The sequence below is a fragment of the Pseudomonas sp. IT-P260 genome, from assembly GCF_949768395.1.
Classification (GTDB): domain Bacteria; phylum Pseudomonadota; class Gammaproteobacteria; order Pseudomonadales; family Pseudomonadaceae; genus Aquipseudomonas; species Aquipseudomonas parakoreensis.
In genome coordinates this window covers 57,672-283,382 of the sequence record NZ_CATKPO010000042.1, presented here as the reverse complement: position 1 = coordinate 283,382, position 225,711 = coordinate 57,672, and the positions used below count along the sequence as shown (strand labels likewise).

At 59.3% G+C, this 225,711-nt stretch carries 215 protein-coding genes and 1 pseudogene (2 of these 216 running past the window's edge); 145 read left to right on the top strand and 71 right to left on the bottom strand.

The features are described from left to right. The 12 genes from ACM6HV_RS24195 to ACM6HV_RS24140 form a co-directional block, all read left to right on the top strand. Positions 1–1,317 carry the 3' portion of a DNA internalization-related competence protein ComEC/Rec2 gene (locus ACM6HV_RS24195; protein WP_414905467.1) on the top strand. It extends 897 nt beyond the left edge of the window, so 1,317 of the gene's 2,214 nt are visible here — the last part of the coding sequence; the start codon falls outside the window, past its left edge; its stop codon occupies positions 1,315–1,317. Positions 1,318–1,428: 111 nt separating this feature from the next. Beyond that, on the top strand, positions 1,429–2,064 hold the full coding sequence (locus tag ACM6HV_RS24190; protein WP_003227083.1) for a MotA/TolQ/ExbB proton channel family protein: 636 nt from the start codon (positions 1,429–1,431) through the stop codon (positions 2,062–2,064). After that, positions 2,061–2,489, top strand: coding sequence for an ExbD/TolR family protein (locus tag ACM6HV_RS24185; protein WP_027612340.1), 429 nt, complete (start codon positions 2,061–2,063; stop codon positions 2,487–2,489). The genes ACM6HV_RS24190 and ACM6HV_RS24185 overlap by 4 nt, the downstream gene beginning before the upstream one ends. Next, entirely contained in the window at positions 2,489–3,499 is a 1,011-nt protein-coding gene (lpxK, locus tag ACM6HV_RS24180; RefSeq protein WP_414905466.1) for a tetraacyldisaccharide 4'-kinase, read from the top strand. The genes ACM6HV_RS24185 and lpxK overlap by 1 nt, the downstream gene beginning before the upstream one ends. A gap of 21 nt (positions 3,500–3,520) precedes the next feature. Then, positions 3,521–3,706: a Trm112 family protein gene (locus ACM6HV_RS24175; protein ID WP_003174668.1), complete on the top strand. Its 186-nt coding sequence runs from the start codon at positions 3,521–3,523 to the stop codon at positions 3,704–3,706. Next, positions 3,703–4,467 (top strand): 3-deoxy-manno-octulosonate cytidylyltransferase, encoded by a 765-nt coding sequence (gene kdsB / locus ACM6HV_RS24170; RefSeq protein ID WP_145594299.1) that lies wholly within the window; start codon positions 3,703–3,705, stop codon positions 4,465–4,467. Before ACM6HV_RS24175 ends, kdsB begins: the two co-directional genes overlap by 4 nt. After that, on the top strand, positions 4,467–4,931 hold the full coding sequence (locus ACM6HV_RS24165) for a low molecular weight protein-tyrosine-phosphatase (protein ID WP_041069125.1): 465 nt from the start codon (positions 4,467–4,469) through the stop codon (positions 4,929–4,931). The genes kdsB and ACM6HV_RS24165 overlap by 1 nt, the downstream gene beginning before the upstream one ends. Then, positions 4,928–5,947 (top strand): UDP-N-acetylmuramate dehydrogenase, encoded by a 1,020-nt coding sequence (gene murB / locus ACM6HV_RS24160; protein WP_414905465.1) that lies wholly within the window; start codon positions 4,928–4,930, stop codon positions 5,945–5,947. Before ACM6HV_RS24165 ends, murB begins: the two co-directional genes overlap by 4 nt. Before the next feature lie 227 nt (positions 5,948–6,174). Further along, positions 6,175–6,645 carry a (2Fe-2S)-binding protein gene (locus ACM6HV_RS24155; RefSeq protein WP_145594289.1) on the top strand — a complete coding sequence of 157 codons (471 nt, stop codon included), beginning with the start codon at positions 6,175–6,177 and terminating at the stop codon, positions 6,643–6,645. Then, complete coding sequence (locus ACM6HV_RS24150) at positions 6,642–8,963, top strand: molybdopterin cofactor-binding domain-containing protein (RefSeq protein ID WP_414905464.1); 2,322 nt, start codon at positions 6,642–6,644, stop codon at positions 8,961–8,963. The genes ACM6HV_RS24155 and ACM6HV_RS24150 overlap by 4 nt, the downstream gene beginning before the upstream one ends. Next, the gene (locus ACM6HV_RS24145; RefSeq protein WP_414905463.1) at positions 8,963–9,943 is read left to right on the top strand and encodes an XdhC family protein; all 981 of its coding nucleotides are present in this window, start codon (positions 8,963–8,965) and stop codon (positions 9,941–9,943) included. The genes ACM6HV_RS24150 and ACM6HV_RS24145 overlap by 1 nt, the downstream gene beginning before the upstream one ends. Then, positions 9,940–10,530, top strand: a complete 591-nt coding sequence (locus tag ACM6HV_RS24140) for a nucleotidyltransferase family protein (RefSeq protein ID WP_414905462.1) — start codon at positions 9,940–9,942, stop codon at positions 10,528–10,530. Before ACM6HV_RS24145 ends, ACM6HV_RS24140 begins: the two co-directional genes overlap by 4 nt. A gap of 147 nt (positions 10,531–10,677) precedes the next feature. Here ACM6HV_RS24140 and rne read toward each other — a convergent pair whose 3' ends face one another. Continuing rightward, positions 10,678–13,908: a ribonuclease E gene (gene rne / locus ACM6HV_RS24135; protein ID WP_414905461.1), complete on the bottom strand. Its 3,231-nt coding sequence runs from the start codon at positions 13,906–13,908 to the stop codon at positions 10,678–10,680. Between the two features lie 699 nt (positions 13,909–14,607). On the opposite strand from rne, the gene rluC reads away from it, so the two are divergent. From rluC to sppA, 3 genes are read left to right on the top strand one after another with little or no spacing between them, the layout of a single operon-like run. Next, positions 14,608–15,570, top strand: coding sequence for a 23S rRNA pseudouridine(955/2504/2580) synthase RluC (rluC, locus tag ACM6HV_RS24130; protein ID WP_007950779.1), 963 nt, complete (start codon positions 14,608–14,610; stop codon positions 15,568–15,570). After that, positions 15,557–16,219 carry an HAD-IA family hydrolase gene (locus tag ACM6HV_RS24125; protein ID WP_414905460.1) on the top strand — a complete coding sequence of 221 codons (663 nt, stop codon included), beginning with the start codon at positions 15,557–15,559 and terminating at the stop codon, positions 16,217–16,219. Before rluC ends, ACM6HV_RS24125 begins: the two co-directional genes overlap by 14 nt. 24 nt (positions 16,220–16,243) lie before the next feature. Further along, entirely contained in the window at positions 16,244–17,233 is a 990-nt protein-coding gene (gene sppA / locus ACM6HV_RS24120) for a signal peptide peptidase SppA (RefSeq protein ID WP_414905459.1), read from the top strand. A gap of 86 nt (positions 17,234–17,319) precedes the next feature. Here the strand turns inward: sppA and ACM6HV_RS24115 are convergent, their stop codons facing one another. Further along, positions 17,320–17,898: a Maf family protein gene (locus ACM6HV_RS24115; protein ID WP_414905458.1), complete on the bottom strand. Its 579-nt coding sequence runs from the start codon at positions 17,896–17,898 to the stop codon at positions 17,320–17,322. Between the two features lie 105 nt (positions 17,899–18,003). Here ACM6HV_RS24115 and ACM6HV_RS24110 point away from each other — a divergent pair, with 105 nt between their 5' ends. The 27 genes from ACM6HV_RS24110 (at position 18,004) to ACM6HV_RS23980 (ending at position 43,025) form a co-directional block, all read left to right on the top strand. After that, a complete protein-coding gene (locus tag ACM6HV_RS24110) occupies positions 18,004–18,531 on the top strand; it encodes a YceD family protein (protein WP_003204262.1) in 528 nt (175 codons plus the stop codon). Positions 18,532–18,544: 13 nt separating this feature from the next. Beyond that, a complete protein-coding gene (rpmF, locus tag ACM6HV_RS24105) occupies positions 18,545–18,727 on the top strand; it encodes a 50S ribosomal protein L32 (RefSeq protein ID WP_003179396.1) in 183 nt (60 codons plus the stop codon). 4 nt (positions 18,728–18,731) lie between these two features. After that, positions 18,732–19,742, top strand: coding sequence for a phosphate acyltransferase PlsX (plsX, locus tag ACM6HV_RS24100; RefSeq protein ID WP_080963300.1), 1,011 nt, complete (start codon positions 18,732–18,734; stop codon positions 19,740–19,742). Between the two features lie 123 nt (positions 19,743–19,865). Then, positions 19,866–20,804 carry an ACP S-malonyltransferase gene (fabD, locus tag ACM6HV_RS24095; protein WP_414905457.1) on the top strand — a complete coding sequence of 313 codons (939 nt, stop codon included), beginning with the start codon at positions 19,866–19,868 and terminating at the stop codon, positions 20,802–20,804. Positions 20,805–20,820: 16 nt separating this feature from the next. Beyond that, positions 20,821–21,561, top strand: a complete 741-nt coding sequence (gene fabG / locus ACM6HV_RS24090; RefSeq protein ID WP_007967600.1) for a 3-oxoacyl-ACP reductase FabG — start codon at positions 20,821–20,823, stop codon at positions 21,559–21,561. Positions 21,562–21,757: 196 nt separating this feature from the next. Beyond that, complete coding sequence (acpP, locus tag ACM6HV_RS24085) at positions 21,758–21,994, top strand: acyl carrier protein (RefSeq protein ID WP_003175607.1); 237 nt, start codon at positions 21,758–21,760, stop codon at positions 21,992–21,994. Between the two features lie 108 nt (positions 21,995–22,102). Next, entirely contained in the window at positions 22,103–23,347 is a 1,245-nt protein-coding gene (fabF, locus tag ACM6HV_RS24080) for a beta-ketoacyl-ACP synthase II (RefSeq protein WP_027612357.1), read from the top strand. Next, complete coding sequence (pabC, locus tag ACM6HV_RS24075) at positions 23,347–24,162, top strand: aminodeoxychorismate lyase (RefSeq protein WP_414905456.1); 816 nt, start codon at positions 23,347–23,349, stop codon at positions 24,160–24,162. The genes fabF (ACM6HV_RS24080) and pabC overlap by 1 nt, the downstream gene beginning before the upstream one ends. Before the next feature lie 3 nt (positions 24,163–24,165). Beyond that, positions 24,166–25,329, top strand: a complete 1,164-nt coding sequence (mltG, locus tag ACM6HV_RS24070; protein WP_414905455.1) for an endolytic transglycosylase MltG — start codon at positions 24,166–24,168, stop codon at positions 25,327–25,329. A gap of 19 nt (positions 25,330–25,348) precedes the next feature. Beyond that, complete coding sequence (gene tmk, locus ACM6HV_RS24065) at positions 25,349–25,981, top strand: dTMP kinase (RefSeq protein ID WP_145594269.1); 633 nt, start codon at positions 25,349–25,351, stop codon at positions 25,979–25,981. Next, positions 25,974–26,957 (top strand): DNA polymerase III subunit delta', encoded by a 984-nt coding sequence (locus tag ACM6HV_RS24060; RefSeq protein WP_041069199.1) that lies wholly within the window; start codon positions 25,974–25,976, stop codon positions 26,955–26,957. Before tmk ends, ACM6HV_RS24060 begins: the two co-directional genes overlap by 8 nt. 42 nt (positions 26,958–26,999) lie before the next feature. Further along, complete coding sequence (locus ACM6HV_RS24055) at positions 27,000–27,356, top strand: PilZ domain-containing protein (protein ID WP_027612362.1); 357 nt, start codon at positions 27,000–27,002, stop codon at positions 27,354–27,356. A 15-nt stretch (positions 27,357–27,371) separates the two neighbouring features. Beyond that, the gene (locus tag ACM6HV_RS24050; protein WP_047295654.1) at positions 27,372–28,157 is read left to right on the top strand and encodes a TatD family hydrolase; all 786 of its coding nucleotides are present in this window, start codon (positions 27,372–27,374) and stop codon (positions 28,155–28,157) included. A gap of 466 nt (positions 28,158–28,623) precedes the next feature. Further along, positions 28,624–29,262, top strand: a complete 639-nt coding sequence (locus ACM6HV_RS24045) for a TetR/AcrR family transcriptional regulator (RefSeq protein ID WP_007950805.1) — start codon at positions 28,624–28,626, stop codon at positions 29,260–29,262. A 137-nt stretch (positions 29,263–29,399) separates the two neighbouring features. Then, entirely contained in the window at positions 29,400–30,368 is a 969-nt protein-coding gene (locus ACM6HV_RS24040; protein WP_041069205.1) for a GTP 3',8-cyclase MoaA, read from the top strand. A gap of 169 nt (positions 30,369–30,537) precedes the next feature. Beyond that, a complete protein-coding gene (locus ACM6HV_RS24035) occupies positions 30,538–31,143 on the top strand; it encodes a DUF4823 domain-containing protein (RefSeq protein WP_041069208.1) in 606 nt (201 codons plus the stop codon). A gap of 16 nt (positions 31,144–31,159) precedes the next feature. Then, a complete protein-coding gene (locus ACM6HV_RS24030) occupies positions 31,160–31,720 on the top strand; it encodes a DUF1285 domain-containing protein (protein WP_108183479.1) in 561 nt (186 codons plus the stop codon). 192 nt (positions 31,721–31,912) lie between these two features. After that, complete coding sequence (locus ACM6HV_RS24025) at positions 31,913–32,629, top strand: FadR/GntR family transcriptional regulator (protein WP_047295648.1); 717 nt, start codon at positions 31,913–31,915, stop codon at positions 32,627–32,629. Between the two features lie 46 nt (positions 32,630–32,675). Then, the gene (locus tag ACM6HV_RS24020) at positions 32,676–33,551 is read left to right on the top strand and encodes an SMP-30/gluconolactonase/LRE family protein (protein ID WP_414905454.1); all 876 of its coding nucleotides are present in this window, start codon (positions 32,676–32,678) and stop codon (positions 33,549–33,551) included. Positions 33,552–33,821: 270 nt separating this feature from the next. Then, positions 33,822–34,640, top strand: coding sequence for an SDR family oxidoreductase (locus ACM6HV_RS24015; protein WP_414905453.1), 819 nt, complete (start codon positions 33,822–33,824; stop codon positions 34,638–34,640). A 278-nt stretch (positions 34,641–34,918) separates the two neighbouring features. Further along, the gene (locus ACM6HV_RS24010) at positions 34,919–35,923 is read left to right on the top strand and encodes a substrate-binding domain-containing protein (RefSeq protein ID WP_047295641.1); all 1,005 of its coding nucleotides are present in this window, start codon (positions 34,919–34,921) and stop codon (positions 35,921–35,923) included. Positions 35,924–35,956: 33 nt separating this feature from the next. Next, complete coding sequence (araG, locus tag ACM6HV_RS24005) at positions 35,957–37,501, top strand: L-arabinose ABC transporter ATP-binding protein AraG (RefSeq protein WP_047295637.1); 1,545 nt, start codon at positions 35,957–35,959, stop codon at positions 37,499–37,501. A 12-nt stretch (positions 37,502–37,513) separates the two neighbouring features. Next, positions 37,514–38,482, top strand: coding sequence for an L-arabinose ABC transporter permease AraH (gene araH, locus ACM6HV_RS24000; RefSeq protein WP_027612371.1), 969 nt, complete (start codon positions 37,514–37,516; stop codon positions 38,480–38,482). Between the two features lie 230 nt (positions 38,483–38,712). Then, entirely contained in the window at positions 38,713–39,426 is a 714-nt protein-coding gene (locus ACM6HV_RS23995) for a GntR family transcriptional regulator (protein ID WP_414905452.1), read from the top strand. Further along, the gene (locus ACM6HV_RS23990) at positions 39,423–40,421 is read left to right on the top strand and encodes an ADP-ribosylglycohydrolase family protein (protein WP_414905451.1); all 999 of its coding nucleotides are present in this window, start codon (positions 39,423–39,425) and stop codon (positions 40,419–40,421) included. Before ACM6HV_RS23995 ends, ACM6HV_RS23990 begins: the two co-directional genes overlap by 4 nt. A 215-nt stretch (positions 40,422–40,636) precedes the next feature. Beyond that, positions 40,637–42,103: a purine-cytosine permease family protein gene (locus ACM6HV_RS23985; RefSeq protein WP_414905450.1), complete on the top strand. Its 1,467-nt coding sequence runs from the start codon at positions 40,637–40,639 to the stop codon at positions 42,101–42,103. Further along, entirely contained in the window at positions 42,096–43,025 is a 930-nt protein-coding gene (locus ACM6HV_RS23980) for a PfkB family carbohydrate kinase (RefSeq protein ID WP_414905449.1), read from the top strand. Before ACM6HV_RS23985 ends, ACM6HV_RS23980 begins: the two co-directional genes overlap by 8 nt. Before the next feature lie 118 nt (positions 43,026–43,143). Here the strand turns inward: ACM6HV_RS23980 and ACM6HV_RS23975 are convergent, their stop codons facing one another. From ACM6HV_RS23975 to ACM6HV_RS23960, 4 genes are all read right to left on the bottom strand, one after another. Beyond that, positions 43,144–43,524 (bottom strand): Rho termination factor N-terminal domain-containing protein, encoded by a 381-nt coding sequence (locus tag ACM6HV_RS23975; RefSeq protein WP_145594247.1) that lies wholly within the window; start codon positions 43,522–43,524, stop codon positions 43,144–43,146. Between the two features lie 142 nt (positions 43,525–43,666). Then, complete coding sequence (locus ACM6HV_RS23970) at positions 43,667–43,921, bottom strand: hypothetical protein (protein WP_007961959.1); 255 nt, start codon at positions 43,919–43,921, stop codon at positions 43,667–43,669. A 44-nt stretch (positions 43,922–43,965) separates the two neighbouring features. Continuing rightward, positions 43,966–44,310 (bottom strand): hypothetical protein, encoded by a 345-nt coding sequence (locus ACM6HV_RS23965; RefSeq protein WP_414905448.1) that lies wholly within the window; start codon positions 44,308–44,310, stop codon positions 43,966–43,968. A gap of 82 nt (positions 44,311–44,392) precedes the next feature. Continuing rightward, positions 44,393–45,061 carry an HD domain-containing protein gene (locus tag ACM6HV_RS23960; protein WP_414905447.1) on the bottom strand — a complete coding sequence of 223 codons (669 nt, stop codon included), beginning with the start codon at positions 45,059–45,061 and terminating at the stop codon, positions 44,393–44,395. 159 nt (positions 45,062–45,220) lie between these two features. On the opposite strand from ACM6HV_RS23960, the gene ACM6HV_RS23955 reads away from it, so the two are divergent. Next, positions 45,221–45,700, top strand: coding sequence for a GNAT family N-acetyltransferase (locus ACM6HV_RS23955; protein WP_007961964.1), 480 nt, complete (start codon positions 45,221–45,223; stop codon positions 45,698–45,700). 3 nt (positions 45,701–45,703) lie between these two features. On the opposite strand, the gene ACM6HV_RS23950 is transcribed toward ACM6HV_RS23955, so the two are convergent. Then, complete coding sequence (locus tag ACM6HV_RS23950) at positions 45,704–46,177, bottom strand: hypothetical protein (protein WP_108183467.1); 474 nt, start codon at positions 46,175–46,177, stop codon at positions 45,704–45,706. 190 nt (positions 46,178–46,367) lie between these two features. Between ACM6HV_RS23950 and ACM6HV_RS23945 the strand changes: the two genes are divergently transcribed. The 5 genes from ACM6HV_RS23945 to ACM6HV_RS23925 all read left to right on the top strand — a co-directional run bounded on the left by ACM6HV_RS23945 (position 46,368) and on the right by ACM6HV_RS23925 (position 51,543). Continuing rightward, on the top strand, positions 46,368–47,357 hold the full coding sequence (locus ACM6HV_RS23945; protein ID WP_414905446.1) for a 2-dehydro-3-deoxygalactonokinase: 990 nt from the start codon (positions 46,368–46,370) through the stop codon (positions 47,355–47,357). Positions 47,358–47,376: 19 nt separating this feature from the next. Continuing rightward, on the top strand, positions 47,377–47,997 hold the full coding sequence (locus tag ACM6HV_RS23940; RefSeq protein WP_041069252.1) for a 2-dehydro-3-deoxy-6-phosphogalactonate aldolase: 621 nt from the start codon (positions 47,377–47,379) through the stop codon (positions 47,995–47,997). 48 nt (positions 47,998–48,045) lie between these two features. Next, a complete protein-coding gene (gene dgoD, locus ACM6HV_RS23935) occupies positions 48,046–49,194 on the top strand; it encodes a galactonate dehydratase (protein ID WP_145594237.1) in 1,149 nt (382 codons plus the stop codon). A gap of 180 nt (positions 49,195–49,374) precedes the next feature. Then, positions 49,375–50,679: an MFS transporter gene (locus ACM6HV_RS23930; RefSeq protein WP_414905445.1), complete on the top strand. Its 1,305-nt coding sequence runs from the start codon at positions 49,375–49,377 to the stop codon at positions 50,677–50,679. Positions 50,680–50,739: 60 nt separating this feature from the next. Further along, entirely contained in the window at positions 50,740–51,543 is an 804-nt protein-coding gene (locus ACM6HV_RS23925) for an IclR family transcriptional regulator (protein ID WP_041069258.1), read from the top strand. On the opposite strand, the gene ACM6HV_RS23920 is transcribed toward ACM6HV_RS23925, so the two are convergent. Then, positions 51,540–52,592: an NAD(P)-dependent alcohol dehydrogenase gene (locus ACM6HV_RS23920; protein WP_414905444.1), complete on the bottom strand. Its 1,053-nt coding sequence runs from the start codon at positions 52,590–52,592 to the stop codon at positions 51,540–51,542. The two genes, ACM6HV_RS23925 and ACM6HV_RS23920, sit on opposite strands and share 4 nt — an antisense overlap. A 190-nt stretch (positions 52,593–52,782) precedes the next feature. Here ACM6HV_RS23920 and ACM6HV_RS23915 point away from each other — a divergent pair, with 190 nt between their 5' ends. Then, positions 52,783–53,673, top strand: coding sequence for an AraC family transcriptional regulator (locus tag ACM6HV_RS23915; RefSeq protein WP_047295740.1), 891 nt, complete (start codon positions 52,783–52,785; stop codon positions 53,671–53,673). A gap of 183 nt (positions 53,674–53,856) precedes the next feature. Here ACM6HV_RS23915 and ACM6HV_RS23910 read toward each other — a convergent pair whose 3' ends face one another. Beyond that, positions 53,857–55,521, bottom strand: a complete 1,665-nt coding sequence (locus ACM6HV_RS23910) for an electron transfer flavoprotein-ubiquinone oxidoreductase (protein WP_108183462.1) — start codon at positions 55,519–55,521, stop codon at positions 53,857–53,859. A 525-nt stretch (positions 55,522–56,046) separates the two neighbouring features. Between ACM6HV_RS23910 and ACM6HV_RS23905 the strand changes: the two genes are divergently transcribed. The 10 genes from ACM6HV_RS23905 to ACM6HV_RS23860 all read left to right on the top strand — a co-directional run bounded on the left by ACM6HV_RS23905 (position 56,047) and on the right by ACM6HV_RS23860 (position 65,490). After that, positions 56,047–56,796 (top strand): electron transfer flavoprotein subunit beta/FixA family protein, encoded by a 750-nt coding sequence (locus ACM6HV_RS23905; protein WP_003226982.1) that lies wholly within the window; start codon positions 56,047–56,049, stop codon positions 56,794–56,796. 2 nt (positions 56,797–56,798) lie between these two features. Next, entirely contained in the window at positions 56,799–57,728 is a 930-nt protein-coding gene (locus ACM6HV_RS23900) for an electron transfer flavoprotein subunit alpha/FixB family protein (RefSeq protein WP_414905443.1), read from the top strand. A gap of 79 nt (positions 57,729–57,807) precedes the next feature. Continuing rightward, on the top strand, positions 57,808–58,629 hold the full coding sequence (locus ACM6HV_RS23895; RefSeq protein WP_414905442.1) for a substrate-binding periplasmic protein: 822 nt from the start codon (positions 57,808–57,810) through the stop codon (positions 58,627–58,629). A gap of 9 nt (positions 58,630–58,638) precedes the next feature. After that, entirely contained in the window at positions 58,639–58,995 is a 357-nt protein-coding gene (locus ACM6HV_RS23890; RefSeq protein ID WP_414905441.1) for a DUF4398 domain-containing protein, read from the top strand. Then, on the top strand, positions 58,992–59,804 hold the full coding sequence (locus ACM6HV_RS23885; RefSeq protein WP_108183461.1) for an OmpA family protein: 813 nt from the start codon (positions 58,992–58,994) through the stop codon (positions 59,802–59,804). Before ACM6HV_RS23890 ends, ACM6HV_RS23885 begins: the two co-directional genes overlap by 4 nt. Positions 59,805–60,005: 201 nt before the next feature. Continuing rightward, positions 60,006–61,445 (top strand): PLP-dependent aminotransferase family protein, encoded by a 1,440-nt coding sequence (locus ACM6HV_RS23880; protein ID WP_003226969.1) that lies wholly within the window; start codon positions 60,006–60,008, stop codon positions 61,443–61,445. 78 nt (positions 61,446–61,523) lie between these two features. Then, the gene (locus ACM6HV_RS23875) at positions 61,524–62,018 is read left to right on the top strand and encodes a translation initiation factor 2 (RefSeq protein ID WP_414905495.1); all 495 of its coding nucleotides are present in this window, start codon (positions 61,524–61,526) and stop codon (positions 62,016–62,018) included. A 165-nt stretch (positions 62,019–62,183) separates the two neighbouring features. Further along, positions 62,184–62,438, top strand: a complete 255-nt coding sequence (locus ACM6HV_RS23870) for a YkgJ family cysteine cluster protein (protein ID WP_041069283.1) — start codon at positions 62,184–62,186, stop codon at positions 62,436–62,438. 41 nt (positions 62,439–62,479) lie between these two features. Then, positions 62,480–63,085: an START domain-containing protein gene (locus tag ACM6HV_RS23865; protein WP_222018662.1), complete on the top strand. Its 606-nt coding sequence runs from the start codon at positions 62,480–62,482 to the stop codon at positions 63,083–63,085. A 311-nt stretch (positions 63,086–63,396) separates the two neighbouring features. Continuing rightward, entirely contained in the window at positions 63,397–65,490 is a 2,094-nt protein-coding gene (locus ACM6HV_RS23860; RefSeq protein WP_041069289.1) for an LTA synthase family protein, read from the top strand. A 57-nt stretch (positions 65,491–65,547) separates the two neighbouring features. On the opposite strand, the gene ACM6HV_RS23855 is transcribed toward ACM6HV_RS23860, so the two are convergent. Continuing rightward, on the bottom strand, positions 65,548–65,706 hold the full coding sequence (locus ACM6HV_RS23855) for a DUF3309 family protein (protein ID WP_169432680.1): 159 nt from the start codon (positions 65,704–65,706) through the stop codon (positions 65,548–65,550). A gap of 323 nt (positions 65,707–66,029) precedes the next feature. Here ACM6HV_RS23855 and ACM6HV_RS23850 point away from each other — a divergent pair, with 323 nt between their 5' ends. The 3 genes from ACM6HV_RS23850 to csrA all read left to right on the top strand — a co-directional run bounded on the left by ACM6HV_RS23850 (position 66,030) and on the right by csrA (position 67,574). Next, positions 66,030–66,845 carry an SDR family oxidoreductase gene (locus ACM6HV_RS23850; protein ID WP_041069294.1) on the top strand — a complete coding sequence of 272 codons (816 nt, stop codon included), beginning with the start codon at positions 66,030–66,032 and terminating at the stop codon, positions 66,843–66,845. 63 nt (positions 66,846–66,908) lie between these two features. Then, positions 66,909–67,241, top strand: coding sequence for a YnfA family protein (locus tag ACM6HV_RS23845; protein ID WP_041069297.1), 333 nt, complete (start codon positions 66,909–66,911; stop codon positions 67,239–67,241). A 147-nt stretch (positions 67,242–67,388) separates the two neighbouring features. Continuing rightward, positions 67,389–67,574 (top strand): carbon storage regulator CsrA, encoded by a 186-nt coding sequence (gene csrA / locus ACM6HV_RS23840; protein ID WP_041069300.1) that lies wholly within the window; start codon positions 67,389–67,391, stop codon positions 67,572–67,574. On the opposite strand, the gene ACM6HV_RS23835 is transcribed toward csrA, so the two are convergent. The 5 genes from ACM6HV_RS23835 to mnmC all read right to left on the bottom strand — a co-directional run bounded on the left by ACM6HV_RS23835 (position 67,571) and on the right by mnmC (position 74,966). Continuing rightward, a complete protein-coding gene (locus ACM6HV_RS23835) occupies positions 67,571–67,798 on the bottom strand; it encodes a YheU family protein (protein ID WP_003192759.1) in 228 nt (75 codons plus the stop codon). The two genes, csrA and ACM6HV_RS23835, sit on opposite strands and share 4 nt — an antisense overlap. A 164-nt stretch (positions 67,799–67,962) precedes the next feature. Beyond that, positions 67,963–69,153, bottom strand: coding sequence for an osmoprotectant NAGGN system M42 family peptidase (locus tag ACM6HV_RS23830; RefSeq protein ID WP_041069309.1), 1,191 nt, complete (start codon positions 69,151–69,153; stop codon positions 67,963–67,965). A 159-nt stretch (positions 69,154–69,312) separates the two neighbouring features. Next, positions 69,313–71,061, bottom strand: coding sequence for an N-acetylglutaminylglutamine synthetase (gene ngg / locus ACM6HV_RS23825; protein WP_414905440.1), 1,749 nt, complete (start codon positions 71,059–71,061; stop codon positions 69,313–69,315). Between the two features lie 3 nt (positions 71,062–71,064). After that, positions 71,065–72,837 (bottom strand): N-acetylglutaminylglutamine amidotransferase, encoded by a 1,773-nt coding sequence (locus ACM6HV_RS23820; protein ID WP_414905439.1) that lies wholly within the window; start codon positions 72,835–72,837, stop codon positions 71,065–71,067. A gap of 149 nt (positions 72,838–72,986) precedes the next feature. Further along, positions 72,987–74,966 (bottom strand): bifunctional tRNA (5-methylaminomethyl-2-thiouridine)(34)-methyltransferase MnmD/FAD-dependent 5-carboxymethylaminomethyl-2-thiouridine(34) oxidoreductase MnmC, encoded by a 1,980-nt coding sequence (gene mnmC, locus ACM6HV_RS23815; RefSeq protein WP_414905438.1) that lies wholly within the window; start codon positions 74,964–74,966, stop codon positions 72,987–72,989. Between the two features lie 337 nt (positions 74,967–75,303). Between mnmC and pap the strand changes: the two genes are divergently transcribed. Together pap and ACM6HV_RS23805 are read left to right on the top strand one after the other, a co-directional pair. Then, positions 75,304–76,818, top strand: a complete 1,515-nt coding sequence (pap, locus tag ACM6HV_RS23810; RefSeq protein WP_041069320.1) for a polyphosphate:AMP phosphotransferase — start codon at positions 75,304–75,306, stop codon at positions 76,816–76,818. A 103-nt stretch (positions 76,819–76,921) separates the two neighbouring features. Then, complete coding sequence (locus ACM6HV_RS23805) at positions 76,922–78,106, top strand: thiolase family protein (protein ID WP_414905437.1); 1,185 nt, start codon at positions 76,922–76,924, stop codon at positions 78,104–78,106. A gap of 110 nt (positions 78,107–78,216) precedes the next feature. On the opposite strand, the gene ACM6HV_RS23800 is transcribed toward ACM6HV_RS23805, so the two are convergent. Next, positions 78,217–78,411, bottom strand: coding sequence for a DUF6316 family protein (locus ACM6HV_RS23800; RefSeq protein ID WP_414905436.1), 195 nt, complete (start codon positions 78,409–78,411; stop codon positions 78,217–78,219). Between the two features lie 210 nt (positions 78,412–78,621). Here ACM6HV_RS23800 and ACM6HV_RS23795 point away from each other — a divergent pair, with 210 nt between their 5' ends. Next, the gene (locus ACM6HV_RS23795; RefSeq protein WP_414905435.1) at positions 78,622–79,581 is read left to right on the top strand and encodes a DMT family transporter; all 960 of its coding nucleotides are present in this window, start codon (positions 78,622–78,624) and stop codon (positions 79,579–79,581) included. 123 nt (positions 79,582–79,704) lie between these two features. Here ACM6HV_RS23795 and ACM6HV_RS23790 read toward each other — a convergent pair whose 3' ends face one another. Beyond that, complete coding sequence (locus tag ACM6HV_RS23790) at positions 79,705–81,099, bottom strand: class II fumarate hydratase (RefSeq protein WP_414905434.1); 1,395 nt, start codon at positions 81,097–81,099, stop codon at positions 79,705–79,707. A 193-nt stretch (positions 81,100–81,292) separates the two neighbouring features. Here ACM6HV_RS23790 and ACM6HV_RS23785 point away from each other — a divergent pair, with 193 nt between their 5' ends. From ACM6HV_RS23785 to ACM6HV_RS23765, 5 genes are all read left to right on the top strand, one after another. Next, complete coding sequence (locus ACM6HV_RS23785; protein WP_003226938.1) at positions 81,293–81,811, top strand: DUF2059 domain-containing protein; 519 nt, start codon at positions 81,293–81,295, stop codon at positions 81,809–81,811. Positions 81,812–81,823: 12 nt separating this feature from the next. After that, the gene (locus ACM6HV_RS23780) at positions 81,824–82,123 is read left to right on the top strand and encodes a BolA family protein (protein ID WP_003226935.1); all 300 of its coding nucleotides are present in this window, start codon (positions 81,824–81,826) and stop codon (positions 82,121–82,123) included. A 169-nt stretch (positions 82,124–82,292) separates the two neighbouring features. Then, complete coding sequence (locus ACM6HV_RS23775) at positions 82,293–83,234, top strand: rhodanese-related sulfurtransferase (protein ID WP_414905433.1); 942 nt, start codon at positions 82,293–82,295, stop codon at positions 83,232–83,234. A gap of 35 nt (positions 83,235–83,269) precedes the next feature. Further along, positions 83,270–83,872 (top strand): DsbA family protein, encoded by a 603-nt coding sequence (locus ACM6HV_RS23770; protein ID WP_186448459.1) that lies wholly within the window; start codon positions 83,270–83,272, stop codon positions 83,870–83,872. Next, positions 83,865–85,682, top strand: a complete 1,818-nt coding sequence (locus ACM6HV_RS23765; RefSeq protein WP_414905432.1) for an ABC transporter ATP-binding protein — start codon at positions 83,865–83,867, stop codon at positions 85,680–85,682. Before ACM6HV_RS23770 ends, ACM6HV_RS23765 begins: the two co-directional genes overlap by 8 nt. Here ACM6HV_RS23765 and ACM6HV_RS23760 read toward each other — a convergent pair whose 3' ends face one another. Beyond that, a complete protein-coding gene (locus tag ACM6HV_RS23760) occupies positions 85,683–90,308 on the bottom strand; it encodes a deaminase domain-containing protein (protein ID WP_414905431.1) in 4,626 nt (1,541 codons plus the stop codon). Between the two features lie 174 nt (positions 90,309–90,482). Between ACM6HV_RS23760 and ACM6HV_RS23755 the strand changes: the two genes are divergently transcribed. Both ACM6HV_RS23755 and ACM6HV_RS23750 read left to right on the top strand, forming a co-directional pair. Continuing rightward, positions 90,483–92,942, top strand: a complete 2,460-nt coding sequence (locus ACM6HV_RS23755; protein ID WP_414905430.1) for an EAL domain-containing protein — start codon at positions 90,483–90,485, stop codon at positions 92,940–92,942. A gap of 79 nt (positions 92,943–93,021) precedes the next feature. Then, the gene (locus ACM6HV_RS23750; RefSeq protein WP_217436895.1) at positions 93,022–93,783 is read left to right on the top strand and encodes a TenA family transcriptional regulator; all 762 of its coding nucleotides are present in this window, start codon (positions 93,022–93,024) and stop codon (positions 93,781–93,783) included. A gap of 139 nt (positions 93,784–93,922) precedes the next feature. Here ACM6HV_RS23750 and ACM6HV_RS23745 read toward each other — a convergent pair whose 3' ends face one another. The 5 genes from ACM6HV_RS23745 to ACM6HV_RS23725 form a co-directional block, all read right to left on the bottom strand. Then, complete coding sequence (locus ACM6HV_RS23745; RefSeq protein ID WP_414905429.1) at positions 93,923–94,849, bottom strand: GGDEF domain-containing protein; 927 nt, start codon at positions 94,847–94,849, stop codon at positions 93,923–93,925. A gap of 362 nt (positions 94,850–95,211) precedes the next feature. Then, the gene (locus ACM6HV_RS23740; RefSeq protein WP_003226924.1) at positions 95,212–95,952 is read right to left on the bottom strand and encodes a YciK family oxidoreductase; all 741 of its coding nucleotides are present in this window, start codon (positions 95,950–95,952) and stop codon (positions 95,212–95,214) included. Positions 95,953–96,120: 168 nt separating this feature from the next. Continuing rightward, a complete protein-coding gene (gene mupP, locus ACM6HV_RS23735; RefSeq protein WP_047295560.1) occupies positions 96,121–96,792 on the bottom strand; it encodes an N-acetylmuramic acid 6-phosphate phosphatase MupP in 672 nt (223 codons plus the stop codon). 4 nt (positions 96,793–96,796) lie between these two features. Next, complete coding sequence (ubiG, locus tag ACM6HV_RS23730; RefSeq protein ID WP_145594197.1) at positions 96,797–97,495, bottom strand: bifunctional 2-polyprenyl-6-hydroxyphenol methylase/3-demethylubiquinol 3-O-methyltransferase UbiG; 699 nt, start codon at positions 97,493–97,495, stop codon at positions 96,797–96,799. 58 nt (positions 97,496–97,553) lie between these two features. Next, positions 97,554–98,888, bottom strand: a complete 1,335-nt coding sequence (locus ACM6HV_RS23725) for a TRZ/ATZ family hydrolase (protein WP_414905428.1) — start codon at positions 98,886–98,888, stop codon at positions 97,554–97,556. Positions 98,889–98,996: 108 nt separating this feature from the next. On the opposite strand from ACM6HV_RS23725, the gene mtnA reads away from it, so the two are divergent. From mtnA to ACM6HV_RS23595, 26 genes are all read left to right on the top strand, one after another. After that, positions 98,997–100,073 (top strand): S-methyl-5-thioribose-1-phosphate isomerase, encoded by a 1,077-nt coding sequence (gene mtnA, locus ACM6HV_RS23720; RefSeq protein ID WP_086794158.1) that lies wholly within the window; start codon positions 98,997–98,999, stop codon positions 100,071–100,073. 425 nt (positions 100,074–100,498) lie between these two features. Then, on the top strand, positions 100,499–103,153 hold the full coding sequence (gene gyrA / locus ACM6HV_RS23715; RefSeq protein WP_145594194.1) for a DNA gyrase subunit A: 2,655 nt from the start codon (positions 100,499–100,501) through the stop codon (positions 103,151–103,153). A gap of 231 nt (positions 103,154–103,384) precedes the next feature. Then, the gene (gene serC / locus ACM6HV_RS23710; protein WP_145594192.1) at positions 103,385–104,470 is read left to right on the top strand and encodes a 3-phosphoserine/phosphohydroxythreonine transaminase; all 1,086 of its coding nucleotides are present in this window, start codon (positions 103,385–103,387) and stop codon (positions 104,468–104,470) included. Further along, positions 104,470–105,564 (top strand): prephenate dehydratase, encoded by a 1,095-nt coding sequence (pheA, locus tag ACM6HV_RS23705; RefSeq protein ID WP_047527090.1) that lies wholly within the window; start codon positions 104,470–104,472, stop codon positions 105,562–105,564. Before serC ends, pheA begins: the two co-directional genes overlap by 1 nt. 14 nt (positions 105,565–105,578) lie before the next feature. Continuing rightward, positions 105,579–106,691: a histidinol-phosphate transaminase gene (hisC, locus tag ACM6HV_RS23700; protein WP_145594190.1), complete on the top strand. Its 1,113-nt coding sequence runs from the start codon at positions 105,579–105,581 to the stop codon at positions 106,689–106,691. Positions 106,692–106,719: 28 nt separating this feature from the next. After that, complete coding sequence (locus tag ACM6HV_RS23695; protein ID WP_414905427.1) at positions 106,720–108,927, top strand: bifunctional prephenate dehydrogenase/3-phosphoshikimate 1-carboxyvinyltransferase; 2,208 nt, start codon at positions 106,720–106,722, stop codon at positions 108,925–108,927. Further along, complete coding sequence (cmk, locus tag ACM6HV_RS23690; RefSeq protein ID WP_007963625.1) at positions 108,924–109,613, top strand: (d)CMP kinase; 690 nt, start codon at positions 108,924–108,926, stop codon at positions 109,611–109,613. The genes ACM6HV_RS23695 and cmk overlap by 4 nt, the downstream gene beginning before the upstream one ends. A 119-nt stretch (positions 109,614–109,732) precedes the next feature. After that, the gene (gene rpsA, locus ACM6HV_RS23685; protein ID WP_414905426.1) at positions 109,733–111,415 is read left to right on the top strand and encodes a 30S ribosomal protein S1; all 1,683 of its coding nucleotides are present in this window, start codon (positions 109,733–109,735) and stop codon (positions 111,413–111,415) included. 199 nt (positions 111,416–111,614) lie between these two features. Next, a complete protein-coding gene (locus ACM6HV_RS23680) occupies positions 111,615–111,893 on the top strand; it encodes a hypothetical protein (protein ID WP_047295550.1) in 279 nt (92 codons plus the stop codon). A 152-nt stretch (positions 111,894–112,045) separates the two neighbouring features. Continuing rightward, positions 112,046–112,342: an integration host factor subunit beta gene (gene ihfB / locus ACM6HV_RS23675; RefSeq protein WP_003189779.1), complete on the top strand. Its 297-nt coding sequence runs from the start codon at positions 112,046–112,048 to the stop codon at positions 112,340–112,342. A gap of 27 nt (positions 112,343–112,369) precedes the next feature. Next, entirely contained in the window at positions 112,370–112,609 is a 240-nt protein-coding gene (locus ACM6HV_RS23670) for a LapA family protein (protein ID WP_145594182.1), read from the top strand. 225 nt (positions 112,610–112,834) lie between these two features. Then, positions 112,835–113,911 (top strand): dTDP-glucose 4,6-dehydratase, encoded by a 1,077-nt coding sequence (rfbB, locus tag ACM6HV_RS23665; RefSeq protein WP_186448452.1) that lies wholly within the window; start codon positions 112,835–112,837, stop codon positions 113,909–113,911. Continuing rightward, positions 113,908–114,801: a dTDP-4-dehydrorhamnose reductase gene (rfbD, locus tag ACM6HV_RS23660; RefSeq protein WP_047598695.1), complete on the top strand. Its 894-nt coding sequence runs from the start codon at positions 113,908–113,910 to the stop codon at positions 114,799–114,801. The genes rfbB and rfbD overlap by 4 nt, the downstream gene beginning before the upstream one ends. Then, positions 114,798–115,688, top strand: coding sequence for a glucose-1-phosphate thymidylyltransferase RfbA (rfbA, locus tag ACM6HV_RS23655; protein ID WP_414905425.1), 891 nt, complete (start codon positions 114,798–114,800; stop codon positions 115,686–115,688). The genes rfbD and rfbA overlap by 4 nt, the downstream gene beginning before the upstream one ends. Positions 115,689–115,744: 56 nt before the next feature. Beyond that, positions 115,745–116,668: a glycosyltransferase gene (locus tag ACM6HV_RS23650; RefSeq protein ID WP_145594178.1), complete on the top strand. Its 924-nt coding sequence runs from the start codon at positions 115,745–115,747 to the stop codon at positions 116,666–116,668. Then, entirely contained in the window at positions 116,665–117,627 is a 963-nt protein-coding gene (locus ACM6HV_RS23645) for a UDP-glucose 4-epimerase family protein (RefSeq protein WP_414905424.1), read from the top strand. Before ACM6HV_RS23650 ends, ACM6HV_RS23645 begins: the two co-directional genes overlap by 4 nt. After that, a complete protein-coding gene (locus tag ACM6HV_RS23640; RefSeq protein WP_145594174.1) occupies positions 117,624–118,640 on the top strand; it encodes an MraY family glycosyltransferase in 1,017 nt (338 codons plus the stop codon). Before ACM6HV_RS23645 ends, ACM6HV_RS23640 begins: the two co-directional genes overlap by 4 nt. Before the next feature lie 324 nt (positions 118,641–118,964). Next, positions 118,965–119,903, top strand: coding sequence for a glycosyltransferase family 2 protein (locus ACM6HV_RS23635; RefSeq protein ID WP_145594172.1), 939 nt, complete (start codon positions 118,965–118,967; stop codon positions 119,901–119,903). A gap of 182 nt (positions 119,904–120,085) precedes the next feature. Beyond that, positions 120,086–120,916: an ABC transporter permease gene (locus tag ACM6HV_RS23630; RefSeq protein ID WP_414905423.1), complete on the top strand. Its 831-nt coding sequence runs from the start codon at positions 120,086–120,088 to the stop codon at positions 120,914–120,916. Continuing rightward, positions 120,906–122,309 (top strand): ABC transporter ATP-binding protein, encoded by a 1,404-nt coding sequence (locus tag ACM6HV_RS23625; protein WP_145594166.1) that lies wholly within the window; start codon positions 120,906–120,908, stop codon positions 122,307–122,309. Before ACM6HV_RS23630 ends, ACM6HV_RS23625 begins: the two co-directional genes overlap by 11 nt. Then, the gene (locus ACM6HV_RS23620; protein WP_414905422.1) at positions 122,302–123,501 is read left to right on the top strand and encodes a sulfotransferase family protein; all 1,200 of its coding nucleotides are present in this window, start codon (positions 122,302–122,304) and stop codon (positions 123,499–123,501) included. Before ACM6HV_RS23625 ends, ACM6HV_RS23620 begins: the two co-directional genes overlap by 8 nt. A 23-nt stretch (positions 123,502–123,524) precedes the next feature. Then, the gene (locus tag ACM6HV_RS23615; protein WP_145594160.1) at positions 123,525–125,540 is read left to right on the top strand and encodes a rhamnan synthesis F family protein; all 2,016 of its coding nucleotides are present in this window, start codon (positions 123,525–123,527) and stop codon (positions 125,538–125,540) included. A gap of 114 nt (positions 125,541–125,654) precedes the next feature. Next, positions 125,655–127,484, top strand: coding sequence for a rhamnan synthesis F family protein (locus ACM6HV_RS23610; RefSeq protein ID WP_414905494.1), 1,830 nt, complete (start codon positions 125,655–125,657; stop codon positions 127,482–127,484). 77 nt (positions 127,485–127,561) lie between these two features. Then, complete coding sequence (locus tag ACM6HV_RS23605; RefSeq protein WP_414905421.1) at positions 127,562–128,989, top strand: MBOAT family O-acyltransferase; 1,428 nt, start codon at positions 127,562–127,564, stop codon at positions 128,987–128,989. A 3-nt stretch (positions 128,990–128,992) separates the two neighbouring features. Continuing rightward, positions 128,993–130,492, top strand: a complete 1,500-nt coding sequence (locus ACM6HV_RS23600; RefSeq protein WP_414905420.1) for an alginate O-acetyltransferase AlgX-related protein — start codon at positions 128,993–128,995, stop codon at positions 130,490–130,492. A gap of 28 nt (positions 130,493–130,520) precedes the next feature. Beyond that, the gene (locus ACM6HV_RS23595) at positions 130,521–131,585 is read left to right on the top strand and encodes an NAD-dependent epimerase/dehydratase family protein (protein WP_414905419.1); all 1,065 of its coding nucleotides are present in this window, start codon (positions 130,521–130,523) and stop codon (positions 131,583–131,585) included. 77 nt (positions 131,586–131,662) lie between these two features. Here ACM6HV_RS23595 and ACM6HV_RS23590 read toward each other — a convergent pair whose 3' ends face one another. Together ACM6HV_RS23590 and cysC are read right to left on the bottom strand one after the other, a co-directional pair. Then, the gene (locus tag ACM6HV_RS23590; RefSeq protein ID WP_145594150.1) at positions 131,663–133,042 is read right to left on the bottom strand and encodes an FAD/NAD(P)-binding protein; all 1,380 of its coding nucleotides are present in this window, start codon (positions 133,040–133,042) and stop codon (positions 131,663–131,665) included. Further along, positions 133,039–133,632, bottom strand: coding sequence for an adenylyl-sulfate kinase (gene cysC, locus ACM6HV_RS23585; RefSeq protein ID WP_145594148.1), 594 nt, complete (start codon positions 133,630–133,632; stop codon positions 133,039–133,041). The genes ACM6HV_RS23590 and cysC overlap by 4 nt, the downstream gene beginning before the upstream one ends. A gap of 370 nt (positions 133,633–134,002) precedes the next feature. Here cysC and ACM6HV_RS23580 point away from each other — a divergent pair, with 370 nt between their 5' ends. From ACM6HV_RS23580 to fabF (ACM6HV_RS23565), 4 genes are all read left to right on the top strand, one after another. Then, positions 134,003–135,997: a nucleoside-diphosphate sugar epimerase/dehydratase gene (locus ACM6HV_RS23580; RefSeq protein WP_145594146.1), complete on the top strand. Its 1,995-nt coding sequence runs from the start codon at positions 134,003–134,005 to the stop codon at positions 135,995–135,997. 110 nt (positions 135,998–136,107) lie between these two features. Next, positions 136,108–136,443 carry a ComEA family DNA-binding protein gene (locus ACM6HV_RS23575; RefSeq protein WP_086794142.1) on the top strand — a complete coding sequence of 112 codons (336 nt, stop codon included), beginning with the start codon at positions 136,108–136,110 and terminating at the stop codon, positions 136,441–136,443. A gap of 212 nt (positions 136,444–136,655) precedes the next feature. Then, on the top strand, positions 136,656–137,453 hold the full coding sequence (locus ACM6HV_RS23570; protein WP_414905418.1) for an SDR family NAD(P)-dependent oxidoreductase: 798 nt from the start codon (positions 136,656–136,658) through the stop codon (positions 137,451–137,453). A 17-nt stretch (positions 137,454–137,470) separates the two neighbouring features. Next, a complete protein-coding gene (gene fabF, locus ACM6HV_RS23565) occupies positions 137,471–138,745 on the top strand; it encodes a beta-ketoacyl-ACP synthase II (protein WP_414905417.1) in 1,275 nt (424 codons plus the stop codon). Here the strand turns inward: fabF (ACM6HV_RS23565) and ACM6HV_RS23560 are convergent. The 3 genes from ACM6HV_RS23560 to eat all read right to left on the bottom strand — a co-directional run bounded on the left by ACM6HV_RS23560 (position 138,742) and on the right by eat (position 141,209). Then, on the bottom strand, positions 138,742–139,299 hold the full coding sequence (locus ACM6HV_RS23560; RefSeq protein WP_414905416.1) for a TetR/AcrR family transcriptional regulator: 558 nt from the start codon (positions 139,297–139,299) through the stop codon (positions 138,742–138,744). The genes fabF (ACM6HV_RS23565) and ACM6HV_RS23560 overlap by 4 nt on opposite strands. A gap of 157 nt (positions 139,300–139,456) precedes the next feature. Then, entirely contained in the window at positions 139,457–139,624 is a 168-nt protein-coding gene (locus tag ACM6HV_RS23555; RefSeq protein WP_003226857.1) for a DUF2897 family protein, read from the bottom strand. 220 nt (positions 139,625–139,844) lie between these two features. Beyond that, complete coding sequence (gene eat / locus ACM6HV_RS23550; RefSeq protein ID WP_007963671.1) at positions 139,845–141,209, bottom strand: ethanolamine permease; 1,365 nt, start codon at positions 141,207–141,209, stop codon at positions 139,845–139,847. 399 nt (positions 141,210–141,608) lie between these two features. Here eat and kdpF point away from each other — a divergent pair, with 399 nt between their 5' ends. The 6 genes from kdpF to ACM6HV_RS23520 all read left to right on the top strand — a co-directional run bounded on the left by kdpF (position 141,609) and on the right by ACM6HV_RS23520 (position 149,675). Then, the gene (gene kdpF / locus ACM6HV_RS23545) at positions 141,609–141,698 is read left to right on the top strand and encodes a K(+)-transporting ATPase subunit F (RefSeq protein ID WP_007963673.1); all 90 of its coding nucleotides are present in this window, start codon (positions 141,609–141,611) and stop codon (positions 141,696–141,698) included. A gap of 8 nt (positions 141,699–141,706) precedes the next feature. Further along, positions 141,707–143,401, top strand: a complete 1,695-nt coding sequence (gene kdpA / locus ACM6HV_RS23540; RefSeq protein ID WP_414905415.1) for a potassium-transporting ATPase subunit KdpA — start codon at positions 141,707–141,709, stop codon at positions 143,399–143,401. Positions 143,402–143,411: 10 nt separating this feature from the next. Continuing rightward, complete coding sequence (gene kdpB / locus ACM6HV_RS23535; RefSeq protein ID WP_414905414.1) at positions 143,412–145,469, top strand: potassium-transporting ATPase subunit KdpB; 2,058 nt, start codon at positions 143,412–143,414, stop codon at positions 145,467–145,469. 131 nt (positions 145,470–145,600) lie between these two features. Beyond that, positions 145,601–146,146, top strand: a complete 546-nt coding sequence (gene kdpC, locus ACM6HV_RS23530; protein WP_414905413.1) for a potassium-transporting ATPase subunit KdpC — start codon at positions 145,601–145,603, stop codon at positions 146,144–146,146. 130 nt (positions 146,147–146,276) lie between these two features. Further along, entirely contained in the window at positions 146,277–148,928 is a 2,652-nt protein-coding gene (locus ACM6HV_RS23525; RefSeq protein ID WP_145594132.1) for a sensor histidine kinase, read from the top strand. A 48-nt stretch (positions 148,929–148,976) separates the two neighbouring features. After that, entirely contained in the window at positions 148,977–149,675 is a 699-nt protein-coding gene (locus tag ACM6HV_RS23520; protein ID WP_121186527.1) for a response regulator, read from the top strand. A 141-nt stretch (positions 149,676–149,816) separates the two neighbouring features. On the opposite strand, the gene ACM6HV_RS23515 is transcribed toward ACM6HV_RS23520, so the two are convergent. After that, on the bottom strand, positions 149,817–150,854 hold the full coding sequence (locus tag ACM6HV_RS23515) for a patatin-like phospholipase family protein (protein ID WP_047295500.1): 1,038 nt from the start codon (positions 150,852–150,854) through the stop codon (positions 149,817–149,819). Positions 150,855–151,071: 217 nt separating this feature from the next. On the opposite strand from ACM6HV_RS23515, the gene ACM6HV_RS23510 reads away from it, so the two are divergent. The 3 genes from ACM6HV_RS23510 to ACM6HV_RS23500 all read left to right on the top strand — a co-directional run bounded on the left by ACM6HV_RS23510 (position 151,072) and on the right by ACM6HV_RS23500 (position 153,210). Next, positions 151,072–151,350 carry a hypothetical protein gene (locus tag ACM6HV_RS23510; protein WP_041069470.1) on the top strand — a complete coding sequence of 93 codons (279 nt, stop codon included), beginning with the start codon at positions 151,072–151,074 and terminating at the stop codon, positions 151,348–151,350. A 79-nt stretch (positions 151,351–151,429) separates the two neighbouring features. Beyond that, on the top strand, positions 151,430–152,194 hold the full coding sequence (locus ACM6HV_RS23505; protein ID WP_414905412.1) for a CHAD domain-containing protein: 765 nt from the start codon (positions 151,430–151,432) through the stop codon (positions 152,192–152,194). A gap of 221 nt (positions 152,195–152,415) precedes the next feature. Further along, positions 152,416–153,210, top strand: coding sequence for an acyl-CoA thioesterase (locus tag ACM6HV_RS23500; RefSeq protein ID WP_414905411.1), 795 nt, complete (start codon positions 152,416–152,418; stop codon positions 153,208–153,210). Between the two features lie 5 nt (positions 153,211–153,215). On the opposite strand, the gene ACM6HV_RS23495 is transcribed toward ACM6HV_RS23500, so the two are convergent. From ACM6HV_RS23495 to ACM6HV_RS23485, 3 genes are all read right to left on the bottom strand, one after another. Then, positions 153,216–153,581 carry an Mpo1-like protein gene (locus ACM6HV_RS23495; protein WP_414905410.1) on the bottom strand — a complete coding sequence of 122 codons (366 nt, stop codon included), beginning with the start codon at positions 153,579–153,581 and terminating at the stop codon, positions 153,216–153,218. Positions 153,582–153,769: 188 nt separating this feature from the next. Beyond that, positions 153,770–155,251 (bottom strand): methyl-accepting chemotaxis protein, encoded by a 1,482-nt coding sequence (locus ACM6HV_RS23490; protein WP_414905409.1) that lies wholly within the window; start codon positions 155,249–155,251, stop codon positions 153,770–153,772. A 209-nt stretch (positions 155,252–155,460) separates the two neighbouring features. After that, positions 155,461–156,267, bottom strand: coding sequence for a TatD family hydrolase (locus ACM6HV_RS23485; protein ID WP_047295491.1), 807 nt, complete (start codon positions 156,265–156,267; stop codon positions 155,461–155,463). Between the two features lie 237 nt (positions 156,268–156,504). Between ACM6HV_RS23485 and ACM6HV_RS23480 the strand changes: the two genes are divergently transcribed. The 3 genes from ACM6HV_RS23480 to ACM6HV_RS23470 all read left to right on the top strand — a co-directional run bounded on the left by ACM6HV_RS23480 (position 156,505) and on the right by ACM6HV_RS23470 (position 159,027). Then, on the top strand, positions 156,505–157,926 hold the full coding sequence (locus tag ACM6HV_RS23480; protein ID WP_414905408.1) for a transglycosylase SLT domain-containing protein: 1,422 nt from the start codon (positions 156,505–156,507) through the stop codon (positions 157,924–157,926). 108 nt (positions 157,927–158,034) lie between these two features. Continuing rightward, entirely contained in the window at positions 158,035–158,469 is a 435-nt protein-coding gene (locus tag ACM6HV_RS23475) for a DoxX family protein (RefSeq protein ID WP_041069491.1), read from the top strand. A gap of 249 nt (positions 158,470–158,718) precedes the next feature. Then, positions 158,719–159,027, top strand: a complete 309-nt coding sequence (locus tag ACM6HV_RS23470; RefSeq protein WP_003226820.1) for a hypothetical protein — start codon at positions 158,719–158,721, stop codon at positions 159,025–159,027. A gap of 3 nt (positions 159,028–159,030) precedes the next feature. Here the strand turns inward: ACM6HV_RS23470 and greB are convergent, their stop codons facing one another. From greB to ACM6HV_RS23455, 3 genes are read right to left on the bottom strand one after another with little or no spacing between them, the layout of a single operon-like run. Beyond that, positions 159,031–159,528 (bottom strand): transcription elongation factor GreB, encoded by a 498-nt coding sequence (gene greB / locus ACM6HV_RS23465; protein WP_016770885.1) that lies wholly within the window; start codon positions 159,526–159,528, stop codon positions 159,031–159,033. Positions 159,529–159,562: 34 nt separating this feature from the next. Beyond that, entirely contained in the window at positions 159,563–162,067 is a 2,505-nt protein-coding gene (locus ACM6HV_RS23460; protein WP_414905407.1) for an ABC transporter permease, read from the bottom strand. Then, positions 162,067–162,750, bottom strand: coding sequence for an ABC transporter ATP-binding protein (locus ACM6HV_RS23455; RefSeq protein WP_041069503.1), 684 nt, complete (start codon positions 162,748–162,750; stop codon positions 162,067–162,069). The genes ACM6HV_RS23460 and ACM6HV_RS23455 overlap by 1 nt, the downstream gene beginning before the upstream one ends. A gap of 10 nt (positions 162,751–162,760) precedes the next feature. Between ACM6HV_RS23455 and ACM6HV_RS23450 the strand changes: the two genes are divergently transcribed. From ACM6HV_RS23450 to ACM6HV_RS23440, 3 genes are all read left to right on the top strand, one after another. Beyond that, positions 162,761–163,366, top strand: coding sequence for an arylesterase (locus ACM6HV_RS23450; RefSeq protein ID WP_414905406.1), 606 nt, complete (start codon positions 162,761–162,763; stop codon positions 163,364–163,366). 57 nt (positions 163,367–163,423) lie between these two features. Beyond that, positions 163,424–163,717 carry a hypothetical protein gene (locus ACM6HV_RS23445; protein ID WP_003226812.1) on the top strand — a complete coding sequence of 98 codons (294 nt, stop codon included), beginning with the start codon at positions 163,424–163,426 and terminating at the stop codon, positions 163,715–163,717. Between the two features lie 125 nt (positions 163,718–163,842). Next, the gene (locus ACM6HV_RS23440) at positions 163,843–164,814 is read left to right on the top strand and encodes a L,D-transpeptidase family protein (protein WP_041069516.1); all 972 of its coding nucleotides are present in this window, start codon (positions 163,843–163,845) and stop codon (positions 164,812–164,814) included. A gap of 123 nt (positions 164,815–164,937) precedes the next feature. Here ACM6HV_RS23440 and oprI read toward each other — a convergent pair whose 3' ends face one another. Beyond that, a complete protein-coding gene (gene oprI, locus ACM6HV_RS23435; protein ID WP_025113130.1) occupies positions 164,938–165,189 on the bottom strand; it encodes an outer membrane lipoprotei OprI in 252 nt (83 codons plus the stop codon). Between the two features lie 635 nt (positions 165,190–165,824). Between oprI and ACM6HV_RS23430 the strand changes: the two genes are divergently transcribed. Continuing rightward, positions 165,825–166,106 carry a GNAT family N-acetyltransferase gene (locus ACM6HV_RS23430; protein WP_003226804.1) on the top strand — a complete coding sequence of 94 codons (282 nt, stop codon included), beginning with the start codon at positions 165,825–165,827 and terminating at the stop codon, positions 166,104–166,106. Positions 166,107–166,166: 60 nt separating this feature from the next. Here the strand turns inward: ACM6HV_RS23430 and ACM6HV_RS23425 are convergent, their stop codons facing one another. Further along, entirely contained in the window at positions 166,167–167,243 is a 1,077-nt protein-coding gene (locus tag ACM6HV_RS23425; protein ID WP_003226802.1) for a 3-deoxy-7-phosphoheptulonate synthase, read from the bottom strand. A 129-nt stretch (positions 167,244–167,372) separates the two neighbouring features. Continuing rightward, positions 167,373–167,816, bottom strand: coding sequence for a PilZ domain-containing protein (locus ACM6HV_RS23420; RefSeq protein WP_414905405.1), 444 nt, complete (start codon positions 167,814–167,816; stop codon positions 167,373–167,375). On the opposite strand from ACM6HV_RS23420, the gene ACM6HV_RS23415 reads away from it, so the two are divergent. The 5 genes from ACM6HV_RS23415 (at position 167,815) to cysB (ending at position 171,784) form a co-directional block, all read left to right on the top strand. Continuing rightward, complete coding sequence (locus tag ACM6HV_RS23415) at positions 167,815–168,201, top strand: thioredoxin family protein (RefSeq protein ID WP_414905404.1); 387 nt, start codon at positions 167,815–167,817, stop codon at positions 168,199–168,201. The two genes, ACM6HV_RS23420 and ACM6HV_RS23415, sit on opposite strands and share 2 nt — an antisense overlap. Further along, entirely contained in the window at positions 168,202–169,158 is a 957-nt protein-coding gene (locus ACM6HV_RS23410; RefSeq protein WP_414905403.1) for a putative 2-dehydropantoate 2-reductase, read from the top strand. 30 nt (positions 169,159–169,188) lie between these two features. Next, a complete protein-coding gene (locus tag ACM6HV_RS23405; RefSeq protein WP_047295477.1) occupies positions 169,189–170,094 on the top strand; it encodes a 5'-nucleotidase in 906 nt (301 codons plus the stop codon). A 98-nt stretch (positions 170,095–170,192) separates the two neighbouring features. Beyond that, positions 170,193–170,696 carry a universal stress protein gene (locus ACM6HV_RS23400; protein WP_041069532.1) on the top strand — a complete coding sequence of 168 codons (504 nt, stop codon included), beginning with the start codon at positions 170,193–170,195 and terminating at the stop codon, positions 170,694–170,696. Positions 170,697–170,809: 113 nt separating this feature from the next. Then, entirely contained in the window at positions 170,810–171,784 is a 975-nt protein-coding gene (cysB, locus tag ACM6HV_RS23395; RefSeq protein ID WP_007908591.1) for an HTH-type transcriptional regulator CysB, read from the top strand. A 9-nt stretch (positions 171,785–171,793) separates the two neighbouring features. Here cysB and ACM6HV_RS23390 read toward each other — a convergent pair whose 3' ends face one another. Then, positions 171,794–172,276: a GreA/GreB family elongation factor gene (locus ACM6HV_RS23390; RefSeq protein WP_095668655.1), complete on the bottom strand. Its 483-nt coding sequence runs from the start codon at positions 172,274–172,276 to the stop codon at positions 171,794–171,796. Between the two features lie 2 nt (positions 172,277–172,278). After that, positions 172,279–172,689: a hypothetical protein gene (locus tag ACM6HV_RS23385; RefSeq protein ID WP_414905402.1), complete on the bottom strand. Its 411-nt coding sequence runs from the start codon at positions 172,687–172,689 to the stop codon at positions 172,279–172,281. Between the two features lie 125 nt (positions 172,690–172,814). Between ACM6HV_RS23385 and earP the strand changes: the two genes are divergently transcribed. Both earP and ACM6HV_RS23375 read left to right on the top strand, forming a co-directional pair. Then, on the top strand, positions 172,815–173,957 hold the full coding sequence (earP, locus tag ACM6HV_RS23380; protein WP_414905401.1) for an elongation factor P maturation arginine rhamnosyltransferase EarP: 1,143 nt from the start codon (positions 172,815–172,817) through the stop codon (positions 173,955–173,957). A 48-nt stretch (positions 173,958–174,005) separates the two neighbouring features. Further along, positions 174,006–174,575: an elongation factor P gene (locus ACM6HV_RS23375; protein WP_003226785.1), complete on the top strand. Its 570-nt coding sequence runs from the start codon at positions 174,006–174,008 to the stop codon at positions 174,573–174,575. A 65-nt stretch (positions 174,576–174,640) separates the two neighbouring features. Here ACM6HV_RS23375 and ACM6HV_RS23370 read toward each other — a convergent pair whose 3' ends face one another. The 4 genes from ACM6HV_RS23370 to ACM6HV_RS23355 form a co-directional block, all read right to left on the bottom strand. Further along, positions 174,641–175,654 (bottom strand): alpha/beta hydrolase, encoded by a 1,014-nt coding sequence (locus ACM6HV_RS23370; RefSeq protein WP_239777816.1) that lies wholly within the window; start codon positions 175,652–175,654, stop codon positions 174,641–174,643. Between the two features lie 33 nt (positions 175,655–175,687). Then, positions 175,688–176,107 (bottom strand): organic hydroperoxide resistance protein, encoded by a 420-nt coding sequence (locus tag ACM6HV_RS23365; protein ID WP_105343275.1) that lies wholly within the window; start codon positions 176,105–176,107, stop codon positions 175,688–175,690. Between the two features lie 270 nt (positions 176,108–176,377). Then, positions 176,378–176,842, bottom strand: coding sequence for a MarR family winged helix-turn-helix transcriptional regulator (locus ACM6HV_RS23360; RefSeq protein WP_414905400.1), 465 nt, complete (start codon positions 176,840–176,842; stop codon positions 176,378–176,380). 83 nt (positions 176,843–176,925) lie between these two features. Next, entirely contained in the window at positions 176,926–177,882 is a 957-nt protein-coding gene (locus ACM6HV_RS23355; protein ID WP_145594105.1) for a LysR family transcriptional regulator, read from the bottom strand. Between the two features lie 112 nt (positions 177,883–177,994). On the opposite strand from ACM6HV_RS23355, the gene ACM6HV_RS23350 reads away from it, so the two are divergent. After that, positions 177,995–178,744, top strand: a complete 750-nt coding sequence (locus ACM6HV_RS23350) for a sulfite exporter TauE/SafE family protein (protein ID WP_145594102.1) — start codon at positions 177,995–177,997, stop codon at positions 178,742–178,744. Here ACM6HV_RS23350 and ACM6HV_RS23345 read toward each other — a convergent pair. Next, positions 178,734–179,588 carry a LysR substrate-binding domain-containing protein gene (locus tag ACM6HV_RS23345; RefSeq protein ID WP_047295460.1) on the bottom strand — a complete coding sequence of 285 codons (855 nt, stop codon included), beginning with the start codon at positions 179,586–179,588 and terminating at the stop codon, positions 178,734–178,736. The two genes, ACM6HV_RS23350 and ACM6HV_RS23345, sit on opposite strands and share 11 nt — an antisense overlap. A 96-nt stretch (positions 179,589–179,684) precedes the next feature. On the opposite strand from ACM6HV_RS23345, the gene ACM6HV_RS23340 reads away from it, so the two are divergent. Together ACM6HV_RS23340 and ACM6HV_RS23335 are read left to right on the top strand one after the other, a co-directional pair. After that, positions 179,685–179,906: a DUF1127 domain-containing protein gene (locus tag ACM6HV_RS23340; RefSeq protein WP_007964812.1), complete on the top strand. Its 222-nt coding sequence runs from the start codon at positions 179,685–179,687 to the stop codon at positions 179,904–179,906. 64 nt (positions 179,907–179,970) lie between these two features. Then, on the top strand, positions 179,971–181,197 hold the full coding sequence (locus ACM6HV_RS23335; protein ID WP_414905399.1) for a winged helix-turn-helix domain-containing protein: 1,227 nt from the start codon (positions 179,971–179,973) through the stop codon (positions 181,195–181,197). A gap of 181 nt (positions 181,198–181,378) precedes the next feature. Here the strand turns inward: ACM6HV_RS23335 and ACM6HV_RS23330 are convergent, their stop codons facing one another. Continuing rightward, on the bottom strand, positions 181,379–182,725 hold the full coding sequence (locus ACM6HV_RS23330) for a class II 3-deoxy-7-phosphoheptulonate synthase (RefSeq protein WP_414905398.1): 1,347 nt from the start codon (positions 182,723–182,725) through the stop codon (positions 181,379–181,381). A gap of 153 nt (positions 182,726–182,878) precedes the next feature. On the opposite strand from ACM6HV_RS23330, the gene ACM6HV_RS23325 reads away from it, so the two are divergent. Next, on the top strand, positions 182,879–183,634 hold the full coding sequence (locus tag ACM6HV_RS23325) for a spermidine synthase (protein WP_041069570.1): 756 nt from the start codon (positions 182,879–182,881) through the stop codon (positions 183,632–183,634). A gap of 114 nt (positions 183,635–183,748) precedes the next feature. On the opposite strand, the gene ACM6HV_RS23320 is transcribed toward ACM6HV_RS23325, so the two are convergent. Next, on the bottom strand, positions 183,749–184,540 hold the full coding sequence (locus ACM6HV_RS23320) for a crotonase/enoyl-CoA hydratase family protein (RefSeq protein ID WP_222018761.1): 792 nt from the start codon (positions 184,538–184,540) through the stop codon (positions 183,749–183,751). A gap of 421 nt (positions 184,541–184,961) precedes the next feature. On the opposite strand from ACM6HV_RS23320, the gene ACM6HV_RS23315 reads away from it, so the two are divergent. Next, on the top strand, positions 184,962–186,635 hold the full coding sequence (locus tag ACM6HV_RS23315; protein ID WP_007964821.1) for a DEAD/DEAH box helicase: 1,674 nt from the start codon (positions 184,962–184,964) through the stop codon (positions 186,633–186,635). Between the two features lie 105 nt (positions 186,636–186,740). On the opposite strand, the gene ACM6HV_RS23310 is transcribed toward ACM6HV_RS23315, so the two are convergent. Then, entirely contained in the window at positions 186,741–187,508 is a 768-nt protein-coding gene (locus ACM6HV_RS23310; protein WP_414905397.1) for a DODA-type extradiol aromatic ring-opening family dioxygenase, read from the bottom strand. A gap of 104 nt (positions 187,509–187,612) precedes the next feature. On the opposite strand from ACM6HV_RS23310, the gene ACM6HV_RS23305 reads away from it, so the two are divergent. Continuing rightward, complete coding sequence (locus ACM6HV_RS23305) at positions 187,613–188,266, top strand: thiopurine S-methyltransferase (RefSeq protein ID WP_414905396.1); 654 nt, start codon at positions 187,613–187,615, stop codon at positions 188,264–188,266. A 182-nt stretch (positions 188,267–188,448) separates the two neighbouring features. Here the strand turns inward: ACM6HV_RS23305 and htpX are convergent, their stop codons facing one another. Then, positions 188,449–189,336 carry a protease HtpX gene (htpX, locus tag ACM6HV_RS23300; RefSeq protein WP_041069582.1) on the bottom strand — a complete coding sequence of 296 codons (888 nt, stop codon included), beginning with the start codon at positions 189,334–189,336 and terminating at the stop codon, positions 188,449–188,451. Positions 189,337–189,639: 303 nt separating this feature from the next. Continuing rightward, on the bottom strand, positions 189,640–190,851 hold the full coding sequence (locus tag ACM6HV_RS23295; protein ID WP_003226761.1) for a pyridoxal phosphate-dependent aminotransferase: 1,212 nt from the start codon (positions 190,849–190,851) through the stop codon (positions 189,640–189,642). 223 nt (positions 190,852–191,074) lie between these two features. Here ACM6HV_RS23295 and msrB point away from each other — a divergent pair, with 223 nt between their 5' ends. The 3 genes from msrB (at position 191,075) to ACM6HV_RS23280 (ending at position 192,515) form a co-directional block, all read left to right on the top strand. Next, positions 191,075–191,470 carry a peptide-methionine (R)-S-oxide reductase MsrB gene (gene msrB / locus ACM6HV_RS23290; RefSeq protein WP_414905395.1) on the top strand — a complete coding sequence of 132 codons (396 nt, stop codon included), beginning with the start codon at positions 191,075–191,077 and terminating at the stop codon, positions 191,468–191,470. Between the two features lie 101 nt (positions 191,471–191,571). After that, complete coding sequence (locus ACM6HV_RS23285; protein ID WP_027613435.1) at positions 191,572–192,057, top strand: glutathione peroxidase; 486 nt, start codon at positions 191,572–191,574, stop codon at positions 192,055–192,057. Further along, positions 192,054–192,515, top strand: coding sequence for a MarR family transcriptional regulator (locus tag ACM6HV_RS23280; protein ID WP_145594093.1), 462 nt, complete (start codon positions 192,054–192,056; stop codon positions 192,513–192,515). The genes ACM6HV_RS23285 and ACM6HV_RS23280 overlap by 4 nt, the downstream gene beginning before the upstream one ends. Here the strand turns inward: ACM6HV_RS23280 and ACM6HV_RS23275 are convergent. Next, positions 192,499–194,820, bottom strand: coding sequence for a response regulator (locus ACM6HV_RS23275; RefSeq protein ID WP_414905394.1), 2,322 nt, complete (start codon positions 194,818–194,820; stop codon positions 192,499–192,501). The two genes, ACM6HV_RS23280 and ACM6HV_RS23275, sit on opposite strands and share 17 nt — an antisense overlap. 165 nt (positions 194,821–194,985) lie before the next feature. Between ACM6HV_RS23275 and ACM6HV_RS23270 the strand changes: the two genes are divergently transcribed. Both ACM6HV_RS23270 and ACM6HV_RS23265 read left to right on the top strand, forming a co-directional pair. Then, entirely contained in the window at positions 194,986–195,876 is an 891-nt protein-coding gene (locus ACM6HV_RS23270; RefSeq protein ID WP_047295439.1) for an ATP-binding protein, read from the top strand. Next, the gene (locus ACM6HV_RS23265) at positions 195,873–196,355 is read left to right on the top strand and encodes a GAF domain-containing protein (protein WP_039770434.1); all 483 of its coding nucleotides are present in this window, start codon (positions 195,873–195,875) and stop codon (positions 196,353–196,355) included. Before ACM6HV_RS23270 ends, ACM6HV_RS23265 begins: the two co-directional genes overlap by 4 nt. Here the strand turns inward: ACM6HV_RS23265 and ACM6HV_RS23260 are convergent, their stop codons facing one another. From ACM6HV_RS23260 to ACM6HV_RS23225, 8 genes are all read right to left on the bottom strand, one after another. Continuing rightward, positions 196,356–199,301, bottom strand: a complete 2,946-nt coding sequence (locus ACM6HV_RS23260) for an HD domain-containing phosphohydrolase (RefSeq protein ID WP_414905393.1) — start codon at positions 199,299–199,301, stop codon at positions 196,356–196,358. A 48-nt stretch (positions 199,302–199,349) separates the two neighbouring features. Continuing rightward, positions 199,350–202,994 carry a transporter substrate-binding domain-containing protein gene (locus ACM6HV_RS23255; protein WP_414905392.1) on the bottom strand — a complete coding sequence of 1,215 codons (3,645 nt, stop codon included), beginning with the start codon at positions 202,992–202,994 and terminating at the stop codon, positions 199,350–199,352. A gap of 8 nt (positions 202,995–203,002) precedes the next feature. Next, a complete protein-coding gene (locus ACM6HV_RS23250) occupies positions 203,003–203,629 on the bottom strand; it encodes a response regulator transcription factor (protein WP_041069609.1) in 627 nt (208 codons plus the stop codon). A 346-nt stretch (positions 203,630–203,975) separates the two neighbouring features. Then, a complete protein-coding gene (locus ACM6HV_RS23245; protein WP_108183392.1) occupies positions 203,976–205,304 on the bottom strand; it encodes a deoxyguanosinetriphosphate triphosphohydrolase in 1,329 nt (442 codons plus the stop codon). A gap of 76 nt (positions 205,305–205,380) precedes the next feature. After that, positions 205,381–206,544: an EAL domain-containing protein gene (locus tag ACM6HV_RS23240; protein WP_414905391.1), complete on the bottom strand. Its 1,164-nt coding sequence runs from the start codon at positions 206,542–206,544 to the stop codon at positions 205,381–205,383. 124 nt (positions 206,545–206,668) lie between these two features. Further along, positions 206,669–207,007, bottom strand: a complete 339-nt coding sequence (locus tag ACM6HV_RS23235) for a hypothetical protein (RefSeq protein ID WP_414905390.1) — start codon at positions 207,005–207,007, stop codon at positions 206,669–206,671. Further along, entirely contained in the window at positions 207,004–207,390 is a 387-nt protein-coding gene (locus ACM6HV_RS23230; protein WP_414905389.1) for a phage holin family protein, read from the bottom strand. The genes ACM6HV_RS23235 and ACM6HV_RS23230 overlap by 4 nt, the downstream gene beginning before the upstream one ends. Before the next feature lie 2 nt (positions 207,391–207,392). Beyond that, positions 207,393–207,707 carry a DUF883 family protein gene (locus ACM6HV_RS23225; protein ID WP_025113166.1) on the bottom strand — a complete coding sequence of 105 codons (315 nt, stop codon included), beginning with the start codon at positions 207,705–207,707 and terminating at the stop codon, positions 207,393–207,395. Between the two features lie 305 nt (positions 207,708–208,012). On the opposite strand from ACM6HV_RS23225, the gene ACM6HV_RS23220 reads away from it, so the two are divergent. Beyond that, a complete protein-coding gene (locus ACM6HV_RS23220; protein WP_414905388.1) occupies positions 208,013–209,221 on the top strand; it encodes an ammonium transporter in 1,209 nt (402 codons plus the stop codon). On the opposite strand, the gene ACM6HV_RS23215 is transcribed toward ACM6HV_RS23220, so the two are convergent. Further along, a complete protein-coding gene (locus tag ACM6HV_RS23215) occupies positions 209,218–210,930 on the bottom strand; it encodes a cation:proton antiporter (RefSeq protein WP_414905387.1) in 1,713 nt (570 codons plus the stop codon). The genes ACM6HV_RS23220 and ACM6HV_RS23215 overlap by 4 nt on opposite strands. A gap of 201 nt (positions 210,931–211,131) precedes the next feature. Between ACM6HV_RS23215 and ACM6HV_RS23210 the strand changes: the two genes are divergently transcribed. The 3 genes from ACM6HV_RS23210 to ACM6HV_RS23200 all read left to right on the top strand — a co-directional run bounded on the left by ACM6HV_RS23210 (position 211,132) and on the right by ACM6HV_RS23200 (position 212,806). Further along, a complete protein-coding gene (locus tag ACM6HV_RS23210; RefSeq protein WP_041069630.1) occupies positions 211,132–211,368 on the top strand; it encodes a glutaredoxin family protein in 237 nt (78 codons plus the stop codon). A 148-nt stretch (positions 211,369–211,516) separates the two neighbouring features. Further along, a complete protein-coding gene (locus ACM6HV_RS23205; RefSeq protein WP_003226726.1) occupies positions 211,517–211,834 on the top strand; it encodes a transcriptional regulator in 318 nt (105 codons plus the stop codon). A gap of 81 nt (positions 211,835–211,915) precedes the next feature. Continuing rightward, positions 211,916–212,806, top strand: a complete 891-nt coding sequence (locus ACM6HV_RS23200; protein WP_414905386.1) for a pseudouridine synthase — start codon at positions 211,916–211,918, stop codon at positions 212,804–212,806. Between the two features lie 76 nt (positions 212,807–212,882). Here ACM6HV_RS23200 and ACM6HV_RS23195 read toward each other — a convergent pair whose 3' ends face one another. Then, positions 212,883–213,104: a YgdI/YgdR family lipoprotein gene (locus ACM6HV_RS23195; protein ID WP_003226722.1), complete on the bottom strand. Its 222-nt coding sequence runs from the start codon at positions 213,102–213,104 to the stop codon at positions 212,883–212,885. Positions 213,105–213,182: 78 nt separating this feature from the next. Beyond that, entirely contained in the window at positions 213,183–213,785 is a 603-nt protein-coding gene (gene mobA, locus ACM6HV_RS23190) for a molybdenum cofactor guanylyltransferase MobA (protein WP_041069637.1), read from the bottom strand. 82 nt (positions 213,786–213,867) lie between these two features. Here mobA and moaB point away from each other — a divergent pair, with 82 nt between their 5' ends. Next, positions 213,868–214,407 carry a molybdenum cofactor biosynthesis protein B gene (gene moaB, locus ACM6HV_RS23185; protein ID WP_047295416.1) on the top strand — a complete coding sequence of 180 codons (540 nt, stop codon included), beginning with the start codon at positions 213,868–213,870 and terminating at the stop codon, positions 214,405–214,407. Then, positions 214,391–215,617 carry a gephyrin-like molybdotransferase Glp gene (gene glp / locus ACM6HV_RS23180; RefSeq protein ID WP_414905385.1) on the top strand — a complete coding sequence of 409 codons (1,227 nt, stop codon included), beginning with the start codon at positions 214,391–214,393 and terminating at the stop codon, positions 215,615–215,617. The genes moaB and glp overlap by 17 nt, the downstream gene beginning before the upstream one ends. Before the next feature lie 75 nt (positions 215,618–215,692). Here the strand turns inward: glp and ACM6HV_RS23175 are convergent, their stop codons facing one another. After that, positions 215,693–216,001, bottom strand: coding sequence for a hypothetical protein (locus tag ACM6HV_RS23175; protein ID WP_186448449.1), 309 nt, complete (start codon positions 215,999–216,001; stop codon positions 215,693–215,695). A 320-nt stretch (positions 216,002–216,321) separates the two neighbouring features. Between ACM6HV_RS23175 and yegS the strand changes: the two genes are divergently transcribed. Then, on the top strand, positions 216,322–217,239 hold the full coding sequence (gene yegS, locus ACM6HV_RS23170; protein WP_414905384.1) for a lipid kinase YegS: 918 nt from the start codon (positions 216,322–216,324) through the stop codon (positions 217,237–217,239). Here the strand turns inward: yegS and ACM6HV_RS23165 are convergent. From ACM6HV_RS23165 to ACM6HV_RS23155, 3 genes are all read right to left on the bottom strand, one after another. Next, on the bottom strand, positions 217,223–217,882 hold the full coding sequence (locus ACM6HV_RS23165; protein WP_414905383.1) for a response regulator: 660 nt from the start codon (positions 217,880–217,882) through the stop codon (positions 217,223–217,225). The two genes, yegS and ACM6HV_RS23165, sit on opposite strands and share 17 nt — an antisense overlap. Next, the gene (locus tag ACM6HV_RS23160; protein ID WP_047295405.1) at positions 217,879–218,772 is read right to left on the bottom strand and encodes a sensor histidine kinase; all 894 of its coding nucleotides are present in this window, start codon (positions 218,770–218,772) and stop codon (positions 217,879–217,881) included. The genes ACM6HV_RS23165 and ACM6HV_RS23160 overlap by 4 nt, the downstream gene beginning before the upstream one ends. 494 nt (positions 218,773–219,266) lie before the next feature. Next, the gene (locus ACM6HV_RS23155) at positions 219,267–219,737 is read right to left on the bottom strand and encodes a hypothetical protein (protein WP_041069656.1); all 471 of its coding nucleotides are present in this window, start codon (positions 219,735–219,737) and stop codon (positions 219,267–219,269) included. A 455-nt stretch (positions 219,738–220,192) separates the two neighbouring features. Between ACM6HV_RS23155 and ACM6HV_RS23150 the strand changes: the two genes are divergently transcribed. Next, positions 220,193–221,128 (top strand): chemotaxis protein CheV, encoded by a 936-nt coding sequence (locus ACM6HV_RS23150; protein ID WP_003226705.1) that lies wholly within the window; start codon positions 220,193–220,195, stop codon positions 221,126–221,128. Positions 221,129–221,317: 189 nt separating this feature from the next. Next, positions 221,318–222,124 (top strand): MOSC domain-containing protein, encoded by an 807-nt coding sequence (locus ACM6HV_RS23145; protein WP_041069662.1) that lies wholly within the window; start codon positions 221,318–221,320, stop codon positions 222,122–222,124. Positions 222,125–222,196: 72 nt separating this feature from the next. Here the strand turns inward: ACM6HV_RS23145 and ACM6HV_RS23140 are convergent, their stop codons facing one another. The 5 genes and pseudogenes from ACM6HV_RS23140 to ACM6HV_RS23120 form a co-directional block, all read right to left on the bottom strand. Further along, positions 222,197–222,481, bottom strand: coding sequence for a pyrimidine/purine nucleoside phosphorylase (locus ACM6HV_RS23140; protein ID WP_003226701.1), 285 nt, complete (start codon positions 222,479–222,481; stop codon positions 222,197–222,199). A gap of 114 nt (positions 222,482–222,595) precedes the next feature. Next, positions 222,596–223,138: an exonuclease domain-containing protein gene (locus ACM6HV_RS23135; RefSeq protein WP_047295400.1), complete on the bottom strand. Its 543-nt coding sequence runs from the start codon at positions 223,136–223,138 to the stop codon at positions 222,596–222,598. Positions 223,139–223,208: 70 nt separating this feature from the next. Beyond that, positions 223,209–223,610: an acetyl-CoA carboxylase biotin carboxyl carrier protein subunit gene (locus tag ACM6HV_RS23130; RefSeq protein ID WP_414905493.1), complete on the bottom strand. Its 402-nt coding sequence runs from the start codon at positions 223,608–223,610 to the stop codon at positions 223,209–223,211. Positions 223,611–223,687: 77 nt separating this feature from the next. Further along, a pseudogene (locus tag ACM6HV_RS23125) lies at positions 223,688–225,170 on the bottom strand (acetyl/propionyl/methylcrotonyl-CoA carboxylase subunit alpha); the annotation flags it as partial. A gap of 118 nt (positions 225,171–225,288) precedes the next feature. Beyond that, on the bottom strand, positions 225,289–225,711 hold the 3' portion of the coding sequence (locus ACM6HV_RS23120; protein WP_414905382.1) for an enoyl-CoA hydratase/isomerase family protein. 375 nt of this gene lie beyond the right edge of the window; 423 of the gene's 798 nt are visible here — the last part of the coding sequence; its start codon lies beyond the right edge, outside the window; it ends in the stop codon at positions 225,289–225,291.

The window sequence follows — 225,711 nt, the reverse complement described above, 5'->3', positions numbered from 1 at the left end:
CATCTCGGCGCGTGGTGGCCGCTGTTGCTGGCATTCGATGCGTTGCTGTTGCTCGACCCGTTAGCCAGTTTGCGTCCGGGTTTGTGGCTGTCGTTCGCCGCGGTGGGGATTTTGATTTTCACCTTCGGCGGGCGGCTCGGCGCGTGGAAATGGTGGCAGACCTGGACTCGGGCGCAATGGCTGATCGCGCTGGGTCTGTGCCCGGTGTTGCTGGCGCTGAACCTGCCGATCAGCCTCAGCGGACCCTTGGCGAATCTGCTGGCGGTGCCGTGGGTCAGTCTGCTGGTGCTGCCACCGGCGCTGCTCGGCACGCTATTGTTGCCGGTGCCCTACGTCGGTGCAGGCTTGTTGTGGCTGGCCGGTGGTTTGATTGACTGGCTGTTTCGTGGCTTGTCGGTGATCGCCGGCGCCTGGCCGGCATGGATCTCACCGTCGCTGCCGTGGTGGACCTTGTTGATTGGCAGTCTCGGGGCCGTATTGTTGCTGTTGCCGCGCGGTGTGCCATTGCGACCATTGGGCTGGCCGTTGCTGTTGATTTTGCTGGCGCCGCCTCGCGAGCGGGTGGCCGAGGGACTGGCTGATATCTGGCAACTCGATGTCGGTCAGGGCCTGGCGATTCTGATCCGCACGCGTCATCACACGCTGCTCTACGACGCCGGTCCACGTTTCGGCGATTTCGATCTGGGGCAGCGGGTGGTGTTGCCGGCGCTGCACAAACTGGGGGTTGAACGCATCGACCTGATGCTGCTCAGTCATGCCGATGCCGACCATGCCGGTGGTGCGCTCGCTGTATCGCGGGGCCTGAAAGTGACGCGGGTGATCAGCGGCGATCCTCCGGGGCTGCCCGCCATCCTGCGGGCCGAAGCCTGTGAAAGCGGACGTCAATGGCAGTGGGACGGGGTGCGGTTTCAACTGTGGCAGTGGTCGGCGGCCCATGACAGCAATCAGCGCTCCTGCGTGTTGCAGATCGAGGCCAATGGCGAGCGTCTGCTGCTGACAGGCGATATCGACACGGCTGCCGAACGGGCTCTGCTGGAGAGTCCGTTGGCGCGGCCGACGCACTGGCTGCAAGCGCCGCATCATGGCAGCCGCAGTTCGTCTTCAATGGCGCTGCTTCGGGCTCTGAGGCCGCATTCGGTGCTGATCTCCCGTGGGCAGGGCAATTCGTTCGGGCATCCGCATCCGCTGGTGCTGGCGCGTTATCGCCAGCAAGGGCTGCGCATCTACGACAGCGCGCAGCACGGCGCCATTCATCTGCGCCTGGGCGGCTTTCAGGCGCCGTGGCTGATGCGTCAACAGCGGCGTTTCTGGCGTTGAATCACCACTGATCGCGGGATCGCCGAATGCGGCATCAGGTCGTCGGGGCAGCGGGTCTTAATCGCGAACCGGTATGGTAAAGTGGCGCACTTTTTCGAGGGGACTGTCACTGTGTGGGAATTGGTCAAATCCGGCGGCTGGATGATGTTGCCGATCATTCTGAGTTCCATCGCGGCCATGGCGATTGTCGCCGAGCGCCTGTGGACCCTGCGCGCCAGCCGCGTCACCCCCGAGCATCTGCTGGGCCAGGTCTGGGTCTGGATCAAGGACAAGCAGCTCAATAAAGAAAAGCTCAAGGAATTGCGCGCCAACTCGCCGCTGGGTGAAATTCTCGCCGCGGGCCTGGCCAACTCCAAACATGGTCGCGAGATCATGAAGGAATGCATCGAAGAAGCCGCGGCGCGGGTGATTCACGAGCTCGAACGCTACGTCAACGCGCTGGGCACCATTGCTGCCATGTCGCCGTTGCTGGGGCTGTTGGGCACGGTGTTGGGCATGATCGACATTTTCAGCGCTTTCACCGGTTCGGGCATGACTACTAATGCCTCGGTCCTGGCCGGCGGTATTTCCAAGGCGCTGATTACCACGGCGGCGGGCCTGATGGTCGGTATTCCGTCGGTGTTCTTCCACCGTTTCCTGCAGCGCCGCATCGATGAGCTGGTGGTGGGCATGGAGCAGGAAGCGATCAAACTGGTCGAAGTGGTGCAGGGCGACCGTGACGTCGATCTGGCCGGGGACAAAGCGTGAAATTCCGTCGCAAACCCCGGGAAACGATCGACATCAACCTCGCTTCGCTGATCGACGTGGTGTTCATCCTGTTGCTGTTTTTCGTCGTGACCACCACCTTCACCCGCGAAACCCAGCTACGTGTCGATCTGCCGGAATCGGTCAGCGGCTCGCCTGCCGAAGACCAGCAGCTCAAGCAACTGGACGTCGCGATCAGCGCCGAAGGTGTGTTCTCGGTGAACAACAAGATTCTGCCGAAGAATGACCTGGCGACCCTGATGGAAGCCATGCAGAAAGAAGCCAACGGTGACACCAACATGCCGTTGTCGATCAGCGCTGATGGCAAGACCCAACACCAATCGGTGATCACCGCCATGGACGCGGCCGGCAAGCTCGGTTTCAGCCATTTGCGCATGACCACGGTCGAGGCGGCGCCCAAATCCTGATGAGCCTGTCCGATCGTTTGCTCGCCGCGTGGTATCAGGGGCATCCGGCCCTGACGCTGCTGCGGCCGCTGGAAATGCTCTACCGCCGTGTGGTGGTCAACAAGCGTCAGCGCTTTCTCGACGGTGAAGGCCAGATCTATCAGCCACCGGTGCCGTTGATTGTGGTCGGCAACATCACCGTCGGCGGCACCGGCAAGACACCGATGATCCTGTGGCTGATCGAGCATTGCCGCCGTGCCGGCCTGCGCGTCGGCGTGGTCAGTCGCGGTTACGGCGCCAAACCGCCGCAACTGCCGTGGCGGGTCACCGCCGAGCAGAGCGCCGACGTCGCCGGGGATGAACCGCTGTTGATCGTGCAGCGCACCGGCGTGCCGCTGATGATCGACCCTGATCGCAGCGCAGCGGTCAAAGCCTTGCTCGCCAGTGAACCACTGGACCTGATCCTCTCCGACGACGGCATGCAGCATTATCGCTTGGCCCGGGATCTGGAGCTGGTGCTGATCGACGCCGCTCGAGGTTTGGGCAACAAACGTTGCTTGCCGGCAGGCCCGTTGCGCGAGCCGATCGAGCGCCTGCAAAGCGTCGATGGCGTACTGTTCAACGGTGCCACGGCGGATCGTGAAGAGGGTTTCGCTTTTCACCTGCAGCCGACGTCGCTGGTCAATCTGCGCAGCGGCGAGCGCCAGCCGCTGGCGTATTTTGCGCCCGGTCAATCGGTGCACGCGGTGGCCGGGATCGGCAATCCGCAACGTTTCTTCAATACCCTCGAAGCGCTAGACTGGCGGGCAATCCCCCATGCGTTTGCCGACCACGCCGAATACAGCGTGCAGGCCTTGAATTTCACACCGTCATTGCCGTTGGTGATGACCGAGAAGGATGCGGTGAAGTGCCGTGCCTTCGCGGCTGACGACTGGTGGTATCTGGCGGTCGATGCCGTGCCGTCACCGGCCTTCGTGGCCTGGTTCGACACCCAGTTGATGCGCCTGTTGCCCGATCGTCTTTTGCCTTAACTCTTTATCCAGGGAATGTTCATGGACACCAAATTGCTCGACATCCTCGCGTGCCCGATCTGCAAAGGCCCGCTCAAGCTCAGCGCCGACAAGACCGAACTGATCAGCAAGGGCGCCGGTCTGGCCTATCCGATCCGCGACGGCATCCCGGTGATGCTCGAAAGCGAAGCGCGCACCCTGACCACCGACGAGCGTCTGGATAAATGACCACTGCTTTCACCGTTGTCATCCCGTCGCGTTACGCCTCGACCCGCCTGCCGGGCAAACCGCTGCTGGACATCGCCGGCAAGCCGATGATCCAGCATGTCTGGGAGCAGGCGAGCAAAAGCAGCGCCAGCCGTGTGGTGGTCGCGACCGACGATGCGCGCATTGTCGAGGCCTGCAAGGCGTTCGGCGCTGAAGTGGTGCTGACCCGCGAAGATCACAACTCCGGCACCGATCGGCTGGCGGAAGTCGCCGCCAAACTGGACCTTGCGCCGGACGCGATCGTGGTCAACGTGCAGGGTGATGAGCCGCTGATCCCGCCAAGTGTGATCGATCAGGTCGCGGCCAATCTCGCGGCCCACACCGTAGCGCGCATGGCCACCCTGGCCGAGCCGATCGAAGACGTCGAAACCCTGTTCAACCCCAACGTAGTCAAGGTCGTCAGCGACATTAACGGTCTGGCGCTGACCTTCAGTCGCGCCACCTTGCCGTGGGCCCGCGATGCTTTCGCCAAGAGCCGCGACGTGTTGCCGGAAGGCGTGCCGTACCGTCGCCACATCGGCATTTATGCCTACCGCGCTGGTTTTCTTCAGGACTTTGTGAGCTGGGGGCCGTGCTGGCTGGAAAACACTGAATCGCTGGAACAACTGCGTGCTCTGTGGCATGGCGTGCGGATTCATGTGGCCGATGCGTTGATCGCGCCGCCAACCGGGGTCGACACCGTTGAAGACCTCGAGCGCGTTCGTCGCCTGCTGGAGGCCTGATGCGCGTTCTGTTCGTGTGCCTGGGCAACATCTGCCGTTCGCCCACCGCTGAAGGCGTGTTGCGCCACAAACTGCGCGCAGCGGGGCTGGCGGATCAGGTCGAAGTGGCCTCCGCCGGCACCGGTGACTGGCACGTCGGCAATCCGCCGGACAAACGCAGCCAGGCCGCAGCCAAAGTGCGCGGTTATGACCTGTCGGCGCAACGCGCGCAGCAGGTCAGCCGTGCCGATTTCGCCAGTTACGACCTGATTCTGGCCATGGACCACAGCAACCTGCGCAACCTCAAGGCCCTGCAGCCGTCCACTGGCAAGGCTGAACTCGATCTGTTTTTGCGGCGTTACGCCGGTGTGGTCGATGAAGTGCCGGATCCGTACTACGACGGCGATCAGGGCTTCGAGCAGGTGCTGGACCTGATCGAAGCGGCGTGTGACCAACTGTTGATCGAAGTGAAGGGCCGGTTATGAGTTTGCAGCTTCAATCACAGGTTTCGCTGAAACCGTTCAACAGTTTTGGCGTCGACGTTCGCGCGCAGTTGTTCGCCGAGGCGCACAGCGACGCCGACGTCCGCGAAGCGCTGGCCTACGCGACTGCCCATGACGTGCCGTTGCTGGTGATCGGCGGCGGCAGCAACCTGCTGCTGACGGCAGATATTCCGGCGCTGGTGCTGCGCATGGCGACCCGAGGCATTCGGCTGATCAGTGACGACGGCAACCGTGTAGTGATCGAAGCCGAAGCCGGCGAGCCGTGGCATCCGTTCGTGCAGCACACGCTGGTGCAGGGTTTTTCCGGTCTGGAAAACCTCAGCCTGATCCCCGGCACTGTTGGCGCGGCGCCGATGCAGAACATCGGCGCCTACGGCGTCGAGATCAAGGATGTGTTCGCCGGGTTGACCGCGCTGGACCGCCAGACCGGCGAACTGCGCGACTTCAGCCTGGAGGAGTGCAACTTCGCCTACCGCGACAGTCTGTTCAAGCAGCAGCCGGGACGTTGGCTGATCCTGCGGGTGCGCTTCAAGCTTGATCGTGTCGCGCATCTGCATTTGGAATACGGCCCGGTGCGTCAGCGCCTGACCGAGCAGGGCATTGAGCAACCGACGCCGAGCGACGTCAGCCGCGCAATCTGCAGTATCCGCAGCGAAAAACTGCCGGATCCAGCGGTGCTCGGCAATGCCGGCAGTTTCTTCAAGAATCCACTGGTGTCGGCCGCACTGGTCGAGCAGATCAAGGCGCAACACCCGGATCTGGTGGCCTATGCACAGCCGGACGGGCAGGTGAAACTGGCGGCCGGTTGGCTGATTGAGCGCGCCGGTTGGAAAGGTTTTCGCGAAGCTGATGCCGGCGTGCATAAATTGCAGGCGCTGGTGCTGGTCAACTACGGCACCGCCACCGGCCTGCAATTGCTGGAGCTGGCGCAACGCATCCAGAAAGATATTGCCGAACGTTTCAATGTCGAACTGGAAATGGAGCCGAATCGTTATTGAGGCTACGCTTCAAGTCGGTATCCAAAGCCCTGCACTGAGCGAAAGTGCAGGGCTTTTTTGTTAACGGTGAGTTAACTTAGCCAGCTAACGATAACCGTCATTTGCTCCACCAAAGGCCCGGTGCAGACGTTCGCGTCGGCACAAGAGAGCCCATTAGCCTGAGTCGATCTGCGTGAATCACCGCCAGTTCTGCTCGACCCCATAACCACTAATATGCGGGCGTGCCCATGATTACCCTGAAACTAAACGGTCAAGACCATTCCCTCGATGTCACGGAAGACATGCCGCTGTTGTGGGCTATTCGTGATGTCGCCGGTTACAACGGCACCAAATTCGGCTGCGGCATGGGCCTGTGCGGTGCCTGCACCATTCATATCGACGGCTTGCCGGCGCGCAGTTGCATCACGCCGATCGGCTCGGTGATCGGGCAGAACGTCAGCACCATCGATAACCTGCACGCCGATCCGGTTGGGCAAGTCGTTCAGCAAGCCTGGCTCGACAGCGCTGTGGCGCAATGTGGTTTCTGCCAGGGCGGGCAGATCATGTCTGCCACCGCATTGCTCAAGACCAACCCTAATCCGAGCGATGAGCAAATCGAAGAGGCAATGGTCGGCAACATTTGCCGGTGTGGCACGTATAACCGGATCAAGACCGCGATCCGTCAGGCCTCGACTCACTTGAAGGAGGCCAAGGCATGAGCCGCTTGCCGAATGATTTCGCCCTGAGCAATCTCAGCCGCCGCGGTTTTCTCAAAGGCGTCGGCGCCACGGGCGCATTGGTGCTGGCCGCGAGCTGGGGCTGGCAGGATGCATTGGCTGAAGACGCGCCGAAGAAGTTTGGCGCTGATGGCATGCCCAACGGCTGGATCGACGATCCCAAGGTTTACGTGAGCATTGCCGCAGACGGCACGGTCACCGTGGTCTGCAACCGTTCGGAAATGGGCCAGGGTGTGCGCACCAGCCTGACCATGGTGGTCGCCGATGAACTGGACGCCGATTGGGCCAAGGTCAAAGTGCAGCAGGCGCCGGGCGATGAAGTGCGGTTCGGCAACCAGGACACTGACGGTTCACGCAGCATGCGTCACTGGTATGAACCGATGCGCCGTTGCGGCGCGGCGGCCCGGGCCATGCTGGAACAGGCAGCGGCTGCGCAGTGGCAGGTGCCGGTGGGCGAGTGCCGTGCGCAGTTGCACAAAGTGCTGCACACACCGTCCGGCCGCGAGCTGGGTTACGGCGAACTTGCCGCCGCAGCCAGTGCGCTGGCGGTGCCGGCCCGTGACAGCCTGCGCCTCAAGCAGCCGTCAGAGTTCCGCTACATCGGCAAGGAAGGCACCAAAGCCATCGACGGTGCCGACATTGTTAACGGGCGCGCGGTGTATGGCGCCGACGTGCATTTCGACGGCATGGTCTACGCGACCATCGCCCGTCCGGCGGTGTACGGCGGCAAGGTCAAGTCGCTGGATGACAGCGCCGCGCTGAAGGTTCCGGGTGTGCTGAAGGTCATGCAGATCGAAAGCCGTCCGCTGCCGTCGGAATTCCAGCCGCTGGGCGGCGTTGCGGTGATTGCCAGCAATACCTGGGCGGCGATCAAGGGGCGCGAGGCGCTGAAGATCCAATGGGACGACGGCCCCAACGCCAGTTACGACTCGATCGCTTACCGCAAAGCGCTGGAAGCGGCGTCGCGCAAACCCGGCAAAGTGGTGCGCAATACCGGTGATATCGACAAGGCACTGAGCGGCGCTGCCAGTAGCCTCGAAGCCTCCTACTATTTGCCGCATCTGGCGCAGGCACCGATGGAGCCGATGGTCGCCATCGCTCGCTACGACAAAGGTGTGTGTGAAGCATGGGCGCCGAGCCAGGCGCCGCAGGTGACTCGCGAGCGCATCGCCGAGCGCCTGGGGCTGCCGTTCGACAATGTCACCTTCAACGTCACGCTGCTGGGCGGCGGTTTCGGCCGTAAATCCAAGCCGGATTTCGTCGTCGAAGCGGCGATCCTTGCCAAGGAGTTCCCCGGTAAAGCCGTGCGAGTGCAATGGACCCGCGAAGATGACATCCATAACTCGTATTTCCACACAGTGTCCGCCGAGTATTTGAAGGCGGCTGTCGGCAAGGACGGCATGCCGTCCGGCTGGCTGCACCGTACCGTGGCGCCGAGCATTACCGCGCTGTTTGCGCCGGGCATGAACCATGAGGCGGCGTTCGAACTGGGCATGGGCTTTACCAACATGGCCTACGCGATTCCCAACGTGCGTCTGGAAAACCCCGAAGCCACTGTGCATACCCGCGTCGGCTGGTATCGCTCGGTGTCGAACATTCCTCACGGGTTTGCGATTCAGAGTTTTGTCGATGAACTGGCGCACAAGGCCGGCGTCGATCCACTCAAATATCAGATCAAGTTGCTCGGCCCGGATCGGCAGATCGATCCGCGCACCCTGAGCGAGGAGTGGAACTACGGCGAATCCCCCGAGCGCTACCCGATCGACACCGGACGCATGCGCACGGTACTGGAAACTGCGGCCAAGGCTGCCGGTTGGGGACGTCAGTTGCCCAAGGGCCGTGGTCTGGGTCTGGCGGTGCATTACAGCTTCGTCACCTATGTGGCGGCGGTGATCGAAGTCGAGGTCAAGGACGACGGTACGCTGATCGTGCACAAGGCTGACATCGCCGTCGATTGCGGGCCGCAGATCAACCCGGAACGCATCCGCTCGCAGTTCGAAGGCGCTTGTGTGATGGGCCTGGGCAACGCGGTGCTGGGTGAAATCAGCTTCAAGGACGGCAAGGTCCAGCAGGACAACTTCCATATGTACGAAGTGGCGCGCATGTCGCTGGCGCCGAAAGAAGTTGCGGTGCATCTGGTGACGCCGCCGGGTGACGTGCCGTTGGGTGGTGTCGGTGAACCCGGCGTGCCACCGATTGCGCCGGCGCTGTGTAACGCCATCTTCGCTGCAACCGGCCAGCGCATCCGCAACCTGCCGGTGCGTTATCAGTTGCAGGGTTGGCAGAAGGCGCAAGCGTGATGGACAGCGCCGATCTCAACGTTCTGCGCAGCGTGCTCGAATGGCGCCGCGCCGGGCAGCGAGTGGTGCTGTTCAGCGTGGTGCAAACCTGGGGCACCGCGCCCCGGGCGCCGGGTGCGATGCTCGCGTTGCGCGAGGACGGCGTGGTGATTGGCTCGGTGTCCGGCGGTTGTGTCGAGGATGACTTGATCGCCCGTCTGCACGACGGGCGCATCGCCAGCGACGGCCCACCGGTGCAGCTGATTACCTATGGCGTCACCCGCGAGGAGGCGGCGCGTTTCGGCTTGCCCTGTGGCGGCACGCTGCGCCTGACCGAGGAGCGGGTCGCTGATCCGGCGTGGGTCGCCGAGTTGCTGGCGCGTTGTGAAAGCCATGAGATTGTCGCCCGTGAGCTGAACATCGAAACCGGTGAAGTGGTGCTATCAGCGGCGAGCAAATCCGATGTGCTGGCATTCGACGGCAAGACCCTGCGCGCCATTTATGGCCCGCGCTGGCGTCTGCTGTTGATCGGTGCCGGGCAGCTGTCGCGCTACGTGGCGGACATGGCCCGGCTGCTGGATTTCGAAGTGCTGATTTGCGATCCGCGTGCCGAGTTCGTCTACGGTTGGGAAGAGCATCACGGGCGCTTTGTTCCGGGCATGCCGGATGACGCTGTACTAAGCATTCAGACGGACGAACGCACAGCCATTGTCGCGCTGACCCACGACCCACGTCTGGATGATATGGCGTTGCTTACGGCGCTCGATTCGCCGGCCTTCTATGTCGGTGCACTCGGCTCTCGGGTCAACAGTCAGAAACGCCGGGACAATCTGGCTCAGCTAGGCTTGTCAGAATCAGCCATTGCGCGATTGCATGGGCCGATCGGTCTGCACATCGGCAGTCATTCGCCAGCGGAGATTGCCCTGTCGTTGTTGGCGGAGATTGTGGCGATCAAGAACGGCGTCGAGTTGAAACAGAAGAAAGTCGTGGAGGGCGCATGAGTCGATCCATCGCAGTGATTGTGCTGGCGGCGGGCGAGGGCAGTCGCTTTCGTCAGGTTGCCGGTGCCGACAAGGACAAGTTGCTGGCCGATTGCACCGGACGCGACGGTGCGGTGCGTTCGGTGATCGAGCAGGTGTTGCTGAATCTGCCGGCCAATCTCGACAAGCGGGTGCTGGTGACCACTGAAGTACGGCCGCAGGCGATGCGCATGGCGCAGGCCTATGGTTGTGAGGTGGTCTCGATTGAATCGAGCGGGATGGGGGACAGCATTGCGGCGGGGGTTGCCGCCTGCCCCGAGGCGGATGGCTGGCTGATCGTGTTGGGGGATATGCCGTTTATCTTGCCATCGAGTATTGAGCGGGTGGTGGCGACGATGGCCGATGACGCTGTGAGCGTACCGGTACAGGACGGCGAGTTTGGCCATCCGGTGGGTTTCGGGCGTTCATACGGGGCGGGGTTGCAGGCGCTGACCGGTGATCGCGGTGCCAGGCCGTTGTTCAAGCAGGGGCGGGTGGTGGAAGTGGCAGTGGATGATCCCGGGGTGTTGTGGGATATCGATGTGCCAGAAGCGTTGGTGTTCAAATAAAGCCAGATCAAAAAATCGCAGCCTTCGGCAGCTCCTACAGGAGACCTATGTAGGAGCTGCCGAAGGCTGCGATCTTTTGATCTTCTAAATGGAAAAAAAAGCCCCGCCAGGTTTTCACCCGGCGGGGCTTTTTATCGGCTTTCGGAATCAGACGAGCGGTTTAGGCTCGTTTTCTTTTTCCTCGGCCGCTTGGTGATGCTCGACCGCGTCCTGAACGGAGCGTGGTGCTTCGGCGATCACCGACTCAACCACGGCCTCTTCAGTCACCGCAGCAACTTCGACCACTTCAGCAGCCGGAGCAGCAGCGGCAGCCAGTTCGGCTTCCTTCTGCAGGCGCTCGGCTTCACGCTTGCGGCGACGCACTTCACGTGGGTCGTTCGGTGCACGGCCGTTTGGCGTCAGGGCGCTGACCGGCGTGGCCTCAACCACTGGAGCAGGCTCTTCGGCCACCACAGGTGCTTCGACCGGTGCTTCAACGACTGGCGCTGGAGCAGGTGCAGCGGCTTCAACCACTGGCGCGGCAGCCTTGGCTTCTTCAACCACCGGGGCTTCAACGACTGGCGCTGGCGTTTCAGCGACGGCAGGCTCGGCAACCCAGTTGAACGCGGTCTGTTCTTCGCGAACTTCACGCACGGTTTCGGTCACGGTTTCAGCGACGGTTTCAGCAACCGGCTCTGCGGCCACGACTGGCGCCTCAGCGGCGGGTTCTGCAGCGGCTGCAACCTGAGGCAGTGTTTCTTGAACCGGTGCCACTTCGACTTCCGGAGCAGCAACCACTTCCACCGGGGTAGTGGCCTCAACAACCGGCGCTTCCACTGGAGCGGTTTCCTGAACAGCGGCGGTAGCGCGTTCGGCTTGCTCGTGAGCCTGTGCCTCGGCCGGAGCGCTGATCACGCTGCTGGCAACAGCGGCGGTGACGGCCAGGCCGGCAGCCAGATCGGCAGCGCTTGGAGCAGCGGCGTTTTCGCCGGACTCGGATTCTTCCGAACCTTCGATCACGTTGCCGTTGGCATCACGCTGACGCTCGCGACGATTGCTGCGACGGCGCTGACCACGGGAGCGACGACGTGGACGATCGCCTTCGGCGTTGTCCTGACCGTCTTCCGGCAGTTGCTCTTCGTTGGTGTTCACTTCTTCTTCAGCGACGGCAGCAGCGGCCTGCTCGGCGCGCGGTTGACGCTCTTCACGCGGCGGACGCGGTGCGCGTTCTTCGCGTGGCTGACGGGCCGGACGCTCTTCTGCGACCACGGCGGCAGTGGCAGCCGCTACGGGTGCAGCCGGAGCGGCGTCCAGAGGCTCGCGCAGTTCACGCACGCGCTCTTCACGCTCGCCACGTGGCTTGCGGTCTTCACGTGGAGCACGTGGCGCACGTTCTTCACGTGGAGCGCGTGGAGCACGTTCTTCGCGAGCGGCTGGCGCCTCGCTGCGGGCTTCACGTGGCTCGCGGACTTCACGGGCTTCACGTGGCTGACGCTCTTCACGCGGCTCGCGTGGGGCGCGTTCTTCACGCGGTGCACGTTCTTCGCGCGGCTTGCGCTCTTCATCGCGGCGACCGTTACGGTTGCGGCTCTGCTGACGACCGTTGCGACGCTCTTCGTTGCGGGCCGGACGCTCGGTGGCCGGTTTTTCAACGACGACCGGAGCGGCTGGCTCTTCTTTGGTAGCGAACAGGCTGACCAGCGATTTCACCAGACCCTTGAACAGGCTTGGCTCTGGCGCGGCAACCGGAGCCGGCGCGGGGGCTGGTGCGGCGACTTCGGTTGGCACTGGCGCGTTGGCGCGGGCCGGAGCTGTCTTGACCGCAGCTTCCTGGCGAACCAGGGTGCGGGTCGCAGCGGCTGGCTGGACTTCTTCGACTTCGGCAGCGGCAGCAGCGATTTCGTAGCTGGACTGGTTGGTCGCAGCTTCCGGGCTGTCGTCACGCAGGCGCTGAACTTCGAAGTGCGGGGTTTCGAGGTGGTCGTTCGGCAGAATGACGATACGGGCACGGGTGCGCAGTTCGATCTTGGTGATCGAGTTGCGTTTTTCGTTGAGCAGGAACGCGGCAACCGGGATCGGCACCTGAGCGCGCACTTCGGCAGTGCGGTCTTTCAGGGCTTCTTCTTCGATCAGGCGCAGGATTGCCAGCGACAGCGATTCGACGTCACGGATGATGCCGGTGCCGTTGCAGCGCGGGCAGACGATGCCGCTGCTTTCGCCCAGGGATGGACGCAGGCGCTGACGGGACATTTCCAGCAGGCCGAAGCGCGAAATGCGGCCGATCTGCACGCGAGCGCGGTCGGCTTCCAGGCATTCGCGGACTTTCTCTTCCACGGCGCGCTGGTTCTTGGCTGGGGTCATGTCGATGAAGTCGATGACGATCAGGCCGCCGATGTCGCGCAGGCGCAACTGACGGGCGATTTCTTCGGCGGCTTCAAGGTTGGTCTGCAGTGCGGTTTCTTCGATGTCGCTGCCTTTGGTGGCGCGCGCCGAGTTGATGTCGATGGACACCAGGGCCTCGGTCGGATCGATAACGATGGAACCGCCGGAAGGCAGTTCGACGACGCGCTGGAAAGCGGTCTCGATCTGGCTTTCGATCTGGAAACGGTTGAACAGCGGCACGCTGTCTTCGTACAGCTTGATCTTGCTGGCGTACTGCGGCATCACCTGGCGGATGAAGGTCAGGGCTTCGTCCTGGGCTTCAACGCTGTCGATCAGCACTTCGCCGATGTCCTGGCGCAGGTAATCGCGGATGGCGCGGATGATCACGTTGCTTTCCTGGTAGATCAGGAATGGCGCGGAGCGATCCAGCGAGGCTTCTTTGATGGCGGTCCACAGTTGCAGCAGGTAATCGAGGTCCCACTGCATTTCTTCGCTGCTGCGGCCCAGGCCGGCAGTGCGCACGATCAGACCCATGTCGGCCGGTGCAACCAGACCGTTCAGCGCTTCACGCAGTTCGTTGCGTTCTTCGCCTTCGATGCGACGGGAGATACCGCCGGCACGCGGGTTGTTCGGCATCAGCACGAGGTAACGACCGGCCAGGCTGATGAAGGTGGTCAGGGCGGCGCCCTTGTTGCCACGTTCTTCTTTCTCGACCTGAACGATGACTTCCTGGCCTTCGCTCAGGACGTCCTTGATGTTGACGCGGCCTTCAGGGGCTTTCTTGAAGTATTCGCGGGAGATTTCTTTGAGGGGCAGGAAGCCGTGGCGCTCGGAGCCGAAATCGACAAAGGCAGCCTCAAGGCTTGGTTCGATGCGAGTGATACGGCCTTTGTAGATGTTGGCCTTCTTCTGCTCGCGTGCACCGGATTCGATGTCCAGGTCGTAGAGGCGTTGGCCATCTACCAGTGCAACACGCAACTCTTCGGGTTGAGTTGCGTTAATCAGCATTCTTTTCATGTAGTACCGTCGGTTTCCGGGCTGCCGGAAACGGCGTTCGGCACACACGACTTCTCACGGTCGGTGTCAGGTGCGTCGGGAGTGGTTGGCCATTCCCGTGTCCAGCGATGTCAGGCCAATTGGGCCGATATCGCGACGTACGCGTCCTGCTTGCTGTGGCTACTTAAGCACTCAGTCAGGAGGAGGAATCAACCAGCGGCTGTGGACGAGATGAAGCGTCTTGATAAAGCCTATTGCTACACAGTCCGGCGGTTGTGCATCTCCACCCTACACGTATCCCTGATAATTCGGGTGCTGCCGCGCGCAGAATCCGCAGCGGGTTGGCATTTACCGTGAGCTCCGAAAGGGGAGGTCACGCATCATGGCTAATTCAGGCGATGTTTCCGAAGCCTTCGCTCGGGGTCATCTGCAGCTGACTGCACTTTGTGAACTGGCCTTGAATATGTGCCTGTCAGGCGAGTGAAAACTCTGCTCGACGGTGTAATTCAGGCCTCATGTCACCTGCGCTTGTTACAACTGCAAACTCCACCGTTACGTAGCGAAAGCCCCGTAGGACGGCCTCGCGTCCTGGTGAATTGCGTTGGTCAGGGCCGGTTTTTGACCGTGGTTCCGCTGTCCAGGCCGCTTTTGGCGGCGTTCGCGACTATAGCAGCAATGATTAAGTGCTTCAATTCCATAAAAATTGTTATCATCCGCGGCATGACAACTACTGCCCCTTCGACTCCAGGCGTTCAACTGCTTGAAGTCTCGCCGGAGTATGCCGGCCAACGAATCGACAATTTCCTCCTTGCCCGGCTCAAAGGCGTGCCCAAGACCTTGATTTACCGCATTTTGCGTAAAGGCGAAGTGCGTGTGAACAAGGGGCGGATCAAGCCCGAATACAAGCTGCAGGCCGGCGATATCGTGCGCGTGCCGCCGGTTCGCGTGCCTGAGCGCGACGAGCCGGTGCCATTGGCTCAAGGCCTGTTGCAGCGTCTGGAAGCCTCGATTGTCTACGAAGACAAAGCCCTGATCGTGATCAACAAGCCCGCCGGCATTGCGGTTCACGGCGGCAGCGGCTTGAATTACGGGGTGATCGAAGCCTTTCGTCAGTTGCGTCCCGATGCCAAGGAGCTGGAGCTGGTTCATCGTCTCGACCGTGACACTTCCGGCCTGCTGATGATCGCCAAGAAGCGCAGCATGCTGCGTCACTTGCACGCGGCATTGCGTGGCGATGGTGTCGACAAGCGTTACATGGCGCTGGTTCGCGGCAATTGGGCGACCTCGATCAAGCAAGTCCGCGCGGCACTGGGTAAAAGCAACCTGCGCTCCGGGGAGCGCATGGTCGAGGTCGACGAGGAGGAGGGCAAGGAGTCGGTGACCGTGTTCAAGGTCCTGCGCCGCTTTGGCGACTTTGCCACCCTGATCGAAGCCAAGCCGATCACCGGGCGCACCCACCAGATCCGCGTCCACACGTTGCACGCCGGGCATTGCATTGCCGGCGACACCAAGTACGGCGATGACGGTTTCAGCAAGGAAATCCGTGATCTGGGCGGCAAGCGCCTGTTTCTGCACGCCTACATGCTGACCGTGCCGCTGCCCGATGGCGGTGAACTCAAGCTGCAAGCCCCAGTGGATGAAATGTGGGCCAAGACCGTGGAGCGATTGAGTGCGCCCATCTGATTACAACTTGCTGATTTTCGATTGGGACGGCACCCTCGCCGATTCCATTGGTCGGATTGTCGAGGCGATGCATTCGGCGTCCACGCGCTCCGGTTTCGAGTTGCGCGATGATTTTGCCGTCAAGGGCATCATCGGTCTGGGCTTGCCCGAGGCGATCCGTACCTTGTACCCGGACATCAGCGATGCCGAAATGACCTTGTTTCGCGAGTATTACGCCGATCATTACATTGCGGCAGAAGCCGTGCCTTCGCCGCTGTTCGAGGGTGTGGTCGAGTCGATGGCGTCGTTTCGCGAGCAGGGCTATCACCTGGCGGTCGCGACCGGCAAGAATCGTCGCGGACTGGACCGGGTACTCAAGGCCAATGGCTGGGAAGATTATTTCGATATCACCCGCGCCGCCGACGAGACCGCGAGCAAGCCGCATCCGTTGATGCTCGAGCAGATTCTCGCGCATTGTCGCGTGCGGCCCGAGCAGGCGCTGATGGTCGGCGATTCGTCCTTCGATCTGCTGATGGCGCGCAACGCGGGCATGGCGTCGGTGGCGGTCAGCTATGGCGCGCAGTCGATCGAGTCGCTGCAGCAGTTCGAGCCGCGCCTGTCGATTGACCGTTTTAGTGAATTGCACGCCTGGCTGGGGCAGCAGGCTTAATACGTTTTTGCTGGGGTACAGCGCATGACCGACGAATGGAAAGCACCGGCCAAGGCAAGTGCCGACGACGGTGACGAGAAAAGCTGGAAGCTGCTGGAAAAGACTTTGCTGGCCAGTGTGCAGGAGCAGCGTCGCTCACGGCGTTGGGGGATTTTCTTCAAGCTGCTGACGTTTGTTTATCTGTTTGTTGCGCTGATCCTGTTCACGCCGCTGATGGACATGGAAAAGAGCGCCACCCGTGGCTCGAATTACACCGCGCTGATCGACGTCACCGGCATGATTGCCGACAAGGAGCCTGCCAGTGCCGACAATATTGTCGGCAGCTTGCGTGCCGCCTTCGAAGACAAGAAGGTCAAGGGTGTCATTCTGCGGATCAACAGTCCTGGCGGCAGTCCGGTGCAGTCGGGGTATGTGTATGACGAGATCAAGCGTCTGCGCGGCCTGCATCCGGATACCAAGGTGTACGCGGTGATTTCCGATCTCGGTGCGTCCGGTGCCTATTACATCGCCAGTGCGGCGGATCAGATCTATGCCGACAAGGCCAGTCTGGTCGGCTCCATCGGTGTAACGGCGGCCGGTTACGGTTTTGTCGGCACCATGGACAAGCTGGGCGTCGAGCGTCGCACCTATACGTCAGGTGAGCACAAGTCGTTCCTCGATCCGTTCCAGCCGCAGAAGCCTGATGAGACTGCGTTCTGGCAGACCGTGCTGGACACCACGCACAAGCAGTTCATCAATAGCGTCAAGCAGGGTCGTGGCGATCGTCTGAAGGACAAGGAGCATCCGGAGCTGTTCTCCGGGCTGGTCTGGTCTGGCGAGCAGGCGCTGCCGCTGGGCCTGATCGATGGTTTGGGGAATGCCAGTTCGGTGGCGCGGGACGTGATTGGCGAGAAAGAGCTGGTGGACTTCACGGTTCAGGAATCGCCATTCGACCGCTTCTCGAAAAAGCTCGGTGCCAGTGTCGCTGAGCAGTTGGCGATGTGGATGGGGTTTCACGGGCCTTCGTTGCGCTGATTCGTTGTAAAGATCAAAAGATCGCAGCCTGCGGGAGCTCCTACAGAGATCAATGTAGGGGCTGCCGCAGGCTGCGATCTTTTGCTTTAAGGGATTTGCACGCCTTCGGCCAGCAACATGTCGATCAGGCGAATCAGTGGCAGGCCGATCAGGCTGGTGGCGTCAGATCCTTCGGTGGACTGAAACAGGCTCACGCCCAGACCTTCGGCCTTGAAGCTGCCGGCGCAGTCGTAAGGCCGCTCCAGGCGCAGGTAGCGCTCGATGCGCGCTTCGTCGAGCTGGCGCATGTGCACGGTAAATGGCACGCAGTCGACCTGGCAGTGGCCGGTCTGGCTGTTGAGCAGGGCCAGGCCGGTGAGGAAGGTCACGCTGGCGCCGCTGGCGGCCAGCAGTTGCTCACGAGCCTTGTCGAAGGTGTGTGGCTTGCCGATGATCCGTTCGCCGAGCACTGCAACCTGGTCTGAGCCGATAATCAGATGAGCGGGGTAGCTGGCGGCCAGTGCCCGGGCTTTCTGTTCGGCGAGGCGCTTGACCAGTTCGATGGCGGATTCGCCCGGCTGGTGGCTTTCGTCGATATCCGGCGAGCTGCAGACGAACGGCAGGTGCAGGCGGGCGAGCAATTCACGGCGATAAGTCGAGCTCGAAGCAAGTAATAAAGGCAGCATTGACGTCTCCTGAGGCAGGCGCGAATTCTAGCGGAGGCACGCAAGTGACGGACAGGGCACAATTTCCTTTGACATGGGTGGGGGCATCCCTATAATGCTGCGCCTATGTTGAATGACCCGATTCCACCTCACGTTGACCCGCGCAAATTGGCTGACCGTGGCACCACCCTTCAAGGTGAACTGCTGCTGGCCGATTTGAAGAGACTCTGCGACCCGCTTTCCGACGATGTCGGTACGGTGCAGGCCAAATTCGTTTTTGAACGAGATGAACGTAAATCTGTGGTGATCCACAGCTTTATCGACACCGAAGTCAAAATGGTTTGCCAGCGTTGTCTTGAGCTGGTCACCCTGCCGATCCACAGCGAATGCAGTTACGCTGTTGTGAAGGAGGGTGCGAATACCCAGTCGTTACCGAAAGGTTATGACGTGCTGGAACTGGGCGAAGATCCATTGGATCTGCAGTCACTGATCGAGGAGGAGCTTCTGCTCGCCTTGCCCATTGTGCCTGCTCATCATCCGGAAGAATGCCAGCAGCCGGCGGGAGCAGATGAGCCCGAACCGAGCGAGGACGAGGTAACGCGGTCCAACCCGTTCAGTGTATTGGCGCAGTTAAAGCGTGACCCAAACGTTTAGGAGTTAATCAATTATGGCTGTTCAGCAGAACAAAAAATCCCGCTCTGCCCGTGACATGCGCCGTTCGCACGACGCTCTCGAGGCTAGCACCCTGTCTGTAGAAAAAACCACTGGTGAAGTTCACCTGCGTCACCACGTATCGCCAGAAGGCGTATACCGTGGCCGTAAAGTGATCGACAAGGGCGCTGACGAGTAATCACTTGTCCGCTCAAGTCATCGCGATTGACGCAATGGGCGGGGACTTCGGTCCCCGCAGCATTGTTCAGGCCAGCCTTGCTTGCCTTTCTGCTACGCCCTCGCTGCACCTGACCCTCGTCGGTCAACCCTCCCTACTTGAAGAACTGATCAACGGCCAATCGGCTGCCGATCGCGCGCGCCTGACGATTGTCCCGGCGTCTGAAGTCATCACCATGGACGAAAAGCCGACCCAGGCCTTGCGTGGCAAGCCGGATTCGTCGATGCGTGTCGCCCTGGAGCTGGTGCGTGACGGCAAGGCCCAGGCCTGTGTCAGCGCCGGCAATACCGGGGCGTTGATGGCGTTGTCGCGTTTCGTGCTCAAGACCTTGCCGGGGATTGATCGGCCGGCGATGGTGGCGGCGATTCCGACGCAGAAGGGGTACTGCCAGCTGCTCGATCTGGGCGCCAACGTCGATTGCAGCGCCGAACACTTGTTGCAGTTCGCGGTGATGGGCTCGGTGGCGGCGCAGACGCTGGGCATCGCCCGGCCGCGTGTCGCGTTGCTGAATATTGGCACCGAAGACATTAAGGGTAATCAGCAGGTCAAATTGGCGGCGACTTTGTTGCAGGCGGCGCGCGGCATCAACTATATCGGCTTTGTCGAGGGCGATGGTTTGTATCGCGGCGAGGCGGATGTGGTGGTCTGTGACGGTTTTGTCGGCAATATCCTGCTCAAGTCCAGCGAAGGCCTGGCGACGATGATCGCCGCGCGCATCGAGGCCTTGTTCAGGAAAAACTTCGCTTCCCGCGTAGTAGGTGCTCTGGCCCTGCCATTGATGAAACGTCTGCAAGCGGATCTCGCGCCTGCGCGACATAACGGCGCAAGCTTCCTCGGCTTGCAGGGCATCGTGGTGAAAAGTCACGGTTCGGCCGGGGTTCAGGGCTTTCAGAGTGCGATTCAGCGCGCGCTGATCGAGATTCAGGAGAACCTCCCCGAGCGCCTCCACGGTCGTCTGGAGGATTTGTTGTCTTAGGCGTTTTCGTCGGACAATGCTTAAATGTGACCGCCCGGTTCAAAGGGCCATCCAACTGTCAGTTTCTTGCGTCCCCCGGTGGGGCGTCACTTTCCGACGACAAGATCATTAGGGGCTTGTTACATGTCTGCTTCCCTCGCATTCGTCTTTCCAGGACAGGGTTCGCAGTCCCTCGGCATGCTGGCCGAGCTGGGCGCGGAACATCCGCTGATCCTCGAAACTTTCAAAGAAGCCTCTGAGGCTCTGGGCTATGACCTGTGGCCATTGACCCAGCAGGGCCCGGAAGAGCTGCTCAATCAAACCGATAAAACCCAACCGGCCATTCTGACCGCCTCGATCGCCCTGTGGCGTCTGTGGCTGGCTGAAGGCGGCGCGCGTCCGGCATTCGTTGCCGGTCACAGCCTGGGTGAATACAGCGCGCTGGTTGCTGCCGGCAGCCTGAGCCTGGCTGATGCGGTCAAGCTCGTCGAGCGCCGTGGTCAGCTGATGCAGGAAGCCGTTCCGGCCGGGCAGGGTGGCATGGCCGCCATTCTCGGTCTGGAAGACGCTGATGTGCTGGCCGCCTGTGCCGAAGCGGCGCAAGGCGAAGTGGTCAGCGCGGTGAACTTCAACTCGCCGGGTCAGGTTGTGATTGCCGGTGCCAAAGCTGCCGTCGAGCGTGCCATTGAAGGTTGCAAGGCCCGTGGTGCCAAACGTGCCATGCCGTTGCCGGTGAGCGTGCCGTCGCACTGCGAGCTGATGCGTCCGGCGGCCGAGCGCTTTGCCGAATCCATCGCTGCCATCGACTGGCAGGCACCGCAGATCCCGGTGGTACAGAACGTCAGCGCGCAAGTGCCGGCCGATCTGGAAACCCTCAAGCGTGATCTGCTCGAACAACTGTACAAGCCCGTTCGCTGGGTTGAATCGGTCCAGACCCTGGCCGCCAAAGGCGCCACCAGTCTGGTCGAATGCGGTCCGGGCAAAGTCCTGGCCGGTCTGAACAAACGTTGCGCCGAAGGCGTTTCGACTTCCAACCTCAATACCCCAGACGCTTTCGCTGCCGCCCGTGCAGCGCTGGCCTGAATCAGGAGAAACTTGCATGAGTCTGCAAGGTAAAGTTGCACTGGTCACCGGTGCAAGCCGCGGTATCGGCCAGGCCATCGCACTGGAACTGGGTCGTCAGGGCGCCATCGTTGTTGGCACCGCGACCTCCGCCAAAGGCGCCGAGGCCATTGCTGCCACCCTGAAAGAGCATGGTATCCAGGGCACGGGTCTGGAACTGAACGTCACCAGCGACGAATCGGTCAGCGCGGTGCTGGCGAGCATTCAGGAGCAGTTCGGTGCGCCGGCCATTCTGGTCAATAATGCTGGCATCACCCGCGATAATCTGATGATGCGCATGAAAGACGATGAATGGTACGACGTGATCGATACCAATCTGAACAGTCTGTATCGCCTGTCCAAGGGCGTTTTGCGTGGCATGACCAAAGCGCGCTGGGGCCGAATTATCAGTATTGGCTCGGTGGTGGGTGCCATGGGCAACGCAGGCCAAGTAAACTATGCAGCCGCCAAGGCCGGTCTGGAAGGTTTCAGCCGTGCGATGGCGCGTGAAGTCGGTTCGCGTTCAATTACGGTCAACTCGGTAACCCCAGGGTTCATCGACACCGATATGACCCGCGAACTGCCGGAAGCACAGCGTGAAGCCTTGCAGACGCAGATTCCGCTGGGTCGTCTGGGGCAAGCTCAAGAGATCGCTTCGGTGGTCGCTTTTCTTGCATCCGACGGTGCGGCATACGTCACTGGGGCTACAATCCCGGTGAACGGTGGGATGTACATGTAAGTAAAATGTGACGGATTGCTTCAAAAAAATGTCATACGAGCTGTCTAAAATCCGTTATAAAGCTGCAATCTATTTATAGGCAGAGGGCCGCAGGGTTTGAGGAGTGAAGCTTTCAGTTGAAAAGCTGAAAAGCCTTTCTATACACTTACCCACTGGCCAGCTGCCTGAATTTGTCCATTAGGAGTGAAAACAAGGTATGAGCACCATCGAAGAGCGCGTCAAGAAAATCGTTGCCGAGCAACTGGGTGTTAAAGAAGAAGAAGTGGTCAACACTGCTTCCTTCGTTGAAGACCTGGGTGCCGACTCCCTTGACACCGTTGAGCTGGTGATGGCTCTGGAAGAGGAATTCGAGACCGAAATCCCTGACGAAGAAGCTGAGAAGATCACTACTGTACAAGCTGCAATCGACTACGTTACTAGCCACCAGGCGTAATAGTTTGTAATCGTTGTCTGCTGTCATGGAAAAACCGCACTGCCATCATGGCGTGCGGTTTTTTCTTTAGGCCTGATGCAAAGTCGTCATTTGAAAAAGGAGAGTGCTGTGTCGCGTAGACGCGTCGTAGTCACCGGTATGGGTATGTTATCGCCACTGGGCACGGATGTGCCAAGCAGCTGGCAGGGCATTCTGGCTGGCCGCAGTGGCATTGGTCTGATCGAACACACCGACCTTTCTGCCTATTCCACCCGTTTTGGCGGCTCGGTAAAGGGCTTCAATGTCGAGGAATACCTGTCGGTCAAGGAAGCACGAAAGCTCGACCTGTTCATTCAGTACGGTCTGGCCGCGGGTTTTCAGGCTGTTCGCAATGCTGGTCTGGAAGTCACCGACGCCAACCGTGAGCGCATTGGCGTGGCCATGGGTTCGGGCATCGGCGGTCTGACCAATATCGAAGAAACCAGCCGTACCCTGCATGAGACGGGCCCGCGTCGAATCTCGCCATTCTTCGTGCCAGGCTCGATCATCAATATGATTTCCGGTTTTCTGTCCATCCATCTGGGTGCACAGGGGCCGAACTACGCCATTTCCACTGCTTGTACCACCGGTACGCACTGCATTGGCATGGCGGCGCGCAACATCATGTACGACGAAGCCGACGTGATGATCGCCGGCGGGGCCGAGATGGCCGCGTGCGGTCTGGGCATGGGCGGCTTCGGCGCGTCCCGTGCGCTGTCGACCCGCAACGACGAGCCGACTCGCGCCAGTCGTCCGTGGGACAAGGGCCGTGATGGCTTCGTGCTGTCCGACGGTGCCGGTGCGCTGGTACTCGAAGAGCTCGAGCACGCCAAGGCTCGCGGCGCGACCATCTATGCCGAGCTGATCGGCTTCGGCACCAGTGGCGATGCGTTCCACATGACTTCGCCACCCGCTGATGGCGCTGGTGCAGCGCGCTGCATCACCAATGCCCTGCGCGATGCGAAAATCAACATCGACCAGGTGCAGTACATCAACGCCCACGGTACTTCGACCCCGGCCGGCGACCTTGCCGAAGCCAACGCGATCAAGACCGTGTTCGGTGAGCACGCCTACAACCTGGCGGTCAGCTCCACCAAGTCCATGACCGGTCACCTGCTGGGTGCGGCGGGCGCGGTCGAGGCGATCTTCAGCGTGCTGGCAATCAACAGCCAGGTGGCCCCGCCAACCATCAACCTCGACGAGCCGGATGAAGGCTGCGATCTCGATTTCGTGCCGCACACGGCGCGCAACATGGACATCGATGTCGTCCTGTCCAACTCCTTCGGGTTTGGCGGCACCAACGGCACGTTGGCGTTCCGTCGGTTCGCCGGCTGATGGACAGCTGGGTCGACGGTCAGAAGGCTGACGCTCTGTCGCTGAAAGATCGCGGCCTGGCTTATGGCGATGGGCTGTTCGAGACCATCGCCGTGCACGACGGACAGCCGATATTGCTGGATCGCCACCTGACGCGTTTGGCCGAAGGCTGCTCGCGTCTGGCTATCGCTGCAGATATTGATCGGGTTCGCACGGAGCTGCGGGCCTATGCTGCGGAAATGGGCGAGGGCGTACTCAAGCTGATCCTTACCCGTGGTGATGGCTTGCGTGGCTATGCGCCCGATCCTGCGGCGCAGGGTCGACGCATTCTGCAAGGCAACCCGCCTGCGGCTTATCCTGCCTTGCATGGTGAACAGGGTGTACGCCTGTTTCCCTGCGTCACGCGGCTGTCGAATCAGCCGTTGCTGGCCGGGCTCAAGCATCTGAATCGCCTGGAACAAGTGCTTGCCCGCGCCGAATGGTGCGACGGCGAACACGCCGAGGGCTTGATGCTTGATCAGGCCGGACGTGTCATCGAAGGCGTGTTCAGCAACCTGTTTCTGGTGCGCGACGGCGTACTGATCACCCCGGATCTTAAACGCTGTGGCGTGGCCGGTGTGATGCGTGCCGAACTATTGTTTCAGGCCGAGTCATTGGCCATCCCCACCCAAATTACCGATGTCAGCCTCGAACAGCTGCAATGGGCTGACGAAGTCTTTATCTGCAACAGCGTTTATGGCGTCTGGCCGGTACGCGCCTACGCTGCACTGAGCTGGCCGGTTGGCCCGCTCACCCGTAAACTGCAAACCATTGCCCGCGCGCTACTGGATGCCTGATTCGTGAGACGTAAATTCTTGCTGCTGCTGGAAACCGGACTGGTTCTGGCAGGGCTGCTACTGGGCGCCAGCGCCTGGAAAATTCATTCGGCGCTGGAACAGCCTCTGAACATCACGCAGGAGGAGCTGCTGGATGTGCCGAAAGGCTCGACACCGACCCGCACCTTTCTTGAACTCGAAACCGATGGGGTCATCAAGGACGCCTTCTGGTTGCGCATTTACTGGCGCTTCAATCTGGCCGGCACACCGATCCATACCGGCGAGTACCGCATGCAGCCAGGCATGACCGTCAACGGTCTGATCGACTTGTGGAAGCGTGGCGAAGTGGTGCAATACAGTCTGACGCTGGTCGAGGGCTGGAACTTCCACCAGGTCCGCGCCGCGCTGGCAAAAGATGAAAAGATCGAGCAAACCCTCAAGGGCTTGAGCGACAGCGAAGTGATGGAGAAAATCGGTCATCGTGGATTGTTCCCGGAAGGTCGGTTCTTCCCGGATACCTACCGTTTCGTGCGGGGCGTTTCCGATGTCGAATTGCTGAAGAAGGCCTTTGACCGGCTCGATGAAGTGTTGGCCAAGGAGTGGGAAAACCGCTCGGCCGATGCGCCGTACAGTGAGCCGTATCAGGCGCTGATCATGGCCTCGCTGGTAGAAAAGGAAACCGGTGTGCCGCAGGAGCGTGGGCAGATTGCCGGCGTGTTCGTTCGCCGCATGGCGCTGGGCATGCAGTTGCAGACCGACCCGACCGTGATCTATGGCCTGGGCGACCGCTACACCGGCAAGTTGACCCGTGCTCATCTCAAGGAGCCGACGCCCTACAATACCTATGTGATTCCCGGGTTGCCGCCGACGCCGATTGCCATGGTCGGTCGCGAGGCGATTCACGCCGCGCTCAATCCGGTGGAAGGCAACAGCCTGTATTTCGTCGCCCGTGGCGATGGTAGCCATGTGTTCTCCGATGACCTGGATGCACACAACAGTGCGGTGCGCGAGTTCCAGCTCAAGCGCCGCGCCGATTACCGCTCCAGCCCGGCCCCGGCGACGGAGGAGGCGATTCCTGCCGCGTCCCCGGATACCGCGCCTGAAGCGCTGCCGCAGGTTCCCGCTCAGGAACCCGCACCGGCTCCTGCTGCCGAGCCCGGCGCGACCGTACCGCAGAACGCGCAATGACTTTGATTAAGGACTGCCTGTGACTGGCTTGTTTATTACCCTGGAAGGCCCGGAAGGCGCCGGCAAGAGCACCAACCGCGAGTACCTCGCCGAGCGTCTGCGCGCCGAAGGTATTGAAGTGGTGCTGACTCGCGAACCCGGCGGAACGCCACTGGCCGAACGGATTCGCGACGTGCTGCTGGCCCCGGCCGATGAGGTCATGAACCCCGACACCGAGTTGTTGCTGGTGTTCGCCGCGCGCGCCCAGCATCTGGCCGAAGTGATTCGTCCGGCACTGGCCCGTGGCGCGGTGGTGTTGTGTGATCGTTTCACTGATTCGACGTATGCCTATCAGGGCGGCGGTCGTGGTTTGTCAATGGAACGCATTGCTGCGCTGGAGACGTTCGTTCAGGGCGACTTGCGTCCGGATCTGACACTGATTTTCGATCTGCCGGTGGAAATGGGTCTGGCTCGTGCCAGTGCCCGTGGCCGTCTGGATCGTTTCGAGCTGGAAGGCCGGGCGTTTTTCGAAGCCGTGCGCAATGCGTTTCTCAAGCGCGCTGAGGCTGATCCTGCGCGCTATGTGCGCATCGATGCCGGTCAGCCATTGGTCAAGGTTCAGCAATCGCTGGATACCTTGATTCCGAACTTGCTGGAGCTGATTCGTGGCTGAGGCCTATCCATGGCAGGACAGCCTCTGGCAGCAACTGGCCGGACGCAGTCAGCACGCTCACGCGTATTTGCTGCACGGCCCGGCCGGGATCGGCAAGCGCGCGCTGGCCGAACGTCTGATGGCCAGCCTGCTTTGTCAGCGTCCGACACCGGAAGCGTGCGGTGAGTGCAAATCCTGCCTGCTGCTCAAGGCCGGCAGTCATCCGGACAATTACATCCTTGAGCCCGAGGAAGCCGACAAGGCGATCAAGGTCGATCAGGTCCGCGATCTGGTCAGTTTCGTGGTGCAGACCGCGCAACTGGGCGGGCGCAAGGTGGTGCTGATCGAGCCGGTGGAGTCGATGAACATCAACGCCGCCAACGCCTTGCTAAAAAGCCTTGAAGAGCCTTCCGGCGATACCGTGCTGTTGCTGGTGAGCCACCAGCCGAGCCGTTTGCTGCCGACGATCAAGAGCCGCTGCGTGCAGCAGGCGTGTCCGCTGCCCGGTGAGGCCATGAGCCTGCAATGGCTGGCACAGGCGCTGCCGGAGTGTTCCGAAGAGGAGCGCATCGAATTGCTGACGCTGGCGGCTGGTTCGCCACTGGCGGCGGTCAGCCTGCAGTCCCAGGGCGTGCGCGAGCAGCGGGCGCAGGTGGTCGAAGGGGTGAAGAAGTTGCTCAAGCAGCAGCAATCGCCGACACAATTGGCCGAAGAATGGAAAAGCATTCCGATGCTGCGCCTGTTCGACTGGTTCTGCGACTGGTCGAGTCTGATCCTGCGCTATCAATTGACCCAGGATGAAGCCGGCCTCGGTCTGACCGATATGCGCAAAGTCGTGCAGTACCTTGCGCAGAAAAGCGCCCAGGGCAAAGTCCTCGATATTCAGGACTGGATTCTCGCCCAGCGGCAGAAAGTCCTGAGCAAAGCCAACCTCAACCCAGCACTGCTGCTGGAAGCGTTGTTGGTGCAATGGGCGGGTTTGCCTGGTCAAAGATAAGAATGTGTACCTAGACTCTGAACATCAGCAGTGGAGGTCAACATGAATGAAGCCATCAGCCCCGGGCCGCGCAACGGCATCCTGTCCCTGACGATCAAGGACAAATCGGTGCTTTACGCCGCCTACATGCCGTTCATCAAAAACGGTGGCCTGTTCATCCCGACCAACAAGAGCTACAAGTTGGGCGACGAGGTGTTCATGCTGCTGAACCTGATGGACGAGGCGGAGAAGATCCCGGTGGCCGGCAAGGTCGCCTGGATTACCCCCAAAGGCGCTCAGGGCAACCGCGCAGCCGGCGTCGGCGTGCAATTCAATGAAGGCGACAACACCGCCCGCAGTCGCATCGAAACCCATCTGGCCGGAGCACTGAAATCCGACCGTCCCACTCATACGATGTAAGTAGCCGTCTTTTTTATGCTCGTAGATTCCCATTGTCACCTTGATCGCCTCGACCTCGCCGCCCACGACGGCTCGCTGGATGCTGCACTTGATGCGGCCCGCCAGCGTGGGGTAGGGCACTTCCTGTGTATCGGCGTGAGTGCCGACAACGCTGCCGACGTCAAAGCCCTGGCCGAGCGCTATGACGACGTCGATTGCTCGGTCGGTGTGCACCCATTGGATGTGCAACCGGGCGCGGCGCCTGCACTTGACTGGCTGCTGCATGAGCTCAATCACCCGAAAGTGGTGGCGATCGGTGAAACCGGTCTGGATTATCACTACGAGCCGGAAGCCGCCGAGTTGCAGCAGGCATCCTTCCGCCTGCACCTGCAAGCCGCCCGGCAGACCGGTAAACCGGTGATCATCCACACCCGTGGCGCCCGTGCCGATACCCTCGAACTGCTGCGCGAAGCGGCGTTGCCCCAGGCGGGTGTTCTGCATTGCTTCACCGAAGACTGGGACATGGCCAAGGCTGCGCTGGACATGGGTTATTACATTTCCCTGTCGGGCATCGTCACCTTCCGCAACGCCGACGCTCTGCGCGATGTGGCGAGCAAGGTGCCGACTGATCGCCTGCTGGTGGAGACCGACTCGCCGTATCTGGCGCCGATCCCGTATCGCGGCAAACCGAACCTGCCGCAGTACGTGCGCGAGGTGGCGGAGTTTCTGGCGATGCTGCGTGGGGAAGACTATGAGCGGTTTGCTGAGCAGACCACCGAGAACTTCAAGCGACTCTTTCCCTTGGCGCATGTAAAAGGCTGATCGTGTAGGAGCTGCCGCAGGCTGCGATCTTTTGATTTTGATTCTTTAAAAACAACATCAAAAGACCGCAGCCTGCGGCAGCTCCTACAAGCGCGGTGGGCGTAAATGACAGGGAATTACGCCAAATCGCAGGCAAAAAAAACCCGGGTTCTGGGGGGTGAATCCGGGTTAAGACCATTAGGAGTAAAACAAAGGCACGCGGTCCCTTGGTACCTTTACCGGCACGGCACTTGGGGGAGATGCCGCCCGACAGTTCAAGTATTGATCAGTCTGGCGTTCAGTCCAGTTGAGCGGTCGGGGTTTTTAAACAAATTTGGAATACGTGCGCTTCAGTTGAGTTCTCATTGCCGCCTCAGCGTTCGCAAAATGAACAAGAAACACAGATATGGTCGGATGATCCGTGCATTTTTGTGCAAGTTAGGCATAATACGCGGCTTCGAATTTTGACCCCTACAGACCTTTTCTTATGCACAAAGAACCTCGTAAGGTCCGTGAGTTTCGTCGCCGCGAGCAAGAAATTCTCGATACCGCGCTCAAGCTGTTCCTCGAACAAGGTGAAGACAGTGTCACCGTCGAGATGATTGCTGATGCCGTGGGTATCGGCAAAGGCACGATCTACAAGCACTTCAAATCCAAGGCCGAGATCTATCTGCGGCTGATGCTCGATTACGAGCGCGATTTGAACGAGCTGCTGCATTCGGCCGATGTCGACAAGGACAAGGAAGCGCTGTCCCGTGCCTACTTCGAATTCCGTATGCGCGACCCGCAGCGCTATCGCCTGTTCGACCGTCTCGAAGAGAAGGTGGTGAAAGGCAATCAGGTACCGGAAATGGTCGAGGAGCTGCACAAGATCCGTGCCTCGAACTTCGAACGCCTGACCTTGCTCATCAAGGGCCGGATCAGCGAAGGCAAGCTCGAAGACGTGCCACCGTACTTCCACTACTGCGCGTCCTGGGCGCTGGTGCACGGCGCGGTCGCGCTGTATCACTCGCCGTTCTGGAGCAACGTGCTCGAAGATCAGGAAGGCTTCTTCCAGTTCCTGATGGACATCGGCGTGCGTATGGGCAACAAGCGCAAGCGCGATCCGGAAACCCCGAGCAGCTGAATCATTCAGCGGCCTTATTGCGCCATGATTTCGCTACATGACGCAGTACCGCAGGAATATACTCAGGCATAGGGCTTGCTAAAACTTGATTTGTGAGTCAAGTTTTAGCGGCTCGAAATTCTATCGCCGGAGTGATCATGATCGTTGACCGTCAAGGCAGGCGTTTTCGCAATTTGCGCATCAGCCTGACTTCAGCCTGCAATTACGCCTGTACCTACTGCGTGCCCAACGGCAAGCGGTTGGTGGCTGCGCAGGATGAACTGTCGGCCGAGGCCATGGCCCGTGGCGTGGCGTATCTGATCGAAGCCGCCGGCATCGAGCGCCTGCGCATCACCGGTGGCGAGCCGCTGGTCAGCCCCAAACTCGAATCTTTCATGAGCGCCGTCGGCAAGATGGGCCTGGAAGACATCAGCCTGACCACCAACGGTCAACTCCTGGCGAAGAAGCTGCCGCTGCTGGTGGACGCCGGTCTGCGCCGGATCAACGTATCCCTCGATACCCTCGACGCCGGCGCGTTCCGCAGCATCGCCCGTGGCGGCGATCTGGCGACCGTACTCGACGGCATGGATCAGGCGAAAGCGGCGGGGATGAAGATCAAGGTCAACATGGTGCCGTTGCGCGGGCAGAACCTGGATCAGGTGATGCCGCTGCTCGATTACTGCCTGGAACGTGGCTACGAGCTGCGTTTCATCGAGTTGATGCGCATGGGCCACCTCGCCACTGACTCCAATGCCTTCCTGCAACAGTTCGTCAGCCTGCAGCAGTTGCTGAGCCTGATTGGCGAGCGTTATGAGTATGCGCAGGCCGATGCGCCGGTGGACGCCACGGCGGTGCGTTATGCGATCCCGGGGCTGGGCCATTTCGGCGTGATTGCCAACGAAAGCGTCCCGTTTTGCAGAACCTGTTCGCGCTTGCGTCTGTCGTCGACCGGCTGGCTGCACGGCTGCCTGTCGTCGAGCAACCGCCACTATGTCGGCGATCTGCTCGACAAGCCGCGGCATCAGGCGTTGCCGGCGTTGCAGCGTTTGCTGGTCAAGGCGCTGGGCGACAAGCAGGAAGTGGCGTTCTCCGGTGGTGCGACCGTCATGAAGATTATCGGCGGCTGATCCCTATTTTTCGCGAGCAGGCTCGCTCCCACAGGGTTTTTCTTAATCCTGTGAGAGCGAGCCTGCTCGCGAAAGCATTTCATCATCCGGCAAAGATCCTGAGCTGGCGCAAAAGCTGCATCCAACGGCCATTCGCCGGTTTTCCGTCACCGGCTTCTGGAGGATGAGGATGCGTAGCCTGGTTTTGCTGCTGGCCGTTTTGGCGCTTGGCGGCTGTATGACTGTCAGCGATATGGCCGAAGGCACTCGCTATCAGATGAGCGACGCGGGGCTGCTGGATCACAGCGACAGCCGTCGGGTGAACAACTTCCGCATTCAGCCGGACTCGTTCATCTACATCGCCCAGGGATCATTCGCGCCGCCGGGTGGCTCCTATCCGCGCCCGAACGTAGTGGCCGAAGAAGCGTTCAAAGGTTTTGTCGAATACTTCCCGATGGTCCGCCGTGCGCGAGCCCCGGAAGGCCTCGATCAGGCATTGGGCGAAGCTCGCGATGCCGGTGCTCACTACCTGCTGTATACCCGCTTCGCCAAGGCTGACGACCGCATCGGCAACTCCGACGAGTGGCTCGATCAGGAAGCCGTGGATCGCCTCGGCATCGACGGCGGGGTGATTCAGATCATGTTGATCGAGACCAGCACCCAGTATTTGATTGATACTGCACGGATCAAGAGTCGTGGCGGTTTACTGACGTTCCACGACAACAAGCCGGAAGACCTGATCGGCCCGCCGCTGGCGCAATATGCGCGCAGCCTGCTGGGAGTCGGCGACCAATAAACCCAAGGAGTACGCCATGAGTGGCCCGCAAAAAGCCAATGACCTGTTGGGACAGATCCCCAAAACCAAAGGCCTGCCGCCGGTGCACTTGTGGAACCCGGACTTCTGCGGCGACATCGACATGCGCATCGCCCGTGACGGCACCTGGTATTACCTGGGCACGCCGATCGGGCGCAAGCCGATGGTCAAGCTGTTCTCCACCATCATCCGCCGCGACGGCGATGATTACTTCCTGATTACCCCGGTGGAAAAGGTCGGGATCAAAGTCGACGACGCGCCGTTTGTGGCGATTGCCGTGGAGGTTGAAGGCGAGGGTGAAGCGCAGTTGCTGCGCTTCACCACCAACGTCGAGGAGACCGCCGAGGCCGGGCCGGAACATCCGATCCGCGTCGAAATCGACCCAATGACTCAAGAGCCCGCGCCTTACGTGCACGTGCGCAGCAACCTTGAAGCGCTGATTCACCGCAATGTGTTTTACCAACTGGTGGAACTGGCGGTCAGTCGCGAAATCGACGGGCAGCGCTGGTTGGGCGTATGGAGTGGCGGCGAGTTCTTCCGCATCGGCCTCGAGCCTTAAACAAAAATCCCTGTGGGAGCGAGTCTGCTCGCGAAGACGATATGTCAGTCGATGCTTAGGGTGACTGATACATCGCTTTCGCGAGCAGGCTCGCTCCCACATAGGATTTGAGAGTCACCTTAAAATCCCGATTGACTGTTAATCATATGATCATTAGCGTGAACACCCATCGCCAAGCGCTTTGAGGTTTTCATGTCCAGCAGCTTTCATGCATCAACGGTCGATTGGCTGGGCAGCTGGATTGCCGCTGGCCAGGTGAAACCGGGGCAGACGATCAAGGTCGAGGCCGATCTGGGCGAGCAACTCGGCGTCAGCCGCACGGTGATTCGCGAAGCGATCAAGACCCTCGTCGCCAAAGGCATGCTTGAGGTCGGGCCGAAAGTCGGCACCCGCGTGTTACCGGTGCGGCGCTGGAACCTGTTTGATCCGCAAGTCGTCGGCTGGCTGTCACGCAACGGCTTGCCGGAAAATTTCGTCGATGACCTGCTCGATCTGCGTCGCACCATCGAACCGATGGCCGTGCGCTGGGCCTGCGAGCGCGCCAGCCTGGAGCAGATTCATGCTGTGCAATTGGCCTACAACGCGCTGGAACGGGCGGTCGACAGCGGCATCGATTACAACCGTGCCGACCAGGTGTTCCACGAGTGCATTCTGGCGGCCAGCCATAACCAGTTCATTGAGCAAATGGTCCCGGCCCTCGGCGCTTTGCTCGCGGTGTCGTTTGAAGTCTCCGCCGCAGACCCCGATGAACTGCGTCGCACCTTGCCGATCCACAAGGACATGGCCGACGCCATTGCCGCCCGCGATGCGGCGCGCGGTGTGTGGGCCTGCATGACCCTGATCGACAATGCCGATCTGGCAATCAAGCGCTTTTACCCGCAGGTGATGGCCGACAAAAAAGCCAGCTGACAACACAAATCCCTACCATAAAAACCACAAGAACCAAGGAGTTGCCATGAGCTGGACCGCCGTAACCCAACACCGCGCCAGACTCGGAGAAGGCCCGTTCTGGGACGCCCCCACCCAGGCGCTGTACTGGGTCGATATCGCGGGCCAACAGGCGCTGCGGCTGATCGGCAACAACGTGCAGATATGGCAGATGCCCGAGCACGTTTCGGCGTTCATCCCTTGCGCCAGCGGCGATGCGCTGGTAACCCTGAGCAGCGGCGTGTATCGACTGGATCTCGACTCACCAGGCCTTGAGCCACGCCTGACGCTGTTCTGTATCGCCGATCCGCAACCGGGCAATCGGCCCAATGAAGCGCGCTGCGATGGTCAGGGGCGATTGTGGCTCGGCACCATGCAGAACAACATCGGCGACCAAGGCGAAGACCTGCCGGTCGAACGTCGTTCCGGTGGCCTGTTCCGCATTGATCCCGACCAGCGTGTCACGCCATTGCTGCGGGGCTTGGGGATTCCCAATACCTTGCTGTGGAGCGACGACGGCACCACGCTGCTGTTCGGCGACAGCCTGGACGGGGTGCTCAATCGCTATTTCATTCACACCGATGGCAATCTCGATGTCGCCAACCGCTGGTACGGTCCTGACCAGAACGGCGGCCCGGACGGTTCGGCAATGGACGCCGAAGGCTACGTGTGGAATGCCCGTTGGGACGGCAGCTGCCTGCTGCGTCTGACACCCGAAGGGCAAATCGACCGCAAAATCGATCTGCCCGTCAGCCGCCCGACCAGTTGCGTATTCGGTGGCGAAGACCTGAAAACCCTCTACATCACCAGCGCCCAGAGTCCGCACAACCATCCGCTGGATGGCGCAGTCCTGTCGATGCGGGTCGATGTGCCGGGCAAGCTCTGCACACGCTTCGCTGGTTAAATCCCAAAATATGGGATGCAAAATTATATATTGAGATTTTTCATCGGTCGGGTTTATAGTCGGCTCCAGCAGTAACACGCACTCACACTTAAAAAGAACAAAACAGGTGAAGTGATGCAGCGAATTTCTATCGCACTCCCCAACGGAGTCAGCGTCTCGCAACGGCCCGGCGTCGCTCGCCGCGCCTGCCTGTTTCGTTTTCACAGTCTTCCAGACCGGACATCGTCAGATGCCCGGTTTTTTTGTGTCGACGAACAGGAGTCCTGATCCATGGCTGAACCTCTTTCCTTGCCGCCGGTGCCTGCGCCGCCGAAGGGTGAGCGTCTGAAAGACAAAGTGGTGCTGCTGACCGGCGCCGCTCAAGGCATCGGCGAAGCCATCGTCGCCACCTTCGCCTCACAGCAAGCCAGGCTGGTGATCAGCGACATTCAGGCAGAGAAGGTCGAGAAGGTTGCCGCCCAGTGGCGCGACAAGGGCTACGACGTTCAAGCGATCAAGGCCGACGTCTCGCGCCAGCAAGACCTGCACGCCATGGCCAGACTGGCGGTTGAGCGGCACGGGCGCATCGACGTGCTGGTCAATTGCGCCGGGGTCAACGTATTCCGCGATCCGCTGCAAATGACCGAAGAAGACTGGCGTCGCTGCTTCGCCATCGATCTGGACGGCGCCTGGTACGGTTGCAAAGCCGTGCTGCCGCAGATGATCGAGCAGGGTGTCGGCAGCATCATCAACATCGCTTCGACCCATTCCTCCCACATCATTCCCGGCTGTTTCCCATACCCGGTGGCCAAGCACGGCCTGCTCGGCCTGACCCGGGCACTGGGCATCGAATACGCGGCGAAGGGCGTTCGGGTCAACGCCATTGCCCCGGGCTACATCGAGACGCAACTCAACGTCGATTACTGGAACGGCTTTGCCGACCCGCACGCCGAGCGTCAGCGCGCATTCGATCTGCACCCGCCGAAACGTATCGGCCAGTCGATTGAAGTGGCGATGACCGCGGTGTTTCTGGCCAGTGATGAAGCGCCGTTCATCAACGCCTCGTGCATCACCATCGATGGTGGGCGCTCGGTGATGTACCACGACTGAGTGGATCGTGTTTCAGGCAGTGAACTCTGCGTGAAATCCAATCATCATACGATATGACTATTTTCAACAGGCTTTGCAGCAGTACGTGTCACGCCACCACACCTGTGGCGAGGGAGCTCGCTCCCGCTCGGCTGCGCAGCAGTCGTAAATTCGGGCTGCGCGGTGTGTTTGATTGACCGAGGTAACCGGTTTTAGGGCCGCTTCGCAGCCCAGCGGGAGCAAGCTCCCTCGCCACAAACTGTTTAATTTGCTCAAGAAAAATAACAAGGAGTCAGCTTATGAAACGTCGTTTCGGGATTCGTACCCTGTGCAGTGCCGCGCTGGCGGTCACCGCGTTCAGTCTGAGCAGTACGCTGCTCGCTGCCGACGCCGTGAAAATCGGTTTCCTGGTCAAGCAGGCTGAAGAGCCATGGTTCCAGACCGAATGGGCCTTCGCTGAAAAAGCCGCCAAGGACAAAGGCTTCGAACTGATCAAGATCGCCGTGCCGGACGGCGAGAAAACCCTCTCGGCCATCGACAGCCTCGCGGCCAACGGTGCCAAAGGCTTCGTGATCTGTCCGCCGGATGTCTCGCTCGGCCCGGCGATCATGGCCAAAGCCAAACTCAATGATCTGAAAGTGATCGCCGTGGACGACCGTTTCGTCGACGCCAGCGGCAAGTTCATGGAAGACGTGCCGTATCTCGGCATGGCCGCGTTCGAAGTCGGCCAGAAGCAGGGCAACGCGATGGTCGCCGAAGCGAAGAAACGCAACTGGGACTGGAAAGACACCTACGCGGTGGTCAACACCTACAACGAACTCGACACCGGCAAGAAGCGCACCGACGGTTCGATGAAGGCGCTCGAAGACGCCGGCCTGCCGAAAGACCACATCCTGACCGCCGCGCTGAAAACCCTCGACGTGCCGGGCAGCATGGACGCCACCAACTCGGCGCTGGTCAAGCTGCCCAGCGCAGCGAAGAACCTGATCATCGGCGGCATGAACGACAACACCGTGCTCGGCGGCGTCCGCGCCACTGAAGCCGCCGGGTTCGCTGCGGCCAATGTGATTGGCATCGGCATCAACGGCACCGACGCCATCGGCGAGCTGAAAAAGCCCAACAGCGGTTTCTTCGGTTCGATGCTGCCAAGCCCGCACATCGAAGGCTACAAGACCGCCGAGATGATGTACGAGTGGGTGACCACCGGCAAAGAACCGCCGAAGTACACGGCGATGGATGACGTCACCCTGATCACCCGCGAGAACTTCAAGCAAGAGCTGGAAAAAATCGGCCTGTGGAACTGATGGCTGCTCGATCGGTGTGAAGAGGTGACTCAGATGCACGCGCAAGTACAGACACATGTAAACAGCAGCGGCGGCAGCCTGCGCTTCAACGGGATCGGCAAGACCTTCCCCGGGGTCAAGGCGCTGGACGCGATCAGCTTCGTCGCCCATCCGGGGCAGGTGCACGCCTTGATGGGCGAGAACGGCGCCGGCAAATCGACCCTGCTGAAAATCCTCGGCGGCGCCTACATCCCGAGCAGCGGCGAGTTGCAGATCGGCGAGCAGACCATGGCCTTCAAGTCGACCGCCGACAGCATCGGCAGCGGCGTCGCGGTGATTCACCAGGAGCTGCATCTGGTGCCGGAAATGAGCGTGGCCGAGAACCTGTTTCTCGGTCATTTGCCGGCCAGTTTCGGTCTGATCAATCGTGGCGTCCTGCGCCAGAATGCCTTGGCCTGCCTCAAGGGCCTGGCCGATGAAATCGATCCGCAGACCAAGGTCGGGCGCCTGTCGCTCGGCCAGCGGCAACTGGTGGAAATCGCCAAGGCGCTGTCCCGTGGCGCGCATGTGATTGCCTTCGATGAGCCGACCAGCAGCCTCTCGGCGCGTGAAATCGACCGTTTGATGGCGATCATCAGCCGCCTGCGCGATGAGGGCAAAGTGGTGCTCTACGTCTCGCATCGCATGGAAGAAGTGTTCCGCATTTGCGATGCGGTGACGGTGTTCAAGGACGGCCGTTACGTGCGCACCTTCGACGACATGAGTCAGTTGACCCACGATCAACTGGTGACCTGCATGGTTGGCCGCGACATTCAGGACATCTACGATTACCGCAGCCGTCCACGCGGCGCGGTTGCGTTGAAGGTCGACGGTTTGCTCGGCCCGGGGCTGCGTGAGCCGGTGAGTTTCGAGGCGCACAAGGGCGAGATTCTCGGCCTGTTTGGCCTGGTCGGAGCCGGGCGCACGGAATTGTTCCGGCTGCTCAGCGGGCTTGAGCGCAACACCGCTGGACGCCTGGAATTACGCGGGCATGAACTGAAATTGCGCTCACCACGTGACGCGATTGCCGCCGGGATCCTGCTGTGCCCCGAGGACCGCAAAAAAGAAGGGATCATTCCGCTGGCCAGCGTTGCCGAGAACATCAACATCAGCGCGCGCGGCGCCAATGCCAGCCTCGGCTGCCTGCTGCGCGGGCTGTGGGAGAAGGGCAACGCAGACAAGCAGATCAAGGCGCTGAAAGTCAAAACCCCGCACGCCGGCCAGCAGATCAAATTCCTGTCCGGCGGCAATCAGCAGAAGGCCATTCTCGGTCGCTGGCTGTCGATGCCGATGAAGGTTCTGCTGCTCGACGAGCCGACTCGCGGCATCGACATCGGGGCCAAGGCCGAGATCTACCAGATCATCCATAACCTGGCCGCCGACGGCATTTCGGTGATCGTGGTGTCCAGCGACCTCATGGAGGTGATGGGCATTTCCGACCGCATTCTGGTGCTCTGCGAAGGCGCGCTGCGCGGCGAAGTCAGCCGCGACCAGGCCAATGAATCCAACCTGCTGCAACTGGCTTTGCCGCGCCATCGCGCTGACGGCGTGGCGAACTGAGAGGTGACTATGATGACCATCCAAAACAAGGCGCTGCCGACTCCCCGCAAACCGCTGGACCTGCGGCGCTTCCTCGACGACTGGGTCATGCTGCTGGCGGCGATCGGTATCTTCGTCGCCTGCACGCTGCTGATCGACAACTTCCTCTCGCCACTGAACATGCGCGGGCTGGGCCTGGCGATTTCCACCACCGGCATCGCCGCGTGCACCATGCTCTACTGCCTGGCGTCGGGGCACTTCGACTTGTCGGTAGGCTCGGTGATCGCTTGCGCCGGCGTGGTGGCGGCGGTGGTGATGCGCGACACCAACAGCGTATTCCTCGGCGTCAGCGCGGCGCTGGTGATGGGCCTGATTGTCGGGCTGATCAACGGCATCGTGATTGCCAAGTTGCGGGTCAACGCGTTGATCACCACGCTGGCGACCATGCAGATTGTTCGCGGCCTGGCCTACATTTTTGCCAACGGCAAAGCGGTGGGCGTGTCGCAGGAATCGTTCTTCGTCTTCGGCAACGGCCAGTTGTTCGGCGTGCCGGTGCCGATCCTGATCACCATCGTCTGCTTCCTGTTCTTCGGCTGGCTGCTGAACTACACCACCTACGGGCGCAACACCATGGCCATCGGCGGCAACCAGGAAGCGGCGTTGCTCGCCGGGGTCAACGTTGACCGGACCAAGATCATCATTTTCGCCGTGCACGGCGTGATCGGCGCACTGGCCGGAGTGATTCTGGCATCGCGCATGACCTCCGGGCAGCCAATGATTGGCCAGGGTTTCGAGCTGACCGTAATTTCGGCGTGTGTGCTAGGCGGCGTGTCGTTGAGCGGCGGGATCGGCATGATCCGGCATGTGATTGCCGGGGTACTGATTCTGGCGATCATCGAGAATGCGATGAACCTGAAGAACATCGACACGTTTTATCAGTATGTGATTCGCGGTTCGATTCTGTTGCTGGCCGTGGTCATCGACCGCCTCAAACAACGCTGATTCCATCTGTCGAAGCATAATTTTGTGGCGAGGGAGCTTGCTCCCGCTCGGCTGCGCAGCAGTCGCAAACCCGGACAGTGCGGTGTGTCAGACTCACCGCTGTCACCGGATTTGGGGCCGCTCTGCAGCCCAGCGGGAGCAAGCTCCCTCGCCACAGGTATGCATTCCTTCTGTCCGAACCGCTAAAAACTTCTTGCCCGCCCGCGCCCGTTTCGGGTATCACTTTGTACATGATTAGACAGGTACGATTTGACAAGAAACAACGGGTGGTCGACGAACTCGTCCGGCGCATCGAAAGCGGCCTCATGGAGGACGGCTTTCTATTGCCCGGCGAGCATCAGTTGGCTCAGGAATTCAACGTCAGCCGTGGCACGTTGCGCGAGGCGCTGGCCGAACTGAAGCGGCGCAATTACATCGCCACGCAAAGCGGGGTCGGCTCCATTGTCACGTTCGACGGTGTAGCGCTCGATCAGCGCAGCGGCTGGGCACAGGCGCTGGCCGACAGCGGGGCGCTGATCAACACTGAAGTGCTGCGCCTGGAAGCTGTGACCCGGCCCGATCTGCTCTCGCGGTTCGGCACCGACCAATTCATCACCCTCGACCGCCGTCGCCGCTCCAACGACGGCACCCTGGTGTCCCTCGAACGCTCTTTGATGCCGGCCACCGGCGGCCTGGAAAGCCTGCCGCGCGTCGGTCTGATCGACAACTCGTTGACCATTACCCTCGCGGCCTACGGCTACATCGGCGAACGCGGCGATCAATGGATCGGCGCCGAACCGCTGAATGCCGAGGACGCCGAGCTGCTCGGGCGCTCGGTGGGGACCGTGTTCCTCAAGGCTTTGCGCACCACCTACGACCGACAGAACCGTTTCATGGAACAGGTCGAAAGCCTGCTCGACCCGGTGCATTTCCGCCTGCACCTGCAATTTGGAGAATCGAAATGACCGCGCTCAACCGTGCCCTCGGTGCGTTTTATGGCCTGGCCCTCGGTGATGCGCTGGGCATGCCGACGCAATCGCTGAACCGCGAAACGATCAAGACCCGCTTTGGCCGGATCACCGATCTGCAGGACGCCGGTCCCCTGCAACCGATTGCCGCCAACATGCCCAAAGGCTCGATCACCGACGACACCGAACAGGCGATTCTGGTCGGTCAGTTGCTGGTCGAAGGCAAGGGCCGGATCGAACCGGCTGTGCTCGCTCAGCGGCTGATCGAGTGGGAAGCCGAGATGCAGGCCAAGGGTTCGCAGGATCTGCTCGGCCCATCGACCAAACGCGCTATTGAAATGATCCTCGCCGGCCACTCGCCGGAGGAGGCCGGGCGTTACGGCACTACCAACGGCGCGGCGATGCGCATCACCCCGGTGGGCATTGCGGCGGATGTCGCTGATCCCGAGCGTTTCATCGCAGCCGTGGTGCAGGCCTGTCAGGTCACCCACAACACCACGTTGGGGATTTCCAGTGCGGCGGCGGTGGCGGCGGTGGTCTCGGCCGGGATCAACGGCATGGATCTGGGCGAGGCATTGAACCTCGGCCAGCAGATTGCGCAACAGGCCGAGGCACATGGGCACTGGGTCGCTGGCGGGCGCATCGCTTCGCGCATCAGTTGGGCGCGCAGCATCAGCGTCGACAGCGACAAGGCGCTGCTGGCCGATCTGCTGTACGACGTGATTGGCACGTCGGTGGCATCGCAGGAATCGGTGGTGGTCTCCTTTGCCTTGGCGCAGCAAGTGGCGGTCGGCGAGATGAGTGCGTTCGACGCGTTGTGCATGGCCGCCAGCCTGGGCGGTGACACCGACACCATCGCGGCGATTCTCGGCGCCATGCTCGGGGCCAGCCTGGGTCTTGAAAGCTGGCCGGCGCCGATGATTACCACGGTCAAAGCGGTCAATCATCTGGCGCTTGAACCGTTGGTGCAGGGGCTGTTGGCCTTGCGTTGATCAGGCGGACGCCTTCGCGAGCAGGCTCGCTCCCACATTGGATTTATGGCGTTCACATATCCCCTGTGGGAGCGAGCCTGCTCGCGAAGGCCGCCCCGCAAATCTTGAATATTCACTCGCAATGGATCGCACAGACAGGCCGAGGATGGCCACAGCTGTCTTGTCGTTTTGCGTCATTGCCACAACCACAATAAAGGCAAACAGGAGCACTGTTCATGAGTTCATCAAACGTCGGGCAAAGCGCCGGGCAACTGGAAACCCGGGGGATCGAGCCGGTGCCGGAAGCCGAGTGCACCGGCCATCCGCTGCAACTGTTCTGGGTCTGGTTCGCCGCCAACATTTCCATTCTCGGTTTGCCGCTGGGCGCCACGCTGGTGGCGTTTCGCGGGCTGGCGATCTGGCAGGCGATCATCGTTGCCATCGTCGGCGCCGCCGGTTCGTTTGCGGTGGTGGGGATCATCTCGATTGCCGGCCGCCGAGGTCGTGCACCGAGTCTGACCTTGTCGCGGGCAATCTTCGGCGTGCGCGGCAATATCGGCCCGACCCTGGTCTCGCTGATGTCGCGTCTGGGCTGGGAAACCGTCAACACCACCACCGCGGCATTCGTGTTGCTGTCGCTGTGTTCGATCCTGTTCGGCTCACCGGTTGAAGCGAAAAGCGCGCCCGTGCTGACCCTGCTCTTCATCGCCATTTTCGTGTTGCTGACCCTGTCGGTTTCCGGCCTCGGTCACGCGACGTTGCTGGTGATCCAGAAGTGGGCGACCTACGTGTTCGGCGCGCTGAACATTCTGGTCGGCGGCTTCCTTTGCGCGACCATCGACTGGAGCGCGGTGTTCAACGCCACGCCAGCGCCGCTGAGCGCGATGATCATTGGTATCGGCACCATGGCCGCCGGCACCGGGATCGGCTGGGCTAACGCCGGTGCGGACATGTCGCGCTATCAGCACCGCAGCGTCAAGGCTGTACGGCTGGTCGCCTCGGCGGCGTTCGGTGCGGGGATTCCGCTGGTGCTGCTGATCACCCTCGGCGGCCTGCTGTCGGTGGGCAACAACGATCTGGCATCGGCGACTGACCCGATCGTGGCGATCCGCGACATGCTGCCGACCTGGATGGCCGTGCCGTACCTGATCACCGCGTTCGGTGGCTTGCTGCTGTCGAACAACCTGTCGGTGTACTCCGCCGGTTTGACCACGCTGACCCTCGGTCTGAAGGTCAAACGCGTGTACGCAGTGGTGGTCGACATCGTCGCGATCTTCGCCGGCTCGATCTACTTCATGCTGATTGCCGACAGCTTCTACGGCCCGTTCATCACCTTCATTTCCCTGTTGGCGGTGCCGATCACTGCGTGGGTCGGGATCTTCGTGGTCGACCTGATTCACCGTCATTACTACAGCCCCAGAGACCTGATCGATGTCAGCCCGAGCAGCGCCTATTGGTATCGCGGCGGCATCGAGTGGCGTGCGTTCGGCGCGTGGGCGATTGCCATCGTGCTCGGCTTCAGTTTCACCACCATCGGCACCACCGCCGAGAACGTCTGGTTCAAAGGCTTCCTGTCTGACTCGTGGCTGGGCCACAACGGTCTGGGCTGGATCGTGACCTTCGTGGTGGCCGGTGGCATTTACCTGATTCTCGGCGGGGCAAAAGATCGCCGCGCCGCGCAAGTCGAGAATGCTCATGCCTAAGATGTTGCACACCGGCCAGGTCATCATCGACCTGGTCATGGCGGTGGATCAGTTGCCGCAAATCGGCGGCGATGTGCTGGCGCAGTCTGCGGCGTTCGAGGCCGGCGGCGGTTTCAACGTGATGGCCGCTGCCGTGCGCAATGGTTTGCCGGTGGTTTATCTCGGTCGCCACGGCAGTGGGCGTTTCGGTGATCTGGCGCGTCAGGCGATGAAGGATGAAGGCATTCATATCGGCATCCCGACGCCTGCGCAACGCGACACCGGAATTTGCGTGGCGCTGACCGATGCGTCGGCCGAGCGCAGTTTCATTTCCTACATCGGCGCTGAAGGTGAGGTGACCGAGGAGGATTTGAACAGCGTGGCCGCCGAAGCGGGCGATTACGTGTATGTGAGCGGCTACAGCCTGCTGCATGCAGGCAAGGCGCAAGCTTTGCTGGACTGGACGCTGGCGCTGCCGGACGCGATCAACGTGGTGTTCGATCCGGGCCCGCTGGTCGAGTCGCCGGACTCGGCGTTGATGCAAGCGCTGCTGCCGCGCATTGATATGTGGACCAGCAACAGCGTCGAGGCGTTGCGCTTCACCGGAGCTGCGGACATTGGCGCGGCACTGGACCGACTCGCTGAACACTTACCGCAAGACGTGCTGTTGGTGGTACGCGACGGGCCGCAGGGTTGTTGGATTCAGCAGGCCGGTGAACGTCAGCATGTGCCGGGGTTCGCCGTGAAAGCCGTGGACAGCAACGGTGCGGGGGATGCGCATGCCGGGGTGTTTGTCGCCGGGTTGGCGCAGGGCCTGGATGCGCATGAGGCGGCGCGGCGGGCGAATGCGGCAGCGGCTTTGGCGGTGACGCGATGGGGGCCGGCGACGGCGCCGGGGGCGGCTGAAGTGGATGTTTTTATCCGCGAGTCCTGCGGCGACTGAACTGACGCTTTCGCGAGCAGGCTCGCTCCCACAGGGAGATTTGCGTCGTTCACAGTTCCCTTTGTGGGAGCGAGCCTGCTCGCGAAGGGGCCGTACGGCTCAGCACAAAAAATATGGATCAGCCCGCTTTGCGCAACGCCGCAATCAACTCATCCTTGCGCATCGAAGAGCGCCCGGCGATATTCTTCGCCCGCGCCTCTTTCCTCAGACTGTCCACAGTCTGCGTCTCGCGCGACGCCTTGCTGTCGCGCGCATGTCCCTCGCGACTGGCCACCGCTCGCCGCGATGATTCTTTGCGATCTTCGGACTTGGCACTCGCCGGTTTTCTGCGTCCGGAGCCGCCAGCCTTTTCGCCGCCGCCCGACTGTTTGTTGACCGTCGCCCAGGCCCGCGCTTCGGCTGCATCCTTCGACAAGCCTTTTTTCTCATAGCTGTCTTCGATGTGTTCGGCCTTGCGCTTCTGCTCGGCGGTGTATTTGTCTTTGCTTCCACGAGGCATGGGATTTCTCCTTGCACCAGTAGATGGGTTTCATGTGTAGGAGCTGCCGAAGGCTGCGATTTTTTGATTTTAAAAAGCAAGATCAAAAGATCGCCGCCAGCGGCAGCTCTTAAAAGATCATGTGTTCACACAATCACCCCTTCTAGACATCCAGCTTTCGCGCCGCTTCAACGCCCGCGGCACTGAGCTTGATCGGCAGATTCAACGAGTGTTCGCCGGCCTCGTTGCAGGTCACATGACCATGGTGAATCAGTCCGCGATCCTGCAGGGCGGCGAGGGCGCTGGCCACGACTTTCTCACCGCGATAGTTGTCCAGCACCTCTTTGCCCAATCCGCTCGGATGGGCATGCAGCAGGCGGGTAAGGACTTCTTTTTCCAGGTTTTTATCGACGTTCATGGTTACCTCTTCATGGATGTGAATAGGACGCTCGCGTCGGCGAACTACTGACCGCTGCCTTCGGAACCCGAGCCACCGGTGGTGGTTTTCGAGCCGATGCCGGGGCCGGCGTTATCGGGTGTGGCGGGGGAGTCGGGGGTGTTCATGCCCCCCTGGCGTCCGGGGTCACTGCCTTGGGTGCGTGGGTCGGTGCCAGTGGCAGGTGGCTGGTTGATCAATGGAACCCCGGAGCCATCGGTGTTCATGCCTGGGGCACTGTTAATGGCCGGGGCGCGCGGTGATGGAACCGGATCGGTGGGGCCTGTGCCCGCTGCGGTGGTAGAAGCGGCCAAAACCGCAGGGCTCAGCAGGGCGGCGAAAACGAGGGCAGTCAACCTTGACGGGATCATAGGGCTTCTCCAGTGATTGAATTCCTTACCTGTGTTTGGTCTGCCCTTGAATTGGATTGGTGCCTGATGAACGACGAACGGTCTATTGGCGAAGTGCGGCATCAATGCCGATCTCTTCCTTGAACTGCTCCATGAAACCCTCCAGACGCTGATGGCGGATCTGCGCCAGACGCTGACCGGCGGCAGTCTGGAAACCGTCCGCGAGGTGCAGCAGTTTGGTCTGGAAGTGGTCGAGGCAGAAGCGTGTGTCATCGTAGTCGCGTGTCTTGGCTTCGGGGTCGCATGGATCGTACAGCGCACTGCCCATGCGCCCGGCAACGTAGAAGGTACGGGCGACGCCGAGCATGCCCAGCGAATCGAGACGATCGGCGTCCTGGACCAGTTTCGCTTCGAGGGTGAGCGGGGTGATGTTGGCGGAAAAACTGTGGGCTTCGATGGCGTGGCTGACGGCGCTGATTTTGCTTTCGGACCAATCCAGATCGGCCAGCACGTTAGCGGCTTTGTCAGCGGCAAGGCGCGAGGCCTGCGAGCGCAGCGGCGAGTTCTTTTCGACAGCTACGCAATCGTGCAGCAGCACGGCGGCGAGCAACACTTCGAAGTCTCCGCCTTCCTCGGCCTGCAAGGTGCGCACGGTGTGCCAGACCCGTTGCAAGTGAGCGAGGTCGTGGGCACCGTCGTCGGAGGTCTCCAGAGCGTGGGGCAGCAGTACGGCTGCTAGCTCCTCCACGGGCATAAAAATCTCAAGGTTCATGAGCATCCTTTCAGACTGGCGAAGTTCCTGTGGGGCGGGCTTGCTCGCGAAAGCCACACTGTTTGCAATATTGGATCAGGATATTCTCTGTGTTGCCATGTGACGAGCGCCGCATCCGGCCTTAGTATGGCGCTTTCCCTTTTCCGACAAGGCCCGTTCATGACGATCGAAATCCGCCCGGCGACCCCCAGCGATGCGCCGCAAATCCTCGCCTTCATCACCGAACTGGCAGATTTCGAAAAGGCCCGCCACGAAGTGATCGCCAGCGTCACCGATATCGAGCGCAGCCTGTTCAGTGAAGGCGCCACGGCCCATGGCCTGATCTGCCTGCGTGACGGTGTGCCGATCGGTTTTGCGGTGTTCTTCTTCAGCTATTCGACGTGGCTCGGCAGCAATTGCCTGTACCTCGAAGACCTCTACATCACCCCCGAACAGCGCGGCGGCGGTGCCGGTAAAACCCTGCTGCGGCATCTGGCGAAAATCGCCTGCGACAACGACTGCGGCCGCTTCGAATGGAGTGTGCTGGACTGGAACACCCCGGCCATCGAATTCTACAAATCCCTTGGTGCGCAGCCGCAGGAAGAGTGGGTGCGCTATCGCATGGATGGCAAGGTGTTGCGCGAGTTTGCCGAGGGATGATCGTCAGGGCGTCGATGTGGTTTTGGCGGTGTCATCATCAGTCATTTCCCAGTTGCCGCTGAGCAACCCATCAAGCGTCTTACGCACGGAAATCTTGAAAGCCCCGGCCTTCTCTTCATCGAAGGCCGCTTTCCAGTAGGTGTAGCCCTGGCTGAAATCCGGAATCTGCGCCGTTTCTCCCACGCGCCGAGTCAGGCTGCGCTGCAAAGCCTCGGCCTGGAAAGGCAGGTGGGGCATTGCGGTGAACTCGCCTCCGGTGACCGGGTTAATCATCCGAATGCCATCAACGCGGATATGCACTACGGTGCCGTAATGCGGATAACCTTCGATTTTGAGGATGGTCAAGGTCGAGGCTTCTTCACCCGGCCGGGTGTTGTAAGCCCAGATATCACCCTCCTTGATAGCGGGCAAGGCGCTGGCAATCGCCGCGAAGCAGAGTGCGCCACAGAGCAGTAACGCCGTTAAAGCGGTTTTCATTTTTTCTTCCCTGAACATATTGAGAGCGGTCGCCGCATGGACGCGGCCGGCATTTTAAAGATTTGGCAGAAAAACGCTTGTTACACTTGTAAATCCCATAATATGGGAATGATATTTATATATTGAGATTTATCGGCGCCAAGGTTTATAGTCCGTCGCACTCACTGCCAAAAACAAAACAGGTGATGCGATGCAGGCGCAATTGATCGCGCTCGATTGGGGGACGACCTCATTACGTGCTTACAAACTCGCGGCGGGCGCAGTGGTGCTGGAACAGCGTGCGCTGTCGTCCGGAATCATGCAGTTACCGAAGACGCCGCGAGTCATCCACGGTGGTGAATGCGCCGACGGTTTTGAATTGGCCTTCGAAGAGGCGTGTGGCGACTGGCTCGATGCGCAGCCGGATCTGCCAGTGATCGCCTGCGGGATGGTCGGCAGCGCCCAGGGCTGGCGCGAAGCGGCCTACTGCGAGACGCCGGCGAACGTCGCCAATCTCGGAAACTCCCTACAAACGCTGGTCAGCCTGCGCGGCACACGGGTGCATATCGTGCCGGGCGTGATCCAGCGCTCTCGTCTGCCCAATGTCATGCGCGGTGAAGAAACCCAAGTCCTCGGCGTACTGCAGAACCTGCCGGCCGAGGCGGGCGGCGATCTGTTGATCGGTCTGCCGGGCAGCCATTCCAAGTGGGTGGAAGTGATCGACGGCTGCATCACGCATTTCGATACGTTCATGACCGGCGAAGTGTTCGCCGTGCTCAGTGAACACAGCATTCTCGGGCGTACCCAGCAACAGGGTGCAGCGTTCGATGGGCTGGCGTTTGACCGTGGCGTACAAGTGGCGCTGTCGGCGGACGGCGAACTGGGTCTGCTCTCCACATTATTCAGTGCACGCACCTTGGGCCTGACCGGCGAACTGGCCCCGACGGCGCAAGCGGATTACCTGTCCGGGCTGATGATCGGCCATGAACTGGCGGCGCTTGCCGCCGTGCAGCGGCGTCGGCGCCACAGCGTGCATCTGCCTGCAATCATCCTTATTGGCAACGCGCAACTCTGCGCCCGTTACGGCCGTGTCCTCGAGGCTTGCGGTTTCGCTCGCGTCACGCTGGCCGAGCAGGCCACCGAGCGTGGGCTGTGGCAACTGGCGCTGGCCGCCGGACTGCTCGATTCCTCATCCCGTTAACCCTGACTGGAGGCCTGACATGCTCAAGCAAGCATTGGCACAAAACGGTCTGATCGCAATCCTGCGTGGCCTGCATCCGCAGGAAGCCGCAGCGGTCGGAGAAGTCCTGTATGCCGCCGGATTTCGCGTCATCGAAGTACCGCTCAATTCCCCGTCGCCGTACGAAAGTATCCGCATCCTACGTCAGACCTTGCCCGCCGATTGCCTGATCGGTGCCGGTACGGTGCTGACCCCGGAGCAGGTCGAACTGGTGAAAGAGGCTGGCGGCCAGGTGATCGTCATGCCGCACAGCGATGCCAAGGTGTTGCGTGCAGCGAAAGCGGCGGGGCTGTACCTGTCGCCGGGTGTCGCCACGCCGACCGAAGCCTTCGCGGCGCTGGAGGAGGGCGCGGACATTCTCAAGCTGTTCCCGGCCGAGCAGATGGGCCCGGCAGTGGTCAAGGCGTGGCTCGCGGTGTTGCCTTCCGGGACGGTGCTGGCGCCGGTCGGCGGGATCACCCCGGACAACATGCAAGCGTTCATCGACGCCGGCGTGAAAGGTTTCGGCCTCGGTTCCGGCCTGTTCAAACCGGGCATGACGGTTGAGCAAGTGGCCGCCAATGCCAAAGCCTACGTGGCCGCATGGAAAGCCCTTCGCTGAGATTTATCCGGCGCTGCGTGCGCTGCATCTAACAAGAGAGACAAGCAGATGAAAATCACCAAACTCACCACCTTCATCGTCCCGCCGCGCTGGTGCTTCCTCAAGGTCGAAACCGATGAGGGCGTGACCGGTTGGGGCGAGCCTGTAGTTGAAGGCCGCGCCCATACCGTCGCGGCTGCGGTCGAGGAATTGTCCGACTACCTGATCGGCAAAGACCCACGCAACATCGAGGACATCTGGACTGTGCTGTACCGCGGTGGCTTCTACCGTGGCGGCGCGATCCACATGAGTGCGCTGGCCGGTATCGACCAGGCGCTGTGGGACATCAAGGGCAAGGCCCTTGGTGTGTCGGTCAGCGATCTGCTCGGCGGTCAGGTGCGTGACAAGATCCGCGTGTATTCGTGGATCGGTGGCGACCGTCCGGCCGACACCGCACGTGCCGCGAAAGAGGCAGTGAGCCGTGGCTTTACGGCAGTCAAAATGAACGGTACCGAAGAACTGCAGTTCCTTGATTCCTTCGAGAAAGTCGATTTGGCCCTGGCCAATGTCGCCGCCGTGCGCGATGCGGTCGGGCCGAACGTCGGTATCGGCGTCGACTTCCACGGTCGGGTGCACAAGCCGATGGCCAAGGTGCTGATGAAGGAGCTCGACCCGTACAAACTGATGTTCATCGAGGAGCCGGTGCTCAGTGAAAACTACGAAGCGCTGAAGGAGCTGGCGCCGTTGACCAGCACGCCGATTGCCCTCGGTGAGCGGCTGTTCTCGCGCTGGGACTTTAAACGGGTGTTGAGCGAAGGTTACGTCGACATCATCCAGCCGGATGCCTCCCACGCCGGCGGCATCACCGAAACCCGCAAGATCGCCAACATGGCCGAAGCCTATGACGTGGCGCTGGCGCTGCATTGCCCGCTGGGGCCGATTGCGCTGGCGGCGTGTCTACAACTCGACGCGGCTTGTTACAACGCGTTTATCCAGGAGCAGAGCCTGGGTATCCATTACAACGAGAGCAACGATTTGCTCGACTACGTGAAGGATCCGCGGGTGTTCGACTACGACCAGGGCTTCGTGAAGATTCCGAACGGGCCGGGGCTGGGTATCGAGATCAACGAGGAATATGTGGTCGAGCGTGCCGCTGTCGGCCACCGCTGGCGCAACCCGATCTGGCGTCATGCCGACGGCAGTTTTGCCGAGTGGTGAGTCTCTGAATCACCTGTGTCCCCCTGTGGGAGCGAGCCTGCTCGCGAATGCTATGTCACATCCGACATCGATGTGACTGACCCGACGCTTTCGCGAGCAGGCTCGCTCCCACAGTGTTGATCTCCATGGATGGGAGATTAGCGTCAATGACCTCAAATAATCATAAAAAGAGGCACCCCCATGCCAACGCAAACCCTCACCGGGCAGGCGTCTTTAGTCACGCCCAGCCGCAAGCGATTTTTCATCATGGTGCTGCTGTTCATCACCGTGGTCATCAACTACCTCGACCGCAGCAACCTGTCGATTGCCGCGCCTGCGCTGACCAGCGAACTGGGCATCGACCCGGTTCACGTCGGGCTGATTTTCTCCGCATTCGGCTGGACCTACGCCGCGATGCAAATCCCCGGCGGCTGGCTGGTGGATCGGGTGCCGCCGCGCATTCTCTACAGCGTCGCGCTGCTGCTGTGGTCGCTGGCCACGGTGCTGCTCGGTTTTGCCGCGAGTTTCATCGCGCTGTTCGTATTGCGCATGGCGGTCGGCGCGCTGGAAGCACCGGCCTATCCGATCAACAGCCGCGTGGTCACCACCTGGTTTCCCGAGCGCGAGCGGGCCACGGCAATTGGTTTCTACACCTCCGGGCAATTTGTCGGGCTGGCGTTTCTGACCCCGGTGCTGGCCTGGCTGCAACATGAGTTCGGCTGGCACATGGTGTTTGTCGCGACCGGTGCGGCAGGCATCATCTGGGCGCTGATCTGGTACGCGGTGTATCGCGAACCGCGAGACTTCAAGGGCGCCAACAACGCGGAGATTGACCTGATCCGCGAGGGTGGCGGACTGGTAGACATTCAAGCGCAAGCAACCAAGGCCTCATTCAGCTGGACCGATCTCGGCATCGTCCTGAGCAAACGCAAGTTGTGGGGCATCTACCTCGGCCAGTTCTGCCTGAACTCGACGCTGTGGTTCTTCCTGACGTGGTTTCCGACCTATCTGGTGAAATATCGCGGCATGGACTTCATCAAATCCGGCCTGTTGGCGTCGCTGCCGTTTCTTGCCGCGTTCATTGGCGTGCTGTGTTCGGGGTTCTTTTCCGATCTGTTGATCCGCCGTGGCTGCAGCGTCGGCTTCGCGCGCAAGTTGCCGATCATTGGCGGACTGCTGATTTCCACCTCGATCATCGGTGCCAACTTCGTTGAATCGACACCGCTGGTGATTGCCTTCCTGGCGCTGGCGTTTTTCGGTAACGGATTGGCATCGATCACTTGGTCGCTGGTCTCGACCCTCGCTCCGGCGCGGTTGCTGGGGCTGACCGGCGGGGTGTTCAACTTCATCGGCAACCTGTCGGCAATTGCCACGCCGATTGTCATCGGTTTCCTCGCCAGCGGTGATTCGTTCGCACCGGCGATTACTTACATCGCGGTTCTGGCGCTGATCGGTGCATTGTCCTACGTGCTGCTGGTGGGCAAGGTCGAGCGTATCGAGTTGTAGTCGTCTGCGTCGGGCGACCATAATGCCGCCCGTTCCCTCGCTCAACGGTAAAGGCTGGATATGCAGGAAGACGCCCCGGAAAAAACCAAGGACGCCGCACCCACCGGCACCCAGACGCTGCTTCGCGGCCTGGGTGTGGTGCACGCGGTGGCCAGTGGCGCCCGCGATCTGAAAGAGATTGCCCGGCTGATCGGCACCACGCGCAGCACCACCCATCGTCTGGCCAGTTGCCTGGTGGACGAGCGCTATTTGCGCGTAGTGCCGCAAATCGGCTATCTGCTGGGGCCGAAGCTGATCGAGCTGGGGTTTCAGGCGCGTGAAGAGTTGCCGCTGGTGAGTCTGGCCGGGCCGTATCTGGACGAGTTGTCAGCGCTGACCGGCGACACCGTGCACCTGGGCATTCGTGAGGGCGATGAGGTCTTGTACCTGCTGAAGAATCCGGGGCGCAACGGCCCGGAAATGCGTTCGCGTGTCGGCCACCGCATGCCGTTGGCGCGCACCGGGATCGGCAAGGCGTTGATGCTCGATGATGCGCCGCAGGATTGGCAGCGCCTGTACGACATCAGCCTGCCGGCGGGTGGGAAAAGTCAGTTCTGGCCGCAGCATCCCCAGCAATCGTGGGAACAGCTCGAGCAGCGCATGACCGAGTACGTGGCCGGCGGCTATGCCTTCGATCTGGAGGACAACGAACCGTCGATCCGCTGCGTGGCGGCGCCTATTCGCGATGCGAGCAAGCGCATTGTCGCGGCGATCAGCATCGCCAGCACCGTGCCGTACATGCCGCTGGAAAAAATGGCCGAGCTGATTCCCCTGATCAAAGGGGTCACAGCCCGGCTCTCGGCAGAACTCGGTCTGAAGGTTTAAAGCTTCAAGGTCGCCATGTCGATCACGAAGCGGTACTTCACGTCACCGGCAATCATCCGCGCGTAAGCTTCGTTGATCTGGCGGATGTCGAGCATTTCGATGTCGCAGGTGATGTTGTGCTCGGCGCAGAAATCCAGCACTTCCTGGGTTTCGGCAATACCGCCGATCAACGAGCCGGCCAGGACGCGACGGCCCAGCACCAGGTTGGCGGCGTGTACGGGCGGATCGATCGGTTCGATCAGGCCGACCAGAATGTGCACGCCATCAAAGCGCAGGGTTTGCAGGTACGGGTTGAGGTCGTGCTGTACGGGAATGGTGTCGAGCAGGAAGTCGAATTGGCCTGCGGCGGCAGCCATCTGCTCGGCATCGGTGGAGACGATCACATGGTCGGCACCCTGACGACGGCCTTCTTCGGCCTTGCTCGCCGAACGGGTGAACAGCGTGACTTCCGCCCCCATGGCCTTGGCGAACTTGATGCCCATGTGGCCGAGGCCGCCCATGCCGAGAATCCCGACCTTGTCGCCGGCCTTGACCCCGTAGTGCTTGAGCGGCGAGTAGGTGGTGATGCCGGCGCAGAGGATCGGTGCAGCGCTGGCCAGATCCAGCTTTTCCGGAATGCGCACCACGAAGTGCTCGCTGACCACGATGCTGTCCGAATAACCGCCCATGGTGTTGCTGCCGTCGACCCGGTCCGGGGTGGCGTAGGTCATGGTCGGGCCTTCGAGGCAGTATTGCTCGAGGTTCTGCTGGCAGGCGGCGCAGGTGCGGCAAGAGTCGACCATGCAACCGACACCGACCAGGTCGCCGACTTTATGTTGAGTGACGTTGGCACCGATGGCAGTGACTTTGCCGACGATTTCGTGCCCGGGCATCAACGGATACACGGCGATGCCCCATTCGTTGCGCGCCTGGTGGATGTCGGAGTGGCAGACGCCGCAGTACAGGATCTCGATCGCCACGTCGTCGGCGCGCGGTCTGCGGCGTTCGAATTTCATCGGGGCGAGGGGAGTGGTGGCCGATTGAGCGGCATAACCGATAGCGGTGTACATGAAAAACCTCGCAGAAGCAGTGACAGGTGAGGTGGCGCATTTTGGGCGCCGACTGCCGCTGCGGCCATGACGATTCCTCCGGGTCTCATGCCTAATCCTCCGGCATGCAGGTCTGGGCAAGCGCATTGGCAAAAGGATCTGCGATGATGCTTGCATGCCTTTTTCCGTGACTTTTTTGAAGACCCCTCCGATGCAGTTGACTCGCCACCTTGATGCCAATGCCACGCTGGTTTCGCTGATCGAGCCGCTGGCGCTTTGCGACGGTTACAGCCAGACCGGGTTACCCGGTGTGCAGGTGTTGCGCGCCAGTTGCGACGTGGCGCGTGGCCCGCACATTTATGAGCCGAGCCTGATGATCATCGCCCAAGGCAGCAAACTGGCGTTCCTCGGCCCGCGCACCATGGAATATGGCGCCGGGCACTACTTGATTCAGGCGCTGCCGGTGCCGTTCGAGTGTGAAACCTTTGCCTTGCCGGACGCGCCATTGCTGGGCGTATCGGTGGCCATCGACCGGGTGTTGCTCGGCGAGCTGGTGCTGGCCATGGGGCTGGCGCCGGGGCGGCACATTCCGGCGCAGACACCGGAGTCGATGACCTCGGTGGTGCTCGACGATGACATGCGCGGCTGTGTCGAACGCTTGCTGCGTTGCCTGCACGATCCGCTGGAGCGGCAGATTCTCGGACCGGCGCGGGTCCGCGAATTGTTGTTCACTGCGTTGCGCGGGCCGCAGGCCGATGTGTTGCGCGCACTGGTCGAACAGCAGGGGCAGTTCGCCCGGGTCGCGGCGTCAATCAGCCATTTGCATGCGCACTACACCGAGCCGCTGAACGTCGAGACTCTGGCCAGTTGCGCCAACATGAGCGTGTCGTCCTTCCACGAGCACTTCAAGCGCAGCACGCTGTTGTCGCCGGTGCAGTATCTCAAGCGCCTGCGCTTGCTCAAGGCGCAGACCTTGCTGGTCGCCGAAGGACTGGGCGTGGCGCAGGTGGCGCATCGGGTGGGGTATCAGAGTACGTCGCAGTTCAGTCGTGAGTACAAGCGCTACTTCGAGCGCAGTCCGGGCGAGGAACGCGTGGCCTGAGTTGGCGATGATCCCCTGTGGGAGCGAGCCTGCTCGCGAAGGCACTGTATCAGTCGACATCATTGTTAATGACACACCGCTTTCGCGAGCAGGCTCGCTCCCACAGTTGTTTTGTAGTGTTAGAGGAATTGTGGGCAACAAAAAGGCCCCCGTTTCGGGAGCCTCGTTGTTCAGCGATGCGACTTACATGTTCGGGTAAGTCGGGCCGCCAGCGCCTTCCGGCGTGACCCAGGTGATGTTCTGCGAAGGGTCCTTGATGTCACAGGTCTTGCAGTGCACGCAGTTCTGGGCGTTGATCTGGAAGCGTTTTTCGCCGTCTTCCTTGGTGATCACTTCGTAGACGCCGGCCGGGCAGTAGCGCTGTGCCGGTTCGTCGTACATCGGCAGGTTGCGGCTCAGCGGAATGCTTGGGTCGGTCAGCTTCAGGTGGCACGGCTGTTCTTCTTCGTGGTTGGTACCGGAGATGAACACCGAGCTCAGTTTGTCGAAGCTGAGTTTGCCGTCCGGCTTTGGATAGTCGATCTTCTTGCAATCGGCCGCGAGCTTCAGGCAGGCGTAGTCCGGCTTGGTGTCGTGCAGGGTGAACGGCAGTTTGCCGCCGAAGATGTTCTGATCCAGCCAGTTGAAGCCACCGCCGACAATCGCGCCGAACTTGTGGATCGCCGGGCCGAAGTTGCGGCTGGCGAACAGTTCGTCGTAGAGCCAGCTCTTCTTGAACGCGTCGACGTAAGTGGTCAGCTCTTCAGTGCCATCCTTCTCGGCGAACAGGGCGTCGGCCACCGATTCAGCGGCGAGCATGCCGGACTTCATTGCGGTGTGGCTGCCTTTGATCTTGGCGAAGTTCAGGGTGCCGAGGTCGCAACCGATCAGCGCGCCGCCCTTGAAGACCATTTTCGGCAGCGAGTTCAGGCCACCTTTGCAGATCGCGCGGGCGCCGTAGCTGACGCGCTTGCCACCTTCCAGGTACTGGGCCAGTACCGGGTGATGCTTGAGGCGCTGGAACTCGTCGAACGGCGACAGGTAAGTGTTGCTGTACGACAGGTCAACGATCAGACCGACCACGACCTGGTTGTTTTCCAGGTGATAGAGGAACGAGCCGCCGGTGTTTTCGGTGCCCATGATGTCCAGCGGCCAACCCGCGGTGTGCACCACCAGGCCTGGCTGGTGTTTGGCCGGGTCGATTTCCCAGATTTCTTTCAGGCCGATGCCGTAGTGTTGGGCGTCGGCATCGCTGTCGAGGTTGTAGCGCTTGATCAGTTGCTTGCCGATGTGGCCACGGCAGCCCTCGGCGAACAGCGTGTACTTGCCACGCAGTTCCATACCCGGGGTGTACAGGCCTTCTTTCGGGTTGCCTTCACGGTCGACGCCCAGATCACCGGTGATGATCCCGCGCACGATGCCGTTTTCGTCGATCAGCGCTTCCTGAGCGGCGAAGCCCGGGTAGATTTCCACGCCCAGGTTCTCGGCCTGCTGGGCCAGCCAGCGGCACAGGTTGCCCAGGGAAATAATGTAGTTGCCTTCGTTGTGCATGGTCTTGGGCACAAAGAAGTCAGGGATTTTCTGCGCGCTGTCGGCGTTTTTCAGCACGAAAATGTCATCGCGGGTGACCGGCGTGTTCAGCGGGGCGCCGAGTTCTTTCCAGTCCGGGAACAGTTCGTTCAGAGCGCGTGGTTCGAACACGGCACCGGACAGGATGTGTGCGCCGACTTCGGAGCCTTTTTCGACCACGCAGACGCTGATTTCCTTACCGGCTTCGGCGGCCTTCTGCTTCAGACGGCAGGCGGCGGACAGGCCAGCGGGGCCGGCACCGACGATGACCACGTCGAATTCCATGTATTCGCGTTCCACAGGCTATCTCCTACTCAAGGCTCAACAGTTTTTTTTCTAATTTGGAGGTTCGGTGTCGCATCCGTTATTGCCTTTACGTTAACGTCAAGGGTAATAATGGGCAAACCACCTTTCTCTCTAGGCGGCGCATTATATCTACACCACTCGGAGCGTCCAATACAAACGTTTGTTTGAATCGGCTCCAGCCCAGAGAAATCAAAGAAGCGCGGCTTATGAACGGCCATTTTGCCGTATTGACCGGAATAGGCGTTCCGGTCAAGATACGGGCGGTTTTGCGCTCGCCGTAGGCAGACTGGCGGTTTCAAGAGCACCTCTAAAGACAGGGCACAGGCAGTTCAAGGTGATGCGCAGCGCAAGTCTGGCGCGCAGTTTACACACCGTGCGATTCAATGACCCGTTGGTCACCACTGACGAACGGTCATCGCCCCCAGCCGGCGTTTTTAGAGGTGCCCTTGTGCCCGATGAGCATCAACCGCCAGGTTCGCCTAGGCGACTTTCTTTTCACCGGAGAGTAACGAGGAATCCATGAAGGTTCTTGTAGCTGTCAAACGCGTTGTGGATTACAACGTCAAGGTTCGCGTCAAGGCGGACAATTCCGGCGTAGACCTCGCCAACGTCAAGATGTCGATGAACCCGTTCTGCGAAATCGCAGTGGAAGAAGCCGTACGCCTGAAAGAGAAAGGTGTTGCGACTGAAATCGTCGTCGTCTCCATCGGCCCGTCCACCGCTCAGGAACAGCTGCGTACCGCACTGGCTCTGGGTGCCGACCGTGCCATCCTCGTCGAATCCGCTGAAGACCTGACTTCGCTGGCCGTGGCCAAGCTGCTCAAGGCTGTGGTCGACAAGGAACAGCCTCAGCTGGTGATCCTGGGCAAACAGGCGATCGACAGCGACAACAACCAGACCGGCCAGATGCTCGCTGCACTGAGCGGCTATGGTCAGGGCACATTCGCTTCGAAAGTCGAAGTCTCCGGCGACAGCGTTGCCGTGACTCGTGAAATCGACGGCGGCGCGCAGACCGTTTCCCTGAAACTGCCGGCCATCGTCACCACCGACCTGCGTTTGAACGAGCCGCGCTACGCGTCCCTGCCAAACATCATGAAAGCCAAGAAGAAGCCTCTCGAAGTGCTGACTCCGGACGCTTTGGGCGTTTCCACCGCCTCCACCAACAAGACCCTGAAAGTCGAAGCGCCGGCTGCACGCAGCGCAGGTATCAAGGTCAAGTCGGTGGCTGAACTGGTCGAGAAACTGAAAAACGAAGCGAAGGTAATCTAAAAATGACTATCTTGGTAATCGCTGAACACGACAACAAAGTGCTGGCCCCGGCCACGCTGAACACCGTGGCTGCTGCTGCCAAAATCGGCGGCGACATTCACGTACTGGTTGTAGGTCAGGGCGCTGGCGCCGTGGCTGAAGCCGCGGCGAAAATCGCTGGCGTGAGCAAAGTCCTGAACGCTGACAACGCTGCTTACGCGCATCAGTTGCCGGAAAACGTAGCTCCGCTGGTTGCAGAACTGGGCAAGGGCTACAGCCACATCCTGGCTGCCGCCACGTCCAACGGCAAAAACATCCTGCCGCGCGTTGCCGCTGCACTGGACGTTGACCAGATCTCCGAGATCATCTCGGTAGAAAGCGCCGACACCTTCAAGCGTCCGATCTACGCCGGTAACGCCATCGCTACCGTGCAATCGACCGCTGCGATCAAAGTGATCACCGTGCGTGCCACCGGTTTCGACCCGGTTGCTGCTGAAGGTGGTTCGGCGGCTGTTGAAGCCGTTGCTGCTGCGCACGACGCCGGCACTTCCAGCTTCGTCAGCGAAGAACTGGCCAAGTCCGATCGTCCTGAGCTGACCGCTGCCAAGATCGTCGTTTCCGGCGGCCGCGGCATGCAGAACGGTGACAACTTCAAACACCTGTACGCCCTGGCCGACAAGCTGGGCGCTGCCGTCGGCGCTTCGCGTGCCGCAGTCGACGCAGGTTTCGTACCGAACGACATGCAGGTCGGTCAGACCGGCAAGATCGTTGCGCCTCAGCTGTACATCGCCGTCGGTATCTCCGGCGCGATCCAGCACCTGGCCGGCATGAAAGACTCCAAAGTGATCGTTGCGATCAACAAGGACGAAGAAGCGCCGATCTTCCAGGTGGCCGATTACGGTCTGGTGGCGGATCTGTTCGAAGCAGTCCCAGAGCTGGAGAAGCTGGTCTAATCCGGCGGCTTCACTTATAAAGAGCCCGGCCTTCTGGTCGGGCTTTTTTTTGTCTCGAATTTGAGTGGGAGCGTTTGCCATGGATCTGCGCCGCAGGTTGTTATTGGGATTGATCCTGTTGCCGGGGATGGCTGCGGCTGCCGGCAAATGCGAGCGCGTCGCCGTTACCGGCAGTCCGGACGCGCCGCCGTACTTGTGGCAGGACCCGCAGAATCCCAAACATCTGATCGGCGCCAGTGCCGACCTGTTGCAGCAAGTGGCCAAGGATCTGGGGATCAAGGTCGAGCTGCTCTACGCCGGCAAACGCGCGCAGGCCCTCGACGAAGTGCGCAGCGGGCGCATGGACATGCTGGCGGACACGCCGCTGATGTTCAATGAGCTGGAGAACCTCGACTACGTCTATCCGCCGTTGCTCGAAAACGACTACCTGGTGTGGACGCGCAAAGGCTCGACGCTGGCCTACAGCGAGGCCAGGGATCTGCACGGGCACACAGGCGGGCTGTCGGAAAAGTCTCGAATGACCCAAGCATTTGGCACTTTCGCCGAGCAGAATCTGACCCTGACCCGGACGGCAAACCTCACTCAGGCCTTTCAGAAACTTCTGCTGGGCGAAGTGGAATATGTACTCGCTGGGCGCTATTCGGGCATGGCTGCCGCGCAGGCATTAGGCATGGCCAATGATCTGCTGGCGTTCGAACAGCCGATCGACCGACCGGGATTGTTCCTCGCGGTTTCGCATAACTCGGCCTGCAACGATCCGTGGTTGCGCGGACAGCTCGCTAAAAAGATGACAGAATTGCCCGCGTCCGGACTGACCGAGGCCGCGCTGCAACGCAATATCGAGCGCTGGAAGGCCCAGCAGCAACAACCGCAGCCACCTGTCAGTGCCCCAAAACAGTAGGGATTCTTAGTGAGTATTCGACCTCTTTTCGCGGCCATGGCCGTTCTGGCCCTGGCCGGCTGCGCCAACGATCCGGCACCCCATGAGCAAATGCGCCTGACCGAGCAGGCCATCACCCAGGCCAAAGCTGTCGGTGCGACCACCGATGAAATGCCGGAAATGAAACTGGCCGAAGACAAGTTCAACCGGGCCAAGGGCAACATGACCGACGAGTCTTTCAAGAACGCCCGCATGCGCGCCGAACAGGCCGAGCTGGATGCGCGTCTGGCCGAAGCCAAAGTGCTGACGCAAAAAAGCGAAGAGCAACTCAACGTGCTCAACACCCGCATCATCCGTCTGCGCAAGCAACTGGGAGATGCCCAATGAGCCTCAAGTCCAAAATCCTCGGCGGGATGATTCTGGCCGGTTGCGCAAGCCTCTATGGCTGCGCCGGTCAACACGGTGAAACCGCACTGCAACAGGCTGGCAGCGACTTTCAGAAGGTCAAGGAAGATTCCAATGTGCTGCGTATCGCGCCGAAGGATGTGATCCGCGCCGGTGAGTCGCTGGCCCGCGCCGATCGCCTGTCCACCTATTGGGGCAGTGGCGCGGACGTGGTGCATTACGCCTACTTGAGTCAGCGCTACAGCGAAATCGCTCGCGAACACACCAATCTGGTGCTCAACGAAGAGCGCGCGGCGAAGCTTGAACTGGAGCGTCAGCGTCTGCAGCTGGCCCTGCGCGAGTCCAAACTGCTGAGCGTGCAGCAGCAGGGTAAATGGCTTGAGGAACAGATCGTGGCGTTGGCCACTACGCAGACCGATCGCGGCCTGGTGATGACCCTCGGCGATGTACTGTTCGACACTGGCGAGGCGGAGCTGAAGAACTCGGCCAATCGCGTGGTGTTGAAGATTGTGCAGTTCCTGCAACTCAACCCGAAACGTGTGGTGCGGATCGAGGGTTACACCGACAGCACCGGTGGCAAACAGGAAAACCTCAAGCTGTCGCGTGATCGCGCGCAAGCAGTAGCCGATGTGTTGATGGACCTGGGGATTGAGGACAAGCGGATTCAGGTCGAAGGTTACGGTGACGAATACCCGGTGGACGCCAACGCTTCCGAGCGCGGTCGGGCACAGAACCGTCGGGTGGAAATTGTCTTCTCCGACGAAAAAGGCCAGCTCGGCGCCGCCCGTTGAGGGTTGCGTCTCTGGAAAGCCCGGCCTGTCATGCAGCGCCGGGCTTTTTTACGACTGTCGAATAGCACGCAAATCCGTACAGTTTTGGCTGACACTGCACTGTACGGTCGACTATGGTGGCAACTGTCCCAGTACACTTCTAAACTGTTCCGGTATTGTTTCACACAAGAATAAAATGCCCGTGAAATCGAGTGCTGCGTCATGACCAACCTCTTGCTCTACCAACGTATTGCTCAACAATTGGCGGAAGACATCCGGCGCGGTGTCTATCAGCCCGGAGAACGCGTGCCGTCGGTGCGCAAGATGAGTTCGCAGCTCAATGTCAGCCATGCGACGGTGTTGCAGGCGTATGCCAATCTCGAAGATCAGGGCCTGATCCGCGCACGGCCGCAATCCGGTTACTACGTGCACCAGACCCCGGCACTGACGGCGCCGACCCCGGACATCGCCCGGGTCGAGCGCCCAGGCCTGGTCACCCGCGCCAGCATCATTCAGCAAGTGTTGGTCGAGTCTCGGCGCGAGGGGGTTTTCCCGTTGGGCGCTGCGGTGCCGAGTGTCGATTACCTCCCGGTTCGCGCACTGCATCAGCAACTGGCCAAGGTCACCCGATTCCACAGCCCACGCGCCTTCAGCTACATGTTCAGCCCGGGTTTCGAACCGTTGCGCCGGCAAGTGGCAATCCGCATGCGCGACGCCGGGGTGGTGGTCGATCCGTCGGAAGTGGTCATTACCCACGGCTGTGTCGATGCGCTGCAGATGTCGCTGCGGGTGCTGACCCGTCCGGGCGATCTGATCGCTGCCGAATCGCCGACCTATTACGGTTTGCTGCAACTGGCCGATCTGTTGGGCCTGAAAGTGATCGAGATTCCCAGCGATCCGGCCACCGGCATGAGCCTCGAAGCCTTGCAACTGGCGGCCAACCAATGGTCGATCAAGGCTTTGGTTCTGACCACGCGCCTGAGCAATCCGCTGGGCGGCACCATGCCGGAAGAACGGCAGAAACAACTGCTGCGTCTGGCTTCGGACTTCGATATCCAGATCGTCGAAGACGATATCTATGGGGAGTTGATGTTCGAACAGGGCCGCACCAAAGCCCTCAAGGCTTACGATCGCCTGGATCGGGTGATTTACTGCTCGAGCTTTTCCAAAACATTGTCGCCGGGCGTGCGCGTCGGCTGGATGATTGCCGGCAAATATCAGCAGGAAATCCAGCGTCTGCAGACCTTCACCACGCATTCGGCGTGCAGCGTGACGCAGATGGCGATTGCCGCTTATCTGGAAAATGGCGGTTATGACCGGCATTTACGGTACATCCGCCAGGAATACCGGAAAAACCTCAGCGCGTTCCAGTTGGCGGTGCAGCAGTACTTTCCCGAAGGTACGCAGATGACCCGGCCAACGGGCGGTTTCATCCTCTGGGTGAGTCTGCCGGGCAGGGTCAATACCCAGGAATTGCATGTCCGCGCATTGCAGCAGGGCATCAGCATTGCACCGGGGCTGATCTTCAGTAATACCGAGCAGTTCAATCACTGCATCCGCCTGAACTGCGGCACACCGTGGAATCGCGAGGCGGAAAGGGCGCTGATGACCCTCGGTCTGCTGGCGACTCAACTGTGTCAGGAAACGGCTGGCGGTTTCTGAACGGGGGGCGCGTCGTGCTTGTCTTGTGACGCTCAACAGGCGAGCATATGGCCCTCTGCCGTTAGTGTTGTAGGGTTCATGAAAGCGATTTTGCCTGCTGCCTGGATTTTGCTTGGTGTGTTGACGATGGGCCATGCGCCCGGTGTCATGGCAGCTGCCGTTCAGGAAAAGCCCGCAACGTCCGCGCCGGCAAACAAACCGGCGGCGAGCAAAAAAGCCGTTGCGGATAACAAAGCTGCGGCTAAAAAAGCCCCACAGAAGAAAGCCGCCGCGGTGAAGAAACGGCCCCCGGTCGCGTCCAAGTCGAAACCGGCCAGTGAGGTGGTGAAAACCAGATTGCCGCCGGCCAAGCTGGATCTGAGCCTGCCCAAGGACATGGTTCAGCAACTAAAACCCGCCGGTACTGTATCGTTGCCCAAACACGAGGCGATCCTGCCGCAGATGTTCGGCGAGAAAAACAGCGGCTTCCAGCTCAATGGTCGCCTGCTCAGCAACGAAATGCAGTTGCAGCTGCGCAACGATGAGCGCCGTGATATCGAAGGCGCAGCACTGGATTTCGAGTTCAAGCAATAAATTCAATCGATCCGTGACCCGCGAACCAGACGCTTTGTCGGAGACTGGTCAGTCACATTCAGTTATCGGTAAAAACCCCGGTGCAGGGAATTTGAAACAACCGTTTTAGCGGTTACTCTGTCCGTGTCTCTTTAACACATTGCCCGTCGCGAGGACTTGCTCGTCATGAAATGCCGTGAAGGCTGTGGCGCTTGCTGTATTGCCCCCTCCATCAGTTCAGCCATTCCAGGCATGCCCAACGGCAAACCTGCCGGCGAACGTTGCGTGCAACTCTCGGTCGAAAACCTGTGCAGCATTTTCGGCCAGCCGGAGCGTCCGGCGGTTTGTTCAGGATTTGCCGCCGATGTCGAAGTCTGCGGCAGCAGCTCCGAGGAAGCGATCAAACTGATCGGCTGGTGGGAGCAGATGACGGCGGCGTGATGTGTCAAACGAACGGAACTTCAACAATAAGGAATAAGACTATGGGTTCGCTGCATCGTATCGCTGTGTTGTGTGGTTTGACCGCTGTGCTGGCTACTTCGGTGGCTCAGGCCGAGGACTGGAAGGTCGCCAAGGAACAGGACGGGATCAAGGTCTCGCTGGCTGAAGTACCGGGCTCGGATTACAAGTCCTATCAGGGTGTGACTCTGATGAAGACCACCGTGGCCAAACTGCGTGCCTTGCAGGAAGACGTGTCCGGAGCCTGTGCGTGGATCTACGAGTGCAAGGCCCAGAAGCTGCTCAAGCACGAGGGCGATCAGAGTTGGACCTATACGCAGTTCAACACGCCGTGGCCAGTCACTTCGCGTGATTCGGTGCTGCACATCACCACCGTGGAGGGTGCCGATGGCAGCCTGACCCGCAACCTCGAAGGCTTGCCGAAGTACATTCCCGAAGAGAAAGGCTTTGTGCGCGTCACTCAGGTCAAAGGCTTCTGGAAGTTCGTGCCGAAAGGTGATCAGGTCGAAGTGACCTATCAAGTGCACACTGAGCCAGGCGGCAGCGTACCGGCCATGGTTGCCAACAAGTTTGTGGTTGATGCGCCGTTCAACACCCTTAAAGCCCTGAAAGAGCGCGCCGAGAAGTAATCCGCGCGCTTTGCGCAAAAACGCCCCGATCGATTCGGGGCGTTTTGTTTTGTCGTTATATTGTGTTTCCAGATATGCGCTGCACGAAATTTTCACAAAGCCTTCCTGACAATTCGCCCGCGCAATGCGTGCTGTCGGCGAACGATTGCCTTTATGAAAGAGTCGGGCAGCGGGGCACTAATCAATGGCAATGCTACCGTTGATCGTGCAACATTTGCGCACCGCGCACGCCCCGGGGCCTGGAATGGCCAATAGAGGGCATGGCGCCGCTGTATTTTGCAACTTCAACTTCCAATGGGTCCTAAAACGACATGGCAAACCCGGACGCCCTGAATCAGCAGCGATCTTCAACTCGCCTGCTGCAACCGACCGTCAAATCGCATCTGGCCTACACCCTGTTGTGTGCCCTGGTCATGATGGTGATGTTTTCCGTGCTGCGCCTCGCGCTGCTGGTCTACAACCGCGAGATGATCCTCGATACCCCGGCTTCGACCTTCCTCGAAGCTTTCGCCAACGGCCTGCGTTTCGACCTGCGCCTGGTGGTCTACGTCTGTGTTCCGTTGCTGCTGGCACTGTTCAGTGCGCGGGCGATGGCTGCGCGCGGGTTCTTCCGTCTGTGGCTGACCGTGGCGTCCAGCATCGCGCTGTTCCTCGGCCTGATGGAGATGGACTTCTACCGTGAGTTCCACCAGCGCCTCAATGGCCTGGTATTTCAGTACGTGAAAGAAGACCCGAAAACCGTTATGAGCATGCTCTGGTACGGTTTCCCGGTGGTGCGCTACCTGCTGGCGTGGGTGATCGGCACCGTGATCCTGACCCTGGCCTTCAAGGGCGCGGATCGTGCAACCCGTCCGCGCGGCCCGTTCAGCGGCGGCAACGTCGGCACCCGTCAAGTGGCGCCGTGGTACACCCGTCTGGCGGTGTTTGTGGTGTGCCTGCTGATTTGCGTCGTGGCGGCCCGTGGCACCCTGCGTCAGGGCCCGCCGCTGCGCTGGGGTGACGTGTACACCACCGAATCGAATTTCGCCAACCAGCTCGGCCTCAACGGCACGCTGTCGCTGATCGCCGCCGCCAAGGACCGCATGGGCGAGGATCGCAACAACATCTGGAAAGCCACCCTGCCGCAGGAACAGGCGCAGAAAGTGGTGCGCGAGATGCTGGTGATGCCGGACGACAAACTGGTCGATGCCGACATTGCGGCGGTGCGTCGTGACTACACGCCACCGGCGGACAAGACCCTGCCGATCAAGAATGTGGTCGTGATCCTGATGGAAAGCATGGCCGGTCACTCGGTGGGCGCTCTGGGCGCGCCGGGCAACATCACGCCGTACCTCGACAAACTGTCGAAGGAAGGCCTGCTGTTCGACCGTTTCTTCTCCAACGGCACCCATACCCACCAGGGCATGTTTGCAACCATGGCGTGCTTCCCGAACCTGCCGGGTTTCGAATACCTGATGCAGACCCCGGAAGGCAGCCACAAACTCTCCGGCCTGCCGCAGCTGCTCAGTGCGCGCAAGTATGACGACGTGTATGTCTACAACGGCGACTTCGCCTGGGACAACCAGTCGGGCTTCTTCAGCAACCAGGGCATGACCAACTTCGTTGGCCGTAACGACTTCGTCAACCCGGTGTTCTCCGATCCGACCTGGGGCGTGTCCGACCAGGACATGTTCGACCGTGGTCTGGTGGAACTGAAGGCGCGGGAAAACGGCAAGCCGTTCTATGCGCTGCTGCAAACCCTGTCCAACCACACGCCGTACGCCTTGCCGACGCCTTTGCCGGTGGAGCGCGTGACGGATCGCGGCACGCTCAACGAACACCTGACGGCCATGCGTTACGCCGACTGGGCCCTGGGTCAGTTCTTCGAGAAGGCGCGCAAAGAGCCGTACTTCAAGGAAACCCTGTTCGTCATCGTCGGCGACCACGGTTTCGGCAACGAGCGTCAGATCACCGAAATGGACCTGGGCCGCTTCAACGTGCCGATGCTGATGATTGCGCCGGGCATTCAGGAGAAGTTCGGTACCCGTGACCACACCGTGGGCACCCAGATCGACATCGTGCCGACCATCATGGGTCGTCTGGGTGGCGAAGTGCGTCACCAGTGCTGGGGGCGCGACCTGCTCAACCTGCCGGCCGGCGACACCGGTTTCGGTGTGATCAAGCCGTCGGGCAGCGAGCAGACCACTGCCATCGTCACCGCTGACCAGATCCTGGTCTTGCCGAAAGAGAAGGAAATGGCACCGAAGATCTACCAGTACCAACTGGGCGCGAACCCTTCTGCCGAGATCATTCCGGACGCACCGCGTACCGCCGAATTGAAACTCAAGCTTGAAGCGTTCCTGCAAACGGCGACCAAGAGCCTGATGGACAACACGGCCGGTGTGATCAACGGCAAGCCGGACTGATAAAACCGCTGCATAAAAAAGAGGCCCCTGAGGGCCTCTTTTTTTTGTCTTGGGGTTTTATATCCTGCCAAGTAACAGCAAGACCAACAGCACCACCAACACCACGCCAATAATGCCCGAAGGGCCATAACCCCAACTTCTGGAGTGCGGGAAGACCGGCAGACCACCGATCAGCAACAGGATCAGGATAATGATAAGAATTGTGCCCATGTCGATTTCCTTGTTTATAGCGTTCGAGAAGTCTTGGTATTCAAGGGCGACTGGAGGCTAACTAATTCCAGACGGCTTACAAATTCCGACCGGTGCGAATGAAAGAAAATTCAATGTTTTTTTAATGTATTTGGATTACTCGCTTATTTCCTTTAAAGCGCGAGATCAAAAGATCGCAGCTTTCGGCAGCTCCTACAGGGAACTGATGCAGGAGCTGCCGACGGCTGCGATCTTTTGATCCTGTATTCAGCATTCTGATGGAGCGTGGGTGGCCAGTGTTCCTTCGCTACACTCCGCGCATCTCCTACAGAACAACAAGGCTGTCTGCTATGCAAAATCGCATGATGATCACGGGTGCGGGCTCAGGTTTAGGTCGCGAACTTGCACTGCGCTGGGCGCGTGAAGGCTGGCAGCTGGCCTTGTCCGACGTCAGCGAGCCTGGCCTGCAGGAAACCCTGAAGCGGGTGCGCGAGGCCGGTGGCGACGGGTTCATCCAGCGCTGTGATGTGCGTGATTACAGCCAGCTAACCGCGTTTGCCCAGGCCTGCGAAGAGAAGCTCGGCGGCATCGACATCATCGTCAACAACGCCGGTGTGGCGTCCGGCGGGTTCTTCAGCGAACTGTCGCTGGAGGACTGGGACTGGCAGATCGCGATCAACCTGATGGGCGTGGTCAAAGGCTGCAAGGCCTTCCTGCCGCTGCTGGAACAGAGCAAAGGCAAGATCATCAACATTGCTTCGATGGCGGCATTGATGCAGGGCCCGGCGATGAGCAATTACAACGTGGCCAAGGCCGGTGTGGTGGCGCTGTCTGAAAGTTTGCTGGTGGAGCTGGCGCAGCAGGAAGTCGGGGTGCATGTGGTCTGCCCGTCGTTCTTCCAGACCAACTTGCTCGACTCGTTCCGTGGCCCGACGCCAGCCATGAAAGCTCAGGTTGGCAAGTTGCTGGAAAGTTCGCCGATCAGCGCAGCCGACATCGCCGACTACATTTATCAGCAAGTGGCCGCCGGCGAGTTCATGATCCTGCCGCACGAGCAGGGACGCATGGCCTGGGCGATCAAGCAGAAGAACCCGCAACTGATCTACAACGAAATGACCACCATGGCCGATAAAATGCGCGCCAAGGCCAAACAAACCAATGGCTGAACTTGCCCCATGTGTGTCGCGTCGTTAGGGTGGCCGCAATGGTCACCCTGTCGAGACGCATCAATGCTCAATTACCTGTGGTTCTTCCTCGCGGCGCTGTTTGAAATCGCCGGTTGTTTCGCCTTTTTCATGTGGTTGCGCCAGGGCAAAAGTGCCTTGTGGGTGATCCCGGCGCTGCTCAGCCTGACGCTGTTCGCCCTGTTGCTGACGCGTGTCGAAGCGGCTTACGCCGGTCGCGCCTATGCCGCCTATGGCGGGATCTATATCGTCGCGTCGATTGGCTGGCTGGCAGTGGTTGAACGGATACGTCCCTTGGGTTCGGACTGGATCGGCGTGGCGCTGTGCGTGATCGGCGCCAGTGTGATCCTGTTCGGGCCGCGGTTTAGCGCCGCGTGAGGCGAGACTGTTTAGCGATTTGCAGGAAACGTCTGACGGGCGCAGCGCTTGCGGGTGTAGGGCAAGACTGAATTGCTCGCCATGCATTGTAGAGCGGGCGTGCACCGCGCATCTTCAGGGCTGGCTAACCCTTGAAGGATGAACTCCATGCTTGTACTCAGCCGTGTTGTGGGCGAGTTGATTTCCATCGGTGACGACATTTCCCTGCGGGTGTTGTCCGTCAACGGCTCCAGTGTGCGCTTTGGTGTCGAAGCGCCGCAGAAGATCAATGTGCACCGTTCGGAAGTCTACGAGCGGATTCAGCGCAAACAGGCCACCGAGAAGGTCCGCTAGTCGAACAGGTGCTTGGGCACATCGTGTTTGAGCATCAGTTGGCATTGTTCGCTTTCCGGGTCGAAGACGATCAGCGCCTGGCCTTTGGTCAACGCCTGGCGTACGCGCAGCACGCGGGTTTCCAGCGGCGTGTCATCACCGTTGTCGGTGCCATCGCGAGTGACAAAGTCCTCGATCAGGCGGGTGAGGGTGTCGACTTCTAGAGCGTCGTAGGGAATCAGCATGGGCACCTCGGTTCAATCAATGACGGGATGCTACGGCGATTACGATATCCCTGCCAGTTTTCGTGGCGTGCCAATTCGCGAGCAGGCTCGCTCCCACATTTGGAATGCGTGCCCTCTGTGGGAGCGAGCCTGCTCGCGAAGATGCCTGGTCAGCCAACAAGGATTCAACTGTCGGAACGCTGCCCCACCAGACTGTCCACCGAAGGCACTCGCGTATCGCTCTCCATCTGCGTGTCGTGCTCGATCTGGTGACTGAAGCGATCCAGCGAAGCATTGGCCGGCGCGGCATCGCTGGCAAATACCGGCGGACTCAGAATGTACGCTCCAAGCAAACGACTGAGCGCCGCCAGACTGTCGATGTGCGTGCGCTCGTAGCCATGGGTTGCATCACAACCGAAGGCGAGCAGGGCGGTGCGGATGTCGTGCCCGGCGGTCACCGCCGAATGCGCGTCGCTGAAGTAATAGCGGAACAGGTCGCGCCTTACCGGCAGTTCGTTTTCACTGGCCAGCCGCAGCAAATGTCGCGACAGGTGATAGTCGTAAGGGCCACCGGAATCCTGCATCGCTACGCTCACTGCGTGCTCACTGGAGTGCTGGCCCGGCGCAACCGGCGCAATGTCAATGCCGACGAATTCGCTGACATCCCACGGCAAGGCCGCTGCCGCGCCGCTGCCGGTTTCTTCGGTGATGGTGAACAGCGGATGACAGTCGATCATCAATTCCTGACCGCTGTCGACGATGGCTTTGAGCGCGGCGAGCAGCGCGGCGACACCCGCCTTGTCGTCGAGGTGACGGGCGCTGATGTGGCCGCTGTCGGTGAACTCCGGCAACGGGTCGAACGCCACCACGTCGCCGACACTGATGCCCAGTGAGTCGCAATCGGCCTTGGTTGCGCAGTAGGCATCCAGACGCAGTTCGACGTGATCCCAACTGATCGGCATTTCGTCCACGGCGGTGTTGAACGCGTGCCCGGAGGCCATCAATGGCAACACGCTGCCGCGAATCACACCGTTGTCGGTGAACAGGCTGACGCGGCTGCCTTCGGCAAACCGGCTCGACCAGCAGCCGACCGGGGCCAGCGTCAGGCGACCGTTGTCTTTCACCGCGCGCACGGCGGCACCAATGGTGTCGAGGTGCGCGGAAACGGCGCGGTCGGGGCTGTTTTTCTTGCCCTTGAGCGTGGCGCGGATGGTGCCGCGACGGGTCATTTCGAAAGGGATACCGAGTTCTTCCAGACGCTCCGCGACGTAGCGCACGATGGTGTCGGTGAAGCCGGTGGGGCTGGGGATGGCGAGCATTTCCAGCAGGACTTTTTGCAGGTAGTTCAGATCCGGTTCGGGGATTTGTGTGGTCATGGAAACTCCTGATGAGTTGAGGCGCATCGATGGTTTCGATGAGGAAGATTTGTGGCGCCTGATTCGGCCCCTTCGCGAGCAGGCTCGCTCCCACATTTGGATGCGTTCCCCTGTGGGAGCGAGCCTGCTCGCGAAGACATCAGCCAAGACAAAGCAGAATCAAGAAACAGCCGGCTGACTGTGCGGAAACAACAAATCGACAAACCGCTCCGCCGTCGGCTGCGGCTCGTGATTGGCCAGGCCAGCGCGTTCGTTGGCTTCGATAAACACGTACTCCGCTTGATCCGCTGCCGGCACCATCAAGTCGAGGCCGACCATTGGAATATCCAGCGCCCGCGCTGCACGAACGGCGGCATCGACCAGAGTCGGGTGCAGAATCGCCGTGACGTCTTCCAGCGTGCCGCCGGTGTGCAGATTGGCGGTGCGGCGCACAAACAGGTGTTCGCCTGCCGGCAAGACAGTGCTGTAGTCATAACCGGCCGCGTGCAGGGTGCGCTGGGTTTCGTGATCCAGCGGGATCTTGCTTTCGCCCCCGGTGGCGGCTTGCCGGCGTCGACTCTGGGCCTCGATCAGCGCACCGATCGAATGATGGCCGTCACCGACCACCTCGGCGGGACGACGAATCGCTGCCGCCACCACTTCAAAACCGATCACCAGAATCCGCAGGTCGAGGCCTTCGTGGAAGCTTTCGAGCAGTACGCGGCTGTCAAAACGCTTGGCGGCTTCGATGGCCTGCTGCACCTCTTCGATGCTCTGCAAATCCACCGCCACGCCCTGGCCCTGTTCACCGTCGAGCGGCTTGACCACCACCCGCTGATGCTCATCGAGAAACGCCAGATTGTCGTCGGCGTTGCCCGCCAGTTGCTGCGAGGGCAGCTTCAGGCCGGCGCCTTTCAACACGTTGTGGGTCAGGCTCTTGTCTTGGCACAAACTCATGCTGATCGCGCTGGTCAAGTCGCTCAGCGATTCGCGGCAGCGCACCCGACGTCCGCCATGGCTGAGGGTGAACAGCCCGGCTTCGGCGTCGTCCACCTGCACGTCGATGCCGCGCCGATGCGCTTCCTCGACGATGATCCGCGCATAAGGGTTGAAATTGGCTTCCGGCCCGGGCCCGAGGAACAGCGTCTGGTTAATGCCGTTCTTGCGTTTGATGGCGAAGGTCGAGAGGTTGCGAAAGCCGAGTTTGGCGTAGAGATTCTTGGCCTGACGGTTGTCGTGCAGCACCGACAGGTCGAGATAACTCAGGCCACGACTCATGAAGTGTTCGATCAAGTGCCGCACCAGCACTTCGCCGACGCCGGGCCGCGAACATTGCGGATCCACCGCCAGGCACCACAGGCTGCTGCCGTGTTCCGGATCGTTGAAGGCTTTCTGATGATTGAGGCCCATGACGCTGCCGATTACCGCGCCGCTGTCTTCATCTTCGGCCAGCCAATAAACCGGGCCGCCTTGATGATGCGGGGTCAGGCGCGTGGCATCGATCGGCAGCATGCCGCGTGCCTGATACAGCAGATTGATTGCTTGCCAGTCGGCTTCGCTTTGTGCCCGGCGAATGCGGAAGCCGCGAAAGACCCGGGTAGCCTGGCGGTAATCGCTGAACCACAGGCGCAGAGTATCGGACGGATCGAGAAACAGTTGCGTCGGTTCCAGCCCGAGAATCTGTTGCGGTGCGGCAACGTACAGGGCGATATCGCGCTCGCCGGGCTGTTCGTTGAGCAGTTCCTGCGCCAGCGTCGCCGGGTCAGGAAAGGTGTGACCGATCAGCAGCCGGCCCCAACCGCAATGCACGGCGATGGGGTCGGCGCCGAGTTCGCTGCCGTCTTCGGCCAGACGCGCCTGCAAGCGTTCATACGACGGTGTCTGGCCGCGCAACAGGCGTTGATTGATAGCCGTGGCGTGAGGTTTCATCAATCAGATTCCTTGTTCACTGAGCCACAGGTTCAGGGCCGCCAGCTGCCACAGTTTCGAGCCGCGCAAAGGCGTCAGTTGGCCTTGCGGATCCGTCAGCAGTTTGTCGAGCATGGCCGGGTTGAACAGGCCGCGATCCTGGCTCGGATCCAGCAGCAGTTCACGCACACAGTTCAGGGTGTCGCCTTGCAAATGCTTGAGGCCCGGCACCGGGAAGTAACCTTTCTTGCGGTCGATCACTTCGCTTGGAATGACCAGACGCGCCGCTTCTTTGAGCACCTGTTTGCCGCCATCGGGCAGCTTGAACTGGCCGGGAATCCGCGCCGAGAGTTCCACCAGGCGATAGTCGAGAAACGGCGTGCGCGCTTCCAGACCCCAAGCCATGGTCATGTTGTCGACGCGTTTGACCGGGTCGTCCACCAGCATCACCGTGCTGTCCAAACGCAGCGCTTTATCGACCGCGGCCTCGGCGCCGGGTTGGGCGAAGTGTTCCTTCACGAAGTCGCCGGCTGCGTCGTTGGCGGTCAGCCATTTCGGCTGCACGGTGGAGGCGTAGTCGTCGTAGCTGCGGTCGAAGAACGCCGCGCGATAGGCCGCGTAGGGATCGGCCGCACCGTCGACCTGCGGGTACCAGTGATAACCGGCGAACAGTTCGTCGGCGCCCTGGCCGCTCTGCACCACTTTGCAGTGCTTGGCCACTTCGCGCGACAGCAGATAGAAGGCGATGCAGTCGTGGCTGACCATCGGCTCGCTCATCGCGCGGAATGCCGCGGGCAGTTGCTCGATGATCTCTTTTTCGTCGATGCGCAATTGATGGTGCTGCGTGCCGTAGTGTCTGGCGATCAGATCGGAATACTGAAACTCGTCACCGCGCTCGCCGCCAGCGTCCTGGAAGCCGATGGAAAAGGTCGACAGGTTCTCCACGCCGACTTCACGCAACAGGCCGACGAGCATGCTCGAATCGACACCGCCGGACAGCAGCACGCCGACATCCACCGCCGCCCGTTGACGAATCGCCACCGCTTCGCGGGTGCTGTCGAGCACGCGGTCGCGCCAGTCTTCGAGGGTCAGGTGTTTCTCATCATCGTGCGGGCCGTAGGGCAGGGTCCACCAGGTTTTCTGTTCGGTGCGGCCATCGGCTTCGACGCGCATCCAGGTCGCTGGCGGCAGCTTTTCGATGCCCGCGAGCAAGGTGCGTGGAGCAGGCACCACCGCATGGAAATTCAGGTAGTGATTGAGCGCCACCGGATCGAGGATCGGGTTGATGTCGCCGCCCTTGAGCAGCGCCGGCAGGGCCGAGGCAAAGCGCAAACGCTGGCCGGTGCGCGACAGGTACAAAGGCTTGACGCCGAGGCGGTCACGGGCAATGAACAGGCGCTGCGCATCGCGCTCCCAGATGGCGAAGGCGAACATCCCATTGAGTTTTGGCAGCAGCGCTTCACCCCAGGCGTGGTAGCCCTTGAGCAGCACTTCGGTGTCGCCACCGGAATAGAAGGCGTAGCCCAGCGCTTCGAGTTCGGCGCGCAGTTCCGGGAAGTTGTAGATCGCGCCATTGAAGGCCAGGGACAAACCGAGTTGGCTGTCGATCATCGGCTGCGCCGAGCCGTCCGACAGGTCCATGATTTTCAGGCGACGATGGCCGAGGGCAATCGGCCCTTGAGCATGGAAGCCCCATGCGTCGGGGCCGCGAGGGGCCAGGTGATGGGTGATTCGCTCTACCGCTGCAAGGTCTGCAGGTTGATGATCAAAACGTAACTCGCCAGCTAATCCGCACATAAAGTCCTTACCGGTTTTTCCGTTGGGGAGGGGTGATTCAAGTCTGGCCAAAATGGCCGGTACTCAGAAACTGACCCGCTGCAGATGTGGGAGTTTTAGAACGATGAGTTATAAGAGGGGGCGACTGACCAGCGGCCAGCCGCCGTTTTTCATTTGCCGCGAATCAACGTGCGCAACGCGAAACGGTTGGGATGGCACGCCTCGGCGACGCTTTTCGGCAGTGGCAGCGGCTCGTTGTCCAGCCACGCCGCGAGCAGTTCACCAGACAGTGGCGCGGTGATCAGCCCGCGTGAACCGTGACCGCTGTTGACGTAGAGGCCATCGAGCCACGGGCAGGCGATGTCCGGCACTTGTCGCGCATCCTTGCTCAACGCGGCATAGGCCTCGGCGAAGGCTTCGCGGTCGGCGAGGGGGCCGACAATCGGCAGATAGTCAGGACTGGTGCAGCGGAATGCGGCGCGTCCTTCCAGGGTTTCCGGGGGCAGCCCATTGATGTGCAGACGCGCTACCCAATCGCTGGAGATCTCTTCGAGCATCGCCAGATTGCCCAGGTGTTCGGCGGTGGTCGGTGTCAGGTCATTGCTGTTGAAGTCGAAACTGGCGCCGAGCGTGTGTTCGCCCAGACGCGCCGGGGCGACATAACCTTCGGCGCAGACCACAGTGCGCAGCGCCTGACTCTCGGCGGTTTGTGGCAGGCGCGTGATCTGCCCGCGAATGCGCTTGAGCGGCAGCTCGGCACTTTGCGCAAAGCGTTTGATCTCCGCTGCGCCGGCCAGCACCACCACTGGCGCGCTTGCAAGCACCCGTTCGCCATCGAGGGCTTGCCACTGTCCCTCGACCTTGCGCAGTTCCAGCACATTGTGATGCTTGAGCCATTGGATGTTCGGTTGCGCGGCTTGTGCCTGGCACAGCGCGGGCGGATGCACCCAGCCCCCTTCGGGATAGTACAAACCGCCATGGGCCAGACCGATGCCGGCCTGAATCTCGGCTTGCGGCTGATCGAGCCAGTGCACCAGGTCTTCCGGGAACGCCGCGGCCAGTTGCGCCTGACGCTCGGCTTCCTTGGCATTGAACGCCAGTTGCAGCACGCCGCAATCGTCCCAGTCGGTGCCGCGTTGCAGGGTTTCCAGCAGACGGCGGGTGTAGCCGAAGCCGCTGACGATCAGTTGCGACAACGCGGTGCCGTGGGCCGACAGCTTCAGGTACAGCACGCCCTGTGGATTGCCTGACGCTTCCTGCGCCACCTCGGCATGCCGCTCCAGCAGACTGACCTGCCAACCGCGCGCCGCGAGGCTGGCGGCCGTGGCACAACCGGCCAGTCCGGCGCCGATCACCAGCGCCCGACGGTCAGTGGTCAGCGGAGCAGGGCGGGCGAACCACGGTTTGTCCGGCAGCGGTGGCGCGACGTCCTGCGGCCAGCCGAGAAACTCGCCGCGCAGGATCTCCCACTTGTGGCCGATGCCCGGTGTGCGTTTCATTTTGAACCCGGCGGCGTTGAGCAAACGCCTGACCCAACCGGTGCTGGTGAAGGTACTGATGGTCGACCCCGGAGCAGCCAGTCGAGCCAGTTCGACGAACAGTTCTGCGGTCCACATGTCGGGGTTTTTCGCCGGGGCGAAACCGTCGAGAAACCACGCGTCAATCTGCGCATCGAGTTGCGGCAGCTGCTCCAGCGCATCGCCGATCAACAGCGTCAGCGTGACCCGGCCATTGCCGAGGACGATCCGCTGAAAGCCCTGATGGATTGCCACGTAATGGGTCAGCAGTTGATCGGCCAGCGGCTTGAGTTGCGGCCACAGGGCCAGAGCCCGCTGCAGATCCGCCGGACTCAGCGGGTACTTTTCGACACTGACAAAATGCAGCCGTGCTCCGGCCACTGCGTGCTGCTCAAACAGTTGCCAAGCACAGAGAAAATTCAGCCCGGTGCCAAACCCGGTTTCGCCGATCACCAGTCGCCCGTGCGCCGGCAACGCGGCAAAACGCTCGGCCAGGCGATTCTGTTCGAGGAACACATAACGGGTTTCATCCAGCCCCGACTGGTCGGAAAAATACACATCGTCGAACACCCGCGAGCGCGGGCGTCCCTGGTCATCCCAGTCGAGTTGGGCGTGGGGCAGTACAGGTTTCATGGCAGGCTCGGCAACGACAAGGCGGCCATTCTAGCTGATCGGGCGGAGGGTGCTTGATCCATGGCAAGTGATCCTTGGATCGAATGCAGGATCATCACCGGCTTTTGTGGCGAGGGAGCTTGCTCCCGCCGGGGTGCGAAGCAGCCCCAAAACCAGCGATCGCAATTTGTCTGGAGGACGGTGGCTGCAGGTCTTGCGACTGCTGCGCAGCCGAGCGGGAGCAAGCTCCCTCGCCACAGTTTACTCATTCATCCCAATTGCCATGGTGTGCGGAATTTCTCCGCCGTGCCCGTGCCCAATCCGCTAGTCTTGCTGAATCCTGGAAGGAGCCGTCCCCATGTTTGAATCCGCCGAAATCGGCCATGCCATCGACAAAGAGACTTACGACGCGGCTGTGCCTGCCTTGCGTGAAGCACTGCTGGAAGCGCAGTTCGAGTTGCAGCAGCAGAAGCGTTTCCCGGTGATCATTCTGATCAACGGCATCGAGGGCGCCGGCAAGGGCGAGACCGTCAAGTTGCTCAACGAATGGATGGACCCGCGTCTGATCGAGGTGCGCACCTTCGATCAGCAGACCGATGAAGAACTGGCGCGGCCACCGGCGTGGCGTTACTGGCGGATGCTCCCGGCCAAAGGACGGATGGGCGTGTTCTTCGGCAACTGGTACAGCCAGATGCTTCAGGGCCGGGTTCACGGGCTGTTCAAGGATCCGCGGCTGGATCAGGCGATCAACGCCGCCGAGCGTCTGGAAAAGATGCTCTGCGATGAAGGCGCGCTGATCTTCAAGTTCTGGTTTCACCTGTCCAAGAAACAGATGAAAGCGCGGCTCAAGGCGCTGGCCGACGACCCGCTGCACAGTTGGCGCATCAGCCCGCTGGACTGGCAGCAATCGCAGACCTACGACAAGTTCGTCAAATACGGCGAGCGCGTGTTGCGCCGCACCAGCCGCGACTACGCGCCTTGGCACATCATCGAAGGCATGGACGCCAACTACCGCAGCCTCGCGGTGGGCAAGATCCTGCTGGAGGGCTTGCAGAATGCGCTCAAGCGTCCTGAAGTGCATACCGAAGAGGTCAACGCCGCCCCGTTGGGCACTGCCGTCGACGAACTCAACCTGCTCGACAGCCTCGACCTGAACCAGCAGCTGGAAAAGAAAGATTACGAAGAACAACTGATCACCGAGCAGGCGCGGCTGTCCGGGTTGATGCGTGACAAGCGCATGCGTCGCCATGCGTTGGTGGCGGTGTTCGAAGGCAATGATGCGGCGGGCAAGGGCGGGGCGATTCGCCGGGTGGCGGCGGCGCTCGATCCGCGTCAGTACAGCATCGTGCCGATTGCCGCGCCGACCGAAGAAGAGCGCGCGCAGCCGTATCTGTGGCGCTTCTGGCGACATTTGCCGGCGCGGGGCAAGTTCACCGTGTTTGATCGCTCGTGGTATGGCCGGGTGCTGGTGGAGCGGGTCGAGGGCTTTTGCAGCCCGGCCGACTGGTTGCGCGCCTACAGCGAGATCAATGACTTCGAAGAGCAGATCGCCGACGCCGGGGTCATCGTCGTCAAGTTCTGGCTGGCGATCGACAAGGACACGCAGATGGAACGTTTCCAGGCCCGCGAGCAGATCCCGTTCAAGCGCTTCAAGATCACCGAGGACGACTGGCGCAACCGCGACAAGTGGGACGCCTACCGCGCCGCCGTGGGCGACATGGTCGACCGCACCAGCACCGAGATTTCGCCGTGGACGCTGGTCGAGGCCAATGACAAGCGCTGGGCGCGGGTCAAGGTGCTGCGTACGATCAACCGTGCCCTCGAAGAGGCGTTCGAGAAGTCCGACAAGCGCGCGAAAAAACACAAGGACTGAGCCGATGGCCACGCATACGCGGGGTGAATGATTGTCGCGGTCGGCGGCGGGGTGGACTTATTCTCGGTTGACTCTCCTCCGACAACAACAATTGAGGTATGCCATGCGTGAAGTGGTGATCGTCGACAGCGTGCGGACCGGCCTGGCCAAGTCCTTTCGCGGCAAGTTCAACCAGACCCGCCCCGACGACATGGCGGCCCATTGCGTCAACGCGCTGCTGTCGCGCAACGACATCGACCCGGCCAGCGTCGAGGACTGCATTGTCGGCGCTGGCTCCAACGAGGGCGCGCAGGGTTACAACATTGGTCGCAACGTGGCGGTGCTCTCGCGGCTGGGCACCCATGTGGCCGGCATGACCCTCAACCGTTTTTGCTCCTCGGGTTTGCAGGCGATTGCGATTGCCGCTAACCAGATTGCTTCCGGTTGCAGCGACATCATTGTCGCCGGTGGCGTTGAGTCGATCAGCCTGACCCTGAAAAGCGTCAACACCGATCACCTGATCAATCCGCTGCTCAAACAGCAGGTGCCGGGCATCTACTACACCATGGGGCAGACCGCTGAAGTCGTGGCGCGGCGTTATGACGTCAGCCGCCAGGCGCAGGATCGCTATGCGCTGCAAAGCCAGTTGCGCACCGCCCAGGCTCAGGCGGCCGGGCTGTTCGATGACGAAATTGTGCCGATGGCGGTCAAGTACCGGGTCGAGGACAAGAACAGCGGTGAGGTGCAGATCCTCGACGGCATCGTCGATCGCGACGACTGCAACCGCCCGGACACCACTTACGAAAGTCTCGCCGGACTGAAACCGGTATTTGCCGAAGACGGCTCGGTCACCGCCGGCAACTCGTCGCAACTGTCCGACGGCGCGTCGATGACGCTGGTGATGAGTCTGGAGAAAGCCCTGCAACTGGGGCTCAAGCCGAAGGCGTTTTTCCGCGGCTTCACCGTGGCCGGTTGCGAGCCGGACGAAATGGGCATCGGCCCGGTGTTCTCGGTGCCGAAACTGCTCAAGGCCAAAGGCCTGCAGGTGGCGGATATCGATCTGTGGGAGCTGAACGAGGCGTTTGCTTCGCAGTGTCTGTATGCCCGCGACCGGCTGGAGATCGACAACGAAAAATACAACGTCAACGGCGGCTCGATTTCCATCGGCCATCCGTTCGGCATGACCGGCTCGCGGCAGGTCGGACATCTGGTGCGTGAGTTGCAACGGCGTAATTTGCGTTACGGCATCGTGACCATGTGCGTGGGGGGCGGGATGGGGGCGACGGGGTTGTTTGAGGCGGTGCGCTGAACACTGGAAGGTGGGGTGGTTGATCTACCGCTTTCGCGAGCAGGCTCGCTCCCACATTGGAACGCATTCACCTGTGGGAGCGAGCCTGCTCGCGAAGAGATCGACCGGATTTACCGGCTGGAGTCCACAACCTGCATCCGCGCGATATACGCTTTTATTTCCTGCTCAGCCTTCTCCGGGGAAGCGAACGGCCCTTCAAGGGTGTTCTCCCGCGTGCAGAAAAACAGTTCGCCATTGACCCGGCACATCCGCTCACTGCGAAAGTGGGTGGCGGGGGCGCTGTCTTGGGCGCGCATTCCGTACATGATCGGCCTCCTTGGTTGATGCGCTGAAAGGGATCCAATGAGCTTATGCCTGAAGCACTTGGCGCGCCCGGTCAGCCGATCAACGGCAAAACGTCAATTTAATGCTGCGACCTGCACAGTTTCATTCGCGGCCTGGCCCGAACTGTCCCTGTGTTGCGCCTGCGCGCGGGCCTAGAATGACCGCTCTCGTCAGCAGGCTTTGGGGTTCGCATGCACATTTCATCCGGTCGCTGGGTTTACGGTCTGTTCCTGGCGCTGCTGACGGCGTTCTTGTGGGGCATCCTGCCGATCAAGCTCAAACAGGTGTTGCAGGTGATGGACCCGATCACCGTGACCTGGTTTCGTCTGTTGGTCTCCGGTGGTTGCCTGTTTATTTATCTGGCGTCGGTCAAGCGTCTGCCGAGCCGCAAGGTCCTCGGCCCCCGGGGCGGCTGGCTGGTGTTGATGGCGGTGCTCGGGCTGGTGGGCAACTACGTGCTGTACCTGATGGGGCTCAATCTGCTCAGCCCCGGCACCGCGCAACTGGTGGTGCAGATGGGGCCGATCATGTTGCTGATCGCCAGCCTGTTTGTGTTCAAGGAGCGCTTCAGTATCGGTCAGGGCATCGGGCTGGCGGTGCTGCTGATCGGCTTCGTGCTGTTTTTCAATCAACGCTTGGCCGAGTTGCTGACGTCATTGTCGGACTACACCGCCGGCGTGTTGCTGGTGCTGTTGGCCTCGACCGTCTGGACGTTCTACGCGCTGGGCCAGAAGCAATTGCTCACGGTATGGAATTCGTTGCAGGTGATGATGGTGATTTACCTGTTCTGCGCTTTGTTGCTGACGCCGTGGGTGCATCCGCTCAAAGCGCTGGAATTGAGCCCGTTGCAGGGCTGGCTGCTGCTGGCTTGCTGCATGAACACGCTGATTGCCTACGGTGCATTTGCCGAGGCGCTGGCGCACTGGGAGGCGTCGCGCGTCAGTGCGACGTTGGCGATCACGCCGTTGGTGACCTTTGGCGCGGTGGCGCTGGCCGCGTGGATCTGGCCGGCGTATGTGCATGCCGAGCAGATCAATGGTCTGGGCTACGGCGGCGCGGTGCTGGTGGTGCTGGGGTCGGCGCTGGTGGCGTTGGGGCCGTCGTTGATTGCCGGGCTGAAGGCGCGGCGGATGCGCATTGCAGCCAGTTAGAACGCGCTGTTCCCATTCGCGAGCAGGCTCGCTCCCACATTAGAACGCTTTTCCAACATGAGAATGCGGTCGACTGTGGGAGCGAGCCTGCTCGCGAAGGCGGCCTGTCAGGCGCTACAAATCTTAGCCCTTGGCACCGGCCTCGATCATGTTCTCCGGCCGCACCCAGGCATCGAACTCTTCATCAGTCAGATAGCCCAGTTGCAACGCCGCTTCACGCAAGGTCAGGCCTTCGCTGTAAGCCTTCTTGGCGATTTCCGCCGACTTGTCGTAGCCGATGTGCGGATTCAACGCGGTCACCAGCATCAGGCCACGTTCCAGATGCTGCGCCATGACCTGCGCATCCGGCTCCAGCCCGGCGATGCAGTGCTGCTGGAAGTTGCTGCAGCCGTCGGCGAGCAGGCGGATCGATTGCAACACGTTATGGATGATCACCGGTTTGTACACGTTCAATTGCAGGTGACCCTGACTCGCCGCGATGCCGATGATGACATCGTTGCCCAACACTTGGCAGGCGAGCATCGACAGCGCTTCGCACTGCGTCGGGTTGACCTTGCCAGGCATGATCGAGCTGCCCGGTTCGTTGGCCGGCAGTTTCACTTCGGCAAAGCCTGCGCGAGGGCCGGAGCCGAGCAGGCGCAGGTCGTTGGCGATTTTCATCAGGGCCACGGCGAGGGTCTTCAGAGCACCGGACAGGCTGGTCAGCGGCTCATGCCCGGCCAGTGCGGCAAACTTGTTCGGCGCGGTGACGAACGGCAGGCCGGAGAGAGCGGCAAGCTCGGCGGCAATCGCTTCGCCAAAACCGTGCGGCGAATTCAGGCCGGTGCCGACGGCGGTGCCACCCTGCGCCAGTTCGCACACCGCCGGCAGTGCCGCACGGATCGCTCGCTCGGCGTAATCCAGCTGCGCTATGAACCCGGACAACTCCTGACCGAAGGTGATCGGCGTCGCGTCCATCATGTGCGTACGGCCGGTCTTCACCAGTTTCATGTGGCGCGCCGCCAGTTCGGCCAGACCACCGGACAGCTCGGCGATGGCCGGCAGCAATTGCTCCTGCACGGCTTTGGCCGTGGCGATGCTCATGGCGGTGGGGAAGCAATCGTTGGAGCTTTGCGAGCGGTTGACGTGATCGTTGGGGTGCACCGGCGTCTTGCCGCCGCGCGGGTTGCCGGCCAGTTCGTTGGCGCGGCCGGCAATCACTTCGTTGACGTTCATGTTGCTCTGGGTACCGCTGCCGGTCTGCCAGACCACCAGCGGAAACTGGTCGTCGTGTTGGCCGTCGAGGACTTCGTCGGCGGCCTGTTCGATCAGGCGGGCGATGTCGGCGGGCAGGTCGCCGTTGCGGTCGTTGACCCGGGCGGCGGCTTTCTTGATCAGGGCCAGCGCGTGCAATACCGGCAGCGGCATGCGTTCCTGACCAATGGCGAAGTTGATCAGCGAGCGTTGCGTCTGAGCACCCCAGTAGGCGTCGTCCGGGACTTCGATCTGGCCCAGGCTGTCGGTTTCGATACGGCTCATCGTGCACACTCCTGTTGGTCTGTTTGCGCAGTTTAGGCCCGGTCAGGCCCAGGTGGTTCCCTCGAACCGATTGTTGACCGGTAAAACCCGGCCAATCAAGCACGGCAAGGCTCGGGGGTTGAGCCACGAGGTTTTTTAGGCGCAGAATGGTCGCCCTTGGGGTTTGACCTCGCCTAGCTGAAAAGGAAACTCGATGACTCGTCTTCGTGCCATCTGCACCGCGGTTGCACTGGTTTGCGCCAGCGGCCAGGTGCTTGCCGATACCGCCAGCCACAACGCCAGTGCTGAAGCTTTCCTGACCCTGGCGCACGCTGACAAGCTGGGCACTCCGGTGTACATGCAAGTGCAGCAAATGTTCGCTCAGCGTTTTGAACAGACCAAAGCCCCGGAATCCAAAAAAGCCGTACTGGAAACCTACCAGGCCAAGGCCAACGCCGCGCTGGACCAGGCCATCGGCTGGAACAAGCTCAAGCCTGACATGGTCAAGCTCTACACCAGCAACTTCAGCGAATCGGAGCTGAAAGATTTGGTTGCGTTCTACCAGTCGCCACTGGGCAAGAAAGTCCTGGAGAAAATGCCGCAGCTGACCCAGCAATCGGCCCAGATGACTCAGGCCAAGCTGGAAAGCGCCGTGCCTGTCGTCAACAAGCTGCTCGACGACATGACCAACGAGCTGGCACCGAAAGGCGCTGCGCCGGCCAAGAAGAAGTAAGCGGAGTTCGTGATGACCATGCAACAACGCATCGAATCGACGCTGGGCCTGCTGCAGCCTGAGCATCTGCAAGTGCTGGACGAAAGCCACATGCACAGTCGCGGGTTGCAGACCCATTTCAAGGCGGTGGTAGTCAGTGCGCAGTTCGAAGGCCTGAACCGGGTCAAGCGCCACCAGAAAGTCTACGGCACGCTCGGCGAGCTGATGGGCGAGTTCCATGCGTTGGCGCTGCACACCTACACCCCGCAGGAATGGGCAGAAGTGGGCGCCGCCCCGGCGTCGCCGACCTGTGCCGGCGGTAGCAAACATTAAGATCAAAAGATCGCAGCCTGCGGCAGCTCCTACATTGGATTGAGTTCCCTGTAGGAGCTGCCGCAGGCTGCGATCTTTTTTGCTAGAATCCGCAACGCGCCGCTCACCCGGCGCGTTTTTTTTGAATCCGGTTCACCCTTTGCGAGGGTAGCCACCTGGAGAAATACCCATGACACAACCGATTGTCGTGGCGGCACTGTATAAGTTCGTCACCCTCGAAGATTACGTTGACCTGCGCGAGCCACTGCTCAAAGCGATGGTCGACAACGGCATCAAAGGCACGCTGCTGATCGCCGAAGAAGGCATTAACGGCACCGTGTCCGGCAGCCGCGAAGGCATCGATGGCCTGCTCGCCTGGCTGAAGAACGACCCGCGCATGATCGACATTGATCACAAAGAGTCGTACTGCGACGAGCAGCCGTTCTACCGCACCAAGGTCAAGCTGAAGAAAGAGATCGTCACCCTCGGCGTCGAAGGCGTGGACCCGAACAAAAAGGTCGGCACCTATGTCGAGCCGCAGGACTGGAACGCGCTGATCAGCGACCCGGAAGTGCTGCTGATCGACACCCGCAACGACTACGAAGTGGCAATCGGCACCTTCGAAGGCGCCATCGATCCGAAAACCACCAGTTTTCGTGAATTCCCCGACTACATCAAAGAGCACTTCGACCCGGCCGTGCACAAGAAGGTCGCGATGTTCTGCACCGGTGGCATTCGCTGCGAGAAAGCCTCCAGCTACATGCTGGGCGAGGGGTTCGAAGAGGTTTACCACCTCAAGGGCGGCATCCTGAAGTACCTCGAAGAAGTGCCGCAGGAAGAGACCAAGTGGCAGGGCGACTGCTTCGTCTTCGACAACCGCGTGACCGTGCGTCACGACCTCAGCGAAGGCGACTACGATCAATGTCATGCCTGCCGCACTCCGGTCAGTGTTGAAGATCGCGCCTCCGAACATTACGTGGCCGGCATCAGCTGCCCGCATTGCTGGGACAAGTTGAGCGAGAAAACCCGCCGCAGCGCCATCGATCGGCAGAAGCAGATCGAACTGGCCAAGGCGCGCAACATGCCGCACCCGATCGGCTACAACTATAAACAAGCATCCACCGAGGCTTGATCATGACTGCGCGCCTGCTCTATGTGATGGATCCGATGTGTTCGTGGTGCTGGGGGTTCGCTCCGGTCGCCAAGGCATTGGTCGAGCAGGCGCAGGCAGCGGGAGTGGAGCTGCACCTGGTGGTCGGCGGCTTGCGCACCGGCAGCGGTGCGGCGCTGGAACCGACCACGCGGCGCTACATCCTTGAGCACTGGCAAGCGGTCACCGAGGCCACCGGTCAGCCGTTCAAGTTCGACGGCGCGTTGCCCGACGGTTTTGTCTACGACACCGAGCCGGCCTGCCGCGCGATCGTTACCGCGCGCAGCCTGGCACCGGATTGCGCGTGGAAACTGGTCGGCCTGATCCAGCAGGCGTTTTACGCTGAAGGCCGCGATGTCACCCAGGCCAGTGTGCTGGTGGAGCTGGCTGAAAAGGCTGGCGTGCCGCGCATCGAGTTTGCTGCCTTGTTCGATCATGCCGACCAGCACAAAGCGACTCAGGCGGATTTCACTTGGGTGCAGGATCTGGGCATTGCCGGTTTCCCGACCCTGCTCGCCGAGCGCAATGGCCAACTGGCCTTGCTGACCAACGGCTATCAACCGCTCAGTGAGCTGTCGCCGTTGCTCGGTCGCTGGCTGGAGCGCGCAGCCTGTGCCTGACCGGGCCGATGACACGCCAGCCGTAAAGCGTGTCGACCGGCTGAGCTGGGCGGAAGTCCGGCGCCTGGCACTGCATCACAAAAAGTCTCTGTGGATCGCCAACGGCGTGGCCGTGCTGGCGACGCTGTGCAGCGTGCCGATTCCGTTGCTGTTGCCGTTGCTGGTGGACGAAGTCCTGCTCGGGCATGGCGATGCCGCGCTGAAAGTCATGAACCATGTGTTGCCGTCGATGTGGCAGCAGGCGGCGGGCTACATCGGTCTGATGCTGCTGGTCACGCTGACTTTGCGTTGCAGCGCCCTGTGTTTTGGCGTGTTGCAGGCGCGGCTGTTTGCCCGGCTGGCGAAAGACATCGTCTACCGCATTCGCGTGCGGCTGATCGAGCGCCTGAAAAGGATTTCCCTCGGCGAATACGAAAGCCTCGGCAGCGGCACTGTGACCACACATCTGGTCACCGATCTGGACACCCTCGACAAATTCGTCGGCGAAACCCTCAGCCGGTTTCTGGTGGCGATGCTGACCCTGGTCGGCACCGCGAGCATTCTGATGTGGATGCACTGGAAACTGGCGCTGCTGATCCTGCTGTTCAACCCGTTGGTGATCTACGCCACGGTGCAGTTGGGCAAGCGGGTCAAGCACCTGAAGAAACTGGAGAACGACAGCACCTCGCGTTTCACTCAGGCCTTGAGCGAAACCCTCGATGCGATCCAGGAAGTGCGCGCCGGCAACCGTCAGGGCTTCTTCCTCGGGCGACTCGGCTTGCGCGCGCAGGAAGTGCGTAACTATGCGGTCAATTCGCAGTGGAAGACCGATGCGTCGAACCGCGCCAGTGGTCTGCTGTTCCAGTTCGGCATCGACATCTTCCGCGCGGCGGCGATGCTCACGGTGCTGTTCTCCGACCTGTCGGTCGGGCAGATGCTCGCGGTGTTCAGTTACCTGTGGTTCATGATCGGCCCGGTCGAGCAACTGCTTAATCTGCAATACGCCTACTACGCGGCGGGCGGCGCGTTGGCGCGGATCAACGAACTGCTGGCGCGGGCTGACGAGCCGCAGTACCCGGGTGGCGTCGATCCGTTCAAGGGCCGTGAAACCGTGGGCATCGAGGTGCAGGGGCTGAGCTTCGGCTATGGCGAGGAGTTGGTGGTGGATCAGATGAACCTGTCCATTGCCCCCGGTGAAAAAGTCGCGATTGTCGGTGCCAGTGGCGGCGGCAAGAGCACGCTGGTGCAGTTGCTGCTCGGGTTGTACACGCCGTTGTCCGGTACCATTCGTTTCGGCGGTTCGACCCAGCAGGAAATCGGCCTGGAACTGATTCGCGAAAACGTCGCGGTGGTGCTGCAGCATCCGGCACTGTTCAACGACACCGTCCGCGCCAACCTGACCATGGGCCGCACCCGCAGCGACGAAGCTTGCTGGCAGGCACTGGAAATCGCCCAACTGGAGGCGACCATCCGCGCCTTGCCGGATGGCCTGGACAGTATCGTTGGACGTTCCGGCGTGCGCCTGTCCGGCGGTCAGCGCCAGCGTCTGGCAATTGCGCGGATGATCCTCGCCGAGCCGAAAGTGGTGATCCTCGACGAAGCCACCTCGGCCCTCGATGCCGCCACCGAATACAACCTGCATCAGGCCATGGCGCGCTTCCTCAGCGGCCGCACCACGCTGATCATTGCCCATCGCCTGTCGGCGGTGAAGCAGGCCGATCGCGTGCTGGTGTTCGACGGCGGGCAAGTGGCCGAGGATGGCGACCACCAGCAACTGATCGCTGACGGCGGCCTCTACGCCAAGCTCTACGGCCACTTGCAGCGTCTGTAATCAGCCCCACAGCACTTGCAGCGCCGCCTCCTCGCCGTCATGGCCAAATTGCTTCATCACCACCGAACAGGATTCGCACGGGCGCATGGTTGTCGCGATGTCGACCGAGCGGATCTCCTTTGGATCGGGGTATTTCTCGCGCAGCACGCTGATCAGCTTGCTTTCGCTGTCCAGCGAGGTCGGCCGGCTGGTCTGCGTCGGGTGATAGGTTTTCAGATCCTTGATGGTCAGCGGCACGGCCAGCAATTGCCCTTGCTCGGTGACCTCCAGCGAGGTGCGCGGGAAGGCCGGGTTGTAGTCGATATTGATGTAAGTGGTGCTGCCGATCCGCACATGATTGGCGCCCATGTGGCGAAACAGCGGCAGGCGCTGGGTGCTGCCCTGAGCGCCGGAGACGCTGACGTAGACTTCCCGTTTACCGCTGGCCGTGGTGACTTCGGCATAGGCGATGTTACGTGCGTTGAGCGGCCGTTCACGCACGGGTAACAGGTTGTGCAGTTTCTGCATGGCACTGTCGATACGCAGTGCTGCGTTGTTGTTGGCCGGGTTGATCGTCGGTGACAGGAACAACGTGTCGAAAATCTCTGCGGTTTTCTGCCGAAAGGCTTCTGGCGCTTCCTTGCTGCGCGCCCACGTGACGGCGCCTTCGGGCAGGCGGGTGACGATCATCCGCGTCGAGTGATCAAACATCAGCGCCTCGCCCGGGCTGGTGTCGACTTTCAGCCATTTCAGATTGTTGGCCGGACTGGCTGTGGTGCCGATGGGAATCGCTATCTGCTCCATGGTCTTCATCGCGCGCTGCACCGATTCGAGGCCATGGATGCGCACGATGTTGTTGGCGTGCAGCGAGCCGGTGTAGACGGTCAGCAATTCCGCACCGAGACTGCCGTCGGCCAGTTCGGCGGGGGCCAGGCGTTTGAATGTCAGCTGCCTGCCCGGGACTTCGCCTTTGGCGAAAGTGGCGAGGTAGTACTCATGGTTGTTGACCCGGAAAAATACATGGGTGGCCGAGTCGTCGATGGCCGGCAGCAGCACTGCGCCGACCTGATGTGAATCATTGATCCCGTCGTAGGTACCGCCGGTTTTTATCCGGGCATAAATACCTTTGCGAAACTGCAGCGTGGCTTGAATCTGCTTTCTTGGCACCAGCCTGCCCTGATTGAAGCCCAGACGACGCAGGTCACCGGTGAACAGCTGCGGGCGGTTATCGATGATTTGATAAAGCTTGGCATCGACCGCCAGGAACGTTCCTTCTTGCCGGGGCAGGGCGGCGGGCTCCGAAATCCGCTCGCCAAACCACGGCGCGTAACCTTTTTCCTTGTCGATCGTGCCAGGGCCGGGCGTCGGAGCCGGTTCTGCAGTGATGTAGCTGACGCGGCAGTCGCCCGCGCCCGGTGCGCGACGTACCCGGCATGGCAGCAGCGTCCAGTGCTGACTGTCATCAAGCAGATCGACCCGGCGCAGTTCATCGCCGTCGAGTCGATAGGGCACATCATCGATCAGTACTGTGATGCGTCCGCCAGCCTCGGGCATGAGTTCGATGCGCGTATCGGGCGCCAGCTCGATATCGAGCTGATTGTCGGTTTTTTTCACAACGCTGTAGTGCGAACGCCCTAGCGAAAAGTCGTGTTCGTGTGCGAGCAACTGAGGCCCGTAAGGACGGTCGGACAGCGGATCAAGCAGGTGATACCGGGAGTCGCTGACAGCAACGTTGCGCACCGGTACATCGTCAATGCCTTTGACCACGGCCAGATGATCGGCAGGGTTCAGTGCTTTCCAGCGCCCGGCATCCAGTGCCTGAGGCAGGCTGTGCATCAAGTCGTAGTCAGCGCTTCTGCCGGCCAGTTTTTTCAGGCGCATGACGGCGCGGTGTTCCAGATGTGCCACGGCTCGCACTGCGCTGATTGCGCCTCGACCGCCAAGCTTGAGCAAGGCAGGCACAGCGTCCAGCGGATTGAAGTTTCTCAAGCTCGAAACCAGCAGGTTCTTCGACAATTGCGCCATGCGTGGCAGTGCGACGCGAATCGTCATTTTTCCTGCCACTGCAGCGAGGCGGATGCTGCCGGCAACAAACTTGCCCAGGGGAATCGCGAACGAGACGATATCGAGGAACAGGCCGAGTACGCCCAGTGCGCGTTTCTCCGGGCTGTCCGATTGCAGGTCTTCGAGACTGCCCCAGAACGGAATAAAACCCTTGAGGGCATGAATCCAGTGCGTTTTGCTGTTGTCTTGTTCGAAGCGGGTTTTCCCCCAGGCGTCGCTGCGCAGCGCCTGTTCGTCGACATAGAACAACTGCGTCGCGATGAAAGAGGCGATTTGCACAGTGCGCGGCGAGGTGAAACTCAGGTTCGGCGAACCGTCCTGATGGGTCGCCGGGATCATCGAAACCGGAAGGGGCTCGCCCAGTGGTTCGAGGATGGCGATGCACATGGCGTCGGCGGCGGGGGACGAGCCGTTCCAGTGTGCCTCTCGGTCCAATGGCAGGCGGCGGGCGACGATGCGAGTGATGCTCTGCGCCCTGGTGCGTCCACGTTTGGGCGGCAGTGGTGGCAATAACACACCGCCCATATGGGTGCTATCCAGATCTGTACGTTGGCGAATGATGCCGGCGCGCGGCAGGCATTCGTAGAAGCGTGATAAGCCCTGATACGTCACTTGCAGAAAGAAACCCATGCGTGCCCGAAGCGGCAGGATGTTTTCCGGTGTTTCCAGGTGAGCCTCGATGTGCCGCGTCTTATCCCTGAGGCTGTGAATCCTCACTTCGCCGTGTTCCAGTGCCCGGCGGTCAGCCCATGGCAGAGTGACCAGCAGCGACTTGATCAAATATTCATAGGCTTTGCGGGTCTTGCTCAGATAATCGTCGAACTGCTGATCGAACACTGTCCTGATATCGGGCAGGGTGCACTTGCTCGGGAAGCGTGAAACACGTTCGCCTGGTTGATGTCCGGTGTCGACAAAACCACTGTGCAGGTTGCCTTCCGGATTCAGGCTGATCCATTCGCTGGCGTTGCGGCCATCGCTGCTGACGTACCAGCGCGTTTCGTTGTTCAGCCCGCCAGAGGCATAGACCTCCAGCAGCGGCCAAGTGCGCAATGCCACTTCCTCGGTATCGATAATGCTGCGTCGGGCACGGTTGCGCGCTGAATGATGATAGCGCTTGAGGCGAATCGTCGTGTGATCGTACAGATCGTTGGTCAGCGCCTTGTCCAGTTCCTGTTGCGCCAGGGCGAGTCTGCGTGGCGGTTCGATGTCCAGTTGCAGGATCGCCGCGTTCAGTTGTTTCTCGTGGTCTTCCAGAGCGTTCAGCGGCGCGTGACCGTCGCAGGCTTCGCTCGCGACAGCCAGCGCTCCGGTGGCTGCGGTCCAGGTACGTGCGGCAGCCACTCGGGTCATGGCGATCAGGGTTTGCAGGTCGCTGCTGGCGTTGTGACTTTTGTGCAGCGGCAGATCGACCAGTTGCTGGAAGCTCAGATACTCCAGCGACCGTGGATCAAGGGCATGAGCGAGGTGCACGCCATGCACGAAATTGACCCAGACCACCGAGCTGGCGTAAGGCAGGTCGTCAGGGATGTCGCGCACTTGAAATTCCGGTCCGAATTGCGCCAGACAGACCCATCCCAGCAGGTGTTTCTCGATCGTCGTCGAGGTTCGGTGAGAATCCTCCAGATGCTGTAAAAAGTCCCGGCGAATGGTGGCGTAGCCGGCTCCGTAGTGAGCGCGTTGTTCGAGCGCAAAACCGGCCACTTCGGTCGAACTGCGGTTGCCAGGCAGGTCGTACCACAGGCACAAGGCTTCGAGCAGTAAACGCAGGCCGATGTCGGGGACGGTCAGTTCATCAGGTCGGGCGCCGTACCATTGCAGCCTTTGCAGCAAGCGCTGGCCCAGGTCATGGGCCTGGGGGGTGTCGAGCAGGCGCTCCAGGCAGGTGGCGGGCTGCTGCTCCAGTTGCTGGACGGTAAAAGGAGGCGTGACTTCGCTGGCCAGGCTGTCAATGGCCGACAGGGGTTTGCCGATGAGCCAGTCGCCCATCACGTCGTGAATCGTGGCTTTGTCCTCGTCGCTCATCAACACCGCGAGCGTCGGGTGATGTCGCAGATTCAGTCGGTGACTGGCGCGCTGTTCTTCTACTTTGCCGATCAGCCGGGTCAGTGCCGTGGCGTCCGGTGCGTCCGCAAATGTGAACCCGGACTCACGCAGCAGTTGTGACAACGGCTGCAGCCTGTCGGAACGCAGGTGTGCGCCTATACTCAGCAACGCTCGCTGAAACGCTTGAAGGCTGCTGGAGGCTTTGCTGACGCTCTCGATGACATAACGGTCGACGCTGCCATCGAGGCGGTTGAGGGAGAAACTGCATTGATCAGCCGTGGCGTCGACTTGCAGCAGGTCTCCTCTGGCGGTCTGCAGAAACGCGGTCAATTGCGGTTCGCCGCTGTTTTCGATCAGCGTTTGCAGAATGTTTTGCGCCTGGTCTTGCGCTGCGCCCAGGCGTGAATGTGCCTGGGGCCCCAGGTAGTAGGACTCCAGTGAAGTCGAAGCGTCGAGGACCGCGCGCAGGGCAGTGATCATTGCGCGGTATTCGCTCTGTTGGGCAGTATGGCGTTGCAGCGCGGTTGTAAGTGACTGCATGGAAAACGGCTCTGGATGATTGAAAGCCGTCAGTGTCGAAGCATCGCGCACCTCGGGTGCGGTACATATGTATGGTCGGTTGCAAGCTTCCTGGCTTGCCGGAAGGGGGAACGCCCCCTAGTCTGGCTTTAGCGGTCTTCCCTTGATGATGGCAGTACGTGCGCAAAGGACCTCATGAAGCAAAAAAGGACACTCGGAACGCCACGGTTGTTGGGCATCGTCTGGCCATTTATTGCCGTCGTGTTATTTCAGGCGTTATTGGGGGGCGTGAGTCTCTACGTCCTGTCGGCCGTGCGTGGCTATGTCGCCGGTGAAAGTCTCTGGTCCAAGGGCCAGAAGGACGCCATCTATTACCTGAACCTGTATGCCGACAGCCGTGACGAGGCGATCTTCCTCAAGTACAAGGACGCGATTGCGGTGCCCCAGGGCGGTCACCAGTTGCGTCTGGCGCTGGATCGTCAACCGCCGGATCTGCAGGCGGCGCGGGAGGGGATTCTCAAGGGTGGCAACCATCCCGATGACGTTTCGAGCCTGATCTGGCTGTACCTCAATTTCCGTCATTTCAGTTATCTGGAAACAGCGATCGACCGCTGGACCATCGGCGATGCCTATCTGGTGCAACTGGACAATGTCGCGCGCGAGATGCATCAGGGCATCAGCAAGAATGTCGCGACGCCGGCTGATATCCAGCACTGGAAAGCGCAAATCTTTGCCATCAATGACGGTGTAACGCCGGCGGCCAAGGCTTTCAGCGATGCCTTGGGCGAAGGCTCGCGGATGATCCTGCGCCTGCTGCTGTTCACCAACCTGGCCACGGCGCTGGGGTTGATCGTGCTGGCACTGTTGCGCACCCACAAACTGCTCAAACAGCGCCATGCCTTTGCCCAGGCGCTGCAACTGGAGAAGGACCGGGCGCACATCACCCTGCAATCGATTGGCGACGGGGTCATCACCACCGACGTCAACGGTGCGATTGATTACATGAATCCCGCGGCAGAAGCCATGACGCACTGGAAGTCCGAGCATGCGGCGGGGCTGCCTCTGGCCGCGCTGTTCAATCTGCTGGACGACAACGCGCAGGCAGAAGGGCTGACGCTGATCGAGCATATCCTCAGCGGGCAACTGGTCGGCGGCAGCGAACATTCCAAACTGATTCAGCGTCTGGACGGCAGCACGGTTTCCGTGACGCTGGTGGGCGCACCGATCCGCAATGCCGAGAAAGTCAGTGGCACAGTGTTGGTGCTGCATGACATGACTCAGGAACGGCAATACATCGCCAACCTGTCGTGGCAGGCCACCCACGATGCCCTGACCGGTCTGGCCAACCGCCGCGAATTCGAATATCGCCTGGAGCAGGCCCTGCACAACCTGACGCGCCAGCCCGGTCGGCATGCGCTGATGTTCCTTGATCTGGACCAGTTCAAACTGGTCAACGACACCTGCGGCCATGCCGCTGGCGATGAGTTGCTGCGGCACATCTGCGCGCTGTTGCAATCGGGCTTGCGCGAGAGCGACACCCTGGCACGGCTGGGTGGCGACGAGTTCGGCATCCTGCTGGAGAACTGCGCCCCGGACGCTGCCGAGAAAATTGCCGAGAGCTTGCGTCAGACTGTGCAGAACCTGCACTTCGTGTGGAAGGGGCGACCGTTCCTGACCACGGTGAGTATCGGTCTGGTGCACATCGCCCAGACCCCGACCACCCTCGAAGCCTCATTGCGCGCGGCTGACATGGCTTGCTACATGGCCAAGGAAAAGGGCCGTAACCGGGTGCAGGTTTACCACGCAGATGACTCCGAACTGTCTCTGCGCTTCGGCGAAATGGCCTGGGTGCAGCGCTTGCACATGGCTCTGGAAGAAGACCGCTTTTGCCTTTACGCCCAGGAAATCGCGCCACTGGGCCCCGCAGCTGATGGCGGCGGGCACATCGAAATACTCTTGCGTCTGCATGACGAGGCCGGGCGGATGATCCTGCCGGACAGTTTCATTCCGGCGGCCGAACGTTATGGCCTGATGAGTCAACTGGACCGCTGGGTTGTAGAAAATGTTTTTAAAGTCATTGCCCAATGTGTTGCCGAACAACATCAAGGGCCTTTGGCAATGTGTGCGATTAATCTTTCAGGCATTACTATCGGAGATGACGCGTTCTTGCACTTTCTGCGTGAACAGTTTGTTAATTACGCCATACCTCCTGAAATGATTTGTTTTGAAATTACCGAAACCAGTGCAATTGCCAATCTTGGGAGTGCAATTCGATTTATTAATGAACTCAAAGGCTTAGGTTGTTACTTCTCGCTTGATGATTTTTGTGCCGGAATGTCTTCATTCGCTTATCTGAAACATTTGCCTGTAGACTTCCTGAAGATCGACGGAAGTTTCGTAAAGGATATGCTGGACGACCCGATTAACCGCGCAATGGTCGAAGTGATCAATCACATCGGGCATGTCATGGGTAAGCAGACAATTGCCGAGTTTGTAGAAACAACCCAGATCGAGCAGGCATTGCTTGAAATCGGGGTGGATTACGCTCAGGGTTACGTCATCGAACGCCCGCAGTTGTTTACCTGCGACAGTTTGCAAAGTCGGCCCGCCAGACCGCAGCCGTTGTTATTCAAGGCGCCTGGCACGTTCCGTTGAAATCTCTTGCCGATCCTTACAATCACAAATCAAAAGGAGCCGAACAGTGATCGACACATTCAACCGAACCGGACCACTCATGGAAGCTGCAAGTTATCCCGCCTGGGCGCAACAGCTCATTACGGATTGCAGCGAGAGCAAGCGCCGGGTTGTCGAACATGAACTGTACCAGCGCATGCGCGATAACAAGCTCAGCGCCAGGACCATGCGCCAGTACCTGATCGGGGGCTGGCCGGTCGTTGAACAGTTTGCGTTGTATATGGCGCAGAACCTGACCAAGACCAGGTTTGCCCGCCATCCTGGGGAGGACATGGCGCGCCGCTGGCTGATGCGTAACATCCGTGTTGAACTCAATCATGCCGATTACTGGCTGAACTGGAGCCGCGCGCACGGCGTCAGCCTTGAGGATCTTCAGGCTCAGCAAGTGCCGCCGGAATTGCATGCGCTGAGTCACTGGTGCTGGCATACGAGTTCGGCGGATTCGCTGATCGTCGCCATCGCCGCCACCAACTACGCCATCGAGGGCGCGACCGGGGAGTGGTCGGCGCTGGTGTGTTCCACTGGCGTGTACGCTGCGGCGTTCCCGGAAGAGGAGCGCAAGCGGGCGATGAAATGGCTGAAGATGCATGCCCAATATGACGACGCCCATCCATGGGAAGCGCTGGAAATCATCTGCACGCTGGCGGGGATGAACCCGAGCCAGGCATTGCAGACCGAGCTGCGCCAGGCCGTGTGCAAGAGTTACGACTACATGTACCTGTTCCTTGAGCGCTGCATGCAGCTGGAGACCACGGAGCGCGCGATCCACGGTCGTGAACGTCTGGCGTTGGCAGAGAGCTGATTCAAGGTCTGAGGTGTAGCAAAAATGTGGGAGCGAGCCTGCTCGCGAAGACGGCGCTTCAGTCAGCACGGTTTTGACTGATTCACCGCTTTCGCGAGCAGGCTCGCTCCCACAGTTGTATTGGGGTGGTCAGAAAAATTCAGCCTGCCATCGCCAACCGATTACGCCCTTCGCGCTTGGCTACATACAGCGCACTGTCCGCCCGACGCAGCAGACTGTCCGCTGATTCACCCGGCAGCAGAGTGGAGCAGCCAAGGCTCACGGTCAGGTCGATCAATTGGCCGTCGGCGAAGTACTCCTCAGCCTGCGCGGCATGGCGCAATCGCTCGCCAATCATCTGCGCCGCTTCCCGGCCGGTGTTCGACAGCAGGATCAGAAACTCTTCCCCGCCATAGCGAAACACCATGTCGACGTTGCGCAACTGGCTCTTGATCGAGGCCGCCATCGCTTTGAGCACGTCATCACCGGCGCTGTGACCGTGGCTGTCGTTGACCCGTTTGAAGTGGTCGATGTCGAGCATCAGTACCGATAGTGGTTGCAGGTGCCGACGTGACATGTCGATCTCGCGCTGCAGGGTCTGCTCCATGGCGATCCGGTTGCCGGTTCCGGTCAGCGGGTCGCGCAACGCACTTTGCGTGGCAGCGCGGTAGAGCAGGGCGTTGCGCATCGGGAACAGCAGTGACGACAGCAGCGATTCGAGGTTGCCCTGATCCTGCTCGCTGAAGCGCTGGTTGCGGCGAAACACCAGTTCGCCCAAGTGCTCGCCTTCATGGCTGAGGCTATAGCTGACGGAATGGTGACCGCGCGCACCGAATTCCAGGCGCAGGTCGCTGCCTGAATGCACATAACTCAAGGCGTCCAGCGGCACCAGGCGCTGAACTTCGCGAAAAAACAAACCGAGGATTCGTTGCGGCTCAAGACTGGTTTGCAGTTGCAGGCTCATTTGCTGGCGCAGTTGCGCGAGGCTGGCCGGGCGTTCCAGAAGCGGAGGCAGCTGACCAAAGCCCAGGCGTTGCAATTTGGCACTGTCAAAGTCAATTGCATTGGTCTGGGAAGGTGATTTCATATGGCGTGAGCCCCTAAGCAGTAAGTCTGTCTTACAGGCTGGGTGAGAGCGGCTATGGGCTGCGCGTCATACTGATCCATCAGTCCCGTAGGACATTTGGCGTAAGTTTAGTCTGCCGGATGACGATTAGTCAGCTATCGAAATCGGCCTGGCCCCAGTGCCTTCACACGGCATGCTTTGAGGAAAATTAGAGCGAAAGTCGTGCCATTCGGTTCAGGTTTATTAAAACCTTTATGAATCAACAGGATGGCTTTTTGCTTTGAGGGCGGGTGGCGGATATTTGACTGAAGTGTGATGTTGGGAAGCGGCAATTGTGTGCCGCGACGGTAATCCGCCACGGCAACAAAAGCGACGTATGGCAGTTATTGCGCGTTGAATGCCTGGCCATTGATGCCCGTACTGTCCGGGCCCATCAGGTACAGGTACACCGGCATGATCTCTTCCGGGGTCGGATTGTTCAGCGGGTTTTCCCCCGGATAGGCCTGTGCGCGCATGCTGGTACGCGTACCGCCCGGGTTGATGCTGTTGGAGCGCACGGGTGCTACGCCATCGACTTCGTCGGCCAGCGTCTGCATCAGGCCTTCGGTGGCAAACTTCGACACACCGTAGGCGCCCCAGTAGGCCCGGCCCTTGCGCCCGACGCTGCTGGAGGTGAACACCACCGAGGCATCCTGCGACAGCTTGAGCAGTGGCAGCAGGGTGCTGGTCAGCATGAACATGGCGTTGACGTTGACCTGCATGACGCGCATGAAGTTTTCGCCGGACAGTTGCTCGATCGGCGTACGCGGCCCAATGATCGAGGCGTTGTGCAGCAGGCCATCGAGATGGCCGAACTCGGTTTCGATCATCGCCGCCAGCTCATCGTATTGATGGGGCAGGGCGGTTTCGAGGTTGAACGGGATCACCGCCGGTTGTGGATGGCCGGCTGCTTCGATTTCGTCGTAGACCTGCGTCAGATTGGCTTCGGTCTTGCCCAGCAACAGCACGGTAGCGCCATGGGCGGCGTAGGTTTTGGCAGCCGCCGCGCCGATGCCGCGTCCGGCACCGGTGACCAGAATGACCCGGTCCTTGAGCAATTCGGGACGGGCGGTGTAATCAAACATAAAAACCTCACAATCCATTCATGAAGACCTGCTTCCTTGTGGTGAGGGGATTTATCCCCGACCGGCTGCGAAGCAGTCGTGAAACCTGCGTATCGAATCGACCTGAAAGAATGCGGGGGCTGCTTCGCAACCCATCGGGGATGAATCCCCTCGCCACAAAGGCCGTTTTCAGCAGCTGCACAGCGCGTTGTCGATGACCTTGCGCAGTTCCAGTGGATGATCCACCACCACATCCGCGCCCCAGTGCCGCGGGTTGTCGTCCGGGTGGATATAGCCATAGGTCACGGCGGCGGTTTTAGTGCCCGCATCGCGCCCCGATTCGATGTCGCGCAGATCATCGCCCACAAACAGCACGGTGGACGGATCCAGATCAAGCATCTTGCACGCGAGTATCAGCGGCTCCGGATCCGGCTTGCTGTTTTTCACGTGGTCCGGGCAGATCAACAGCGCCGAGCGCTCGGCCAGTCCCAGTTGCTGCATGATCGGCTCGGCAAACCGCACCGGTTTGTTGGTGACCACGCCCCAGATCAAGTTGCCCCGCTCGATGTCGGCCAGCAACTCGCCCATGCCGTCGAACAGCTTGCTGTGTACCGCGCAACCGGCCAGATAGCGTTCGAGGAACTCCTGGCGCAGTTCTTCGAAGCCCGGCGATTCCGGATCCATCGAGAACGTCACCGCGACCATGGCTTTGGCGCCGCCGGAAATTTCGTCGCGGATGTGCTTGTCGTTCATTGGCGGCAAGCCGCGATCCGCGCGCATCGCCTGACAGATGGCGATGAAATCCGGCGCGGTGTCGAGCAGGGTGCCGTCCATATCGAAAAGGACTGCTCTGATGGCCATCGGCTTACTCCTCGCGCAGGGTCTGGATCATGTAGTTGACGTCAACGTCGCTGGCCAGTTTGTAGTGCTTGGTCAGCGGGTTGTAGGTCAGGCCGATGATGTCCTTGACGGTCAGGCCGGCGATGCGGCTCCAGGCGCCCAGCTCGGACGGGCGAATGAATTTCTTGAAGTCGTGGGTGCCGCGTGGCAGCAGCTTCATGATGTATTCGGCACCGACGATGGCGAACAGGTACGCCTTCGGGTTGCGGTTGATGGTCGAGAAGAACACCTGGCCGCCCGGTTTGACCATGCGGTAGCAGGCGCGGATCACCGACGACGGGTCCGGTACGTGCTCCAGCATTTCCAGGCAGGTTACGACGTCGAACTGCTCGGGCATTTCTTCGGCAAGGGCTTCAGCGGTGATCTGCCGGTACTCGACGTTGACCCCGGATTCCAATTGATGCAGTTGCGCGACCGCCAGCGGCGCTTCGCCCATGTCGATGCCCGTTACGGTGGCGCCGCGCTGGGCCATGGCTTCGCTGAGAATGCCGCCGCCGCAGCCGACGTCGAGGACTTTCTTGCCGGCCAGATTGACCCGCTCGTCAATCCAGTTGACCCGCAGCGGATTGATGTCGTGCAGTGGTTTGAATTCGCTTTCACGGTCCCACCAACGATGGGCCAGGGCTTCGAATTTGGCGATTTCGGCGTGGTCGACGTTGCTCATGATCTATTCCTCGAAAAACTTGAAAAAGGCTGTAGCCGCGGAGTCTGCTCCGCGGTGTTTACGATTCTGAGTGGCCGCTGATGCGCTGGCCCCAGGTCCGGGCGGTGGCGCCCAGCTGTTGTTCGTCCAGGCGGGTCAGGCGCCGGTCGTCGAGTAACTGTTTGCCGGCGACCCACAGGTGCTTCACGCAGTCGCGGCCAGTGGCATAGATAAGCTGTGACACCGGGTCATAAACCGGTTGCTGGGCCAGGCCGGACAGGTCGAAGGCGACGATGTCTGCAGCCTTGCCGATCTCCAGCGAACCGACCTGTGCCTCAATGCCCAAAGCCCGGGCGCCGTTGAGCGTGGCCATGCGCAGCGCGCGATGGGCGTCCAGCGCGGTGGCCGAGCCGGCGACGGCTTTGGCCAGCAGCGCGGCGGTACGGGTTTCGCCGAGCAGGTCGAGGTCGTTGTTGCTCGCTGCGCCATCGGTGCCGACGGCAACGTTCACGCCAGCCTGCCACAGACGCTCCACCGGGCAGAAACCGCTGGCCAGCTTCAGGTTCGATTCCGGGCAGTGGATCACGCTGGTGTTGCTTTCTACCAGCAATGCCAGATCGTCATCGCTGATCTGGGTCATGTGCACCGCCTGGAAGCGCGGGCCGAGCAGGCCGAGGCGAGCGAGGCGGGCCAGTGGTCGCTCGCCGCGATGCTCCAGCGATTGCTGGACTTCAAAGGCGGTTTCGTGGACGTGCATGTGGATCGACGCGTCCAGCTCTTCGGCGATCACACGGATTTTTTCCAGGTTCTCGTCGCCTACGGTGTAGGGTGCATGAGGGCCGAAAGTGATCTTGATCCGTTCGTGGTGCTTCAGATCACCGAACAGCTCGACGCCCTGACGAATGGCCTCATCGGCGCTGCTGGCGCCGGGGATCGGGAAATCGAGGATCGGAATCGCGATCTGTGCGCGAATGCCGCTGTTGTGCACACGCTCACTGGCGACTTTCGGGAAGAAGTACATGTCCGAGAAGCAGCTGATGCCACCTTTGATCTGCTCGGCAATCGCCAAGTCAGTGCCATCACGGACGAAATCTTCATCGACCCATTTGGCTTCGGCCGGCCAGATGTGGTTTTCCAGCCAGGTCATCAGCGGCAGATCATCGGCCAGGCCACGGAACAGGGTCATCGCCGCATGCCCGTGAGCGTTGATCAGGCCAGGGCTGAGCAACACGTCCGGCAATTCGCGGACTTCAGTGGCGTTACACTTCAATGCTTCGGCGCGCGGGCCGATAAACACGATGCGACCGTCACGGATGCCCAGGCCGTGCTCCTTGAGCACAACGCCTGCAGGTTCGACGGGTACCAGCCAGGTCGGCAGCAATAATAAGTCGAGCGCAATGGCAGGTTTCGGCATCGATGGTCGGTTCCAGTGCTTTTGTAAAGGATGGCGAAGTATACCCGAGCGTCTTCGCGGGGGGATCGCTATAATCGGCGGCTTTTGTTCATGAGTGCGGGGTGAGGGATGCGCGATCGACTGTTGGCTGCGGAGAAAGTAAAGGCCATCGATTGGCGAGATGGCGCGCTCCACCTGCTGGATCAGCGTATTTTGCCGTTCGAGGAAACCTGGATTGCCTACACCAGCGCTGCCGGTGTGGCTGAGGCGATTCGTTCGATGGTGGTGCGTGGCGCGCCGGCCATCGGCATCAGTGCCGCCTATGGCATTGTGCTGGCGGCCCGCGCACGGATCGCTGAGGGGGGTGACTGGTACGCGGCGCTGGAGGAGGATTTCGCGCTGCTGGCCGATTCTCGCCCGACGGCGGTCAATCTGTTCTGGGCGCTCAATCGCATGCACGATCGCCTGGACCGGCTGAAAGAAAACGCCGATCCGCTGGCGGCACTGGAAGCTGAAGCCATCGCCATTCATGAAAGCGATCGCGAGGCCAACCTGACCATGGCTCAGCTCGGTGTCGATCTGATCCGCAAGCATCAGGGCAACGCCCAGGCGATTCTTACCCACTGCAACACCGGCGCCCTGGCCACCGGTGGTTTCGGTACCGCGCTGGGGGTGATTCGCGCGGCCTATCTCGAAGGCATGGTAGAGCGCGTCTACGCCGATGAAACCCGCCCGTGGCTGCAGGGTTCGCGCCTGACCGCCTGGGAGCTGGCAAACGAAGGCATCCCGGTGACGCTCAATGCCGACTCGGCTGCTGCGCACATCATGAAAACCAAAGGCGTGACCTGGGTGATCGTCGGTGCTGACCGCATCACCGCCAATGGCGATGTGGCGAACAAGATCGGCACCTATCAACTGGCGGTCAACGCCATGCACCACGGCGTGCGCTTCATGGTGGTGGCGCCGAGTTCGACCATCGACATGCACCTGGCCAGCGGCGACGACATTCCGATCGAGGAACGTGATGGCGCCGAATTGCTGGAAGTCGGTGGCAAGCGCGTGGGCGCGGACGTCGAAGCGTTCAACCCGGTCTTCGACGTGACGCCGGCGGATCTGATCGATGCGATCGTCACTGAAAAGGGCATCGTCGAGCGTCCGGATACGGCGAAAATGGCTCAGTTGATGTGCCGCAAACGCCTGCATTGATTGGCTTGGTGTCTGCGTTGCCCCTTTCGCGAGCAGGCTCGCTCCCACAGGTTTTGTGATCACCACAGAACAATGTGGGAGCGAGCCTGCTCGCGAAGGGGCCCTGAAAGTCAATAAACATCGCAAAATCTGACCTCAAAACTGCATTCAAAGAAGCTCTGAGCCTCTCTCGTCCCCTTTACGCCTGTCATCGGTCAACTAACTATGCTCCATGCGCATCTGGGGGATAGGTGCGTGGCGGCTCTTGTGATAACATCCGGCGTTTTCCGAGGCAGCTTCACGGAGCTGTCTTTACTGCGCAAATCCGTGGTTCTATCCGTTGATTTGTCGTAAGTCGGCGCACGGCACTCAGCCTGCCCCGACGAGCTTCGTACATCCCATATGGATATGACGAAGTTTCACCAGAAAAAGGAATCAGGCTTCTCATGGGCGAACTGGCCAAAGAAATCCTCCCGGTCAATATCGAAGACGAGCTGAAACAGTCCTACCTCGACTACGCGATGAGCGTAATCGTCGGCCGTGCACTGCCGGATGCGCGCGATGGCCTCAAGCCCGTGCACCGTCGCGTACTGTTCGCGATGAGCGAGCTGGGCAACGACTTCAACAAGCCGTACAAGAAATCTGCCCGTGTTGTCGGTGACGTGATCGGTAAGTATCACCCGCATGGTGATACCGCGGTGTACGACACCATCGTCCGCATGGCTCAGCCTTTCTCCCTGCGCTACCTGCTGGTTGACGGTCAGGGCAACTTCGGTTCGGTGGACGGCGACAACGCCGCGGCCATGCGATACACCGAAGTGCGCATGACCAAGCTGGCGCACGAACTGCTGGCCGACCTGCACAAGGAAACCGTGGACTGGGTGCCGAACTACGACGGTACCGAACTGATCCCGGCGGTCATGCCGACCCGCGTGCCGAACCTGCTGGTGAACGGTTCCAGCGGTATTGCCGTGGGCATGGCGACCAACATTCCGCCGCACAACCTCGGTGAAGTCATCGACGGTTGCCTGGCCCTCATCGACAATCCCGAGCTGACCGTCGATGAGCTGATGCAATACATCCCCGGTCCGGACTTCCCGACGGCCGCGATCATCAACGGTCGTGCCGGCATTATCGAAGCCTACCGCACCGGTCGTGGCCGCATTTACATGCGTGCCCGTTCGATCATCGAAGACATCGACAAGGTCGGTGGCCGTCAGCAGATCGTCATCACCGAACTCCCGTACCAGCTGAATAAGGCGCGTCTGATCGAGAAGATCGCCGAGCTGGTCAAAGAGAAGAAGCTCGAAGGCATCACCGAGCTGCGCGACGAGTCCGACAAGGACGGTATGCGCGTCGTGATCGAACTGCGTCGCGGCGAAGTGCCTGAGGTGATCCTCAACAACCTCTACGCCCAGACCCAACTGCAATCGGTATTCGGCATCAACATCGTCGCGCTGATCGACGGCCGTCCACGCATCCTCAACCTCAAGGATCTGCTGGAAGCCTTCGTCCGTCACCGTCGCGAAGTGGTCACCCGTCGTACCGTATTCGAGCTGCGCAAGGCTCGCGAGCGTGGTCACATCCTCGAAGGTCAGGCCGTTGCCCTGTCGAACATCGACCCGGTGATCGCCCTGATCAAGGCGTCGCCGACTCCGTCGGAAGCCAAGGAAGCGCTGGTCAGCACCCCTTGGGAATCCTCGGCGGTGGTGGCGATGGTGGAGCGTGCCGGCGCCGATTCGTGCCGTCCGGAAAACCTCGATCCGCAATACGGTCTGCGCGAAGGCAAGTACTTCCTGTCGCCAGAACAGGCGCAAGCCATTCTGGAACTGCGTCTGCACCGTCTGACCGGTCTGGAGCACGAGAAGCTGCTGGCCGAGTATCAAGAGATTCTCAACCAGATCGGCGAGCTGATCCGCATCCTCAACAGCGCCGTGCGCCTGATGGAAGTGATCCGCGAAGAACTGGAAGTGATCCGCGCCGAATATGGCGACGTGCGCCGCACCGAGATTCTCGATGCGCGTCTCGATCTGACCCTGGGCGACATGATCCCGGAAGAGGAGCGCGTCGTGACCATTTCCCACGGTGGCTACGCCAAGACCCAGCCACTGGCTGCGTACCAGGCTCAGCGTCGTGGCGGTAAAGGCAAATCGGCGACCGGCGTCAAGGATGAGGACTACATCGCTCACCTGCTGGTGGCCAACAGTCACACCACGCTGCTGCTGTTCTCCAGCAAAGGCAAGGTCTACTGGCTGAAGACTTACGAAATTCCGGAAGCATCCCGCGCCGCCCGTGGTCGTCCGTTGGTCAACCTGCTGCCGCTGGATGACGGTGAATACATCACCACCATGCTGCCGGTCGAGGAATACACCGAAGGTCACTACATCTTCATGGCGACCGCCAACGGCACCGTGAAGAAGACTCCGCTGGAATCCTTCAGCCGTCAGCGCAGCGTCGGTCTGATCGCGCTGGAACTGGACGAAGGCGACGTGCTGATCTCTGCGGCCATCACCGATGGCGAGCGCGAAGTGATGCTGTTCTCCGATGGCGGCAAAGTGACGCGCTTCAAAGAGTCCGACGTCCGTGCCATGGGCCGTACCGCCCGTGGTGTACGCGGCATGCGTCTGCCGGAAGGGCAGAAGCTGATTTCGATGCTGATCCCGGAAGAAGGCAGCCAGATCCTCACCGCTTCCGAGCGTGGTTATGGCAAGCGCACCGCGATTACCGAGTTCCCAGAGTACAAGCGTGGCGGTCAAGGCGTGATCGCCATGGTCAGCAACGAGCGTAACGGCCGTCTGGTCGGTGCGGTTCAGGTGCTCGACGGCGAAGAAATCATGCTGATTTCCGATCAGGGCACGCTGGTACGTACCCGTGTCGACGAAGTGTCGAGCCTGGGTCGTAACACCCAGGGCGTGACTCTGATCAAACTGGCCAAAGATGAAACCCTGGTCGGTCTGGAGCGGGTTCAGGAGCCATCGGAGGTCGAAGGCGACGAGCTTGAAGGTGAAGAGGGTGCCGAGTTCGAGGGAGGTGTCGTGATCGACGACGTTGCCGAGGACCAGCAACTCGACGCCGCAGCTGACGAAGAGCCGCAGGAGTAAGCGGACAAGCGAGGGGGCGGATGAAAATTCGCCCCCTTGTTATTTGTCCGGTATGAAATTTCGACATCATGGAGATCCCCTGTGGGAGCGAGCCTGCTCGCGAATGCAGGCGCTGCGGTACCTCTGACCCACCGCGGTGATGCATTCGCGAGCAGGCTCGCTCCCACAGGGCTGTGTTGATCGGTAGTGTGATTTATTGCGTGATACCACCAAATCAGAGCGAGATTGGATGTGAGCAAGCGAGCCTATAACTTCTGTGCCGGTCCTGCGGCGCTTCCTGAAGCTGTCCTGCAACGTGCCCAGGGTGAACTCCTTGATTGGCATGGCAAGGGTTTGTCGGTCATGGAAATGAGCCATCGCAGCGATGAGTTCGTGTCCATTGCCACCCAGGCCGAGCAGGATCTGCGTGACCTGCTGAATATCCCGTCGAACTATAAAGTGCTGTTTCTGCAGGGTGGCGCCAGCCAGCAGTTCGCGCAGATCCCGCTGAACCTGTTGCCGGAAAACGGCAGCGCCGACTATATCGACACCGGTATCTGGTCGCAGAAAGCCATCGAAGAAGCCTCGCGCTACGGCCACGTCAACGTTGCCGCCACCGCCAAGCCTTACGACTATTTCGCCATCCCGGGTCAGAACGAGTGGAAGCTGTCGAAAGACGCCGCTTACGTTCACTACGCGCCGAACGAAACCATCGGCGGTCTGGAATTCCAGTGGATCCCGGAAACCGGTGATGTACCGCTGGTGGCTGACATGTCTTCGGACATCCTCTCGCGTCCGGTCGACATCTCGCGTTTCGGCATGATCTACGCCGGCGCACAGAAGAACATCGGCCCGAGCGGTATCGTCGTCAACATTATCCGCGAAGACCTGCTGGGCAAGGCACGTTCGCTGTGCCCGACCATGCTCGACTACAAGGTCGCGGCCGACAACGGTTCGATGTACAACACCCCGCCGACCCTGGCCTGGTACCTTTCCGGTCTGGTGTTCCAGTGGCTGAAAGAGCAGGGCGGCGTTGAAGCGATCGCCAAACTGAATGACGTCAAGCAGCGCACGCTGTACGACTTCATCGACGCCAGTGGCCTCTACAGCAACCCGATCAACAAGTCGGACCGCTCGTGGATGAACGTGCCGTTCCGTCTGGCTGACGATCGCCTGGACAAACCGTTCCTGGCCGGTGCCGATGCGCGCGGTCTGCTTAACCTCAAGGGCCACCGCTCCGTGGGCGGCATGCGCGCCTCCATCTACAACGCCGTCGACATCAACGCCGTCAACGCGCTGGTGGCGTACATGGCTGAATTCGAGAAGGAGCACGGCTGATGTCCGAGCAAGAACTCAAGGCCCTGCGCCTGCGTATTGACGCTCTGGACGAAAAGGTCCTGGAACTGATCAGTGAGCGTGCGCGCTGCGCCCAGGAAGTTGCGCGAGTCAAGATGGCTTCGCTGGCCGAAGGCGAAGTGCCGGTGTTCTATCGTCCCGAGCGTGAAGCCCAGGTGCTCAAGCGCGTGATGGAGCGAAATCAGGGGCCGCTGGGCAACGAAGAGATGGCGCGCTTGTTCCGCGAAATCATGTCCTCGTGTCTGGCGCTCGAGCAGCCATTGAAAGTGGCTTACCTCGGCCCTGAGGGCACCTTCACTCAAGCAGCGGCGATGAAGCACTTCGGCCACGCGGTGATCAGCAAGCCGATGGCGGCGATCGACGAAGTGTTCCGTGAAGTGGCGGCGGGTGCGGTGAACTTCGGCGTGGTGCCGGTGGAGAACTCCACCGAAGGTGCAGTCAATCACACCCTCGACAGCTTCCTCGAGCACGACATGGTGATCTGCGGCGAAGTCGAGCTGCGCATACACCATCACCTGCTGGTCGGTGAAAACACCAAGACTGACAGCATCAGCCGCATCTACTCCCACGCCCAGTCGCTGGCCCAGTGCCGCAAGTGGCTGGACGCGCACTACCCGAATGTCGAGCGTGTGGCGGTGTCGAGCAACGCTGAAGCGGCGAAGCGGGTCAAGGGTGAGTGGAATTCGGCGGCGATTGCCGGTGACATGGCCGCAGGCTTGTACGGCCTGACGCGTCTGGCCGAGAAGATCGAAGATCGTCCGGACAACTCGACGCGCTTCCTGATGATTGGTAACCAGGAAGTGCCGCCGACCGGCGACGACAAGACTTCGATCATCGTCTCGATGAGCAACAAGCCCGGCGCGCTGCATGAGCTGCTGGTGCCGTTCCATGACAACGGGATCGACCTGACCCGGATCGAAACCCGTCCGTCGCGCAGTGGCAAATGGACCTACGTGTTCTTCATCGACTTCGTCGGCCACCACCGTGATCCGCTGATCAAAGGTGTGCTGGAAAAGATCAGTCAGGAAGCAGTAGCACTCAAAGTGCTGGGTTCCTACCCGAAAGCAGTTCTTTAAAGGGGCGGTAGCAAATGAGTGGCAACTTCCTCGCTCTGGCACAGCCGGGCGTGCAACAACTTTCTCCGTACGTTCCGGGCAAGCCCGTGGACGAACTGGCGCGCGAGCTGGATCTGGATCCGGCGAAAATCGTCAAACTGGCAAGCAATGAAAACCCGCTGGGCGCCAGCCCGAAAGCGCTGGCGGCAATCCGTGATGAGCTGGCCGAGCTGACCCGTTATCCGGACGGCAACGGCTTCGCGCTGAAATCGCTGTTGGCCGAGCAGTGCCGCGTCGAGCTGAACCAGGTGACCCTGGGCAACGGTTCCAACGACATTCTCGAGCTGGTGGCGCGCGCCTATCTGGCGCCGGGTCTGAACGCCGTGTTCAGTGAGCATGCGTTTGCCGTTTACCCGATCGCCACCCAGGCGGTCGGTGCGCAGGCCAAAGTGGTGCCGGCAAAGGAGTGGGGGCACGACTTGCCTGCGATGCTCGCGGCCATCGATGCCAATACCCGCGTGGTGTTCATCGCCAACCCGAACAATCCGACCGGCACCTGGTTCGGCGCCGAAGCGCTGGACGAGTTCCTGCAGGACGTGCCGGAGCATGTGTTGGTGGTGCTGGACGAGGCGTACATCGAGTACGCCGAAGGCAGCGACCTGCCGGACGGTCTGGATTTCCTCGCGGCGTACCCGAATCTGCTGGTATCGCGCACGTTCTCCAAGGCCTATGGCCTGGCAGCGCTGCGCGTTGGTTATGGCCTGTCCACTGCGGTAGTAGCGGACGTGCTCAACCGTGTGCGCCAACCATTCAACGTCAACAGCCTGGCTCTGGCCGCAGCCTGTGCGGCGCTGAAGGACGACGAGTATCTGGCGCAAAGCCGTCAGCTCAACGAATCCGGCATGCAGCAACTGCAGGCGGGTTTCCGTGAGCTGGGTCTGAGCTGGATCGAGTCCAAGGGCAACTTCATCTGCGTCGATCTCGGTCAGGTTGCTGCGCCGATTTTCCAGGGGTTGCTGCGTGAAGGCGTGATCGTGCGTCCGGTGGCCAATTACGGCATGCCGAACCACCTGCGGGTGACCATTGGTCTGCCGGCGGAAAACAGCCGCTTCCTTGAAGCGCTGCGCAAGGTTCTGGCTCGTGGGTGATGTCACTGCTCTGCAATCTGCTGCACCTATGATCGGTCGCCTTGTGGTGGTCGGTCTGGGGTTGATCGGTGGTTCGTTTGCCAAAGGCTTGCGTGAAAGCGGCATCTGCCGTGAAGTGGTCGGGGTCGATCTCGACCCGCAATCGCGCAAGCTGGCGGTCGAGTTGGGTGTGGTGGACCGTTGTGAAGATGACCTGATTGCTGCGTGTCAGAGCGCCGACGTGATTCAACTGGCGGTGCCGATTCTGGCCATGGAGAAGGTGCTCGCGCGTCTGGCGAGTGTCGATCTGGGCCGGGCGATTCTGACCGATGTCGGCAGCGCCAAGGGCAATGTGGTGCGCGCGGCGACCGAGGCGTTCGGCGGCATGCCTGCGCGTTTTGTGCCGGGGCATCCGATTGCCGGTTCCGAGCAGAGCGGGGTGGAAGCTTCCAACTCTGAGCTGTTCCGTCGGCACAAGGTGATTCTGACCCCGCTCGCGCAAACCGACCCGGCCGCACTGGCGGTGGTCGATCGCTTGTGGCGTGAGCTGGGTGCTGATGTCGAGCATATGCAGGTCGAGCGCCACGACGAAGTGTTGGCTGCGACCAGTCATCTGCCGCACCTGCTGGCCTTCGGTCTGGTCGACTCGTTGGCCAAACGCAATGAAAACCTTGAGATCTTCCGTTACGCTGCGGGCGGTTTCCGCGATTTCACAAGAATCGCCGGAAGCGACCCGGTGATGTGGCACGACATCTTCCTCGCCAACCGCGAGGCTGTCCTGCGCACACTCGATACATTTCGCAGCGACCTCGACGCCTTGCGCGACGCGGTCGATGCAGGGGATGGGCACCAATTGTTGGGCGTCTTCACGCGCGCCCGGGTTGCCCGCGAGCATTTCAGTAAAATCCTGGCCCGCAGGGCCTATGTGGACGCTATGAATTCCAACGATCTGATTTTTCTGGCTCAACCTGGTGGCCGCTTGTCCGGTCGGATTCGCGTACCAGGTGACAAATCGATTTCCCACCGCTCGATCATGCTCGGCTCGCTGGCCGAAGGCGTGACCGAGGTAGAAGGTTTCCTCGAGGGTGAAGATGCCCTGGCGACCTTGCAGGCATTTCGCGACATGGGCGTGGTCATCGAAGGCCCGCACCACGGTCGCGTGACCATTCACGGCGTTGGCCTGCATGGCTTGAAGCCTGCACCTGGCCCGATCTATCTGGGCAACTCCGGTACCTCGATGCGTCTGTTGTCCGGCCTGCTGGCTGCGCAGAACTTCGACAGCACCCTGACGGGCGATGCGTCGCTGTCCAAGCGTCCGATGAATCGCGTGGCCAATCCGCTGCGGGAAATGGGCGCTGTGATTGAAACTGCTGCCGAAGGTCGTCCGCCGATGATCATTCGTGGCGGTCATAAGCTCAAGGGTTTGACCTACACCATGCCGATGGCCAGTGCTCAGGTGAAGTCCTGCCTGCTGCTGGCGGGTCTGTACGCGGAAGGCAAGACCACCGTCACTGAACCGGCTCCAACCCGTGATCACACCGAGCGCATGCTGCGTGGCTTCGGCTACCCGGTGAGCGTTGATGGCGCGACCGCGTCGGTCGAGTCCGGCGGCAAGCTGACCGCGACCCACATTGAAGTGCCGGGCGATATCTCGTCGTCGGCGTTCTTTCTGGTGGCGGCCTCGATTGCCGAAGGTTCCGAGCTGGTGTTGGAGCACGTCGGCATCAACCCGACCCGTACCGGCGTTATCGACATCCTGCGTCTGATGGGTGCCGATATCACCCTGGAAAACCAACGTGAGGTCGGTGGCGAACCGGTAGCCGACCTGCGCGTGCGGGCAGCTAAACTCAAAGGTATCGAGATTCCGGAAGCGCTGGTGCCACTGGCGATTGACGAATTCCCGGTACTGTTCGTGGCGGCGGCCTGTGCCGAAGGTCGTACCGTGCTGACGGGTGCTGAAGAGTTGCGCGTCAAGGAATCGGACCGCATCCAGGTAATGGCGGACGGCTTGCTGGCGCTGGGCGTCAAGTGCCAGCCGACCCCGGACGGCATCATCATCGATGGCGGCCAGATCGGTGGCGGCGAAGTGCATGGTCACGGCGATCACCGTATCGCCATGGCCTTCAGCGTGGCCTCGCTGCGCGCCACTGCGCCGATCCGCATCCATGATTGCGCCAACGTCGCGACGTCGTTCCCGAACTTCCTCGCGCTGTGCGCGCAGGTCGGCATTCGAGTGGCACAAGAGGCTCAGTCGTGAAAAACATTGCACCGGTCATCACCATCGATGGGCCAAGCGGTTCGGGCAAGGGCACGGTCGCCGGGATTCTGGCCAAGCGTCTCGGCTGGAACCTGCTGGATTCCGGTGCGCTGTATCGCCTGCTGGCGTTCGCTGCGCACAACCATGGTGTCGATCTGACCAATGAAGAGTTGCTGAAAAAACTGGCTGCTCATCTGGATGTGCAGTTCATCGCGGCGACTGAAGGTCAGCTGCAGCGCATCATTCTGGAAGGTGATGAAGTCAGCGATGTCATCCGTACTGAAAGTGTCGGCGCAGGCGCGTCCCAGGTAGCTGCGCTGCCGGCGGTGCGTGAGGCGCTGCTGCAGCGCCAGCGCGCTTTCCAGGAAGCGCCGGGGCTGGTGGCTGATGGTCGCGACATGGGTACGGTGGTTTTTCCCGATGCGCCCTTGAAGATCTTCCTCACCGCCAGCGCCGAGGAGCGAGCGCGTCGCCGATATTTGCAGTTGAAGGGCAAAGGCGAGGATGTTAGTCTGTCGAGTCTGCTAGATGAGATCCGTGCACGCGACGAGCGTGATACCCAGCGTGCAGTGGCCCCGCTCAAGCCGGCGGCCGACGCGATTCAGCTGGATTCCACGGAGTTGTCCATCGATCAGGTGCTTGAACGCATCATGAGCGAGATCGCCATTCGCGATATCGCCGGGTGACCAAGAAGGCCGCAGGGGACCAGTCATAGTCCTGCAGCGCTTCTTTTAAATGAAACTAACCCACACCGTCTGGGGTGTGGAGATGGGCGTATTCTTCGCCCTCATCTACAGGAATTAAAATGAGCGAAAGCTTTGCGGAACTCTTTGAAGAAAGCCTAAAGACCCTGAACCTTCAGGCAGGCTCCATCATCACCGGTGTTATCGTTGATATCGATTACCAGGCTCGCTGGGTAACCGTTCACGCTGGCCTGAAGTCTGAAGCACTCATCCCGCTGGAACAGTTCTACAACGACGCTGGCGATCTGACTATCAATGTCGGTGACGAAGTTCACGTTGCTCTGGATTCGGTTGAAGACGGTTTCGGTGAAACCAAGCTGTCCCGTGAAAAAGCCAAGCGCGCTGAATGCTGGATCGTTCTGGAAGCAGCCTTCGCAGCTGAGGAAGTGGTCAAGGGCGTTATCAACGGTAAGGTTAAAGGCGGCTTCACTGTCGACGTTAACGGCATCCGTGCGTTCCTGCCAGGTTCCCTGGTTGACGTCCGTCCAGTGCGCGACACCACGCACCTGGAAGGCAAAGAGCTGGAATTCAAGGTCATCAAGCTGGACCAGAAGCGCAACAACGTTGTCGTTTCCCGTCGCAGCGTCCTGGAGGCCGAGAACTCCGCCGAGCGTGAAGCTCTGCTGGAATCCCTGCAGGAAGGCCAGCAAGTCAAAGGTATCGTCAAAAACCTCACCGATTACGGCGCATTCGTCGATCTGGGTGGCGTGGACGGCCTGCTGCACATCACCGACATGGCGTGGAAGCGTATCAAGCATCCTTCCGAAATCGTCAACGTTGGTGACGAAATCGACGTCAAGGTTCTGAAATACGATCGCGAACGCAACCGTGTTTCCCTGGGCCTGAAGCAACTGGGCGAAGATCCATGGGTTGCTATCAAAGCCCGTTACCCAGAAGGCACTCGTGTTACCGCTCGTGTAACCAACCTGACCGACTACGGCTGCTTCGCTGAGCTGGAAGAAGGCGTTGAAGGTCTGGTACACGTTTCGGAAATGGACTGGACCAACAAGAACATCCACCCTTCGAAAGTCGTACAAGTAGGCGACGAAGTGGAAGTCATGGTTCTGGACATCGACGAAGAGCGTCGTCGTATCTCCTTGGGCATCAAGCAGTGCAAGTCGAACCCATGGGAAGACTTCTCTGGCCAGTTCAACAAGGGCGACAAGATCTCCGGCACCATCAAGTCGATCACCGATTTCGGTATCTTCATTGGTCTGGACGGCGGCATCGACGGTCTGGTTCACCTGTCCGACATCTCCTGGAACGAAGTGGGCGAAGAAGCCGTACGTCGTTTCAAGAAGGGCGACGAGCTGGACACCGTCATCCTGTCGGTTGACCCAGAGCGCGAGCGCATCTCCCTGGGCATCAAGCAACTGGAAAGCGATCCGTTCTCCGAGTACGTCTCGGTTAACGACAAGGGCGCTATCGTGACCGGTACCGTGAAAGAAGTTGACGCCAAAGGCGCCATCATCGTTCTGGCCGACGACATCGAAGCAACCCTGAAAGCCTCCGAAATCAGCCGTGACCGCGTTGAAGACGCGCGCAACGTTCTGAAAGAAGGCCAGGAAGTTGAAGCCAAGATCATCAGCGTTGATCGCAAGAGCCGCGTAATCCAGCTCTCGATCAAGTCGAAAGATGACGCTGAAGAGAAAGAAGCTATCCAGAGCCTGAACTCCGTTCAGGAAGCTCCAGCCGATACCACCATGGCTGCTCTGTTGAAGCAAGCAATGGCCAAACAGAACTAAGTTCTGCTTGATCATGAAAAAGGGCGACTTCGGTCGCCCTTTTTTGTGCCTGCGATTTGATGGGAGGATCGAGGCTGCGGTGAAACCAATCCCTTCAGCGGGTTGTCTGTTTCTTTAATCGGATCAATCGCCTATTCGCGACTAAGCTGTGGGGTAGTAGTCGTGCAGTAGTCGGGCGTTGCCTGGCATAAGGAAGTGGATGAACAGATTTATTGTGTTGATTGCTGTGTTGATTTTGGCTGGCTGTACCACCAGTGCCAAGACGCATGCGGTGCGTGGCGTCAGTGGTATCGAGATTGACTGCTCCGGTTTGGGGTCGGGTTGGGAGAAGTGCCAAAGGCGCGCGGCGAAGGAGTGCAAGGGGGCGGGTTACCGGGTGATCACCCGATCTGATCAGGCCAAGGATGAGGATGAATATCCGTTTGGCTTCAATCCGGCAGGCTACGTCACTCGAACCATGCTGGTCATGTGCCGTTGAGTGTGTATTGCTTCGGCTCGTACTTTTGTGCACTGAAAACAGGCGTTTCGGCGCCAAGGAGGATATGTCAATCCCTGGGCTGTTCAAAATCTTCCGGGCGTGCTAAAACCTTTCAAGCGCTGATCTAGCTGCTTGAAAAAGAAGGGAAAAATATGACGAAGTCGGAGTTGATCGAACGAATTGTCACCCATCAAGGGCTACTCTCATCCAAGGATGTGGAGCTGGCCATCAAGACCATGCTTGAACAAATGTCCCAGTGCCTGGCTACCGGCGATCGCATCGAGATCCGTGGGTTTGGCAGCTTCTCCCTGCATTATCGTGCGCCGCGCGTCGGTCGCAATCCAAAGACTGGCCAGTCTGTCAGTCTCGACGGAAAATTCGTTCCGCATTTCAAGCCGGGCAAAGAGTTGCGTGATCGGGTGAACGAAGAAGAGGAGGAGGGGGTTTGACAGTCGCTGCCCTGCAAGGAGTTACTCGTGCGTAACCTCAAACGCATACTTCTAGGTGTTTTCATATTGTTGCTGGTATTGGTGATTCTTGCGTTTGTGCTTGAGAATCAGCAGCCAATCTCGTTGCTGTTTCTTGGGTTGGCTGGGCCGCAGCTTCCAGTGTCATTGGTGGTGGTCATCGCATTGCTTGCTGGCATGCTGGTTGGTCCGATTCTGGGGTGGTTTTTGGGACGTTCGTCCAGAGCTGCACGCAAGCGTCTTGTCTGAAGATGACAGGCGCAGTGCGCCTGTCGAAATTGCGCTCCAACCTATCCATATCCATTAGTAAAAGATTCATTAAGCTGTAAAATGTTACCCTTGTTCGATAGTGGCATATTCCCACATCGATTTAGACTGACTCTGACGGAAGCCTCAGGTTTGATGGCTTCTGCATTCATGGATTAGACAGTGCTCGTTGGTGTCACTGTCCGCAGCTCAAGGGTATGGTTTCGCGTGAAAATTCTAGTTACCGGCGGCGCCGGGTTCATCGGCTCGGCAGTCATCCGTCACATCATTTCCAACACTACCGACTCTGTGGTCAACGTCGATAAGTTGACTTATGCCGGTAACCTGGAGTCTCTGGCAGAAGTTAGCCAGGATCCGCGTTATGCATTTGAGCGCGTTGATATCTGCGATCGTGATCAGATCGACCGTGTCCTGCGTGAGCACCAGCCCGATGCCATCATGCACTTGGCTGCAGAGTCCCACGTCGATCGCTCGATTACCGGCCCATCGGAATTTATCCAGACCAACATCATCGGAACCTATACGCTACTGGAAGCTGCGCGCCAGTATTGGGCTGCACTGGATGATGTGCGTAAAGCCAATTTCCGTTTTCACCATATTTCGACCGACGAAGTTTACGGTGATCTTGAAGGGCCAGAAGATCTCTTTACCGAGACTACTCCTTATCAGCCAAGTTCGCCTTATTCGGCCAGCAAGGCCAGCTCCGATCATTTGGTTCGCGCATGGGCTCGTACTTATGGTCTGCCGACGCTGGTTACAAATTGCTCAAACAACTATGGCCCTTGCCACTTCCCTGAGAAATTGATTCCGTTGATCATTCTCAATGCGCTGGAGGGCAAGCCGCTGCCGGTTTACGGCAAAGGCAACCAGGTTCGCGACTGGTTGTATGTCGAAGATCACGCTCGTGCATTGTATAAAGTCGTCACTGAAGGTGTGATTGGCGAGACTTACAATATCGGCGGACACAACGAAAAGCAGAACATCGAGGTGGTTCACACACTTTGTGCTTTGCTTGATGAGTTGCGCCCTGATTCAGCCCATCGACCGCATGCAAGCCTGATCACTTACGTCCAGGACCGCCCGGGCCACGATCAGCGTTATGCAATTGATGCCAGCAAGATCCAGAAAGAGTTGGGCTGGACTCCGCAAGAAACGTTCGAGTCGGGAATTCGTAAAACTGTCGAGTGGTATCTGACTAATACCGAATGGGTGGAGCACGTGAAAAGCGGCAGCTACCAGCAGTGGATTGATGCCAACTACAGCGACCGTTCGGTGGAAAAATGAAAATCTTGTTGCTCGGCAAAAATGGCCAGGTTGGCTGGGAGCTTCAACGCGCTCTCGCCCCCCTTGGTGATTTGATTGCACTGGATCGTAATGCGGTTGGTGAATTGTGCGGTGATTTGGCAAACCTCGACACACTGCGCTCGACTATTCGTCAGATCAAGCCCGATGTGATTGTGAATGCCGCGGCATACACCGCGGTAGATAAGGCCGAGTCGGACAAGGAGTTGGCTGATCGGGTCAATGGTGAGGCGACCCGTGTGATGGCAGAGGAAGCAGCGCTTCTGGATGCTTGGCTGGTTCACTATTCAACTGATTACGTGTTCAGCGGTCTCGGTGTGGATCCTTGGCAGGAGACAGACGGCGTGGCTCCGGTAAATCATTACGGAGCCAGCAAGCTTGCGGGTGAGCAGGGGATTCTGGAGTCCGGTTGCAAGCACCTGATCTTCCGTACCAGTTGGGTATATGGCGCGCGCGGTAACAACTTCGCCAAAACGATGTTGCGCCTGGCGAAAGACCGCGAAAGCCTCAATGTAATCGCTGATCAGATCGGCGCCCCTACAGGTGCAGATCTCATTGCTGATGTTACTGTCTTGGCTATTCAGAAAGTACAGCAAGCACCTGAACTGGGTGGCCTGTATCACTTGGCCGCCGGTGGTGAGGTTTCTTGGCACGGTTATGCGGTTCACGTCATTGACTTCGCGCGAGCGGTGGGTGAGGAACTGGCAGTCAAGAATGTGAGTCCGATTGAAACGACGGCCTATCCTACCCCTGCTCGCCGGCCATTGAATTCGCGTTTGAATACTCAAAAAATCCGCGACAATTTCTCTCTGCACTTGCCGGATTGGCAAGGTGGTGTGACCCGAATGCTTATGGAAGTTTTAAATAAATGATCACTACAAATCGTAAAGGTATCATTCTCGCTGGTGGTTCGGGTACGCGCCTACACCCGCTTACCCTTGGCGTATCCAAGCAAATGCTGCCTATCTACGACAAGCCAATGATCTTCTATCCGCTGTCGGTGCTAATGCTTGCGGGTATGCGGGAAATTCTCATTATTTCTACACCTGAGGATTTGCCTTGTTTCCGCAAGCTACTGGGAGATGGCAGCCTGTATGGCATAAAGTTGTCCTATGCGGAGCAACCAAGTCCTGATGGTTTGGCTCAGGCATTTATTATCGGTGAGGAATTTATTGGCAAAGATCCTTGCTGTTTGATTCTTGGCGACAATATTTTCCACGGCCATCACTTCTCGGACAACCTGCGCGCTGCCAGTAATCAGGAAAGTGGGGCTACAGTTTTTGGCTATCATGTTTCTGACCCTGAGCGCTTTGGTGTCGTTGAGTTTGATGATTCTGGCCGTGCCTTGAGTATCGAAGAGAAGCCTGATCAGCCAAAATCCAGCTATGCAGTAACTGGCTTGTACTTCTATGACAATCAGGTTGTTGATATCGCCAAAAGCATCAAGCCGTCAGAACGAGGCGAGTTGGAAATTACTGATGTCAACCGAGTTTATCTTGAGCAAAAAGCGCTTAGTGTTCAAATGCTTGGGCGTGGTTTTGCATGGCTTGATACAGGGACTCATGATTCTTTGCTCGAAGCCAGCCACTTTGTGCACACCATTGAGCATCGTCAAGGATTCAAGATTGCGTGTCTTGAAGAAATTGCCTATACCAATGGGTGGATTAACGCTGAGCAACTTGGGTCTCAGGCAGAACGCCTGAAAAAAACCGGGTACGGTCAATATCTACAAAAACTATTGGATCATGGCTCGCTGTAAATAGAGCGAAGCACACTCTGGATTAGTAAATCCAGCACCGTCTATGCAGGATTCGCATGCCAGTAGAAAATCAAAGCGTTGCAGTTTTGCTGGCTGCCTATAACGGTATGCTTTGGATCGAGCAACAACTTGATTCGATTCAAGCCCAATCCATGACCGATGTATCGATCTACATCAGTGTCGATTCGTCCACCGATGGCACTGAGGCTTGGTGTGCTGCCTATGCAGCACGTCATTCCAATGTGGTTGTTCTGCCACCGCAAGGCAAGTTCGGTGGGGCCTCACGTAATTTCTTTCGCCTGATACGGGATGTCGACTTTTCCAGGCACGACTTTGTTGCCTTTGCCGATCAAGATGATATTTGGCATGAAGAGAAGCTCGTTCGGGCGACCCGCACGCTGATTGATCATCAATTTGACGCATATTCGAGCAACGTTACTGCGTTTTGGGCAGGCGGAAATGCTCGCTTGTTAGACAAGGCCCAACCGCAGGTTGAATGGGACTACTTGTTCGAGGCAGCAGGGCCGGGCTGCACCTATGTGTTAGGGCGCAGACTTGCAGACGCTCTTAAAGCTTCACTCCTTACTAATTGGTCTGCGCTACAGTGTGTTGATCTGCACGATTGGTACTGTTATGCATTTGCTCGTAGTCGTGGGTTCAAGTGGGTGATTGATCCTGTGTCCACGATGCAATACAGGCAACATGAGCGTAATCAAGTCGGTGCGAATACTGGGTTCAAGACATTAGTCGCACGTTACAAAACAGTGCGGGACGGTTGGTGGTTCAAGCAGGTTCGAATAATTGTAGAGTTGTTGGATCTGATTGAGGAACGATTTGTTCGTCAGTGGATTGGCTTTAGCCGCAGGGAGTTAATTTTTCTGTCATTGAGTTCATGCCAGTGTCGGCGACGTAAACGCGATAAAGCGCTTTTCTTTATTTTATGCTGGGTTGCAGCGCTGTCAGGGACGAAGAAAAGATGAATCAACCGTTGGTCTTGGTTACGGGGGCAACAGGGTTCGTAGGTGAGGCGGTAGTTTTTAAGCTACTTATTGATAAGGCATTTACGCCACTAGCTACCGTGCGTTCCCAGTCAAAAATCAGTGGGCTGTGTAAAACTGTTTGCTGGGATATGAATTCACCTGATATCGGGTTTGCTCTTGATGGTGTTCACGCAATCGTTCACTGTGCTGCCAGGGTTCATGTTATGGACGAAACTGCACCGGACGCTCTGGCGGAATTCCGGAAAATCAATGTCAACAGTACGTTGAATCTGGCGCGAAATGCCGCCAGTGCGGGCGTAAAGCGTTTTATATATATAAGCTCAATTAAAGTTAATGGTGAAAGTACTCTTCCAGGTCATCCGTTCACGCCTGCTCTAAGCTCAGTGCCGAAAGATCCTTATGGGTTGTCAAAATTCGAAGCAGAAGAGGGGCTAAGAAAAATAAGTTTAGAAACAGGTATGGAGTTGGTCGTTATTCGACCTCCGCTAGTCTATGGGCCAGGCGTCAAGGCGAATTTTCTTGATATGATGAACTGGCTGGACAGGGAAATTCCTCTTCCACTAGGTGCTATTCATAACCAGCGAAGCCTGGTATTTGTTGAAAATCTGGTGGATTTGATTGTCACCTGTATCAGTCACCCTTCCGCTAAGGGGCGTGTATTGATGGTCAGTGATGGTGCAGATATATCCACATCACAGTTGCTTGGATTAATGGCGAAAGCTTTAGGGAAAAAAAGTCGCTTGCTTCCCGTTCCGGTAACTCTATTGAAATTGGCGGGCTTTTTGACAGGGCGCAGAGCCGTGATTCAACGCCTTTGTAGTTCACTGCAAGTTGATATCAGTGAAACATGCAGTTTGTTGGGGTGGTTTCCTCCGATTACAAGGGATCTAGCGTTTCGCCGCAGTGCGCTTCACTTTCAGGATAATCGGAAGTTATGATTTTCTGTTGGCTATTGATATTTGTTCTTTGCATCTCCCTCGTGTTGACGTGGGCGCTGCGCCATTACGCACTCAATGCAAGCATAATGGATGTCCCGAATGAGCGAAGTTCCCACACTGTACCTACCCCTAGAGGCGGGGGCGTTGCGATTGTTATCTCTTTCATTGCAGTGCTTCCGATACTTGTCAGGTTCGACTCTTTAACGCTGTCTGAGGCGGCAGCAGTTGGCGGCGCAGGCTTACTCGTAGCCATTTTAGGCTTTGCTGATGATCATGGGCATATCGCTGCTAGATGGCGACTTTTGGGGCATTTTATCGCTGCCGCCTGGGTTTTGTTCTGGTTGAACGGGTTGGCACCCATTTTATTTTTTTCCCAAGTATTAGATATGGGATGGGCTGGACCAGCATTGGGCGCGATGTATCTGGTTTGGGTTCTCAATCTATATAACTTTATGGATGGTATTGACGGTCTTGCAAGTATAGAGGCTATTTGTGCTTGTTTAGGGATGTGTGTCATTTACTACGTTGCGGGAACACCAGAACTTGTCGGTGCGCCTTTGTTACTGGCTGCAGCGGCCATGGGGTTTCTCTTTTGGAATTTTCCTCCTGCGAAAATATTCATGGGTGACGCAGGTAGCGGGTTTCTTGGTATTGCGATAGGTGGGCTTTCTCTTGTTTCAGCTTGGCATTCACCTCATTTTCTATGGTGTTGGTTGATATTGCTTGGCGTCTTTGTGGTAGACGCCACGTTTACACTTATGCGCCGAATTACCCGAGGCGAAAAAATTTATCAGGCTCACTGCAGCCACGCTTATCAAAATGCTTCAAGGTACTTTAAGAGCCATCGGTTTGTTACGTTGGCTGTATTCGCAATTAACATACTTTGGCTCCTACCCATTGCTGTGCTGGTCGCCGTTAATGCCTTGGAAGGTGTGGTAGGAATTTTGCTGGCCTATTTTCCAATCGCTGTTCTTGCCTGGAGGTTTGAGGCGGGAGCGGCTTCACACCAATAGGGGGGGGCTTTCGTGACTTTCGAGGGTTATCTACCGTGAGGGGCAACGTTGGCCAGAATGTTTCTAAGAATCACGGTCCAGCGGTGATATTTTGAGATCCAGGCGTGGGTTTGATAAGATCAGACACCCTGATATTCGTATTTCCTTCGATTTCAGGATCCCCACGCTGCTGATGTCAGAGCCAATGATTTCTGACAGTAGCCTCCGTTTTTTGACAAAAGCCCCGAAGGTATCGAACATGCTCCCCCCGAAAAACGTTTTGCACCTTGGAAAAGCGGTCTGCGTACGGTGAGTGACTCTTTTTTAGTCAAGGAAAGCAATGCGGTGAGCGTTAGTAATGAGACGATTGGGAAGGTCGCGATATTACTTTGCACCTATCAGGGGGAGCGCTATCTCGCGCAGCAGATAGACTCTATTATCAGCCAAACTTATGATAATTGGGTTATATATGCGTCTGATGACGGATCACAAGATCATACCTTGGAGATTTTGCGTGTCTATCAAAAAAAGATAGGCGCAGAACGATTTTTTATACTCTCCGGTCCGCAGAAAGGTTACGCGAATAATTTTATTTCTTTAGTCAAAAAACAGGATATCTCCGCGGAATATTATGCGTTCTGTGATCAGGACGATATATGGTCAGTAGATAAACTCTATGTTGCTATTCAGTGGCTAAAAAAATGCGCGGTAGACACCCCTTCACTTTATTGCGGGCGAACAGCGCTGGTTAATGAATTTGGAGTGAGGGTTGGTAACTCACCACTCTTTAAATATCCGCCAAGTTTTAAGAATGCCCTGGTACAAAGTCTTGCGGGCGGAAATACGATGGTGTTCAACCATGCGTTGAAAGCAATAGCTGGCGTTACCGCCAATTCAGACGTCATTTCACATGATTGGTGGTTTTACATACTGGTGACGGCTTGTGGTGGTCGAGTTTATTACGATTTCGAGTCGCATGTCAGCTATAGGCAGCATTCAGATAATGTTATCGGTGCCAATGCAGGTGTTTTATCCGGTTTTACGCGCCTAAGGAAAATGCTCGGTGGTCGTTTTCTTGAGTGGAATAGACGCAATATTAAAGCGATTGATCCATTAAAAGAGCGTATGCCGCCCTCAAATTTGATGGTCCTGGAGAATTTTGAAAGGGCTAGATGCTCGCCGTTATTGAAGCGCTGTATCTTTTTAATACGTTCAGGTGTTTATAGACAAACATTGCAGGGGAATTTGGCTCTCTGGGTTGCCGTGTTGCTTAATAGAATTTGAATAGGATTATGTATGCAGGTGTGTAGATTTAAAGTTTTAGCGGAAGAATCATCAGCTTCAAAAGGGAGCATGGAGGTTTTTCCCCGTGTGTCAGTGTTGGTCTATGCAGTTTATATCAGTAGTTTCTTTGATTATTGAAATTATTTTGTTTGTTAGATAGTGTGATGCTTCTTGGAGTGGCTATGGCCAGTTTTGTTGGAAGTTTAAAAGCAAGTGTATTTGCACCGGTTGTTTCGGTTGTGCGTAATCGTTCTTTGATCCTTGCATTGAGCAAGCGTGAAGTGCTTGGCAGATATCGGGGGGCTAGTTTTGGCCTGTTATGGTCGATTTTAAGCCCTTTTTTGATGTTGTGTGTTTACGCTTTTGCATTCGGCAGCATTCTTAATAGCCGCTGGCCTCAGCCAGCCGGTTCGGTCAATAGTTTTGCGATAATTCTTTTCGTAGGTCTTATCGTTCATGGTTTTTTTGCGGAGTGTTTCACTCGTGCTCCAATGCTGATTACCAGTAATGTAAGTTATGTTAAGAAGGTTATTTTTCCGATTGAAATACTTCCTTGGCCGATGGTGGTCTCGGCGTTGTTTCATACCTTTATGAACGTTGTAGTTCTAATCATACTAAGGCTGGCAGTCGATCATCAATTTTCTTGGAGTATTATTCTTTTGCCGGTAGTATTTTTACCCTTGGTCATATTGATGTTGGGGGTTGGCTGGTTTCTTTCAGCGCTAGGTGTTTATATTCGGGATGTCAGTCAGGTTACGGGAGTACTGTCCACCGCACTGTTGTTTACCTCTTCGGCTGTAGTGCCGGTTAATGCCATCCCAGAGCAATATCGATTTGTATTTTCGCTCAATCCATTGACCTTTATTATCGATCAGGCTCGAGAGGTTTCTCTTTGGGGGGGGATGCCTGATTGGAGCGGATTGGGGCTGTATGCCTTGGCCAGTTCTCTGTTTGCATTAGTCGGTTATACATGGTTTTCAGCGACAAGAAGGGGGTTTGGCGATGTGCTCTGATTCTGCAGTAATTGTGAGCAATGTAAGTAAAAGCTTTCCTGTGTATGACAAACCTCATCATCGACTTCTGCAGATGCTTTCTCCAGTAAGTAAGAAAAAGATATGGTTTAGAGAGTTTCATGCTCTAAAAAACATTAGCTTTGAAGTCAAGCGTGGAGAGACGTTTGGAATCGTTGGTCGTAATGGTTCCGGTAAGTCAACTTTACTGCAGCTAATTTGCGGCACGTTATTTCCTAGTCAAGGTGAGATAAAGGTTAACGGACGAATCGCTGCACTACTTGAATTGGGTGCTGGCTTCAATCCGGACTTTACCGGCCGTGAAAATGTTTACTTGAATGGTTCTGTACTTGGCCTTTCCAAGGAAGAAATCGATTCTCGATTTGAGGAAATCGCAGCATTTGCCGATATCGGCGATTTTATAGAGCAGCCGGTAAAGAGTTATTCAAGCGGAATGTATGTCCGTTTGGCTTTCTCCGTAGCCATCAACGTGAGCCCGGATTTGCTTATTGTAGATGAGGCGCTGGCCGTTGGTGATGAAGCTTTCCAGCGTAAGTGTTTTGCACGTATTCAGCGTCTGAGAGATGACGGTTCTACGATTCTGTTCGTATCTCATTCTGCCGGGATCGTAACAGAGCTTTGTGACCGAGCTATTCTCCTGGACCAAGGCGAGTTACTTGCCGTTGGTGGTCCAAAGTCGGTTGTCTCCAAGTATCATAAGCTAATTTATTCTCCTGCTGACTCTGTAGAGGCACTGAGGGCAGAAATAAGATTGCAAGCAAGTGATGAATTGCAAGGCATTGATAAGTTTGTTTCGGTCGCCGATAAAGTCGATTCAAAGTTGGTAATCAGTGCTAAAAAAGATGCTGAGGCCAAAGAGGATGCTTATTACGATGAGGGCATGGTCCCTCAAAGTACATTAAGTTACAAGTCCAACGGCGTGTCCATAATTAATCCTCAAGTCGAGACTCTCGATGGTCGCCGAGTCAACGTGATTCAGGAAGGTGAGGCCTATAATTTTGTGTACGAAGCAGACTTTTCAGAGTCTGCCGAGAAGGTAAGATTCGGGATGATGATTCGTACTACATCCGGGCTTGAACTGAGCGGTGCAGTCAGTTCCACGATCCAGGATGCGATCTCTATTGTAGAAAAGGGAACTCGAGTCAAGGCTGTCTTTCCTTTTGTTTGCCAGTTAATGCCTGCAATGTATTTTTTGAACGCTGGGGTGCTGGCTGTTCTAGATGGACAAGAGCAGTTCTTGGATCGAAAAATCGATATTGAAATGTTTCGAGTGCTGCCTAACCCATCACGCCTTTCTACCGGTTTGACGGATTTGGTTGAATCGCCCGATTTATGGTTTTCCTCGATAGATTTATCGGTAACTAATCATGAATAACCCTACAGCAATTTTAGTGTTGGGAATGCCTCGTAGCGGTACCTCGGCAGTCACCCGTGTGCTCAATCTACGCGGGGCGGCGTTGTCGGGAAATTTGTTGCCTGCAGCCAAACCTAACCCTAAAGGTTTTTTTGAAAGCGCAGACGCGTTGGCCATTCATGAGCGTCTATTAACGGCTTTAGGGCGCACCTGGTTTGATGTCAGTGAGATGCCTGATGGATGGCTTGAGCATCCAGCGACCCATAAGGCACATGATGAACTTGTCGGGCTGGTTAGACGTGAATATGGCGACCAAGCGCTGTGGATTATCAAAGAGCCCAGAATGTGTCGTATTGTTCCTTTGTGGCTCCGAGTGCTTCGCTCGCTGAACATAGCGCCCCGTGCGTTGCTGGTAACCCGCCATCCGGATGAAGTTACGAGTTCTGTCGCTCGAATGGTCGGTGAGGATAAGTGGGGGGCCAAACATACTGAAATTCTGTGGCTTGAATACTTTTTTGAAGCTGAAAAAGCTACGCGTGAAATTCCTCGATCAATAATTACCTATGATCAATTGTTGATGGATTGGGCTGTCAGTGTAGAACGGGTTGCGTCCGAATTGGAGCTTCAGTGGCCCGTTTCGATCGAAGATTCGAAGCAAGAAGTTGATGCCTACCTGGGAGTTGAGAATCGTCATCATGATCACAATTCATACGCAGATCCGCAACGCAAAGAGAGAACTTTTGCAGAGCGTGTGTATTCTGTATGCAATGAAATGCGGAGTGATTACTGGCAGGTTATCGAAAATGCACAGATCGAATTCTCCGAAATGCTGGCTCTTTTCTCTTCGCCAATGCGCGAGGCAGTTGATAGGGCTCTAGAGCAACGAGATGAACAAAATCTCTTGCAGCAGGCTGAACTCCAGGCGCTGAGGCAGCATCATAACGATGTTTTTTTTAAGCAACATACTGAGTTGAGCGAGCTGAAAGAGTCGCACAAGAAGATGGAGGAGGCGCTCTCCGAAAGCAGGGTGGAGATATCCAGATTGATAAATTCACTCAACGAAGTTTCATGTGAGCTTGGCGTCGTGGCTGCGCGAGAAGAAACTTGCCAGCAGCAGTTGCATGATGCCCAAGTGAGTTACGAGGACCTCCTTGCGCTTACCGCTAGCAGGACGTGGTTGGTAAAAAAACTCTTTTCGATTGCAAAAAAATAAGCCTTATTTGAATTGGTGGTTATATGAAGCGCGTACTATTTTATCTTTTCTATGATGAGCAGGGTCAGGTCGATGACTATGTTACTCATAAATTGAAATCGCTGAAGGACAGTATTGATACAATTTTTGTCGTGTCAAATTCTGCGCTGACAGTTGAGTCGAGAAAAAAGCTTGAAGATGTTGTTGATGTCGTTTATGTCCGTGAAAATATCGGTTTTGATGTTTGGGGATATAAAGAAGCTATGGAGACTTTTGGTCTCGATAAGCTAGAGGAATATGATGAACTGATTCTGATGAATTACACGTTCTTTGGTCCGATTTTTCCGTTTTCTGAGACGTTTGAAAAAATGGACGCGATGGAGTGTGATTTTTGGGGTATTACCGCGCATAAGGCGATGGTGCCCAACCCATTCACTGGTCGTGATGAACTTCCACTTCATTTAAACTCGCACTGGATTGCCGTGCGTAAGAAAATGTTCACATCTCCGGAGTTCAAGCAGTATTGGCGTGAGATGCCAATGATCAACTCCTATGTGGACTCTATTCTTCAACATGAGTCTCGCTTTACTAAACATTTTAGTGATTGCGGATTCAGCTTTGAGGTTACATTTCCTGTAGAAGATTATCCAACTGAATACTCCGCGTTCCAGAGTATTGAGTTGATGTTTGAGAATCGCAGCCCGATTTTAAAACGACGCCCGTTTTTTCACGATCCAATATTTCTAGAACAAAACGCAATGACCCTGAAAGGGGTAATGAAAAGAATAGAAGAGGACAGTGATTACGACACTTCTCTTATTTGGAAGAATGTTGTCCGCAGTACTCAGCCGCGAACGCTTCATACCAATATGGATTTGCTCGAGGTTCTTCCAGGTGAAGATTTTGAAGAGCTGAATAGTAAGCCGCGCCGTATCGCGGTACTGGCTCACTTGTATTATGATGACATGCTTGAAGAGGCTATGTCGTATATTACTAATATTCCATATGCCTATGATCTTTATATCACTACTAGTGATGAGCAGAAGAAAAAAAATATCGAGCTTGCGCTGCTAAAATATGATGTGAATAAATTTGAGGTGCGTGTTACGGAGGAAAATCGTGGGAGGGACATGGGGTCCCTGTTCATGTCGCTTCGTGATGTTCTTTTGTCAGGTAAATATGATTATCTGTGCCGGGTTCATTCAAAAAAATCCCCGCAAAATGGTCATAATATGGCGTTGCTGTTCAAGCAGCACATGTTCGACAACCTCTTGCACAGTCCTGGATATGTAAAGCGCGTTATTGGGTTGTTTGAAAAAAATGAAAATTTGGGAATGGTTTTTCCTCCCGTTGTTCATATTGCCTACCCTACATTGGGACATGCCTGGTTCGAGAACCGCAAACCCGCGACGGAGTGGGCGAAAAAGTTAGGCATTACCACCGCATTTGATGACTCAACACCAGTGGCGCCATATGGAACGATGTTTTGGTTCCGGCCAGAGGCTATCAAGAAAATTTCAACCTATCCATTCAAATGGTCCGACTTTGCTCCTGAGCCGAATCATATGGACGGCGGTTTGGCTCACGTACTAGAGCGCTTGTTAGGTTATTCGGTGATGAGTGATGGTTATCACATGAGATGTGTCATTAACACATATCAGGCATCAATCAATTACACCAAGTTGGAATACAAGCTTCAACGTCTTGGTTCTATGTTGCCTAACGGAAATATACAGTATCAAATCCAATGGTTGGATAAAGCCAAGGATATTTGTAATCGCGTAGACCACTATGCCTCAGCGAACAATACTTATGTGCCGCCTGCCGAGTGGTTGGATCAAGCGAGAGAGCTGCATGAGAAACTGGTAACATTCTTGCCAGGTGGCACGTTTCGTGAAAAGATGGGAGCTTTGGATCAGGCTCGCCTCTTGAATGACAAATTGAACTCTTTCATGGGCGATTCGGATGTTTTGACCCGCCTGCGCTGGGTGGATCGAGCGAAGCTGTCCGTTCAACGACGAGTATTGAATCGACTCGTATCGTTGTTCAGAGGTAAGTAAGCAGCAATGATAATGGCGAATCTAACGGTTCGCCATTATCATAAGTCTACGCATGTGCTTTTGAGTGTAGGGTACATACGGTTTGTTTGAGAGCTTAACGGAATCAGATTGAATATGCGTAGAGTTGCTTTTTATCTTTTTTATGATAATGACGGAGTTGTGGATGACTACATAGTCTATAAGCTTCGTAAGCTTCGTGCGCACGTCGATACCATATTTTTCGTTTCTAACTCTGAAATTGCTTCAGGTTGTCTCGAGAAGGTTGAGCAATTAGTCGATACTGTTTACTGCCGGAAAAATATCGGTTTCGATGTTTGGGCTTATAAAGAGGCGATAGAGAAGTTTGGTTGGGAGGAGCTCCGTCAGTACGACGAGGCGCTGTTTTTAAACTATACCTTCTACGCTCCGGTTTTTCCTTTTTCGGAGCTGTTTGATTCGATGAGTGAAGCAAAAGTGGATTTTTGGGGGGTGTCTGCTCATAATCAGATTTCGCCAAATCCATTTACTGGTAAAGGCATTTTGCCGTTTCACATTCAATCGCACTTCATCGCTGTGCGAAATGAGATGCTTTGCTCTGATAGTTTTTATAAGTATTGGCATGATATGCCAATGATCAAGTCTTATGAGGATTCTATTTTAAAGCATGAGGGGCGTTTTACCCAGCATTTCAAAGAGTTGGGTTTTCAATGTGCTGTTTATTTAGAACCTGCGACTTACAATACCGATCATCCGGTTTTCTCCGAAATTGATTTAACCATTGAACGACGTTCGCCGATTTTAAAGCGACGGCCTTTTTTTCACGATCCCGCTTTTCTCGAATCCCAGGCAATTGATGTCAAACGTGCATTGGATTATGTACGAGAGAGGTCAGATTATGACGAAGCGTTGATCTGGAAAAACCTGATTCGTACCACGCCGTTGCGTACGCTTTATACAAATCTCGAGCAATTGAGTATTCTTTCAGACTCTCATGCTAATTCCATTTCTCCTCGGCTCCCCCAGAAGAGGGTTGCAGTCATCGCGCATATTTATTATGTCGATATGCTGGATGAGATAATGGATTTGATAAAAAATGTTCCGTTGAGCTGTGCGTTATTTGTCACTACTGACTCCGAAGAAAAGCAAACGCAAATCATCAATGCTCTCAGCGATTTGAGTGTGTGTGATTTTTCGGTATTGGTTTGCGCTTCCAATTTTGGCAGAGATACATCTGCATTATTTATTACTTGCCGCGATGTCGTGCTCCAAGGCGGATTTGATTATATTTGCAGGCTTCACAGCAAGAAGTCACCGCAAGATGGCTGGGCGAAAGCGTCGATGTTCAAGCGCCACTTGTTCGAGAACCTTCTTTCCAGTAATGAATATGTAACCAATGTGCTTGAGATGTTTGAAGCCGAGCCGTGGGTGGGGGTTGCAATGCCGCCTGCAGTGCATATTGGCTATCCCACCCTAGGGCACGGATGGTTTCTCAATAGAGAGCGAGCTGTAGACGTTGCAAGAAAAATTGGCTTGAACGTCCCTCTAGACGTAGAGACTCCCATCGCAACGTATGGCTCGATGTATTGGTTTAAACCGGAAGCGCTGAAAAAGCTGTTTGAGCATGAGTGGAAATGGAGTGACTTTGATGAAGAGCACTATGGAGATGGAGACCTTCCCCATGTGCTTGAGCGGCTAGTTACGTATTGTGCTCAAGATGCTGGTTTTATAAGTCGGTGCATAATGACACCCGCGCAGGCGTCGAAGAACTATGTCAAGCTGGAGTATAAGGTGCAGGCGCTATCTAGTTGTTTTCCTTCGGGAGACCTGCGTGAACAGATGCAAATCGCCAGAACGGCACGCTTCGCAGGGGGAGTAATAGTTTCTTTGAAGCGTTCTATAATGTTCAGATTTCCACGGCTTGCACCACTTCTACGTAGTGGCTACCGTTGGGTGTTGAAAAAATAATAATGCCGAGAGGATGTCGATCTCGCCATTCTCTTGCGTAGGCAACAGTGCCATCGTTACCAACTGGAAAGTAGATTATGGTTTTTAGTTCTTACCTATTCATTTTTCTGTTTTTGCCCGCCTTTTTAATAGCTTACAAGCTAGTTGGGCATCGACTCAGAAATATTCTGATTCTGGTTGCAAGTCTGTTTTTTTACTACCTCGGGGACGCAAAAGGGGTCTGGATTCTCTTGGCTGCCATTGTCGGCAACTACGCGTTCGGTTACTTGATTGCTATATATCGACAGTCGGGCAGCGATGAAGGGGCAACTAAAACTGCCAGGATTTTTCTTATTCTTGGTCTTTTTTTCAACTTGTCGGTGCTAGGTTATTTTAAGTACATTGGTTTTATTACGCAGAACATCAATATCATTGCTGAGAAATTTGGTCACCCGTCGGCGGTTCCGGTTATATCGGTTCTTTTGCCTCTAGGTATCAGTTTTTTTGTTTTTCAAGGTATCAGCTATCTGGTCGATGTGTACCGTGGCACCATTCAAGCAACCAAAAGTCTATTGATTTTCGGTACATTCAAGTCGTTGTTTCCACAACTTATTGCCGGTCCTATTGTCCGTTACCGTGATATCGCAGCAGAGCTTCCGGATCGATCTGTCAATCCCGATATGGTCGTTGAGGGGATTACCCGATTTGTTATCGGCTTTGCAAAAAAAGTGTTGTTGGCTGATACCTTTGCAATCACTGCTGACGCCATTTTCGCACTGCCCTCGTCCGAACTGAATTTCGGAACGGCCTGGTTGGGTGCTGCCAGTTATACGTTGCAAATATACTTCGACTTTTCCGCATACTCTGATATGGCTATCGGATTAGGTCTGATGATGGGGTTCCGTTTTCCGGAAAACTTCAACTACCCTTATAAGGCGGCATCTATTCGCGACTTCTGGCGCCGCTGGCATATGACCTTGTCCGGGTGGTTTCGTGATTACGTATATGTACCTTTGGGTGGTAACCGAGTTGGCGCCGCTCGAACTTACGTTAACCTCATGGCGGTTTTCATTCTGACAGGGTTATGGCACGGCGCTTCTTGGACATTCGTCGCTTGGGGCCTATGGCATGGTCTTTTCCTTGTTATAGAGCGCTTCACCAATATGGAGAGTCGCGGCATACCGTTCGTGCTGCGTTGGTTATATACCCTTGCAGTGGTGGTTTTCGGTTGGGTACTGTTCCGCTCTGAAACATTCGAGCATGCGTTCCACATGAGTGCCTTGATGTTGAACCTTCGCAGCGGCCCGGAAAATTACGTTGTCGCCGAGTATATGAGCAACGGATTGTTGTTGGCCTTGGTGGTGGGAGCAATCCTCAGCTTCCCAGTTTATAAGTGGCTGTGTGATCGTCTATCATCCAGTCAACGAGTTGCTGTTGGCGTATTTGGACTCGGTTCACTCTTCCTGCTTGCAAGCATGAAAGTTCTTTCCGGCGCATACAGCCCTTTTCTCTACTTCCGGTTTTAATATATGAGATCAGTATTTAAGCCACGGGTCATCATTGGGTTGTTCATGCTCGCCCTGTGCGTGCCCGGTATTGCGGTGATGTTTTCTCCCCAATTCGCTCCTGCGATAAAATCCGTCATCAAGCATCCTGGTGAGTGGGCAAATCTGCGGGATGGAATTCGCAGAACCACACCGCTTTGGAACAACGCCGTCGAGGGCTATTCGAGTTTTCTTTACGCTCTTGGAACAACTAATGACAAGGCTATTGCTGTTGTGGGACGTGATGGCTGGGTTTTTCTTGGGGACTTCTTCAACAAGAACATGTCACAAGCCCTCGGCCGTCGTCACTACAATGAAGTTGAGCTGAACGCTTGGAGCGGCACAGTTGGGGGGCAAGAGCGGTGGTTGGCTCAACGCGATATACCGATGTTGTTTGTTGTTGCGCCAGCCAAGTGGTCTATTTATCCGGATAAGCTCCCTCAGTGGTCGGAAGGGCGCATTGGCACTCACATATTCGATCAGTTACTCAGTTCACAGCAGCATCTGCCATTGATTGATTTGCGACCAAGCCTGCAACAGGCTCGCTCAATTGGAGATACGTATTCCCCATTCAATAGTCATTGGACGGATTTTGGTGCTTGGGTAGGCTGGAAGGAAATCAGCAAAAAACTTGCCACCCTCAATCCGAAGTTTAACGATCTGTACGTTCCTCCAGCTGATGGTGCCGTCGTCAATCCCGATTACGGTAGTGAATTCAAGGCAATGATCAGCCTCCCGGAGCCCAATCCCTGGACAATGCCCAAGCTGGCTTCTCCCTTGCCAGAATTTGCGATCGTGGGTGATGACGGCTCAGCTCAGATCGTGCCTGGCAGTACGCACACAGGTCTATTGGATCTACCAAGAAATACCCGTAATGAATCGGCGAAAAAACGCTTGAGAGCGTTGGTATTGCGGGATTCGATGGGTGACTCGCTATCGCCATATTTGCAAGCGGCTTTTTATGAAACGATTCAGGTTCGGCATAACATTGACAATCAGTCGCTCGCTCCCAATGTTCCGGCTCTGATTGAAAAATACAAACCGGATGTTGTGCTCTACGTGATGACTGAGCGTCATCTCGATAACGTTTTGAGCGAGAGTTATTTGTGGTTATCCGCTAATAACTATGATCTTGCTGTGAGCCAGGGCGCTCCCGTCTACGTCGCGAACGAATCCCCAGCCCTGATCACGAGCGGTAATTCGGATCTGAAGGGGCCCTTCGCTCTTACGTGGGCAGATTCGTCGAAAGGGTTGCGAACTGTGCGGGTTTTCCTGAAGGCGAGAGCCTCAGGCGTACTCAAGATTAAAGGGGTGAAGGACGGGCGACCGGTGGAGTTTGCCGAACGCTACGCACAAGGAGATAATGAACTTTTTTTGAGTCTGACCTCCGAGGTTGATGGGGCTCAAGTCAGTTTTGAAAATCTGGATCCTTCTGTTCAGGTGAGCTTGGGCAAGGTTTCCATGGTTGTGCAGGACGCAAAGTAATTTTTTGAATCAAGATCAGGAGTGGTTAATGAGCAAGACATGTCTAGTTACCGGTGGCGCAGGCTTTATTGGCTGTGCTTTGTCTCCTTTGTTGGCCGGGCAATTCAGTCGAGTTGTTGCTTTCGACAATCTCCACCCTCAGGTGCATCCAAGCGCAGAGCGTCCGGCGGCACTGGATTCGCGTGTTGAGTTTGTGAAGGGCGATGTCACCTGTCCTGAGGACTGGGATCGCGTCTTGAAAGAGTTTGCGCCCGATGTTGTTATTCATTTGGCAGCAGAAACAGGTACCGGCCAATCGTTGATGGAAGCGAGCCGCCACGCTCATGTCAACGTCACCGGTACGACCCAAATGCTGGATGCGCTTGTGCGCAACAATCCGGAAGCGTTGCCTGAGCGCATCGTTCTGACTTCCAGCCGTGCCGTTTATGGTGAGGGCGCTTGGAAAGATGCCAACGGCGCAATCGTTTACCCGGGCCAGCGTTCCCGCGAGCAGCTAGAGCGTGCTGAATGGGATTTCCCTGGCCTCAAGGCTTTGCCATTTAACTCTCATACTACAACGCCTGACCCAACAAGCGTTTATGGTGCAACCAAGCTTGCTCAAGAGCATATTCTCAGCTCTTGGTGTCTTGCCCTGGGTGTGACGCCTGTAATGTTGCGTCTGCAAAACGTTTACGGCCCGGGTCAGTCGCTGATCAACTCTTATACCGGTATTGTTTCCCTGTTCGCGCGTATGGCGAAAGAAGGGAAGAGCATCCCGGTTTATGAAGATGGCGTAATTATTCGAGACTTCGTTTTTATCGACGATGTGGCCAATGCAATTTTTGCGGCGACCATCCATTCTGAAGGTACCACTAAGCCTTATGACGTAGGTTCGGGCGAAGCGACTAGCGTAGCCCAGTTGGCGGATATTATTTCTCGCTACTACAAAGCTCCTGAGCATCACATCAATGGCAAGTATCGTCATGGTGATGTGCGTCACGCTTCTTGCACCATTGACGAGACCAGAGATGTTCTGAACTGGTCGCCAAAGATTATGGTTGAAGAGGGTGTACACATCCTTTGCAAGTGGATTGATGACGGCGCTCAAGCCTAAAATCGTCTGGTATAGGAAGGGTGATCGACTGATCACCCTTTTTTCTGTGTTCCTACGTAGGTGCTAATGCCAGAGCGCTAACTTTCAAACTTCTGGCATACACTTAATGCTACCGAGCGTGCAGCTACACGCAATTCGGGAACCGCAGTAAGCTCCCAATGATCGGCTTTTAACATAGGACCGACATAGCTTAGCCAATCATTAGGCTTCCCTTGAGCATTTTTCAGATAGTAATGCTCATCTGCACAAATACCCAATCCCAAGTTGTCCGAAACTACTAATCCCTCCTTCAATAGCTCTTTGATAAGCGGGCTTTTCGTCTTTTCTGGATTGGAAGTCGGACCGGTGCAGTTCACAATCAGGTTGACTGTCAGTAATCTATTTGATGCCTTGCGTCTCTCCTTTATCACCGCAGTGACAGAGCCGTTCACTACATTCATCGAGACAATGCGTCCGGCCAGGGGGATTAGTTGGCCACGATTCAGTGCATCCTCAAATATCTGGAATGTATCCGGCGCGACCCTGTGGCGATGTACGTCCCAATAGCTTTGGAGGTGGCGCAGGAATCGGCGGCGTTCGGTGTCGGGAAGACGTCTCCAGAGCTCTGCTGTCACGGGACGAATCGATGCAATGATATCTCGCCAGTCAATCTGTTCATTCAGTCCGGTTTTTATCGCGTTTCGAACGATTTTCAGATAGCCGAGTATTGATGGCTTTGACTCAAGAAGGCGGTTACGCGTTTGCATGTGATCCGTATGTTGACCTCTCGCGACACGGTGAGGTTTCGGTAACAAGCCTCGTCGCGAAAGCATATAGACCTTGCCGGTATGCTTTGACTTCATCAGGTTGCTGATGACATCTATTGCCGTGAGCCCGCCTCCGATCAAAAGTATTGGCTGATCTTTCTGGATTTTTGAGTCAGATCGTTGCTCCCAGGGATCCTGCTGATAGTAGTGTGTTTCGCTAACAGACCCGAGGCCCGACGGGTTGCTTGGAGGAAAATGTCCGAAAGCCAATGTAACTTGATCAGCTTTGAATATCTCTCCCGAGTCTAATTCAATTGTTGCCCCTTGACCGTTAGGGGTCAACTTGACAACTTCGGCACCGATCTGAGTTGTTTTGACGCGAGGAGATGAGCGTTCAATCGCCTGATTTAGCAAGTGTTCGAGATAGTCGCCATACACTTTCCGCGAAACAAACGAGCTTGCCGTCACTTCCATGTTGCGCTCGAGGCAATATTTCAGGAAGGAATCTGGGTCGTCTGCAAGGGCGGTCATATTGCCAGCTGGCACATTTAAAAGGTGCAGGGGGCTATTGGTGCCATAAGCAAGCCCGCGAGCAATTAGTCCAGACCGGTTGATGATGAGCAGTTGAGCTTCTTGTTGTACTCGATTCAAAAACTCGATAGCAGCAACGGTTCCGCTAAAGCCTGCTCCAACAACGACGAATGTGTTCATGCTTCCAGGTTTTCTTGAAGGACAGCAAGAATGCGCTGAACAGATTTCTCGAGATCTTCTTCAAGTGTGTTAATTCTTATTTTAGGCGCTAGAGGCGCTTCATAGGCTGAATCAATTCCAGTGAAGTTCTTGATCAATCCCTGTCTTGCTTTTCCGTACAAACCTTTCGGGTCGCGTCGCTCACACTCGGTCAAAGGTGTATCGATATGGACTTCAATGAAATTTCGATCGCCTATGACATTGCGAGCCAGATCTCTGTCACGCCTGAAAGGAGAAATGAATGCTGTTATCACGATCAGTCCAGCGTCGAGAAATAGTTTTGAAACTTCTGAGATTCTTCGGATGTTTTCTTCTCGGTCTTGATCGGAGAATCCAAGATCATTACATAGACCTAGCCTGATGTTATCTCCGTCAAGAAGATAAGTGTGTCGTCCGGCTTTTAATAGTGCAAGTTCCAAGGCGTTGGCAATGGTTGATTTACCTGCGCCACTCAATCCTGTCAGCCATATAACGACCGGCCTCTGCCCTTTAAGGGCTGTTCGATTTTCAGATGTTACCACTTGAGGCGGTGAGGTAAGATTTCTGATCATGATATCTCTTTTGCAACAAATTGGTTACGAGTACTGATTTATTTGATAAGCAAACAATATGTATTACTAATATTTTCTAGAGGGCTTACATTTATTCTGAGTAGCATTTCGAATGACCTCAAGTGTAGCTGATGTCCCTGTGCGTCTCAATTTCATTTCCGTCTTTTTCGCCCTGACTTCTCTCAAAATATGACATTCTATGCATCAAAGGTTACATTTCAGTTGTCAGAGTTGCTGGATATTTGGTGAGCGAACGTCGTCGGCCGTGGTGGGCCGGTAACCAATTTGAGTTCACCTGGACTCCTGGTAGACGGTTACAATGTGAAATGCTGATCTCGGTGAAAGGAGTGGGCACTAAGCCATTATGCTAATGGATAAAATTCGATCTTTTTTGTTGGGGCTACCGCGGCGCAAGAAGCGCCTGATACAGGTCGCCACCGACGTCGTTCTTGTGTGGGGCGCGCTCTGGCTTGCGTTCATCGTTCGTCTGGGCATAGACGACATGTACAACCCTTTGAAAGTTCATTTCTGGCTCTTCGCTTGCGCACCGATCATCGCCATCCCGCTTTTTATCCGTTTTGGCATGTATCGCGCTGTCATGCGATATTTCGGCAACGATGCGCTCATCGCAATCATCAAGGCCGTAAGTCTCTCCTCGCTGTTTCTGGCTCTGGTGGTTTATTGGTATAGCAACCACGAGGCTGTAGTTCCTCGGTCTATCGTTTTCAACTATTGGTGGCTTAGTCTTGTCATCATTGGTGGTTTGCGCCTGTGCATGCGTCAATATTTTATGGGGGACTGGTTCACAGCAGCCCAACACGTACCCTTTACGTCCCGGGATGATGGTCTGACGAAGGTAGCTATTTACGGTGCCGGCGTTGCGGGTAACCAACTGGTCGCCGCGTTGCGCATGGGGCGAACCATGCGCCCTGTAGCGTTCATAGATGACGATTCCAGTATTGCCGATCGTTCAATTTCAGGTCTGCAGGTTTACAAGCCCAAGCATATTCAGCAGATGATTGACGCTACCGGGGCGCAGGAGATCCTTCTCGCGCTTCCGTCGTCGACGCGTGCTCGACGCAGGGAGATTCTGAATCTGCTCGAAGTATTCCCCCTTCATATACGCAGCGTTCCCAATTTCACGGATCTGGCTAGCGGTCGAGTAAAGGTTGAAGATATTCAGGAAGTAGACATTGCCGATCTGCTTGGACGCGATTCGGTGCCAGCACAGCCAGACCTGCTAGAGCGTTGTATCAAAGGTAAAACAGTAATGGTGACCGGTGCCGGTGGGTCAATCGGTTCGGAGTTGTGCCGACAAATCTTCTCACTGGAGCCGACGGCGCTATTGTTGTTCGAACACAGCGAATTCAACCTTTACAGCATTTTGACCGAGTTGGAGCAGCGTGGGTCTCGGCAATCGGTTTCCGTGCGGTTATTGCCGATCCTGGGCTCCATTCGTCATCAGGACAAGCTGCTTGATGTGATGAAAACCTGGAAAGTCGACACCGTCTACCATGCGGCAGCTTACAAGCATGTGCCGATGGTGGAGCACAACATTGCAGAGGGTGTCCTCAATAACGTAATCGGAACTCTCAATACAGCTCAGGCTGCGCTTCAGTCTGGGGTCTCGAATTTTGTCCTGATTTCTACAGACAAGGCAGTGCGGCCGACGAATGTCATGGGCAGCACCAAACGTCTGGCCGAGTTGATCCTCCAGGCGCTGAGCCGGGAGGTTGCCCCGGTGATGTTTGGTGACAAGGCCAACGTTTCCCGCGTCAATAAAACCCGCTTTACCATGGTTCGGTTTGGTAATGTTCTGGGTTCCTCGGGCTCAGTGATTCCGTTGTTTCACAGTCAAATCAAATCCGGTGGACCGTTGACAGTCACGCATCCCCGGATCACCCGCTATTTCATGACCATTCCCGAGGCTGCGCAACTGGTCATTCAGGCAGGCTCGATGGGGCAGGGCGGGGATGTATTTGTCCTGGACATGGGCGAGCCGGTAAAAATCGTCGAATTGGCGGAAAAAATGATTCACCTGTCTGGATTGAGCATTCGCTCTGAGCGTAATCCACAAGGAGACATCTCCATTGATTTTACGGGGCTTCGTCCGGGAGAGAAGTTATACGAAGAGTTGCTGATCGGTGACAACGTGGCAGCCACACCGCACCCGATGATCATGAGTGCCAGCGAAGATCATTTGCCGTGGGACTTGCTCAAGCTTCGTTTGACGGATTTGCTGGCTGCTGTCGAGCAGGACGATTATGCCCGCGTCCGCCAACTCCTGCGCGAAACCGTCAGCGGTTACACCCCGGACGGCGAAATCGTCGACTGGATCTACCAGCAGCGCCGCCTCGAACCCTGATTGTTTCACATCCTGTAATAGACGCATTTTTGACACCCGCCAACCATCGCCTAAGTTTGGAGAGCAGCTTCGGAAAAGCTGCTTTCTCAAACGATGATGGAGCGTCATTTATGCGTAACGGTTTTTTCTACTCCCTGGTTTTTGCTTTGCTCACCAGTGCTTCAATCGCTGTAGTCGCGGCACCTGCTGTCGTCCCGAGCACGGATAATGCAACGATGGTGAGCGATAACGTGACACTGCCGTCGAGTGAAAAGGTCGATCTCAACGGTGCCGACGCGGCCACTCTGCAAAAACAATTGGCCGGAGTTGGCGAGACAAAGGCCAAAGCGATTGTTGCGTATCGTGATGCTAATGGGCCATTCGCCTCGGTGGATGAGTTGCTGGAAGTGAAGGGCATCGGCAAGGCGATCCTCGATCGCAACCGCGACAAGCTGGAAGTGAACTAAGCTGATTATTCAACGCCAAGGGGCCGGTCATTGACCGGCCTTTCTGCTTTCCGGTGGCAGAGATGCGGCAGAGGGAGCGCCGTCGCGTTTGTCGGTGAGCTGAAAATTATAGGTATCATATTGTCTTTAGATTATGACTATAATAATTTCCGTCACCTCCAGGCAAGTGAGCCTTGGAGGCACATCTCCCAATAGGTTTCAGGAGCGCTCTCATGAGTTCAGTCCAGTCTCAAGGTACGGCCGTCGTCACTGGCGCATCGTCCGGTATCGGTGCCATCTACGCGCAGCGGCTGGCAGCGCGTGGTTTTGATTTGTTGTTGGTGGCACGGGATCAACAGCGTCTTGAAAGCGCCGCGGGCGAGTTGCGCGAAGCGCACGGTGTACAGGTCGAAGTGCTCAAAGCCGACCTGACGCAAAAGGATGATGTCCTCAAACTCCAGCAACGCCTGCGCAGTGATTCAAGCATCATGCTGTTGGTGAACAACGCCGGGGTGGCGGCCGATGGCCTGCTGGCCAACTCCGATGCCGAGCAACTGGAGCGTCTGATCCAGTTGAACGTCACCGCCGTAACGTTGCTGGCCTCGGCAGCCGCCGCCAGTTTCGCCAAGGCCGGGCGTGGCACGATCATCAACATCGCCTCGGTGGTGGCGCTGTTTCCTGAGCGCTTCAATGCCACCTACAGCGCGAGTAAAGCCTACGTGTTGAGCCTGACTCAATCGCTCAACGCCGAGCTCGAAGGTACTGGCGTGAAAGTGCAAGCGGTGCTGCCCGGGGTTACCCGTACTGAAATCTGGGAACGCTCGGGCATCGATGCCAGCGGTATTCCGGCGGAGATGGTGATGGAAGCTGGCGAGATGGTCGATGCGGCGCTGGCCGGTCTGGATCAGGGCGAGTTGATTACCATCCCGTCGTTGCCGGATGAGGGTGAATGGCAGGCCTTCGTGCGCGCGCGGCATGTCATGGCACCGAACCTGTCGCGCAGCTCCGCGGCCCAACGCTACAAAAATTGATCAGAGGTAACTGCGGTATGAGTCAGCGTCGAATTGTAGTCACCGGTATGGGCCTGGTTTCGCCTTTGGGCAGTGAAGTCGAGGTTGTCTGGCAGCGCTTGCTCGCCGGGCGCTCGGGTTTGCGCAATTTGCCGGACGCGGTGAGCGCAGATCTGCCGACCCGGGTCGCCGGGATGGTGCCAACGGCGGCGGAGGACGTCGAGGCCGGTTTCGATCCGGACCTTGCCACGCCACCCAAGGAACAGAAAAAGATGGATCGCTTCATCCTGTTCGCCATGGAAGCGGCACGCCAGGCCCTGCTACAAGCAGGATGGCAGCCGTCCGAGGCCAAGGAGCAGGAGCGTACCGCCACGATCATCGGCTCCGGTGTTGGCGGGTTCGGTGCAATAGCCGACGCCGTACGCACCACCGACAGTCGTGGCCCGCGTCGTCTGTCGCCGTTTACCATCCCATCGTTTCTGGTCAATCTGGCGGCTGGACATGTGTCGATCCAGCACGCTTTGAAAGGCCCGCTCGGCGCACCGGTGACTGCTTGTGCTGCCGGGGTGCAGGCGATTGGCGATGCTGCGCGGATGATTCGTGCCGGTGAAGCGGACATCGCGGTTTGCGGCGGAGCGGAAGCCTGCATCGATCGGGTCAGCCTGGCCGGTTTTGCCGCGGCGCGGGCGTTGTCCAGCGGTTACAACGACACCCCCGAACGTGCCTCACGACCGTTTGATAGTGGTCGCGATGGTTTCGTGATGGGCGAGGGGGCCGGGCTGCTGGTGATCGAATCGCTGGAGCATGCGCTGGCACGCGGTGCGCAGCCGTTGGCTGAGCTGGTCGGTTATGGCACCACTGCCGACGCCTATCACCTCACTGCCGGACCGGAAGATGGCAGCGGTGCGCGACGGGCGATGCAGTTGGCGTTGGCTCAGGCGGGTGTCGCGCCAGAGCAGGTGCAGCATCTCAATGCGCATGCGACTTCAACGCCGGTGGGTGATCTTGGTGAGTTGGCAGCGATCAAGGCGCTGTTCGGTACGGAGAATAAAATCGCCGTGACTTCGACCAAATCCGCCACCGGGCATTTGCTCGGCGCTGCCGGCGGACTGGAAGCGATCTTCACCTTGTTGGCCATCCGCGATCAGGTCGTCCCGCCGACGCTCAACTTCGATAATCCCGATCCGGCGAGTGCGGGTGTAGACATCGTTCATGGTCAGGCACGGTCGATGCCGATCGAGTATGCGCTGTCCAACGGTTTCGGTTTCGGCGGGGTAAACGCCAGTGTGCTGTTCAAGCGTTGGCAGGATTAGTCCTGCGATTGCTTGAGGTGGTCGCGCGTGACGTCGAGGATACGCTGGGCAAGCTCGGCGTCAGCGACACTGCGTGACAGCAAGAGCGCGCCGACCAGCGTCGACATGATGACAATGGCCCGGTCGGCACTGTTGTCGCTTTCGAGGGTGCCTTCGATTTGACTCAGTCGGGCATTGAGTACCGCATCACTGGTCGGGCTCGGCTGGCCGCGCAGACCCAGCTCTGAGGAAATGGTCAGCAGCGGGCAGCCTTCGTGCGGGGAGGTCTGATGCCATTCGGAAAGATAAGTGTCGATAAATGCCTGCAGCGGCTGTTCCTGAGCAAAGATCTCGGCGCACAGGCCATCGACTTGAGCGCTCGCCTCCTGCAAGGCTTTTTCGACCAGTTCGTCCTTGGATTTGAAGTGCGAATAAAAGCCGCCGTGGGTCAGCCCCAGTGCTTTCATCAAAGGTTGCAGGCCGGTAGCACCGATGCCGTCTTTGCGAAATCGCGCCGAGGCTTCCTTGATGATCCGCTGATGGGTTTGAGCTTTATGATCTTGCGAGTAACGCATGTGGAACTCTCCGCAACAAGACCACCATCTTAACCAAGGTAAATGAAATGGTGACTGTACTTCTACTTCTTAAAAGCGTGCGGCTGAGTCCAACATGATCCTTAAGGGATACGCTCCACAAAAAACAAACCCCGCCTGATCCGGCGGGGTTTTTCGTTCAGCGATCCTGCGCGTCCTTGATGTCCGCTTCGGCGTTGCGCTGCGCAACGCGCTTGCGTTCCTCATCGGTCAGTTCGACCTTGTTGGCGGTGTCGCGCAACATCATCAATCCGCCAACGATCGAGCCGATTGCAACGACCAGAATCAACCAGGCATACCAGGGCATAACGGCTCTCCTTAATGGCAGCTTGGCGGGCGAGGGTTCGCCAGCGATGCTGCATACCACTTATGAGCGAAATGACTTCGCAGTGGTTCCATTCTAGGCCCGATATCCAAGCCGCACCTTAATTCCCTGTAGGAGCTGCCGAAGGCTGCGATCTTTTGACTTTGCTTTTTCAAAAACAGGATCAAAAGATCGCAGCCTTCGGCAGCTCCTACATGATGCGTTATCGCCCCGTCAGCATGGCATCGGCCGGAGCGTCAGCGCGCAGTTGCCCGGTCAGCAGGAAGTAGCCGAAACCGACCGCCATGAAGCCAAGGAAGATCAGCCCGATCAGCGCATTGAACCAAGCCATAGCGATCAGGCACACCACCGCCAGCACCAGCGCGATCAGCGGGATCAACGGATAGCACGGCGCACGGAAAGTCCGCTCGAGATTGGGTTCGGATTTACGCAGTTTGAACAGGCTGAGCATGCTCATGATGTACATCACGATCGCGCCGAACACGGCCATGGTGATCATCGCTGCGGTAAGGGTCATGCCGCCGAGGTTGATCAGACCGTCGCTGTAAATCGCGGCGATGCCGATGATGCCGCCGGCGATGATCGCCCGGTGCGGGGTCTGGAAGCGCGAGAGTTTCGCCAGCGACGCCGGCAGGTAACCGGCGCGGGCGAGGGCGAAGAACTGCCGCGAGTAGCCGAGGATGATCCCGTGGAAGCTCGCCACCAGACCGAACAGGCCGATCCACACCAGCATGTGCAGCCAGCCGGAATTGTCGCCGACCACGGTCTTCATCGCTTGCGGCAGAGGGTCGTTGATGTTCGCCAGGGTGCGCCAGTCACCGACGCCGCCCGCAAAGAACATCACGCCCATCGCCAGCAACACCAGGGTCAGGATCCCGCTGATGTAGGCCTTGGGGATCGTGCGCTTCGGATCCTTGGCTTCTTCGGCAGCCATCGCCGCGCCTTCGATGGCGAGGAAAAACCAGATCGCAAATGGAATCGCGGCGAACATCCCGGCAATCGCTGGCGGCCCGAACACATCGGAGCCGGCCCAGCCGTTCAACGCAAAACTGCTGAAGCTGAACGCTGGCGCGACCACGCCCATGAACACCAGCAATTCGATCACTGCCAGCACGCAGACGATCAGTTCGAACGTTGCCGCCAGTTTCACCCCGAGGATGTTCAGGGTCATGAACACGATGTACGCGCCGACTGCTGCGTGTTTCGGGTCGAGCGCCGGAAACTGCACATTCAGATAGGCGCCAATCGCCAGGGCGATGGCCGGAGGGGCGAAGACGAATTCGATCAGCGTGGCCAGTCCGGCAATCAGTCCGCCTTTTTCACCGAAGGCTCGGCGGCTATAGGCGAACGGCCCGCCCGCATGAGGAATCGCGGTGGTCAGTTCGGTGAAGCTGAAGATGAAGCAGGTGTACATCGTGGCGACCATGAACGAGGTCACCAGAAACCCCAGTGTGCCGGCCACGCCCCAGCCGTAACTCCAGCCGAAGTACTCGCCGGAAATCACCAGCCCGACGGCGATGCCCCACAGGTGCAAGGTGCCCAGCGTGGGTTTGAGTTGTGTGTTCATGCGCATGCTCCCTGAACGGTTTGGAAAGCTCGGGGGAGGGCGTTTGCAGTGGGCGTGCCATTGCTGTGAGTCAGGTCGTAAAGCGCTGAAAGCTGTCGTATCGGGGATGTTCGCGGCTGGATGAGTGTTTTTTGTGCGCCAGTTGGGTGCGATGCTGGCAGTTATGCCGTCTTCGCGAGCAGGCTCGCTCCCACAGGGGAATGCATTTCAAAATGTGGGAGCGAGCCTGCTCGCGAAGAGGCCAGCCCATACGGCGCAAAACCTCGCTGTAACGCCAGCATAAACCCACTCTTTACGCTTTCTTTATGCCTCGCTGCACCCCTCGGTCTCGTTCCTTTACAGCCTCCTTTCCGACAATGCCTCCACACGCGGCAATACGCCGTAACACGGAGATCTTCCATGAGCGTTCTGGACGGGGTGTCCCTGCTGTTGGCAGCCGGGCTGTTCATTTATCTGTTGGTTGCGCTGTTGCGCGCGGATCGGAACTAGGAGCGGCTATGCACAGTTATGACTATTGGCTGATCCTCGCGTTTTTTGCGGTGGTCTTGCTGCCGGCGCCGTTCCTCGGGCGCTTTTACTACAAGGTGATGGAAGGTCAGCGCACCTGGCTGACACCGATTCTCGGCCCGGTCGAGCGCGGTTGCTATCGGATTGCCGGGGTTGATCCGCAAGCTGAACAGAGCTGGCAGAAGTACACGCTGGCCTTGCTGGCGTTCAATCTCGCGGGTTTCCTGCTGCTGTTCGCGATTCTGTTGTTTCAGGATTACTTGCCGCTGAACCCGCAAAACCTGCCGGGCCAGGAATGGACCCAGGCGTTCAACACCGCGGTCAGTTTCATGACCAACACCAACTGGCAGTCCTACAGCGGTGAAGCGACCCTCAGCTACCTGAGTCAGATGGTCGGCCTTACCGTGCAGAACTTCGTCAGTGCTGCCACCGGTCTGGCGGTGCTGGTTGCGCTGTGCCGTGGCATCGGTCGCAAGTCGACCAAGACCCTGGGCAACTTCTGGGTCGACATGACTCGCGCCACGCTCTACGGCCTGCTGCCGCTGTGCCTGCTGCTGGCGCTGTACCTCGTCTGGCAGGGCGTACCGCAGACCTTCGCGCAATATGTGAACGCAGTGACGATGCAGGGCGTCGATCAAGTGATCCCGCTCGGCCCGGCGGCCAGCCAGATTGCGATCAAGCAACTGGGTACCAACGGCGGTGGCTTCTTCGGTGTCAACTCGGCGCATCCGTTCGAGAACCCGACCGCGTGGAGCAACCTGTTCGAAGTCGCTTCAATCATCCTGATCCCGGTGGCGTTGGTGTTCACCTTCGGTCATTACGTGAAAGACCAGCGTCAGAGCCGGGCGATCATCGCCTGCATGCTCGCATTGTTCCTGATTGGCGGCGCGACGTCGCTGTGGGCCGAATATCAGCCTAACCCGGCGCTGAACAACGTTGCTGTGGAGCAGGCCGCGCCGCTGGAAGGCAAGGAAGCACGCTTCGGTACCACCGCCACCGTGCTGTGGTCGGTGACTACGACTGCGGCGTCGAACGGTTCGGTGAACGGCATGCACGACAGCCTCAACCCGCTCAGCGGCATGGTCGCGCTGGTCAACATGATGGTCGGCGAAGTGATCTTCGGCGGCGTCGGTGCCGGGCTTTACGGCATGTTGCTCAACGTGTTGATTGCAGTGTTCCTCGCTGGCCTGATGATTGGCCGCACCCCGGAATACCTCGGCAAGAAACTGCAGGCGCGGGAAGTGCAATTGCTGGTGGTGACCTTGCTGGTCATGCCGGTGGGCGTGCTGGTACTCGGCGCGGTCGCCGCTGCTCTGCCTGGCCCCGCTGCGACCATCAGCAACCCCGGCCCGCACGGTTTCAGCCAGTTGCTGTACGCCTACACCTCGGCCAGCGCGAACAATGGTTCGGCGTTTGGTGGCTTGAGCGCCAACACACCGTTCCACAACCTGATGCTCGGTCTGGGCATGTTGATCGGTCGCTTCGGTTACATCCTGCCGGTACTGGCCCTGGCCGGCAGCCTGGCGATGAAGAAAACCGCACCGATTGGCCAGAACAGCTTCCCGACCCACGGACCTCTGTTTGTGACGCTGCTGACCGTGACCATTTTGCTGGTGGGCGGCCTGACGTTCTTGCCGACCCTCGCATTGGGCCCAATCGCCGAACATCTGAGCATGGGCTTCTAAGGAGTCAATGATGAATATGCCCGCAATCAAACCCGCCGCCGTCAAGGCGCCGGAACAAGCGAAAACCGCGATCTCGGCCCTGTGGCGTCCGGCGCTGGTGCAAGCTTTCGTCAAGCTCGACCCGCGCCAGCTAGTGCGTTCGCCGGTGATGCTGGTGGTCGAACTGACGGCGATTTTCACCACCGTACTGTGCTTCATTCCGGACAACGTCGTGCCGACTTTCGTCGCCGCGCAGATTGCCCTGTGGCTGTGGTTCACGGTGCTGTTCGCCAACTTCGCCGAGGCCTTGGCCGAAGGTCGCGGCAAGGCCCGCGCCGACAGCCTCAAGGCCGGCAGCGAAGGCCTCAGCGCGCGGCGCAAACTGGCCAATGGCAGCTTTCAGGTGGTGCCTGCCGCCAACCTGCGCAAAGGTGATGTGGTGCGCGTCGAAGCGGGAGAGATGATCCCCGGTGACGGCGAAGTCATCGAAGGGATCGCGGCGGTCAATGAAGCGGCGATTACCGGTGAATCGGCGCCGGTGATTCGCGAGTCCGGCGGCGATCGCTCGGCGGTCACCGGCAACACGCGCCTGGTGTCCGACTGGTTGCTGGTGAAGATCACCGCCAACCCCGGTGAGTCGACCCTCGACCGCATGATCGCACTGGTCGAAGGCGCCAAACGCCAGAAGACCCCGAACGAAGTCGCGCTGGATATCCTGCTGATCGGCCTGACCCTGATCTTCCTGCTGGTGGTGGTGACCCTGCAACCGTTCGCCCACTTCGCCAACGGCAACCTGCCGCTGGTGTTTCTGGTGGCGCTGCTGGTCACGCTGATTCCGACCACCATCGGAGGCCTGTTGTCGGCCATCGGTATTGCCGGGATGGATCGTCTGGTACGGCTGAACGTGATCGCCAAGTCCGGTCGCGCCGTGGAAGCGGCCGGTGACGTCCACGTGCTGCTGCTGGACAAGACCGGCACCATCACCTTCGGCAACCGTCGTTGCAGCGCGGTGTATGCCGCGCCGGGCGTGAGTGGTCGCGAGTTGGCCGAAGGTGCGTTGTTCGCCTCGCTGGCGGACGAAACCGCCGAAGGCAAGTCCATCGTCGAATACCTGCGCGGTCTGCACCCGCAAACCGAGCCGGCGCTGGATACCTTGACTGCCGTACCGTTCAGCGCGGAAACCCGCCTGTCCGGTGTCGACTATCAGGGCCGCGTTTACCGCAAGGGCGCCGTGGATTCGCTGCTGGCCTTCCTCGGTCAACAACGCTCCGATCTGGCCCCGGCGCTGTCGCGGGAAATCGACAAGATCGCCCAGAGCGGCGGTACGCCGTTGCTGGTCTGCGCCGACGGCAAGCTGCTGGGTGCGATCCACCTCAAGGACGTGGTGAAGCCAGGCATTCGCGAGCGTTTTGCCGAGCTGCGCAAACTGGGGATTCGCACCGTGATGGTCACCGGTGACAACCCGTTGACCGCGGCGGCCATCGCGGCGGAAGCGGGCGTCGATGACGTGCTCGCCGAAGCCACCCCGGAGAAGAAACTGGCGCGTATCCGCCATGAGCAGAACGACGGCCGTCTGGTCGCCATGTGCGGCGACGGCGCCAACGACGCCCCGGCGCTGGCCCAGGCTGACGTCGGCATGGCGATGAACGACGGCACGCAAGCGGCACGTGAAGCGGCGAACATGGTCGACCTCGACAGCGACCCGACCAAGCTGCTGGACGTGGTGCAGATCGGCAAGGAGTTGCTGGTGACCCGTGGCGCGCTGACGACGTTTTCCATCGCCAACGACGTCGCCAAATACTTCGCGATTCTGCCGGCGCTGTTCGCCGCGATTTATCCGCAACTGGGCGTGCTGAACATCATGCACCTGACCAGTCCGCAGAGCGCGATCCTCTCGGCCATCGTGTTCAACGCCCTGATCATCGTGGTGCTGATTCCACTGGCATTGCGCGGCGTGCGCGTGCAGGCGGCGAGCGCCGCGGCATTGCTGCGACGCAATCTGCTGATCTACGGACTGGGCGGGATTCTGGTGCCGTTCGTGGGGATCAAGGCGATCGACATGCTGCTGACGACGCTGCATCTGGTGTGATCCCTTCGCGAGCAGGCTCGCCCCCACAGTTGCAATGCGGTCCCCTGTGGGAGCCAGCCTGCTGGCGATGAAATCGACTCGGTCCACCTGAATTAACGCGGTATCCGCTTTCTGAATTCGAGGATTTTGCAATGTCCACAATGATACGTCCGGCCCTGAGCCTGCTGGTGCTGATGACCCTGGCCACCGGCGTGGCCTATCCACTGGTGGTGACTGGCGTCGCCCAAGTCGCCTTCCCTGAACAGGCCAACGGCAGCCTGGTGCACGATGCCGAAGGCAAGGTGCGCGGCTCGTCGCTGATCGCCCAGGATTTCGTCGGTGATGCGTGGTTCCATCCACGTCCTTCGGCGGGCGCGTTTGCGACCGTGTCCAGCAGTGCCAGCAACCTCGCACCAAGCAATCCGGCACTGGCCACGCGGGTGATCGACGACGCCAACAAGTTGCAGGTGCCCGGCCAGGGACCAGTGCCCTTGGCGCTGCTGACCACCTCCGGCAGCGGCCTCGATCCGCACTTGCCACCGGCGGCAATTGCCTATCAACTGGCACGTGTCGCGCAAGCGCGCAACCTGCCGGTGGCGACCTTGCAGCAGCTGCTCGATGCGCACATCGAACAGCCGCTGGTGGGGCCGCCGGTGGTGAATGTGCTGGAATTGAACATGGCGCTGGAAAAGCTGTAATTCTGCGGCGCGGCCATTCGCGAGCAGGCTCGCTCCCACAGGAATACGCGTTCCAAATGTGGGAGCGAGCCTGCTCGCGAAGAGGGCCAAGAGAACACCGCATAACTATCAGGAAGAGAGAACATCAAGCATGAGCGACTCCGGCCGCGCCGACGCGCTGTTAGCAGACCTGCCCCGCGACGGCCGTGGTCGGCTGAAGATTTTCCTCGGTGCCGCTCCCGGCGTCGGCAAAACCTACGCCATGCTCCAGGCCGCACACACGCAATTGCGCCAGGGCGTTAAAGTCATCGCCGGCGTCGTCGAAACCCACGGCCGCGCAGAAACCGAAGCGCTGCTCGGCGGTTTGCCGCAGCAGCCGTTGGTACGCTCGGAATACCGTGGCGTGATGCTCGAAGAAATGGACCTCGACGGCCTGCTCGCGGCCAAACCCAAGCTGGTGCTGGTGGATGAGCTGGCGCACACCAACGCCCCCGGCAGTCGCCACGCCAAGCGCTGGCAGGATATTCAGGAACTGCTCGCCGCCGGCATCGACGTCTACACCACAGTCAACGTCCAGCACCTGGAAAGTCTCAACGATCAGGTGCGCGGCATCACCGGTGTGCAGGTGCGCGAAACCCTGCCGGACTGGGTGCTGCAGGAAGCCTACGAACTGCTGCTGATCGACCTGCCGCCGCGTGAATTGCTGGAGCGTCTGCGCGAAGGCAAGGTCTACGTGCCAGAACAGGCGCGGGCGGCGATCGATGCGTTTTTCACCCAGACCAACCTCACCGCGTTGCGCGAACTGGCGATGCAAACGGCGGCCGCGCAGGTCGACAACGATCTCGCTCAAGGCTATCGCCAACTCGGTCAGGCAGCTCCGGCGGTGCGCGGGCGTTTGCTGGTCGGCGTCGATGGCGATGCGCATGCCGAACGCCTGGTGCGTCACGCCAGTCGCGTGGCCCAGCGTCGGCATTTACCGTGGAGTCTGGTGCATGTCGACAACGGCACGGTGCGCGACGAGCAATCGCGCCTGCGCCTGCAAAACGCCCAGCAACTGGCTGAACGCCTCGGCGGTGAAGTGGTGTTGTTGCGCGCCGGCGAAGTGGCGAAAACCCTGATCCAGCATGCCGCCGAACGCCGTGCGAGTCTGCTGCTGGTCGGCCAGTCACGGCCGAGTCTGCGCCGTCGTCTGTTCGGTGGTGGGCTCGCCGCGCGTCTGTTGCGCCAGGCCCACGGCCTGGAAATCAACGTCCTCGATAACGACCATGAACACCCGCAGCCGCGTCTGCGGGCGACGCCGACGCTGGTCTGGTTCGACTATCTGTTGGCGCTGGTTGCCACGGTGTTGGCCAGTGCCCTGGCGTGGGCGGTTTCGAGTATTTTGCCGCTGCCGAACATCTCGCTGGTGTTTCTTGCGGCGGTGTTGCTGGTGGCGGTGCGCAGCAGTCTGGGGCCGGCGCTGGCCTGCGCGGCGCTGTCGTTTCTGACCTACGATTTTCTGTTCATTCCGCCGAATTTTTCCTTCGCCATCCAGCGCGAAGAAGACGTTTTGACCTTGCTGTTCTTCCTGCTGATGGCGGCGCTCACCGGTAATCTCGCTGCGCGTCAGCGACGGCAGTTGCAGGCGCTGCGCGACACGCAGGAAGAGACCACGGAGCTGCTCGACCTGTCGCGCAAACTCACTGCCGCGACGGATCGTCAGGCAGTGATCAGCGCTGCGGCGCAGCACCTCAACGGCTGGAGCGATCTGCAATTGTGCCTGCTCAACCGCGACGGCCAGGGCGGCTGGAAAGTCGAGACCGGCGGGCCGCTGGAATTCAGCGAATCCGAACGTGCTGCCGCCGACTGGGCCTGGCAACACGATCAACCGGCCGGCATGGGCACCGGCACGCTGCCGTTCGGTCGCTGGTGGTGGTGGCCGCTGTCGGTGGAGGACGGGCCGCTGGCGCTGCTCGGGGTCTGCGCCAAAGAAGGCCAGACCTTGAGCGGACAGCGTCGACGCCTGCTCACCGCGTTGAGTCAGCCACTGGCGCAGGCACTGGCCCGTGCGCAACTGGCGGACGATCTGGAAGCCGCGCGCCTGCACGGCGAAACCGAGCAATTGCGCAGCGCGTTGCTGGCCTCGGTGTCGCATGATTTACGCACACCGCTGACCGCCATGCGCGGCAGCATCGACAGCCTGCTGGCCCTCGGCGAAGCCATTCCGCTGGAGGATCGCCGCGAGTTGCTCGAAGGCACCCGCGACGAGGCCGAACGCCTCGATCGCTACATTCAGAACCTGCTGGACATGACCCGCCTCGGCCATGGTGCATTGAAGCTCGCGCGCGACTGGGTGGCGCCGGCGGACATCGTCGGCAGCTCGCTCAATCGCCTGCGTGCAGTGCTCGCGCCGTTGCAGGTCAGCACCGATGTGCCGGCCGAGTTGCCGCTGCTGTTCGTGCACGCGGCGCTGATCGAGCAGGCGCTGGTCAATGTGCTGGAAAACGCCGCACGCTTCTCGCCGCCACATGGGCGTTTGCAATTGAGTGCCGGCGCCAATGACGAAGAAATTTTCTTCTCGGTCAGCGACGAAGGCCCGGGAATTCCCGAGGACGAGCGGGCGAAGATTTTCGACATGTTCTACACCGCCGCCCGTGGTGATCGCGGCGGGCAGGGCACCGGTCTGGGGCTGGCGATCTGTCAGGGCATGGTCGGTGCGCATGGCGGGCGGATCAGTGTCGCCGACGGCATCGACGGCCGCGGCACTTGCATCACCCTGCACCTGCCGTTGCAGACGCAACCGGGTATGGACCATGAAGCCTGATCGCGACTGCGCTACTCTCTTGCCAATCTTTTGTGTTGATGTGAATTCATGAGCCAGACCGCGACCATTTTGGTCATCGATGACGAACCGCAGATCCGTAAATTCCTGCGCATCAGCCTCGCCTCACAAGGCTACAAAGTGCTCGAGGCCGGCACGGGTGCTGAAGGCCTGGCGCAGGCGGCGCTGAACAAGCCGGACTTGCTGGTGCTCGACCTCGGCCTGCCGGACATGGACGGCCAGCAGGTGCTGCGCGAGTTTCGCGAGTGGGCCACCGCGCCGGTGCTGGTGCTCTCGGTGCGGGCCAGCGAAGGGCAGAAAGTCCAGGCGCTGGATGGCGGCGCCAACGACTACGTGACCAAACCGTTCGGCATTCAGGAGTTTCTTGCCCGGGTCCGCGCGTTGTTGCGTCAGGCACCGGCTGGCGAGGCGCAACAGGCGGCGCTGACGTTCGGCCCGTTGACCGTGGATCTGGCCTATCGGCGGGTGTTGCTCGATGGCGCCGAAGTGGCGCTGACCCGCAAGGAATACGCGGTACTGGCGCAACTGGCACGGCATCCGGGCAGGGTGATCACCCAACAGCAATTGCTCAAAGACATCTGGGGGCCGACGCATACCGAGGACAGTCATTATTTGCGGATTGTCGTTGGGCATTTGCGCCAGAAGCTGGCGGATGATCCGACTCGGCCGCGGTTTATCGTGACTGAAGCTGGCGTCGGGTATCGGCTGATCAGTGATAACAGTCTGTAGGTTTCGGGTTGGCTGAGCTGACGCCTTCGCGGGCAAGCCCGCTCCCACAGTGGAAGGTGTGAAATACAAATTTCAATAACTGCGCAGAACCCTGTGGGAGCTGGCTTGCCAGCGATGAGGCCCTGACAGCCAGCCGGGATTTCAACCCTGCTCACTCTCATACCGATCCAGCGTATCCCGCGCAATCTCCCGCCCCAGCGCGATCAGTTCCGGCGCTTTGTAGAACTCGAAAAACCGGCACACGCGCTTCGGCACGTTGATCAGGATGTCCGGCGGATAGCCGGCGATCTTGTATTGCGCCAACGAGGTCTGCATCACCTCGAAACTCTGGTTGATCAAGTCCAGCAGTGACGCCGGTCCGACGTTGTCGATGATGAACGAACCGGTGGCGGACTTCGGCGCGCCTTCGCGCTCGGGGGCCGCTGCCGGTTGCTGACTTTCCGGTTCGCTGCCTTCCAGCCACGGGTTGATGTCCGCCGCCTCCGCACGCAGGGCTTCCTGTTCAAGCAGCAGCAATTGCTCGGCCTGTTTGCGGCGGAACGGCATCTTCGAACCCAGCGAACTGAGCAGGCTGTCGAAGCGCGAACGAAACGCTGGTGGGCGCTGGATCACCGGCAATTTGTAATGCCGCTGGTTGGTGGCGTTGAGGTTGACCGCGATGATCAGGTCGCAGTGGCTGGACACCACCGGCACAATCGGCAACGGGTTGAGAATGCCGCCGTCCACCAGCATTCGATTGCCCTGCATCACCGGCGTGAACAGGCTGGGAATCGCCGCCGAGGCGCGCATCGCCTGATGCAGGCAGCCTTCCTGAAACCAGATTTCCTGCTGGTTGGTCAGGTCGGCGGCGACCGCGGTGTAGGGGATGCGCAGGTCTTCGATGTTGATTTCGCCGACGATCTTGCGGATCTGCCCGAAGACCTTTTCGCCGCGAATGGCCCCGAGACGAAAACTCACGTCCACCAGCCGCAGCACGTCCAGATAGTCGAGGGTTTCGATCCAGTTGCGATACTGATCGAGTTTGCCCGCCGCATAGATTCCTCCGACCACCGCCCCCATCGAACAACCGGCAATGCAGGCAATGTCGTAACCGCGTCTTTCGATCTCTTCGATGACTCCGATATGGGCGTAACCCCGGGCGCCACCGGAGCCCAGCACCAGTGCAACACGCTTTTTCATCAAGCTTCCTCCCCGACAAGGCTTCACAATGCACCCATCCGGGGGCGGGCGACAATCGTCAGGGTCGTTCGGGGCCGCGGGCGCGTCGTTTTTTCGCTACGACGTGATCACTCGGCGCTATGCTTTGGTCACCGCAGATTCATGGGGCGCCAAGGCACTTTTCCCGCGCCGGAACGTCTTACCTGCACGACTGTTGACCTATTTTGAGGTGTGAGTGATGAAAGCCTGGATCTGTGTGCCGTTGATTGCGCTGGCATTGGCCGGTTGCGCTGGCAAGACTGCTTATCGTGACAGCTGTGGCAGTCAGCTCGATGCGGCGTGGCATGAACTGGACCTGGCCAAGGCCGAAGGTTTTGCCGGCACGGTCAGTTACTCCAAGGCGCTGTCATTGCTGACGGCGGCCAAGACTCAACAGCAATTCGAAGGCTTCGAAGGCTGCAGCAAAAAGGCCGAGAAAGCCCGTTTCTATATTCGCGAATCCCGCGCCGGACGCTAAGCTGCTGACTTGACGCAAGGATGCGCCTGCCTTCTGACGGCAGACTCATCCTTCAAGCCATGTGAATCAGGAGCAAATGATGTCTGCGTTGGTTGACCGGTTGGTGGCTCATGTCCTGAGTCTGGAAGTGCGTTTGCTCGCCTGTCAGGCGCGCTTGACTGCGCGTACCGACCCCGAGGCGCTGCATGACTTGCGCACTACGGTACGGCGCTTGCGCAGCCTGCTTCGGCCTTTGCGCGGTTTGCCCGGGGTCGAGCAACTGGAAGGTGCCGCCTCGGCGGTCGGTCAGTTGACCACGCCGTGGCGTGACCGCGAGGTGCTGGCGGCGTACCTGCTCAAGCATGATCAACCGCAAGCGGCGCAGCGGCGCATGGCGCAAATGGACGAAGCCTATCCAGCGTTGGCAGCCAGCGCCGAAGTGGCTTCGCTGCTGATCATCCTCGACGCTTTCCCGCGATTTTTGCGTGCCTCCGAGCGTCAGGGTCTGCTCAAGGGGCTGGGCAAACGCATCGAAAAACGCCTGCACAAACAATGGAAAAAACTCGACGAGGCCCTGCACGATCCGGCCCACGACCGGCATCGTCTGCGCTTGCTGATCAAGCGCGTGCGGTATGGCATCGAAGCCTATCCGGAACTCGATCGCCTGCCTGAGCCGGCGCTGGGGCGGCTGAAGTCGGCGCAGGGTGCGCTGGGTGACTGGCACGATTGCTGGCAGTGGCTGGCGCGGGCCGAGCAGGAAAGCGATCTGCAACCCTGTGTTGCGACCTGGCAGGCGGGCCTGATCAAGGCTGAAGCCAAGGCCGATCGCGTTCTGGAAAAACTCAGTTCAGCCTGCTTCAAATAACCTCGATATCACCCGGCCCCTGTAGGAGCTGCCGAAGGCTGCGATCTTTGTTTTTTAAAATCAAAAGATCGCAGCCTTCGGCAGCTCCTACAGGGGTTTTTCTTTGAGTGGGAAATCGGGGTAAGGCCTTTCTGTCAGTCCATTTGACCGGAATAGACGCTGCGGCGCTCTGCCATGCTGGTTAAGATCGCTGCATTCCTTTTTCGCTTGCCGAGGTTGTCATGCGCTTTTCCGATCTGCTCGAGGCGGTTCGTCGCCAGCCAGAAGTGACCATTCCCGCCGAGTGGGGTCAGGGCCGGGCCAGTTTTGGCGGCCTGGTCGCGGCGCTGCAATACGAAACCATGCGCGCGAAAGTACCGGCCGATCGCCCGGTACGTTCGTTGGCGATCACCTTTGTCGGCCCGGTGGAGCCGGACGTCCCGGTGCGTTTCGAAGTCGATGTGTTGCGCGAAGGCAAAGCGGTCAGTCAGGTGCTGGGGCGTGCCCTGCAGAACGGTCAGGTGGTGACGATTGTGCAAGGCAGCTTCGGTGCTTCGCGGCCTTCGGAAGTCGCGGTCGAGGCCTATCCGGCAGCTGAAATGAAACACTGGGAAGAATGCCAGGAGTTGCCCTATATCAAAGGCGTGACCCCGGAATTCATGCGGCACCTGGCGATGCGCTGGAGTATTGGCGGCATGCCGTTCACTGGCAATAAATCGCGGCAGATGGGCGGCTGGGTGCGCTTGCGTGGGGACGTCAAGGAAGAACCGGTCAATGAGGCGCATCTGCTGGCGCTGGTGGATGCGTGGCCACCGGCCTTGTTGCCGTATCTGAAGAAACCGGCACCGGGCAGCACGCTGACCTGGACCATCGAATTCGTGCAACCGCTACGCGACCTGAGCACCCTGGACTGGTGCAAATACCTGGCCGACATCGAATACGCCGCCGACGGCTACGGACATGTCGCCGCCAAGCTGTGGAGCGCGGAGGGTGAGTTGATTGCCATGAGTCGCCAGACCGTGACGATTTTTGCCTGAGTCACTCAGTGCCGACGATGGCGCTCCCGCCAGGCGCGCCGCCAGCCGCCACTGAGGAAAAACCGTGGAAAGGTCAGGAACTGCTCGACCAGCAAGCGCGACACGGCATCTTTGCGATCACTGAACGGCTCGGAGGCTTGCGCCTCCAGGCTGTGGCCGTGGCGCTGCAGACCCAGCGCCGCGACAATCCCGATTACGCCGATGGCGACACTGGCCAGGCTCAGGCTGAACACTCCGGACACGATCAACAGAAACGCGACGATGAACAGCGGCACGGCAATCAAGTGCAGCACCAGATTGGTCGGGTGCTGGTGATTGTTCGGGTACGTGCGCCATTGCCACGCGGGAAGGTTGGGGTGACGTTTGCCCATGTTGACTACTCCTCGATCCATGTTGAACACATGCTTGAAGAATAGGCCGGGGCGGGTGGGGCGGCGAATCAAGGTTGGCTATTGGCATCATAGTAATGGTGAACAAAAAAAGATCGCAGCCTTCGGCAGCTCCTACATTGAAATGCGTATACCTGTAGGAGCTGCCGAAGGCTGCGATCTTTTGATCTTCAGAGTTTCAACTGCCCGATTGCCTTGTTGAGCTCCCCGGCCAACGTCGCCAACTCATTACTGGTGGTCGCCGAATCCACGGTCTGCTGCACGGTGTTTTCAGTCACATCACGAATGCTCACCACTGCCCGATTCATCTCTTCCGCCACTTGGCTCTGCTGCTCGGCCGCCACCGCAATCTGCGTGTTGCTCTCGCGCATCTGCGCCACGGCGCCAGTGATTTCCGCCAGCGCCTCGCCAGCCTCCTGTGCCTGCTGCACGCAGTCGTCGGCCTTGTACGAACTCTCCTGCATGAAGTCCACCGCATCGCGGGTGCCGGCCTGCAGCGCCGAGACCATGGTGGTGATTTCATCGGTGGAGGTCTGCACGCGTTTCGCCAGGTTGCGCACCTCATCAGCGACCACCGCAAAACCGCGGCCCATCTCGCCGGCACGGGCTGCTTCGATGGCGGCGTTCAGCGCCAGCAGATTGGTTTGCTCGGCGATGCTGTGAATCACGCTGACCACGCCGTTGATCTTCTGGCTGTCTTCGGCCAGGCGCTGGATCATTTCGGCGGTCTGCTGCACGCCGCTGGAGAGTCCGGCAATCGACTGCTGTACGCGACTGACCACTTGCTGACCGCTGCCGGCCAGACCATCGGCGGTCTGCGACAGATCGCGGGTGGCGCCGGCGTGCTGGGCGATGTGATAAACCGTGGCGGTCATTTCGTTGATTGCGGTGGCGGCCTGATCGGTTTCACTTTGCTGGCCGAGCATGCCGTGGCGCACTTCGTTCATGCTCGCCGCCAGACGCGCGGCACCGACGTCGAGTTGCCGCGCGGTGTTGGCGACGGTGGTGACCACCCGTTGGTAGCCAGCCTGCATTGCGTTGAACGCATTGGCCATCTGCCCGACTTCGTCCTTGCACGCCAGCGGCACACGGGCCGAGAGGTCACCGCTTTTCTCGACGTGCAGCATCACGTCTTTCAAGGTGTTGAGTTGGCTGAGCAGGAAGCGGATCAGCAGTTGCGAAGCGCCGAGCATGGCCAGCATCAGGATGAACACTGCCACCGCGTAGTTGGCAAAACGTTCGCTGAATACTTGCGCCAGGCTTGGACCATAGGCAATGACTGCCACCTGCTGGCCGTCGGCACGGCTGAACACTTCGGCGCCCATTAACGGGTTACTGCCGAACAATGGCAGGTGATTGATTTCGTTCCAGCCGTTGTTGTCGCTGATCTCCAGCACCGGCTGATCGTTGAGGCGCGGCGCTTCCCCGCGTTTGAAGGTCAGAATCTGATCAGCCTTGGGCAATGCCTGCCCGGCCGGCCAGGCCTTGAGCAATTGTGCCTGGGCCTGGGCGGATGCCTGCGTCGCGTGGCTGCGCGCCTGCTGTTCCAGTTGCACGGCGTACAGCACCAGCAACAGGGTGGTGACGAAAGCGACCGCGTTGACCGCCCAGAATTTGTATTTCAGCGAGATATTGCTAAGCCAGGCACCCATGGAGGTCTTCTCTGATAGCGGAAACAGTTTTGGCAAGGTGCCAGCATTGTGCCGCTATGCAGATCTGCGGATCTTGATACACATCAAAAGAACGCATTCCCCCTGTGGGAGCGAGCCTGCTCGCGAAGAGGGCGTGTCAGCCAGCACCAATGCCGTCTGAACCACCGCTTTCGCGAGCAGGCTCGCTCCCACAGGAGAATTTCGGTGTGTCAGGGAAGGGCGGGGAGGTTGAAGAACGCACGGGCACACGCGGTGGTGTGCGCCGCCAGGTCTTCCTCGCTCTCGCCTCGGTGCAACGCCACTTCGCGCAATACTTCGGTCAGATACGCCGGCTCATTGCGGCCGTTCTTCGGCTTTGGCCGCAGGGTGCGGGGCAGGAGGTACGGCGCGTCGCTTTCGAGCATCAATCGTCCGCGTTTGATCTCCTTGACCAACGAGTGCAGGTGCGTGCCGCGGCGCTCGTCGCAGATCCAGCCGGTGATGCCGATGTGCAGGTCCAGATCCAGGTAACTGAACAGGGCTTTTTGCTCGCCGGTGAAGCAGTGCACCACGGCGGCGGGCAGTTGATCACGGAAGTCCCGGAGGATCTCCAGCAAGCGCTGACTGGCATCGCGTTCGTGGAGGAACACCGGCAATTGCAGTTCTACCGCCAGCGCCAGATGTTCTTCGAGGACTTTTTCCTGTTGCGGGCGCGGCGAGAAATCACGGTTGAAATCCAGCCCGCATTCACCCACGGCGACCACGTTTGGCTCGTGCAGCAGACTGCGCAACCGGCGCGCGCTGTCAGCATTCCAGTCACTGGCCGAATGCGGGTGAATGCCAGCGGTGGCGAACAGCTGTTGGCCGCCGTCATCCAGTTGCCGGCACAGCTCCAGCGCCTGTTCGCTACCTTCGACGCTGGTGCCGGTCAGCACCAGTTGGCAGACCCCGGCAGCGTAGGCGCGGTCGAGCACGGCCTGATGTTTTTCAGCAAAACCGGGGTTGGTCAGGTTGACGCCGATATCGATGAGTTGCATGGTTCTACCTCGGGCCGAAGGCCGGAAAGCATACCAGAGCTGTAGATTTATAAGAAAAGCCAAGAACTACAAAGAGTTATAGCTGTCTTTTGATGCCGTGACAGAGCCCGGGTTGGCGGATAAGCCATCACTGTGCCAGTCTCTCGCACTTTGCCAGCGCTCCAGGCGCTCTGTTTTCGTCGGCGATTTCGACCGTTCAGCGGTTAAAAAACGCCCCGTATTCTTTCCGGAGAGTGGATGCATCGTCCCTCGGTTTTGCTCCTGTTGTGTGCGTCGCTGCTACTGCCGATAACGGCGGTTGCGCGCTTGCCCGGGCCACAGCAAGCCGTGCCGGCCGCCAAGGTCCGCGACCTGTCGGAGATACGCAGCAGCCGCGTACTGCGAGTGCTGGTCAACCAGAGTCGCAACAGCTCCGGAGAAGTCCAGGGCCAGGCCATCGGTGTCGAATACCATCGCCTGCGCGCCTTCGAGCAATACCTCAATGGCCACGCCCGCGACGGCCAGGAAGTCACTCTCAAGATCATTCCCAAAGCCAAGGATCAACTGCTCGGCGCGTTGCAACGCGGCGAAGGTGATCTGGTGGCGCCCGGCGAGCTGCTTGATCTGCAACCCGGCCACTCGGTGGCCAGCAGCGAGCCGATCGCCAGCAACGTGCCGCTGGTGCTGGTCGGTATCAAGGGCGAGCGTCGTTACACCAAGGTCGAGCAGCTTTCCGGCAAGACCCTGGCCTTGCCAACCGGCAGTGCGGCAGGGGACGCGGTGAGCCAGCTCAATCAGAAACTGGCGCTGCACAAACTGGCGCCGATCAAGATCGAATGGGTCGATCCGACGCTGGCGGTCGAGGACGTGCTGGAGATGGTGCAGGGCGGAATTTTCCACCTGACTATCGTTGAGCAACCGATCGCCGAGCGTTGGGGCAAGATCCTGCCCAAGCTGCGTTTTGACCGGCAATTGATGATCAGTGAACCGGGTGAGGAGTACTGGTTTGTGCGCCGTGATGCCTCGATGCTGCGGGCGAGCATCGATCGTTTCCTGGCCGGCTACAGAAAGCCGGCGAACGAGGATGCAGAGTTTCTGCGGATTTATCGACGGCTCTACCAAGTGCACTATCCGTTGGCCAAGGCTGACCGTCAGCGTCTGGAAAAACTGCGCCCGACTCTGCAAAAACACGCCGATGCACAGAACATGGACTGGCTGAACCTGGCGGCGCTGGCCTTCAAGGAGTCGGCCCTGCAACCCGGCGCCCGCAGCGGCAGCGGCCCGACCGGGTTGATGCAGATCACCCCGTCCGCAGCGCAGCGGGTCGGTGTGAATAACATCCAGAATCTCGATGCGAATGTGCAGGCCGGGGCCAAGTATCTGGCGATGATCCGTCGCAAGTTTTTCAACAGTCCGAAACTCAATGAGCGCGAGCGCATGGCGTTCACACTGGCCGCTTACAACATCGGTCCGGAACGGGTGCAAGGCATGCGCGCCGAGGCTCGGCGGCGCGGGCTGAATCCCAACCAGTGGTTTTTTCAGGTCGAGCGCATCGCCATGGAGCAGGTGGGCATGGGCCCCGTCAGCTATGTTAATAGCGTGAACAAGTACTACCTGGCGTTCGACCGGGAGCGGGAGTCACTGGAGCCCCGGGAACAAAAAGTCGCCTCACGGAAATGATCAAATAATTTGATTGTTATGGCGAAATAATTGCGCTTTTAACATGAATTTAACTGATTAATATAGCGGCCAATCCCAACACACTTCTCGCAAAACAAGGAATGCCTCATGAGCTCACTGATCAACAAGGTTCTGTTCACTCGCGCCGGTTACGGCCTGACCATTCTGCGCATCGCGGTCGGCGTGATCTTCGCCGCTCACGGTTCGCAAAAGCTGTTTGGTCTGTTTGGCGGTTACGGTCTGGCAGGCACCGCGCAGTACATGGACAGCATCGGTCTGCACCCGGGTTACCTGATGGCCACGCTGGCCGGCGGTACTGAGTTTTTTGCCGGTCTGGCGTTGATCATCGGCCTGCTGGCGCGCCCGGCGGCGCTGGGTTTGACCTTCCTGTCGCTGGTGGCGATCTTCACCGTGCACATCAGCAATGGTCTGTTCATGGCCAACAACGGTTACGAGTTCGCCCTCGCGTTGCTCGGTGGCAGCCTCGCGGTGATGATCGAAGGCGCCGGCAAGCTGTCAGTGGATCGCGCCATCGCCGGTTGAGCGCTCTGGATCAAGCAAAAGGCCCGCATTGTGCGGGCCTTTTTTTGTTGTGGCTGATTCTTGACACTCATCGGTCACGTTCTCTAGGATGTTGCTCATGCGCCGATTTAAACAGCTACTTGCGGGGCGCCAGGTGACTCAGACAGTTACCGTCAGAAGCCGGAACAGGGCTTCGAAATACCGCTAAAGCGCTGGTTCGGTGTTGCCTCTCACCTGCCATGCAGACTTTTGAGGCAGAGACACGACACGATGAATGCACTACGCCCTCCAGCACGTCCCGCGCCGATCACGGCACACATCACCCAACGCAATCCAAAAATCCTGCTTGGCGGCAAACACCAGCCGACGCTGTTGCGTTATCTGGATGGCTGGCCACGCCGCAGCGGCGGGCCTGCTGCGTTCCTGATCCAGTTCGTTGAAGACGGCGAGTCGCTGGCGCGCTTTGCCAGTGACAGTTTTGACCTCGCCGTGATTCAGGCGCCGAGCGCTGAAGACGCGCCAGAAATGATCAAGCAACTGACCCGCGTTGCGCGTCAGGGACTGATCACGCGCCGCTGAGAGTTACGGATACTCGATCGCCACAATATAGACAAACTGCTCACCGGTTGGCGTCTGCACCCGAACCTCGGCGTCCAGCGCCTTGCCGATCAAGGCACGAGCCAGCGGTGAGTCAATGCTGATCAGACCCAGTTTCAGATCCAGTTCATCCGGGCCGACGATACGGTAGCGCGACTGCTTGCCGTCTTCGTCCTCGATGGTGACCCAGGCGCCGAAGTAGACTTTGTTCGGATCGCTGGGTTTTTCGCTGACGACCTTCAGTGCTTCGAGACGCTTGGTGAGAAATCGCACGCGGCTGTCGATCTCGCGCAGCATTTTCTTGCCGTAGGTGTACTCGGCGTTTTCCGAACGATCGCCCTGCGCCGCTGCCTCGCTGACTGCCTGCGTCACTTGCGGGCGGCGCACATGCCACAGTTCATGGAATTCGGCGCGCATCCGCGCTTCACCTTCAGGGGTGATCAGCGCGGTGCCGGCGGTGCGGGGAGGGCGATAACGGCTCATGGCAACTTCTTGTGGTGACGAAGGCTGGAGTCTATCAACCCTCGCGCAAGACTGTCAGCGGACTCGCATTCAGTGCTCGACGCGTGCCGAACACGCCGGCACCGCCAATCAGTGCGGCGCCAATCAATGGCAGCACCAGCAGCCATGGATGCGGATGCCATGGCAGATCGAAGGCAAAGCGATACAGCACCAGACTCACCACTTCCGAACCGATGGCCGCCAGCAAACCGCTGACCGCGCCGAGCAGACCGAACTCGATACGCCGCGCCTTAACCAGCAACTGCCGTTGCGCGCCCAGTGCGCGTAACAACGCGCCTTGGCGAATGCGCTCGTCCAGCGTGGCCTGCAAGCCAGAGAACAGCACCGCCATCCCCGCCGCCAGCACAAATAACAACACGTATTCCACCGCCAGGGTGACCTGAGCGAGGATGCTGCGCAGCTGTTCGAGCAAGGCTTCGACCTGAAGGATGGTCACCGCCGGGAATGCCCGTGACAGTTCGACAATCTGCTGATCGTGACCGGGTGCCAGATAGAAACTGGTCAGGTAGGTCGCCGGCAGATCCCTCAGGGTGCCGGGCTGGAAGATCATGAAGAAGTTCGGCTGGAAGTTGTCCCAATTGATTTCGCGCAGACTGGTGACCCTGGCTTCACGATTGACCCCGCCCACGCTGAACACCATGCGATCGCCGAGTTTGAGCTTGAGGCTTTCGGCGACTTTGCCTTCCACCGACACGCCCGGTATGTCTTCCGAGGGTTGCCCGGTCCACCACGCACCGGCGGTGAGCGTGTTGCCGGCCGGCAAGTCGGCGGCCCAGGTCAGGCTCAAGTCGCGTTGCACTGCGCGGTCGCCGGCTGAATCCTTGCTGACGATCTGCTGCACCGGTTCGCCGTTGATGCTGATCAGCCGTCCCGGCACCACCGGGTAAAGCGGCGCCGCCTGCGCGGACACCTTGATCAAGTGATCGGTGAAGGCCTGTTTGTCCGCGGGCAGGATGTTCAGGGCAAAGTAATTCGGTGCGTTTTTCGGCAACTGGTTTTGCCAGGTGTCGAGCAGCTCGCCGCGCAGCAGAGCGATCAATGCCATCGACAACAGAATCAGACCGAACGCCAGCGCTTGCCCGGCCGCCGCCAGCGGATGACGCAACAACTGACCCAGACCGAGGCGCCACGGCAGCGGCGCACGGGCGAGCATCCGTCGCAGGCTGTTGAGCAGCAACAACAGCAAACCACCCAATACCAGCGCCGCGATTACACCGCCGCCCAGCAGGGCGAAAGTCAGCAACAGATCCAGACTCAGGCGCCACATGATCAGACCCAGTGCGCCCAGTGCCGCACCGTAGACCATCCAGGTACTCGACGGAATCGGCAGCATGTCACGGCGCAGTACCCGCAGTGGCGGCACCCGACCCAGCGCAGCAAGCGGTGGCAGGGCGAAACCGGCGAGTGCTACCAGTCCCGTACCGATGCCGGCCATCGCCGGAAACAGGCCGCCCGGCGGGACATCTGCCGGCAGCAGATCGTGCAGCAGGGCAAACAGCCCCAGTTGTGCGAGCCAGCCAAGCACCGCGCCACTGAGGGCGGCGAACAAACCCAGTACGCTCAGTTGAATACTGAACAACAGCATGGTTTCTCGACGCGACAAACCGAGGCAGCGCAGCAAGGCACTGGCGTCGAAGCGGCGACTGGCAAAGCGGTTTGCAGACAGTGCCACGGCCACGCCGGCCAGCAATACCGCGACCAGACTCGCCATGTTCAGGTAGCGCTCGGCCTTGCCCAGTGCGCCGCCAATCTGCCGGTTACCGTCGCGCGCATCCTGAATGCGCTGATTGGCGGCCAGGCCCGGTTTGAGCAATTGACGATAGGTTTCCAGCGCCTGCGGTTCGCCGCGCCACAGCTCGCGGTAGCTGACGCGGCTGCCGGGCTGGACCACGCCGGTGGCGGCAAGGTCATCGAGGTTGATCATCACCCGAGGCGTGAGGCTGTAGAAATTGCCGGCGCGATCCGGTTCGTAGGTCAGCACGCGGGTCAGTTTCAGCGTTTTCATGCCGACGTCGATGCTGTCGCCGATTTTCAGGTCCAGGGCGGTCAGCAAACGTGCCTCGACCCACGCTTCACCGGGTTGCGGTTCGCCGCCGGTTGTCTCGGCGGCAAGCGGCGCCGGGGCACTTTTCAGTTCGCCGCGCAGTGGATAAGCGCGGTCGACGGCTTTGATGCTCGATAACTGAATGCCGTTATCGGTGGCGACGACGCTGGAAAATTCCACCACCTGTGCATGATTCAAACGCAGCTCGGTGCCGCTGCGAATCTGTTCGTCGCGGGCCGGCGAACTGCCTTCAAGGACCAGGTCGGCGCCAAGGAACTCGGTGGCGCGCAGCATCATCGCGCCGTTGAGACGGGCGCCGAAGTAACCGATGGCGGTACTCGCAGCCACCGCCACCAGCAGGGCGAAGAACAACACGCGAAGTTCGCCGGCGCGGGCATCGCGCAGCAATTGGCGAAGAGCGAGACTGAACAGGCGCAAGAGCGGCAGACGTGCCATCAAGGCTCCAGAGGGGCGACCAGCAGCCCGGCTTCAAGTCGAATCAGGCGCCGGCAGCGATGGGCCAGGCGTTCGTCGTGGGTCACCAGTACCAGCGTGGTGCCGCGTTCCTTGTTCAGTTCGAACAGCAAGTCGCTGATGCGCTCGCCGGTGTGGCTGTCGAGGTTGCCGGTGGGTTCGTCGGCGAACAGCACGTCCGGCTCGGCAGCGAAAGCCCGGGCAATCGCCACGCGCTGCTGTTCACCACCGGAGAGCTGGCGCGGCGAGTGCGTCAGGCGCTGGCCGAGGCCGACGCGCTGCAACAATTCAGTGGCGCGCTCACGGGCGTCCTTGCGGCCATCGAGTTCCAGCGGCAGCATGACGTTTTCCAGCGCGTTGAGGCTGTCGAGCAACTGGAACGACTGAAAGACGAAGCCTACGTGCTCGGCACGGATGCGCGCGCGCTGGTCCTCGTCGAGACTGCTCAGGCCTTGCCCGGCGAGAATGACTTCGCCGCTGCTCGGCAAATCGAGACCGGCGAGCAGGCCGAGCAGGGTGGATTTGCCGGAACCGGACGCGCCGACGATGGCCAGGCTGTCGCCCTGGTTCAGTTCCAGGCTGAGTTCGTGCAGGATAGTCAGTTCACCTTCCGCGCTGGGAACCACTTTGCTGAGGTTCTTCGCGGTGAGAATGCTTGCGCCCATGGAGAATCCGATGCGTGTGTGGTTTTTGAGTGCTGGCCTGGCCTTGATGTGCTTGGCCCAGAACGCAGCGGCGGGTACTGTCCTGATCGTTGGCGATAGTATCAGCGCCGGTTTCGGACTGGATACCCGCCTGGGGTGGGTATCGCTGCTCGAGCAACGGCTCAAGGCTGAAGGTTTTGACGACAAGGTGGTCAACGCCTCCATCAGCGGTGACACCAGTGCCGGAGGCCAGGCGCGCCTGCCGGCGCTGCTTGCAGAGCATAAGCCGGAACTGGTGATCCTCGAATTGGGCGGCAATGACGGCCTGCGCGGAATGCCGCCAACGCAATTGCAACAAAACCTTGCGGCAATGATCGACAGCTCGCGCCAGACCGGTGCCAAGGTGCTCCTGCTCGGCATGCAATTGCCGCCCAACTACGGCAAGCGTTACACCGATGCCTTTGCCGAGGTCTACGGCAAACTTGCGGACGAGAAAAACATCCCGCTGGTACCGTTTTTCCTCGAAGGCGTGGGTGGGCATCCCGAGCTGATGCAGGCCGATGGTCTGCACCCGGCAGTCGGGGCTCAGGGCAAGTTGCTGGAAAATGTCTGGCCGACGCTAAAACCGCTGTTATGAGGCTTTTCTAGTGGCAGGCTTTCGGCTAATGTGGCGCCCCCTTATTTGGAGCCCCCGATGCCGCGTCCTGCCTGGTCCCTGTTTGCCTATCAACTGATCGAGCCTGACGAACAGCTGGATCTGTTCGCCTGCCAGGAAGTGCGGGTGCATCTGGTGACCCGTCAGCTCGAACTCGGAGGCTCGGCCGACCGTACGTTGTGCGGCAGTCTGTTGCCGGCGCAGCCGCGCTGGTCCAGCGTCGATCGCCGGGTGTTCCAGGATCAGCGTCTGTGTTCATTGTGCCGGGCGATTCTCGAGTCGCAAAAACGTGGCACCTCGCCGATCTGGCCTGAGTTGCGTTTCGAGCTTTAGGACCAATAGATCGCAGCCTGCATGAAGACTTCTGGCTGCCCATCGGCGCATCTCCCCGAATTCCCGAGGTGCGGTGTACAATCGCGCCCTTATACCCCTTGTTGATCATGCGAAGGATTTTCCGGATGTTGCCGCGCTTTCCTGCCGTCACCCGCTGCCTGTCACTTGCCGCCCTGTGTGTGGCCGGTCCCGTTGCTGCATTGGAGTTTCCCCTGCCACCGCCTGGTGAGGACATCATCGGTCAGGTGCAGGTGATCAAGGCCAAGTACGAAGACACCTTCGCTGACCTGGGGACCAAGTACGACCTGGGCTATTCGGAAATGGTCGCGGCCAACCCGGGTGTCGATGCCTGGCTGCCGGGCGCCGGTACCGAAATCGTTCTGCCGACGCGGTTCATTCTGCCGCCGGGGCCGCGCGAGGGCATCGTGATCAACCTCGCCGAATACCGTCTCTACTACTACCCGAAAGGCCGGAACGTGGTGTACACCTTCCCGCTGGGTATCGGCCGTGAAGGTTGGGGTTCGCCAATCGCGCATACCTCGATCACCGCCAAGACGCCGAACCCGACCTGGACCCCTCCTGCGTCGATCAAGGCCGAGCACGCCGCCGATGGTGATCCGCTGCCGAACGTGGTGCCGGCCGGTCCTGACAATCCGCTGGGCCCGTTCAAGTTCACCCTGGGCACTCCGGGCTACCTGATCCACGGCTCGAACAAGAAGTTCGGCATCGGCATGCGCACCAGCCACGGCTGCTTCCGGATGTTCAACAACAACGTCCTGGAAATGGCGGCCATGGTGCCGGTCGGCACTTCGGTGCGCATCCTCAATGACGCGTACAAGTTCGGCAGCAGTGGCGGCAAGGTCTATCTGGAAGCGCACACGCCAATCGACGACAAGGGCAACCCGTCGGTGGTCGACAAGCACACGGCGGTGATCAACGCGATGCTCAAGCGCGAAGACGTGACCAACAATCTGCGCGTGAACTGGGATGTGGTACGTGATGTGGTGGCGGCTGAAGACGGTTTGCCAACCGAAATCGGCACGCCGAATACCTCGGCACCGATTGTCTCGAGTGCGCCGATCGACCTGCAGCAATAAGCTCGATCCAGACCCGCCGATGCAAGAAGCGTCGGCGGGTTTTTTATTGTCCGGACAAAAGCTGCAGGCACAAAAAAGCCGACCCAGAAACTGGGTCGGCTTGATAACAATCCCGAGGGATTATTACTTGCGGCTAGCTTTGTCCAGCATACGCAGAGCACGCTCGTTAGCTTCGTCAGCAGTCTGTTGTGCTTTTTGAGCAGCAGCCAGAGCTTCATCAGCTTTACGGTATGCTTCGTCTGCACGAGCCTGGGCGCGAGCAGCTGCGTCTTCAGTAGCGGTCAGACGTGCTTCGGTTTCTTTCGATGCGCTGCTGCAACCGGTAGCCAGAACTGCGGCCAGAGCCAGAGCAGAGAATTTCAGAACGTTGTTCATCGTGTTCCCCTTCAAGGACTTTCAATTAAGTGGCTTTCTCCTCCGATTGAGGAAATAGCCGGCGTACATACTACCCATTACTTGTAGTAAGTAAACTGACGTAGCGCAAGAAGCAAAAAAAATTGTAGGCGTTGATTCTTTTTCGAGCAACTTTTAACCGGGCTGTATAAAAAATATCCAGCTACAGGCCCCGGCTTGAGCGTGTTAATGAGAAAAAGTTCCCGCTGTCCCGTGCTGTTTCTGCGTCTTGCACCAAGTCTGCCTAGATGCATTCGTCTACACTTTTGTTCCGATTTTGCATGACACCTCACATATCTTTGTCGCTCTTGAGGTGACTTTAAAGAAGAGCCTGCGTCTTAAGTCTCGACATCCGGCAATGTTCAGGCGAGCGCCTGGGGAATATCGTCCCCGCGCCTGCCACTACGCCCATCGGAGTTACCCGTTCAACGAGCATGATGACGAGCGCACCTTGAGCATTTTCGCCAATGGTGCCTACTATTTATGACGTGCTCGATTGCGCGAGACCGGTGTGGTTTTTCTCGGTGTCCATCAGGCACAGGGTGGCGTAGATGTTCCTTCGTCGGAAAAACATCGGTAAGGTAGGGGTCAGAATTCAAGACCCGCGAGGAGTAGTGATGAGCGAGGCGTTGTCCATCCACCATGACCAGGCTGGTCATCAGTTCGAGACCAATGTGGACGGTCATCGTGCCTACCTGACTTATATGGATCTGGGGAAACAGACCCTGGATATCTATCGCACCTTCGTGCCCAACGCCCTGCGCGGCCGTGGCATTGCCGCAGCGCTGACCGAAAGCGCGCTGCAATACGCCGAAGAAATGGGTTATACGGTGATCCCGTCGTGCTCCTACGTCGAGCGATATATGGAACGTCATCAGCGCCGCGCCGCCAAGATCTGAATCGCACACACAAAAACGCCGGGCATTGCCCGGCGTTTTTTTATGCCCGTGAAACGTTGATCAGCTGCGCTGGCGTTTCGGCAGCACATCCTTGAGCTTGGCGTGCATGCTGCGCAGGGTGTTCTCGGTGGCGGACCAGTCGATGCAGGCATCGGTGATCGACACGCCGTATTGCAGGTCGGCGAGGTCTTTCGGGATGGCCTGGCAGCCCCAGTTCAGATGACTCTCGACCATCAGGCCGATGATCGACTGGTTGCCTTCGAGGATCTGGTTGGCGACGTTCTCCATCACCAGCGGTTGCAGGGCCGGATCCTTGTTGGAATTGGCGTGGCTGCAATCGACCATGATGTTCGGCTTGATCTTCGCCTTGTTCAGCGCCTGTTCGCACAGGGCGACGCTGACCGAATCGTAGTTCGGCTTGCCATTGCCGCCACGCAGCACCACGTGACCGTAGGCGTTGCCCTTGGTGGTGACGATCGACACGCCACCTTCCTGGTTGATACCGAGGAAACGGTGCGGGCTGGAAACCGACTGCAGGGCGTTGATCGCCACGGTCAGGCCGCCATCGGTGCCGTTCTTGAAGCCGACAGCCGAAGACAGGCCGGAAGCCATTTCACGGTGCGTCTGGGATTCGGTGGTACGCGCGCCGATGGCCGACCAACTGATCAGATCCTGCAGGTACTGCGGGGAGATCGGGTCGAGGGCTTCGGTGGCGGTCGGCAGGCCTTTCTCGGCCAGGTCCAGCAGCAACTGGCGGCCAATGTGCAGGCCGTCCTGAATCTTGAACGAGTCATCCAGGTACGGATCGTTGATCAGGCCTTTCCAGCCGACGGTGGTCCGTGGCTTCTCGAAGTACACACGCATGACCAGATACAGGGTGTCGGAGACTTCCTCCGCCAGCACCTTGAGGCGGTCGGCGTATTCGTGGGCAGCCTTGATATCGTGGATCGAGCACGGGCCGATCACTACGAACAGACGGTGGTCGGTGCCATCAAGAATGTTGCGAATGACTTCGCGGCCCTTGGTGACGGTGCGCAGGGCAGCGTCGCTCAGAGGGATATCACGCTTGAGCTGATCGGGAGTGATCAGGGTCTCGTTAGAGGCGACGTTTAGGTCGTTGATCGGTAAATCAGCCATCGTTTACTCGTCAGGTCACGGGTGCCGGCCGCCAGCGATCCCCGCGCGGCGGAGCACAGCAGATTTAAGCGCGTCGGGGAGCCGAACCTTAGCGCGTCAGACGCGGCTCGACAATGGGCAAGCGCCGCTTTAATCCAGCACTGGCTGGGCAAAAGCCTTGTGCACGCTGTCGTGGGAGAACTCGGTGGCGTGTTGTTCGACCCATTGCAGGGCCAGCGCCTGAATATCCTGCAGGTCGTCATGGGCCTCGTTCATGCGGCAATAGCGTTCGATCTGGCACACCTGTTCGCCCATCCGGGCGCTGAACAACGTCTGCTCATCAGTGAACGCGATCCCCACCAGATAGCCCTTTTTGCGTCGCAGGCACCACGCCACATAGCCCGGAAAACAGAGGTCGGCATTGAGCGTCGGCAGGCGCACTTCAAGGGCGGTGCCGTGGCGCCAGGCGCGGTGATAATTGCAAGCGATCCCGCCGAGGCTGATAGTGTGCAGCTGTTGCCTGGAAATACACTCGGGCTTGAGCAAGGTTAATTCAACCGGCACTTCGTCCGGATGAGGAATGAAACGTCCCATGAGCACAGACTCCCTGTGTCGGCCATTTGACATTGTTTCCCCCAGTATAGTGGTCGAATCCGAGCTGACCGATTTCGACGCCGACCAGCGGCTGCTGGCGATGAGCGGCGTTTCGCTGGTGATTTTCACCAGTGTCGGCTGTTCCAGCTGCCGCTATGCCAGAGAGGTGTTGCCCGGGTTCGCGCTGGCGGTTGATCGCCTGTGCTGGATCGATGCGGGCGACAACGGCGGGCTGGTGGAGCGCTATCAGGTTTTTCATTTGCCGGCGCTGTTTGTGGTGCGCGACGGCGAGTTCTTTGGGGCATTGCACACGCGCCTGACCGCCGCTGCGCTGAACGCGGCAGTTACGCAGGCGTTGAGTCGAATTGCAGAGGAGTTGCCATAGATGGTGGGAGCAGACAGCAAACCGGTGATCGGGATTATCGGCACCGGCGCAATTGGCGGGTTTTACGGTTTGATGCTGGCTCGGGCCGGTTTCGATGTGCACTTTTTACTGCGCAGTGAGTTTTCAGCGGTGGCCGAGCGGGGGTTGCAAGTGGACAGTGCCGTGCATGGCACGCTGACATTGAACCCGGTGCAAGCGTATGCCAAGGCCGAGGACATGCCGGCCTGCGACTGGTTGCTGGTCGGCGCCAAGACCACCAGCAGCGCGGGTCTGGCCCCGGCGATCATTGCCACGGCCAGGCCCGGCGCAAAAGTGCTGGTGCTGCAGAACGGTCTGGACGTCGAAGACAGCCTGCGCGAGTGGCTGCCCGACTCCCTGCATCTGCTCGGCGGCCTGTGCCTGATCTGCGTGCATCGCGAAGGCCCGGGGCACATCACTCATCAGGCGCTGGGGGCGGTGAACGTCGGCTATCACAGCGGCCCGGCAATGGACGATGCGGCGCGCATGACGCTCGTTGAAGAGGGCGCCAGTCTGTTCCGCGCCGCGGGCATCGATTCGCAGGCGATGGCCAATCTGCAACAGGCACGCTGGCAGAAACTGGTGTGGAATATTCCTTACAACGGTCTCTCGGTGCTGCTCGGCGCCGGCACCACGCCGCTGATGGCCGACACCGACAGTCGCGCGCTGATTAAGGCGTTGATGGCTGAAGTGGTGCAGGGCGCCAAGGCCTGTGGTCACGACATGCCGCCCGGTTACGCCGAGTACCTGTTCACAATGACCGAGAAAATGCCCGACTACTGGCCGAGCATGTACCACGATTTTCTGCACAAACGGCCGCTGGAGCTGGAAGCGATTTACGCCCGGCCATTGGCCGCCGCCAAGGCGGCGGGATGTGAATTGCCGCGAATCGAAGCGCTGTATCGCACGTTGGGGTTTATCGACCGGCGCAACACCTGAGTCGGTTTTTTGCGAGAGTGGGGGGAAGGCATGGCCAAGAACATCGATGACAAACTGGTGCTGGCGATCTCGTCTCGCGCCCTGTTCGACCTGAGCGAGAGTCACAAGGTCTACCTGTCGAGCGGCGTCGAAGCCTATCGGCAATACCAGATCGAACACGAAGACGAAATTCTCGCGCCCGGTGATGCGTTTCCGCTGGTGGAAAAACTCCTGAGCCTCAACAGTCGCCTCGACCGCGCCCGGGTCGAGGTGATTCTGGTTTCGCGCAACAGTGCCGATACCGGCCTGCGCGCGTTCAACTCGATTCATCACTACGGGCTGGACATTTCCCGGGCGGCCTTTGTCGGCGGACGCAGCCCGTATCCGTATCTCAAGGCCTTTGGCTGTGACCTGTTTCTGTCCACGCACGCTGAGGATGTGCGCGCCGCACTGGATGCCGGATTTGCGGCAGCAACGATTCTGTCCGGTGGCGCCAGCCGTGCCGCGAGTGATGAGTTGCGCATTGCCTTCGACGGTGACGCGGTGTTGTTCTCCGACGAGTCCGAACGCGTTTATCAGTCCGGCGGGCTGGAGGCGTTCCAGGCCAAGGAGCGCGAGTCGGCACGCGAGCCATTGCGCGGTGGGCCGTTCAAAGGTTTTCTGGCGGCGCTCAATGCACTGCAACGCGAGTTCCCCGAGGACGACTGCCCGATCCGCACGGCGCTGGTCACCGCGCGTTCGGCACCGGCCCATGAGCGGGTGATCCGCACCTTGCGCGAGTGGGATATCCGCCTCGACGAGTCGCTGTTCCTCGGCGGTCTGACCAAATCGGCATTCCTCGAAGCCTTTGCCGCCGACGTGTTTTTCGACGATCAGGCCGGACACTGCGAGCTCGCCCGTGAAGTGGTCGCCACCGGCCATGTGCCGCATGGCATCAGCAACGAAACGTCGATCTAAAGCCCCTGTGCTTCAAGACGTTGCGTCGCACGTCGTAGTCGCCAAGGCACTGCTAAGCTGAATCAAATCTCCGCCATGTTGGCACGCGAGGAGGTCATATGATTCGTTCGATGCTGTATGCCACTGACCTCGGTCTGTACGCACCGTTAGTGATGCAGCATGCCCTGGCACTGGCGCGGACATTCAATGCCGACTTGTACGTGGTGCATGCAGTGGAGCCCATGGGGCTGTTTGCCGAGTCGGTGTTGCAGAGTTATCTCGACGAACAGGCATTGAACGAATTTCACAGTCAGGGTCTGAAAACTGTCATCGCCAGTATCGAGCAACGGGTGCTCGACAGTTTTCGCGAAGAGCTGGGCGACGAGGGCGAGCAGGATCTGCAGCGGATTTGCGCGGTTCGGGTGGTGCAGGGCGATCCGGCGCAGGTGATTCTCGACCAGGTGCAGAAACTCTCTGTGGATTTGCTGATCGTAGGCACTCACAGCCACGGCGTAGGGGCGGAAACGCCTCTGGGGCGCACGGCGACCCGGGTCCTGCAATTGGCCAAGGTGCCGGTCTATCTGGTGCCGTTGGTGGAGCGTCGGCGCCGGGGGGATCGCTGAAGCGGGAATAATGGCGTTTTGATAAAAAAGTTCTAGATTTATTCATCAAACCATTAATATAGTTATATACCGTCGCTGATGCCCGTGGCGTCTACCTGCTTTGAGGGATACATATGAAGCTTCAACAATTGCGCTACATCTGGGAAGTGGCGCACCACGACCTCAACGTTTCCGCTACCGCCCAAAGCCTTTACACCTCGCAACCGGGTATCAGTAAACAGATCCGTCTGCTGGAAGACGAACTTGGCGTTGAAGTGTTCGCTCGCAGCGGCAAACACCTGACCCGCGTCACCCCGGCCGGCGAGCGCATCATCACCACCGCTGGCGAGATCCTGCGCAAGGTCGAAAGCATCAAGCAGATCGCTCAGGAATTCTCCAACGAGAAGAAAGGTACCCTGTCGATCGCCACCACCCACACCCAGGCACGTTACGCATTGCCGCCGGTGATCAGCAATTTCATCAAGCAATACCCGGACGTGGCGCTGCACATGCACCAAGGGTCGCCGATGCAGATCGCCGAGATGGCCGCTGACGGCACGGTCGATTTCGCCATCGCCACCGAAGCGCTGGAGCTGTTCGGTGATCTGGTGATGATGCCGTGCTATCGCTGGAATCGTTGCGTGGTCGTGCCTCAGGGCCACCCGCTGACCAAGTTGCCGAAGCTGACCCTCGAAGCGCTGGCCGAATATCCGATCGTGACATACGTGTTCGGTTTCACCGGCCGTTCGAAACTCGACGAAGCCTTCAGCCATCGTGGCCTGACGCCGAAAGTGGTGTTTACCGCCGCCGACGCCGACGTGATCAAAACTTACGTGCGTCTGGGTCTGGGTGTGGGCATCGTCGCCAAAATGGCGGTCGACACCAAGCTCGATAACGACCTGGTGGTGCTGGATGCCAGCGAACTGTTCGAGTCGAGCATCACCAAGATCGGTTTCCGTCGCGGTACTTTCCTGCGTGGTTTCATGTGCGACTTCATCGAGAAGTTCGCCCCACACCTGACCCGCGAAGTGATGGCCAAAGCCATCCAGTGTCACAACAAGCAGGAACTGGAAGAGCTGTTCGACGGCGTCGAACTGCCGGTCCACTAAGACCCTGCCTCAAAGCACCTCGGTGACAGCAAACTGTTGCCGGGTGCCTGCCACCAGAATCTCCACCTCATCGCCCTCGAACTTGCCCAGCAGGCCTTTGCCCAGCGGCGAGCGTGGGCTGATGACAGTAATCGGCTGACCCACCACATCGACTTTCAGGCCCGCTGCATCCGGGGCCAGAAACAGCCATTGTTCGCGACCCTTTTCGTCTTCCAGGCCGAGCAGGGCGCCGATCTCGATGCCGCGATTTTCGTCGTAGGCGCGCAGCGTCAGGTTCTGGCATAGCGCCAGTGACTGACGGATTTCCTCGACCCGTTTCGCCTGACCCGCCGCCAGATAGGAAGCCTCAAGTCCGAGGGTGTCGTACTTGTTCTCGGCGATGTTCTCTTCGTGGGTCGCGGTTTCATAAGCGGTCTGCGCGGCGCGCTCGGCGATGTCGAGGTCGACGCGCAGTTTGTCGAGGATCAGTTGGTGGACGGTGTGCTTGTTCATGATCAATCGCAGAATTGCAAAACGTTGGTGCGGCTCTTTTCGCTCGGCGCGGTCTGGTCCTGTTGCAGCCAGAACTGGCATTTCGGATTCGACTGGTTGCGACTGCTGCCGCGAGCCTGATCCAGCCGTGCCTGCTGCTCGTTCTTGCGCAGGTTTTCTTCGTACTGCTCGAACAGCGGACTCTGTGGCGGAATGTCCGGTTGCACCTGGACGGCCGCTGGCGGCTTGGCCAGTTGCTGCACGGCCTGGGCAACCGGCGCCAGTTGTTCGGTCAACACAAAACGCGAAATCAGCCAGCAGGTCAGGGCGATGGCCAGAAAGCCCAGCCACATGCCCAGGGCAATACTGCCGGTCAGTTGCAGCGCGCTAAGCTGAACGGGCAAGGGACGACGCGGGTTGGGACGATAGGGCATGGCTGCCTCCTGGCGGATGATTGCGGGCAAGTGGCGATTGTCGCACGAAGATTAATCGCCGTCGGCTCTTCTGCGCGAGGTCATTTATGCGGACAATCAGCGCTTTTGCCAACGGGAGTCTTTGCATGCCGGTACCGAACACCCGCTGGGATATTTTTTGCACCGTGGTCGACAACTATGGCGACATCGGCGTGACCTGGCGTCTGGCCCGGCAACTGGTGGCCGAACATGGACTGGCAGTGCGCTTGTGGGTTGATGACCTGCGCGCCTTCGAGCGTATCTGCCCCGAGATCGACATCCACCTTGCGCAGCAATCGCAGCAGGGCGTTCAGGTATGGCATTGGCCGAGCGACTGGCCGCAGACGGAGGCAGCGGACGTGGTGATCGCCGCGTTTGCTTGTCAGTTGCCAGCTGCTTATATGGACGCCATGGCCGAGCGGCAACAGCCGCCGCTGTGGATGAACCTCGATTACCTCAGCGCTGAAGACTGGGTCACCGGTTGTCACGGTTTGCCGTCGGTGAAGTACAAGTCGGTGCAGAAATTCTTTTTCTTTCCCGGATTTCGACCGGGGACGGGCGGCTTGCTGCGTGAAAGCGGTCTGCTTGAGCGGCGTCGGCGATTTCAGCAAGACGCGGCGGCACAGCGCCAGTTTCTGCAAGGCTTGGGCGTAGATCGCGCAGCGGATGCACTGCTGATCTCGTTGTTCGCCTATGAAAATGCCGGGCTGGACAGTTGGCTGGACGTGCTGGCGGCCGATAGCACGCCGACCCATCTACTGGTGCCGGAAGGGCGGATTCTCGGTGACGTCGCACGCTGGCTCGGGGTCGACTCTCTGGCCGTTGGCGACTTGAACGTGCGTCAGGCGCTGACGGTGCAGGTGCTGCCGTTCGTTCGTCAGGATCAATACGATCAGCTGCTGTGGTGCTGCGATTTCAACGCAGTGCGCGGAGAAGACTCGTTCGTCCGTGCACAGTGGGCCGGGCGACCGATGCTCTGGCACATCTATCAGCAGGATGAAGACATCCATCTGGACAAGCTCGACGCCTTTCTTGCGTTGTATACGAAAGGGCTTTCGCCGGCCGCTGCCGAGGCGATGAACGGTCTGTGGCGGGCCTGGAGTGCCGGGCAACCGATCGGCGAGCACTGGCTCAAGGCCCGTAAACACTGGTCAGAACTGCAGGAAAACGCCGAGCAATGGTGTCTGGAACAAGGCTTGCAGGCGGATCTTGCCACGGCGCTGGTACAGTTTTACCTAAATTGGATATGATACGCGGCCTAGATTTTTGTAAATCCCATCCAAATTCGGATATTCGCAATGAAAACTGGTAAAGAACTCAAACCCGGTACCGTGATCCGTATCGACAACGATCCTTGGCTGGTTCAGAAAGCTGAATTCACCAAGTCGGGCCGTAACAGCGCGATCATGAAGACCAAGCTGAAGAACCTGCTGACCGGTTACAAGACCGAAACCGTTTACGGTGCGGACGACAAGCTGGACGACGTGATCCTGGATCGTAAAGAAGCCACCCTGTCTTTCATCAGCGGTGACACCTACACGTTCATGGACACCACTGACTACACCATGTACGAGCTGAACGCCGAAGACATCGAAAGCGTTCTGCCTTTCGTTGAAGAAGGCATGACCGACGTTTGCGAAGCCGTGTTCTTCGAAGAGCGTCTGGTGTCCGTAGAACTGCCGACCACCATCGTGCGTCAGGTTGACTACACCGAAGGTTCCGCTCGCGGTGACACTTCCGGCAAGGTGATGAAGCCTGCCAAACTGAAGAACGGTACCGAGCTGTCGGTGGCTGACTTCATCGAAATCGGCGACATGATCGAGATCGATACCCGCGAAGGCGGTTCCTACAAAGGCCGTGCCAAATAAGCACTGCTTTTTACGGAAAGAAAAAGCCCGACCATTGAGTCGGGCTTTTTTGTGCCTGATGAAAATTACTTCTTCAGGTGCTGTTTCAGTTCTTCCGAAGCCTGCAGCATCGCCGAACGCACCGCCGGTACCTGGCTGACCACGTTGAGCAAACCGTAGTCGTGGATCATGCCGTTGTAGCGCACTGAGGTCACCGGCACGCCGGCTTCGTCGAGTTTACGGGCGTAGGCTTCACCTTCGTCACGCAGCACGTCGGCCTCGGCGGTCTGGACCAGTGCAGGCGGCAGACCTTTCAATTGCGCGGTGGTTGCACGCAGCGGCGAGGCGTAGATCTCGTTGCGCTGATTGGTGTCGGTGGTGTAGTTGTCCCAGAACCACTTCATCATGTTGCGGGTGAGGAAGTGCCCCTCGGCATACTGGTTATACGAACCGGTGTCGAAATTGGCATCGGTTACCGGCCACAGCAGTACCTGAAATTTGATCGCCGGGGTGCCTTTGTCTTTGGCCATCAAGGCGACGACTGCCGCCATGTTGCCGCCAACGCTGTTGCCCGCCACCGCCAGACGCTTGCCGTCGACGTTGATCTCTTTGCCGTGTTCGGCCACCCATTTGGTCGCGGCGTAAGCCTGGTTGATCGCTACCGGGTAATGCGCTTCCGGCGAAGGGGTGTAATTGACGAACACCGCCGCCGCCCCCGAACCGGCCACCAGATCCCGCACCAGACGTTCGTGGGTCGGGAAGTCCCCCAACACCCAGCCGCCGCCGTGGAAGAACATGAACACCGGAAGCTCGCCCTTGACCCCGGCCGGCCGGACGATGGTCAGGCTCAACGGTTGGCCATCGACCTGAATAGTCTTCTCGCTGACGTCCGCTTTGGGCAGCGTCAGTTTGACCCCGGACTGCGCGCCTGTCAGCACGGCGCGGGCATCCTTGGGTGTCAGCTGTTCCATCGGTTTGCCAGTGCCGGCATTCAGTACATCGAGGAATGCCTGGGTGTTGTGTTCAACCTCCCCGGCAAATGCGCTCTGGATGGACAGGGCGAGAAGGGTACCGGTCAAGACTTTGCTGAAAGTGTTCATGTTCATTTCCTGTACGGGCCTGAGTGTCAGTGATTACACGGTGACGTGCAGACGCACATCGACGTTGCCGCGAGTGGCGTTGGAGTACGGGCAGACCTGGTGGGCAGCGTCGACCAGGCTTTGTGCGTCAGCCTGTTCCAGGCCCGGCAGATTGATGTGCAGGTCGATGTCCAGACCGAAACCGCCAGGAATCTGGCCGATACCGACGTGAGCGGTGATCGAGGCATCGTCCGGGATTTTGCGTTTGGTCTGACTGGCAACGAATTTCAGGGCGCCGATAAAGCAGGCCGAGTAGCCGGCAGCGAACAGTTGCTCCGGGTTGGTGGCTGCGCCGCCGGCACCGCCGAGTTCTTTCGGAGTAGCCAGTTTGACGTCGAGGACGTTGTCGCTGGAGATCGCACGACCATCACGGCCGCCAGTGGAGGTTGCGATTGCGGTGTAGAGCGTTTGCATGGTGTGAGCCTCATCAAGTGTGATTGTTGCGCTAATTGTTTGCGCGCTAACTAGGTGCGAGGTAAATGTACTTCGCTAATATTTTGCGCGCAAGATAAATTTTTGAAGAAAGCGCGGATCGGCACTTGGATTGTGAAGTGTCGTGATCTCAAGCTTTTGATATATAAGGTTTTTTTAACGTGAAACGAGAGGAAAAAATTTTCGGGGGATAAGCGGGGAATGTGCGATTCGCCTGCAGGCGCAAGGCTGCGCCTACAGGGAAGGGGAGTCTTAAGCGAGGCTGTCCTGCAAATGTCCACGCAATGCCTGCAATTCAGCTTGCAGGTTTTGCAGGCGCTCCAGCGTGAAGCCACTGGCCCCCAGGATGCATTGAGGCACGGCTCGGGCCTTGTCTTTCAAGGCGCGCCCCTGTGCAGTCAGTTCAACGATCACCACGCGTTCATCCTCACGGCTGCGGGTTCGGCTGAGCAAGCCTTCACCTTCCAGCCGCTTGAGCAGCGGGGTCAGCGAGCCCGGATCGGTCAGCAGGCGCGTGCTGATTTCTCCGACGGTCAAACCGTCCTTCTCCCACAGCACCATCATCGCCAGGTATTGCGGATACGTCAGGCCAAGCGCTTGCAACAGCGGCTTGTAGACCTTGGTCATCATCAGCGAAGTGGAATGCAGGGCGAAGCAGGCCTGATTGTCGAGCAGCAGGTCTTCGCAGTGGTCGGTGGTGTCGCGGTCGGTGGTCATGTCAGTGCCTTGAACGGTGATGCAGATGAATCTAGCGCTCGAATCTTTAATGCGCCAGACAATTGTGCCCAGTGGCGGATCGGTCAGTGCCGGCCCAGCTCACGTTGCAGGGCTAGATCCCATGGCGGCACGGGGCTGAAACGGGTCTTGAGGTATTCCAGCAGCAGGCGGCTGCGGGAGCTGGCCTGTTGCTCCAGCCGCAGCGCATAGATGCCGGTGCTTTCCGGTTTCGGCAGGCCGTTTTCACAGAACAGCGGCAGCAATTCGCCGCGCAACAGGTATTCACTGGCCAGCCAGGTCGGCAGATGCGCGATCCCGAGTCCCGCAAGTGCTCCGCAAACCAACGCCTCGGCGTTGTTGGCGCTCATGCGCACCCGCGCCGGGCGGTGCAATTGCATCTGTCCGTTTTGCTCGAAACGCCAGGCGAAGGGCGGGGCGAGGCCGTCCCAATCGAGGCCGTCATGCTCGCTCAATAGTGCGGGTTCGCTCGGCACGCCCCGGCGCTTGAGATAGTCGGGGCTGGCGCAGGCGATGCGCACCATGCTCGCCAACGGAGTGGCCACCAGCCGGGTGTCGGCCATCTGCCCGGCACGCAATACCAAGTCGACCTTGCCCAGGTTTGAACCGTCCATGTCGACGAAGCTGTCGATCAGATGCAGTTGCACATCCAGCCCCGGATACAGCACCAGAAAATCGGCAATCACCGGCGCCAGATGTCGGCGCCCGAACGCCGCTGGCGCATCCACCCGAATCAGACCCTCCGGCGCGCTGCTCAGAGACACCGCTTCAGCCCGGGCCAATTGCAGCTCGGCAACGATTCGCCGCGCCCGTTCGGCAAATGCCAGCCCGGCCGGCGTGGCGCGCACCGCGTGAGTGCTGCGGATGAACAACTGGCTGCCGACCGCGCTTTCCAGACTATCGATGCGTCGGGCGACGGCGGATGGCGTCAGCGGATGTCGACGCGAAGCCGCAGAAAAGCTCCCGCTCTCCAGCACATCGAGAAACAGCCCAAGTTGTTCGGTCAATTGATTGGGATTCATGAATCAGCTCAGTGCCTATGCGGTTTTGGCACAGCCATTGTGCGTTGCTGTGCGTTTCCGTGCCAGCGCCGACTGCGTAGGATGGGGCGCCTGACGTCTGAGGAATAACGCTGTGATCGAGTTTTTGCTGTACCTGCTGTTTGGCGCCGCCCTCGGCACATTGGGCGGGATCTTCGGCATTGGTGGTGGTTTGATCGCCATTCCGCTGCTGGGCGTGTGGTTCGGCCTCGATCAACAGATCGCCCAAGGCACGGCGCTGGTGATGGTGGTGCCCAACGTGATGCTGGCGCTGTGGCGTTATCACCAGCGTAATCGCATCGAACTGCGCCACGCGCTGCCGCTGGCGATCATGGGTTTTTGCTTTGCGTGGATCGGTTCGATCTGGGCGGTGGGCATTGATGCGCAAACCATGCGGATCGGTTTTGTCGCTTTCCTCGTGGTGCTCTCGGCGTACAACCTGCTGAAGATGTTCGGCAAAAAAACGGCAGTGAGCTCAGAGATGCGTTACTCATGGCCATGGCTGGGTGTGCTTGGCGCGGCGTCCGGAACCATGGGCGGTCTGTTCGGTGTCGGCGGGGCCGTGGTGGCGACGCCGGTCCTCACCAGTCTGTTCGGTACTAGCCAGGTGGTTGCTCAAGGCCTGTCGCTGGCACTGGCGCTGCCCAGCACCGGCGTGACCCTGGTGACCTATGCGGTGCATCACGAGGTCGACTGGATGATCGGCCTGCCCCTGGCCATCGGCGGTCTGGCGAGCATCAGTTGGGGTGTGAAAGTCGCCCACGCCATGCCGGAAAAACTGCTGCGCGGGCTGTTCTGCGGTTTCCTGGTGCTGTGTGCGGTGATGCTCGCGTTTAAAGTTTGAAGCCTTCGACGATGTGCTCGGCCAGGCATTCGGTGATCGGCGACGGGTTGTTCAGGTTGCGGATCAGCATGATGCTGGCCTCGGGCAGCAGCGGCAGGTCTTCGTTGGCTCCGAGAATACGCATGTCCGGGGTGATCAGGCTTTCCAGTTGCGCGGTGATCGCCAGACCCGCGCTCACCACCGCCATCAGTGCCGACAGGCTGGTGCTGTTGTAGGCGATGCGGTAATCGCGGCCCATCGCGTCGAGCGCATTGCAGGCCCACAAGCGGCAGAAACAATCACTGTTGAACATCGCCAGCGGCAGCGGCGTCTGCTCGTGCGCGCTGAAGTTTTGCGCCTCGGCCCAGACAAAACGCTCTTTGCGCAGCAACTGGCCGATCTCGTTGCCCGGCTCGCGGGTGACGATCGACAAGTCCAGATCGGTGCGCTGCAACAGCTGTTTGCTGGACTCGCAATGCACTTCGATCTGGATCAGCGGGTAGAACTGCGCGAATCGCGACAGGATCCCCGGCAGAAACCGCATCACGTAATCGTCCGGCGTACCGATGCGCACGGTGCCGACCATGTGTGGCTCGCGCAGGGTGTTGAACACTTCGCTGTGCAATTTCAGGATGCGTCGCGCATAACCCAGCAACACTTGGCCTTCGGCGGTCAGGCGTACCTGGCGGCCGTCGCGCTCGAACAGCTGACGCTGTAACACGTCTTCTTCCAGACGCTTCATCTGCATGCTCACCGCCGATTGCGTGCGGTTGACCATTTCGCCGGCACGGGTGAAACCGCCCTGATCGGCAATCGCGACGAAGGTGCGCAGGACATCGGTATCGATACTGGGGTAGGCCGACAATTGATGAATCTCCGTGATGAATGCTATCAGAAACATTCGTTGGATTGATCTTAGCGCCAGCGCGAGACTTGAGCCATCCACAAGGAGGGCAACACGATGAAAGGTCAAAGAGAGTATGTAGACGACACAAAATTTTCCGGCCACGGCCATATCGTTTCCGATCTGCTGCACAAGTTCAGCCGCTGGTACGAACTGCACCGTGAGCGCGAGTTGCTCGCCAGTCTGAGCGACGAAGCGCTGAAGGACATCGGGGTCAGTCGGGCCGACGTCGAGCACGAGGCCATTCGGCCGTTCTGGGACGATCCGATGCATAAATGATCGGCGCCTTACTACACAAACCACTTTCAGGTGAGGTAGGTTGCGAGCAGACAAGGAGATGTTTATGCCCGCGACTCTGGCCTTTTCTCTCAAACAGGCGCGACGTCTGGCGCTGGCCGCCCAAGGATTCAACGGGCGCCAGCCGCCAACCGTCAAGGCGCCGCAGCTCAACCGGCTGATCGAACGGCTGGGTCTGCTGCAGATCGACTCCGTCAACGCCGTGGTGCGCTCGCACTACCTGCCGCTGTTTTCCCGTCTGGGTTCCTATTCCGCCGATTTGCTCGACCAGGCCGCCTGGAGTTCGGGCCGTCGGCGCACGCTGTTCGAGTACTGGGGTCATGAAGCGTCGTTGCTGCCATTGACCATGTATCCGTTGATGGGGTGGCGCATGCAGCGGGCGAGGAATGGCAGAGACATTTATCAGCAACTGGCAAAGTTTGGTCTGGAGCAGCAGAGCGTTGTGCGCCGGGTTCTGAGTGCGGTCGAGGAGCGCGGTGCATTGGGTGCCGGCAGCCTGTCGACCCGCGAGGACAGGGCCGGGCAGTGGTGGGACTGGAGCGCGGAAAAGCACGCGTTGGAATGGTTGTTCGCTGCGGGTGAAGTGACCGTGGCCGGTCGGCGCGGTTTCGAGCGTTTGTATGATTTGCCGGAGCGGGTCATTCCGTCTTCGATTCTGCAACAAGCGTTACCTGACGAGGCTGAGGCGCAGCGTGGCTTGTTGCTGCACGCGGCGCAGGCACTCGGCGTCGGCACGGAAAAGGATCTGCGGGATTATTTCCGCTTGAATCCGTCTGATGCGCGCCCGCGTCTGGCGGAGTTGGTCGAGAATGGGCAACTGCAGACCTGTGAAGTCGCCGGTTGGCGACAGATCGCCTACTGCCTGCCGGAACCGAAGGTGCCGCGCAAAGTGGTTGCCAGTGCACTGTTGTCGCCGTTCGATTCGTTGATCTGGGAACGCAGTCGCACCGAGCGGCTGTTTGATTTCCGCTATCGGTTGGAGATCTATACGCCGCAAGACAAGCGGGTCTATGGCTATTACGTGCTGCCGTTCTTGCACAACGAGCGGATTGCCGCGCGGGTCGACCTGCGTGCCGAGCGAGCGTCGGGGCGCCTGGCGGTGCACGCGGTGCATGAGGAAGAAACGGGACTGGACGAGGCGGGGATGCTGGCCTTGGCGCTGAACTTGCGACAGATGGCGGATTGGCTGGGGCTTGGGCAGGTGCAGCTTAATTGTCAGCGTGAGAGTGCGGCGCGGTTGCGGGTGGCGTTGGCGCAAATTGAGGGTGCCTGAACGACCTCATCGCCAGCAGGCTGGCTCCCACAGAGATCTTTGAGTGATTTTGACCCCTGTAGGAGCTGCCGAAGGCTGCGATCTTTTGATTTTGTTTTTCAAGATCAAAAGATCGCAGCCTTCGGCAGCTCCTACAGGGATAGAGGTCAATCCATGCCTGCTGGCGATGGGGCGACTCGGTCTAGCGGCGGACCTGTTTCAGCGTTTCCGCAATCAAAAACGCCAGTTCCAGCGACTGATCGGCATTCATCCGCGGATCGCAGTGGGTGTGATAACGATCCGACAACCCGTCTTCCGTGATCGGCCGCGCGCCGCCGATGCACTCGGTGACATTCTGCCCGGTCATCTCGATGTGAATCCCGCCGGCATAAGTGCCTTCGGCTTCGTGCACCTGGAAGAATTGCTTCACCTCACCCAGGATCTGCGCGAAGTCGCGGGTCTTGTAGCCGCTGCTGGCCTTGATCGTGTTGCCGTGCATCGGGTCGGAGCTCCACAGCACCTGCTTGCCTTCATGCTGTACCGCGCGGAGCAGCGCCGGCAGGTGATTGCCGACCTTGTTCGCGCCCATCCGCGCAATCAGATTCAGGCGGCCCGGATCGTTGTCCGGGTTGAGCACGTCGATCAGGCGGATCAGGTCGTCCGGGTTCATGCTCGGGCCGACTTTGACGCCAATCGGGTTGTTCACCCCGCGCAGGAATTCGACGTGAGCACCGTCGAGCTGACGGGTACGGTCACCGATCCACAGCATGTGCGCCGAGCAATCGTAGTAATCGTTGGTCAGGCTGTCTCGACGCACGAACGCTTCTTCGTAGTTCAGCAGCAGCGCCTCGTGAGCGGTGAAGAAACTGGTTTCACGCAGTTGCGGCGAGCTGTCCATGCCGCAGGCGCGCATGAACGCGAGGGTCTCATCGATGCGGTCGGCGAGGTGGCTGTATTTCTCGGCCAGTGCCGAGTTGGCGATGAAATCCAGGTTCCACTTGTGCACCTGATGCAGGTCGGCGAAGCCGCCCTGGGCGAAGGCGCGCAACAGGTTCAAGGTGGCAGTGGACTGGTGATAGGACTGCAGCAGGCGCTCCGGATCCGGCACGCGGCTCTTTTCGTCGAAACCGATGCCGTTGACGATGTCGCCACGGTAGGCGGGCAGGGTCACGCCGTTGAGGGTTTCGTCGTTGGCCGAGCGCGGCTTGGCGAACTGACCGGCCATGCGCCCGACCTTGACCACCGGGCAACCGGCGGCGAAGGTCATGACGATCGCCATTTGCAGCAACACTTTGAAGGTGTCGCGAATCTTCGCTGCCGAGAACTCGGCAAAGCTTTCCGCGCAATCGCCGCCCTGCAACAGGAACGCCCGGCCCTGAGTGACCTCGGCAAACTGGCGGCGCAGCTCGCGCGCTTCACCGGCAAACACCAGCGGCGGATAGCTGGCCAGGGTCTGCTCGACCTGGCGCAGATGCGCGGCGTCGGGGTATTGGGGTTGTTGCTGGATCGGCAGGGCGCGCCAGCTGTCAGGACTCCAGAGTTGGCTCATCACGGTCTCTAATGGGTTCTACGCACGGGAAGGCCATGGTAGCAGCAATTAGTGCGTGACCTGCTCCCGCCCCATCACCGACAATCGCCGCTTTGCCACGGCGCCGGAGCGGTGCCATCGCGTCACCGCGCCCGGTGACCATCAGGAGACGAAATGACTGAGGAGCGCGTCGAGCTGTTGCTCGCCGAGGTACAGGATGAGTTCGGCGTGATTCGCGTGCTGGAAGTGGCCGATTACCGCTTTCTGGAATTCGGCGATGCCATCGAGCAGAGCTGCGTGTTCACCGCCGATCCGAGCTGGCTGGAATACGACTACACCCGGGCGATGCTGATTGGCGCGTTGTGCCACGAACAACCGGAGAGCGCGCTGTTTCTTGGCCTCGGTGCCGGTACGCTGACCCAGGCCTGCCTCAAGTTCCTGCCGCTGGAAGATGTCGAAGCCATCGAACTGCGCCCGGATGTGCCGCGCCTGGCCATCGAATACCTGGGGCTGGATGACGATCCGCGTTTGTACATTCGGGTTGGCGATGCGCTGGAGTTGCTGCCGACGGCCGAGCCTGCGGATCTGATTTTTGTCGACCTGTACACCGATGTCGGCCCGGGTGTCGGGCATCTGGCCTGGAGTTTTCTCGGTGACTGTCAGAAGCGTTTGAATCCGGGCGGCTGGCTGGTGATCAACCAGTGGGCCACCGATGATGGCAAACCGTTGGGCGCCGCGTTGCTGCGTGGGCTTTACCACCGGCATTACTGGGAACTGCCGGTGAAGGAGGGCAATGTGATTCTGATTGTGCCGGCGGATCTCGATCAGGAGCTGGACATGCAGGCACTGACCGCCCGCGCTGAAGCGCTGGCGCCGCGGTTGGGGTATTCGTTGCAGTCGTTGATCAACAGTATTCGCCCAGCCACCTGAGTAGCGACTCGGTCAACTGTAGGAGCTGCCGAAGGCTGCGATCTTTTGACTTTGATTTTAGAAACAAGATCAAAAGATCGCAGCCTTCGGCAGCTCCTACAGGGGGGGAGTTCATCAGATCCCTTTGAAGATGCCTGGCCGCCGCTCAACCAGCGAGCTGATGCCTTCCTTGGCATCCTCGCTCCCCAGCAACTTCTTCACCAGTGCCGGCAATCCTTGTGCCGCCGCCGTCTCACCCTCATACCGTGCCTGCCGCGCCGACATCAGCGTCGCCTGCACCCCCAAGGGTGCCTGCCGGGCAATCCGCTCGGCCAGTTCGATCGCGCGGGGCAGCAGGTCCTCACTGGCCATTACTTCCTGTACCAAACCCAGGCGCAATGCATCATGCGCATCGAACTCATCGCCGGTCAGCAGCCAGCGCATGGCATTGCCCCAGCCGGCCACCTGATGAAAACGCAAGGTCGCGCCCCCAAACGGAAAAATCCCCCGCTGCACTTCCATTTGCGCGAAGCGGGTATTGCTCGCGCACAGGTTGATGTCAGCGGCCAGCATCAACTCGATGCCGATGGTCAGGCAGTAGCCTTGTGCAGCCACAATCACCGGTTTGCTCACTCGCGGCCCGACGAAAACACCCCACGGGTCGCAACCGCCCGTCGGAACCTGCCAGCCTTCGGCGAGGGCGGCGCTGGTGTTGAGCAGATCCAGACCGGCGGTAAAGTGCTCGCCATGCCCGAACACCACGGCCACTCGCGCGTCACTGTCGGCCTCGAACTCACCGTAGGCCAGGCTCAGGTCATTGAGCAGATCGAGGTCGAAGGCATTGCGTTTGGCGGCCCGGTCGAGGCCAATCAAGTGGACATGACCACGATGTTCGCGGCTGACGCGGCCGGGGCAGGGCTGATTCATGGGTAGATCCTCGGGCGGGAAGGGCGGGTGCAGCGACGGTATGCCGCACATCGATGAATCGTTTAAGCGTCATCGCCCGCAAGGCCGGGCCTTTGCAAAATAGACCTTCGCACGATTATCCGCAAAACCCCGTTACACAGCGGTGACACAGCGATTCAGCTGATAAAAAAAGCTCCCTTTTTGGGCAAATTCCGGTATAGTGCGCGCCGGCCTTTAACCGGGCCGCGTTTAGGTAGCGCAATTCCCCGAAGTCAGCTTCGGCTGCACGTCCGCACTGCGGGCTCTTCCTTGACGATTCTTTTTCATTCATACGTTTTCGCAAATCCCCGCCGACAAAGCTGCCAGGGCGACTCTTGAGTCTCAACACGGCATGCGCAGCTTTGGAGCATGGGTCTTTGCGGATGCACTTAGAGGCAGACCCATGACCCAGGAAATCGGCGGCTTCGCCGCTCTTGAACTTCATCCCAATATTGTCGCTGCAGTAGTCGCTACCGGCTATGAAGAGCCTTCGGCCATTCAGCAGCAGTCGATCCCGATCATCCTCGCCGGTCACGATATGATTGGTCAGGCGCAAACCGGTACCGGTAAAACCGCTGCCTTTGCCCTGCCTATCCTGCACCGCATTGATCCGTCCAAGCGCGAGCCGCAAGCTCTGATCCTGGCCCCAACTCGTGAGTTGGCGCTACAAGTTGCAACCGCTTTCGAAACCTACGCCAAGCAAATGCCGGGCGTAACTGTTGTGGCTGTCTACGGCGGCGCGCCGATGGGCCCACAATTGAAAGCAATCCGTAATGGCGCACAGATCGTTGTCGCCACGCCGGGCCGTCTGTGCGACCACCTGCGTCGCGACGAAAAAGTCCTCGCTACCGTGAACCACCTGGTTCTGGACGAGGCGGACGAAATGCTCAAACTGGGCTTCATGGACGACCTGGAAGTGATCTTCAAGGCCATGCCGGAAACCCGTCAGACCGTATTGTTCTCGGCAACCTTGCCGCAGTCGATCCGTGCCATCGCCGAGCGCCACCTGCGCGATCCGAAGCACGTGAAGATCCAGAGCAAGACTCAGACCGTTACCGCGATCGAACAGGCTCACCTGTTGGTTCACGCTGACCAGAAGACCTCTGCCGTTCTCAGCTTGCTGGAAGTGGAAGACTTCGACGCGCTGATCATGTTCGTGCGCACCAAGCAAGCGACCCTGGATCTGGCCAGTGCCCTGGACGCCAAAGGCTACAAAGCCGCTGCGCTGAACGGTGACATCGCCCAGAACCAGCGTGAGCGCGTCATCGACTCGCTCAAGGATGGCCGTCTGGACATCGTTGTCGCGACCGACGTGGCTGCCCGTGGTCTGGACGTTCCGCGCATCACCCACGTGTTCAACGTGGACATGCCGTACGATCCGGAGTCCTACGTGCACCGTATCGGCCGTACCGGCCGTGCCGGTCGCGAAGGTCGTGCGCTGCTGCTGGTGACTCCACGTGAGCGCCGCATGCTGCAAGTGATCGAGCGTGTCACCGGCCAGAAAGTTGCCGAAGTGCGTCTGCCGGACGCTCAAGCTGTGCTCGATGCACGCATCAAGAAACTGACCAACAGCCTGTCGCCGCTGGTTGCCGATGCCGAATCGACTCACGGCGAGCTGCTCGATCGTCTGACCGCTGACATCGGTTGCACCCCGCGTGCACTGGCAGCAGCCCTGCTGCGCAAGGCAACCAACGGTCAAGCGCTGAACCTGGCAGCGATCGAGAAGGAACGTCCACTGGTGCCGAACAACGCACCGCGTGGCGACCGTCCTGAGCGTTCCGGTGATCGTCCTGATCGCGGCGACCGCGAGCGTCGCGCGCCAATGCCTCTGGGTGAAGGCCGTGCCCGTTGCCGTACCGCGCTGGGTGCGCGTGACGGTATCGCCGCCAAAAACCTGCTGGGCGCCATCCTCAACGAAGGTGGTCTGGCCCGCGAAGCGATCGGTCGCATCCAGGTGCGTGACAGCTTCAGCCTCGTCGAGCTGCCGGAAGATGGTCTGGACAAACTCCTGACCAAGCTGAAGGACACTCGCGTCGCTGGCAAGCAGCTGAAACTGCGTCGCTACCGCGAAGATTGATCCGCCCTCGGGCTGATTGATCAACCATAAAAAATCCCCGACTGGTTCGGGGATTTTTTATGCCTGCTTTTTGCCTTTGTGGGAGCGAGCCTGCTCGCGAAGGCGTCAACCGAAGCGATAAATATCCATACCCAGCGCGCCCATCGTGAAACCTTGATGAGCAATGCTGAACTCACCTCCCGCACCACGGGCGAAAAACAACGGCAACAAATGCTCATCACTCGGATGGCTGCGCACCGCATTCGGTGCTTGCTGACGATAGTCGTGCAACGCCGCTTCGTCATTGGCCGCCAACTTGTCGATCATCCAGTCACGAAAATCCCGCGCCCACGGCTCGACGCTTTCCGGGCCGGCATGCCAGTCCAGTTCGCGCAGGTTGTGGGTGATGCTGCCGGAGCCGATCAGCAAAATACCCTGCTCGCGCAGACTCGCCAGTGCGTGCCCGACACGGGTTTGCAGCGCCGGGCCACCGCGACTCGGCAGCGACACCTGCACCACCGGAATATCCGCCTGCGGGTACATCAGTGACAGCGGCACCCAGACGCCGTGGTCGAACGGTCGTTGCGCATCGAGGCGAGCCGGCAGATGGACAGCGTTGAGCAATTCGGCCACTTCGGCGGCCAGTTGCGGATTGCCTGGTGCCGGATATTGCACTTCAAACAGAGCGCGGGGAAAACCGCCGAAGTCATGCCAGGTTTCGGGCTGCGAATGGCTGCTGACCAGTAATTCCTGGCTTTCCCAGTGAGCAGAGACAATCACGATGGCTTTCGGTTTAGGCAGTTCGGCCGCCAGGCGCGCGAGAGCCGGGCCGCTGGCGCCGGGCTCCAGCGCCAGCATCGGCGAGCCGTGGGAGATAAACAGGCTGGGAAACATGGAAAGGTTCCTGAGCGGTAAGATGGTGCCATCTTCAGTCAGATCATTAATCTAAATCTAATATAAGTTTTAACGCCTTTTGATCGAATTTTTTGGGGTGAAGCATGCAGCCTGAGTTTTGGCACAAGAAGTGGGAATCCAATCAGATCGGCTTTCATTTGCCTGAGGTCAACCCGTATCTACAGCGTCACTGGCCGCAGTTGGCGATCCCGATGCAGGCGCGGGTGCTGGTGCCGTTGTGCGGCAAAAGCCTGGATCTGTTGTGGCTGGCCGGGCGCGGACATCAGGTGCTCGGGGTCGAGTTGTCGCAGAAGGCCATCGAGGACTTCTTCAGTGAACATCAGGTAACGCCGCAGGTCAGCGACGAGGGGCCGTTCAAGGTCTATCGCGGCGATTCCATCGAGTTGTGGTGCGGTGATTTCTTCGCGCTGACTGCAGACGATGTAGCGGACTGCGCGGCGTTGTACGACCGGGCAGCGTTGATCGCCTTGCCGCCTGCGATGCGTGAACGCTATGCAGCGCATCTGCAGCAGATCCTGCCGCCGGGTGTGCAAGGGCTGTTGATCACGCTGGATTACGATCAGGCGCAGATGTCCGGGCCGCCGTTCGCGGTGAGCGATGATGAGGTGCAGCGCTTGCTGGCGGGTGCCTGGCAGGTGCGAATGCTGGAAGAGCAGGATGTGCTGGGGGAGAGCTGGAAGTTTCTGCAGGCGGGGGTGACGCGGTTGGAGGAGCGGGTATATCGGGTTTCCTCCTGATAGATTTTTGCTGACAGTGTCGGCCCCTTCGCGAGCAGGCTCGCTCCCACACGGGACCTGTATACAACAATTCAATGTGGGAGCGAGCCTGCTCGCGAAGAGGTCATCAGCAACAACCATTGTTCGTATGTACAAAAAAACCCGCATCGCTGCGGGCCTTTTCGTTTGTCACGCCAGATGGATCAACCGCGACGACGCAGCGCGTCGATACGCTCTTCCAGTGGTGGGTGGCTCATGAACATGCGGGCAAAGCCCTGTTTGATGCCACCGTTGATGCCGAAGGCGTTCAGAGTGTCCGGCATGTGTACCGGCAGGCCCTGTTCGGCGCGCAGGCGTTGCAGCGCGCCAATCATCGCGTTGGTGCCCGCCAGACGTGCGCCGGCTTCGTCGGCACGGAATTCGCGCTTGCGCGAGAACCACATGACGATAGCGCTGGCGAGGATGCCCAGGACCAGTTCGGCGAAGATGGTCGCCACGTAGTAGGCAATGCCCTGGCCTTCTTCGTTCTTGAAAATCACCTTGTCGACGAAGTTGCCGATGATCCGCGCAAAAAACATCACGAAAGTGTTCACCACGCCCTGGATCAGCGCCAGGGTGACCATGTCACCGTTGGCCACGTGACCGATTTCGTGGGCCAGAACGGCTTTCACTTCATCCGGCGAAAAGCGCTCGAGCAGGCCCTGGCTGACTGCGACCAACGCGTCGTTCTTGTTCCAGCCGGTCGCAAAGGCATTGGCCTCGTAGGCCGGAAAAATACCGACTTCGGGCATCTTGATCCCGGCTTCGCGGGACAGTTGCTCGACGGTTTGCAGCAGCCATTGTTCATGCCGGGTACGTGGCTGGCTGATGATCTGGGTGCCGGTGCTCATCTTGGCCATCCACTTTGAGATGAACAGCGAGAACAGCGAACCGGCGAAACCAAAGACCGCACAGAAAACCAGCAGCTGACTGAGGTTGAGATCAACCCCGTTGGCCGCCATGAACCCGTTGAAGCCGAACAGGCTCAGGGTGATGCTGGCTATCAGCACGACCGCCAGGTTAGTGGCCAAAAACAGCAGGATGCGCATCATGGTTGTAGAAATCTCCTCAAGCTAAAGATGTAGCGTACTGCGGGGTATATAAGGTGCGGCACGGGGTGATTCAACTGAGTGACTATTTCAAACTGTGTCCTACAGCGGATTCCGGGGCTGCAGGCCATTGCCCACGACCGAAACCGAAAAGGATGACAGCCAGCCGCCACCCGCCACCACTGCGCCAGAGGCGTGTGGACTATACGAATCGCAAGTGTAGAAGGCCCTGCGAGTCGGGGAGGGCAGAAGTGTTGCTGAATCAGACAGTGCGCAACGTTCGGGCCGTTGCGCACTGTCGACCGCTTACTGGCGGTAGGACTTGAGGAAGTTGCCGATACGTCCGATGGCCATCTCGAGGTCGTCGACGCGGGGCAGGGTCACCACGCGGAAGTGATCCGGCCACGGCCAGTTGAACGCCGTGCCTTGCACCACCAGCAGCTTCTCGGAGAGCAGCAGGTCGAGGACGAATTTTTCGTCGTTGTGGATCGGGCAGACCTTCGGGTCGATCCGCGGGAATGCATACAGCGCGCCCATCGGCTTGACGCAGCTGACGCCCGGAATGTCGTTGAGCAACTCCCAGGTGCGGTTGCGCTGCTCCAGCAGACGACCTTGCGGCAGCACCAGATCATTGATGCTCTGATAACCGCCGAGGGCAGTCTGGATCGCGTGCTGGCTCGGCACGTTGGCGCACAGGCGCATGTTGGCCAGCATGTCGATGCCTTCGATGTAGCTCTGGGCATTGTGTTTCGGCCCGGAGATGGCGATCCAGCCGGAGCGGAAACCCGCCACGCGGTAGGATTTCGACAGCCCGTTGAAGGTCAGGCACAGCAGGTCCGGCGCCAGCGAGGCGGTGCAGATGTGCACGGCATCGTCATAGAGGATCTTGTCGTAGATCTCGTCGGAGAACACCACCAGATTGTGCGCGCGGGCGATTTCCAGCATGCCCAGCAGTACTTCCTTCGAGTACACCGCACCGGTCGGGTTGTTCGGGTTGATGATCACCATGGCCTTGGTGTTCGGCGTGATCTTGGCCTTGATGTCGGCCAGATCCGGGAACCAGTCGGCACCCTCGTCGCACAGGTAGTGCACGGCATTGCCGCCGGCCAGGCTCACGGCGGCGGTCCAGAGCGGGTAGTCCGGGGCCGGTACCAGCACTTCGTCACCGTTGTTGAGCAGCGCCTGCAGCGACATCACGATCAGCTCGGACACGCCGTTGCCCAGGTAGATGTCTTCAATGCCGACACCTTCGACATTCTTTTGCTGGTAGTACTGCATCACCGCTTTACGGGCGCTGAACAGGCCTTTGGAGTCGCTGTAGCCTTGGGCGGTCGGCAGGTTGCGGATCACGTCCTGGAGAATTTCGTCCGGCGCTTCGAAACCAAACGGTGCCGGGTTGCCGATGTTCAGCTTGAGGATGCGCTGGCCTTCCTCCTCCAGACGTTTGGCGTGCTTGAGCACCGGTCCGCGAATGTCGTAGCAGACGTTGGCGAGCTTGTTCGATTTGCTGAACTGCATGGCGATGTGATCCCGAAAATGAACGATCCAGACGGCGGATGGCCAACCGTACTGGGATTCCTGCGTCTTCGCACAGGCGGAGTCTTGCGCGGTGGCGCCAATAATCCGTTTGAATGCGCCCGGTCTGGCTGCCAGACTGGCGTGTGACGAGGCGCAATCATACGTGCCACCCGATCCGTGGAAAAGGTACAGATCGGGCTTTTTCAGCCGTTGAGGTGTGATGATGGAAAAGTTGGAAAAAACCCTGGAAGAATGGCGTGCGATGCTCGATCCCGAGCAGTACAACGTGTGCCGGCTCAGTGCGACCGAACGGCCGTTCTCCGGCAAATACAACGCCACCAAAACCGACGGCATTTATCATTGCGTCTGCTGCAATGAGCCGCTGTTCGACTCCCAAACCAAATTCGATTCCGGCTGCGGCTGGCCGAGCTTCTACGCGCCGATCGGCGAAAGCGCCATGACCGAAATCCGCGATACCAGTCACGGCATGATCCGCACCGAGGTCAAATGCGCTCGCTGTGACGCGCATCTGGGCCACGTGTTTCCCGATGGTCCGCCACCGACCGGCCTGCGTTATTGCATCAACTCGGTGTGCCTGAACCTCGAGCCTCGCGAATAATCGAGCGGGCGACCTGCGGGTCGCCTTTCGGATAATTAAATTGCACACAATTTAATTGCTCGCTATGTTTGGCCTTTCCCGATAACCCGTGGAGCCTTCTCATGAGCGACAACCTGCTGAATATTCCTGTCACCACCATCAAGGGTGAGCAAAAGACCTTGGCCGACTTCGCCGGCAAGGCCGTTCTGGTGGTCAATACCGCGAGCAAATGCGGCTTCACCCCGCAATACAAAGGCCTGGAAGAGCTGTGGCAGACCTACAAGGATCAGGGCCTGGTGGTGCTGGGGTTTCCATGTAATCAGTTCGGCAAGCAGGAGCCAGGCAACGAGGGTGCGATCAGCGAATTCTGTGAGTTGAATTACGGCGTGAGTTTCCCGCTGTTCAAGAAGATCGACGTCAACGGTTCTGATGCGCATCCACTGTTCGTGCAGTTGAAAAAACGCGCTCCGGGTCTGCTCGGCTCCGAGGGCATCAAGTGGAATTTCACCAAGTTCCTGATCGGCAAGGATGGGCAACTGGTCAAGCGTTTTGCCCCGACCACCAAGCCGCAGGACATCAGCGGCGAGATCGAAGCCCTGCTCAAATGAACAGCCTGCCCGACGATTCGCTGAAGCTCGACAGTCAGTTGTGCTTCAAGTTGTATGCCGCGTCCCGGGCGGTGATTCGCGCTTACAAGCCGATGCTCGATCAGCTCGGCCTGACGTACCCGCAGTACCTGGTGATGCTGGTGCTGTGGGAGTGGCAGGACAGAGCGCCGGAGCAACCGACGGTCAAGGCCTTGGGCGAGCGTCTGGCGCTGGACTCCGGCACTCTGACGCCGTTGCTCAAGCGGCTTGAGCAATTGCAGTGGGTGCAGCGCCAGCGTTCTGCGCGTGATGAGCGTGAAGTGCATCTAAGCCTGACCACCCAGGGCCAGGCGTTGCGCGAGCAGGTCGGGCCGCTCAAGGCCCGATTGTTGTGCGACAGCGGCGTGGATCTTGATCGGCTCAACGATTTGCGTAACGGTCTCGATCACCTGCTGGGGCAGATCAAGGCGCTGACGTAGTCGGAATCCACTGGTCGAGCAGGGCCGCCAGCTCTTCGCGGCGGAACGGCTTGGCCAGATAATCGCTCATGCCGGCGGCGCGGCAGCGCTCGCGCTCCTCGGACATGGCGTTGGCGGTCAGCGCGACGATCGGCAGGTGCGGCCAGCGCCCGCTCTGGCGAATCTGCCGGCTCGCTTCGTAGCCGTCCATCACCGGCATGTTGCAGTCCATCAGCACCAGGTCGAACTCATCGTGCTCCAGTTGATCCAGCGCTTCGGCACCGTGGGCGGCGACCACCACGTCGCACCCGAGCTTGCCGAGCATGCCTTTGGCCACCAACTGGTTGACCGGATTGTCCTCCACCAGCAGCACGCGTCCGCGGCGTTGAACCGGCTGTCTTTCGTGCTGCGCATCGTTGTTCGTGGTGATGTCCGCCAGCAGAATGCGTCGCAGGATCTGATACAGCGCGTTGCGTGCCAGTGGTCGGGCCTGTTGCTGCAATGGCGCCAGCGCTGCGGCCTCTTCGCTGGGCATGAAGCTGCCATAAGCGGTCACCACCAGGATCGGCGCGCTGAGGGTCGGGCGCAGACTGAACAGGCATTCCGGGCAATCGGTGATCAGCAGATCGGGTGACAGGCCCAGCAACGGGTCGTCCATGGTGCGCTGTTCATACGTCACGCCCCACACCGGCAACAGCGTCTTGAGCAGTTCCGCCAGGCCGCTGCTGGCCGCGGTGATCGCCAGTACCTTGCCGTGCAGCGGTGGCGGCATGATCGCCCGGGTATGGCACGGCAGCGGCAGGTCGGCGCAGAACTGACTGCCGAAACCGGCCTCGGAACTGATGGTCAGTCGACCCTGCATGGCTTCACAGAGGTTGTAGGTCAGCGCCAGGCCGAGACCGGTGCCGCCATACTGCCGGGTGATACCGGCGCCCGCTTGGGTGAACGGCTGGAAGATTTTCACCTGGGCTTCCTGGGCGATGCCGATACCGGTGTCGCAGACTTCAATGCGCACTCCGTCGCCATGGGCGGAAAGACGTACATCAACCCGGCCGAAGCGGGTGAACTTCAGGGCATTGGACAACAGGTTGCTGACGATCTGCCGCACCCGGGTCGGGTCTCCCAGCACCAGAGCGGGGAAGTGCGGATCGATCAGGCAAGTCAGTTCGACGCTCGGCGCGGCGTTCTGCGACAGCAGGTTGGCGGTATCCTCGATCAGCGAGCCGAGGTCGAACGGGATGTGCTCGAGCTCCAGTTGCCCGGCATCGAACTTGGACAGGTCGAGAATATCGTTGAGCAGCTCCACCAGCACCTTGCCCGAGTCATGGGCAATTGACAGCTGTTGCTGTTGTTCGGCGTTCAGCGGGCCGTCAAGGGACAGAGCGATCATGCCCAGCAGACCGTTGAGCGGGGTGCGGATCTCGTGACTCATGTTGGCAAGGAACGCCGAGCGTGCTTCGGCCATGTCCAGTGCGGTGCTGCGGGCGATCTCCAGTTCTTCGTTGGACTGGCTGAGCCGGGTGTTGATCGCCTTGAGCTCGGCGGTGCGGGCCGAAACGATGTGCTCCAGCTGCCCGAGGTAGTCGGTCAGGCGGTTTTCGGCGTTGCGGCGCTGCTGGATTTCCGTGGCGATGTTTTCGAACTGCTGGTTGGCGACTTTGACCAGCACGCCGATCTCGTCATTGGCGTGTCCGGCCGGGCATTCCAGCGTTGTCGGTTCTGCACTGCGTGCGTCGCGCGCACTGAGTTCACGAATCAGCCGTACCAGTGGCTTGGTCAGCATCACGTAGAACAACGCCAGCAGGATCCCGGTGAGGATCAGGCTGCGGGCAAACCCGTTGAGCAGAGTGACTTCGGCGCGGCGCAGGAAACGGCTGCCGAATGCGTATGTGTCGACTTCAAGGCTGAGGATGCCCAATGATTCGTCAGGCAGGTGGTCGAGGTACAGACGGTCTTCGAACTGGCGTTTGGCGCCGAACAGGAAGTCGCTGATCACCCGATAGCCGCTTTGCAGCTCCGGGCGTTTGACGTTGGCCAGCACGTTGCCATTGTTGTCCGTCAGTTGCGCCGAGATGATCGCCGGCGAACGCAACAGCCCCAGGGTCAGTTCCTGCGCCAGTTCCGCGTCGATGTTGTAGGCGATCCGCGACGCCGGATTGTGGCTGATTTCCAGCAAAGACAGGATTTCACGGTTGATGGAGGCGTCTTCGCTGGCATAATCGATGCCGATTTGCAGCAGGCTGAGCAGCGTGCCCAGAATGAACCCGACCAGCACCGTGAATCTGGCTTGCTTGTATGACAGCCGGTGGGTGAATTTGATATCCATGGGGTGTTGAACCACTTCCGTTTCCCTTCGCTGCTCAAGCATAGTCGATCATGTATGGATACCGAGGTTCCCGAATCGCCTTGTAACAAGGCCTGAGCGGGGATTGAGATCTGTCTGTCGTCGCTGTATCGACATCATCACTGTGAACGTGTCCGAGGAGAAGACGTGGATTCCCGATTGAATGCTTTTCTTGAACGCGCCGAGTCGGTTCTGGCGCGGATCGAACCCTTGCTGCCGGCGCCACGTCCGCTGATCGACTGGAATACTTGCCTGGCCGCGCGCTGGCAGCGAGACGGGCGTAGCGGATACTTGCTGCCGCTGGACGTCAGCCTCGACATGCGCCTGTCCGACCTGATCGGTGTTGACCGTCAACTGGAGCAACTGGGCCGCAACACCCAGCAGTTTCTCGACGGCATGCCGGCCAACCATGCGCTGCTCTGGGGTTCGCGCGGTACCGGGAAATCCTCGCTGGTGCGCGCGCTGCTGGCTGAGCACGCCAAGGCTGGCCTGCGGTTGATCGAGATCGAACGCGACCATCTGGCCGACCTGCCGCGCGTGGTCGAGCAGATCGGCAAACTGCCGCAGCGCTTCGTGCTGTTTTGCGATGACCTGTCGTTCGAATCCGGCGAAGGCGATTACCGCGTGCTGAAAAGCGTGCTCGACGGCTCGCTCGAACAGGCCCCGGACAACGTTCTGCTATACGCCACTTCCAATCGCCGCCATCTGGTGCCGGAGAAGGAAAGCGACAATGAAAACTGGAAGCGTGTCGACGGCGAGCTGCACCCGAGTGAGGCGGTGGAAGACAAGATCGCCTTGTCGGACCGTTTCGGTCTGTGGCTGTCGTTTTATCCTTTTACTCAGGAACATTTTCTCAATGTCGTCGAACACTGGATCGGCCAGTTGGCCGCCAAGGCTGGCCTGAGCTGGCAGCGCGACGAACAACTGGACATCCTCGCCGTGCGCTGGGCCACCGGGCGCGGCAATCGCAACGGCCGTTGCGCGTACCAATTCGCCCGTTACTGGGTGGGACTGAAATTGCTGGAGCACAAGGCATGATTGATTTGCAACAAAGCGGCCAGGGCCTCGAAGGCTATGGCATGTTGGCCGCACAACTGGAATCGCTGCTGGCGGACGAGCGCGATTTCATCGCGAATGCCGCGCAGTTTTCGGCGTTTCTGTTCAACCAGCTCGATGACTTGAACTGGGCGGGTTTCTACCTCAATCGCAATGAAGAGCTGGTGCTCGGTCCGTTCCAGGGCCAGATCGCTTGCGTGCGCATTCCGTTCGGGCGCGGCGTGTGTGGCGCCGCGGCGGCCAGTCTGCAGACTCAGCGCGTCGAAGACGTGCATGCTTTCCCCGGCCATATTGCTTGCGACAGCGCTTCCAACAGCGAGTTGGTAGTGCCGCTGGTCAAGGACGGTCGGTTGATCGGCGTACTCGATCTCGACAGCCCGAAACTGGCGCGTTTTGGCACCGACGATCAGGCGGGTATCGAGCAATTGGCGGCGATCTTCCTGCGTCTGACCGACTGCTGATCAGGCACTCAGGCCAGCCTTGCGCAGCAGGCTGGCCGGATCCACCGCATCGATCTGGCGCGGATCGAGAAACCGCGCAGCGTATTGCATGTAAACCCCGTCATTGATGAACAGCGCGAACAGCTCGGCGTCGATGTGCGCCTCGCGGCACATGGTGGCCATGATCGCCAATGCCTCGCTCAGGGTTTTGGCTTTCTTGTACGGCCGATCCGCAGCCGTCAGCGCCTCGAAAATATCGGCAATCGCCATCATCCGTGCCGGCAGGCTCATGTCTTCGCGTTTCAGGCGCTTTGGATAGCCGCTGCCGTCCATTTTTTCGTGATGCCCGCCGGCGATTTCCGCAACGCTGTCCAGGTGCCCGGGGAAGGGCAGGTGGCTGAGCATCAGGATCGTCTGCACCATGTGGTGATTGATGATGTAGCGCTCTTCGCGAGTCAGCGTGCCCCGGGCAATGCTCAGGTTGTACAGTTCGCCGCGATTGTATTTGTAGCGCGGCACATCCAGTTTGAACCCCCACGGATTGTCTTCGGGAATCAGTTCACTCTCGGCGCGTTCGATCAGGTGTTCGGGCTTGTCCGCCAGCAGTGGCTCGCTGACTGGCAGCGTTGGCGCGGGCGTTTGCGCCTGACGGCGGTTTTCCTCCCATGACACCCCCAGGCGATCATCGAGGGTGCGCATCCAGCGCCGCTCGGCGATGCGCTCAAGGCGCTGCAGATCGGCGGGTGCCATGGCCTCGCCGCCCAGATTGCATCGGGCAACAAAGGCAAAGTCATCGTCCAGTTGCGTCAGCGCGGCGTCACGCTGTTCGCTCAGTTGCGCCGCGTTGCCGCCGAGCGCCAGCGCCTGCCAATAACTGACCCAGGCATCGCGCTTGAGCACTTCGAAACGGGTGCGAATTTCGTGGATGCGATCGTTGAGGGTTTCCAGTTTGGTCGCCTTGTCGACGACATATTCGGGTGTGGTGACCTTGCCGCAATCGTGCAGCCAGGCCGCGATGTGCAGCGCTTCCCACTCGTCTTCGCTGGGCTGATAACGCTGAAATGCCGGTGCCTGGCTGGCGGCAGCGGCTTGCGCAAGCATCAAGGTCAATTCCGGCACACGCTGGCAGTGGCCGCCGGTGTAGGGGCTCTTGGCGTCGATGGCGCCGGCCAGTAACTGGATGAACGCATCGAGCAACTGCTTCTGTTTCGCTTGCAGACGCTGACTTTCAATACTCACCGCCGCCGCACCGGACACTGCTTGCAGGAAGGCGATGCGGTCCGGGCGCAGTTTTTCCAGATCCTGAGCGTTGCCGCTGTCGTTGATCAGCAGAACCAACAGGCCAATGGTCTCGTTGTGGCGATTACGCAGGCGGATACCGATCAGGTGGATGCGCGGCGACTGCATGGCCAGCAAGACATTCTGCAAGTCTTCGGCCTGCTCGAAGCCAAGGCTGCTGACCACGTTGTCGGCGTGGATCAGTTGCTGAAACCACGCCGGGCCCTGATCTGCCAGCAGGTCCTGGCCGAGTACGTTGAGCCTGCCCGGCTCCTGCGAAACACCGTCGATCACCAATCCATAGGGTTCCATCCGGTTGCCGTCGCTTTCGCGCAGATAGATCAACCCTGCCTGGGCCTGGGCGATCTGCACCGTTTCGAACAGCACCCGTTGCAGCAGCGGGGCGAAGCGGGTTTCGGCGCTGAGGCTGTCAGTGATGCGGAAGAAGCTGGCGAGTGTGTCTTTCATGCGCGCCATCGACAGGCTCAACTGGTCGACCTCCAGCACCGGCGAGCGGCGGGTGACCGGAAAATTGAAATCGAAACTGCGGATCGCGTCGGCTTCCTTGACCAGCGCGTGCAGCGGTTTGACCAGAATCCGCGAGATCAGCCAGCCCAGCGGCAGGCACAGCAGCAAGATCGCGAGGGTGATCAGCGCGCCTTGCCAGCGCATGCGGTAGGCGTCGGCCAGCAGTTCGTCCTCCGGCACCAGCAGGGCCATCTGCAAACCGTTCGGCCCACCTTCCTGCAGGTTGCTGCGGGCGACGATCCAGTGGCGTCCATTGACGTCGAGCCGTTTGCCCTGATGGGGCGTGGACAGCAACGCGTGCAGGTTCGGGCTCAGGTCGGCGGCCTTGGCCAGGCGCGCGCTGCGGTCGTCGACAATCAGTCGGCGGCTATCGGGATAGGCCACCGCATTGCCATCGGCATCGAACAACACGATTTCGGTGGAGGGGGTGACGACATGCTTGAGCAAGGTGGCGGAAAGTGCTTCAAGGGTCAGGTCGGCACCGATGACGGAGTCTGCGCTGCTGCGACGGGCGAGCGTGGTGCCCACATTGTGCGTGGAGAAAAATACATAGGGCTCAGTGGTGATCTGGTCACCCTGTTGCAGGGCGTTGATGTACCAGTTGCGGGTACGCGGGTCGTAGCGGTCGTCGGGATTGACGTCGCGCCCCACCGGCGCCAGTGTCTGGTCAAAGAACAGTGACTGCGACGATACGGTGCCGCTGGCGTCATGCTCAATGCTCCAGACTTGATAGGCTGCGGTCGGCGGCGCCTTGAGCAGGGTTTTAAGGGCGTCGGTGCGCAACGGCCGAACCATGAAGAAGTCGCCGTTGCCGTACCCCAGATACAGCGACGCGAGATCGCTGTTGTCCTTGAGTGACTGAGTGAACGGCTTGAGTAGCGCCAGACGCTGCTGCAGGTTCGAAGCGTCGGCCGCCTGATCGTTGGCCAGCAGGCTCAGCAGGTGCCGGATCGGTTCGTAAGTTGAATGCAGGTCCAGGCGCACGTCCTGTTCGATGCGGTTGAACAGGTTTTCACTGCTCGACAGGATGATCCGGGTGGTCTGGCGATAATTGAACAACCCCAGCACAACGCCTGTCAGCAACAGCAGGAAGGTGAACATGACGCTGATGTGCACGTGCAACGGGAATCGGCGTTGATCCGGGCGCAGTGGGCTGGGCATTGCTGACTCTCCATTGAAGTAAACACACTGCTCAGCGTCCAAGCATAGTTAAGGCTCGCCCAGTGTGCCTTCTTCTAAAGGTTCCAGTTGTCGCTGCAATGCCTGCTCCAGTTCGACAATCGCTGCGTCGGTGGCCTCGGTGCAGCGCACGATGGCCGCCAGCGAGGTTGTCTGCAGGCAGGCTTGTTCCAGCGCATCGCAACAGGCAATCAGGCGCGAGGCCTGGGCGATCCGGGCGGCACCCTTGATCTTGTGTGCCACGACCGCCAAGGCTTCACGGTCATTGTGCGGCGCCAGGGCCAGAAGCTCCTCGCGATCCAGACGGCTACTCTTGAGCAGTTGCGTGAGCAGGCGCCGGGCTTGCTGCGGATTGCCACCGGTCAACTGATTCAGGCCCTGAAGATTGAACGCCGGCCCCGGCGATGCCGGTCGCAACCCGTTGACCCAATGGTTCAGGGCGCTGAGGCTCAAGGGTTTGAACAGGCAGTCATTCATGCCAGCCTGTTTGCAGCGCTTGACCTCTTCGGGCTGGGCATTGGCCGTGAAGCCCAGCACCGTACAAGGCGCGCGACCGGTGCGCCGTTCCTGTTGGCGGATGGCCTCCGTCAGTTCATAGCCGTTCATCACTGGCATGTTGCAGTCGGCGATGACCAGATCGAATTCGCCGGCCTGCCAGACTGCAAATGCGCTTCGCCCCTCTTCGGCAACACTGAAACGATGACCGAGGAATTCCAGCTGCTGGCACAGCAGCAGACGGTTGGCCGGATGGTCATCAACCACCAGAATGTTCAGCGGTGTCGCAGAGGGGGCGATCGGCGGTGCGGTTTTCGCTGCGGTGGCCTTGCACGGCAGTGTTTGCAACGGCAACGACAGGCAGACTTGGGTTCCGATCCCGGGCTGACTGCTCAACTGCAGTTGACCGCCCATCATTTCACAGAGGTTACGGCTGATGACCAGCCCCAGGCCCGCACCGCTGCGAGCCTGTTGCCGACCACTGTCGGCCTGGGAAAACGGTTCGAACAGGCGTTGTTGATCTTCGGTGCTGATTCCGACTCCGGTGTCGTGAATGGTCAGTTGGATCAGGGAATACACGCCCGCGTCGTTGGGTCGTACGTCCAGCGCGATGCGCACTTGTCCGCGCTCGGTGAATTTGATGGCGTTGCTGATCAGGTTCGACAGGACTTGCTTGAAGCGCAACGGATCCAGCTCCACGTCGACGGCGAGTCCGGGAGGATTGACCGTCAGGGGCAAGGCGAGGTTTTTCTGGCGGGCCAGACCGTCGAAAATTCTGACCACTGACGCCACGGTTTCGACCAGATTGACCCGCTCGGGGCTCAGACTCAGGTGCCCGGACTCGATTCGTGCGATATCGAGGATGTCGCCGATCAGGCCCAGCAGATCCTTGGCCGAACAGTAAGCGGTTTCGATGGATGAGCGATCCGGTGCCTGATCGCTCATGCGCTCGAGCGTCAGTTCGAGCATGCCGATGATGGCATTCATCGGCGTACGGATTTCGTGGCTCATGGTTGCCAGAAAGGTACTTTTGGCGCGGTTGGCGTTGTCCGCCTGCTCCTTGGCCGTGCGCAGCTCATCGAACAATTGGCGACGTTCACTGATGTCGATCCAGCCACCGATGATCCCTTGCACTTCGCCGCGGGAGTCGCGGTACGGCAGGATCCAGTGATAGATCGTCAGACGCCGGCCACCGATGTGCAGCGGACGGTCGAGCAGCAGCGGCGTCCCTTCGGCCACCACCCGTTGGTAATCCGCCTGGAAGGCCTGGGCTTCGAAGGCATTGCTCAGGGTGCCCTGCATGACACTTTTGCCGATCACGTCTTCGCGTTTGGCGTTGAAGACTTCCAGGTAGCTGTCGTTGCAGCTTTGCAGCAGACCCCGGCGGTCACGCACATAGATCGGGTGAGGGGTGCCGTTGACCAGCGAGCGCATGAATTCGAACTGATCGTTGAGCGCGCGCTCGGCGGCCTGACGTTGCTTGATCTGGTGGCGCATGTAGGCGTTCCAGAGCAGTGACAGCAACAGCAACAGGCATGCCGCCCCGATCAGTTGATAAAACAGGCGCTGGTATTGATGCCAGTTGCTTTGCGCGGCATTGGAGAAACCGCGCCAGCGGCTGTTGATGACGCCCAGTTCTTCGGGGCTGATGCTCAGCAGCGCTTTGTCGAGGATCGAACTCAGCTCGCGGTTGTCACGCGCCGTGGCCAGCGAGAAGGCGGCCTGGCGAGTGCCCAGGGTCGTGGTGATCTGCAACTGATGTTCGAAGATCCGCGACGAGATCAGGTAATTGGCGATCACCAGTGAGGTGACCGCGCCATCGACTCTGCCTTCAGCGAGCAATGTCGCAGCCCCGAAAGTGTCCGAGGTTTCGGTCAGGCGGATATCGGGAAACTCGCGGCGCAGGTAATCGGTCATGGGGCTGCCCTGGGCAATCGCCAGGTATTTTCCCCTGAGCTGAGCCGGATGTGTCGGGCTGTCAGGGGATTTGCGGGTCAGCAGAACGAAAGAATTTTCCAGATAGGGGCGACTGAATTGCAGGGTTTTTTCCCGCTGCGGGCTGGGAAGCAGCGCCGCGATCAGATCGGCCCGATGCTGATTGATCTGCTCCACCATGTCGCCGTCGCTGCGGCTGCGCACCAGTTCGAAGCGCATGCCGGTGCGCAAGCGCAGCAGCTCAAGCAGGTCTGCGGTAATGCCGCGCAGATTGCCATCGCTGTCGAAGAACGTCAGCGGGGCGAACGCTTCGTTCACCACCACACGCAGCACCGGATGCTGTTTGAGCCACTGCTCTTCATGATGGGTCAATTGCAGCTTCTGGTCGGTCAGCAGAATGTCGCTGCCGGCGCTCCAGCGCTTGGCGATGCTGTCCCGTTCACTGGTCGGTATGGCCTGTAGGATGGCGTTGATGATGGCCAGCAGTTGTGGGTTTTTGGCGTGTACGGCAAAGCTGAAGCCGTGGGCTTCCTGTTTGCCGAAATTGGCCATGCGGATGTTGTTCAGATAGCCCTTGTTGATCATGTAGTGGGTGGAAATGGTATCGCCCAGAAACACGTCGGCCTGATCAAACGCCACCGCGTTGATTGCGTTTTGATAGGACGGATAGGAGGTCAGGATGGCTTTCGGATACAGCGCCCGGACCTCGTCCTGGGGCAGATAGTGATAGACCATGCTCAGGCGCAGACCGGCCAGTCCCTGGGTGAGCGTGCGGGTTTCGTCTTCACGGGTGACCAGTACCGGCTGATCGATGGCGTAGGGCGTTGAAAGCAGGATATCCGCGTCACTGGCTTCGAAACCGTTGGCGGTACCGAGCATGTCGACCTGACCGGCTTTCAATGCGCGCAAGGCGGCTTCCCTTGAGGCAAAGCGCTTGACCCGCACGGGCAGTCCGCTGGCCTGTTCGAGGAGGCCGGCGTAATCGGCGGTAAAACCTTCGTAATCGCGACCGCTGGCCGTCATGTCGAACGGCGGATAATCCGGTGCGGAAGTGCCCAGTACCAGTTCGCTGCGAGTCTGTAACCATTGGCGTTGAGCCGGCTCCAGTGTCACGGAAAGCGCTTCATGACCCGAACGGCTGCGCAGCACATACTCTTGCGCCGTGACCAGGTCGGCATGGCTCTGAGTCGTCAGGCACAGGCTCGCACAGAAGAGGGCAAGATAGATCTTTAAACGACTGGGCATTCGGGCTCTCACACTAGTGCGTTGCGTTTGGCCATCTCGATAAGTTCCACCAGAGACCTGGCTTTCAGTTTCTGCATCAGGCGTTTTTTATAGGTGCTGACAGTCTTGTTGCTGAGAAACATGCCCTTGGCAATTTCCTTGTTGGTGCGCCCTTGGGCAAATAACTGCAGAACCATGAGTTCCCGGTCATTGACGGACTTGAATAACTCCAGTTCGGCATAACGCACATCATCGCTGCGCACCGGATTCAATGCCTGGCTGGGGAAATAGTTGTAACCGGAAAGTACCGCCTTGATGGCACTGACCAGTTCGCTCAAGTCTTCTTCCTTGCACACATAACCGGATGCACCGGACTGCATGCAGCGAATGCCGAACAGGGTCGGGCATTGTGCGGTCAGCACCAGGGTCTTGAGCGGGGTCCCCATGGCGTTGAAACGGGCGAGGACTTCCAGGCCGTCGAGTTTGGGAATGCTGATATCAAGGATGATCAGGTCGGGCATGCATTCGCGGACCATCTGCATGGCATCGACCCCGTTATCGGTTTCGCCGACGACCTTGTAACCTTCATGCTCGAGCAGCATCCGAACGGCAAGCCGGATGACGGGGTGATCATCGACAATAAAAACGGAGTTCATAATCAAATCCCATACGTGCGCGAATAAAGCGCGCACCTTAGCTCAGATAAATGAGCGGCCGCATGAACTCCCACGGCTCTAGCAGCGATATAGGATAAGTCCTACACACTAAAGGGAAAGCGACTACGATCAAACTCAGTGTCGCGTAAGGAAGTGTTTAGGTTATTTGTTTATCTGAATGTTGTAAGTTGCTTGTAGAGTATTGAACAGGCAGGATTTGTCCGGGTTTTTTGAGTGTTAAACAAATGACCTGTGGAAGTCACAAGTATCGCGCACCGTAGCGCCGGTTCAATGGACCACGCGCTCAACCGGGCAGTCATGGCGACCCGGTGAGCGCGGTGTTCTGTCAGTGGCTGGAGCGTCCGGTCATCTCCAGCGCCATGTCGCTGGCGTAGCTGTCGGTCATCCCGGCGATGAAGTCGATCATGCGCAGAAACGAGGTGTGCAACGGGCCATGGGGATCCGGCGCATTGTTGCCCAGCAGATCGAGGATGCGTCGGCTTTTGAACGACGGCGTGCGTCCGCCATGTTGCTCCAGCGCGGCGCCGCAGAACGCGTTGAGGAGGATTTCCAGGGTGGTGTAGGCGCCGATTTCATGCAGCGTCTTGCGCTTGTCCTGGAAAATCTTCTTGCGCGCAATGTCCTTGGCGTTCAGCACGCAGCGTTTGGCCGGGCCGTGCATGTGTTCCACCAGGTCGCCGTGCAGAGTGCCTGCCAGCAACGCGTCCTGTTGTTCGACGAACGCCCTGGCGGCGGCGTTGGTCAAGTGCTCGATGGCCTTGCCGCGCAGGATCGCCAGTTTGCGTCGACGCGAATCCTGCGGGCCGAGCTGGCGATAGGTTTCCGGCAGATCGTCTCCCACCAGACCGAGCAGCAGCGATTCAACCTCCGCGTACTCCAGCAGTTCCATTTCCAGGCCGTCTTCGAGGTCGATCAGCGCATAGCAGATGTCGTCAGCCGCTTCCATCAGGTACACCAGCGGGTGCCGCGCCCAGCGTTGGTCTTCCAGTTGTGGCAGGCCGAGCTTGTGGGCGATCTGCTCCAGCAGTGGCAGTTCGCTCTGATAGCAGCCGAACTTGTGTTTCTTGTAGCCCAGCGAGTCGGCGTGACGTGCGGTCCACGGATACTTCAGATACGTGCCGAGGGTGGCGTAAGTGAGGCGGGTGCCACCGTCGAACTGGTGATACTCAAGCTGAGTCAGCACCCGAAAGCCCTGCGCGTTGCCTTCGAAATTGAGGAAGTCACCGCGCTCGGCTTCGCTCATGCCGTCGAGCCAGCCGCGCCCGGCGGCTTGCTGGAACCAGTGACGAATGGCGTCTTCACCGGAGTGGCCGAATGGCGGGTTGCCGATGTCATGGGCCAGGCAGGCCGATTGCACGACCATGCCCAGATCGCTCGGGTCGCACCAGTCGGGCAGGGCGCCGCGCAAGGTTTCGCCGACGCGCATGCCCAGCGAGCGGCCGACGCAGCTGACTTCCAGCGAGTGGGTCAGACGGGTGTGGATATGGTCGTTACTCGATACTGGATGCACCTGGGTCTTGCGCCCCAGACGGCGGAAGGCGCCGGAGAAGATGATGCGGTCGTGGTCTTTGTGGAACGGGCTGCGGCCCAGCTCTTGCGGGCTGTGCAGCGGTTTTCCAAGGCGTTCGCGGTTGAGCAGGGTCTGCCAATCCAAGGCTGGTTCTCTCCGTCGGTGACTGGGATGACTGTTGCCCTAGCTTCCCGGTTCAGGCTCGCACCTGCAAGCGGAACTACAGGCCCGCGGCATCGATATCGATCAGCAGCAGGCGCTCGCCGTTATCGAAGAACTGCCCGGCGGTCAGGCAATACTGGTTACTCGTGGCGTCGCGGTAGGTGCTGGACAGCGTCAGGCGACGTTCTTCCCAGCCTTCGGCGAGCAAGTGATAGAAGTACGGACGCCATGACCAGTTATGGCCCAGGTAGCGGTTATCGGCGACCCAGCCGTTGTTGCGCCATTCAAGGTTAGGCGTGAGTTGGGTGCCATGCCGGTCGCATTGGTAGAACCGCAGCAACCACGGAAAGGCTTCCAGTTGCGGCAGCGCACTGAGCGGTGCGTGGGCCTGAGCCCAGGCCTGGAGAATCGCCATCAGTTCGCTGAGTTGTTGGCGCATTTGCATCAGGCGTCCGCGTTCGGCCAGTTTCTGCCGCACGTAACGCTGGCGCAATTCAGCGAAGCGCTGCACGAAGGCATCCGTTGGATAGAGCGCCTCCTGCGCCCGGGCGAACAGGAAACCCTGAACGTAGCGCGAACCGCATTCCAGGGCGAAATTGAGCTGGGCCTCGGTTTCCACGCCTTCGGCAATGATCCAGCAGCCGGTCTTCTCGGCCATTTGCGCCAGTGCCTTGACCACGTCACTGCTCGGCCCGCCGAGTGCGGCAGCCTGGAACAGGCGCATGTCGAGTTTGAGGATGTCCGGCTGCAAGGCCAGCACCCGATCGAGCTGCGAATAACCGGCGCCGAAATCATCAATCGCAATCCGCGCTCCCGCGTCGCGATAACGCGCCACCACTTCGGCCAGACGCTGACTGTTGCCGCCCAGCTCAGTGATCTCGAACACGATGCGTTGCGGGTCGACGTCGTGTCGCACCATTTGCTTGAGGCTGGGCAGCGGCTGATCGGCGCGCAGGCGACTGATCCAGCGTGGCGACATGTTCAGGCTGAGAAACCACTCCGGGGGGGCTTCATGCAGTCGGCTCAGGGCGTTGTCGCGGATCTGTCGGTCGAGCCGGCGCAGGGCGATGGCGGGTGTGCGCGGGTCGGCGAACAACGGCCCGACCGAGGCCAGTTGGCCGTCGGACTGGCGCAGGCGACCCAATGCTTCGACGCCTGCAATACGCCCGGTGGCGGTATCGATGAAAGGTTGAAAGCAGGCGAGCGGTTGCCCGTCGATCACGGGGCCTCCTTAGTCGTTCTTGTTCTGGGTGAACCCCGCCGACCGGGTAGGCGCACGGGATTGAACCTCCGGGTAAAGAGGTTCATCCCGCGGATATTGCAAGAATGCAGCCAGATGCGCGGGCTCAGCGTTTGCCAGAGCTCTGCATCACCAGTTTGATCAGCGGCCCGAGGCTGGTGCCCAGACGTATCAGTCGGGTCAGACCGCCGACGCCCCCGCTTTTTGCGCCCTTGCCGGTGATAAACCCCAGCAGGGTCACAGCGGCCACGCCCCATAGCGGCGCGTGCTTGATGCCGAAACCTGCTTGCAGGTTTTGCGTCATCCCGCGCATGCGCTGCAAGGGTTGCAGCACTTGCCCGGCTTCATGGCGGATTTCCTGCCGGTGCATTTCCATACGCAGGCGGATCAGTGCCTTGCGCATTTCCCGGCGCGAGCTGTTGTGTGGCAGTTCAGGCAAGCTCATGGCAACAGGCGCTCCCGATCGTTGGCCAACTCTTCCAGCGTGCCGTGGAAGGGCGAGGATTCATCGAAGACGGCTGCTTTGAGGCGTAGCCCACAGAAAGCGGCGGCCAAGGTGTAGAACACGCACAGGCCGATGATTGCCGCCAGGCGATAAGTGTCCCAAAACACGATCAGCACCAGCGTCGACAGACCGACCAGCAACAGCAGGGCAAACACCAGCGCCAGGCCTGCGAACAGCAAGAGGCTGACGGTGCGTGCTTTCTGCTCCTGCAACTCGATGCCGAACAGTTCGACATGGCTGTGCAGCAAGCCGAGAACAGCGGCGCCCAGACGCCGCGTGGAGGATGAATTGCCCGACCCCAGGCCGGATTCGCCGATCGACATGATCAGCGCCGAGTGGCCAGCAGGCCAATCAGAAAGCCCACCCCGGCGGCGATGCCCACTGATTGCCAAGGGTTGGCCGACACATAATCTTCGGTGGCGGTGACCGCTGCCTGACCGCGATCGCGCAGGGTGTCTTCAGTCAGCTTCAGGGTTTCACGGGCGCGCAACAGGCTGTCGTGGATCTGCTCACGCAGCTCATCGGCCTGGTCGCCCGCCAGCGTCGCGGTGTGTTCGAGCAACCGCTCGGTGTCGGCGACCAGAGTCTGGAAGTCGTTCATCAGGATTTCTTGAGCGGTCTTTGCCTTGATGCTGGCCATGGGTGGATCTCCGTAAGTGACGTCTGAAGCGTTCGAGTATGAGCCTTGCGCGAAGGTTCAGTACAAATGACTGGTACAGCTTTTGCTATGTCCTGGTGCGTTCTGCCGCGCTCGTGCGCTGTTGGCGGGCGTACATGCAGCAAAACCTTAACTCAAATAATCCTGGTTCGTGTCAGGACATCGACCTTGTGCGCCAAAGCGGTTCACTGCAGCGTCACTGCGGTGCTTGGCCGGGCGCAACTTGGTGCATGAATTGTCCGCGCGAACCGCTTTGGTGCCTTTTTAGCCTTCAGGTCTGCCTCTTTATGGAAAATCTGCAAAGCGCTGTGGACACGCTGGTCCACAGCTCCAACACGTTGTTCATTCTGATCGGTGCGGTGATGGTGCTGGCGATGCACGCCGGTTTCGCCTTCCTTGAAGTCGGCACGGTGCGCCAGAAAAATCAGGTCAATGCACTGTCCAAGATCCTCAGTGACTTTGCCGTTTCGACGCTGGCCTATTTCTTTATAGGCTATTGGATCTCCTATGGGGTGACCTTCATGCAGCCGGCGGCGGTGCTGAGTGCGGATCACGGTTATGGTCTGGTGAAGTTTTTCTTCCTGCTGACCTTTGCCGCGGCGATTCCGGCGATCATCTCCGGCGGGATTGCCGAGCGTGCGCGATTCGTTCCGCAGTTGTGTGCGACAGCGCTGATCGTGGCGTTCATCTACCCGTTTTTCGAGGGCATGATCTGGAACGGCAACTACGGTTTTCAGACTTGGCTGACGGCGCGCTTTGGCGCGGCGTTCCATGATTTCGCCGGTTCCGTGGTGGTGCACGCCATGGGTGGCTGGCTGGCACTGGCAGCGGTTTTGCTGCTCGGTCCGCGAAACGGGCGTTATCGCGATGGGCGCCTGGTGGCGTTCGCGCCGTCGAGCATTCCGTTTCTGGCGCTGGGTTCCTGGATTCTCATCGTCGGCTGGTTCGGCTTCAACGTGATGAGCGCGCAGACCTTGCAGGGCGTCAGCGGCCTGGTGGCGGTCAACTCGTTGATGGCCATGGTCGGCGGCACCGTGGCGGCACTGATCGCCGGGCGCAATGACCCAGGCTTCCTGCACAACGGCCCGCTGGCCGGGCTGGTAGCCGTCTGCGCCGGTTCCGACCTGATGCATCCGGTAGGCGCGCTGGTAACTGGCGCGCTGGCCGGTGCCTTGTTCGTCTGGTGCTTTACCGCCGCGCAAGTCAAATGGCGCATCGACGACGTGCTCGGCGTGTGGCCGTTGCACGGTCTGTGCGGCGTGTGGGGCGGGATCGCCTGCGGCATCTTCGGCCAGACTGCGCTGGGGGGGCTTGGCGGCGTCAGCCTGATCAGTCAGTTGATCGGCAGCGCGCTGGGTGTGCTGGTCGCACTGATCGGCGGATTCGCCGTCTACGGCGTGATCAAGGCCTTGCACGGCCTGCGCCTGAGTCAGGAACAAGAGTATTACGGCGCCGACCTGTCGCTGCACAAGATCGGCGCGGTGAGCCAGGACTAGGCTTCCTCGTCTTCCGCGCCGGGATAGAAGCCGTGCAGCAGACGATAGCGATCAATGCGCACCTGATCGATTTGCTCCTGCACCTTATGCGCTGGCAGGCCAAGCATGACCAAGGCGTGGGAGGCGAGCATCAGGCTCGATTCCAATAGCTCCGGCACCACTTCGCTGGCGCCGGCGGCTTTGAGTTCAGCCCATTGGCTGTCGTCGCGGGTACGCACCAGAATCGGTATCCGCGCATTGAGCCGGCGCGCTTCCTTGAGAATCCGCAGGCTGACATCGCTCTGATCCACGGCGATCACCAGCAGCCGGGCGCGCAACAGTCCGACGGCGGTCAGCAGGTCGCCGCGCGTAGAATCGCCGTAATGCACCTCGCTTTCGCCGGCTGCGGCTTCCTGCACACGTACCGGATCGTTATCCAGCGCGATATAAGGCTGATTGGCATTGCGCATGAAGCGGCCGATGGATTGACCGACACGGCCGTAACCACAGATCACCACGTGTTGATCCAGCCCGGCATTGAGGGCGCTGATTTCCTCGATTTGTGCCTCCTGGTTCGGCTTGCGGTGCAGGCGCGCGGCCATCTGCGGCGCGGCGCGCAATAGCAGAGGCGTCAGCAGCATCGAGCAGAAGGTTGCCGCCAGCAGCATGGCGCCCAACTCGGCAGGCAGCATCTGGTTTTGCTGCATTTGCGCCATTAAGGCGAAGCAGAATTCCCCACCCTGCGCCAGGGCCAGGCCGCTGCGCCAGGCGGTTTCGTGATCACTGCCGCGCCATTTCACCAAGAGCGCGACGACCGTGCCCTTGATCAGCATCAGGCCGAGGGTCAGGCCGAGAATCAACACACTGTGACTGACAAACAGTTGCAGGTCGATCAGCATGCCGATGCTGACGAAAAACACCCCGAGCAGAATGTCGCGAAACGGCCGGATGTCGGCCTCGATCTGATGGCGGTAGTGGCTCTCGCCGAGCAGCATCCCGGCCAGAAATGCGCCAAGGGCAGGGGACAGGCCGAGCAGGTGCGTCAGCCAAGCGGTCAACAGCACAATCACCAGCGCCAGCAGCACGAACAATTCCGCCGAGCGCGAGGCCGCCACTTCATGAAACAGCCGTGGCAGCAACCAGCGGCTGGCCAGCAACAGACCGAAAAACAGCACCACGGTCTTCACCAATGTCAGCGGCAAGGCCCAGTACCAGGCTTGCGCGCTGCTTCCGGCGAACACGGGCACCAGAGTCAGCAACAACACCGCCACCACGTCCTGAAACAACAAGACCCCGACCGCGTTCTGCCCGTGACTGCTGAACACTTCGCCCAGGCTACCCAACTCCTTGGTGACAATCGCCGTCGACGACAGCGACAGCCCGGCGCCGAGCAACAGGGCCGGCGCCAGCGGCATGCCCAACAGGAGCAGCACCAGCCCGAGCAATCCAGTGCTGAGCAATACCTGCTGGCTGCCCAGGCGGAACACCACCTGACGCAGCGCGATCATCTTCGACAGGGAAAACTCCAGGCCCAGCGAGAACAGCAGAAACACCACCCCCAGTTCGGCCACATCTGGGAGATGTTCGCTCTCGTTCACCCAGTTGAAAGCGGTCGGCCCCACCATCAGGCCCACGCAAAGATAGCCCAGCACCGGCGGCAAGCGCAGGCGGCGGAACAGGGCAATCATCACCAGGGATGAGGCGAGGATGATCAACAGGTTGGCAAACACAAGACACTCCGATGTCAGGCTCAGGCTTCTCAAGCGTAGAGGCAAAAAGCGCGGAAGCATCGCCTGATTGGCTTTTCCGTGGACTGATTTGCATCAGGATTTTGCTTGTTTGCTGCGGTGCGCCGGCCATCTGGCTGCGCCGGCTCGACGGGTTTTCGAGGCGGGCCTAGAATGAATGCTCATTTTTTCGGTTGAGCGATCATGCTTCCTGAATGTCAGTTGTTCGGCACCTTGGGATGCCATCTGTGCGAGGTGGCAGAAGCCGAGTTGATGCCGTTTGTCGAGCACGGTCTGCTGGTGGAACTGGTGGATATTGCAGAGGATGAATCCTGGTTTGAGGCTTACAGCCTGCGGATCCCTGTATTGCGCCGGGTGGACACTGGCGCAGAACTGAATTGGCCGTTCAGTGCCGATCAGGTGGTGGCATTCCTGCGCTGAGCGATTTGTCATCCGCTGGTCGCGAGCGACCATCCTCCCGTTGGCACTCTGCGGATTATTCGTTTACTGTATGCGCATACAGTAATTGGGTTGGCCTGCTGCTTGTGAAGTCTTGAGCAGGTGAATCCGGCAGTCAGAGGGACGAACCGTGGTCAATGTCGAACAGTTGAAGAACAGCGTGAACCGGATGTCGGTTGACGTGGTGCGCGAGGCGGTCCTCGAGTTGCGCCTGGACGGGCTGGTCACGGAGGGCAAGACGCCGTTCAACAAACTGCATTTCAACACCTGCTTTGCCGAGATCGAAGCGCTGTTCCAGCGTGCCGGTTATCACAAGCAACTGGATGTGGTCGGTTATCAGGGGTTGTTGTACGCCTTGTATGACCCGGGACGCTGGGAGGCGGTCGATGTGTTGCGCTGGCTCAAGGAGTTCACCGAAGCGGCGGCACTCAAGTCGATTCCGGCCTGAAGCGGGCCGCGGAATCCGCACTAGGTTCGTTTCGCTCAGTGTTGGATAATGCCAGCCTGCATTGAGGGTTCGAATTTCCGTATGTCCACACCAACGTTTTCTGCTGCGCAGAATCAGGCCAGCACCCTTTACCTTCCTCCGGGGTCCTGGGCGACCGTCCTTGACTGCCTGTGTGAGCATTTCAGGGCGATCAGTCGCGAGCAATGGCTGGACCGGATCGTCCGGGGGCGGGTGCTGGATGGTCAGGGTCAGCCGATTGCGCTGGATTTGCCGTACAAGGAAGGGCTTCGCATTCATTACTTCCGTGAAGTGCCGGATGAAAAGCCGATTCCAGCGGTCGAGACGATCCTGTATGCGGATGAACATCTGGTGGTAGCGGACAAACCGCATTTTCTGCCGGTGACACCGGCCGGTGAGTATGTCGAGCAGACGTTGCTGCGCCGCCTGATCCGCCGCCTGGACAACCCCCATCTGGTGCCATTGCACCGCATCGACCGGCACACTGCCGGGCTGGTGATCTTCTCGGCCAACCCACAAACCCGCTCGGCTTATCAGTCGCTGTTTCCGACCCGGCAGATCGATAAACGCTATGAGGCGATTGCCCGTGCGCTGCCGGAGCTGGAGTTTCCCCTGGTGCACAAAAGTCGCTTGATCGACGGCGAACCGTTCTTCCGCATGCAGGAAGGCCCGGGTCTGGCGAACACTGAAACGGCGGTGGAGGTCCGGGAAAAGAACGGTGATCTGTGGCGCTACGGTCTGTATCCGGTGACCGGCAAGAAGCATCAGTTGCGAGTGCACATGACTGCGCTGGGCGCGAGTATCTGCAACGATCCGTTTTATCCGCAGGTGTTGAAAGACGTTGAGGATGACTACGCCAATCCGCTCAAACTGCTGGCGCAGGGGTTGCGGTTTGTCGACCCGGTCACCGGTGAGAAGCGCGAGTTCGAGAGCCAGATCACCCTGCTGTGGTGACACCATCTACTTTTACGTACCCATGAAAAAGCCCGCATCAATGCGGGCTTTTCTGTATCCGGTGTCGACGTAAAGATTACAGCTCTTTAACGGTACGAACCTGATCCTTGTTGATGCGGGTCTCTTTGCCGTCCAGCTGCTTGAACTCGTAGAAGCCCGAATCTTCGTCATATTTCGGGGTGTCGACGGCCTGGATTTCGCGACCGTCATTCAAGGTGATCACTGTTGGCGACGAGCAACCAGCGAGCGTTGCCAGGCCCAGTGCGAGCATGAAAGTGGCGAGGGTCCGTTGAGTCATGAGTGTGTCTCCGAATGGGAATACTTTTGGTTACTGAGCTTGAGACGTATACAAGGCGTGAGAGTTCCTTGAATGCTGTCAGTCTGACACAGTGTTATGCGCATTTAACAGTTCGGGGGTATTCAGGTTGGCTAGTCGCGGGTCGTTGTCCGGGCATTGCAGGGCCGTTGCGCCGAGGTTGCGCATGACCCGGCCGGGGCTGCGTTCGCCAGCGTTCCAGGCGGTTTCGAACGCGGGCAACAGGGCCACCGGAATCACGCACAGCAGGGGCTCCCAATGGTCGTCATGGCGCAACATTAAAGGTTTGTCAGGAAACTGGCCGGCAGTTGCACGCATGTCGTGCAGCAGCGCTGCGTCGATGCGCGGCACATCGCAGGGCAAGACCAGCAGATGGGGCAAGCGCGCAGCCTTGAGCCCCGCGAGGATGCCGGCCAAGGGGCCTGGAAAGTCCTCTTCTTCATCACTCACCAGTTGGTCGGCGTAGGCAGCATAACGCTCGCGATTGCGATTGCAGGAGATGATCAGATCGTCAGTCAGCGGCCGCACCTTGCGCTGCAAATGCGCAATCAGCGCTTCACCCTGCCATTCGACCAGCCCTTTGTCCTGGCCGCCCATGCGCTGGCCGCGTCCGCCTGCCAAGAGCAGAATGGAGCAGGGGGGCAATGGCGTATTCGGGGTCATGGCAGCTCTCCAGCAGGACGGCGAAAATTTCAGGCGCTGTGATATAACACCGGGCTGTTTCTCCTACAACTGGACGAGCCTAATGAAAGCCAAGGCCGATGTACCTTTCGCACCGCTGAATATTGCGGTGCTGACTGTCAGCGATACCCGAACCCTGGACACCGACACCTCAGGTCAGGTCTTTGTCGACCGCCTGACTGCTGCCGGCCACCGTCTGGCCGAACGGGTCCTGCTCAAAGATGACCTGTACAAGATCCGCGCACAAGTTGCCCACTGGATTGCCGAGGACGTGGTACAGGTTGTATTGATTACCGGCGGCACCGGTTTTACCGGGCGTGACAGCACACCTGAAGCCGTGGCTTGTCTGCTCGACAAGCAGGTTGACGGGTTTGGCGAGCTGTTCCGACAGATATCGGTGGCTGATATCGGTACGTCAACCGTGCAGTCGCGGGCACTGGCCGGTCTGGCCAATGGCACGCTGGTATGTTGCCTGCCAGGTTCGACCAATGCGGTGCGCACCGGGTGGGACGGCATTCTCGCCGAACAGCTGGATTCGCGGCATCGGCCGTGCAACTTCGTTCCTCACCTGAAACAGGCGGCGCCTTGTGAATCCCGTGGGTAAGCCGGGCAAGACCGGCAGCCTGATGCCCGTCGAGGAAGCGCTGGCTCGCCTGCTGCAAATGGCCGAGGCCACGCCAATTATCGAGCGCGAGTTTCTGCCATTGGCGCAGGTCGAGGGGCGAGTGCTTGCCGAAGACCTGGTTTCGACGCTGGACCTGCCGCCTTGGCCAAACAGCGCCATGGATGGTTATGCCTTGAGGCTGGCGGATTGGACCGGCGCACCGCTGCCGGTCAGCCAGAAGGTGTTCGCCGGGCAAGCGCCTGCCCCCTTGAAGCCCGGCACCTGCGCGCGGATCTTCACCGGTGCGCCGGTGCCTGCTGGTGCCGACTGTGTGGAAATGCAGGAGAACGCCGAAGTCCAGGCCGACGGCAGTGTGCGCTTCGTCGAAATCATGAGCCTCGGCCAGAACATTCGTCCGCAAGGCCAGGAAACCACCGTGGGTGAGTTGATCCTGGCGGCAGGCACAAGGCTGGGACCGATCGAGCAAGGTCTCGCGGCATCGCTGGGATGTGACGGGCTGAATGTGGTGCGCAAGGTCCGAGTGGCGGTGCTGTCCACCGGCGATGAACTGGTTGAGCCGGGCCAGCCGCTGGGGCCAGGGCAGATTTACAACAGTAATCGGGTGGTGTTGTGCAGTTGGTTGCAGCGAATGGGCTGTGAGGTGATCGATGCGGGCATTCTGCCGGACGATCTGGACACCACCCGAGCGCGTCTGGGCGACTTGCAGGATGTCGACCTGATTCTTTCAACCGGCGGGGTTTCGGTCGGGGAAGCAGATTTTCTGGGTGTTGCATTGAGGGAAGAGGGCGAGCTGGCATTGTGGAAACTGGCAATCAAGCCAGGCAAGCCGCTGACGTTCGGCCATTTTCGCAACGTGCCAGTCATTGGCCTGCCCGGAAACCCCGCTTCGACGCTGGTGACGTTTGCCTTGCTGACGCGACCTTACTTGCTGCGGCGTCAAGGTGTAAGAGACGTTGTGCCGCTGAAGTTTACGGTGCCAGCAGGTTTCGTCTGGCCTGTGGCCGGCCATCGGCGTGAATACCTGCGTGGTCGACTCGAGCAAGGACGGGCGATCATTTATCGCAATCAAAGCTCTGGTGTGTTGCGCAGCGCTGCCTGGGCGAATGGCCTGGTAGAAGTGCTGGAGGGCCACACGCTCGTAGAAGGTGATGAAGTCGGGTTCATTCCCCTGAGCGACCTGCTCGACTGACTCTGATCCTCGCTGAGCCTGACCTTGCAACTGCAGGCTCGACGCATGAAAGCGTCGATCCTGCATTCTCCCGGGTCAATTGCTCATCAGCGTGACCAACTGATCGAAGCGACTGTTGGCAACCCAACCCAACAGTCCCATTATTACTGCCGTTGCACCTGCCGAATAGGCGAGGCGGTGCTTGATTGTTCTTACATCTGCGCGGACTTCATCCATATCCCGGCGTATGTATTTGAGGTGGGTTTCCAGTTCGGTCACGCGCGGCTCCATTTGTGCTTCTCCAGCGGTTCTGGCGCTCTTTTTGAAATCGGATTTGTGACTGCTGCGACTTTCGTTGAGAGGGGCAATCGGACGGGTTGAAACTCTGGCTTCATGGCTGGACATGGACATATCCGTCGGCTGTTTTCACTGTCAGCGCGCTGGCCTTTCCGTCATTCGAACTGTCACCAGCTCCGAGGGTGTATCCACTCATTCCCTGCACATCCTTGTGTTGTTAAAAAACGAAAATTGATACTGCCTGCAAAAGGTGTATCAAGGATCGAGTCCGGTCAATTGAGCCGATTCCTTACCTGTTGTAAGAAAAAATACCGCTGTGTAGGACGTGTCAGGCCGGGCGCTTGAATTAAATGGTGCTCCGATGGCTTTTTTGCCTGTGCCAGTGGTCAAGATGTTTCATACCGATTCAATTGTGGGGGGTGACCGTTATGAGTGAACGCAGGGCGCTGTTGATTCTGCATGGCAAGCAGGCACTCAATGAGGCGGTTCGCGCCGCTGTCGAAGCAAAGCGCAAGCAGGGCTGGGAGTTGGCAGTACGCCTGACCTGGGAGGCCGGTGACGCTCAGCGTCTGGTCGCGGAAGCACTGGCGAGTGGCTATCGGACGATCATTGCCGGAGGCGGAGATGGCACGTTGCGCGATATCGCTGAAGCGCTTGCCGCGCATCAGGACGAGGCCAGTCTGGTGCTGTTGCCGCTAGGAACGGCTAACGATTTTTCCCGCGCGGCGGGGATCCCGCTGGAGCCGGCCGAGGCACTGGAAATGCTCGACGTGCCACCGTGCAAGATTGACCTGGGCGCAGTCGGTGGGCAGATTTTCCTGAACATGGCGACGGGTGGTTTCGGCAGCCAGGTCACGGCCAATACCTCTGAAGATCTGAAAAAAGTGCTCGGCGGGGCCGCCTATCTGTTCACCGGGTTATCGCGTTTCAGTGAGTTGCACGCGGCCTACGGCGAACTGCAGGGACCAGACTTTCACTGGAGTGGCGAGCTGCTGGCGCTGGGAATCGGCAACGGCCGTCAGGCGGGTGGCGGACATGAATTGTGTCCGCAGGCACTGGCGGATGATGGCCTGTTGGACATCAGCATTTTGCCGGCACCGCAGGAGTTGGTCGGTACGCTGAAGACCCTGCTCAGTGACGGCTTCGGCCTCGACAATATGTTTGTCCGGGCCCGTCTGCCCTGGGTCGAAATCAAGGTCGCCGAGGGCTTGAGCATCAATCTTGACGGTGAGCCGCTGGAGGGCGACAGCCTGCGCTTCGAGGCGCGTCCTGCGGCCTTGCGGGTGCATTTGCCCGAGCATTCGCCGCTGTTGGGCGGTGCCGGGTCGATCAGTCGTCAAGACTGATGATCTGTTCGCGCACGGCGAACAGGACCAGACCTGCCACGTCGTAGATCTGCAGGCGTTTCATGATCTGCGAGCGGTGGGTTTCGACGGTCTTGATGCTCAGGCCCAAGCCGTTGGCGATCTCCCGAGTGGATTTGCCGCGCACGATCAACCGCAGGATTTCCAGTTGACGGGCTGTCAGGTTGTGCGATTCGGCGACTTCCGGCGGGTTTTTCTGCGTACGGGTCAGGGCCTGGTTGATCACGGTGTGGGCGATCGCCGGGCTCAAGTAGCGTTCGTTGTTACGCAGGGCTTCGAGGGCATGTTCAAGTTCGGTGGCCGTGGTGTCCTTGAGCAAATAACCATGCGCTCCGGATTCCAGTGCCTGCATGATCAGCGCCGGATCGGTGTGCATCGACAAAATCAGCACTTTGCTCTGGGGCCGCACCCGCTTGAGCCGTTGCAGGGCTTCAAGGCCACCGGTTTCCTTCATCGAGATATCCAGCAAGACGATATCGGGCGCCAGATGCTCGACCATTTCAAGCAACTGCGAGCCATCGCTGGCTTCGCCAACGACGGCGTAACCGGGAATGTCGAGCACCAGAGCGCGCACGCCGGCCCTGATCAGCGAGTGGTCATCCACCAGAAGTAAGTTACAAGTCAACGCATAACCTTATTCGTACTGGCCCGCTCGAGTGCACGGGGCGCCCAGGGGAATAGTGCTTCGATTTGAGTGCCTTTGCCCGGCTCGCTGATGACGTTCAGCGTGCCGCCCAATTGTTCGATCCTTTCGGCCATCCCGGCCATTCCGCGCTGTCCTTCCCGACCCGGATCCGCAGCAGGCGCGAAGCCCTGTCCATCGTCGCTGATCAACAACGTCAGACCTTGTGGCAGGCGCTGCACACGGATCAACAGGTTGCTGGCCTGCGCGTGGCGCAGAATGTTGGTCACCGCTTCCTGGGTGATGCGAAAGGCGGCGACCGCCATTTCTTCCGGAATGCCGTTGAGTCGCTGCTGGCAATCTAGGCTCCAGTGCACCGGTGTGTTGGCCAGAGTCTTGAGCAAGTGCGCACGCAGGCTGGCTTCCAGTCCGAGGCTGGTCAACTGGCGCGGGTTGAGAATGGCCGAGACGTCGCGCACCTTGTTGAGGGTTTCTTCGAGGGTGTCGCAGAGCGTCGAGCATTGCTCTTGCAAGTCGCTTGGCAAACGTCTTTTCAGCCATTCACTTTGCAGTTTGGCGGCCGTCAGTAACTGACCGATGTCGTCATGCAGTTCACGGCTGAGGCGGTGGCGTTCGTTTTCCTGGACTTCCAGCAAGCGGTCGGCGAGTTCCTGGGGCTGAAACTTGATCGATTTGCGCGACAGCCGATATTGCACCCAGACGCAAGCAGTGGCGGCCATGTTCAACAGCAGCAGTCCCAGCGAAAGCGGAGCAGACAAACCGTAGGTCAGCAGGCAGCCGGCGGTGGCAGTGACACACAATATGAGTGTGAACCGGCGTGCATTTTCCCGGGACGGTGGCCATGTGGTGATTGACTTGAGGCTGGCGTACATATCGGATGGAGCCAATGGATATTCGCTGCGGGCAGACCGGCCGTTGGCTGGCGAGTCTCTGTCTGAAAATGCTGTCAATTATGTTATTGATTTGACCGAGGTTCAGTGAACGATGTTTGACCGCCAACTTCGTTGGGGAGGACTGTCACTGAATCACTGTGCCATTAATTGATAGCAACTAACGGGCGGCATAATACCACTTAAGATACCGTTGGTCGCGTTTGCCATATATGTCCAAAGGGTCAGGAAAGTCGCCATGTTGGACGTGAGTTCCATAATGGAAAAAAGTCACCTTATTATGCTGGATAGATATCCCGTGTCGCGTGAAGTTGATCGTTACACGGACACAGGCAAACCCTGAGGCGCGGGAAAATTTCTGCGGGTGTCAGGTGTGATTATTTAATTCGAATTGTCGCTGGCGGGCATGAACTATTCATTTGCGACATTCAGCGATTCGGTTCTACAGCCTCGATGTGCGCATTAACCGATGCGAATCAGGCCTGGCGCTCGGAATAAGACAAGAGCGGGATTGGCCGGGGCGAAAGCGAAGGCTGAAACTGGTGTTGACCGACCTGGAACGCAAAGGCTTCGATCAGCGAGGTTTGCTCGCTGCTATCCAGGCTCAGTTGCCCGGTATTGTGATCGACCAGTTCAATCTGCCAGGCCATCAGGGTGAAACAGTCCTGAAGCGCATTCAGTGCCTGAGCGTGCAGATCGATAGAGTCCGGGGCATGATCGAGCAAGCTGTGAATGTGCAGGGAAAACTCGGAAATCGCTTCCAGTGCCAACGCTTCTGCACGGCTCGCCAGCTTGAGCAGGGTGCTGCGCATGCAGTCGATCGCATCCTTGTCGTTGCTGATCAATTGCAGGTGGCTCAGGCATTCTTCCGACTTGGCCAGGAGTGTTTCCGCTTCGACGAGAAATTCGGGAAAGCGTTGTGCCCAGTCTTTACGGTCGATTGGCATGCTTATCTCCACAGCGTCATGTCTGATGAGGGAATGCCGTGTGTGTCGACGATCATGAACCGTCGGGAGATCGCGCCCCGCCGCGCAAGTGCACTGGCTGAGGTTTTCCAGAGGGTGGGTTTCCACTGACCTGCGATCGCACACAATAGCCTGACTCCGTTCATGCAATGAGAATGGCGTCACATTAATGGCTATTGGATATTGCGAACATCAGGTTGGGCCTGATTGTTACTAGGGGATTCCCTTACACACGGGAACCTGTGGCGCAAACTGTGGTCGCGCCAGAAGAGAATGTAGCAGATGAAAACGCCGGGCCAGTAAACCATGATGTTAATGTGACATCAATGCCTGCGTGTGGCATTTTGATGGTGATTTTGTGGGGATCAAGAATCGCCATAAACAGCCGATAACCCCACTTAGTAGTGAATTCATCAGAACAAGCCCAGGAGTCATTGATGGCCGGCATTCTCGACACGGTAGACCAACGCACGCAACTGGTGGGTGAGAATCGCCTGGAAATTCTCATGTTTCGACTGGCCGGACGCCAATTGTTCGCGATCAACGTGTTCAAGGTTCAGGAAGTTCTGCAATTGCCGAAGCTGACCCTGATGCCGCAACGTCACCCGTTTGTCTGCGGTGTGGTCAACCTGCGTGGCCAGACGCTGCCGGTGATCGACCTGTCCCAGGCGATCGGCATGCGCCCGCTGGTGCCGGGCCCGAACAGCACCATCATCGTCACCGAGTACAACCGTTCGGTGCAGGCGTTCCTTGTCGGTGGCGTGGATCGCATCGTCAACATGAACTGGGAAGCCATCCTGCCGCCGCCAACCAGCGCCGGACGCCAGCATTACCTGACCGCGATCAGCAAGGTCGACGATCAACTGGTGGAAATCATCGACGTCGAGAAGGTGCTCGCAGAAATCGTTCCGTACAACGCTAAGGTTTCGCGCGACAAGCTCGACGATCCGGTGCTGGAACGTGCCCGTGGCCGCGAAGTGCTGCTGGTGGACGATTCCAACGTCGCGCTCTCGCAACTGCGTGACACCCTCGGCCAGCTCGGGGTGAAAATGCACATCGCCAGTGATGGTCTGAAGGCGCTGAACATGCTCAAGGCCTGGGCCGATACCGGCGTGAACATGACCGACAAACTGCTGATGGTGTTCACCGACGCGGAAATGCCGGAAATGGACGGCTATCGCCTGACCACCGAGATCCGCAATGACCCGCGCCTGCGCGGTCTGTATGTGGTGCTGCACACCTCGCTGTCCGGCAGCTTCAACGATTCGATGGTGAAGAAGGTCGGTTGCGACAACTTCCTCTCCAAGTTCCAGCCGGACAAACTGGTCGATGTGGTGCGTCAGCGTCTGATGCTCGATGAAGTGCCGGCCTGATCCTGACGCTTCAGCCTCCTGTGGGAGCGAGCCTGCTCGCGAAGGCGGATTCCATGTCAACACATGTGTCGAATGAATTTCCGCTTTCGCGAGCAGGCTCGCTCCCACAAGGTTTGCAGTGCACAAACTCTTTTGATTCACAGATAAAGCTCGTATAGGGTGGCTTTTTTGCCCATCAGGAAGCTGGACATGCTGCGTCTGAGTGCGCTTTATCGTTACCCGTTGAAATCCGGCAAGCCCGAGATTCTGCAATCGATTGGCCTGGATAAACTGGGCCTTGAAGGGGACCGACGCTGGATGCTGGTGGACGAGGCCAGCGGCCGCTTCCTGACCCAAAGGGCCGAGGCGAAAATGAGCCAGCTGTCGGCGTTGTGGAATGCGCAGGGCGGGCTGACCCTCAGTGCGCCCGACCATGCCGCGCTGGATATTGCGTTACCGCAGGACGATGCCGAGTTGCGCGGTGTGACCATCTGGCGCGACACCCTGCGCGTTCCGGATGCCGGTGATGCAGCGGCCCGCTGGGTCAGCGATTTCATCGGCAAACCGACCCGTCTGGTGCAGGTGCCACTTGATCGCGCGCGTATGACGCAGGCCGGGTATGGCCGCGACGACGATCAGGTCGCGTTCGCCGACGGTTTCCCGCTGTTGTTGATTGGCCAGGCGTCGCTTGACGATCTGGTGCAAAAGGTCGGACGGCCGCTGGAGATGCTGCGGTTTCGGCCGAACCTGGTGATCGAAGGCAGTACGGCATTCGCCGAAGATGGCTGGAAGCGCATCCGCATCGGCGATGTCGAGTTCCGCGTGGTCAAGCCTTGCTCGCGCTGCATCCTGACCACGATCGATCCGCAGACTGGCGAGCGCAGTGCCGATCGCGAACCGCTGGCGACCTTGCAGAAGTACCGTGCCCAGGCTGATGGCGCGATGTTCGGGCAGAATCTGGTCAACGACAGCAATGGTCGGCTGGAAGTCGGTATGCCGGTGGAAATCCTCGAATAACCGAGGCCGGAAATGAAAAATGCCCGTGTCCATGGACACGGGCATTTTTTTGCACCGGGAAAAGCCGTGGGCTTAGCCGCGGTATTCGCACAGGTAGGCAGTATCAACGGCGACTTTCAGCTGGAACTTGCTGTTGGCCGGAACGTTGAACTGGCTGCCGGCGGCGAAGGTTTCCCAGTCGCTGCTGTCCGGCAGTTTGACGGTCAGCGCACCGGAGACCACGTGCATGATTTCCCGCTGAGCGGTGCCGAATTCGTATTCGCCCGGGGCCATGACGCCGATGGTCGCCGGACCTTCAGCGGTGCCAAAAGCGATCGACTTGACGGTGCCGTCGAAGTACTCGTTGACTTTGAACATGGGCGATTCCTCTCGAAAAGGGCAAAAAAGGGTTAAAAAAGGCTGGCCAGTATGCACAACGCTCCCGGCGCCGTCACCTGCCCGGGGCGTGTCCGACGAGTTCTCGCCCCGACTCTAGAGTGGCAAGACCAACGGCAACAACCGCGCAGTATTGCGCGCATCTTCCAGGGCCCGATGCTGCTGACCGCTGAACTGCATGCCGGCCAGTTGCAGCGCACCGTTCAGGCCCAACGGTCGTTCCAGGCGGCGGGCCTTGGCAAAGCGCTGTTTGAGATTCATGTGCGGCACTCGGCCCAGCACGCTGTCGAGCTGCAGGCGCTGCCATTCCTGAAGTAACTGCTTGCGGTCGTAATCGCCCCAACTGGCCCAGCCTTCAAGGCGTGTCTGGTGTTGCCCGAGCCAGCGCTCAAAGGCTGGCCAGACCTCGTTCAACGGCTGCGCGGCATCGATGTTGGCCTGGGTGATGTGCGTGAGTTCACGACAAAATGCCGTCAATAACGGCCGCCGGGTCGGTTTGACGAACCGCTGAAAGTGATCCTGCTCGCGACCGGCTCGATCGACCAGCGTCGCGCCGATTTCGATGATTTCCATTTCCGTAACCGGCCAGCCACCTTCATCTGTGGTGGCTTCCAGATCAATGACCAGCCAATGGGGCATCGCAGGTTTCCTGATTTACGCGTCCTGATAGATCAGAGCGTAGTCAAACCTTGCGTTTGCGCCTGGCGACTCACTCGACCTGCAACAGAACCTGACGATTTTTTACCTGATCGCCGACCTTGACCTGCACCCGCTTGAGCACGCCGTCGATACCGGCCTTCAGCGGATGCTCCATTTTCATTGCCTCCAGCACCACCAGCAACTGACCCTTGCTGACCGGACTGCCTTCGCTGACCAGCACGTCGACGATGGCACCGTCCATCGGCGCTTTCAGTGTGCCGGAGCTGACGCTGCTCTGACTGCTGATCAGCGCATGAGTTCGATCCTCCAGGCGCAGGTTGCCGGGGTGGGTGAACAGCCAGAGTTCTTCGCCGGCGATCCGATACGCATGACGCTGGCGCAGGCCGTCGACTTCCAGCGTCACCGAGCGTTCGTTGCACTCAATGACGGTCAGCGTCAGTGCGCGCTGCATCACGTTCACGGTGAAGCGGCCAGCGCCGTTCGCAAGCAGTTGCAAGCTCCAGTCCTGCTGTTCCAGCCCGAGGCGGTAATCGAGCGGCGCGCCGACATTGTTGCGCCAACCCTTGAGCGGCGCGCGATGCGCCTGCGCGCCAGACTGATAAAACAGCACGGCGGCGATGGCGAGTTCCTCGGCGGTGGGGGCGTAAGTGTGCAGACATGGATGGTCAGTGAAGTGCTGAGCAATGAATGCGGTGCTGAATTCACCGCTGATGAACTGTGGATGTTGCAGCAGGCTGACCAGCAAACGCTGATTGCTCTGAACACCGAGCAACACACTGTCCTGCACTGCGCGCAGGAGCTTGCGTCGTGCCTCTTCGCGGGTGGCGCCGTGGGCGATCAGCTTGCCGAGCATCGGATCATAAAACGAGCTGATCGACTGACCTTCGCGCAAGCCGTGATCGATCCGCGCGCCGGGATTCAATGCCGGTTCCCATGCCTGCACGCGACCGGTCTGCGGCAGGAAATTCTGCGTCGGATCTTCGGCATACAATCGCACCTCCATGGCGTGGCCGTTCAGCGTGACCTGTTCCTGTGTCAACGGCAGTGGCTGGCCTTCGGCGACGGCCAGTTGCCAGGCGACCAGATCCTGCCCGGTGATCAGTTCGGTCACCGGATGCTCGACCTGCAGACGCGTGTTCATTTCCAGAAAGTAGAATTGTCCACGGGCATCGAGCAGAAACTCGACGGTGCCGGCACCGACGTAATTCACCGCCCGGCCAGCCTTCAATGCTGCTTCGCCCATGGCCTGGCGCAACTCACCGGTCATCACCGGGCAGGGTGCTTCCTCGATGACTTTCTGATGGCGACGCTGCACCGAGCAATCGCGTTCACCGAGGTAGATCACATTGCCGTGGCAGTCGCCGAACAGTTGCACCTCGACGTGCCGTGGTTCGATCAGCGCCTGTTCGAGGATCAGTTCGTCACTGCCAAAGCCGTTCAGTGCCTCGGAGCGCGCGGTGCGCAATTGCGCCGGCAACTCGTCGCTGCTGTGCACCAGGCGCATGCCACGTCCACCGCCGCCGGCGCTGGCCTTGATCATCAGCGGGTAGCCGATGCGTTCGGCTTCACGCAGCAAGGTAGCGTCGTCCTGCGCGGCGCCTTGATAGCCGGCGATGCAGGGAACGCCGGCGTCGAGCATGGCGATTTTCGACAGGCGCTTGCTGCCCATCAACTCGATGGCGTCGGCGCTGGGACCGATGAAGGTCAGACCGGCTTCTGCGCAGGCGCGGGCGAATCCGGGGTTTTCCGAGAGAAAGCCGTAGCCGGGGTGGATCGCGTCGGCACCGCTGCGGCGCGCGGCATCGAGGATCGCCGGGATGTTCAGGTAAGACTGGTGTACCGGTGCGGCGCCGATGTTCACCGCTTGATCGGCCATCTGCACGTGCAGGGCATCGGCGTCGGCATCGCTGAATACGGCGACGGTGCGATAGCCGAGGGCCTGGGCGGTGCGCTGAATGCGGCAGGCGATTTCACCGCGGTTGGCGATCAGGATTTTGTGGATGGCGGGCATGGTGATCTTCCTGAGTATTTGGCGGTGGGTTGGCTGGTCTCTTCGCGAGCAGGTTCGCTCCCACAGGGAATTTGCATCGTTCACAAAACCTGTGGGAGCGAGCCTGCTCGCGAAGCTTTCAGGTGGCCCATCGCGGTTTACGCTTTTGCACGAAAGCCATCGTGCCCTCGATCCCTTCGACACCAGTCACCGCTTCACTGAACCATTGCGCTGCGTCATCCAGCAGTTCATTCGATGGCTGTCCGGCGCTGGCCAGCAACAGCTTTTTGGTCATCGCATTCGCTTCCGGTGCGCAGCACAGAACATGGTCGAGTACTTCGTCGAGGCGTTCGGCCAATGCCTGCGGATCCTGCTCGACAAAATGCACCAGCCCCAGGCGTCGCGCCTGTTGGCCATCGAAACGCGCGGCGGTCAGTGCCAGCCGACGGGTTTCGGTCAGGCCGATGCGTTGCACCACGAACGGCGCGATCTGCGCAGGCAACAGCCCGAGGCTGGTTTCCGGCAGGCCGAACTGCGCCTGATGATCGGCCATGGCGATATC

Bases quoted from the DNA above. Each gene is read 5' to 3' on its own strand.
- lpxK (WP_414905466.1), top strand. From the start codon at position 2,489: ATGAGCCTGTCCGATCGTTTGCTCGCCGCGTGGTATCAGGGGCATCCG.
- ACM6HV_RS24175 (WP_003174668.1), top strand. From the start codon at position 3,521: ATGGACACCAAATTGCTCGACATCCTCGCGTGCCCGATCTGCAAAGGC.
- kdsB (WP_145594299.1), top strand. From the start codon at position 3,703: ATGACCACTGCTTTCACCGTTGTCATCCCGTCGCGTTACGCCTCGACC.
- ACM6HV_RS24165 (WP_041069125.1), top strand. From the start codon at position 4,467: ATGCGCGTTCTGTTCGTGTGCCTGGGCAACATCTGCCGTTCGCCCACC.
- murB (WP_414905465.1), top strand. From the start codon at position 4,928: ATGAGTTTGCAGCTTCAATCACAGGTTTCGCTGAAACCGTTCAACAGT.
- ACM6HV_RS24155 (WP_145594289.1), top strand. From the start codon at position 6,175: ATGATTACCCTGAAACTAAACGGTCAAGACCATTCCCTCGATGTCACG.
- ACM6HV_RS24150 (WP_414905464.1), top strand. From the start codon at position 6,642: ATGAGCCGCTTGCCGAATGATTTCGCCCTGAGCAATCTCAGCCGCCGC.
- ACM6HV_RS24145 (WP_414905463.1), top strand. From the start codon at position 8,963: ATGGACAGCGCCGATCTCAACGTTCTGCGCAGCGTGCTCGAATGGCGC.
- ACM6HV_RS24140 (WP_414905462.1), top strand. From the start codon at position 9,940: ATGAGTCGATCCATCGCAGTGATTGTGCTGGCGGCGGGCGAGGGCAGT.
- rne (WP_414905461.1), bottom strand. From the start codon at position 13,908: ATGAAAAGAATGCTGATTAACGCAACTCAACCCGAAGAGTTGCGTGTT.
- rluC (WP_007950779.1), top strand. From the start codon at position 14,608: ATGACAACTACTGCCCCTTCGACTCCAGGCGTTCAACTGCTTGAAGTC.
- sppA (WP_414905459.1), top strand. From the start codon at position 16,244: ATGACCGACGAATGGAAAGCACCGGCCAAGGCAAGTGCCGACGACGGT.
- ACM6HV_RS24115 (WP_414905458.1), bottom strand. From the start codon at position 17,898: ATGCTGCCTTTATTACTTGCTTCGAGCTCGACTTATCGCCGTGAATTG.
- ACM6HV_RS24110 (WP_003204262.1), top strand. From the start codon at position 18,004: ATGTTGAATGACCCGATTCCACCTCACGTTGACCCGCGCAAATTGGCT.
- rpmF (WP_003179396.1), top strand. From the start codon at position 18,545: ATGGCTGTTCAGCAGAACAAAAAATCCCGCTCTGCCCGTGACATGCGC.
- fabD (WP_414905457.1), top strand. From the start codon at position 19,866: ATGTCTGCTTCCCTCGCATTCGTCTTTCCAGGACAGGGTTCGCAGTCC.
- fabG (WP_007967600.1), top strand. From the start codon at position 20,821: ATGAGTCTGCAAGGTAAAGTTGCACTGGTCACCGGTGCAAGCCGCGGT.
- acpP (WP_003175607.1), top strand. From the start codon at position 21,758: ATGAGCACCATCGAAGAGCGCGTCAAGAAAATCGTTGCCGAGCAACTG.
- pabC (WP_414905456.1), top strand. From the start codon at position 23,347: ATGGACAGCTGGGTCGACGGTCAGAAGGCTGACGCTCTGTCGCTGAAA.
- ACM6HV_RS24055 (WP_027612362.1), top strand. From the start codon at position 27,000: ATGAATGAAGCCATCAGCCCCGGGCCGCGCAACGGCATCCTGTCCCTG.
- ACM6HV_RS24050 (WP_047295654.1), top strand. From the start codon at position 27,372: ATGCTCGTAGATTCCCATTGTCACCTTGATCGCCTCGACCTCGCCGCC.
- ACM6HV_RS24045 (WP_007950805.1), top strand. From the start codon at position 28,624: ATGCACAAAGAACCTCGTAAGGTCCGTGAGTTTCGTCGCCGCGAGCAA.
- ACM6HV_RS24040 (WP_041069205.1), top strand. From the start codon at position 29,400: ATGATCGTTGACCGTCAAGGCAGGCGTTTTCGCAATTTGCGCATCAGC.
- ACM6HV_RS24035 (WP_041069208.1), top strand. From the start codon at position 30,538: ATGCGTAGCCTGGTTTTGCTGCTGGCCGTTTTGGCGCTTGGCGGCTGT.
- ACM6HV_RS24030 (WP_108183479.1), top strand. From the start codon at position 31,160: ATGAGTGGCCCGCAAAAAGCCAATGACCTGTTGGGACAGATCCCCAAA.
- ACM6HV_RS24025 (WP_047295648.1), top strand. From the start codon at position 31,913: ATGTCCAGCAGCTTTCATGCATCAACGGTCGATTGGCTGGGCAGCTGG.
- ACM6HV_RS24020 (WP_414905454.1), top strand. From the start codon at position 32,676: ATGAGCTGGACCGCCGTAACCCAACACCGCGCCAGACTCGGAGAAGGC.
- ACM6HV_RS24015 (WP_414905453.1), top strand. From the start codon at position 33,822: ATGGCTGAACCTCTTTCCTTGCCGCCGGTGCCTGCGCCGCCGAAGGGT.
- ACM6HV_RS24010 (WP_047295641.1), top strand. From the start codon at position 34,919: ATGAAACGTCGTTTCGGGATTCGTACCCTGTGCAGTGCCGCGCTGGCG.
- araG (WP_047295637.1), top strand. From the start codon at position 35,957: ATGCACGCGCAAGTACAGACACATGTAAACAGCAGCGGCGGCAGCCTG.
- araH (WP_027612371.1), top strand. From the start codon at position 37,514: ATGACCATCCAAAACAAGGCGCTGCCGACTCCCCGCAAACCGCTGGAC.
- ACM6HV_RS23995 (WP_414905452.1), top strand. From the start codon at position 38,713: ATGATTAGACAGGTACGATTTGACAAGAAACAACGGGTGGTCGACGAA.
- ACM6HV_RS23990 (WP_414905451.1), top strand. From the start codon at position 39,423: ATGACCGCGCTCAACCGTGCCCTCGGTGCGTTTTATGGCCTGGCCCTC.
- ACM6HV_RS23985 (WP_414905450.1), top strand. From the start codon at position 40,637: ATGAGTTCATCAAACGTCGGGCAAAGCGCCGGGCAACTGGAAACCCGG.
- ACM6HV_RS23980 (WP_414905449.1), top strand. From the start codon at position 42,096: ATGCCTAAGATGTTGCACACCGGCCAGGTCATCATCGACCTGGTCATG.
- ACM6HV_RS23975 (WP_145594247.1), bottom strand. From the start codon at position 43,524: ATGCCTCGTGGAAGCAAAGACAAATACACCGCCGAGCAGAAGCGCAAG.
- ACM6HV_RS23970 (WP_007961959.1), bottom strand. From the start codon at position 43,921: ATGAACGTCGATAAAAACCTGGAAAAAGAAGTCCTTACCCGCCTGCTG.
- ACM6HV_RS23965 (WP_414905448.1), bottom strand. From the start codon at position 44,310: ATGATCCCGTCAAGGTTGACTGCCCTCGTTTTCGCCGCCCTGCTGAGC.
- ACM6HV_RS23960 (WP_414905447.1), bottom strand. From the start codon at position 45,061: ATGAACCTTGAGATTTTTATGCCCGTGGAGGAGCTAGCAGCCGTACTG.
- ACM6HV_RS23955 (WP_007961964.1), top strand. From the start codon at position 45,221: ATGACGATCGAAATCCGCCCGGCGACCCCCAGCGATGCGCCGCAAATC.
- ACM6HV_RS23950 (WP_108183467.1), bottom strand. From the start codon at position 46,177: ATGAAAACCGCTTTAACGGCGTTACTGCTCTGTGGCGCACTCTGCTTC.
- ACM6HV_RS23945 (WP_414905446.1), top strand. From the start codon at position 46,368: ATGCAGGCGCAATTGATCGCGCTCGATTGGGGGACGACCTCATTACGT.
- ACM6HV_RS23940 (WP_041069252.1), top strand. From the start codon at position 47,377: ATGCTCAAGCAAGCATTGGCACAAAACGGTCTGATCGCAATCCTGCGT.
- dgoD (WP_145594237.1), top strand. From the start codon at position 48,046: ATGAAAATCACCAAACTCACCACCTTCATCGTCCCGCCGCGCTGGTGC.
- ACM6HV_RS23930 (WP_414905445.1), top strand. From the start codon at position 49,375: ATGCCAACGCAAACCCTCACCGGGCAGGCGTCTTTAGTCACGCCCAGC.
- ACM6HV_RS23925 (WP_041069258.1), top strand. From the start codon at position 50,740: ATGCAGGAAGACGCCCCGGAAAAAACCAAGGACGCCGCACCCACCGGC.
- ACM6HV_RS23920 (WP_414905444.1), bottom strand. From the start codon at position 52,592: ATGTACACCGCTATCGGTTATGCCGCTCAATCGGCCACCACTCCCCTC.
- ACM6HV_RS23915 (WP_047295740.1), top strand. From the start codon at position 52,783: ATGCAGTTGACTCGCCACCTTGATGCCAATGCCACGCTGGTTTCGCTG.
- ACM6HV_RS23905 (WP_003226982.1), top strand. From the start codon at position 56,047: ATGAAGGTTCTTGTAGCTGTCAAACGCGTTGTGGATTACAACGTCAAG.
- ACM6HV_RS23900 (WP_414905443.1), top strand. From the start codon at position 56,799: ATGACTATCTTGGTAATCGCTGAACACGACAACAAAGTGCTGGCCCCG.
- ACM6HV_RS23895 (WP_414905442.1), top strand. From the start codon at position 57,808: ATGGATCTGCGCCGCAGGTTGTTATTGGGATTGATCCTGTTGCCGGGG.
- ACM6HV_RS23885 (WP_108183461.1), top strand. From the start codon at position 58,992: ATGAGCCTCAAGTCCAAAATCCTCGGCGGGATGATTCTGGCCGGTTGC.
- ACM6HV_RS23880 (WP_003226969.1), top strand. From the start codon at position 60,006: ATGACCAACCTCTTGCTCTACCAACGTATTGCTCAACAATTGGCGGAA.
- ACM6HV_RS23875 (WP_414905495.1), top strand. From the start codon at position 61,524: ATGAAAGCGATTTTGCCTGCTGCCTGGATTTTGCTTGGTGTGTTGACG.
- ACM6HV_RS23870 (WP_041069283.1), top strand. From the start codon at position 62,184: ATGAAATGCCGTGAAGGCTGTGGCGCTTGCTGTATTGCCCCCTCCATC.
- ACM6HV_RS23865 (WP_222018662.1), top strand. From the start codon at position 62,480: ATGGGTTCGCTGCATCGTATCGCTGTGTTGTGTGGTTTGACCGCTGTG.
- ACM6HV_RS23860 (WP_041069289.1), top strand. From the start codon at position 63,397: ATGGCAAACCCGGACGCCCTGAATCAGCAGCGATCTTCAACTCGCCTG.
- ACM6HV_RS23850 (WP_041069294.1), top strand. From the start codon at position 66,030: ATGCAAAATCGCATGATGATCACGGGTGCGGGCTCAGGTTTAGGTCGC.
- ACM6HV_RS23845 (WP_041069297.1), top strand. From the start codon at position 66,909: ATGCTCAATTACCTGTGGTTCTTCCTCGCGGCGCTGTTTGAAATCGCC.
- csrA (WP_041069300.1), top strand. From the start codon at position 67,389: ATGCTTGTACTCAGCCGTGTTGTGGGCGAGTTGATTTCCATCGGTGAC.
- ACM6HV_RS23835 (WP_003192759.1), bottom strand. From the start codon at position 67,798: ATGCTGATTCCCTACGACGCTCTAGAAGTCGACACCCTCACCCGCCTG.
- ACM6HV_RS23830 (WP_041069309.1), bottom strand. From the start codon at position 69,153: ATGACCACACAAATCCCCGAACCGGATCTGAACTACCTGCAAAAAGTC.
- ngg (WP_414905440.1), bottom strand. From the start codon at position 71,061: ATGAAACCTCACGCCACGGCTATCAATCAACGCCTGTTGCGCGGCCAG.
- ACM6HV_RS23820 (WP_414905439.1), bottom strand. From the start codon at position 72,837: ATGTGCGGATTAGCTGGCGAGTTACGTTTTGATCATCAACCTGCAGAC.
- mnmC (WP_414905438.1), bottom strand. From the start codon at position 74,966: ATGAAACCTGTACTGCCCCACGCCCAACTCGACTGGGATGACCAGGGA.
- pap (WP_041069320.1), top strand. From the start codon at position 75,304: ATGTTTGAATCCGCCGAAATCGGCCATGCCATCGACAAAGAGACTTAC.
- ACM6HV_RS23805 (WP_414905437.1), top strand. From the start codon at position 76,922: ATGCGTGAAGTGGTGATCGTCGACAGCGTGCGGACCGGCCTGGCCAAG.
- ACM6HV_RS23800 (WP_414905436.1), bottom strand. From the start codon at position 78,411: ATGTACGGAATGCGCGCCCAAGACAGCGCCCCCGCCACCCACTTTCGC.
- ACM6HV_RS23795 (WP_414905435.1), top strand. From the start codon at position 78,622: ATGCACATTTCATCCGGTCGCTGGGTTTACGGTCTGTTCCTGGCGCTG.
- ACM6HV_RS23790 (WP_414905434.1), bottom strand. From the start codon at position 81,099: ATGAGCCGTATCGAAACCGACAGCCTGGGCCAGATCGAAGTCCCGGAC.
- ACM6HV_RS23785 (WP_003226938.1), top strand. From the start codon at position 81,293: ATGACTCGTCTTCGTGCCATCTGCACCGCGGTTGCACTGGTTTGCGCC.
- ACM6HV_RS23780 (WP_003226935.1), top strand. From the start codon at position 81,824: ATGACCATGCAACAACGCATCGAATCGACGCTGGGCCTGCTGCAGCCT.
- ACM6HV_RS23775 (WP_414905433.1), top strand. From the start codon at position 82,293: ATGACACAACCGATTGTCGTGGCGGCACTGTATAAGTTCGTCACCCTC.
- ACM6HV_RS23770 (WP_186448459.1), top strand. From the start codon at position 83,270: ATGTGTTCGTGGTGCTGGGGGTTCGCTCCGGTCGCCAAGGCATTGGTC.
- ACM6HV_RS23760 (WP_414905431.1), bottom strand. From the start codon at position 90,308: ATGCAGTCACTTACAACCGCGCTGCAACGCCATACTGCCCAACAGAGC.
- ACM6HV_RS23755 (WP_414905430.1), top strand. From the start codon at position 90,483: ATGAAGCAAAAAAGGACACTCGGAACGCCACGGTTGTTGGGCATCGTC.
- ACM6HV_RS23750 (WP_217436895.1), top strand. From the start codon at position 93,022: ATGGAAGCTGCAAGTTATCCCGCCTGGGCGCAACAGCTCATTACGGAT.
- ACM6HV_RS23745 (WP_414905429.1), bottom strand. From the start codon at position 94,849: ATGAAATCACCTTCCCAGACCAATGCAATTGACTTTGACAGTGCCAAA.
- ACM6HV_RS23740 (WP_003226924.1), bottom strand. From the start codon at position 95,952: ATGTTTGATTACACCGCCCGTCCCGAATTGCTCAAGGACCGGGTCATT.
- mupP (WP_047295560.1), bottom strand. From the start codon at position 96,792: ATGGCCATCAGAGCAGTCCTTTTCGATATGGACGGCACCCTGCTCGAC.
- ubiG (WP_145594197.1), bottom strand. From the start codon at position 97,495: ATGAGCAACGTCGACCACGCCGAAATCGCCAAATTCGAAGCCCTGGCC.
- ACM6HV_RS23725 (WP_414905428.1), bottom strand. From the start codon at position 98,888: ATGCCGAAACCTGCCATTGCGCTCGACTTATTATTGCTGCCGACCTGG.
- mtnA (WP_086794158.1), top strand. From the start codon at position 98,997: ATGCGCGATCGACTGTTGGCTGCGGAGAAAGTAAAGGCCATCGATTGG.
- gyrA (WP_145594194.1), top strand. From the start codon at position 100,499: ATGGGCGAACTGGCCAAAGAAATCCTCCCGGTCAATATCGAAGACGAG.
- pheA (WP_047527090.1), top strand. From the start codon at position 104,470: ATGTCCGAGCAAGAACTCAAGGCCCTGCGCCTGCGTATTGACGCTCTG.
- hisC (WP_145594190.1), top strand. From the start codon at position 105,579: ATGAGTGGCAACTTCCTCGCTCTGGCACAGCCGGGCGTGCAACAACTT.
- ACM6HV_RS23695 (WP_414905427.1), top strand. From the start codon at position 106,720: ATGATCGGTCGCCTTGTGGTGGTCGGTCTGGGGTTGATCGGTGGTTCG.
- rpsA (WP_414905426.1), top strand. From the start codon at position 109,733: ATGAGCGAAAGCTTTGCGGAACTCTTTGAAGAAAGCCTAAAGACCCTG.
- ACM6HV_RS23680 (WP_047295550.1), top strand. From the start codon at position 111,615: ATGAACAGATTTATTGTGTTGATTGCTGTGTTGATTTTGGCTGGCTGT.
- ihfB (WP_003189779.1), top strand. From the start codon at position 112,046: ATGACGAAGTCGGAGTTGATCGAACGAATTGTCACCCATCAAGGGCTA.
- rfbD (WP_047598695.1), top strand. From the start codon at position 113,908: ATGAAAATCTTGTTGCTCGGCAAAAATGGCCAGGTTGGCTGGGAGCTT.
- rfbA (WP_414905425.1), top strand. From the start codon at position 114,798: ATGATCACTACAAATCGTAAAGGTATCATTCTCGCTGGTGGTTCGGGT.
- ACM6HV_RS23650 (WP_145594178.1), top strand. From the start codon at position 115,745: ATGCCAGTAGAAAATCAAAGCGTTGCAGTTTTGCTGGCTGCCTATAAC.
- ACM6HV_RS23645 (WP_414905424.1), top strand. From the start codon at position 116,665: ATGAATCAACCGTTGGTCTTGGTTACGGGGGCAACAGGGTTCGTAGGT.
- ACM6HV_RS23640 (WP_145594174.1), top strand. From the start codon at position 117,624: ATGATTTTCTGTTGGCTATTGATATTTGTTCTTTGCATCTCCCTCGTG.
- ACM6HV_RS23630 (WP_414905423.1), top strand. From the start codon at position 120,086: ATGGCCAGTTTTGTTGGAAGTTTAAAAGCAAGTGTATTTGCACCGGTT.
- ACM6HV_RS23625 (WP_145594166.1), top strand. From the start codon at position 120,906: ATGTGCTCTGATTCTGCAGTAATTGTGAGCAATGTAAGTAAAAGCTTT.
- ACM6HV_RS23620 (WP_414905422.1), top strand. From the start codon at position 122,302: ATGAATAACCCTACAGCAATTTTAGTGTTGGGAATGCCTCGTAGCGGT.
- ACM6HV_RS23615 (WP_145594160.1), top strand. From the start codon at position 123,525: ATGAAGCGCGTACTATTTTATCTTTTCTATGATGAGCAGGGTCAGGTC.
- ACM6HV_RS23610 (WP_414905494.1), top strand. From the start codon at position 125,655: ATGCGTAGAGTTGCTTTTTATCTTTTTTATGATAATGACGGAGTTGTG.
- ACM6HV_RS23605 (WP_414905421.1), top strand. From the start codon at position 127,562: ATGGTTTTTAGTTCTTACCTATTCATTTTTCTGTTTTTGCCCGCCTTT.
- ACM6HV_RS23600 (WP_414905420.1), top strand. From the start codon at position 128,993: ATGAGATCAGTATTTAAGCCACGGGTCATCATTGGGTTGTTCATGCTC.
- ACM6HV_RS23595 (WP_414905419.1), top strand. From the start codon at position 130,521: ATGAGCAAGACATGTCTAGTTACCGGTGGCGCAGGCTTTATTGGCTGT.
- ACM6HV_RS23590 (WP_145594150.1), bottom strand. From the start codon at position 133,042: ATGAACACATTCGTCGTTGTTGGAGCAGGCTTTAGCGGAACCGTTGCT.
- cysC (WP_145594148.1), bottom strand. From the start codon at position 133,632: ATGATCAGAAATCTTACCTCACCGCCTCAAGTGGTAACATCTGAAAAT.
- ACM6HV_RS23580 (WP_145594146.1), top strand. From the start codon at position 134,003: ATGGATAAAATTCGATCTTTTTTGTTGGGGCTACCGCGGCGCAAGAAG.
- ACM6HV_RS23575 (WP_086794142.1), top strand. From the start codon at position 136,108: ATGCGTAACGGTTTTTTCTACTCCCTGGTTTTTGCTTTGCTCACCAGT.
- ACM6HV_RS23570 (WP_414905418.1), top strand. From the start codon at position 136,656: ATGAGTTCAGTCCAGTCTCAAGGTACGGCCGTCGTCACTGGCGCATCG.
- fabF (WP_414905417.1), top strand. From the start codon at position 137,471: ATGAGTCAGCGTCGAATTGTAGTCACCGGTATGGGCCTGGTTTCGCCT.
- ACM6HV_RS23560 (WP_414905416.1), bottom strand. From the start codon at position 139,299: ATGCGTTACTCGCAAGATCATAAAGCTCAAACCCATCAGCGGATCATC.
- ACM6HV_RS23555 (WP_003226857.1), bottom strand. From the start codon at position 139,624: ATGCCCTGGTATGCCTGGTTGATTCTGGTCGTTGCAATCGGCTCGATC.
- eat (WP_007963671.1), bottom strand. From the start codon at position 141,209: ATGAACACACAACTCAAACCCACGCTGGGCACCTTGCACCTGTGGGGC.
- kdpF (WP_007963673.1), top strand. From the start codon at position 141,609: ATGAGCGTTCTGGACGGGGTGTCCCTGCTGTTGGCAGCCGGGCTGTTC.
- kdpA (WP_414905415.1), top strand. From the start codon at position 141,707: ATGCACAGTTATGACTATTGGCTGATCCTCGCGTTTTTTGCGGTGGTC.
- kdpB (WP_414905414.1), top strand. From the start codon at position 143,412: ATGAATATGCCCGCAATCAAACCCGCCGCCGTCAAGGCGCCGGAACAA.
- kdpC (WP_414905413.1), top strand. From the start codon at position 145,601: ATGTCCACAATGATACGTCCGGCCCTGAGCCTGCTGGTGCTGATGACC.
- ACM6HV_RS23525 (WP_145594132.1), top strand. From the start codon at position 146,277: ATGAGCGACTCCGGCCGCGCCGACGCGCTGTTAGCAGACCTGCCCCGC.
- ACM6HV_RS23520 (WP_121186527.1), top strand. From the start codon at position 148,977: ATGAGCCAGACCGCGACCATTTTGGTCATCGATGACGAACCGCAGATC.
- ACM6HV_RS23515 (WP_047295500.1), bottom strand. From the start codon at position 150,854: ATGAAAAAGCGTGTTGCACTGGTGCTGGGCTCCGGTGGCGCCCGGGGT.
- ACM6HV_RS23510 (WP_041069470.1), top strand. From the start codon at position 151,072: ATGAAAGCCTGGATCTGTGTGCCGTTGATTGCGCTGGCATTGGCCGGT.
- ACM6HV_RS23505 (WP_414905412.1), top strand. From the start codon at position 151,430: ATGTCTGCGTTGGTTGACCGGTTGGTGGCTCATGTCCTGAGTCTGGAA.
- ACM6HV_RS23500 (WP_414905411.1), top strand. From the start codon at position 152,416: ATGCGCTTTTCCGATCTGCTCGAGGCGGTTCGTCGCCAGCCAGAAGTG.
- ACM6HV_RS23495 (WP_414905410.1), bottom strand. From the start codon at position 153,581: ATGGGCAAACGTCACCCCAACCTTCCCGCGTGGCAATGGCGCACGTAC.
- ACM6HV_RS23490 (WP_414905409.1), bottom strand. From the start codon at position 155,251: ATGGGTGCCTGGCTTAGCAATATCTCGCTGAAATACAAATTCTGGGCG.
- ACM6HV_RS23485 (WP_047295491.1), bottom strand. From the start codon at position 156,267: ATGCAACTCATCGATATCGGCGTCAACCTGACCAACCCCGGTTTTGCT.
- ACM6HV_RS23480 (WP_414905408.1), top strand. From the start codon at position 156,505: ATGCATCGTCCCTCGGTTTTGCTCCTGTTGTGTGCGTCGCTGCTACTG.
- ACM6HV_RS23475 (WP_041069491.1), top strand. From the start codon at position 158,035: ATGAGCTCACTGATCAACAAGGTTCTGTTCACTCGCGCCGGTTACGGC.
- ACM6HV_RS23470 (WP_003226820.1), top strand. From the start codon at position 158,719: ATGAATGCACTACGCCCTCCAGCACGTCCCGCGCCGATCACGGCACAC.
- greB (WP_016770885.1), bottom strand. From the start codon at position 159,528: ATGAGCCGTTATCGCCCTCCCCGCACCGCCGGCACCGCGCTGATCACC.
- ACM6HV_RS23460 (WP_414905407.1), bottom strand. From the start codon at position 162,067: ATGGCACGTCTGCCGCTCTTGCGCCTGTTCAGTCTCGCTCTTCGCCAA.
- ACM6HV_RS23455 (WP_041069503.1), bottom strand. From the start codon at position 162,750: ATGGGCGCAAGCATTCTCACCGCGAAGAACCTCAGCAAAGTGGTTCCC.
- ACM6HV_RS23450 (WP_414905406.1), top strand. From the start codon at position 162,761: ATGCGTGTGTGGTTTTTGAGTGCTGGCCTGGCCTTGATGTGCTTGGCC.
- ACM6HV_RS23445 (WP_003226812.1), top strand. From the start codon at position 163,424: ATGCCGCGTCCTGCCTGGTCCCTGTTTGCCTATCAACTGATCGAGCCT.
- ACM6HV_RS23440 (WP_041069516.1), top strand. From the start codon at position 163,843: ATGTTGCCGCGCTTTCCTGCCGTCACCCGCTGCCTGTCACTTGCCGCC.
- oprI (WP_025113130.1), bottom strand. From the start codon at position 165,189: ATGAACAACGTTCTGAAATTCTCTGCTCTGGCTCTGGCCGCAGTTCTG.
- ACM6HV_RS23430 (WP_003226804.1), top strand. From the start codon at position 165,825: ATGAGCGAGGCGTTGTCCATCCACCATGACCAGGCTGGTCATCAGTTC.
- ACM6HV_RS23425 (WP_003226802.1), bottom strand. From the start codon at position 167,243: ATGGCTGATTTACCGATCAACGACCTAAACGTCGCCTCTAACGAGACC.
- ACM6HV_RS23415 (WP_414905404.1), top strand. From the start codon at position 167,815: ATGAGCACAGACTCCCTGTGTCGGCCATTTGACATTGTTTCCCCCAGT.
- ACM6HV_RS23420 (WP_414905405.1), bottom strand. From the start codon at position 167,816: ATGGGACGTTTCATTCCTCATCCGGACGAAGTGCCGGTTGAATTAACC.
- ACM6HV_RS23410 (WP_414905403.1), top strand. From the start codon at position 168,202: ATGGTGGGAGCAGACAGCAAACCGGTGATCGGGATTATCGGCACCGGC.
- ACM6HV_RS23405 (WP_047295477.1), top strand. From the start codon at position 169,189: ATGGCCAAGAACATCGATGACAAACTGGTGCTGGCGATCTCGTCTCGC.
- ACM6HV_RS23400 (WP_041069532.1), top strand. From the start codon at position 170,193: ATGATTCGTTCGATGCTGTATGCCACTGACCTCGGTCTGTACGCACCG.
- cysB (WP_007908591.1), top strand. From the start codon at position 170,810: ATGAAGCTTCAACAATTGCGCTACATCTGGGAAGTGGCGCACCACGAC.
- ACM6HV_RS23390 (WP_095668655.1), bottom strand. From the start codon at position 172,276: ATGAACAAGCACACCGTCCACCAACTGATCCTCGACAAACTGCGCGTC.
- ACM6HV_RS23385 (WP_414905402.1), bottom strand. From the start codon at position 172,689: ATGCCCTATCGTCCCAACCCGCGTCGTCCCTTGCCCGTTCAGCTTAGC.
- earP (WP_414905401.1), top strand. From the start codon at position 172,815: ATGCCGGTACCGAACACCCGCTGGGATATTTTTTGCACCGTGGTCGAC.
- ACM6HV_RS23375 (WP_003226785.1), top strand. From the start codon at position 174,006: ATGAAAACTGGTAAAGAACTCAAACCCGGTACCGTGATCCGTATCGAC.
- ACM6HV_RS23370 (WP_239777816.1), bottom strand. From the start codon at position 175,654: ATGAACACTTTCAGCAAAGTCTTGACCGGTACCCTTCTCGCCCTGTCC.
- ACM6HV_RS23365 (WP_105343275.1), bottom strand. From the start codon at position 176,107: ATGCAAACGCTCTACACCGCAATCGCAACCTCCACTGGCGGCCGTGAT.
- ACM6HV_RS23360 (WP_414905400.1), bottom strand. From the start codon at position 176,842: ATGACCACCGACCGCGACACCACCGACCACTGCGAAGACCTGCTGCTC.
- ACM6HV_RS23355 (WP_145594105.1), bottom strand. From the start codon at position 177,882: ATGAATCCCAATCAATTGACCGAACAACTTGGGCTGTTTCTCGATGTG.
- ACM6HV_RS23340 (WP_007964812.1), top strand. From the start codon at position 179,685: ATGAAAGGTCAAAGAGAGTATGTAGACGACACAAAATTTTCCGGCCAC.
- ACM6HV_RS23335 (WP_414905399.1), top strand. From the start codon at position 179,971: ATGCCCGCGACTCTGGCCTTTTCTCTCAAACAGGCGCGACGTCTGGCG.
- ACM6HV_RS23330 (WP_414905398.1), bottom strand. From the start codon at position 182,725: ATGAGCCAACTCTGGAGTCCTGACAGCTGGCGCGCCCTGCCGATCCAG.
- ACM6HV_RS23325 (WP_041069570.1), top strand. From the start codon at position 182,879: ATGACTGAGGAGCGCGTCGAGCTGTTGCTCGCCGAGGTACAGGATGAG.
- ACM6HV_RS23320 (WP_222018761.1), bottom strand. From the start codon at position 184,540: ATGAATCAGCCCTGCCCCGGCCGCGTCAGCCGCGAACATCGTGGTCAT.
- ACM6HV_RS23315 (WP_007964821.1), top strand. From the start codon at position 184,962: ATGACCCAGGAAATCGGCGGCTTCGCCGCTCTTGAACTTCATCCCAAT.
- ACM6HV_RS23310 (WP_414905397.1), bottom strand. From the start codon at position 187,508: ATGTTTCCCAGCCTGTTTATCTCCCACGGCTCGCCGATGCTGGCGCTG.
- ACM6HV_RS23305 (WP_414905396.1), top strand. From the start codon at position 187,613: ATGCAGCCTGAGTTTTGGCACAAGAAGTGGGAATCCAATCAGATCGGC.
- htpX (WP_041069582.1), bottom strand. From the start codon at position 189,336: ATGATGCGCATCCTGCTGTTTTTGGCCACTAACCTGGCGGTCGTGCTG.
- ACM6HV_RS23295 (WP_003226761.1), bottom strand. From the start codon at position 190,851: ATGCAGTTCAGCAAATCGAACAAGCTCGCCAACGTCTGCTACGACATT.
- msrB (WP_414905395.1), top strand. From the start codon at position 191,075: ATGGAAAAGTTGGAAAAAACCCTGGAAGAATGGCGTGCGATGCTCGAT.
- ACM6HV_RS23285 (WP_027613435.1), top strand. From the start codon at position 191,572: ATGAGCGACAACCTGCTGAATATTCCTGTCACCACCATCAAGGGTGAG.
- ACM6HV_RS23280 (WP_145594093.1), top strand. From the start codon at position 192,054: ATGAACAGCCTGCCCGACGATTCGCTGAAGCTCGACAGTCAGTTGTGC.
- ACM6HV_RS23275 (WP_414905394.1), bottom strand. From the start codon at position 194,820: ATGGATATCAAATTCACCCACCGGCTGTCATACAAGCAAGCCAGATTC.
- ACM6HV_RS23265 (WP_039770434.1), top strand. From the start codon at position 195,873: ATGATTGATTTGCAACAAAGCGGCCAGGGCCTCGAAGGCTATGGCATG.
- ACM6HV_RS23260 (WP_414905393.1), bottom strand. From the start codon at position 199,301: ATGCCCAGCCCACTGCGCCCGGATCAACGCCGATTCCCGTTGCACGTG.
- ACM6HV_RS23255 (WP_414905392.1), bottom strand. From the start codon at position 202,994: ATGCCCAGTCGTTTAAAGATCTATCTTGCCCTCTTCTGTGCGAGCCTG.
- ACM6HV_RS23250 (WP_041069609.1), bottom strand. From the start codon at position 203,629: ATGAACTCCGTTTTTATTGTCGATGATCACCCCGTCATCCGGCTTGCC.
- ACM6HV_RS23235 (WP_414905390.1), bottom strand. From the start codon at position 207,007: ATGAGCTTGCCTGAACTGCCACACAACAGCTCGCGCCGGGAAATGCGC.
- ACM6HV_RS23230 (WP_414905389.1), bottom strand. From the start codon at position 207,390: ATGTCGATCGGCGAATCCGGCCTGGGGTCGGGCAATTCATCCTCCACG.
- ACM6HV_RS23225 (WP_025113166.1), bottom strand. From the start codon at position 207,707: ATGGCCAGCATCAAGGCAAAGACCGCTCAAGAAATCCTGATGAACGAC.
- ACM6HV_RS23220 (WP_414905388.1), top strand. From the start codon at position 208,013: ATGGAAAATCTGCAAAGCGCTGTGGACACGCTGGTCCACAGCTCCAAC.
- ACM6HV_RS23210 (WP_041069630.1), top strand. From the start codon at position 211,132: ATGCTTCCTGAATGTCAGTTGTTCGGCACCTTGGGATGCCATCTGTGC.
- ACM6HV_RS23200 (WP_414905386.1), top strand. From the start codon at position 211,916: ATGTCCACACCAACGTTTTCTGCTGCGCAGAATCAGGCCAGCACCCTT.
- ACM6HV_RS23195 (WP_003226722.1), bottom strand. From the start codon at position 213,104: ATGACTCAACGGACCCTCGCCACTTTCATGCTCGCACTGGGCCTGGCA.
- mobA (WP_041069637.1), bottom strand. From the start codon at position 213,785: ATGACCCCGAATACGCCATTGCCCCCCTGCTCCATTCTGCTCTTGGCA.
- moaB (WP_047295416.1), top strand. From the start codon at position 213,868: ATGAAAGCCAAGGCCGATGTACCTTTCGCACCGCTGAATATTGCGGTG.
- ACM6HV_RS23175 (WP_186448449.1), bottom strand. From the start codon at position 216,001: ATGTCCAGCCATGAAGCCAGAGTTTCAACCCGTCCGATTGCCCCTCTC.
- yegS (WP_414905384.1), top strand. From the start codon at position 216,322: ATGAGTGAACGCAGGGCGCTGTTGATTCTGCATGGCAAGCAGGCACTC.
- ACM6HV_RS23160 (WP_047295405.1), bottom strand. From the start codon at position 218,772: ATGTACGCCAGCCTCAAGTCAATCACCACATGGCCACCGTCCCGGGAA.
- ACM6HV_RS23155 (WP_041069656.1), bottom strand. From the start codon at position 219,737: ATGCCAATCGACCGTAAAGACTGGGCACAACGCTTTCCCGAATTTCTC.
- ACM6HV_RS23150 (WP_003226705.1), top strand. From the start codon at position 220,193: ATGGCCGGCATTCTCGACACGGTAGACCAACGCACGCAACTGGTGGGT.
- ACM6HV_RS23145 (WP_041069662.1), top strand. From the start codon at position 221,318: ATGCTGCGTCTGAGTGCGCTTTATCGTTACCCGTTGAAATCCGGCAAG.
- ACM6HV_RS23140 (WP_003226701.1), bottom strand. From the start codon at position 222,481: ATGTTCAAAGTCAACGAGTACTTCGACGGCACCGTCAAGTCGATCGCT.
- ACM6HV_RS23135 (WP_047295400.1), bottom strand. From the start codon at position 223,138: ATGCCCCATTGGCTGGTCATTGATCTGGAAGCCACCACAGATGAAGGT.
- ACM6HV_RS23130 (WP_414905493.1), bottom strand. From the start codon at position 223,610: ATGCAGCGCGCACTGACGCTGACCGTCATTGAGTGCAACGAACGCTCG.